Source organism: Sphingomonas sp. MA1305 (assembly GCF_016107325.1).
Classification (GTDB): Bacteria; Pseudomonadota; Alphaproteobacteria; order Sphingomonadales; family Sphingomonadaceae; genus Sphingomonas.
Genome location: NZ_RCVT01000001.1, coordinates 115,344 through 339,754, shown reverse-complemented (window position 1 = coordinate 339,754; position 224,411 = coordinate 115,344). Strand labels below are relative to the sequence as shown.

Annotated in this window: 212 protein-coding genes, 1 tRNA gene and 1 riboswitch (2 of these 214 cut by a window edge); of the genes, 103 read left to right on the top strand and 110 right to left on the bottom strand. The window is 68.5% G+C overall.

Features of this window, described 5'->3' with window-relative positions:
• A protein-coding gene (locus tag D9601_RS01545) for a TIGR04063 family PEP-CTERM/XrtA system glycosyltransferase (protein ID WP_198352178.1) crosses the window boundary here: on the bottom strand, window positions 1-1,032 show its 5' portion. It extends 234 nt beyond the left edge of the window; 1,032 of the gene's 1,266 nt are visible here — the first part of the coding sequence; it begins with the start codon at window positions 1,030-1,032; its stop codon lies off the left edge, out of view.
• 247 nt (window positions 1,033-1,279) lie between these two features.
• On the opposite strand from D9601_RS01545, the gene D9601_RS19975 reads away from it, so the two are divergent.
• From D9601_RS19975 to D9601_RS01535, 3 genes are read left to right on the top strand one after another with little or no spacing between them, the layout of a single operon-like run.
• Window positions 1,280-1,405, top strand: coding sequence for a hypothetical protein (locus tag D9601_RS19975; protein WP_269769637.1), 126 nt, complete (start codon window positions 1,280-1,282; stop codon window positions 1,403-1,405).
• Complete coding sequence (locus tag D9601_RS01540) at window positions 1,405-2,784, top strand: putative O-glycosylation ligase, exosortase A system-associated (RefSeq protein WP_198352177.1); 1,380 nt, start codon at window positions 1,405-1,407, stop codon at window positions 2,782-2,784. The genes D9601_RS19975 and D9601_RS01540 overlap by 1 nt, the downstream gene beginning before the upstream one ends.
• Entirely contained in the window at window positions 2,781-3,899 is a 1,119-nt protein-coding gene (locus tag D9601_RS01535) for an acyltransferase family protein (RefSeq protein ID WP_198352176.1), read from the top strand. The genes D9601_RS01540 and D9601_RS01535 overlap by 4 nt, the downstream gene beginning before the upstream one ends.
• Window positions 3,900-3,903: 4 nt before the next feature.
• Here the strand turns inward: D9601_RS01535 and D9601_RS01530 are convergent, their stop codons facing one another.
• Window positions 3,904-4,458 carry a type 1 glutamine amidotransferase domain-containing protein gene (locus tag D9601_RS01530; protein WP_198352175.1) on the bottom strand — a complete coding sequence of 185 codons (555 nt, stop codon included), beginning with the start codon at window positions 4,456-4,458 and terminating at the stop codon, window positions 3,904-3,906.
• A gap of 140 nt (window positions 4,459-4,598) precedes the next feature.
• Here D9601_RS01530 and D9601_RS01525 point away from each other — a divergent pair, with 140 nt between their 5' ends.
• Both D9601_RS01525 and D9601_RS01520 read left to right on the top strand, forming a co-directional pair.
• Window positions 4,599-5,618, top strand: a complete 1,020-nt coding sequence (locus D9601_RS01525) for a DNA topoisomerase IB (RefSeq protein ID WP_198352174.1) — start codon at window positions 4,599-4,601, stop codon at window positions 5,616-5,618.
• Window positions 5,619-5,754: 136 nt separating this feature from the next.
• On the top strand, window positions 5,755-6,906 hold the full coding sequence (locus D9601_RS01520; RefSeq protein ID WP_198352173.1) for a mechanosensitive ion channel family protein: 1,152 nt from the start codon (window positions 5,755-5,757) through the stop codon (window positions 6,904-6,906).
• Between the two features lie 5 nt (window positions 6,907-6,911).
• Here the strand turns inward: D9601_RS01520 and vapC are convergent, their stop codons facing one another.
• From vapC to putA, 3 genes are read right to left on the bottom strand one after another with little or no spacing between them, the layout of a single operon-like run.
• Window positions 6,912-7,319 carry a type II toxin-antitoxin system tRNA(fMet)-specific endonuclease VapC gene (vapC, locus tag D9601_RS01515; RefSeq protein ID WP_198352172.1) on the bottom strand — a complete coding sequence of 136 codons (408 nt, stop codon included), beginning with the start codon at window positions 7,317-7,319 and terminating at the stop codon, window positions 6,912-6,914.
• A complete protein-coding gene (gene vapB / locus D9601_RS01510) occupies window positions 7,319-7,579 on the bottom strand; it encodes a type II toxin-antitoxin system VapB family antitoxin (RefSeq protein ID WP_332837874.1) in 261 nt (86 codons plus the stop codon). Before vapB ends, vapC begins: the two co-directional genes overlap by 1 nt.
• Before the next feature lie 33 nt (window positions 7,580-7,612).
• A complete protein-coding gene (gene putA, locus D9601_RS01505) occupies window positions 7,613-10,618 on the bottom strand; it encodes a bifunctional proline dehydrogenase/L-glutamate gamma-semialdehyde dehydrogenase PutA (RefSeq protein WP_232473771.1) in 3,006 nt (1,001 codons plus the stop codon).
• Window positions 10,619-10,734: 116 nt separating this feature from the next.
• Here putA and D9601_RS01500 point away from each other — a divergent pair, with 116 nt between their 5' ends.
• The 3 genes from D9601_RS01500 to D9601_RS01490 all read left to right on the top strand — a co-directional run bounded on the left by D9601_RS01500 (window position 10,735) and on the right by D9601_RS01490 (window position 13,290).
• A complete protein-coding gene (locus D9601_RS01500; RefSeq protein ID WP_198353329.1) occupies window positions 10,735-11,211 on the top strand; it encodes a MaoC family dehydratase in 477 nt (158 codons plus the stop codon).
• Window positions 11,212-11,269: 58 nt separating this feature from the next.
• Complete coding sequence (locus tag D9601_RS01495; protein WP_198352170.1) at window positions 11,270-12,448, top strand: acetyl-CoA C-acyltransferase; 1,179 nt, start codon at window positions 11,270-11,272, stop codon at window positions 12,446-12,448.
• Between the two features lie 359 nt (window positions 12,449-12,807).
• Entirely contained in the window at window positions 12,808-13,290 is a 483-nt protein-coding gene (locus tag D9601_RS01490; protein WP_198352169.1) for a pyridoxamine 5'-phosphate oxidase family protein, read from the top strand.
• Window positions 13,291-13,343: 53 nt separating this feature from the next.
• Here D9601_RS01490 and D9601_RS01485 read toward each other — a convergent pair whose 3' ends face one another.
• Window positions 13,344-14,579 carry a polyhydroxyalkanoate depolymerase gene (locus D9601_RS01485; RefSeq protein WP_198352168.1) on the bottom strand — a complete coding sequence of 412 codons (1,236 nt, stop codon included), beginning with the start codon at window positions 14,577-14,579 and terminating at the stop codon, window positions 13,344-13,346.
• 157 nt (window positions 14,580-14,736) lie between these two features.
• On the opposite strand from D9601_RS01485, the gene D9601_RS01480 reads away from it, so the two are divergent.
• Entirely contained in the window at window positions 14,737-16,506 is a 1,770-nt protein-coding gene (locus D9601_RS01480) for an ABC transporter transmembrane domain-containing protein (protein ID WP_198352167.1), read from the top strand.
• Between the two features lie 205 nt (window positions 16,507-16,711).
• A complete protein-coding gene (locus D9601_RS01475; RefSeq protein WP_198352166.1) occupies window positions 16,712-17,860 on the top strand; it encodes a saccharopine dehydrogenase family protein in 1,149 nt (382 codons plus the stop codon).
• 5 nt (window positions 17,861-17,865) lie between these two features.
• On the opposite strand, the gene D9601_RS01470 is transcribed toward D9601_RS01475, so the two are convergent.
• Together D9601_RS01470 and D9601_RS01465 are read right to left on the bottom strand one after the other, a co-directional pair.
• The gene (locus tag D9601_RS01470) at window positions 17,866-18,195 is read right to left on the bottom strand and encodes a hypothetical protein (protein ID WP_198352165.1); all 330 of its coding nucleotides are present in this window, start codon (window positions 18,193-18,195) and stop codon (window positions 17,866-17,868) included.
• A complete protein-coding gene (locus tag D9601_RS01465) occupies window positions 18,192-20,426 on the bottom strand; it encodes a ribonuclease R family protein (RefSeq protein ID WP_332837873.1) in 2,235 nt (744 codons plus the stop codon). Before D9601_RS01465 ends, D9601_RS01470 begins: the two co-directional genes overlap by 4 nt.
• Window positions 20,427-20,724: 298 nt before the next feature.
• Between D9601_RS01465 and trhO the strand changes: the two genes are divergently transcribed.
• Window positions 20,725-21,645, top strand: a complete 921-nt coding sequence (gene trhO / locus D9601_RS01460; protein WP_198352163.1) for an oxygen-dependent tRNA uridine(34) hydroxylase TrhO — start codon at window positions 20,725-20,727, stop codon at window positions 21,643-21,645.
• 103 nt (window positions 21,646-21,748) lie between these two features.
• Here the strand turns inward: trhO and D9601_RS01455 are convergent, their stop codons facing one another.
• A complete protein-coding gene (locus tag D9601_RS01455) occupies window positions 21,749-23,278 on the bottom strand; it encodes an aminoacyl--tRNA ligase-related protein (RefSeq protein ID WP_198352162.1) in 1,530 nt (509 codons plus the stop codon).
• Window positions 23,279-23,309: 31 nt separating this feature from the next.
• The gene (locus D9601_RS01450; protein WP_198352161.1) at window positions 23,310-23,714 is read right to left on the bottom strand and encodes a hypothetical protein; all 405 of its coding nucleotides are present in this window, start codon (window positions 23,712-23,714) and stop codon (window positions 23,310-23,312) included.
• Window positions 23,715-23,831: 117 nt separating this feature from the next.
• Between D9601_RS01450 and D9601_RS01445 the strand changes: the two genes are divergently transcribed.
• Window positions 23,832-24,392, top strand: coding sequence for a hypothetical protein (locus D9601_RS01445; RefSeq protein WP_198352160.1), 561 nt, complete (start codon window positions 23,832-23,834; stop codon window positions 24,390-24,392).
• 39 nt (window positions 24,393-24,431) lie between these two features.
• On the opposite strand, the gene D9601_RS01440 is transcribed toward D9601_RS01445, so the two are convergent.
• From D9601_RS01440 to D9601_RS01410, 7 genes are all read right to left on the bottom strand, one after another.
• Window positions 24,432-24,599 carry a hypothetical protein gene (locus D9601_RS01440; RefSeq protein WP_198352159.1) on the bottom strand — a complete coding sequence of 56 codons (168 nt, stop codon included), beginning with the start codon at window positions 24,597-24,599 and terminating at the stop codon, window positions 24,432-24,434.
• Window positions 24,600-24,809: 210 nt separating this feature from the next.
• Window positions 24,810-25,325, bottom strand: coding sequence for a CcdC protein domain-containing protein (locus D9601_RS01435; RefSeq protein ID WP_198352158.1), 516 nt, complete (start codon window positions 25,323-25,325; stop codon window positions 24,810-24,812).
• 36 nt (window positions 25,326-25,361) lie between these two features.
• Window positions 25,362-26,936, bottom strand: a complete 1,575-nt coding sequence (gcvPB, locus tag D9601_RS01430) for an aminomethyl-transferring glycine dehydrogenase subunit GcvPB (protein ID WP_198352157.1) — start codon at window positions 26,934-26,936, stop codon at window positions 25,362-25,364.
• Window positions 26,933-28,291, bottom strand: a complete 1,359-nt coding sequence (gene gcvPA / locus D9601_RS01425) for an aminomethyl-transferring glycine dehydrogenase subunit GcvPA (protein WP_198352156.1) — start codon at window positions 28,289-28,291, stop codon at window positions 26,933-26,935. The genes gcvPB and gcvPA overlap by 4 nt, the downstream gene beginning before the upstream one ends.
• Before the next feature lie 122 nt (window positions 28,292-28,413).
• Window positions 28,414-28,785: a glycine cleavage system protein GcvH gene (gene gcvH, locus D9601_RS01420; protein ID WP_198352155.1), complete on the bottom strand. Its 372-nt coding sequence runs from the start codon at window positions 28,783-28,785 to the stop codon at window positions 28,414-28,416.
• Between the two features lies 1 nt (window position 28,786).
• Window positions 28,787-29,980: a glycine cleavage system aminomethyltransferase GcvT gene (gene gcvT, locus D9601_RS01415; RefSeq protein ID WP_198352154.1), complete on the bottom strand. Its 1,194-nt coding sequence runs from the start codon at window positions 29,978-29,980 to the stop codon at window positions 28,787-28,789.
• Window positions 29,981-30,140: 160 nt separating this feature from the next.
• A riboswitch (glycine riboswitch) is annotated at window positions 30,141-30,232 on the bottom strand.
• An 81-nt stretch (window positions 30,233-30,313) separates the two neighbouring features.
• Entirely contained in the window at window positions 30,314-30,949 is a 636-nt protein-coding gene (locus D9601_RS01410; protein WP_198352153.1) for a hypothetical protein, read from the bottom strand.
• Between the two features lie 116 nt (window positions 30,950-31,065).
• Between D9601_RS01410 and ispH the strand changes: the two genes are divergently transcribed.
• Entirely contained in the window at window positions 31,066-32,049 is a 984-nt protein-coding gene (gene ispH, locus D9601_RS01405) for a 4-hydroxy-3-methylbut-2-enyl diphosphate reductase (RefSeq protein ID WP_198352152.1), read from the top strand.
• Between the two features lie 15 nt (window positions 32,050-32,064).
• Here the strand turns inward: ispH and D9601_RS01400 are convergent, their stop codons facing one another.
• Entirely contained in the window at window positions 32,065-32,487 is a 423-nt protein-coding gene (locus tag D9601_RS01400; protein ID WP_198352151.1) for a hypothetical protein, read from the bottom strand.
• A 140-nt stretch (window positions 32,488-32,627) separates the two neighbouring features.
• On the opposite strand from D9601_RS01400, the gene thrB reads away from it, so the two are divergent.
• Together thrB and rnhA are read left to right on the top strand one after the other, a co-directional pair.
• A complete protein-coding gene (gene thrB, locus D9601_RS01395; RefSeq protein ID WP_198352150.1) occupies window positions 32,628-33,572 on the top strand; it encodes a homoserine kinase in 945 nt (314 codons plus the stop codon).
• The gene (gene rnhA / locus D9601_RS01390) at window positions 33,569-34,027 is read left to right on the top strand and encodes a ribonuclease HI (protein WP_198352149.1); all 459 of its coding nucleotides are present in this window, start codon (window positions 33,569-33,571) and stop codon (window positions 34,025-34,027) included. The genes thrB and rnhA overlap by 4 nt, the downstream gene beginning before the upstream one ends.
• Before the next feature lie 75 nt (window positions 34,028-34,102).
• On the opposite strand, the gene D9601_RS01385 is transcribed toward rnhA, so the two are convergent.
• Both D9601_RS01385 and D9601_RS01380 read right to left on the bottom strand, forming a co-directional pair.
• Window positions 34,103-35,197, bottom strand: a complete 1,095-nt coding sequence (locus D9601_RS01385; protein WP_198352148.1) for an NAD(P)/FAD-dependent oxidoreductase — start codon at window positions 35,195-35,197, stop codon at window positions 34,103-34,105.
• Window positions 35,187-36,176 (bottom strand): alpha/beta fold hydrolase, encoded by a 990-nt coding sequence (locus D9601_RS01380; protein ID WP_198352147.1) that lies wholly within the window; start codon window positions 36,174-36,176, stop codon window positions 35,187-35,189. Before D9601_RS01380 ends, D9601_RS01385 begins: the two co-directional genes overlap by 11 nt.
• Before the next feature lie 56 nt (window positions 36,177-36,232).
• Between D9601_RS01380 and D9601_RS01375 the strand changes: the two genes are divergently transcribed.
• The 9 genes from D9601_RS01375 to D9601_RS01335 all read left to right on the top strand — a co-directional run bounded on the left by D9601_RS01375 (window position 36,233) and on the right by D9601_RS01335 (window position 45,514).
• Window positions 36,233-36,694 carry an A24 family peptidase gene (locus D9601_RS01375; RefSeq protein ID WP_198352146.1) on the top strand — a complete coding sequence of 154 codons (462 nt, stop codon included), beginning with the start codon at window positions 36,233-36,235 and terminating at the stop codon, window positions 36,692-36,694.
• 60 nt (window positions 36,695-36,754) lie between these two features.
• Window positions 36,755-37,828 carry a Flp pilus assembly protein CpaB gene (gene cpaB / locus D9601_RS01370; RefSeq protein ID WP_198352145.1) on the top strand — a complete coding sequence of 358 codons (1,074 nt, stop codon included), beginning with the start codon at window positions 36,755-36,757 and terminating at the stop codon, window positions 37,826-37,828.
• 1 nt (window position 37,829) lies between these two features.
• Complete coding sequence (locus tag D9601_RS01365; protein ID WP_198352144.1) at window positions 37,830-39,377, top strand: type II and III secretion system protein family protein; 1,548 nt, start codon at window positions 37,830-37,832, stop codon at window positions 39,375-39,377.
• Between the two features lie 22 nt (window positions 39,378-39,399).
• Window positions 39,400-40,032: a CpaD family pilus assembly protein gene (locus D9601_RS01360; RefSeq protein ID WP_198352143.1), complete on the top strand. Its 633-nt coding sequence runs from the start codon at window positions 39,400-39,402 to the stop codon at window positions 40,030-40,032.
• A gap of 1 nt (window position 40,033) precedes the next feature.
• Entirely contained in the window at window positions 40,034-41,305 is a 1,272-nt protein-coding gene (locus D9601_RS01355) for a nucleotide-binding protein (protein ID WP_198352142.1), read from the top strand.
• Between the two features lie 41 nt (window positions 41,306-41,346).
• Window positions 41,347-42,321, top strand: coding sequence for a type II secretion system F family protein (locus D9601_RS01350; RefSeq protein ID WP_198352141.1), 975 nt, complete (start codon window positions 41,347-41,349; stop codon window positions 42,319-42,321).
• Between the two features lie 21 nt (window positions 42,322-42,342).
• Window positions 42,343-43,323 carry a type II secretion system F family protein gene (locus tag D9601_RS01345; protein ID WP_198352140.1) on the top strand — a complete coding sequence of 327 codons (981 nt, stop codon included), beginning with the start codon at window positions 42,343-42,345 and terminating at the stop codon, window positions 43,321-43,323.
• Between the two features lie 107 nt (window positions 43,324-43,430).
• Window positions 43,431-43,820, top strand: coding sequence for a hypothetical protein (locus tag D9601_RS01340; RefSeq protein ID WP_232473770.1), 390 nt, complete (start codon window positions 43,431-43,433; stop codon window positions 43,818-43,820).
• Window positions 43,821-43,861: 41 nt separating this feature from the next.
• Window positions 43,862-45,514: a thiamine pyrophosphate-binding protein gene (locus D9601_RS01335; protein WP_198352139.1), complete on the top strand. Its 1,653-nt coding sequence runs from the start codon at window positions 43,862-43,864 to the stop codon at window positions 45,512-45,514.
• A 31-nt stretch (window positions 45,515-45,545) separates the two neighbouring features.
• Here D9601_RS01335 and D9601_RS01330 read toward each other — a convergent pair whose 3' ends face one another.
• From D9601_RS01330 to thiS, 3 genes are all read right to left on the bottom strand, one after another.
• Window positions 45,546-45,830 (bottom strand): hypothetical protein, encoded by a 285-nt coding sequence (locus tag D9601_RS01330; protein WP_198352138.1) that lies wholly within the window; start codon window positions 45,828-45,830, stop codon window positions 45,546-45,548.
• A gap of 89 nt (window positions 45,831-45,919) precedes the next feature.
• Entirely contained in the window at window positions 45,920-46,102 is a 183-nt protein-coding gene (locus tag D9601_RS01325; RefSeq protein WP_198352137.1) for a CsbD family protein, read from the bottom strand.
• 138 nt (window positions 46,103-46,240) lie between these two features.
• Window positions 46,241-47,248 (bottom strand): sulfur carrier protein ThiS, encoded by a 1,008-nt coding sequence (gene thiS, locus D9601_RS01320; RefSeq protein ID WP_198352136.1) that lies wholly within the window; start codon window positions 47,246-47,248, stop codon window positions 46,241-46,243.
• A gap of 128 nt (window positions 47,249-47,376) precedes the next feature.
• Here thiS and aroQ point away from each other — a divergent pair, with 128 nt between their 5' ends.
• From aroQ to glnA, 6 genes are all read left to right on the top strand, one after another.
• Window positions 47,377-47,811 carry a type II 3-dehydroquinate dehydratase gene (aroQ, locus tag D9601_RS01315; protein WP_198352135.1) on the top strand — a complete coding sequence of 145 codons (435 nt, stop codon included), beginning with the start codon at window positions 47,377-47,379 and terminating at the stop codon, window positions 47,809-47,811.
• A gap of 14 nt (window positions 47,812-47,825) precedes the next feature.
• Window positions 47,826-48,323 (top strand): acetyl-CoA carboxylase biotin carboxyl carrier protein, encoded by a 498-nt coding sequence (gene accB / locus D9601_RS01310; protein WP_198352134.1) that lies wholly within the window; start codon window positions 47,826-47,828, stop codon window positions 48,321-48,323.
• Window positions 48,324-48,327: 4 nt separating this feature from the next.
• A complete protein-coding gene (gene accC / locus D9601_RS01305; RefSeq protein ID WP_198352133.1) occupies window positions 48,328-49,680 on the top strand; it encodes an acetyl-CoA carboxylase biotin carboxylase subunit in 1,353 nt (450 codons plus the stop codon).
• Between the two features lie 157 nt (window positions 49,681-49,837).
• Window positions 49,838-50,179: an arsenate reductase family protein gene (locus D9601_RS01300; protein WP_198352132.1), complete on the top strand. Its 342-nt coding sequence runs from the start codon at window positions 49,838-49,840 to the stop codon at window positions 50,177-50,179.
• A 153-nt stretch (window positions 50,180-50,332) separates the two neighbouring features.
• Window positions 50,333-50,671, top strand: coding sequence for a P-II family nitrogen regulator (locus tag D9601_RS01295; protein ID WP_198352131.1), 339 nt, complete (start codon window positions 50,333-50,335; stop codon window positions 50,669-50,671).
• A gap of 98 nt (window positions 50,672-50,769) precedes the next feature.
• Entirely contained in the window at window positions 50,770-52,182 is a 1,413-nt protein-coding gene (gene glnA / locus D9601_RS01290) for a type I glutamate--ammonia ligase (RefSeq protein WP_198352130.1), read from the top strand.
• 162 nt (window positions 52,183-52,344) lie between these two features.
• Here glnA and D9601_RS01285 read toward each other — a convergent pair whose 3' ends face one another.
• From D9601_RS01285 to rpiA, 6 genes are all read right to left on the bottom strand, one after another.
• Window positions 52,345-53,091, bottom strand: a complete 747-nt coding sequence (locus D9601_RS01285) for an HAD-IIB family hydrolase (RefSeq protein ID WP_198352129.1) — start codon at window positions 53,089-53,091, stop codon at window positions 52,345-52,347.
• On the bottom strand, window positions 53,088-53,906 hold the full coding sequence (locus D9601_RS01280) for a Cof-type HAD-IIB family hydrolase (protein WP_198352128.1): 819 nt from the start codon (window positions 53,904-53,906) through the stop codon (window positions 53,088-53,090). The genes D9601_RS01285 and D9601_RS01280 overlap by 4 nt, the downstream gene beginning before the upstream one ends.
• Window positions 53,903-54,913 (bottom strand): phosphogluconate dehydrogenase (NAD(+)-dependent, decarboxylating), encoded by a 1,011-nt coding sequence (gene gnd, locus D9601_RS01275; RefSeq protein ID WP_332837872.1) that lies wholly within the window; start codon window positions 54,911-54,913, stop codon window positions 53,903-53,905. The genes D9601_RS01280 and gnd overlap by 4 nt, the downstream gene beginning before the upstream one ends.
• Before the next feature lie 51 nt (window positions 54,914-54,964).
• Window positions 54,965-56,089 (bottom strand): transaldolase, encoded by a 1,125-nt coding sequence (gene tal, locus D9601_RS01270; protein ID WP_198352126.1) that lies wholly within the window; start codon window positions 56,087-56,089, stop codon window positions 54,965-54,967.
• Window positions 56,089-58,182, bottom strand: coding sequence for a transketolase (tkt, locus tag D9601_RS01265; protein WP_198352125.1), 2,094 nt, complete (start codon window positions 58,180-58,182; stop codon window positions 56,089-56,091). The genes tal and tkt overlap by 1 nt, the downstream gene beginning before the upstream one ends.
• A 72-nt stretch (window positions 58,183-58,254) precedes the next feature.
• Window positions 58,255-58,947 (bottom strand): ribose-5-phosphate isomerase RpiA, encoded by a 693-nt coding sequence (gene rpiA / locus D9601_RS01260; RefSeq protein WP_198352124.1) that lies wholly within the window; start codon window positions 58,945-58,947, stop codon window positions 58,255-58,257.
• 178 nt (window positions 58,948-59,125) lie between these two features.
• On the opposite strand from rpiA, the gene D9601_RS01255 reads away from it, so the two are divergent.
• Genes D9601_RS01255 through D9601_RS01245 form a run of 3 tightly spaced genes read left to right on the top strand, consistent with a single transcriptional unit; the run spans window position 59,126 to window position 65,266 of the window.
• Window positions 59,126-60,382 (top strand): efflux RND transporter periplasmic adaptor subunit, encoded by a 1,257-nt coding sequence (locus tag D9601_RS01255; protein WP_332837871.1) that lies wholly within the window; start codon window positions 59,126-59,128, stop codon window positions 60,380-60,382.
• A 4-nt stretch (window positions 60,383-60,386) separates the two neighbouring features.
• Window positions 60,387-63,629, top strand: a complete 3,243-nt coding sequence (locus D9601_RS01250) for an efflux RND transporter permease subunit (protein ID WP_198352122.1) — start codon at window positions 60,387-60,389, stop codon at window positions 63,627-63,629.
• A complete protein-coding gene (locus tag D9601_RS01245; RefSeq protein ID WP_198352121.1) occupies window positions 63,629-65,266 on the top strand; it encodes an efflux transporter outer membrane subunit in 1,638 nt (545 codons plus the stop codon). The genes D9601_RS01250 and D9601_RS01245 overlap by 1 nt, the downstream gene beginning before the upstream one ends.
• A 43-nt stretch (window positions 65,267-65,309) precedes the next feature.
• Here the strand turns inward: D9601_RS01245 and D9601_RS01240 are convergent, their stop codons facing one another.
• The 5 genes from D9601_RS01240 to D9601_RS01220 all read right to left on the bottom strand — a co-directional run bounded on the left by D9601_RS01240 (window position 65,310) and on the right by D9601_RS01220 (window position 67,933).
• Window positions 65,310-65,711 carry a phasin family protein gene (locus D9601_RS01240; protein ID WP_198352120.1) on the bottom strand — a complete coding sequence of 134 codons (402 nt, stop codon included), beginning with the start codon at window positions 65,709-65,711 and terminating at the stop codon, window positions 65,310-65,312.
• 86 nt (window positions 65,712-65,797) lie between these two features.
• Complete coding sequence (locus D9601_RS01235; protein ID WP_198352119.1) at window positions 65,798-66,271, bottom strand: hypothetical protein; 474 nt, start codon at window positions 66,269-66,271, stop codon at window positions 65,798-65,800.
• Between the two features lie 16 nt (window positions 66,272-66,287).
• Complete coding sequence (locus D9601_RS01230; protein WP_198352118.1) at window positions 66,288-66,737, bottom strand: hypothetical protein; 450 nt, start codon at window positions 66,735-66,737, stop codon at window positions 66,288-66,290.
• A gap of 48 nt (window positions 66,738-66,785) precedes the next feature.
• Window positions 66,786-67,136: a hypothetical protein gene (locus D9601_RS01225; protein WP_198352117.1), complete on the bottom strand. Its 351-nt coding sequence runs from the start codon at window positions 67,134-67,136 to the stop codon at window positions 66,786-66,788.
• 38 nt (window positions 67,137-67,174) lie between these two features.
• The gene (locus D9601_RS01220; RefSeq protein ID WP_198352116.1) at window positions 67,175-67,933 is read right to left on the bottom strand and encodes a helix-turn-helix domain-containing protein; all 759 of its coding nucleotides are present in this window, start codon (window positions 67,931-67,933) and stop codon (window positions 67,175-67,177) included.
• Between the two features lie 130 nt (window positions 67,934-68,063).
• On the opposite strand from D9601_RS01220, the gene D9601_RS01215 reads away from it, so the two are divergent.
• From D9601_RS01215 to D9601_RS01200, 4 genes are all read left to right on the top strand, one after another.
• Window positions 68,064-68,714: a L,D-transpeptidase family protein gene (locus tag D9601_RS01215; RefSeq protein ID WP_232473769.1), complete on the top strand. Its 651-nt coding sequence runs from the start codon at window positions 68,064-68,066 to the stop codon at window positions 68,712-68,714.
• 130 nt (window positions 68,715-68,844) lie between these two features.
• The gene (locus tag D9601_RS01210) at window positions 68,845-69,510 is read left to right on the top strand and encodes a GAF domain-containing protein (protein ID WP_198352115.1); all 666 of its coding nucleotides are present in this window, start codon (window positions 68,845-68,847) and stop codon (window positions 69,508-69,510) included.
• 218 nt (window positions 69,511-69,728) lie between these two features.
• Entirely contained in the window at window positions 69,729-72,416 is a 2,688-nt protein-coding gene (acnA, locus tag D9601_RS01205) for an aconitate hydratase AcnA (RefSeq protein ID WP_198352114.1), read from the top strand.
• 293 nt (window positions 72,417-72,709) lie between these two features.
• Window positions 72,710-73,504, top strand: a complete 795-nt coding sequence (locus D9601_RS01200) for a TorF family putative porin (protein WP_198352113.1) — start codon at window positions 72,710-72,712, stop codon at window positions 73,502-73,504.
• 123 nt (window positions 73,505-73,627) lie between these two features.
• Here the strand turns inward: D9601_RS01200 and D9601_RS01195 are convergent, their stop codons facing one another.
• The 6 genes from D9601_RS01195 to D9601_RS01170 all read right to left on the bottom strand — a co-directional run bounded on the left by D9601_RS01195 (window position 73,628) and on the right by D9601_RS01170 (window position 79,785).
• Window positions 73,628-74,038: a DUF3035 domain-containing protein gene (locus D9601_RS01195; RefSeq protein ID WP_198352112.1), complete on the bottom strand. Its 411-nt coding sequence runs from the start codon at window positions 74,036-74,038 to the stop codon at window positions 73,628-73,630.
• A complete protein-coding gene (lspA, locus tag D9601_RS01190) occupies window positions 74,031-74,540 on the bottom strand; it encodes a signal peptidase II (RefSeq protein ID WP_198352111.1) in 510 nt (169 codons plus the stop codon). Before lspA ends, D9601_RS01195 begins: the two co-directional genes overlap by 8 nt.
• Window positions 74,533-77,352, bottom strand: coding sequence for an isoleucine--tRNA ligase (gene ileS, locus D9601_RS01185; protein WP_198352110.1), 2,820 nt, complete (start codon window positions 77,350-77,352; stop codon window positions 74,533-74,535). Before ileS ends, lspA begins: the two co-directional genes overlap by 8 nt.
• Before the next feature lie 44 nt (window positions 77,353-77,396).
• Window positions 77,397-78,323, bottom strand: a complete 927-nt coding sequence (locus D9601_RS01180; RefSeq protein WP_198352109.1) for a bifunctional riboflavin kinase/FAD synthetase — start codon at window positions 78,321-78,323, stop codon at window positions 77,397-77,399.
• A gap of 182 nt (window positions 78,324-78,505) precedes the next feature.
• Window positions 78,506-78,985, bottom strand: coding sequence for a dihydrofolate reductase (locus D9601_RS01175; RefSeq protein WP_198352108.1), 480 nt, complete (start codon window positions 78,983-78,985; stop codon window positions 78,506-78,508).
• Window positions 78,986-78,990: 5 nt separating this feature from the next.
• Window positions 78,991-79,785, bottom strand: a complete 795-nt coding sequence (locus tag D9601_RS01170; RefSeq protein ID WP_198352107.1) for a thymidylate synthase — start codon at window positions 79,783-79,785, stop codon at window positions 78,991-78,993.
• A 58-nt stretch (window positions 79,786-79,843) separates the two neighbouring features.
• Here D9601_RS01170 and D9601_RS01165 point away from each other — a divergent pair, with 58 nt between their 5' ends.
• Together D9601_RS01165 and msrB are read left to right on the top strand one after the other, a co-directional pair.
• Window positions 79,844-80,272, top strand: a complete 429-nt coding sequence (locus tag D9601_RS01165; protein ID WP_198352106.1) for a JAB domain-containing protein — start codon at window positions 79,844-79,846, stop codon at window positions 80,270-80,272.
• A 164-nt stretch (window positions 80,273-80,436) separates the two neighbouring features.
• Window positions 80,437-80,925, top strand: coding sequence for a peptide-methionine (R)-S-oxide reductase MsrB (gene msrB / locus D9601_RS01160; RefSeq protein WP_198353326.1), 489 nt, complete (start codon window positions 80,437-80,439; stop codon window positions 80,923-80,925).
• A gap of 150 nt (window positions 80,926-81,075) precedes the next feature.
• On the opposite strand, the gene D9601_RS01155 is transcribed toward msrB, so the two are convergent.
• A complete protein-coding gene (locus tag D9601_RS01155) occupies window positions 81,076-81,597 on the bottom strand; it encodes a CHAP domain-containing protein (protein ID WP_232473768.1) in 522 nt (173 codons plus the stop codon).
• Window positions 81,598-82,082: 485 nt separating this feature from the next.
• Between D9601_RS01155 and D9601_RS01150 the strand changes: the two genes are divergently transcribed.
• Window positions 82,083-83,285, top strand: a complete 1,203-nt coding sequence (locus D9601_RS01150) for an acyl-CoA dehydrogenase family protein (protein WP_198352105.1) — start codon at window positions 82,083-82,085, stop codon at window positions 83,283-83,285.
• Between the two features lie 111 nt (window positions 83,286-83,396).
• Complete coding sequence (locus D9601_RS01145) at window positions 83,397-84,185, top strand: SDR family oxidoreductase (RefSeq protein ID WP_198352104.1); 789 nt, start codon at window positions 83,397-83,399, stop codon at window positions 84,183-84,185.
• 445 nt (window positions 84,186-84,630) lie between these two features.
• Here D9601_RS01145 and D9601_RS01140 read toward each other — a convergent pair whose 3' ends face one another.
• Complete coding sequence (locus tag D9601_RS01140) at window positions 84,631-86,886, bottom strand: NADP-dependent malic enzyme (protein WP_198352103.1); 2,256 nt, start codon at window positions 86,884-86,886, stop codon at window positions 84,631-84,633.
• 166 nt (window positions 86,887-87,052) lie between these two features.
• Here D9601_RS01140 and mutS point away from each other — a divergent pair, with 166 nt between their 5' ends.
• Window positions 87,053-89,632 carry a DNA mismatch repair protein MutS gene (gene mutS, locus D9601_RS01135; protein WP_198353324.1) on the top strand — a complete coding sequence of 860 codons (2,580 nt, stop codon included), beginning with the start codon at window positions 87,053-87,055 and terminating at the stop codon, window positions 89,630-89,632.
• A 34-nt stretch (window positions 89,633-89,666) separates the two neighbouring features.
• Window positions 89,667-92,411, top strand: coding sequence for a [protein-PII] uridylyltransferase (locus D9601_RS01130; RefSeq protein ID WP_198352102.1), 2,745 nt, complete (start codon window positions 89,667-89,669; stop codon window positions 92,409-92,411).
• A 480-nt stretch (window positions 92,412-92,891) separates the two neighbouring features.
• Here D9601_RS01130 and D9601_RS01125 read toward each other — a convergent pair whose 3' ends face one another.
• The 4 genes from D9601_RS01125 to D9601_RS01110 all read right to left on the bottom strand — a co-directional run bounded on the left by D9601_RS01125 (window position 92,892) and on the right by D9601_RS01110 (window position 99,810).
• Window positions 92,892-95,714: a TonB-dependent receptor gene (locus D9601_RS01125; protein ID WP_198352101.1), complete on the bottom strand. Its 2,823-nt coding sequence runs from the start codon at window positions 95,712-95,714 to the stop codon at window positions 92,892-92,894.
• 472 nt (window positions 95,715-96,186) lie between these two features.
• Window positions 96,187-96,720 carry a translation initiation factor IF-3 gene (gene infC, locus D9601_RS01120; RefSeq protein WP_115378678.1) on the bottom strand — a complete coding sequence of 178 codons (534 nt, stop codon included), beginning with the start codon at window positions 96,718-96,720 and terminating at the stop codon, window positions 96,187-96,189.
• A gap of 76 nt (window positions 96,721-96,796) precedes the next feature.
• The gene (thrS, locus tag D9601_RS01115; RefSeq protein WP_198352100.1) at window positions 96,797-98,791 is read right to left on the bottom strand and encodes a threonine--tRNA ligase; all 1,995 of its coding nucleotides are present in this window, start codon (window positions 98,789-98,791) and stop codon (window positions 96,797-96,799) included.
• Window positions 98,792-98,994: 203 nt separating this feature from the next.
• Window positions 98,995-99,810: an LD-carboxypeptidase gene (locus D9601_RS01110; RefSeq protein WP_198352099.1), complete on the bottom strand. Its 816-nt coding sequence runs from the start codon at window positions 99,808-99,810 to the stop codon at window positions 98,995-98,997.
• Between the two features lie 51 nt (window positions 99,811-99,861).
• Between D9601_RS01110 and D9601_RS01105 the strand changes: the two genes are divergently transcribed.
• From D9601_RS01105 to D9601_RS01075, 7 genes are all read left to right on the top strand, one after another.
• Complete coding sequence (locus D9601_RS01105; protein ID WP_198352098.1) at window positions 99,862-101,382, top strand: glutamate ligase domain-containing protein; 1,521 nt, start codon at window positions 99,862-99,864, stop codon at window positions 101,380-101,382.
• 68 nt (window positions 101,383-101,450) lie between these two features.
• A complete protein-coding gene (locus tag D9601_RS01100) occupies window positions 101,451-101,885 on the top strand; it encodes a hypothetical protein (RefSeq protein ID WP_198352097.1) in 435 nt (144 codons plus the stop codon).
• Entirely contained in the window at window positions 101,882-102,298 is a 417-nt protein-coding gene (locus D9601_RS01095) for a hypothetical protein (protein WP_198352096.1), read from the top strand. The genes D9601_RS01100 and D9601_RS01095 overlap by 4 nt, the downstream gene beginning before the upstream one ends.
• The gene (locus tag D9601_RS01090) at window positions 102,295-102,504 is read left to right on the top strand and encodes a helix-turn-helix transcriptional regulator (protein WP_198352095.1); all 210 of its coding nucleotides are present in this window, start codon (window positions 102,295-102,297) and stop codon (window positions 102,502-102,504) included. Before D9601_RS01095 ends, D9601_RS01090 begins: the two co-directional genes overlap by 4 nt.
• Window positions 102,501-103,409, top strand: a complete 909-nt coding sequence (locus D9601_RS01085) for an alpha/beta fold hydrolase (protein ID WP_198352094.1) — start codon at window positions 102,501-102,503, stop codon at window positions 103,407-103,409. Before D9601_RS01090 ends, D9601_RS01085 begins: the two co-directional genes overlap by 4 nt.
• A gap of 72 nt (window positions 103,410-103,481) precedes the next feature.
• Window positions 103,482-104,585, top strand: coding sequence for a YjgN family protein (locus tag D9601_RS01080; RefSeq protein ID WP_198352093.1), 1,104 nt, complete (start codon window positions 103,482-103,484; stop codon window positions 104,583-104,585).
• A complete protein-coding gene (locus tag D9601_RS01075) occupies window positions 104,569-105,675 on the top strand; it encodes a M48 family metallopeptidase (RefSeq protein WP_198352092.1) in 1,107 nt (368 codons plus the stop codon). The genes D9601_RS01080 and D9601_RS01075 overlap by 17 nt, the downstream gene beginning before the upstream one ends.
• A 31-nt stretch (window positions 105,676-105,706) precedes the next feature.
• Here D9601_RS01075 and D9601_RS01070 read toward each other — a convergent pair whose 3' ends face one another.
• Both D9601_RS01070 and hrpB read right to left on the bottom strand, forming a co-directional pair.
• The gene (locus D9601_RS01070) at window positions 105,707-105,988 is read right to left on the bottom strand and encodes an ETC complex I subunit (protein ID WP_198352091.1); all 282 of its coding nucleotides are present in this window, start codon (window positions 105,986-105,988) and stop codon (window positions 105,707-105,709) included.
• A gap of 128 nt (window positions 105,989-106,116) precedes the next feature.
• Window positions 106,117-108,558 carry an ATP-dependent helicase HrpB gene (gene hrpB, locus D9601_RS01065; protein WP_198352090.1) on the bottom strand — a complete coding sequence of 814 codons (2,442 nt, stop codon included), beginning with the start codon at window positions 108,556-108,558 and terminating at the stop codon, window positions 106,117-106,119.
• 121 nt (window positions 108,559-108,679) lie between these two features.
• Here hrpB and D9601_RS01060 point away from each other — a divergent pair, with 121 nt between their 5' ends.
• From D9601_RS01060 to D9601_RS01050, 3 genes are all read left to right on the top strand, one after another.
• A complete protein-coding gene (locus D9601_RS01060; RefSeq protein ID WP_232473767.1) occupies window positions 108,680-109,012 on the top strand; it encodes a hypothetical protein in 333 nt (110 codons plus the stop codon).
• 71 nt (window positions 109,013-109,083) lie between these two features.
• On the top strand, window positions 109,084-110,073 hold the full coding sequence (locus D9601_RS01055; RefSeq protein ID WP_443024687.1) for a cation diffusion facilitator family transporter: 990 nt from the start codon (window positions 109,084-109,086) through the stop codon (window positions 110,071-110,073).
• Window positions 110,074-110,095: 22 nt separating this feature from the next.
• Window positions 110,096-111,142 (top strand): glycoside hydrolase family 43 protein, encoded by a 1,047-nt coding sequence (locus D9601_RS01050; protein ID WP_232473766.1) that lies wholly within the window; start codon window positions 110,096-110,098, stop codon window positions 111,140-111,142.
• Window positions 111,143-111,350: 208 nt separating this feature from the next.
• Here D9601_RS01050 and D9601_RS01045 read toward each other — a convergent pair whose 3' ends face one another.
• The gene (locus D9601_RS01045) at window positions 111,351-112,361 is read right to left on the bottom strand and encodes a polyprenyl synthetase family protein (protein WP_198352089.1); all 1,011 of its coding nucleotides are present in this window, start codon (window positions 112,359-112,361) and stop codon (window positions 111,351-111,353) included.
• 98 nt (window positions 112,362-112,459) lie between these two features.
• Between D9601_RS01045 and D9601_RS01040 the strand changes: the two genes are divergently transcribed.
• From D9601_RS01040 to D9601_RS01025, 4 genes are all read left to right on the top strand, one after another.
• Complete coding sequence (locus tag D9601_RS01040; RefSeq protein ID WP_198352088.1) at window positions 112,460-112,738, top strand: chorismate mutase; 279 nt, start codon at window positions 112,460-112,462, stop codon at window positions 112,736-112,738.
• 60 nt (window positions 112,739-112,798) lie between these two features.
• Window positions 112,799-113,164: a DUF2147 domain-containing protein gene (locus tag D9601_RS01035; protein WP_232473765.1), complete on the top strand. Its 366-nt coding sequence runs from the start codon at window positions 112,799-112,801 to the stop codon at window positions 113,162-113,164.
• Window positions 113,165-113,168: 4 nt separating this feature from the next.
• Window positions 113,169-113,819 (top strand): dTMP kinase, encoded by a 651-nt coding sequence (gene tmk / locus D9601_RS01030; RefSeq protein WP_198352086.1) that lies wholly within the window; start codon window positions 113,169-113,171, stop codon window positions 113,817-113,819.
• Between the two features lie 126 nt (window positions 113,820-113,945).
• Window positions 113,946-114,365: a hypothetical protein gene (locus tag D9601_RS01025; RefSeq protein ID WP_198352085.1), complete on the top strand. Its 420-nt coding sequence runs from the start codon at window positions 113,946-113,948 to the stop codon at window positions 114,363-114,365.
• A gap of 65 nt (window positions 114,366-114,430) precedes the next feature.
• Here D9601_RS01025 and D9601_RS01020 read toward each other — a convergent pair whose 3' ends face one another.
• Window positions 114,431-115,207: an enoyl-CoA hydratase gene (locus tag D9601_RS01020; RefSeq protein ID WP_198352084.1), complete on the bottom strand. Its 777-nt coding sequence runs from the start codon at window positions 115,205-115,207 to the stop codon at window positions 114,431-114,433.
• Between the two features lie 10 nt (window positions 115,208-115,217).
• Window positions 115,218-116,288: an enoyl-CoA hydratase/isomerase family protein gene (locus D9601_RS01015; protein WP_198352083.1), complete on the bottom strand. Its 1,071-nt coding sequence runs from the start codon at window positions 116,286-116,288 to the stop codon at window positions 115,218-115,220.
• 103 nt (window positions 116,289-116,391) lie between these two features.
• Between D9601_RS01015 and D9601_RS01010 the strand changes: the two genes are divergently transcribed.
• Window positions 116,392-119,526 (top strand): type II toxin-antitoxin system ParD family antitoxin, encoded by a 3,135-nt coding sequence (locus tag D9601_RS01010; protein WP_198352082.1) that lies wholly within the window; start codon window positions 116,392-116,394, stop codon window positions 119,524-119,526.
• Between the two features lie 7 nt (window positions 119,527-119,533).
• Here the strand turns inward: D9601_RS01010 and D9601_RS01005 are convergent, their stop codons facing one another.
• Window positions 119,534-121,024: an alginate export family protein gene (locus tag D9601_RS01005; RefSeq protein ID WP_198352081.1), complete on the bottom strand. Its 1,491-nt coding sequence runs from the start codon at window positions 121,022-121,024 to the stop codon at window positions 119,534-119,536.
• Between the two features lie 102 nt (window positions 121,025-121,126).
• On the bottom strand, window positions 121,127-122,464 hold the full coding sequence (locus D9601_RS01000; RefSeq protein ID WP_198352080.1) for a dicarboxylate/amino acid:cation symporter: 1,338 nt from the start codon (window positions 122,462-122,464) through the stop codon (window positions 121,127-121,129).
• Window positions 122,465-122,666: 202 nt separating this feature from the next.
• Here D9601_RS01000 and D9601_RS00995 point away from each other — a divergent pair, with 202 nt between their 5' ends.
• Window positions 122,667-124,415, top strand: coding sequence for a sensor histidine kinase (locus D9601_RS00995; protein ID WP_232473764.1), 1,749 nt, complete (start codon window positions 122,667-122,669; stop codon window positions 124,413-124,415).
• Entirely contained in the window at window positions 124,412-125,740 is a 1,329-nt protein-coding gene (locus D9601_RS00990; protein ID WP_198352079.1) for a sigma-54-dependent transcriptional regulator, read from the top strand. The genes D9601_RS00995 and D9601_RS00990 overlap by 4 nt, the downstream gene beginning before the upstream one ends.
• Window positions 125,741-125,759: 19 nt before the next feature.
• Here the strand turns inward: D9601_RS00990 and D9601_RS00985 are convergent, their stop codons facing one another.
• The gene (locus D9601_RS00985; protein WP_198353319.1) at window positions 125,760-126,260 is read right to left on the bottom strand and encodes a methylated-DNA--[protein]-cysteine S-methyltransferase; all 501 of its coding nucleotides are present in this window, start codon (window positions 126,258-126,260) and stop codon (window positions 125,760-125,762) included.
• A 2-nt stretch (window positions 126,261-126,262) separates the two neighbouring features.
• Entirely contained in the window at window positions 126,263-127,558 is a 1,296-nt protein-coding gene (locus D9601_RS00980) for a homoserine dehydrogenase (RefSeq protein WP_198352078.1), read from the bottom strand.
• 438 nt (window positions 127,559-127,996) lie between these two features.
• Here D9601_RS00980 and D9601_RS00975 point away from each other — a divergent pair, with 438 nt between their 5' ends.
• Window positions 127,997-129,964 carry an OPT family oligopeptide transporter gene (locus tag D9601_RS00975; RefSeq protein ID WP_198352077.1) on the top strand — a complete coding sequence of 656 codons (1,968 nt, stop codon included), beginning with the start codon at window positions 127,997-127,999 and terminating at the stop codon, window positions 129,962-129,964.
• A 142-nt stretch (window positions 129,965-130,106) separates the two neighbouring features.
• Entirely contained in the window at window positions 130,107-130,292 is a 186-nt protein-coding gene (locus tag D9601_RS00970) for a hypothetical protein (protein WP_198352076.1), read from the top strand.
• A gap of 48 nt (window positions 130,293-130,340) precedes the next feature.
• On the opposite strand, the gene D9601_RS00965 is transcribed toward D9601_RS00970, so the two are convergent.
• The 3 genes from D9601_RS00965 to queF form a co-directional block, all read right to left on the bottom strand.
• The gene (locus D9601_RS00965) at window positions 130,341-131,624 is read right to left on the bottom strand and encodes a glycoside hydrolase family 130 protein (protein ID WP_198352075.1); all 1,284 of its coding nucleotides are present in this window, start codon (window positions 131,622-131,624) and stop codon (window positions 130,341-130,343) included.
• Between the two features lie 46 nt (window positions 131,625-131,670).
• Window positions 131,671-133,941 carry a glycosyltransferase family 4 protein gene (locus D9601_RS00960; protein ID WP_198352074.1) on the bottom strand — a complete coding sequence of 757 codons (2,271 nt, stop codon included), beginning with the start codon at window positions 133,939-133,941 and terminating at the stop codon, window positions 131,671-131,673.
• A gap of 126 nt (window positions 133,942-134,067) precedes the next feature.
• Window positions 134,068-134,514 carry a preQ(1) synthase gene (gene queF / locus D9601_RS00955; protein WP_198352073.1) on the bottom strand — a complete coding sequence of 149 codons (447 nt, stop codon included), beginning with the start codon at window positions 134,512-134,514 and terminating at the stop codon, window positions 134,068-134,070.
• Between the two features lie 29 nt (window positions 134,515-134,543).
• On the opposite strand from queF, the gene D9601_RS00950 reads away from it, so the two are divergent.
• Genes D9601_RS00950 through metC form a run of 3 tightly spaced genes read left to right on the top strand, consistent with a single transcriptional unit; the run spans window position 134,544 to window position 138,200 of the window.
• Window positions 134,544-136,088, top strand: coding sequence for a cryptochrome/photolyase family protein (locus D9601_RS00950; protein WP_198352072.1), 1,545 nt, complete (start codon window positions 134,544-134,546; stop codon window positions 136,086-136,088).
• 56 nt (window positions 136,089-136,144) lie between these two features.
• On the top strand, window positions 136,145-136,993 hold the full coding sequence (gene sseA, locus D9601_RS00945) for a 3-mercaptopyruvate sulfurtransferase (RefSeq protein WP_198352071.1): 849 nt from the start codon (window positions 136,145-136,147) through the stop codon (window positions 136,991-136,993).
• Between the two features lie 4 nt (window positions 136,994-136,997).
• Window positions 136,998-138,200, top strand: a complete 1,203-nt coding sequence (gene metC / locus D9601_RS00940) for a cystathionine beta-lyase (RefSeq protein WP_232473763.1) — start codon at window positions 136,998-137,000, stop codon at window positions 138,198-138,200.
• Between the two features lie 161 nt (window positions 138,201-138,361).
• Here the strand turns inward: metC and xth are convergent, their stop codons facing one another.
• From xth to D9601_RS00925, 3 genes are all read right to left on the bottom strand, one after another.
• Window positions 138,362-139,132: an exodeoxyribonuclease III gene (gene xth, locus D9601_RS00935; RefSeq protein WP_198352069.1), complete on the bottom strand. Its 771-nt coding sequence runs from the start codon at window positions 139,130-139,132 to the stop codon at window positions 138,362-138,364.
• Between the two features lie 3 nt (window positions 139,133-139,135).
• Window positions 139,136-139,474 (bottom strand): HesB/IscA family protein, encoded by a 339-nt coding sequence (locus tag D9601_RS00930; RefSeq protein WP_198352068.1) that lies wholly within the window; start codon window positions 139,472-139,474, stop codon window positions 139,136-139,138.
• A gap of 266 nt (window positions 139,475-139,740) precedes the next feature.
• The gene (locus tag D9601_RS00925; RefSeq protein ID WP_198352067.1) at window positions 139,741-140,925 is read right to left on the bottom strand and encodes a M23 family metallopeptidase; all 1,185 of its coding nucleotides are present in this window, start codon (window positions 140,923-140,925) and stop codon (window positions 139,741-139,743) included.
• A gap of 332 nt (window positions 140,926-141,257) precedes the next feature.
• Between D9601_RS00925 and D9601_RS00920 the strand changes: the two genes are divergently transcribed.
• On the top strand, window positions 141,258-142,241 hold the full coding sequence (locus tag D9601_RS00920; protein ID WP_198353318.1) for an isopenicillin N synthase family dioxygenase: 984 nt from the start codon (window positions 141,258-141,260) through the stop codon (window positions 142,239-142,241).
• 277 nt (window positions 142,242-142,518) lie between these two features.
• Here the strand turns inward: D9601_RS00920 and D9601_RS00915 are convergent, their stop codons facing one another.
• The 5 genes from D9601_RS00915 to hflK form a co-directional block, all read right to left on the bottom strand.
• Entirely contained in the window at window positions 142,519-143,736 is a 1,218-nt protein-coding gene (locus tag D9601_RS00915) for a M20 metallopeptidase family protein (protein ID WP_198352066.1), read from the bottom strand.
• Window positions 143,737-143,830: 94 nt separating this feature from the next.
• A complete protein-coding gene (locus tag D9601_RS00910; RefSeq protein ID WP_198352065.1) occupies window positions 143,831-145,462 on the bottom strand; it encodes a helicase HerA-like domain-containing protein in 1,632 nt (543 codons plus the stop codon).
• Window positions 145,463-145,570: 108 nt separating this feature from the next.
• Complete coding sequence (locus tag D9601_RS00905) at window positions 145,571-147,142, bottom strand: Do family serine endopeptidase (protein WP_198352064.1); 1,572 nt, start codon at window positions 147,140-147,142, stop codon at window positions 145,571-145,573.
• A gap of 227 nt (window positions 147,143-147,369) precedes the next feature.
• Window positions 147,370-148,248, bottom strand: coding sequence for a protease modulator HflC (gene hflC / locus D9601_RS00900; RefSeq protein WP_198352063.1), 879 nt, complete (start codon window positions 148,246-148,248; stop codon window positions 147,370-147,372).
• Window positions 148,245-149,366: an FtsH protease activity modulator HflK gene (gene hflK, locus D9601_RS00895; protein ID WP_198352062.1), complete on the bottom strand. Its 1,122-nt coding sequence runs from the start codon at window positions 149,364-149,366 to the stop codon at window positions 148,245-148,247. Before hflK ends, hflC begins: the two co-directional genes overlap by 4 nt.
• Before the next feature lie 74 nt (window positions 149,367-149,440).
• On the opposite strand from hflK, the gene D9601_RS00890 reads away from it, so the two are divergent.
• The 4 genes from D9601_RS00890 to D9601_RS00875 all read left to right on the top strand — a co-directional run bounded on the left by D9601_RS00890 (window position 149,441) and on the right by D9601_RS00875 (window position 151,702).
• Complete coding sequence (locus tag D9601_RS00890; protein WP_198352061.1) at window positions 149,441-150,385, top strand: Mrp/NBP35 family ATP-binding protein; 945 nt, start codon at window positions 149,441-149,443, stop codon at window positions 150,383-150,385.
• Window positions 150,386-150,455: 70 nt separating this feature from the next.
• Entirely contained in the window at window positions 150,456-150,887 is a 432-nt protein-coding gene (locus D9601_RS00885; protein WP_198352060.1) for a CoA-binding protein, read from the top strand.
• Between the two features lie 57 nt (window positions 150,888-150,944).
• On the top strand, window positions 150,945-151,283 hold the full coding sequence (locus D9601_RS00880; RefSeq protein ID WP_198352059.1) for a hypothetical protein: 339 nt from the start codon (window positions 150,945-150,947) through the stop codon (window positions 151,281-151,283).
• Window positions 151,280-151,702: a hypothetical protein gene (locus D9601_RS00875; protein WP_198352058.1), complete on the top strand. Its 423-nt coding sequence runs from the start codon at window positions 151,280-151,282 to the stop codon at window positions 151,700-151,702. The genes D9601_RS00880 and D9601_RS00875 overlap by 4 nt, the downstream gene beginning before the upstream one ends.
• Here the strand turns inward: D9601_RS00875 and D9601_RS00870 are convergent.
• From D9601_RS00870 to D9601_RS00860, 3 genes are all read right to left on the bottom strand, one after another.
• Complete coding sequence (locus D9601_RS00870) at window positions 151,699-152,571, bottom strand: GNAT family N-acetyltransferase (protein ID WP_198352057.1); 873 nt, start codon at window positions 152,569-152,571, stop codon at window positions 151,699-151,701. The genes D9601_RS00875 and D9601_RS00870 overlap by 4 nt on opposite strands.
• Window positions 152,571-153,518, bottom strand: coding sequence for a polysaccharide deacetylase family protein (locus D9601_RS00865; protein WP_198352056.1), 948 nt, complete (start codon window positions 153,516-153,518; stop codon window positions 152,571-152,573). Before D9601_RS00865 ends, D9601_RS00870 begins: the two co-directional genes overlap by 1 nt.
• 225 nt (window positions 153,519-153,743) lie before the next feature.
• The gene (locus D9601_RS00860) at window positions 153,744-154,493 is read right to left on the bottom strand and encodes a Crp/Fnr family transcriptional regulator (RefSeq protein ID WP_198352055.1); all 750 of its coding nucleotides are present in this window, start codon (window positions 154,491-154,493) and stop codon (window positions 153,744-153,746) included.
• Between the two features lie 266 nt (window positions 154,494-154,759).
• On the opposite strand from D9601_RS00860, the gene D9601_RS00855 reads away from it, so the two are divergent.
• The gene (locus D9601_RS00855) at window positions 154,760-155,008 is read left to right on the top strand and encodes a hypothetical protein (protein WP_198352054.1); all 249 of its coding nucleotides are present in this window, start codon (window positions 154,760-154,762) and stop codon (window positions 155,006-155,008) included.
• On the opposite strand, the gene D9601_RS00850 is transcribed toward D9601_RS00855, so the two are convergent.
• Window positions 155,005-155,751, bottom strand: a complete 747-nt coding sequence (locus D9601_RS00850; RefSeq protein WP_198352053.1) for a Crp/Fnr family transcriptional regulator — start codon at window positions 155,749-155,751, stop codon at window positions 155,005-155,007. The genes D9601_RS00855 and D9601_RS00850 overlap by 4 nt on opposite strands.
• A 117-nt stretch (window positions 155,752-155,868) precedes the next feature.
• Between D9601_RS00850 and D9601_RS00845 the strand changes: the two genes are divergently transcribed.
• On the top strand, window positions 155,869-156,048 hold the full coding sequence (locus tag D9601_RS00845) for a hypothetical protein (protein ID WP_198352052.1): 180 nt from the start codon (window positions 155,869-155,871) through the stop codon (window positions 156,046-156,048).
• A 30-nt stretch (window positions 156,049-156,078) separates the two neighbouring features.
• Here D9601_RS00845 and uvrC read toward each other — a convergent pair whose 3' ends face one another.
• From uvrC to D9601_RS00790, 11 genes are all read right to left on the bottom strand, one after another.
• Entirely contained in the window at window positions 156,079-158,001 is a 1,923-nt protein-coding gene (uvrC, locus tag D9601_RS00840; protein WP_443024686.1) for an excinuclease ABC subunit UvrC, read from the bottom strand.
• 64 nt (window positions 158,002-158,065) lie between these two features.
• Window positions 158,066-158,527, bottom strand: a complete 462-nt coding sequence (locus tag D9601_RS00835) for a hypothetical protein (RefSeq protein ID WP_198352050.1) — start codon at window positions 158,525-158,527, stop codon at window positions 158,066-158,068.
• Window positions 158,528-158,733: 206 nt separating this feature from the next.
• Window positions 158,734-159,054, bottom strand: coding sequence for a DMT family transporter (locus D9601_RS00830; protein WP_198352049.1), 321 nt, complete (start codon window positions 159,052-159,054; stop codon window positions 158,734-158,736).
• A gap of 186 nt (window positions 159,055-159,240) precedes the next feature.
• On the bottom strand, window positions 159,241-159,888 hold the full coding sequence (locus D9601_RS00825) for a F0F1 ATP synthase subunit B family protein (RefSeq protein WP_198352048.1): 648 nt from the start codon (window positions 159,886-159,888) through the stop codon (window positions 159,241-159,243).
• Window positions 159,881-160,375, bottom strand: coding sequence for a F0F1 ATP synthase subunit B family protein (locus D9601_RS00820; protein ID WP_198352047.1), 495 nt, complete (start codon window positions 160,373-160,375; stop codon window positions 159,881-159,883). The genes D9601_RS00825 and D9601_RS00820 overlap by 8 nt, the downstream gene beginning before the upstream one ends.
• 54 nt (window positions 160,376-160,429) lie before the next feature.
• On the bottom strand, window positions 160,430-160,660 hold the full coding sequence (locus D9601_RS00815; RefSeq protein ID WP_115378701.1) for a F0F1 ATP synthase subunit C: 231 nt from the start codon (window positions 160,658-160,660) through the stop codon (window positions 160,430-160,432).
• Between the two features lie 41 nt (window positions 160,661-160,701).
• Entirely contained in the window at window positions 160,702-161,493 is a 792-nt protein-coding gene (locus tag D9601_RS00810) for a F0F1 ATP synthase subunit A (protein ID WP_198352046.1), read from the bottom strand.
• 39 nt (window positions 161,494-161,532) lie between these two features.
• Window positions 161,533-161,856, bottom strand: coding sequence for an AtpZ/AtpI family protein (locus D9601_RS00805; protein WP_198352045.1), 324 nt, complete (start codon window positions 161,854-161,856; stop codon window positions 161,533-161,535).
• Between the two features lie 288 nt (window positions 161,857-162,144).
• The gene (locus D9601_RS00800) at window positions 162,145-162,513 is read right to left on the bottom strand and encodes a YdbL family protein (RefSeq protein WP_198352044.1); all 369 of its coding nucleotides are present in this window, start codon (window positions 162,511-162,513) and stop codon (window positions 162,145-162,147) included.
• Entirely contained in the window at window positions 162,513-162,707 is a 195-nt protein-coding gene (locus tag D9601_RS00795) for a YnbE family lipoprotein (protein WP_232473762.1), read from the bottom strand. Before D9601_RS00795 ends, D9601_RS00800 begins: the two co-directional genes overlap by 1 nt.
• Window positions 162,708-162,736: 29 nt before the next feature.
• Complete coding sequence (locus D9601_RS00790; RefSeq protein WP_198352042.1) at window positions 162,737-165,874, bottom strand: intermembrane phospholipid transport protein YdbH family protein; 3,138 nt, start codon at window positions 165,872-165,874, stop codon at window positions 162,737-162,739.
• Between the two features lie 73 nt (window positions 165,875-165,947).
• Here D9601_RS00790 and radC point away from each other — a divergent pair, with 73 nt between their 5' ends.
• Window positions 165,948-166,631, top strand: a complete 684-nt coding sequence (radC, locus tag D9601_RS00785) for a RadC family protein (RefSeq protein ID WP_198352041.1) — start codon at window positions 165,948-165,950, stop codon at window positions 166,629-166,631.
• 69 nt (window positions 166,632-166,700) lie between these two features.
• Here radC and D9601_RS00780 read toward each other — a convergent pair whose 3' ends face one another.
• A complete protein-coding gene (locus tag D9601_RS00780; RefSeq protein ID WP_198352040.1) occupies window positions 166,701-167,252 on the bottom strand; it encodes an EF-hand domain-containing protein in 552 nt (183 codons plus the stop codon).
• A gap of 217 nt (window positions 167,253-167,469) precedes the next feature.
• Here D9601_RS00780 and purB point away from each other — a divergent pair, with 217 nt between their 5' ends.
• Window positions 167,470-168,786 carry an adenylosuccinate lyase gene (purB, locus tag D9601_RS00775; protein ID WP_198352039.1) on the top strand — a complete coding sequence of 439 codons (1,317 nt, stop codon included), beginning with the start codon at window positions 167,470-167,472 and terminating at the stop codon, window positions 168,784-168,786.
• 4 nt (window positions 168,787-168,790) lie between these two features.
• Here purB and D9601_RS00770 read toward each other — a convergent pair whose 3' ends face one another.
• The 3 genes from D9601_RS00770 to D9601_RS00760 form a co-directional block, all read right to left on the bottom strand.
• Window positions 168,791-169,249: a TM2 domain-containing protein gene (locus D9601_RS00770; protein ID WP_232473761.1), complete on the bottom strand. Its 459-nt coding sequence runs from the start codon at window positions 169,247-169,249 to the stop codon at window positions 168,791-168,793.
• Between the two features lie 61 nt (window positions 169,250-169,310).
• The gene (locus D9601_RS00765; RefSeq protein ID WP_232473760.1) at window positions 169,311-170,054 is read right to left on the bottom strand and encodes a hypothetical protein; all 744 of its coding nucleotides are present in this window, start codon (window positions 170,052-170,054) and stop codon (window positions 169,311-169,313) included.
• 246 nt (window positions 170,055-170,300) lie between these two features.
• Window positions 170,301-170,807, bottom strand: a complete 507-nt coding sequence (locus D9601_RS00760; RefSeq protein ID WP_198352037.1) for a thioredoxin family protein — start codon at window positions 170,805-170,807, stop codon at window positions 170,301-170,303.
• A gap of 185 nt (window positions 170,808-170,992) precedes the next feature.
• Between D9601_RS00760 and D9601_RS00755 the strand changes: the two genes are divergently transcribed.
• Window positions 170,993-171,565, top strand: coding sequence for a hypothetical protein (locus tag D9601_RS00755; protein ID WP_232473759.1), 573 nt, complete (start codon window positions 170,993-170,995; stop codon window positions 171,563-171,565).
• 40 nt (window positions 171,566-171,605) lie between these two features.
• Here D9601_RS00755 and D9601_RS00750 read toward each other — a convergent pair whose 3' ends face one another.
• From D9601_RS00750 to dnaK, 3 genes are all read right to left on the bottom strand, one after another.
• Window positions 171,606-172,061 carry a hypothetical protein gene (locus tag D9601_RS00750; RefSeq protein WP_198352036.1) on the bottom strand — a complete coding sequence of 152 codons (456 nt, stop codon included), beginning with the start codon at window positions 172,059-172,061 and terminating at the stop codon, window positions 171,606-171,608.
• A 32-nt stretch (window positions 172,062-172,093) separates the two neighbouring features.
• Window positions 172,094-173,218, bottom strand: a complete 1,125-nt coding sequence (gene dnaJ / locus D9601_RS00745; protein WP_198352035.1) for a molecular chaperone DnaJ — start codon at window positions 173,216-173,218, stop codon at window positions 172,094-172,096.
• A gap of 90 nt (window positions 173,219-173,308) precedes the next feature.
• Window positions 173,309-175,216 carry a molecular chaperone DnaK gene (gene dnaK / locus D9601_RS00740; protein WP_198352034.1) on the bottom strand — a complete coding sequence of 636 codons (1,908 nt, stop codon included), beginning with the start codon at window positions 175,214-175,216 and terminating at the stop codon, window positions 173,309-173,311.
• A gap of 165 nt (window positions 175,217-175,381) precedes the next feature.
• Here dnaK and D9601_RS00735 point away from each other — a divergent pair, with 165 nt between their 5' ends.
• Window positions 175,382-175,834: a copper chaperone PCu(A)C gene (locus tag D9601_RS00735; protein ID WP_198353315.1), complete on the top strand. Its 453-nt coding sequence runs from the start codon at window positions 175,382-175,384 to the stop codon at window positions 175,832-175,834.
• Window positions 175,835-175,838: 4 nt separating this feature from the next.
• Window positions 175,839-176,297, top strand: a complete 459-nt coding sequence (locus D9601_RS00730; protein ID WP_198352033.1) for a vgr related protein — start codon at window positions 175,839-175,841, stop codon at window positions 176,295-176,297.
• 8 nt (window positions 176,298-176,305) lie between these two features.
• Here D9601_RS00730 and D9601_RS00725 read toward each other — a convergent pair whose 3' ends face one another.
• Window positions 176,306-177,532: a threonine synthase gene (locus D9601_RS00725; protein ID WP_198352032.1), complete on the bottom strand. Its 1,227-nt coding sequence runs from the start codon at window positions 177,530-177,532 to the stop codon at window positions 176,306-176,308.
• Between the two features lie 126 nt (window positions 177,533-177,658).
• On the opposite strand from D9601_RS00725, the gene D9601_RS00720 reads away from it, so the two are divergent.
• Window positions 177,659-177,889 (top strand): BrnT family toxin, encoded by a 231-nt coding sequence (locus tag D9601_RS00720; protein ID WP_332837938.1) that lies wholly within the window; start codon window positions 177,659-177,661, stop codon window positions 177,887-177,889.
• Window positions 177,843-178,097: a BrnA antitoxin family protein gene (locus D9601_RS00715; RefSeq protein ID WP_198352031.1), complete on the top strand. Its 255-nt coding sequence runs from the start codon at window positions 177,843-177,845 to the stop codon at window positions 178,095-178,097. Before D9601_RS00720 ends, D9601_RS00715 begins: the two co-directional genes overlap by 47 nt.
• Before the next feature lie 6 nt (window positions 178,098-178,103).
• On the opposite strand, the gene D9601_RS00710 is transcribed toward D9601_RS00715, so the two are convergent.
• The 4 genes from D9601_RS00710 to D9601_RS00695 are packed head-to-tail and all read right to left on the bottom strand — an operon-like array spanning window position 178,104 to window position 180,428.
• The gene (locus D9601_RS00710) at window positions 178,104-178,310 is read right to left on the bottom strand and encodes a hypothetical protein (protein ID WP_198353462.1); all 207 of its coding nucleotides are present in this window, start codon (window positions 178,308-178,310) and stop codon (window positions 178,104-178,106) included.
• Between the two features lie 5 nt (window positions 178,311-178,315).
• Window positions 178,316-178,876 carry a nucleotide exchange factor GrpE gene (gene grpE, locus D9601_RS00705; protein ID WP_198352030.1) on the bottom strand — a complete coding sequence of 187 codons (561 nt, stop codon included), beginning with the start codon at window positions 178,874-178,876 and terminating at the stop codon, window positions 178,316-178,318.
• 16 nt (window positions 178,877-178,892) lie between these two features.
• Window positions 178,893-179,933, bottom strand: a complete 1,041-nt coding sequence (hrcA, locus tag D9601_RS00700) for a heat-inducible transcriptional repressor HrcA (RefSeq protein ID WP_198352029.1) — start codon at window positions 179,931-179,933, stop codon at window positions 178,893-178,895.
• Window positions 179,934-179,939: 6 nt separating this feature from the next.
• Window positions 179,940-180,428: a DUF6438 domain-containing protein gene (locus D9601_RS00695; protein ID WP_198352028.1), complete on the bottom strand. Its 489-nt coding sequence runs from the start codon at window positions 180,426-180,428 to the stop codon at window positions 179,940-179,942.
• Window positions 180,429-180,516: 88 nt separating this feature from the next.
• On the opposite strand from D9601_RS00695, the gene rph reads away from it, so the two are divergent.
• Genes rph through D9601_RS00680 form a run of 3 tightly spaced genes read left to right on the top strand, consistent with a single transcriptional unit; the run spans window position 180,517 to window position 182,509 of the window.
• On the top strand, window positions 180,517-181,233 hold the full coding sequence (gene rph, locus D9601_RS00690) for a ribonuclease PH (RefSeq protein WP_198352027.1): 717 nt from the start codon (window positions 180,517-180,519) through the stop codon (window positions 181,231-181,233).
• On the top strand, window positions 181,230-181,856 hold the full coding sequence (gene rdgB / locus D9601_RS00685; RefSeq protein WP_198352026.1) for an RdgB/HAM1 family non-canonical purine NTP pyrophosphatase: 627 nt from the start codon (window positions 181,230-181,232) through the stop codon (window positions 181,854-181,856). The genes rph and rdgB overlap by 4 nt, the downstream gene beginning before the upstream one ends.
• A gap of 17 nt (window positions 181,857-181,873) precedes the next feature.
• The gene (locus D9601_RS00680) at window positions 181,874-182,509 is read left to right on the top strand and encodes a GNAT family N-acetyltransferase (RefSeq protein ID WP_198352025.1); all 636 of its coding nucleotides are present in this window, start codon (window positions 181,874-181,876) and stop codon (window positions 182,507-182,509) included.
• Between the two features lie 15 nt (window positions 182,510-182,524).
• On the opposite strand, the gene D9601_RS00675 is transcribed toward D9601_RS00680, so the two are convergent.
• Complete coding sequence (locus D9601_RS00675) at window positions 182,525-183,082, bottom strand: CAP domain-containing protein (RefSeq protein WP_332837869.1); 558 nt, start codon at window positions 183,080-183,082, stop codon at window positions 182,525-182,527.
• Between the two features lie 21 nt (window positions 183,083-183,103).
• Here D9601_RS00675 and hemW point away from each other — a divergent pair, with 21 nt between their 5' ends.
• The gene (gene hemW, locus D9601_RS00670) at window positions 183,104-184,261 is read left to right on the top strand and encodes a radical SAM family heme chaperone HemW (protein ID WP_198352023.1); all 1,158 of its coding nucleotides are present in this window, start codon (window positions 183,104-183,106) and stop codon (window positions 184,259-184,261) included.
• A gap of 52 nt (window positions 184,262-184,313) precedes the next feature.
• On the opposite strand, the gene D9601_RS00665 is transcribed toward hemW, so the two are convergent.
• From D9601_RS00665 to D9601_RS00655, 3 genes are all read right to left on the bottom strand, one after another.
• A complete protein-coding gene (locus D9601_RS00665; protein ID WP_198352022.1) occupies window positions 184,314-185,771 on the bottom strand; it encodes a carbohydrate porin in 1,458 nt (485 codons plus the stop codon).
• Between the two features lie 77 nt (window positions 185,772-185,848).
• Entirely contained in the window at window positions 185,849-186,676 is an 828-nt protein-coding gene (gene dapD / locus D9601_RS00660; protein WP_198352021.1) for a 2,3,4,5-tetrahydropyridine-2,6-dicarboxylate N-succinyltransferase, read from the bottom strand.
• Window positions 186,673-187,338 (bottom strand): pyrimidine 5'-nucleotidase, encoded by a 666-nt coding sequence (locus tag D9601_RS00655; protein ID WP_198352020.1) that lies wholly within the window; start codon window positions 187,336-187,338, stop codon window positions 186,673-186,675. The genes dapD and D9601_RS00655 overlap by 4 nt, the downstream gene beginning before the upstream one ends.
• Window positions 187,339-187,465: 127 nt before the next feature.
• Between D9601_RS00655 and D9601_RS00650 the strand changes: the two genes are divergently transcribed.
• The gene (locus D9601_RS00650; protein ID WP_198352019.1) at window positions 187,466-189,787 is read left to right on the top strand and encodes a S8 family peptidase; all 2,322 of its coding nucleotides are present in this window, start codon (window positions 187,466-187,468) and stop codon (window positions 189,785-189,787) included.
• Between the two features lie 45 nt (window positions 189,788-189,832).
• A complete protein-coding gene (locus D9601_RS00645) occupies window positions 189,833-190,831 on the top strand; it encodes an LLM class flavin-dependent oxidoreductase (protein ID WP_198352018.1) in 999 nt (332 codons plus the stop codon).
• On the opposite strand, the gene D9601_RS00640 is transcribed toward D9601_RS00645, so the two are convergent.
• From D9601_RS00640 to D9601_RS00625, 4 genes are read right to left on the bottom strand one after another with little or no spacing between them, the layout of a single operon-like run.
• Window positions 190,791-191,453: an HPP family protein gene (locus tag D9601_RS00640; protein ID WP_332837868.1), complete on the bottom strand. Its 663-nt coding sequence runs from the start codon at window positions 191,451-191,453 to the stop codon at window positions 190,791-190,793. The two genes, D9601_RS00645 and D9601_RS00640, sit on opposite strands and share 41 nt — an antisense overlap.
• 11 nt (window positions 191,454-191,464) lie before the next feature.
• Complete coding sequence (locus tag D9601_RS00635) at window positions 191,465-192,859, bottom strand: sensor histidine kinase (protein WP_198352016.1); 1,395 nt, start codon at window positions 192,857-192,859, stop codon at window positions 191,465-191,467.
• Window positions 192,860-192,882: 23 nt separating this feature from the next.
• Window positions 192,883-193,548 carry a response regulator transcription factor gene (locus tag D9601_RS00630; RefSeq protein WP_198352015.1) on the bottom strand — a complete coding sequence of 222 codons (666 nt, stop codon included), beginning with the start codon at window positions 193,546-193,548 and terminating at the stop codon, window positions 192,883-192,885.
• 30 nt (window positions 193,549-193,578) lie between these two features.
• Entirely contained in the window at window positions 193,579-193,902 is a 324-nt protein-coding gene (locus D9601_RS00625; RefSeq protein WP_232473758.1) for a hypothetical protein, read from the bottom strand.
• A 250-nt stretch (window positions 193,903-194,152) separates the two neighbouring features.
• Between D9601_RS00625 and D9601_RS00620 the strand changes: the two genes are divergently transcribed.
• Window positions 194,153-195,931 (top strand): ABC-F family ATP-binding cassette domain-containing protein, encoded by a 1,779-nt coding sequence (locus tag D9601_RS00620; protein ID WP_198352014.1) that lies wholly within the window; start codon window positions 194,153-194,155, stop codon window positions 195,929-195,931.
• 121 nt (window positions 195,932-196,052) lie between these two features.
• On the opposite strand, the gene D9601_RS00615 is transcribed toward D9601_RS00620, so the two are convergent.
• Window positions 196,053-197,168 (bottom strand): NADH:flavin oxidoreductase/NADH oxidase, encoded by a 1,116-nt coding sequence (locus D9601_RS00615; RefSeq protein ID WP_198352013.1) that lies wholly within the window; start codon window positions 197,166-197,168, stop codon window positions 196,053-196,055.
• Between the two features lie 159 nt (window positions 197,169-197,327).
• Here D9601_RS00615 and D9601_RS00610 point away from each other — a divergent pair, with 159 nt between their 5' ends.
• The 8 genes from D9601_RS00610 (at window position 197,328) to D9601_RS00575 (ending at window position 203,379) form a co-directional block, all read left to right on the top strand.
• Window positions 197,328-197,591 carry a DUF6356 family protein gene (locus tag D9601_RS00610; RefSeq protein WP_198352012.1) on the top strand — a complete coding sequence of 88 codons (264 nt, stop codon included), beginning with the start codon at window positions 197,328-197,330 and terminating at the stop codon, window positions 197,589-197,591.
• A 13-nt stretch (window positions 197,592-197,604) separates the two neighbouring features.
• Window positions 197,605-198,957 (top strand): FAD/NAD(P)-binding protein, encoded by a 1,353-nt coding sequence (locus D9601_RS00605; RefSeq protein WP_198352011.1) that lies wholly within the window; start codon window positions 197,605-197,607, stop codon window positions 198,955-198,957.
• 73 nt (window positions 198,958-199,030) lie between these two features.
• The gene (locus D9601_RS00600; RefSeq protein WP_198352010.1) at window positions 199,031-201,115 is read left to right on the top strand and encodes a hybrid sensor histidine kinase/response regulator; all 2,085 of its coding nucleotides are present in this window, start codon (window positions 199,031-199,033) and stop codon (window positions 201,113-201,115) included.
• Window positions 201,116-201,296: 181 nt separating this feature from the next.
• On the top strand, window positions 201,297-201,542 hold the full coding sequence (gene infA / locus D9601_RS00595) for a translation initiation factor IF-1 (RefSeq protein WP_055844981.1): 246 nt from the start codon (window positions 201,297-201,299) through the stop codon (window positions 201,540-201,542).
• Window positions 201,543-201,579: 37 nt separating this feature from the next.
• Window positions 201,580-202,164 carry a Maf family protein gene (locus D9601_RS00590; RefSeq protein ID WP_332837867.1) on the top strand — a complete coding sequence of 195 codons (585 nt, stop codon included), beginning with the start codon at window positions 201,580-201,582 and terminating at the stop codon, window positions 202,162-202,164.
• On the top strand, window positions 202,157-203,101 hold the full coding sequence (locus D9601_RS00585; RefSeq protein WP_198352008.1) for a ribonuclease: 945 nt from the start codon (window positions 202,157-202,159) through the stop codon (window positions 203,099-203,101). The genes D9601_RS00590 and D9601_RS00585 overlap by 8 nt, the downstream gene beginning before the upstream one ends.
• Window positions 203,098-203,274: a DNA gyrase inhibitor YacG gene (locus D9601_RS00580; RefSeq protein WP_198352007.1), complete on the top strand. Its 177-nt coding sequence runs from the start codon at window positions 203,098-203,100 to the stop codon at window positions 203,272-203,274. The genes D9601_RS00585 and D9601_RS00580 overlap by 4 nt, the downstream gene beginning before the upstream one ends.
• A gap of 29 nt (window positions 203,275-203,303) precedes the next feature.
• Window positions 203,304-203,379, top strand: a tRNA-Phe gene (locus D9601_RS00575).
• A gap of 74 nt (window positions 203,380-203,453) precedes the next feature.
• On the opposite strand, the gene D9601_RS00570 is transcribed toward D9601_RS00575, so the two are convergent.
• Both D9601_RS00570 and D9601_RS00565 read right to left on the bottom strand, forming a co-directional pair.
• Entirely contained in the window at window positions 203,454-203,681 is a 228-nt protein-coding gene (locus D9601_RS00570) for a hypothetical protein (protein WP_198352006.1), read from the bottom strand.
• Between the two features lie 90 nt (window positions 203,682-203,771).
• The gene (locus D9601_RS00565) at window positions 203,772-203,957 is read right to left on the bottom strand and encodes a hypothetical protein (RefSeq protein WP_198352005.1); all 186 of its coding nucleotides are present in this window, start codon (window positions 203,955-203,957) and stop codon (window positions 203,772-203,774) included.
• Window positions 203,958-204,166: 209 nt separating this feature from the next.
• Between D9601_RS00565 and D9601_RS20105 the strand changes: the two genes are divergently transcribed.
• The 6 genes from D9601_RS20105 to treY all read left to right on the top strand — a co-directional run bounded on the left by D9601_RS20105 (window position 204,167) and on the right by treY (window position 214,242).
• Window positions 204,167-205,519 carry a DUF418 domain-containing protein gene (locus tag D9601_RS20105; protein WP_198352004.1) on the top strand — a complete coding sequence of 451 codons (1,353 nt, stop codon included), beginning with the start codon at window positions 204,167-204,169 and terminating at the stop codon, window positions 205,517-205,519.
• A 51-nt stretch (window positions 205,520-205,570) separates the two neighbouring features.
• Complete coding sequence (locus D9601_RS00555) at window positions 205,571-206,128, top strand: DNA-3-methyladenine glycosylase (protein ID WP_332837866.1); 558 nt, start codon at window positions 205,571-205,573, stop codon at window positions 206,126-206,128.
• 74 nt (window positions 206,129-206,202) lie between these two features.
• The gene (glgX, locus tag D9601_RS00550; RefSeq protein ID WP_332837865.1) at window positions 206,203-208,305 is read left to right on the top strand and encodes a glycogen debranching protein GlgX; all 2,103 of its coding nucleotides are present in this window, start codon (window positions 206,203-206,205) and stop codon (window positions 208,303-208,305) included.
• A complete protein-coding gene (gene treZ, locus D9601_RS00545; protein WP_198352003.1) occupies window positions 208,302-209,993 on the top strand; it encodes a malto-oligosyltrehalose trehalohydrolase in 1,692 nt (563 codons plus the stop codon). The genes glgX and treZ overlap by 4 nt, the downstream gene beginning before the upstream one ends.
• Window positions 209,990-211,915 carry a 4-alpha-glucanotransferase gene (malQ, locus tag D9601_RS00540; protein ID WP_198352002.1) on the top strand — a complete coding sequence of 642 codons (1,926 nt, stop codon included), beginning with the start codon at window positions 209,990-209,992 and terminating at the stop codon, window positions 211,913-211,915. Before treZ ends, malQ begins: the two co-directional genes overlap by 4 nt.
• On the top strand, window positions 211,912-214,242 hold the full coding sequence (treY, locus tag D9601_RS00535) for a malto-oligosyltrehalose synthase (RefSeq protein WP_198352001.1): 2,331 nt from the start codon (window positions 211,912-211,914) through the stop codon (window positions 214,240-214,242). The genes malQ and treY overlap by 4 nt, the downstream gene beginning before the upstream one ends.
• A gap of 85 nt (window positions 214,243-214,327) precedes the next feature.
• Here treY and pncB read toward each other — a convergent pair whose 3' ends face one another.
• Window positions 214,328-215,632, bottom strand: coding sequence for a nicotinate phosphoribosyltransferase (pncB, locus tag D9601_RS00530; RefSeq protein ID WP_198352000.1), 1,305 nt, complete (start codon window positions 215,630-215,632; stop codon window positions 214,328-214,330).
• 10 nt (window positions 215,633-215,642) lie between these two features.
• Here pncB and D9601_RS00525 point away from each other — a divergent pair, with 10 nt between their 5' ends.
• Complete coding sequence (locus D9601_RS00525; RefSeq protein WP_232473756.1) at window positions 215,643-217,169, top strand: deoxyribodipyrimidine photo-lyase; 1,527 nt, start codon at window positions 215,643-215,645, stop codon at window positions 217,167-217,169.
• 30 nt (window positions 217,170-217,199) lie between these two features.
• Here the strand turns inward: D9601_RS00525 and D9601_RS00520 are convergent, their stop codons facing one another.
• From D9601_RS00520 to D9601_RS00510, 3 genes are read right to left on the bottom strand one after another with little or no spacing between them, the layout of a single operon-like run.
• Window positions 217,200-218,447, bottom strand: a complete 1,248-nt coding sequence (locus D9601_RS00520) for an adenosylmethionine--8-amino-7-oxononanoate transaminase (RefSeq protein ID WP_198351999.1) — start codon at window positions 218,445-218,447, stop codon at window positions 217,200-217,202.
• The gene (gene bioD / locus D9601_RS00515) at window positions 218,444-219,067 is read right to left on the bottom strand and encodes a dethiobiotin synthase (RefSeq protein ID WP_198351998.1); all 624 of its coding nucleotides are present in this window, start codon (window positions 219,065-219,067) and stop codon (window positions 218,444-218,446) included. The genes D9601_RS00520 and bioD overlap by 4 nt, the downstream gene beginning before the upstream one ends.
• Window positions 219,064-220,188 (bottom strand): 8-amino-7-oxononanoate synthase, encoded by a 1,125-nt coding sequence (locus D9601_RS00510; protein WP_198351997.1) that lies wholly within the window; start codon window positions 220,186-220,188, stop codon window positions 219,064-219,066. The genes bioD and D9601_RS00510 overlap by 4 nt, the downstream gene beginning before the upstream one ends.
• A 118-nt stretch (window positions 220,189-220,306) precedes the next feature.
• On the opposite strand from D9601_RS00510, the gene D9601_RS00505 reads away from it, so the two are divergent.
• Window positions 220,307-221,206 carry a DUF4886 domain-containing protein gene (locus D9601_RS00505; protein ID WP_198351996.1) on the top strand — a complete coding sequence of 300 codons (900 nt, stop codon included), beginning with the start codon at window positions 220,307-220,309 and terminating at the stop codon, window positions 221,204-221,206.
• 9 nt (window positions 221,207-221,215) lie between these two features.
• Here D9601_RS00505 and D9601_RS00500 read toward each other — a convergent pair whose 3' ends face one another.
• The gene (locus D9601_RS00500; protein ID WP_198351995.1) at window positions 221,216-223,246 is read right to left on the bottom strand and encodes a hybrid sensor histidine kinase/response regulator; all 2,031 of its coding nucleotides are present in this window, start codon (window positions 223,244-223,246) and stop codon (window positions 221,216-221,218) included.
• A 91-nt stretch (window positions 223,247-223,337) separates the two neighbouring features.
• Window positions 223,338-223,967 carry a hypothetical protein gene (locus D9601_RS00495; protein ID WP_198351994.1) on the bottom strand — a complete coding sequence of 210 codons (630 nt, stop codon included), beginning with the start codon at window positions 223,965-223,967 and terminating at the stop codon, window positions 223,338-223,340.
• A 132-nt stretch (window positions 223,968-224,099) separates the two neighbouring features.
• Between D9601_RS00495 and D9601_RS00490 the strand changes: the two genes are divergently transcribed.
• A protein-coding gene (locus tag D9601_RS00490; protein WP_198351993.1) for a response regulator transcription factor crosses the window boundary here: on the top strand, window positions 224,100-224,411 show its start. Its footprint extends 363 nt past the window's final position; only the first 312 of its 675 coding nucleotides appear in the window; it begins with the start codon at window positions 224,100-224,102; the stop codon falls past the right edge of the window.

Below are 224,411 nucleotides of genomic sequence, written 5' to 3'. Positions count from 1 at the left end.
GCCGGCCCCCGCGCCGCCCCCGTCACCGCCAAAACGGATCAGTTCGCGATGTCCGCCGACGTCGGAGGCCGCGACCAGCCGCCCCTGCGCCATCGCCTCCAGCGGCTTGAGCGGCGTGACGAGGTCGGTCAGTCGCATCCGTTTGCGGGGATAGGCGAGCACGTCCACCAGCGCATAATAGCGCTCCACCTCGGTGTGCGGCACCCGGCCGACGAAGCGGATCGCCTGTGCCGCCGGCGACGCCGCCGCCTGTGCGCGCAACGCCGCCTCCATCGGCCCGCCGCCGACCAGCAGCAGCCGCGCCCGCGGCCGCGCCGCGACCAGCGCCGGCATCGCCGCGATCAGATCGTCGAGCCCCTCGTAATCGTAGAAGCTGCCGATGAAGCCGATCGTCTCCGCCCCGACCAGATCGAGCGCCGCGGCCAGCGTCGGATCGCGCGGCACCGGTTCGCCGAACAGCGACAGGTCGACGCCATTGGGCGATACGGTCACCTTGTCGGCCGCCACGCCGCGCGCGATCAGGTCGCCGCGCAGGCCCTCGCAGATCACCGTCACCGCGTCGGCCCGCGCCACCGCCCAATTTTCCAGCGCCCGCGTCGCGCGATACCGGGCCGATCCCTCGCGCCCTGTGCCGTTGCCGACCGCCGCATCCTCCCAGAAGGCGCGGATCTCATAGACCAGCGGCAAGCCCCACCGCCGCGCGACCAGCCAGGCGGCGACCGCGTCGAGCGCGGGCGAATGCGCATGCAGCACGTCCGGACGGAACGACTCCACCGCCGCGTCAATCCGCCGCGCGAAGGCGCGGATGCCGCGCGCCTCGCCGACCGGCCCGGTGCCGCCGACCGGCGGCGTCCGGTGAAAGGTTATGCCGTCGACCGATTCGACCGCATCGGCGCAGGCACCCTGCCGCGGCCCGGTGACCGCCGCCACCTGCCAACCGCGTGCCTCCTGCGCCTTCAGGATCGCGCGCGTGCGAAAGGTATAGCCGCTCTGCAGCGGCAGGCCGTGATCGAGGACATGGAGGATGCGCATGATGCACGCCTTGCCACGATCCCCGTTAACGCCGCGTCAGCGATGGTGGCGGATGGTCGGCTCGCGAACGTGCGAAGCATTCCGGACCGGCGGATAGCGCCGATCGCTCCAGCACGCGTCGGAGCGCCCCATCCTATGTCCTGGCGGTAGCTGCACCCTTCCCGCGATGCCATCCGTGTCAGGTTTAAGCCTCCGTCAACCGCTGGTCGCTAGGCAGCGCGATGGCGGGAAGGAGCGCCGGGCTGCCATGATCGACAATTTCGCGCTCGGCCTGACGCATGCGCTACTGCTGCTCGCCGCATGGCGGCTGCTGCGCCGGCCCGACCTCGATTCCGAAGCGCCGCCGCCGCGCCACTGGGGCAAGCGCGACTGATGCGCGACCTCGCCTTCATCGGCTTTCTCGTCGCTTTGTTCGGCATGGGGCTGCGCCGGCCGTTCCTGCTCGTGCTGGCCTATGTCTACATCGACATCGTCTCGCCGCAGCGGCTGACCTATCTGCTGCTCAACAGCATCCCGATCTCGCTGATCGCGGTGGCGATGGCGGTCGGCGGCTGGCTGATCGCCGACGACAAGAGCGACAGCCGTTTCGCCCCCCGGCAGGGCCTGATCGTGCTGCTGCTGCTCTATTGCTGGGCGACGACGCTCGGCGCCGATTTCCCCCTCGACGCCAAGGACAAATGGGACTGGGTGTGGAAATGCCTGGCCTTCGCCGCCTTCCTGCCGCTGACCCTGCGCACGCGGTTGCGCATCGAGGCGCTGCTGCTGTTCATGATCGTTTCGGCGGGCGCGATCATCATCGTCGGGGGCATCAAGACGCTGGCCGGCGGCGGCGGCTATGGCCAGCTCGACCTGATGGTCAACAACAATTCGGGCCTGTATGAGGGCTCGACCATCTCCACCGTCGCGATCGCGATCGTGCCGCTGATCGCCTGGTTCATGCGCTGGGGCACGATCTTCCCCCCGGACTGGCGGATGAAGGGCTATGGGCTGGCGCTGATCTTCGCCTGTCTGCTGATCCCGATCGGCACGTCGACGCGCACCGGCCTGGTCTGCATCGTGCTCGTCGCGCTGCTGTCGCTGCGCAACACCCGCCGCAAGTTCCTCTATCTGTCGCTGATCGGTGGCCTGGCGGTGCTGTCGGTGCCGTTCCTGCCGGCCTCGTTCACCGACCGGATGAGCACGATCAAGAACCATGACGCCGACGAATCCGCCTCGACCCGCGTCGCCGTGTGGAAGTGGACGATCGACTATGCCAAGTCGCACCCGTTCGGCGGCGGGTTCGAGGCCTATCGCGGCAACCGCATCCGCTACGAGATCAAGAAGACGGACGGCAGCGGCCCCGCCCCCGTTGTCGCCGACATGGCGGTGACCGACAAGGCGCGCGGCTATCACAGCGCCTATTTCGAAACGCTCGGCGAACAGGGCTATCCCGGCCTCGCGCTGTGGCTGTCGATCAGCCTGATCGGGCTGATCCGCATGGAGGTGCTGCGCCGGCGCTACCGCGATCCGGAGGGTGAGTTCGGCTGGGCCGGGCCGCTCGCCGCCGCGCTGCAGACCGCGCATTGCGTCTATCTGCTCGGCGCCGCCTTCGTCGCCATCGCCTTTCAGCCGTTCGTCTACATGCTGCTCGGCGCGCAGATCGGGCTCGACACCTATCTGTCGCGCCGTCGCGCCGAACAGGGCCATACCGGCTTCGTCCGCCGCGTCTCCGCCGCATCGCCGCCCGATCCGGCCCCGCCGCTGCCGGCATGAGCGAATTGCGCGCGCTCACCGGCGCCCGCGGCCTCGCCGCCTGGGCGGTGGTGCTCTACCATGTCCGCGCCAGCATCGCCGGCCTGCCGCCGTCGATGGAGGCGGCGTTCGCGCACGGCTATCTGGCGGTCGATTTCTTCTTCCTGCTGTCCGGCTTCGTCATCTGGCTGACCTGGGGGCCGCGGCTGCACGACGGCGGTGTCGCCGCCGTGCCCGGCTTCTGGCGCAAGCGGGTGGCGCGGATTTGGCCGCTGCACGTCGCCATGCTGGCGTTCGGCGTGCTGCTTGCCGCGCTGTTCGCCGCGACGGGGCGGCATGATCCCGCCTTTCCATGGGCGGAGCTGCCGTCGCACCTGCTGCTCGTCCAGAATTGGGGTTTCACGAACCGGCTGACGTGGAACGACCCGGCCTGGTCGATCAGTTGCGAGGCGGCGGCCTATCTGCTGTTCCCGATATGCGCCTGCGCGCTCGACTGGCGGCGCTGGCCGACGCCGGCGCTGCTGGCATCGGCGGTGGCGCTGCTTGGGCTGCTTGCCTGGGGCATGGCGGACCAGCCGGCCCTCGGCGCCGACATCCCGCGCTTCGGGCTGCTTCGTTGCCTGACCGAATTCGGCTGCGGCACGATCCTCGCCGCGCTCTACCTGCGCCGCCTGCCGCTCGGATTGTCCCTCGCGGTGGCTGTCCTTGCTGCCGCCGCTCGGTGGCTCGGCGCGCCGGAGGCCCTCACCGTTCCCACCGGTTTTGCCGCGCTGCTGATGCTGCTCGCGCAGACCGCCGGCCGGCCGCGCCATCCGCTGGAGCTCGCCATCGTCCATTATCTCGGCGAGATCAGCTTCGCGACCTATCTGTCGCACTTCCTGCTGTGGAAGGCGTTCAAGCTCGTCTTCGTGCACGGCGATCAGGTGCCGCCCGTGACGATCGCCGCCTATCTGCTGCTGGTGCTGATCGCGTCGGTCGCGCTCTACCATCTATGGGAACGCCCCACGCAGCGCTGGCTGAACGCCGCAGGGCCCCTCCCCTGCAGGGAAGGGTTTGGGGTGGGGCCTTTCCGCACGCGGAGCGTACGAGGCGACGCCCCACCCCCTGTTCCTCCCCTCAAAGGGGGGGCTGAGTAGCGCCTCAGGCGTCGGTCAGTTCTTCCTCCAGCGCCTTCAGGATCGCGTCGTTGAAGGCGGGGATGTCGTCCGGCTTGCGGCTGGTGATCAGATTGCCGTCGACGACGACCTGATCGTCCTCCACCTCGGCACCGGCATTCTCCAGATCGGTGCGCACCGACGGCCAGCTCGTCACGCGACGACCGTCGACCACGTCCGCCTCGACCAGCAGCCACGGTGCGTGGCAGATCGCCGCGACGATCTTGTCGTCCTCCATGAATTCGGTGACGATCTCGACCGCGCGCTCCTGCAGCCGCATCTTGTCGGGGTTGCCGACGCCGCCCGGCAGCACCAGCGCGTCGTAATCGTCGGTGTCGACCTGGTCTAGCGTGAGGTCGGGCGTGATCGTCTCGCCCTTCTCGCTGTCGTGGACCATGCCCTGGATCGCGTCGGTCTTGATCGACGCCAGCGTCACCTGCACGCCAGCGTCGAGCAGCGCCTGGCGAGGCTTGAACAATTCGTCCTGCTCGAAACCGTCGGTGGCGAGCATGAGGACGCGGGCTTGGCTGAGATCGGCCATGTCGGGTTACTCCTGATTGGGACGTCGCGAAGGGGAATCGCCAGGGCCCAACACGCGCCCGCCCCGGCCGTTCCGGAACGAAGCGACGGACGGCGCATTTTCGAAGACAGCCAACCCATTGTTTCAAAACGGAGACACGCGTGGCGACCCGCATCGTCTATTGCGACGATTCCAAGCCCGGCATCACCCGCAGGAAAGTGCGGAACGGCTGGGCCTATTATGACGCCGAGGGGGACCGCATCACCGATCGCGACGAGATCGACCGTCTGAACGCGATCGGCCTGCCCCCCGCCTATCGTGACGCCTGGTTCTGCCCCAAGCCCAACGGCCATATCCAGGCGGTCGGCTGGGACGAGAAGGGCCGCAAGCAATATCGCTATCACACGCAATTTCGCGAGGCGCAGGAGGCGGCGAAATACGAACGCTGCGCCGAATTCGGCCGTGCCCTCCCCGCCCTGCGAGTCCGGGTCGAGAAGGATCTGGCGCAGCGCGGCCTGACCCGCGAACGCGCCATCGCCGCGGTCGTCCGCCTGCTCGACGAGACCAACATCCGCGTCGGCAACGAGGCCTATGCGGAGGCGAACAAGAGCTTCGGCGCCACCACCCTGCGCAAACGCCATGGTACCGTCCGCGGCAGCACGCTGCGCCTGCGCTACAAGGGCAAATCGGGCAAGGAGCGCGACTGCGCGGTTACCGACAAACGGCTCGCCGCCACGGTCAAGAAGATGCAGGACCTCGACGAACAGCATCTCTTCGCCTGGCTCGACGCCGAGGGTGAGGCGCATCCCGTCACCTCCTCCGACGTCAACGCCTATATCAAGGCGGTGACCGGCGGCGACTTCTCCGCCAAGCATTTCCGCACCTGGGGCGCCAGCGTCTGCGCCTTCGACGCGCTCGCCCGTGCCGAGGCGGACCTCAGCCTCAAGGCCCTGCTCGAGCCGGTCGTCGCGCGGCTCGGCAACACGCCGGCGATCGCCCGCAAGAGCTACGTCCACCCGTCGCTGATCGCCCTGGTCAAGAAGGGCCAGGGCGCCTTCCGCCGTGCGTTGCGCCTGCCCCGCGCCGCGCGCTATCTCAGCCGCGAGGAGCGTGGACTGATCGCCTTTCTCGAAGCCGGCGCCCCTGCCGACCTCGCGCCGGCACTGGCCAAGGCAGCGTAGCGCCCAAATAGCCCCTCCCCTTCAGGGGAGGGGGTGGGGCGGAGCGTTCCCACAGGCGCCGCCTTCGCGGAGAAGCCCCACTCCCGACCCCTCTCCTGAAGGGGAGGGGCTCGAGACATCAGTTTAAGAGGATCCCATGGCCAATTCCTCCGCCCCGAAGGGCCCCCTGATCGACACCGAGTCGATTCAACAGCAGACCGGCAACCTCGTGCGCGAAAGCCAGTGGTGGCTGCAGCAGCATTGGCTGCAGATCCTGATCGCCTTCGCCGCCGGCACGGTCATCGTTCTTGCGCTGCACGGCCTGCGCCGCCTGGGTGATCGCCTGTGCCAGCATGATCAGCGGCTGCGCGGCTGGGGCCATGTGCTCGGCCGCACCATCGCGCGCACCAACAACTTCTTCATCGTGATGCTCGCCGCCAAGCTGGTCGCCGGCTATGCCGGCGCGCCGGAGGGGGTCGCCACCACGATCAACTTCCTGTGGACGGTCGCCTCCGTCTTCCAAGCGGCGATCTGGGCGCGCGAACTGATCCTCGGCGCGATCGAGCATCGCACCAGCGCCGAAAACTATTCGGGCGAGGCGCTACTGTCGGCGCTCGGCCTGATCCGTCTGCTGATCACCGTCGCGCTGTTCGCGGTCGCGCTCGTCGTCGTGCTCGACAATCTCGGCGTCAACGTCACCGGCCTGGTTGCCGGACTCGGCGTCGGCGGCATCGCCATCGGCCTCGCCGCGCAGGGCATCTTCGCCGATCTGTTCGCCGCCTTGGCGATCATCTTCGACCGCCCGTTCCGCCGCGGCGACACGATCAGCTACGGTTCGAGCAGCGGCACGATCGAGTCCATCGGCCTCAAATCCACCCGCATCCGCGCCTTCACCGGCGAGTTGCGGATCATCTCCAACCGCCAGTTGCTCGACAAGGAAATCCTCAACACCGCGGTGCGTGACCATATCCGGCTATCGTTCACCATCGGCGTCACCTACGAAACCGCGCCGGAAAAGCTGGAACAGGTGCCCGCGATCCTGCGCGAGATCGTCGAGGGCGAAGGCGGCAAGGTCGCGCGGTCCGGCTTCGAGACGTTCGGCGCCTCCAGCCTCGACTATGCGCTGCAATTCGACATTCCCGGCAACGACTGGGCGACCGCGCATCCGATGCGCGACCGCATCATGGTCGCGATCATCCGCCGCTTCGCCGCCGAAGGCATCGGCATCGCCTATCCGACCCAGACCACCTACACCGCCGCTCCGGATGGCAAGCTCGTTATGCCCTATGCTGATGGGCAGCGGAGTTGAGAGTCTCAACTCGCCGGCAGCCAGTCCTCGCATCGCAGCCCGTCGACGCGGGTGAATTCGCGTAGGTTGCCGGTCACGACGATCAGCCCCCGGCTGCGCGCATGGCCGGCGATCAGCACGTCATAGCCGCCGATCGGCCGCCCTTCCGCTTCCAGCGCTGCGCGGATGTCGCCGGCGTGGGCGGCCGCCGCTTCGTCGAACGGCAGCACCGCGAGCCGGTTGGCGAAGCGCTCCACCTCCGCCCGGTTCTCGACCGGTCGCGCCGACTTGGCGGCGCCATGGTACAATTCGGTCAATACGACGGTAGAGATGCACAGCCCATCCGCCTCGGCATTGAACCGCTCGCGGATGCTCTGTGGTCGATCGCGCAACACCCGGATGCACAGGTTGGTGTCGAGCAGATAGCGCAGCATCAGAAGGCGTCACGCTCCTGCGCCGCGGGTTGATCGCGCTCGCCCAGATCGAACCCTGCGGCCGCGAAGAAATCGTCCCAGCTGCGGTCAGCCGGTACGATGATCCGCCGTGCGCCATCGCGCAGCACGCTGACCTCACGCACCCCGTCCGGGAAGGCGACATCCTTGGGCAGCCGCACCGCCTGCGACCGGTTCGACTGGAACACCGTCGTGTTGGTCATCACCGTCTCCTCCATCCCGACGAAGCTGGGATATACCACCGGGATATACAAGGAGTAGCGTGGCGTACAGCCTCAAATCCCCCCTTCGTCCAGGCTGAGCAACGTCGCATTGCCACCCGCGCTGGTCGTATCCACCGACACCGCCCGCTCCGCGCAGAAACGATAGAGATAATGCGGCCCACCCGCCTTCGGCCCGGTGCCGGACAGGCCCTCGCCGCCGAACGGCTGGCTGCCGACCACCGCGCCGATCATCGAGCGGTTGATATAGAGGTTGCCGACCGCCGCCTCGCCCTCGGCGACTTCCGCCGCCCGTGCGATGCGGCTGTGCAGCCCCATGGTCAGGCCATAACCCTTGGCGTTGACCCGCGCGATCGTCTCCGAAAGCTTGCCCGCCTCCCAGGTCGCAACGTGCAGGATCGGGCCGAACCATTCGCGATCCAGATCCTCGATCCGGTCGAGCCGGATCAGCGTCGGCGGCACGAACAGGCCGTCTGCCGGCGCATCCAGAGTCTTGATCACCCGCTCGCCCGCCGCGGCGCGATAGGCCATCAACTTGTCATAGGCGGCGCGGTCGATCACCGGGCCGACATCGGTGCGCGGATCACCGGGGTCGCCGAGCCGCAGCGTGTCCATCGCTCCCTTGAGCATCGCAATCACGCCATCGGCGACGTCCTCCTGCACCAGTAGCAGGCGCAGGGCCGAACAGCGCTGCCCCGCCGAGCGGAAGGACGAGGTGACGACATCCGCCACCACCTGTTCGGGCAGCGCGGTTGAATCGACGATCATCGCGTTGATCCCGCCGGTCTCCGCGATCAGCGGCACGATCGGCCGCTCGTCGTCGGCCACCAGAGTACGCGCGATCCGCTTGGCGGTGGCGGTCGATCCGGTGAAGGCGACGCCAGCGATGCGCACGTCGCCGGTCAGCGCCGCGCCGACCTCCGGCCCGCCGGTGACCAGGATCAGCGCATCGGTCGGCACGCCGGCCCGGTGCGCGAGGGCGACCGCGGCGCGCGCGATCTCGGGCGTCTGCGGCGCCGGCTTGGCGACGACGGTGTTGCCCGCGACCAGCGCCGCCACCGTCTGGCCCAGGAAGATCGCCAGCGGGAAATTCCACGGCGCCACCGTCGCCCAGACGCCGCGCCCCTCGATATGCAGCGTGTTGCGTTCGCCGGTCGGCCCCGGCAGTTCCACGGGCCGCAGCCGCGCGCGCGCCTCGCCCGCATAATAGCGACAGAAATCCGCCGCCTCGCGCACCTCGCCAATCGCGTCCGGGATCGTCTTGAACGCCTCCTGTACGCAGATCGCCATCAGCTGATCGCGATTCTCCTCGAGCAGGTCGGCAAGCCGCTCCAGGATTTCGGCGCGATGGTCGACCGGGGTGGTCGACCAGGCCGGGAAGGCGGCGGCAGCGCGGGTGACGGCGGCTTGCACATCAGCAACCCCCTCCCCTTCAGGGGAGGGGTTGGGGTGGGGCGTATCCTCGGGCGATGGCGTTCGTTGAGCAGCCCCACCCCCAATTGCTCCCCCGAACGGGAGGGGCGCGTTGACCGCCTTCACCGTCCGCTCCAGCACCGCCCGATCCGCCAGGTCGAGGCCTTCCGAATTGCGATGCCCCGGCGCGAACAGATCCTTGGGCAGCGGGATCGACGGATGCCGGCTGCCGCCCAGCGCCGCGATCTTCGCCACCGGGTCCGCCAGGATCTCGTCCTCGCTCAGCCGCGCATCCGCAAGCTGGTGCACGAAGCTCGAATTGGCGCCATTCTCCAGCAGGCGCCGGACGAGATAGGCGAGCAGGTCGCGATGGCCGCCGACCGGCGCATAGATGCGGCAATGATAGCCCTGTTCGCGGACCAGCCGCTCGTACAGGCCGTCACCCATACCGTGCAGGCGCTGGAACTCGAAATCGCGGCTGTTGCCCGCCCATTCCAGGATGGTGGCGACGGTCAGCGCATTGTGGCTGGCAAAGGCAGGGCGGATGTTCTCCGCCGCCAGCATGTCCTTGGCGACCGCCAGATAGGAGACGTCGGTCGCCGCCTTGCGCGTGAACAATGGATAGTCGGACAGGCCCTCGACCTGCGTCCGCTTGATCTCGCTGTCCCAATAGGCGCCTTTCACAAGGCGCACGTTCATGATCCGGTCGAGCCCGTTGGCCCAGGCGACGACGGGCCGCGCCCGCTTGCCATAAGCCTGTACCGCCATGCCGAAGCCGTCCCAACCTTTCAGCGACGGCAGGCCGGCGACGTTGCCGATGATATCGAGGCTCATCTCCAGCCGCTCGGATTCCTCGGCATCGACGGTCAGCGCGATGTTCTTGGCCGCCGCCTGCACCGCCAGCGCCTCCAGCATCGCGGTCAGTGCCGGCACGCATTCGTCCCAGCGCGCGACCTCGTAGCGCGGATGCAGCGCCGACAGCTTGACCGACACCGAATGGCCCGCCGCCGGGTCGCTGCCGACCGCGTCGATCGCGCCGACATAGGCCCGGAAATAGCGATCCGCGTCGTCGAAGGTCCGCGCCGCCTCGCCCAGCATGTCGAAGCTGGCGGTGAAGCCCTTGTTCTCGCCGCGCTTCATCCGACGCATCGCCTCGTCGATGGTGCGGCCCATGACGAAGATCTCGCCCATCATCTTCATCGCCGCGCCCACCGCCTGGCGCACGAACGGTTCGCCGGCGCGGCTGATCAGGCGCTTGAGCGGCCCCGCCTCCCCCTCGCCGACCAGCGCCCGGCCGACGACCAGCCCCCAAGTCGCCGAATTGACCAGCTTGGACGACGATTTGCCGGTGTGCGCGCGCCAGTCCGCCTCGCCCAATTTGTCTGCGATCAGCAGGTCCGCCGTCTCCGGATCGGGCACGCGCAGGAACGCCTCCGCCAGGCTGAGCAGCGCCACGCCCTCCGACGAATTGAGCCGATATTCTTGCAGGAACTGGTTCACCCAGCCGCGATTCTGCGCCGCGCGCAGGTCGGCGAGCAGGCCGGAGGCGTGCGCCATGATCCGCTCCCTCGAATCGGGCGACGCGGCGGCGCGGTCGAGCAGCGGCTTTAGAACATCGGGTTCGCTGGCACGATGCAGCCGAGCCATGGTTTCGCGGGCTGTTGACGTTACGGTGATGGACATGTTCGCGCTTTCGGTCTGGCAAGGCTTGCGGGGAACGGTCCGCCGCGCCTACAGGATGCTCGCGCGTCTAGCGCCAAATGATGGTCGAGGGGAATGGCGTGGCGGAAGTGACGCTGGCGGAGATGCAGGCGCGGGTCGGCAGCGAGACCGTGTCCGACTGGGTCGAGGTGACGCAGGCGATGATCGACCTGTTCGCTGATGCGACCGGCGACCACCAATTCATCCACGTCGATCCGGTCGCGGCGGCCGCGACGCCGTTCGGCGGCACGATCGCGCACGGTTTCCTCACCCTGTCGCTGATGCCGCTGCTCGCCAGCAAGGTGCCCGACGCGCCGCGGCTCGCCGGCGTGCGGATGGGCGTCAACTACGGCGGCAACAAGGTTCGCTTCCTCACCCCGGTGCGCGCGGGCAGCCGCGTGCGCGGCCGCTTCCACCTGCTGAGCTTCGAGGAGAAGCGCCCGGGCCAGTTCCAGCAGACCACCCAGTTCACCGTCGAGATCGAAGGGCAGGACAAGCCCGCCCTGATCGCCGAGTGGATCAGCCAAGCCTTTGTCTAATCACGATTGTTGGTTTTAAACCCACGCATCTGTGCGTGAAGTTAGGGAAGAACGACCCATGCGCTCCGCCGTCATCGTCTCCACCGCCCGCACCCCGATCGGCCGCGCCTATCGCGGCGCCTTCAACGCCACCACGCCGCAGGCGCTGGCCGGCCACGCCATCGCCCATGCGGTCAAGCGCGCCGGCCTCGACGGCGGCGAGGTCGAGGACGTGGTGTTCGGCGCCGCGCTGCAGCAGGGGCACCAGTCGACCAACATCGCCCGCCAGGCGCTGCTCCGCGCCGGCCTGCCGACCTCGGTGCCGGGCATGTCGCTCGACCGCCAGTGCGCCAGCGGCCTGATGGCGATCGCCACCGCCGCCAAGCAGATCGTCCAGGACGGCATGGACATCGCCGTCGGCGGCGGCGTCGAGAGCATCAGCATGGTGCAGACCCCGCAGATGCGCGTCGCCCCGGACAAGGCGCTGATCGCGATGCACGCCGACATCTACATGCCGATGCTGCAGACCGCCGAGGTGGTGTCCAAGCGCTACGGCATCGGCCGCGACGCGCAAGACGCCTATGGCCTGCAGTCGCAGCAGCGTACCGCCGCGGCGCAGGCCGCCGGCAAGTTCGACGACGAGATCGTCCCGCTCGACGCGGAGATGGACCTGATCGACAAGGAGACCAAGGAGGTCACCAAGAAGCAGGTCACCCTGTCGAAGGACGAGGGCAACCGTGCCGACACAACGCTGGAGGGGCTGCACTCGCTCAAGCCCGTCGTCGGCCCGGACGGCCACATCACTGCCGGCAACGCCAGCCAACTGTCCGATGGCGCCTCCGCCAGCGTGCTGATGGAGGAAAGCGTCGCCGCCGCGCGCGGCCTGACCCCGCTCGGCCGCTATGTCGGTATGGCCGTCGCGGGCACCAAGCCCGACGAGATGGGCATCGGCCCGGTCTTCGCGGTGCCCAAGCTGCTCGAGAAGAACGGCCTCAAGATGGACGACATCGGCCTGTGGGAGCTGAACGAGGCGTTTGCGGTCCAGGTCCTCTACTGCCGCGACACGCTCGGCATTCCGGACGAGCTGCTCAACGTCAACGGCGGCGCGATCTCGATCGGCCACCCTTATGGCATGTCGGGCGCCCGCATGACCGGCCACGCCCTGATCGAGGGCAAGCGCCGCGGCGCCAAATATGTCGTGGTGACGATGTGCGTCGGCGGCGGCATGGGCGCGGCGGGGCTGTTCGAGGTGCTGTGAGGTTGAAGCGTTAAGGCCGAAACGGTATATACGGGGGCGGCGATGTCATGAGCGCCTTTCTGCCGAGCCCCGGTCGTTGCAGCGACCGGGGCTCAAACGTTTGGGGCTCGGGTTGCAGCCCGAGCCCCGCCCGTGCACCTTATCTGTTTCGCGCCACTTCGATGATCTTCAGGACCAGGGTCCCGAAGGCAAAGAGCACGCCCAGGATCAGGCACAGATCGGCAACGGTCATGCGTCGTCCTTTCTGCTAAAGCGGCAGGATTGCCGCCGCCAGCGATCGTGGCCGCCGCGGCCCTATCGCGCAACCAACCCCCGGCGCGCTCGTTCTCCGGCAAACCCCTCGCATCAGGAGACGTGCCGTGGCCGACCAAGACAATCCCCAGGAGATCGCCGACAAGTTCCTGTCCAAGCTGCACGACAGCCCATTCGTGATGATCGGCCTGACCAACGGCGAACACAGCGAGCCGATGACCGCGCAGCTCGACGACAGCCAGCCCAACACGCTGTTCTTCTTCGCCGGCAAGGACAATCGCATCGCCAGGGGCGGCGATGCGATGGCGCAGTTCGTCGGCAAGGGCCACGACTTCTTCGCCTGCCTCGCCGGCACCGTGTCGCAGGCGAACGATCACGCGCAGATCGACCGGCTGTGGAATAATCAGGTCGAGGCCTGGTTCCCGGGCGGCAAGGAAGACCCCAACCTGACGCTGCTGCGCTTCGACATCGACAGCGCCGAACTATGGGAAACCGACATCTCGCTGTCGGGCCGGGTCAAGATGCTGTTCGGCGGCACGATCCGTGGCGACGAGTCGAGCAGCCACGCGGTGGTCGACGCGGTCGCCTGAGCCTGATCCGGCACGATGAGGGGCGCGGCGCGACGGCGCTCGCGCCCCTTCGCTTATCCGGCGTTGGCGGCCATCCATTCCTCGACGACGGGCGCGACGCGGTTGCGCCACTTAGACCCGTTGAAGATGCCGTAATGGCCGGCGCCCTCGACCATCAGATAGCGCTTCTTGTCCTCCGCCAGCGCAGTCGCCAGCGTCAGCGCCGCCTTGGTCTGGCCGAGCCCGGAGATATCGTCCCGCTCGCCCTCGATCGCCAACAGGCCGACGTCGGTGATCGCGCCGGGATCGACCCGGCGGCCGCGATGCGTCATCTCGCCGCGCGGCAGGGCATGGGTCTGGAAGACGAGGTCGACCGTCTGCAGATAGAATTCGGCGGTCATGTCGCAGACCGACCGATATTCTTCGTAGAAGGCCTTGGTTGACGCCGCACCCTCGCCGTCGCCCTGGACGAGATGTTTGAACATCTCCCAATGGCTCATCATGTGGTTGCCGAGGTTCATCGACATGAAGCCGGCGAGCTGGAGGAAGCCGGGATAGACCTTTCGGCCTGCGCCCGGATAGGTCATCGGCACGGTCGCGATCGCATTCTGCTCGAACCAGGCGTGCGGCCGCTCCGTGGCCAGCGTGTTGACCGCGGTCGGCGCCTCGCGCGTGTCGATCGGGCCACCCATCATCGTCAGCGTCCGCGGCCGGCACGGATTGCCGTCGGCGCACATCAGGGCGGTCGCGGCATAGCAGGGCACCGACGGCTGGCAGACGGCCAGCATGTTGGCCCCCCGGCCGCCGGCGTCCGGACCGATCGCCTCGAGGAAGGCGATCAGATAATCGATGTAATCGTCGAGATCGAAGCGCCCCTCCCACAGGGGAACCAGCTTCGCGTCGCGCCAGTCGGTGATGTAGACGTCGGCGACCGGCAGCATCCGCTCGACCGTGCCGCGCAGCAACGTGGCGAAATGGCCCGACATCGGCGCGACGATCAGCAGCCGCGGCCCGCCCTCCACGCCCTCGCGGCGGAAGCGCTTGAGCTGGCCGAACGGCTTTTGCAGCACGATCTCTTCGTGGATCGGCACCTCGACACCCTCGATCACCGTGTGGGTCAGGCCGAACGCCGGCTTCCCCCGCGGGGCGGCGGCATGGGCGAAGACCTCCAGCGCGCTCGCCACCACCGATCCGCCGCCAAGATAAGCCCAGGGATTGGCAGGGTTCTGAAGCAGTCCGGCACTGAAGGTAGCCATGGCACTGGCACCGGCGAGCATCGAACGCTGGAATTCATAGGCATCGTACAGCATGGCGCGCTTCTATCCCATGTCGGTTGCCGTGTCCGTAAACACTTTGACCTAAACGGCGGATTGCGACGAAACGTTGCGCTTACGGTGAGCAGCCGCGTCGATCAGCGGGGCAGCGACGTTGAGCGGACCGATACGCACTGCTAGGCGCCTGACGATCATGGCCGCATCCCCGCCCCCTCCGGGCCGCCGTCTCGGCGACCTCCGCCTCGTATGGGACCGCGTGCTGCGCTACCCGCGCGAGCTCGCCTTCGCCCTTGCCGCGCTTGCCACCACCTCTGCCGCGACGGTCGCAATCCCCGCCGGCTTCAAGCGGGTGATCGATCGCGGCTTCGGCCCGGACGCGCACGGCTCCGTCGCGGCATCCTTCCATTATCTGCTGATGATCGTCGGCGTGCTCGCGCTTGCCACGGCGGTCCGCTTCTACTTCGTCTCCTGGCTCGGCGAGCGCGTCGTCGCCGACCTGCGGCTGCAGGTGCAACGCCATCTGCTTGGCCTCAGCCCGCGCTTCTTCGAAGAGAACCGTCCGTCGGAGATCGCCTCGCGCCTGACCTCCGATACGACGCTGATTGAAACCGTGGTCGGCAGCACCGTGTCGATCGCGCTGCGCAACACCTTCACCGCGATCGGCGGCACGGTCTATCTGTTCTGGCTGTCGCCGAAGCTCGCCGGCATGCTGCTGCTCGGCATCCCGTTGATCATCCTGCCGGTCACCATCTTCGGCCGCCGCATCCGTGCCCATTCGCGCACGTCGCAGGATCGCGTCGCGGATGTCGGCGCGATGATCACCGAGACACTGGGCGCGATGAAGATCGTCCAGGCCTTCGGCCAGGAGGATCGCGAGGCGAATCGCTTCGGCGGCGCGGTCGACGCCACCTTCGCCGCCGCCAAGCGCCGCATCGGCCTGCGTGCGATTATGACCGCGATCATGATCGCACTGATCTTCGGCTCGATCACCCTGGTCGTCTGGGAAGGCGTCGCCGACGTCACCGCCGGGCGTCTGTCCGGCGGCGGCCTGTTCGCCTTCGTGCTGACCGGCGGCATCGTCGCCGGGGCATTCGGCGCGCTGACCGAAGTCTATGGCGACCTGCTGCGCGGCGCAGGAGCGGCGAGTCGTATCGCCGAACTGCTCCACGAACGGCCGGAGATCGCCCGCCCCGCCGCGCCGATCCCGCTGCCCGTGCCGGTACGCGGCGCGCTGACCTTCGACGACGTGCACTTCCGCTATCCTACCCGGCCCGAGGTCGCGGCGCTCGACGGCCTCAGCCTCGCCATCCGACCCGGCGAAACGGTGGCGGTGGTCGGCCCGTCGGGTGCGGGCAAGTCGACCCTGTTCCAGCTCGCCGAGCGTTTCTACGATCCGGCGGCGGGCCGCATCCTGCTCGACGGCGTCGACCTGACCGAGGCCGATCCCGCCGCGATCCGCGCCCAGATCGCGATGGTGCCGCAGGAGACCGTGATCTTCGGCGCAACGGCGCGCGACAATCTGCGCTACGGCGACTGGCAGGCGGACGACGATCTGCTTTGGGCCGCCGCGGAGGCGGCCAATGCCGCCGACTTCCTGCGCGCGCTGCCGGAGGGGCTCGACACCTTCCTCGGTGAAGGCGGCGCCCGACTGTCGGGTGGCCAGCGTCAGCGGATCACCATCGCCCGCGCGCTGCTGCGCGACGCGCCGATCCTGCTCTTGGACGAGGCGACCAGCGCCCTTGACGCGGAGAGTGAGCGGCTCGTCCAGCAGGCGCTGGAGCGGCTGATGGAAAACCGCACCACCCTCGTCATCGCCCACCGGCTCGCCACCGTCCGCGCGGCGCAGCGCATCGTCGTGATGGATCAGGGCCGCATCGTCGAGGAAGGCCCGCACGGCGCCCTGATCGGCCGCGGCGGCCTCTACGCGCGGCTGGCGAGCCTGCAGTTCCACGAAGCGGCATAGCATGTTCAATTCGTCATTCCGGCGAAAGCCGGAACCCGTGGGTGCTGGACGCCGATCTTGCGCGCTATCGCCTGCCGCGCCGTATCCATGGGCCCCGGCTTTCGCCGGGATGACAAGCGAGGTTTGAGACGGCGCACGACCGGCAAGCCTGCTTGATCCCCTGCCCATAGACGCCCATCATCGGGTCAAAAGGCAGGATCTTTCCATGCGCGACTTCGACATCATCGTGTACGGCGCCACCGGCTTCACCGGCCGGCTCGTTGCCGAATATCTGGTCGCCGAAGGGGTAGCACGATGGGCGATGGCGGGCCGCAACCTGACCAAGCTGCAGGAAGTGCGCGACGCGATCGGCGCGCCCGCCGACCTGCCGCTGCTCGTCGCCGACTCCGACGATCCCGCCGCGCTCCGCTCGCTCGCCGAACGGACGCAGGTGGTGCTGACCACCGTCGGCCCCTACCAGCTTTACGGCAGCGACCTCGTCGCCGCCTGCGCCGCCACCGGCACCGGCTATGTCGACCTGTGCGGCGAGCCCGCATGGATGCGCCACATGATCGACGCCCATCACGCTGAGGCGCAGCGCACCGGCGCGCGCATCGTCTTCTCCTGCGGCTTCGATTCGATCCCCTTCGATCTCGGTGTACTGACGCTGCAGGACTGCGCCCGCGCCAAATACGGCCGACCCGCGCCGCGCGTGAAGGGCCGCGTGCGGACGATGAAGGGCAGCTTCTCCGGCGGCACCGCGGCGAGCTTCCGCGCGACGCTCGCCGCCGCGGCGCGCGATCCGTCGATCGTCGGCCTGCTCACCAATCCCTTCTCGCTGACCCCCGGCTTCAGCGGCCCGCACCAGCCGGTCGGCCTGCTCCCGGAGTTCGACCCGACGCTCAACACCTGGGTCGCGCCGTTCATCATGGCGGCGATCAACACCAAGAATGTCCACCGCACCAACTTCCTGCGCGGCCATCCCTATGGCACCGACTTCGTCTATGACGAGATGATGGTCGCCGGACTCGGCGAGATGGGCAAGGCCGCGGCGGAGGCGATCGCCAAGCTCAATCCGCTCGGCAACGACAAGGGCCCCAAGCCCGGCGAAGGGCCCAGCAAGGAGGAGCGCGACAGCGGCCATTACGACCTGCTGTTCGTCGGCCTGATGCCCGACGGCGCCCGCTTCGACGCGGTGGTCACCGGCGATCGCGATCCGGGCTATGGCTCGACCAGCAAGATGATCGCAGAAACCGCGCGCTGCCTGGTCGAGACCGAGGGCGACGGCGGCATCTGGACGCCGGGCGCGCTGCTCGGCACGACGCTGCGCGACCGGTTGCAGGACAAGGCGGGGCTGCGCTTCACCGCCGGCTGACGCGCTCAGCCGTGATAGAAGAACAGCATTACGCCAGCGATCAGCAGCGCCACCAGCAGCATCACCGGCAACCGCCGCCGGCGCCGCGCCTCGCGTGCCGCCTCATAGGCTTGCATGTCGAACCAGAACCGCCCGCCGCCCAGCGTGCGGATCGACCCGTCCGCGACCATTGCCGCGAGCGCCCGCGCCTCGCGCGGATCGGCCGGCACGAACGGGATCGCCTCCGCCATGCTCAGCGCCCCTGCCTCGACGAAGCGCGGCGCGATCGACCCGTGGACGAGGTAGCGCGTCCGCACCGCCGGCGCCGGCGGCGGCACGATACGCAGCGAGCTCACCGTCGCCGGCCTTGATGACGGATGTTGCCCGGCCGGCCGCGCTTGCCGAGCACCCGGTCCTTGCGCACCGGCCCGCCGCCGCCACGACCGGGCCCACGCCGCACCGGCAACGCGCCCTTGCCACCCGGCAGTTCGAAGCGCAGCGCGCCGGACACCGGGTTCGCCTCCGCCAGCTTCAGCTCCAGCCGTTGGCCGAGCGCATAGACGTCGCCGCTATCCTCGCCGACCAATTGCCGCGCCGCCTCGTCGAAGCGGAAATATTCGCCGCCGAGGTCGCGCACCGGGACGAGGCCGTCGCCGCCGATCCCCTCGACCGTCGCGAAGAAGCCGAAATTGGCGACCCCGGTGATCCGCGTCTCCATCACCTGCCCGACCCGCTCGGCGAGGAAGGCGGCGACATAGCGGTCGAGCGTCTCGCGCTCCGCCTCCATCGCCCGGCGCTCCAGCCCGCTGATCGTTTCGCCGATCCGCTCCATGCCCGCCGCATCCTCCGGCGTCAGCGCCCCCGGCCCCAGGCCATAGGCACCGACCAGCGATCGATGCACCAGCAGGTCCGCGTAGCGCCGGATCGGCGAGGTGAAATGCGCGTAGGAACCGAGCGCCAGCCCGAAATGCCCCTGATTGGCCGGCGCATAATAGGCCTGGGTCTGCGTGCGCAGCACCTGCTCCATCACCTGCGGGCGGAAATCCGCCTCGCCGACCCGGTCGAGGATATGGTTGAACGTCGCCGGGCGGATCACCTGGCCCAGCGCGAACGGTACGCCGAACGTCTCCAGATAGTCCTTGAGCGCGACCAGTTTCTCCCGTGCCGGCGGCTCATGGACGCGGTACATCACCGGCGCCTTCTTTGCCTCCAGCGCCTTGGCGGCGGCGACATTGGCGGCGATCATGTAATCCTCGATCAGCCGGTGCGCATCGAGCCGCTCGCGCGGCGCGACCGAGAGCAGCCGCCCCTTCTCGTCGAGCACGACACGCCGCTCCGGCAGGTCGAGCTCGAGCGGCTCGCGCTTGTCCCGCGCCGCCGCCAGCGCGCGCCAGCAGTCCCAGAGCGGGCGCAGCGCATCGATCATCGCGCCTTCGCCCGCATCGATCGTCGCCTGCGCATCCTCATAGGCGATGTTCGCCGCGATCCGCACCACCGCACGGCTGAACCGCCAGCTCTTCAGCGCGCCGGCGCGGCCGACCTGCAGGTGGCAGACCAGGGCCGCGCGATCGACGCCCTGCTTCAGCGAACAGACGTCGGCGGACAGCACCTCCGGCAGCATCGGCACGACGCGGTCGGGGAAATAGACCGAATTGCCCCGTCGCCGCGCATCGCGGTCGAGCGCCGAACCGGGCCGGACGTAGAAACTGACGTCGGCGATCGCGACCACCGCCTGCCAGCCGCCCTCGTTCGCCGGATCGTCGTCGGGCGTCGCCCAGACCGCATCGTCATGGTCGCGCGCATCCGCCGGATCGATCGCGACGATGGGCAGATGGCGCAGGTCCTCGCGGTCGTCGCCGAGCGGCAGCGTCGCGACCCGCGCCGCCTCGTCCAGCGTCTCCGCCATGAAGGTATCGGGAATGTCGTGCTTGTGGATCGCAATCAGCGAAAAGCTCTTCGGCGCGAACGGATCGCCCAGCCGCTGCACCACCTTGGCGGTGATCCGCGGCGGCCGTCCCGCCTTTTCCGCCAGCACCAGATCGCCCGCCTCGGCCCCGCCCGCGTCTGACACCGCGACCTCGCGCCGTTCCTTCTTGTCGACCGCCGTCAGCCAGAAGCGGCCGGCTTCCTCGCGCAGCACGCCCAGCATCTGCTCCGACGCGCGCGCCAGCGTCTTCATCGGATGCGCGATCCAGCCGTTACCGGCCTCCTCGGTGCGCGCGAGAATACGTTCGCCGACGCCGAGCGAGCCACGCTTGCGCTCGCGCACCCGCAGCCGCGGCGGCGGGCCGTCCGCTTCCCAGCGTTCCGGCACCGCCCAGACGTTGCCGCCATCGTCGACGTCGGCGATGCGCAGCACCGTCACCTTCGGCACCCCGCCCATCTTGTGGAAGGCGCGACCAGGGGCGGAATCGATCAGCCCCTCGTCGCCCATGTCCTTGAGCAGCGCCTTCAGCGCGATCTTATCCTGCGCGCTGAGACCGAAGGCGCGCGCGATCTCGCGCTTGCCTGCGGGAACGTCCGACTGTTCGATGAAGTCGAGGATCTGCTGCCGCGTCGGCAGGCCGGGTCTGGGTTTCTTCGCCACGGAACGGAGATAGGGTGGCGGGCACGGTTCGTCATGGGTTTGTTCGCGCGAAGACGCGAAGCCGCGAATAAGGTTTGCTCGCGGAGGTGACGACACCCCCGTCATGCCGGACTTGTTCCGGCATCTACCGTTCCGCAAGCGTGGACCGGATCGGTGTGTGGCGCGGTGGATGCCGGAACAAGTCCGGCATGACGGTAAAAGCGCATGATCCGACCAGGTGCATGCCCCTCCGCGCCTCCGCGCGAACCAGAAACTTCGCGTCTTCGCGTCTCCGTGCGAATCCCGTAAAGCCCCGCCGATGTCCGTCACCGTCGCCGCCCTCTACCACTTCACCCGTTTCGAAGACCCCGCCACCCTCCGCGCGCCGCTGCTCGCTGTGTGCGAGGCGCACGGCGTGCGCGGCACCCTGCTCCTCGCCCGCGAGGGCATCAACGGCACCATCGCCGGCCCGCAGAGCGGCGTCGACACCGTCCTCGCCCACATCCGCGCCCTGCCCGGCTGCGCCGATCTCGACGTCAAATTCTCCGCCGCCGCGACCCTGCCCTTCCACCGCACCAAGGTCCGGCTGAAGAACGAGATCGTCACCATGGGCCAGCCGGACATCGACCCGACCGACACCGGCACCTATGTCGCTCCGGCGGAATGGAACGCGCTGATCGCCGATCCGGCGACGCTGCTGATCGACACGCGCAACGATTACGAGGTCGCGGTGGGGACGTTCGCCGGGGCGGTCGATCCGCATACCGCGTCCTTCCGCGATTTCCCCGAATGGTTCCGCACCCATCGCGACGAGTTGCTCGCCGGCAAGGCGCGCGTCGCGATGTTCTGCACCGGCGGCATCCGCTGCGAAAAGGCGACCGCTTTCCTGAAAGCCGAAGGGGTGGAGGACGTCTTCCACCTGAAGGGCGGCATCCTCAAATATCTGGAGGAGACTTCGGCGCAGGACAGCCGCTGGCAGGGCGAATGTTTCGTCTTCGACGAGCGTGTCGCGGTTGGCCACGGCCTAGCGCCGGGCAGCCACAGCCTGTGCCGCGGCTGCCGCATGCCGGTCAGCCCGGCGGATCGCGCCTCGCCGCTCTACGAGGAGGGCGTCAGTTGTCCCCATTGCCACGCTAGCCGGGACACCGAGGCGAAGGCACGCGCGGCGGAACGCCACCGCCAGGTCACGCTCGCCGCCGAACGGGGCGAGGCGCACGTCGGGGCCAGGTACCAGGACTGACGATCCTCACCCTTCCGCGACTTCGCCGCTCCATCCCTCTCCCAATGGGAGAGGGAAGAGGTCGCACAGCGACCGATAGGGTGAGGGTGGGGCGGAACGGCCGTCAGTAAGCCCGCGCCAGCAGCACCCGCTCGACCGCCGGTGCGCCGGTGAACACGCACGCCCCCTCGATCGCGCCCTGCCCGTGCGGCGCGTTGCGGATCGTCAGCTTCAGTGCCTTCAGCCGCTCGACCACCGCGTCCAGCGCGGCACCCGTCGGTTTCGACCAGCGCACGTCGACCCAGCCCGGATTCTTCACGGTCTCGGCGAAATGCGCCTCGACCGCCGCCCAGTCGTCGACCGGCGTGATCGCCGCCTTCAACCGCGCCGTCGCCTCCTCGTGCAGCCCGCGCTGGATCGCGACGAGCAGATCGGCGACCGCGCCGACAAAGCCGCCGCGCGCCTGCACCTGGCTGTCGAGCTTGCCGTCCTCGCGATACAGCCGGTCGCGGCGGATCACCGAGACGTTGCCGCCGGCCATGTCGCGGCCGCCGATCTCGATCACCACCGGCGCGCCCTTCTTGACCCAGCCCCAGCGCTTGGTCGCCGCCTTGGTCGCCTTGACGTCGACCAGCACGCGCAACGGCTCGCCGAACGCGCTCAGCTTGGCCAGTTCCGCCTGGATGTCGCGCGCATAATCGAGCAGCGCCGCATCCTCCGGCTGGTCGCGCAGCATCGGCACGATCACCACCTGCCACGGCGCCAGCCGCGGCGGCACGCGCAGCCCGTCGTCGTCGCCGTGGGTCATGATCAGTCCGCCGATCATCCGCGTCGACATGCCCCAGCTGATCGTCTGCGCCGGTTCCAGCCCGCCTTCCGCATTCTGGAACCGGATGTTCTGCGCCTCGGCGAAATGCGTGCCGAGGAAATGGCTGGTGCCGGCCTGCAGCGCCTTGCCATCCTGCATCATCGCCTCGATTGACCAGGTCTCGACGGCGCCGGGGAAGCGCTCATTCTCCGGCTTCTCGCCCGCGATCACCGGCATCGCCGCGCAGTCCTCGGCGAAGCTACGGTAGAGTTCCAGCGCCTTCATCGTCTCGGCACGCGCCTGGTCGGCGCTGGCATAGGCCGCATGCCCTTCCTGCCACAGGAATTCGGCGGTGCGCAGGAACATGCGCGTGCGCATCTCCCAGCGCACGACATTGGCCCATTGGTTGATCTGCACCGGCAGGTCGCGCCACGATTGCACCCAGCGCGCGAAGGCGGCGCCGATCACCGTCTCCGACGTCGGCCGGACGATCAGCGGCTCCTCCAGCTTCGCCTCCGGATCGGGCATCAGCCCGCCCTTGCCGTCCGGCACCAGCCGATGGTGCGTGACGACCGCCATCTCCTTGGCGAAGCCCTCGACATGCTCCGCCTCCTTTTCGAAATAGGACAGCGGGATGAACAGCGGGAAATAGGTGTTGTCATAGCCGAGGCCGCGGATGCGGTCGTCGAGCAGTCGCTGCATCCGCTCCCAGATGCCATAGCCCCAGGGCCGCATCACCATGCAGCCGCGCACCCCCGATTCCTCGGCCATATCGGCCTCGGCGATGACGGACTGATACCAGGCGGCGAAGTCGGCGGCGCGGGTGACGGACAGGGCGTGCTTCATGCCGCCCGCCTAGCCAAAGCCGCCCGACCCGTCACCCCCCTGCGGTGCGATCGCTGCTGCCATCCGACAGCGGGTGCGCGACGCGATAGTCGGCCGGCACGGGACGCGGCCGGGAGTTTAAATGGCCGATGCCGAACAGGGCGATTACGATCGCGACCGCGACGGTCCAGCCGAAGCGGTCGATCAGCGGGATCGGTGAGCCGCCGAGTTCGGCCTCGACCTCCGCCGGGTCGAGCTCCTGGCCGCGGCCGCAGATTTCACAGTCCTGACGGTAGGTCTTGCTGACCGGCCAGCGGCACAGCCACAGGATGTGCCACAGACGATAGGCCAGCCAGCGGACGAAGGTGCGATCCTTCTCGCATGTCGAGCAGTAGAACACGCCGACCGATCCGAGCGCGATCACCACCGTCTTCGCGCCCCAGGTGATGAAGAACATCCTGTGCCCCGTTCGCTGTGCCCCTCTCCCATCATAGAATGGAATGGGCGCTCACGGTCGGGGTCGCGAGCGCGACCCAAGTGTGCTATGCCGATAACACAGAACAGGAGGGTCAGCATGGACGACGTCACGAGTCACTTGAACCAGCGCATCGCGCGGCTGGAACGGCGCAACCGCTTCGTCGTGGCGGTCGCCGCGATCAGCACGATCGCCGCGATCGGCACCGCCGTCGCCGGGCGGGCGACAGCCGCTCAGGCCGATGCCGGGATCCACGACGTATTGCGTGTCCGCGCGCTCGATGTCGTCGACACGCATGGCATCACCAGGGTCAAGATCGCCGCGCCGCTGCCGCATGCGATCGTCGCCGGACGTCAGCTCCGCAGCCGCGGCGGCCGTCCGGAGGACACGATGTCGGGCATGCTGCTGTTCGATGCCGAGGGGCAGGAGCGCAGCGGCTATGCCACCGTCGATCACGGCTATTCCAACGTGCTGCTGACGCTCGACGACAAGACGCGACAGCATGCGATGTTCATCGCCGAGCCGACCGGCGCGACCACCCTGCGCCTGTTCAACGGCGATACCCGCGACCGGCTCGACCTCGGCATGGACGAGGACGGTCCCTCGCTGACGATGGTCCGACACGGCGAGCAGATCTACCGACTGCCGGCGCGGCCCTGATCCGGCCGGCCCGCGGAGCGGTCAGGCGCCGTTGATCTTCTAACCCGTGTTGTCGCTCTCGCCCTCGTCGGCGGCATGATCGGTCGCGGTCTTCTTCGCGCCGGTCCGCGTGCCGCCGCCACGCCCGGTTCCCAAGCTGCCGCGCGCATGGTCGCCACCTTTCGCGGTCACCGCACCCGGATTCCCGCCCGCACCTTTCTGAGCCATCGCCGTCACTCCGCTGGAAGGACGGCATCAACCGGCCCGAGCGCTGGGCGTTCCCAGCAATTACAGTGACTTAGATCAATCTTAGGGCAGCGATGCTCGCTCGCCGGGCCCCCGGCCGCCGGCCGGTGCCCCCGCGTCTATGCGCGAACTTCGTCAACTTTGCCCACCGCCCCGGCCCGACGGCAGGCGCCGTCACCGACCGATGTGCGGTCAGGGGCGCACAGCCTCGGCGAGCAGGCGCTTGCCGCGCAGGTACATCTCGATCCGGGTCGCGGTGAACAGGCCGAGCGCCAGCGCCATCAGCATGTCGGTCACCGCCATCGGGTCGAAGCCCATCGCCGCGCCCTCGACGCCGGCGACCTGCCGCGCGCCGGTGCGCACCGCAACCAGCGCCAGCAGGAACAGCATCGCCGCCGGCGATCCCGTCTGGTTGAGGCTATGCGTTTCCGGGTCGACGGTCAGCCGCATCATCTTGCCGCGCTGCCAGCCCAATGCCGCGCCGAGGCCGAGCGCGATCAGACAGAACAGCCAGGCGAGGCCATGCGGCGGCTTGGCGGAGAAGGTCGCAACCAGCGCCACGGCATAGAGCGCCGGCACGATCCACAGCCGCTCCAGCTTCAGCGGCTGCACCCGCTGCATGCGCCGCCAGCGCAGCGCCATCACCACCGCGATGATCACGGCGGTGACGGCGTAGCTGATCCATCCTTGCGTATCGTGTGTCTGCATGAGTCCCCACCCCTGTTACCGGGGTGGAGGCTAGCGTCACTCCGCGGCTTGCGCCAGCGGCCGTTCCTTCCATACCAGCACCGGCTTGCGCGCCGCCAGCGTCTCGTCCAACCGGGCCCGCGGTGCGAAATGCGGCGCGGTCTTCAGGCTCTGGTCGCCCGCCTTGGCCCGTTCCGCCACCGATCGCAGCGCACCGACGAACTGGTCGATCCCCGCCTTCGACTCGGTCTCCGTCGGCTCGACCAGCATCGCGCCGTGGACGACCAGCGGGAAATACATGGTCATCGGGTGGAAGCCTTCGTCGATCAGCGCCTTGGCGATGTCGATCGTCGAGAAGCCCTCGGCCAGGCCGGCATCGCTGAAGATCGCCTCGTGCATACACGGGCCGCTGCCTGCAAACGGCGCGTCGAGCGTGTCCTCGAGGCTGCGCAGGATGTAATTGGCGTTGAGCACCGCATCCTCGGCGACCTGGCGCAGGCCGTCGGCACCGTGGCTGAGGATATAGGTCAGCGCGCGGGTGAACATGCCCATCTGGCCGTGGAAGGCGGTCATCCGCCCGAACGTATCGGGATGATCGTCGCCTGCCGTCTCCTCCTCGACCAGCTGGATATGGCCGTCGGCATGGCGCGCGGTGAAGGGCAGCGGCCCGAACGGTGCCAGTGCCTTGGACAGCACCACCGGCCCCGACCCCGGCCCGCCGCCGCCGTGCGGGGTGGAGAAGGTCTTGTGCAGGTTGATGTGCATCGCGTCGACGCCGAGGTCGCCCGGCCGCACCCGTCCGACGATCGCGTTGAAGTTGGCGCCGTCGCAATAGACGTAGCCGCCCGCGGCATGCACCGCATCGCTGATCTTCTTGAGGTCGCGCTCGAACAGGCCGCAGGTGTTCGGGTTGGTGATCATCACCGCCGCCACGTCGGGACCCAGCCGCGCCTCCAGCGCCGCCAGGTCGACCCGGCCGTCGGCCGTCGCCGGAATGTCCTCGACCGTGAAGCCGGCGAAGGCGGCGGTGGCCGGGTTAGTGCCATGCGCGCTCTCCGGCACCAGCACCACCTTGCGATGCCCCTCGCCCCGCTTCTCCAGCGCCGCCTTGATGCACAGTATGCCGCACAATTCGCCATGCGCGCCCGCCTTGGGGCTCATCGCGACGCCTTCCATGCCGGTCAGTTCGATCAGCCAGAAGGCGAGCTCGTTGATCACGCCCAGCGCACCCTGCACCGTGTCGACCGGCTGCAGCGGGTGGACGTCGGCAAATCCGGGCAGCCGCGCCATCTTCTCATTAAGCCGCGGGTTGTGCTTCATCGTGCACGAGCCGAGCGGAAACAGGCCGAGGTCGATCGCGTAATTCTGGCGGCTGAGGCGGGTGTAGTGACGAATCGTCTCCGGCTCCGACAGGCCGGGCAGGCCGATCGGCGCCTTGCGCGTCAGATCGCCGAGCCGCGATCCGGCCACGTCGCCGGCCGGGAAGTCGACGCCGGTCGTCTTGTCGTCGCCGATCTCGAAGATCAGCGCCTCTTCCAGCATCAGCGCGCGATTGCCGGTGAAGGTCGCCGGCGCCCCGCCATCCTTCGCCTCGGGTGCGGTCGGCTTCCAGCCGCTCTGGTTGATCGTCATGCCAGCACCTCCTCAAGCGCCGTGGCCAGCGCCTCGATATCCTCGTCGGTCACCGTCTCCGTCACCGCGACCACCAGTCCGTTGGCCAGGCTGGCCTCCCCCGGATAGAGCCGGCCGAGCGAGACGCCGGCCAGCACGCCGCGGTCGGCGAGCGTCCGCACGATCGGCCGCGCCTCCTTGCCGAGGTCGAGCGTGAACTCGTTGAAGAAGGTGTCGTTGACCACCCGCACGCCGGGCACCTGCGCCAGCCGCTCCGCGGCGCGGCACGCCTGGGCATGGTTGATCCCCGCCAGCCGGCGCAGCCCCGCCTCGCCGAGCAGCGTCATGTGGATGGAGAAGGCCAGCGCGCACAGGCCCGAGTTGGTGCAGATGTTGCTGGTCGCCTTCTCGCGGCGAATATGCTGCTCGCGCGTCGACAGCGTCAGCACGAAGCCCCGCTTGCCGTCGGCATCGACCGTCTCGCCACACAGACGGCCGGGCATCTGGCGGACATATTTGTCCTTGCAGCCGAACAGGCCGACATAGGGGCCGCCGAACTGCAGGCCGACGCCCAGTGACTGGCCCTCGCCGACGACGATGTCCGCGTCCATCTCGCCCGGCGCCTTGACCGCCCCCATCGCCACCGGCTCGGTGACGACCGCGATCAGCAGCGCCTTCTTTGCATGACAGGCGTCGGCGAGCGGCTGCAGGTCGACGATGCGTCCGAGGATGTCGGGATATTGCACCACGACGCAGCTGGTGTCGTCGTCGATCGCCGCGACCAGAGCATCGACGTCAGCATCCGCGCTCAGGGTCGGCAAGGCGGTTTCCAGCGCATCGCCAGTGTATTTCGCCATGGTCTTGGCGACGCTGACGTAATGCGGATGCAGCCCGCCCGACAGGATCGCCTTGGCCCGCTTGGTGATGCGCCGCGCCATGCCGATCGCCTCCCAGCAGGCGGTCGAGCCGTCGTACATGCTGGCGTTGGCAACGTCGGTGCCGAGCAGACGCGCGACCTGCGTCTGAAACTCGAACAACATCTGCAGCGTGCCCTGCGCGATCTCCGGCTGGTAGGGCGTGTAGGCGGTGAGGAACTCGCCACGCTGGATCAGATGGTCGACCGAGGCTGGCACATGGTGCCGATAGGCGCCGCAGCCGAGGAAGAAGGGCACTTCGCCAGCGACCATGTTCTTGCGGGCAAGTGCGCTCATGTGCCGCTCGACCGACAATTCGCTGGCATGCAGCGGCAGGCCGGCGATCGGCCCGTCCAGTCGCGCCGCCTCGGGCACGTCGACGAACAGTTCGTCGATGTGATGGACACCGATCGTCGCGAGCATCGCCTCGCGGTCAGGGGACGTCAGGGGCAGGTAGCGCATTCGTTACTCCTCAACCCCTCCCCTTCAGGGGAGGAGCAAGGGGTGGGGTTTCGCCCCGAACGCCATCGCCCGTGGAGGCGCCCCACCCCAATCCCTCCCCTGATGGGGAGGGGCTTGATCAATCACAGCTTCGCGACGAACGCCTCGTAGGCGGTCTCGTCCATCAGATCCTCGAGCTCCGACGAATCGGTCAGCGTGATCTTGAAGAACCAGCCGTCGCCTTCCGGATCGGAATTGACCAGCGACGGATCGTCGCCGAGCGCGGCATTGCCCTCGATGACATGACCCGACACCGGCGAATAGACGTCCGACGCGGCCTTGACCGACTCGACCACCGCGGCCTCGTCGCCCTTGCTCAGTTGCTTGCCCTCTTCAGGCACGTCGACGAACACGATGTCGCCGAGCTGGCCCTGGGCGTAATCCGAAATGCCGACCGTCCCGGTCTCGCCGTCGACGTCGATCCACTCATGGTCTTCGGTGAAGTAACGGCTCATCTCACTTGGCTCCTGCACGGATATAGCGGTGGGGAACAAAGGGCATCGCCGCGACGGTGGCGTCGTGGAGCTTGCCCCGCTGGATCAATTTGAGCTGGGTGCCCGGCGTGGCGAGCACGGCGGGCACATAGGCCATGCCGATCGGCGCACCAACACTCGGTGCAAAGCCGCCCGAGGTGACACGGCCGATGATGGCGCCGTCGGCGTCGACGACGCTCGCGCCCTCGCGCACCGGCTGGCGCCCGGCGACCGACAGGCCGACGCGTTTCACCGCCGGGCCGTTCGCCCGCTCGTCGAGGATGCGTGCGGCGCCAGCGAAGTCCGCCGCCTCGCGACGCCGCTTGGACAGCGCGAACCCGAGATCGGCCATCACCGGCGTCGTCTCCGGATCGAGATCGTGGCCATAGAGCGGCAAGCCGGCTTCAAGACGCAGCGAGTCGCGCGCGCCCAGGCCGATCGGCTTGACCTCGGGCTGCGCGCAGAGTGCAGTGGCGAAGCCTTCCGCGATGTCGGCCGGCAGCGAGATCTCGAAGCCGTCCTCACCCGTATAGCCCGAACGGCTGATCCACAGCGGCGTGCCGTTCCAGCTGAACGCGCCGGCGGTCATGAACACCAGCGTATCCACGCTTGGCACAACGCGCACCAGGGCGTCGACTGCCTTCGGCCCCTGCAACGCGAGCAGCGCCTGCTCGTCCATCAGGTTGATGACGACGTCCTCGGGCAGCACGTCGAGCAGATAGGCAACGTCGTCATATTTGGTCGCGCCGTTGACGACCATGTAATGGCTCGCATCGCCGAACGGATGCCCTTCGGGCAGCGTCGTGACCATCAGGTCGTCGAGGATGCCGCCCTCGTTGTTGAGCAGCAGCGAATAGCGCATCTTTCCCGCCGCGAGTCCGGCCACGTCGCCCGGCAGCACCGCCTCGAGCGCCTGAGCCACGCCGTCGCCGGTCAGGCCGACCTGCCCCATATGGCTGACGTCGAACAGACCCGCATTCTCACGCGTCCACAGATGCTCGGCCATGATGCCCTCATATTGGACGGGCATCTCATAGCCGGCGAACGGCACCATGCGGCCGCCGCGGGCGCGATGCCAGCCGTCGAGGGGAAGATGCTGGATCGCGGGCTCGTCCGCTTCGCCGTCAAGCCGTTCCAGTTCGGCGTCCTGCGCCTGTTCGATCACCGCGTCGCTCATCACCCGGGCCTTTCAAAAGGGCAACAGGCCGCGGCGACGTGCCGCCTCCTGTCGGAAACCCCCTCTGTCACGGAACCTGAGAGCTTTGACCCGCGCCGGCGCGCCGTGCGGGCTTACCCCTTCGGTGGCCCCTGAAAGGGGCGCTTTCCAGAGTGTCGATGGCCGTCGCGCGGTCCCGTGTGCCTGAGAGATTCCGGGGTGGTTGCTCCTTCGGCGGCCCCCTTCACGAAGGCTCTCTCCCGCGCGCGCCTATGCGGGTTGCCCCGCATCGACTTAGCCCCGCTCTGACTGCGCGCCCGTGCCAAGTCAATCGGCAAACGACCGATCGACGGTTCAGCGTTGTGCGTTGTATTTCAGCTGGTCGTTGGTCAACTGGAACCCGACCAAGGCCTCGAACGAGGCGCTCAGCACCGCCTGGCGGATATCGGGCCGGCTCAACGGATCGGTCGCCGCATCCTCTTCACCGGCCTTGCGCTTCTTGGTCAGCTCGCGGCGCACGTCGTCGGACAGCGTCGCGGCGGCACGCGCCACCTGGGTCGAGGCCTGCCCGGTCGCCTGCGCGCGCGCCTGCCCGGCGTCGAAGTGGACGCGGACCTGGCCGATCCGCTTCGCCGTCACCTGCGTCCCGCCACGCACCACCGCAATGTAGAAGGGCAGCGTGACATCGCGCGCCGAGTCGGTGCGGGTGCGGCGGGCGAGCACCTCGAACGTCACCGTCGTCGCGATCTGCTCGCCAGCATCGTTGCACGTGCCGCGGACGTTGGTCATGTCAGCAACAACATCGATCGCGCTGGCATCCTGGCTGGTCGCCGGATCGAACAGCGTGACGTCGCCGGTCCCCGCGGCGACGCCGACGGTCGGACAGGCCGAGCGCACGGCCGAGATGCCGCCTTCCACCACCTCGCCCTTGCCGGCGCAGCCGCCGAGGACGAGCGCGAGGGCGCAAGGGGCGAGAAGCGAGCTTTTCACGGTGAACGCGTACCTTTTCGAACGGGCGACACATCAGACCGGGTCGCCCCGGCCAAGCGGCGCGCACCATAGGAAGCGCCTTTCGTGCACGCAAGCAATCGCGTAGAGCGTGCGCCATGGCCTCCATCGTTCCGACCGCTCCGGCGCCCGCCGGCGACAAACCCGCGCTCGAACTGCTGATCGCGGCGCCGCGCGGCTTCTGCGCCGGTGTCGACCGCGCCATCCGCATCGTCGAACTGGCGATCGAGAAGCATGGCGCGCCGGTCTATGTCCGTCACGAGATCGTCCACAACAAGTTCGTCGTCGACACGCTGAAGGCGAAGGGCGCCGTGTTCGTCGAGGAACTGGATCAGGTACCCGACGGCAAGCCGGTGGTCTTCTCCGCGCACGGCGTGCCCAAGTCGGTACCCGCCGCGGCGCAGGATCGTGGCCTCGACTATCTCGACGCTACCTGCCCGCTGGTCTCCAAGGTGCATCGCCAGGCGGAACGGCATGTCGATGCAGGCCGGCACATCGTGTTCATCGGCCACGCCGGCCATCCGGAGGTGATCGGCACGCTGGGTCAGGTGCCGGCTGGCGCCATGTCGCTGATCGAGACGGTCGAGGACGTCGCCGCCTTCACCCCAGTCGATCCGTCAAACCTCGCATTCCTCACGCAAACGACGCTATCGGTGGACGACACGGCGGCGGTTGTTGCTGCACTGCAGCATAAGTTCCCGTCTATCCAGGGTCCGCGTGGCGAGGACATCTGCTACGCCACGTCGAACCGTCAGGCGGCGGTGAAGGTGATCGCGGCATCGTGCGACGCCTTGCTGGTCATCGGCGCGCCCAATTCGTCCAATTCGCTGCGGCTGGTCGAGGTGGCCGAGCGCGAGGGGACGCCGGCGCGGCTGATCCAGCGCGCCGACGATCTTGACTGGTCGTTCCTCGACGGGGTCGGCACGCTCGGCATCACCGCCGGCGCCTCCGCGCCCGAACTGCTGGTCCGCGAACTGGTCGACCGTCTCGCCACCCGCTTCGACGTCACGGAACGGGAAGAGGAGACGACGCGGGAGACGATCGCCTTCAAGCTGCCGCGCGGGCTCGAAGCAGCGGCTTGAGGTGGCGGTTTTGGGTCAGTCGATGGCGACGATCTGGTCGACGTTTTCGATCTCGACCGTGTGCTGGTAGCGCGCCAGCGAACGCGGCCGTCCGACCACGAGATTGGCGATCGGCCGCGCGCGGATGCGACCACGCACCGTCACCGTCTTGCCTTTGAGATAGGTTTCGGGCGGCTGGCCGTATTTCTTCTCCAGCATCTTCGCGACGATCGGTCGCATCGAGAAGGTGACGTCGTCGGCCCCGCGATAGTCGGGGGTGGAGTTCAGGAACACCGCCTTCAAATTGCGATCGGTGGCGGCGACCGTCATGCGGAAGGTGCCGCTGTTCGCCCGTTCGGGATGCGCCTCCGCCAAAGCGATCGCGGCGGGCGGATCGAGCACCACGGGCGCGGCGGCGGTCTGAGCGGCAAGCGGGGCGAGCAGGAACGCGATCGGCATGGCGGCTTCCTTCGTGTCGTTGTCGACCAAGGGCTTGTAGGCGGGGGATAATCCAAGGCGCCAGTGAATAGCGCGTCATCCTGCCCTTTCCTTCCGGCGCGGCGGCGGGCAGGAGGTGCAGGATCGGGGCAGGGAGTGGCATGGCAGTCTATACGCAGGTCTCGGCCGAGGCGCTCGGCCGCTTTCTGGAACGCTATGACGTCGGCGCCCTGGTGTCGGCCAAGGGCATCGCCGAGGGCGTCGAGAACAGCAACTATCTGGTCGACACCAATGATGGCCGGTTCATCCTGACGCTGTACGAGAAGCGCGTCGACGCCGGCGACCTGCCCTTCTTCATGGCGCTGCTCGACCATCTCGCGGCGCGCGGGCTGCCGGTGCCGCCGGCGATCCGCGACCGCGACGGCATCGCAATCCAGACGCTGGAGGGCCGGCCGGCCTGCCTGATCCAGTTCCTGCCCGGCGTGTCGGTGACCCGCCCCACCCCCGCCCAGGCCCGTACCGCCGGCGCCGCGCTCGCCGACCTGCACGCCGCGGTCGCCGATTTCGACGGCGGGCGGCCCAACAGTCTGGGCGTCGCCGCCTGGCGGCCGCTGCTCGACCGCTGCGGCCGTGACCTCGACACCATCGCGCCCGGTCTGTTCGCCCGCGTCGATGCCGCGCTGGCGGAGGTCGAGGCGGCATGGCCGCACGACCTGCCCGCCTGCGTCATCCATGCCGACCTGTTCCCCGACAATGTGCTGATGCTCGCCGCACAGGTCACCGGGCTCATCGATTTCTACTTCGCCTGCCGCGACTTGCGAGCCTATGACGTCGCCGTGATGCACACCTCCTGGGCTTTCGATCCCGTCGGCACGCCACTTCCCGGTGTCGGCGCCTCACTGATGACCGGCTACGGCCCGCGCCTGCTGACGGAAGAGCGCGCCGCACTGCCCGTGCTGGCACGCGGCGCCTGCATCCGCTTCCTGCTGACCCGCGCCTGGGACTGGCTCAACACGCCCGCCGATGCGCTGGTGACGCGTAAGGACCCGCTCGCCTACCTGCGCCGGCTCGACTGGTACGACGCCCATCCGGAGGCGTTCGCATGACGACGCCGGCCAGCCTGGTCGAGATCGCCACCGACGGCGCGTGCAAGGGCAATCCGGGGCCCGGCGGCTGGGGCGCGGTGCTGCGCTTCGGCAGCCATGAAAAGGAACTGTCCGGCGGCGAGCCGATGACCACCAACAACCGCATGGAGCTGACCGCCGCGATCAAGGCGCTGGAACTGCTGACCCGCCCCTGCCACGTCAAGCTGTCGACCGACAGCAAATATGTGATGGACGGCCTGACACGCTGGATCCACGGCTGGCGCAAGAACGGCTGGAAGACCGCGGACAAGAAGCCGGTGAAGAATGCCGAACTATGGCAGGCCCTGTTCGCCGCGACCCAGCGGCACGAGATCGAATGGATCTGGGTGAAGGGCCATGCCGGCCATCCCGACAATGAACGCGCCGACAAATTGGCGAGTGACGCGGCGATCGCGGCGGGGAAGCCAGCCGCCTGATCTTTGCGGCCTGACACGTCGGGCCGGCGGATGACGGCTTAAGGGCGCCGCCCGATCCCGGACGAGTCCGATCGATCAGCCGGACACATCCGTGAAGCGGGTCGGCGCGTAGCGGTCGACGTCGATCGTCCCGACGAAGGCGGGTGGCGCCCGGTCGAGCAGCAGCGCCGCCGCCAGCGCTGCCGCTGCCGGCGCGGTCTGGATGCCGAAGCCACCCTGACCGGCGAACCAGAAGAAGCCCGGCATGCGGGGATCGAACCCATAGACCGGCAACCGGTCGGGCGCGAAACTGCGCAGCCCGGCCCAGCGCCGTTCCAGTCCGGCGACGCGCCAGTCGACCGCGCCTTCGAACCGGTCGATCGCGACCGCGACGTCGATCTCCTCCGCCGCGGCGTCGCACGGGTCGCTCGGCGTTTCGTCGCTGGGGGTCAGCCACAGCCGGCCACCCGCCTCCGGCTTGAAATAGAAGCTGCCGGCGATGTCCTCGACCAAGGGGAGGCGCGGCGGCGGCGCAGGGTCGGTGCGCATTTGCACCATCGTGCGCCGGTGCGGCGTGATGCCGAGCGGCGGCACGCCGGCGAGTCGGGCGATTCCATCGGCCCAGGCACCTGCCGCGTCGACCAGCAGTCGCGCGGCGAAAGGACCGGCCGCCGTGTCGAGTCGCCAGACGCCGTCCTGCCGCGCGGCTCCACGAAGGACGGCCGAGGTGACCAGGGTGCCGCCGCTCCGTCGCGCGGCGGCGAGGTAATCGCCATGCAATGCCGCGACGTCGATATAGGCGCAGGTCGGCTCGGCGATGCCGATCGTCCAGTCGGGTCGCAGCCCCGGCACGACGCCGGCCGGATCGACCGTGTCGAGCGCGACGCCCGATCCGGCAAAGGCGGTGAGAAAGGCCTCGGCCGCCGCCGCGTCCTGCGCCCGGCCGATGTGCAGCGAGCCGAGCGGATCGAGGTAACCGCCGTCGCGCAGCGTCGCGCCCGACGCGCTGGTCAGCGGCTGAATCGCCGGGCCGCCATAGGTTTCCGACCAGAAGGCCGCGGAGCGGCCGGTGGCATGATAGCCCGGTCGGTCCTCCGCCTCGAGTAGCAGCACGCGCGCGGCATCGCCGATCGCCGCGGCAAGGCTGGCCCCGGCGATGCCCGCACCGACGATCGCGACGTCATGGATCATGCGGCACGGTCAACGAATGGGGGTCGGCGAGGAAGGCATCGATCAGGCCATAGGCGCGCCGGCGCACCGCGTCATCCTCACGCAATATCTCGTGCGCCGATTCGGCGCCGAACCGCTCCAGCCGGCAATCGGGCAGCTTCGCCGCGACGCGGATCGCCGCCGCCGCGTCGACCAGCCCGTCCGCCTCCGCCACCAGCATCAGCGTCGGCGTCGTCACCTGCGCCAACCGTGGGTCGCGCTGCAGCCGCGCGCAGGCGTCCAGCGCCTCGCGCACCCAGGCCCAGCTCGGCGGGCCGAGCAGCAGATCGGGTGCTTGGCCGTACCAGAAGGCCTCGTCGGCGTAGCGATCGGCCGAATGGGTCAGCAGCCGCTGGCGATGGCCGCTCGAGCGCGCATCCTCGCGTACCTTCCAGGCGGGGCGGGCCGGATCGCCGGCCATGGTCATCAGTCGCGCCAGCCAGCCGCCGATCCGCGCGCCGACCGGCGAGCGGACGCCGAGCATCGGCGCGACCAGCACCAGCGAATCGGGATCGATCCGCCGCTCGATCAGCGCCCGCAAGGCGAGATGCCCACCCATCGAATGGCCGAGCAGCGCCGCCGGCCCGTCCGCCTCCGCGCGCCATCCCCGCCAGAAGTCACCGAGATCGGCGATCCACGGCAAGAAGCTGGCGGCATGGCCGACGCGCGGATCGGCGGCGAGCCGCCCGGACCCGCCCTGCCCGCGCCAGTCGAACGCGGTTACCGACCAGCCGCGGTCGTGAAGGTGGTGGATCACCTCGAGGAACTTCTCGATGATGTCCGCGCGCCCGCCCTGCACCAGCACGCGGCCGCGCGGATCGGCATGGGGCCAGTCGAAGCGGCGATGCGCCCAGCCGTCGGGTGCGGTCCAGCACGACAGGGTCGATCCCGCCGGCCATGATCGCCGCAGCGCGCGGGCCGAATCGACGTCCGCATCGGCGATCGTCCGGGTCCGGTTCATCGGCGGCGCGTCGTGGTTACGTTTTCGCAAGCCATATCATCTACCTGTCACGGGTCATGGGGTGGCATCAACTTCTTGCCGTGGCGCTGGCCGGCGCGCTCGCTCTGCTGCTGATCGCGGCGGGTGTCGAGGATGCACGCCGGCGCGAGATCGCCAATTGGAAGAATGCCGCCATCGCGCTCGCCGCGCCGCTCTGGTGGTATGCCAACGGCCTCGGCTTGGGCGACGTCGCCTGGCAGCTGGGTATCGGCCTCGCCGTCTTCTTGATCTTCGCGGGCGTCTTCGCGGCCGGCTGGATGGGCGGCGGCGACGTCAAGATGATCGCCGCGCTGGCGCTCTGGCTGCCGGCGGGCGCGCTGCTCAACATGCTGATGCTGATGGCGCTGGCCGGGGGCGTGATCACCGCGCTGATGCTCGTCGACAGCAAATTGCGCCGCCGGTCCGGTGCAGTGGAGGTGCCCTATGGCGTCGCCATCGCCGCCGCGGCGCTGCTCACAATATCGCCAACCGGATTTTAACCGTTCCAATGCAATGTGATGCCGGTTCAACTGCCGGTGCGCTGAAAGGCCCCAAGTACAATGGATAGTCGCAAGCTCGTTTTGCTGGTGGGCGCCTTGCTGGTCGCCGGCATCACGGCATTCTTCGCCAAGACGCTGATCAGCGGCGCCGCCACGCCCCAGGCATCCGCCATGGGTCAGCCGGCGCCCGTGATCGATGGCCCCGAAGTGCTGGTCGCGACCCGCGCCCTGCCCGTCGGCACGATCCTCGACGCCACCGCGCTGAAGTTCCAGCCGTGGCCGAAGGACCTGGTCGACGGTGCTTATTATATCAAGGGCACGACCGATCTCAAAACGCTGCAGGGCACGGTGGTGCGCAATGCCATCACCGCGGGCCAGCCGGTGACCACCGGCGCGCTGGTCAAGCCGGGCGATCGCGGCTTTCTCGCCGCGGCGCTCGGGCCGGGCATGCGCGCCGTGACGGTCAGCGTGTCGGGCCAGGCGGCGGTGGCGGGCTTCGTCTTCCCGGGCGACCGCGTCGACCTGGTCCTCACCCAGTCGGTCGCCGGCGGCGGCGATGGCGCCCCGCTGAAGGTGTCGGAAACGATCATGCGCAATATCCGCGTGCTCGCCACCGACCAGCGCACCGACAATGTCGTCGGCGAGGACGGCAAGACCAAGGTCAGCAACTATTCCAACGTCACCTTCGAGGCGACGCCCAAGATGGCGGAGCAGATCGCGGTGGCCAAGACACTGGGCGACCTGTCGCTGTCGCTGCGCAGCCTGGCGGACAGTCCCGCCGAGCTCGAGGAAGCGATCGCCAACGGCGGCGTCAAGGTGCCGGCGAACGGCGATGCCAAGGCCGAAAAGGCGATGATGCTCGCCGTCGCCAGCCAGCCGCAGGTCGGCAATTCGACCTTCGCCACCGGCGGTGACGTGTCGCGCTTCCAGCGGTCGACCGTGCCGGCCAAGGCGTCCGGCTCCGCCGTAGCCGGCGGCGTCAATACCGCGGGCGTGCCGATGCCCGGCGGCGCCCCGGGGGCGCCCAATGCGACCGTGGCGGGCGGTGCCGCCGCCGGCGTCCCGACGGGACCGGTGGTGCGCGTCGCGCGCGGCAATTCTGTGACCGTGGTGCCGGTCGGGGGGAACAAGTAACATGCGCACGCTCTTCATTCCGCTGACGATCGCGCTGGTCGGCGCGGCGGCGGCCCCGACCGGCGCGCGGCCGACGACGCGGCCGACGACGCCCGCCCCGGTGACCGGTTCGGGTCTGGTGCAGGTCAACACCGGCCGCGGCCGGCTGGTGACGCTGCCCCGGCCGATGACCGACGTCTTCGTCGCCGACGACGGCATCGCCGACGTGCAGGTCCGCTCGCCCACCCAATTGTACATCTTCGGCAAGAAGCCCGGCGAGACGACGATCTCGGCGACCACCAAGGGCGGCGCCGTCGTCTATGCCAGCACGGTCCGCGTCGGGAACAATTACGACTCGATCGGCGCGATGCTGCGGCTGGCGATGCCGGAGGCGCAGATCGTCGCGACGCCGATGAACGGCCTCGTCCTGCTGACCGGCACGATCGCCAGTCCCGGCGACGCGGCGGAGGCGGAACGGCTGGTCCAGGCCTATGTCGGCGACAGCACCAAGGTCCTGTCGCGGCTGAAGACCGCGACGCCGTTGCAGGTCAATCTGCAGGTCCGCTTCGCCGAGGTCAGCCGCACCTTCATCAAGAACGTCGGCGTCCGCCTGACGACCAGCGACCGTCCGGGCGGCGGCTTCCTGTTCGGCAGCGACTCGTCGACCGCGTCGGCCGGCACGATCAGCTACGATGCGACGACGGGCGCGAAGACCTCGACCTTCACCACGGGCGCGAATCGCACGACGCTTGGCATCGCCGGCCGCCTGCTCGGCACCGACATCCTGTCGGCGATCGACCTGGGCGAGACGCTCGGCCAGGTGACGACGCTCGCCAATCCCAATCTCACCGCGCTGTCGGGTGAGACGGGGACGTTCCTCGCCGGTGGCGAGGTGCCGATCCCGATCGCGCAGGCGCTCGGCACCGTGTCGGTCGAATACAAGCAATATGGCGTCAGCCTTGCCTACACGCCGACCGTGCTTGCCGACGGGCGCATCTCGCTGCGCGTCCGGCCTGAGGTGTCGCAGCTCGACTATTCAAACGCGGTGACGCTGAACGGCACGCGCGTGCCAGGCCTGTCGACCCGCCGTGCGGAGACCACGCTCGAACTCGGCTCGGGTCAGAGCATGATGATCGGCGGCCTGCTGCAGAACAGTCACAACAATTCGATCGACAAGACGCCGTTCCTCGGTGACCTGCCGATCATCGGCTCGCTGTTCCGCTCGAACAACTTCCAGCGCAGCGAGACCGAGCTGGTGATCATCATCACCCCCTATCTGGTCAAGCCGATCAACAACGCCGCCGACGTGGCGCTGCCCAGCGACGGCTATCGCGCGCCGACCGACGCTCAGCGCATCCTGATGGGTGAGGTCGGCACCGGCGTCAGCGGTGGCCGCCGACCCGTGCCGACCATGGCGACCGGCCGCTATGTCCCGGCCCCCACGATCGGCGCGGCGGCCAGCGTGCCGGCGACGCCGCAACGCGACCCGGCGGCGGCGACGGCCGATCCCCGCACCACCCGCAAGTCAAAGGCGGCGGCCACCGTGCCCGCCCCCGGCTTCTCCAACTAAGCGCGCGAAGGACACTCGCATCATGATCCGCTCGCTCCTCCTCGCGTCCCTCGCGGTCCCGGCGCTGCTCGTCGGCGGCTGCATGGGCACCGAAAACCGCGGCGTCGAGTCGGTCCACCAGCCGGTGGTCGATCGCGCCAGCTACGCCCTCGATCTGGCGGTGCGCGGCAGCGCCCTGGCGCCCGGGGAGGACCGCCGGCTCGCCGGCTGGATGGACGGCATGCGCCTCGGCTTCGGCGACGTGGTCGCCGTCGACGATCCGGGCTATGCCGCCCCCGTCGCGCATGACCAGGTCGCCGGCGTCGTCGCGCGCTACGGCCTGCTGCTGTCGACCGACACGCCCGTCACCAATGCCCCTGTCGCGGCCGGCGCGGTGCGCGTGGTGGTGACGCGGATGCGCGCTTCGGTGCCGGGCTGTCCGGACTGGAGCCGCAACAGCAGCAACGAATTCGATGCCAATGCCTCGTCCAATTATGGTTGCGCGGTGAACAGCAACCTCGCCGCGATGATCGCGCGGCCGAGCGATCTGGTTCACGGCGCCGACAGCGGCCCGGTCACCGATCCGATGCTGACCAGCAAGGCGGTCGACGCCTATCGCAAGAAGGCACCGACCGGTGCCGGCGGCCTGCAGGGCGCCAGCGCGGGAGGGAAGTAAGATGAACGCACCCTGGAAACCCGGCAGCACCGGCCTGCGCGACCCGTTCGCCGCCTATGTCTGCGACGAGACCACCGCCGAGACGCTGCGTCCGGTCGCCGCCGAACTGGGCTGGGCGGTCGAGAAGGTCCACAAGGGCGGTCTGCGCAATGCGGTGCAGTCGCTGTCCGTGTCGGCGAGCCCGCAGATCCTGTTCGTCGACCTCGCCGAATCGGGCGACCCGCTCAACGACATCAACGCCCTCGCCGAGGTCTGCGAGCCGGGCACGGTGGTGATCGCCGCCGGCCAGGTCAACGACGTGCGCCTGTACCGCGACCTCGTCGCCAGCGGCATCCAGGATTATCTGCTGAAGCCGGTGCATCCGGACATGCTGCGCGAGGCGCTGGGCCATGCGCAGGCGATGCTCAACGCGCCCAAGCCGATCGACGCCGAACCCGACCGGCCGCACCTCGCGACCGCGGTGATCGGCACGCGCGGCGGTGTCGGCGCTTCAACGCTGGCGACCTCGCTCGCCTGGCTGCTCAGCGAGAAGGAGAAGCGGTCGACCGCGTTGCTCGATCTCGACGTGCACTTCGGTACCGGCGCGCTGGCGCTCGACCTCGAACCCGGCCGCGGCCTGACCGACGCGATCGAGAATCCGAGCCGCATCGACGGCCTGTTCATCGAGCGGGCGATGGTCAAGGCGTCGGAAAAGCTCGCCGTGCTCTCGGCGGAAGCGCCGATCAACGCCCCGCTGATGACCGACGGCGCCGCCTTCTACCAACTGCAGGAGGAGATGCGCGCCGCGTTCGAGTGCACGGTCGTCGATCTGCCGCGCGCGATGCTGGTCCAGCACCCGCATCTGATCAGCGACATCCAGACCGCGGTGATCGTCACCGAACTGACCCTTGCCGCGGCGCGCGACACGATCCGCATCCTGTCGTGGTTGAAGACGAACGCGCCGCAGACGCGGGTCACCGTCGTCTGCAACCGCATGCATCCAACCGCGCAGATCGAGATCAGCCGCAAGGATTTCGAAGGATCGATCGAGCGCAAGATCGATCACGTCGTCCCCTTCGACCAGAAACTTGCGGCACAGGCGGCGAAGCTCGGCAAGCCGCTGGCCGAGGCCGGCAAGAATTCGAAGACGGTGGCGCCGCTGGTCGATCTGGCGGGCAGCCTGCTGAATGCGAACGACGAAATCGCCGACAGCATTGGCCCGGCCAAGGGCGGCAAGAACGCCAAGGGCAAGTCGCTGATCGCCTCGCTGCTCAACAAGCGCCCGGCCAAGTGATCGTCCGCCGGCATCGGCTTTAGGGAGCGCGGAACGGGACCATGACCATGATGCCCCTGCTGTTGATCGCGCTTGGCGCGGCGGCGGTGCTCGGCCTGTTGGCCTTTGCGTTCGCGGGCCCGTCGCCGCAGCGGGCGCAATCCCGCCGCATCGCCGCATTGCGCGAGCGCCATGGTGAGGGCGCAGCGATCGCCGATGCCCAGATGCGCCGCATCACCGCCGGTCGCGAACAGACCAAGACCGACATCGCCTTCGGCAAGCTGCTGCCGAATCCGGCGCAACTCGCCAAGCGGCTGGCGATGACGGGCAAGGACTGGACCGTCGGCCAATATGGCATGGCCAGCGTCGGCCTGCTGGTGGTGACCGCCGGCCTGTTATGGCTGCGCGGCGCGCCGCTCATCCTGGGCCTGTTCATCGGCACGATCGTCGGCGGCGGCATTCCGCACTTCGTCGTCGGCAAGTTCATCCAGCGCCGCATCGCCAAGTTCACCGCGAAATTCCCCGACGCGATCGAGCTGCTGGTGCGCGGTCTGCGCTCCGGCCTGCCGGTGACCGAGACCATGACCGTCGTCGGTCAGGAGGTCGATGGTCCGGTCGGCGAGGAATTCCGCATGGTGTCCGACAAGATGAAGATCGGCCGATCGATGGACGGCGCGCTGCAAGACACCGCCGACCGGCTCGGCACGCCGGAATTCCAGTTCTTCGTCATTACGCTGGCCATTCAGCGCGAGACCGGCGGCAATCTGGCGGAAACGCTCGCCAATCTGGCGACGGTGCTCCGCCAGCGCAGTCAGATGAAGCTCAAGATCAAGGCGATGTCGTCGGAATCCAAGGCCTCGGCCTATATCGTCGGCTCGCTGCCGTTCATCGTCTTCGGCATGATCTGGATGATCAATTCCAGCTACATGCAGAACTTCTTCGTCGACCAGCGGCTGATGATCGCCGGCATCGGCGGGCTGATCTGGATGAGCATCGGCGCCTTCATCATGGCCAAGATGGTCAATTTCGAAATCTGACGGGCTGGAAAGAAACGGATCATGCAAGCACCCGGCCCTACCCTTCTCGGCGTCGACGTCATGTGGGTCGCGACGATCCTGTCGGGCGTCGCCGCCTTCGCGGTGATGGTCGCGATCTATGCGGCGACGACGGTCAGCGACCCGATGGCGAAGCGCGTTAAGGCGCTGAACGACCGGCGCGAACAGCTGAAGGCGGGCATCACCGCCTCGACCCGGCGCCGCGCCAAGCTGGTGCAGCGCAACGACACTGCCGACAAGATGCGCAGCTTCCTGTCGTCGTTGAAGGTGCTGCAGGACAGCCAGGTCAAGACCGCGCAGGTCAAGCTGATGCAGGCTGGCATCCGGTCGAAGGATTGGGCGGTCGCGGTGATCTTCGGCCGGCTGGCGCTGCCGATCGTGTTCGGCGGCCTCGCCGTCTTTCTCGTCTACGGCACCGACACCTTCGCCGATTACTCGCCGTTCAAACGCTATGCGATCGTCGCGGTCACCTTCCTGCTGTCGTACAAAGCGCCCGACATCTATTTGAAGAACAAGATCAACAAGCGATCGGACGCGATCCGCAAGGGGCTGCCCGACGCGCTCGATCTGCTGGTGATCTGCGCAGAAGCGGGCCTGACCGTCGACGCCGCGTTCAACCGTGTCGCCAAGGAACTAGGCCGCGGCTTTCCCGAGCTGGGCGACGAATTCACCCTGACCGCGATCGAACTCGGCTTCCTGACCGAGCGGCGGCAGGCGTTCGAGAACCTCGCCATGCGCGTCAACCTGGACGCGGTGAAAGGCGTCACGACGACGATGATCCAGACGGAGAAATACGGCACGCCGCTGGCCTCAGCCCTTCGCGTCCTGTCGGCGGAATTCCGCAACGAGCGGATGATGCGCGCCGAGGAAAAGGCGGCGCGCCTGCCCGCGATCATGACGGTGCCGCTGATCCTCTTCATCCTGCCGACGCTGTTCATCGTCATCCTGGGTCCGGCGGCCTGTTCGATCAGCGACGCCTTCTAAACACCGTCACGGCGAACCCATCACACGGCATCCTCCCCGCTCGCGGGGAGGGTCGCGCTTGAACCAACCTCGCCGGTCGTCGTTGTCGTCCCGTAACAGGGAGGACCATGATGCTCTTCACCACCCCGACCCAGTTCGCCGCGCTCGCGCTGGCGCTGTTCGCCGGCTGGCTGTTCGGCCTCGCCAGCCATCCCGGTGGCCGCAAGTGGAAGACGCGCTACGCCACCGAGCGTGAGGCACATGCCGGCTATCGTCGCGACACCGATACGCGCGTCGCCGAGGCCAATCGCCGTATCGCCGAGCTGGAGGCGGAAAACAGCCGCCTGGCCAAGGCGCAGCCGGTCGCCGCGCCGGTGGTGACGACCACGGATGGCGTCGTCGCCGAACGGCCGACCCTGACCGATCGGCTGACCGGCCGGCAACCGGTGGCGGCGCGGGCCGCCCGCCCGGCCTTCGCCACGCGCGACGCCAACCGCGGCTGGTTCGACTGGCGCTGACCTCGCTCGACTTGGGCCGGCAAAGCGGTCAAGGTCGCGTCATGACCCAGCCTCTTCGCACCGGCGGCCGCATCCTCGTCGACCAATTGCTGGCGAACGGATGCGAGCGCGTCTTCACCGTCCCCGGCGAGAGCTTCCTCGCCGTGCTCGACGCGCTGCACGACACGACGGAGATCGACACGGTCACCTGCCGGCAAGAGGGTGGCGCGGCGTTCATGGCCTGCGCCGACGGCGCGCTCAGCCATCGGCCGGGCATCGCCTTCGTCACACGCGGGCCGGGCGCGACCAACGCGTCGATCGGCGTTCATGTCGCAATGCAGGATTCGCAGCCGATGATCCTGTTCATCGGCGACGTCGATCGCGGCACCCGCGATCGCGAAGCGTTTCAGGAGGTCGATTTCGCGGCGATGTTCGCGCCGCTCGCCAAATGGGCGGCACGGATCGACGACGCGCGCCGCATCCCGGAATATGTCGCGCGCGCCTATGCCACCGCGATGAACGGCCGGCCGGGGCCGGTCGTGCTCGCACTGCCCGAGGACATGCTGCTCGATGAGGTCGAGGCGGTCGACCGCCCGCGGGTCGAGCGCATCCGTCAGGGCTGTGACGAGGACACGATCGAGCGGCTCGGCGACCTGCTCGCCACCGCCGAACGGCCGGTGGCGATCGTCGGCGGCGCCGGTTGGGACAGCGTCGCCGCGCAGGATTTTGCGGCGTGGGCGCATCGGACCGGCGTGCCCGTGGCGGCGGCATTCCGGCGGCAGGACGCCATTCCGAACGCCTGCCCGAGCTATGCGGGCAACCTCGGCTATGGCCCCAATCCGCAGCTGGTCGACCGTATCAAGGCGGCGGATCTGCTGCTCGTCGTCGGGCCACGGCTCGGCGAGGCGACGACCGACGGCTATGCGTTGATCACGCCGGACCATCCCGGCCAACGGCTGATCCACGTCCATCCCGATCCCGAGGAACTGGGCCGCACCTATCGGACCGATCTGGCGATCTGTGCCGGCATGACCGAATTCGCCGAGGCGCTGGTCGCGCTGGACGGGCCGCCGCATCCCGGCGGCGCAGAGGCGCACGCCGACTGGCGCGCCTGGTCGACGCCGGCGGCGCGCGACGGCGTCGCGATGGACCTCGGCCGCTGTGTCGCGACGATGCGCGAGCAATTGCCCGCCGATACGATCATCTGCAACGGCGCGGGCAATTACAGCGGCTGGTGGCACCGTTATTGGCCCTATGCGGCGCCGGGCACGCAGCTGGCGCCGACCGCCGGCGCGATGGGCTATGGCCTGCCCGCCGCGATCGCCGCGGCGCTGCGTCATCCCGAGCGCAGCGTCGTCGCGCTGGCAGGCGACGGCTGCTTCCTGATGAACGGCCAGGAACTGGCGACCGCGGTCCAGCACGACGTGCGGCTGCTCGTGCTGGTCGTGGACAATGGTGCCTATGGCACGATCCGCATGCATCAGGAGCGGGAATTCCCCGGCCGGATCGCCGCGACGCAGCTTGCCAACCCGGATTTCGCCGCCCTCGCCCGCGCCTATGGCTGCTGGGCAGAAACGGTGACGCGGACGGAGGATTTCGCCCAAGCGCTGAGCCGCGCGCAGGCGGAGCCGGGTGTGCGCCTGCTCCACCTCAAGACCGATGTCGAGGTGATCACCGCCGGCACCACGTTGAGCGCGATCGCGCGACGCAACTAAACGCCGCAACGATCGCCGCCCGGCCGCGGTCTCAGCGCAGCTTCTCGGTCCCGTTCATCAGCGCCGTCTTCTGCGCGTCGCTCATCGCCGCGGCATTGACGTCGGCGTCGTCGATCGCATCGGCCTGCTGCTCGCCGCTCTTGCGAATCTGCTTGGCCTGATCCTTCATATTGTCGGCCGCCTGCTCCATCGCGTCGGCGCGATTGTCATAGGCCTTTTCGACGTTCTTCGCGAGCTTGTCGTCGCCGTTGCCGCCGCAGGCGGCCAGCGACAGCGCCATGGCGCCCAGCAAGGCCGCAGCCATCGTCTTCTTCATGTCTCTTTCCCTGTTTGATAGCTGGTTCGAAAAAGGGCCGCCCCGCACGTGGCGGGACGACCCTCATGTCCGGTTGCCCGGCAGGACGATCAGATGTCGTCGCCGAGCGCGCCCTTGACCTTGCCCTTGAACTGCTCGCCCTTGCCTTCGGCCTGCTGGGCCTTGCCCTCGGCGGCCATGTCGGCGTCGTTGTTGTGGTTGCCGATGGCTTCCTTGACGTTGCCGATCGCTTCGTTGATGTTGCCCTTGATCTTGTCGGTCAGCTCGCCCATCACGGCCTCCTGCGCTTGATGCGGACCGGGGATCGGACCGCTTGATCTACCGCAAGAACAACGGGTTCGACCTCGTACCGGTTCCGTGACAAACTCGACAGACAGCGTCCATTTGCGACGAAACGTCGGCGGGCCGGCTCAGATCAGGCCGGCGAGCGGACTGGACGGGTCGGCGTAGCGACGCTGGCCCATGCGGCCGGCTCGGTAGCTCAGCCGTCCCGCCTCGATCGCGGCCCGCATCGCGGCGGCCATCATCACCGGATCCTTCGCCTCAGCGATGGCGGTGTTCATCAGCACGCCGTCGCAGCCCAGCTCCATCGCGACCGCCGCATCGGAGGCGGTGCCGACGCCGGCATCGACCAGCACCGGCACCTTGGCGCCCTCGACGATCAGGCGGATGGTGACGCGGTTCTGGATGCCGAGGCCGGAGCCGATCGGCGCGCCGAGCGGCATGATCGCCACCGCACCCGCCTCTTCCAGCTGCTTCGCCGCGATCGGATCGTCGACGCAATAGACCATCGGCTTGAAGCCCTCGCGGACCAGCACCTCGGTCGCCTTCAGCGTCTCGCGCATGTCGGGGTAGAGCGTCTTCGCCTCGCCCAGCACCTCCAGCTTGACGAGATCCCAGCCGCCGGCCTCCCGCGCCAGGCGCAGCGTGCGGATCGCCTCGTCGGCGGTGAAGCAGCCGGCGGTGTTGGGCAGGTAGGTGACCTTCTTGGGGTCGATATAATCGGTCAGCATCGGCGCCTTGGGATCGCTGACGTTGACACGCCGTACCGCGACGGTGACGATCTCCGCGCCGCTCGCCGCCAGCGCGGCGGCATTCTGCGCAAAGTCCTTGTACTTGCCGGTGCCGACGATCAGCCGCGAGCGGAAGGTGCGGCCCGCCACCGTCCAGCTGTCGTCGTCGATCGGCCGGGCGTGATCGCCACCACCCACGAAATGCACGATCTCGATATCGTCGCCATCCTCGACGCACACTTCGGCCAGCGTCGAGCGCGGCACCACCTCGAGATTGCGCTCGACCGCGACCTTCTCTGGCACCAGCCCTAGCTCGGAGGCGAGCTTGGCCAGCGACAGGCCGGCCGGGACGCGCTTGTGCTCGCCATTGACGGTAATCGAGACGGTGCCATCGGTGTGGGGCATAATAGGAACTCCTTGCCGCCCCATCTAGGCGCCTTGGCCCCGGTGTCCACCTCTGCGCGGGATGATGTTCGCGCAACGCGGGGCACGCCGTTTTGCACCCGCCGGCAAAGGGCGGTAAGCCCGCCGCCATGTCCGACACCATCTTCGTCCTCAACGGCCCCAACCTCAACCTGCTCGGCCTGCGCGAGCCGGACATCTACGGCCACGACACGCTCGACGACATCGCCGGGCAGCTGGAGGATCGCGGCCGCGAACTCGGGGTGGAGATCGACATGCGCCAGTCCAATCACGAGGGGCATCTGGTCGACTGGCTGCACGAGGCGCAGGCGCGGCAGGCGAAGGCGGTGCTGCTCAACGCCGGCGGCTTCACCCATACGTCGGTGGCGATCCACGATGCGATCAAGAGCGTGACGACACCCGTGATCGAGGTGCATCTGTCCAATCCGCACGCGCGCGAGAGCTTTCGGCACGAGAGCTTCGTCGGGCGGGCCGCCAAGGGAACCATCGCGGGCTTTGGTGCCTTGAGCTACATCCTCGCGCTTGAAGCAGCCGCGCGCTTCTGACAGGAGGCTCCGCCATGACTGATAACAACCAGAACGGCGCCCAGGGAGGCGCGATGCAGGTCGATGTCAACCTGGTGCGCCAGCTCGCCGAGCTGCTCGACGCCACCCACCTGACTGAGATCGAGGTCGAAGAGGGCGACCGCAAGATCCGCGTCGCGCGCAAGGCCGCCGCCGCCGCGCCCGCCGTCCACTATGCGCCGGCGCCCGCCGCCGCGCCTGCGCCTGCCGCCAGCGCACCGGCGACCGCCGAGGCTGGCGCCTCTGCCCCGACCGTCTCGGCCAATGCGGTCAAGTCGCCGATGGTCGGCACCGTCTACCTTGCCGCGGAACCGAGCGCCAAGCCCTTCGTCAGCGTCGGCCAGAGCGTGTCGCCGGGCGACACGCTGCTGATCGTCGAGGCGATGAAGGTGATGAACCCGATCACCGCCACCTCGGCCGGCACCGTCAAGCAGATCCTGGTCGAAAACGGCCAGCCGGTCGAATTCGACCAGCCGCTCGTCGTCGTCGAGTAAGGCGATGCGCCCCATCAAGAAGCTGCTGATCGCCAACCGCGGCGAGATCGCGCTGCGCATCCATCGCGCCTGTCACGAGATGGGCATCCAGACGGTCGCGGTCCATTCCACCGCCGACGCCGACGCGATGCACGTCCGCCTGGCGGACGAGGCAGTGTGCATCGGGCCGCCGGCGGCGACCGACAGCTACCTCAACATCCCCAACATCATCTCCGCCGCCGAAATCTCCGGCGCGGACGCGATCCATCCCGGCTACGGTTTCTTGAGCGAGAACGCCAAGTTCGCCGAGATCGTCGAACTGCATAACCTGATCTTCGTCGGCCCGAAGCCGGAGCATATCCGCACCATGGGCGACAAGGTGGAGGCCAAGCGCACCGCCGGCGCGCTCGGCCTGCCGCTCGTCCCAGGCTCCGACGGCGCGATCAGCGACGTCGCCGAGGCGAAGGCGCTGGCCAGCCGCATCGGCTATCCGGTGATCATCAAGGCGGCGTCGGGCGGCGGCGGCCGCGGCATGAAGGTGTGCACCAGCGAGGATCAGCTCGAGACGCTGATGCAGCAGGCGGGCAGCGAGGCGAAGGCGGCGTTCGGCGACGCCACCGTCTATCTCGAAAAGTACCTGGGCAATCCGCGCCATATCGAATTTCAGGTGTTCGGCGACGGCAACGGCAACGCCATCCACCTCGGCGAACGCGACTGTTCGCTGCAGCGCCGCCACCAGAAGGTGCTGGAGGAGGCGCCCTCCCCCGTCATCACGGCGGAGGAACGCGCGCGGATGGGCGGCATCGTCGCCAAGGCGATGGCCGACATGGGCTATCGCGGCGCCGGCACGATCGAGTTCCTGTGGGAAGACGGCGAATTCTACTTCATCGAGATGAACACGCGGCTGCAGGTCGAGCATCCGGTGACCGAGATGATCACCGGCCTCGATCTCGTCCGCGAGCAGATCCGCGTCGCCGAGGGGCATCCGCTGACGCTGCGCCAGGAGGACGTGCAGTTCCGCGGCCATGCGATCGAATGCCGCATCAATGCCGAGGACCCGCGCACCTTCGCGCCTTCCCCAGGTTTGGTGAAGCAATATCACGCGCCGGGCGGCATGCACGTCCGCGTCGATTCGGGGCTGTACGCGGGCTACAAGGTCCCGCCCTATTACGACTCGATGATCGCCAAGCTGATCGTCTATGGCACCACCCGCCAGGGCGCGTTGCGCCGTCTGCGCCGCGCGCTGGAGGAGTTCGTCATCGAAGGGATGAAGACCACCATCCCGCTGCACCAGGCCTTGCTCGACGACCCCGAATTCCAGGACGGCCAGTACACGATTAAGTGGCTGGAGGAATGGCTGGCGCGGCAGGACGCCTGAGACGCTGACGCCTCCCCGTTCGCGGGGAGGTGGCACCGCGACAGCGGTGACGGAGGGGGCTGGCCGCAAACACACCGCGTGCGGCCACCCCCCTCCACCACCGCCTTCGGCGGCGGTCCCCCTCCCCGCAGGCGGGGAGGATTGCTAAGGTGGCTGCATGAAAGCCACCATCTACCACAACCCGCGTTGCGGCACGTCGCGCAGCACACTCGCCATCCTCGAAGAGGCGGGCGCCGATGTCACCGTCGTCGAATATCTGAAGCATCCGCCGACGGTCGCCGAACTGTCGCGGCTATACGGCCTTGCCGGGATTAGCCCGCGGGACGGGCTGCGCGCGACCGAACCGGACGCCAAGGCGCTGATCGATGCCGGGGCCGACCATGCTACCATTTTGGATGCGATGGCGATCAATCCGATCATCATCCAGCGGCCGCGGGTCGAGACCGACAAGGGCGTGGTGCTCGCCCGTCCGGCCGAACGGGTGCGCACCATCCTCTAGTCTGCTGAAAAAACGCGCAGATCGACAAGGTCTGCCCGTTTCTCGCGCAGTAAAATTGCGAGATTCCCCGTTGCTTGCAAGGGTCCGTTGCTGGCACAATCGGGCCACGGCGCGCGGGGTTGCGGGCGGGGTTCCAGCGAGGGGCGTAGACAGGTGAAGAAGGTCGAAGCCATCATCAAGCCGTTCAAGCTGGATGAGGTGAAGGAAGCGCTGCACGAGATCGGCGTCAGCGGCATCACCGTCACCGAGGCGAAGGGCTTCGGTCGCCAGAAGGGCCACACCGAACTGTATCGCGGCGCCGAATATGTCGTCGACTTCCTGCCCAAGGTGAAGCTGGAGGTCGTCGTCGACGATTCGCTCGCCGAACGCGTCGTCGAGGCGATCGCCGCCGCCGCGCAGACCGGCCGCATCGGCGACGGCAAGATCTTCGTCATCCCCGTCGAAACCGCGCTGCGCATCCGCACCGGCGAACGCGATGAAGCGGCGATCTGACTGATTTCCGTCACCCCAGCGAAAGCTGGGGTCTGCTTCAAACCACGAGACCCCAGCTTTCGCTGGGGTGACGCAAGGCGAAAGAAAGACTGACGACCATGGCGACGACCGCTTCGGACATTCTGAGCAAGATCAAGGACGAGGAGATCGAGTGGATCGATCTCCGCTTCACCGACCCCAAGGGCAAGTGGCAGCACCTCACCATGGTCGCCTCGATCCTGGGCGAGGACGAGCTGACCGACGGCCTGATGTTCGACGGCTCGTCGATCGCCGGCTGGAAGGCGATCAACGAGTCGGACATGATCCTGAAGCCCGATCTGGACGCGGTCTATACCGACCCGTTCTCGGCCACCCCGATGCTGATCGTCTTCTGCGACGTCGTCGAACCGTCGACCGGTGAACTCTACGCCCGCGATCCGCGCTCGACCGCCAAGCGCGCCGAGGCGTACCTCAAGACCACGGGCATCGGCGACACCGTCTATGTCGGCCCGGAAGCCGAATTCTTCATGTTCGACAATGTGCAGTTCGACACGAACTATGCCGGCTCCTACTTCAAGATCGACGACATCGAGCTGCCGACCAACACCGGCCGCGACTATGAGGGCGGCAACCTGGGCCACCGTCCACGCGCCAAGGGCGGCTATTTCCCCGTCGCGCCGGTCGACTCCGCGGTCGACATCCGCGGCGAGATGGTCTCGACCATGCTCGAGATGGGCCTGCCCTGCGACAAGCATCACCATGAGGTCGCCGCCGCGCAGCACGAGCTGGGCCTGACCTTCGGCACGCTGACCACCACCGCCGACCGCATGCAGATCTACAAGTATGTCGTGCATCAGGTCGCCCACGCCTACGGCAAGTCGGCGACCTTCATGCCCAAGCCGATCAAGGAAGATAACGGCTCGGGCATGCACACCCACTTCTCGATCTGGCAGGGCAAGGAGCCGCTGTTCGCCGGCAATGGCTATGCCGGCCTGTCGGACACCTGCCTGTATTTCATCGGCGGCATCATCAAGCATGCCAAGGCGATCAACGCCTTCACCAACCCGACCACCAACAGCTACAAGCGGCTGGTGCCGGGTTACGAAGCGCCGGTGCTGCTCGCCTATTCGTCGCGCAACCGCTCGGCCTCGTGCCGCATCCCGTACGGCACGGGCGCCAAGTCGAAGCGCGTCGAAGTCCGCTTCCCCGACGCGATGGCCAATCCCTATCTCGCTTATGCGGCGCTGATGATGGCCGGCCTCGACGGCATCCAGAACAAGATCCATCCCGGCGAGGCGATGGACAAGAACCTGTACGACCTGCCGCCGGCGGAACTGTCGCAGGTGCCGACCGTCTGCGCGTCCTTGCGCGAGGCGCTCGAGTCGCTTGGCGCCGACCACGACTTCCTGCTCAAGGGCGACGTCTTCTCCAAGGAGCAGATCGAGGCCTATATCGAGCTGAAGTGGGAAGAGGTCGCGCGCTGGGAAATGACTCCGTCGCCGGTCGAATACGACATGTACTACAGCATGTAAGACGGTCGCGTCGGTGCGGCCTCGGCCGTGCCGACGCTGTCGCCGGTCACGCGAGGAGTAGCGCAGCGACGGCATACGTAATGCCCCTTCAAGAATAAGGGCGCCCGGATCATTCCGGGCGCCCTTATGCGTTTGGCCATGACCCGAACATCGGGTCGGCGGCTATTTCTGGCAGGCGACGATCGCGGCGATCACCGACAGAGTCTCCTCCGGGTCGCGCACCTTGACCGTGTCGAGGCCCAGTTCCTTCGCCGGATAATCGTTGCCGCCCGGGAAGATCGCGTCGCCGATGAACATCATCTTGTCGAGCTGGATGCCGCTCGCATCGTGCAGCTTCTTCAGGCCATAGGCCTTGTCAACGCCCTCGCGGGTGATGTCGATCGACGTGGCACCACCCATGTTGATCGACAGGCCCGGCAACCGCTTCTTCAGGTCGGCCTGGATCACCTTGCGCTTCTCGAACTTGGGGTCCCAATGTTCCTTGGCGTCGATCGGCGCCTGCTGGCCGAGCGCCGAGAAGGTGATCTGGCTGCCGCGATCCTCGATCCGCTCGCCCCAGGTCTTCTCGGGCACGAAGCCCGTCGCCTCGAGCGATTCGTCGAATGCCTTCAGGATCTTGGCCTTGGTCTCGTCGTCGAACAGCTCGGCATAGACCGGTGACCAGGCACCGTCGCGATGCGTATAGAGCTTGGTACCCGTGGTCGGCATCAGCCACAGCTTCGACAGATCGGCACGCGCCGGCAGGCGGCTCGCGACCTGCTTGTCGAACTGCGGCCAATCACCGCCCGAGATCACCGCGACATGCGCGACGCCGAGCAGGTCGGCCAAAGCCTCCCCCATCGGTTCCTGCAAGGGCTGCTTGCTCTCGGCCAGCGTTCCGTCGAGGTCGAAGGCAACCAGCTCTTTCATGCATTTACTCCAATTCTGGGGAAGATGAGGGTATCGATCGCGTGGGCGACGCCGTCGGCGTCATTGCCGCGAGAGACGGCATCGGCCTTTGCCTTCACGCCGTCGGGCGCATTGCCCATGGCCACGGCGAAACCGGCACGTTCCAGCATCGGCACGTCGTTGAACTGGTCGCCGATCGCCGCCACCGCATCGAGCGGCTGGTCGAAGGCGCGGGCCAGCGCGGTCATGCCGTCGCCCTTGTTGCCGGCAAGCGCGGTGACGTCGAGATAATAGACCTGGCTCTGCACGATCGTCGCCCGGCTGCCGAATGCCGGCGGGCAACGGTCGGCCAGCGCCTTGAGCAGCGCGTGGTCGTCGCTGACGAAGGTGATCTTGTCGGCGCGGTCGAGATAAGGCGTGAAATCGTAGGTGACGACGGGGTCTTGGTTCGACGCCAGCCGCTCGTGGGCGACATGCTCGCCTTCGTCGGTCGATGCATACCAGCGATCGTCGGCGAACACCCAGATGTCGACCGCCTCGCCCTTCGCCAGATCAAGCACGCCGCGCACCACCTCCGGGTCAACGACGTGATGCTCGTCGATCGTGCCGTCGCGGCGGAAGATGATGCCGCCGTTGAATGCCGCCATCGGCGCGTCGATGCCGAGCGTGTCGGCGATCGGCATGATCCCCGATCGCGGCCGCGCACTGATCACGGTGAAGCCGACGCCCGCCTGCTCCAGTCGCAGCACGGCGTCGGTGGTCGCCGGGGTCAGTTGCTTGCTCTTGTCGACCAGGGTCCCGTCGATGTCGGATACGACAAGCCGGATCGGCGTCATTGCGGGATCTCGACGTGTCCGCCGAAGCCGAAGCGCATCGCCGACAGCACCTTGTCGCCGAAGGTATGTTCGACGCGGCTGCGATAGCGCGCGAACAGCGAGGCGGTCAGCACGTTGGCCGGCACCTTCTCCTCCATCGCCGCATCGATCGTCCACTGGCCCTCGCCCGAGTCGGCGACGCTGCCGGTGAACTGCTCGAGCTTGCCGTCCTTGGCGAGGGCGATCGCGGTCAGGTCGAGCAGCCAGGACGAGATCACGCTGCCGCGCCGCCATACTTCAGCCACGTCAGTCAGGTTGATGTCGAAGCGCTCGTCCTCGGGCAATTTGTCGCTGCTCTTGCCCTTCAGAATGTCGAAGCCCTCGGCATAGGCCTGCATCAGGCCGTATTCGATGCCATTGTGGATCATCTTGACGAAGTGGCCCGCACCCGCCGGCCCGGCATGGATATAGCCCTTTTCCGCGCGCGGATCGTCGCCCTCGCGGCCCGGCGTGCGCGGGATCGAGCCATAGCCCGGCGCCAATGCCTCGAAGATCGGGTCGAGCATCGTCACGGTGTCGTCGTCGCCGCCGATCATCATGCAATAGCCGCGCTCCAGCCCCCAAACGCCGCCCGACGTGCCAACGTCGACATAATGGACGCCCTTGTCGCGCAGCCCCTTCGCGCGGCGAATGTCGTCCTTGTAGAAGGTGTTACCGCCGTCGATGATGACGTCGCCCTCACGCGCATCCTCCGCGATCGCCGCGATCGTGTCCTCGGTCGGGCCGCCGGCGGGCAGCATCACCCACCAGATTGCCGGACTGTCCAGCTTGTCGCGCATGTCCTGCAGCGAGGTCGCGGCGATCGCGCCGTCCGCGGCGAGCGTGTCGACCGCCTCCTTGGCGCGATCGAAGGCGACGACCTCATGCCCCGCCTTCATCAGCCGCCGCGCGATGTTGCCGCCCATGCGGCCGAGTCCGACCAAACCGATCTTCATGGAATATACGTCCTGCTGGGAAGGATGATGCACGGACAAACTCCGCCGCGGCTCAAGTGTTGCGCCGCGGCGGAGCCGGATTCGTCAGGCCGTGGCCGGCTGCTTCGCCGCGATCGAGCCGAGCAGGTCGTCGAACGCCTTGGCGAAGGAGGCGACACCCTCCTCGACCAGCCGATCGGTGACGCCGTTCAGGTCGAGGCCGAGCCGCTCGACTTCCGACAGCACGTGGCGGGCATCGTTGACGTCGGCGGTCAGCGTCTCCGCCACCGTGCCGTGGTCGCGGAACGCGTCCATCGTCGCGGGTGGCATCGTGTTGACGGTGTCGCGTCCGATCAGCGTGTCGATGTAAAGCGTGTCGGGATAGGCCTTGTCCTTGACCCCGGTCGACGCCCACAGCAGCCGCTGCGGCTGCGCACCCTTGGCGGCGAGCGCCTGCCAGCGGTCCGACTTTTCGAAGTCGAGGAACCATTGATAGGCGAGCTTGGCGTTGGCGATCGCGACCTTGCCGCGCAGCACCTTGAGCGCCGCCGACTCCGGATCGTTCTCGGCGACGCGGCGGTCGATCTCCTTGTCGATCGTCGAATCGATACGGCTGACGAAGAAGCTGGCGACGCTGGCGATCCGGTCGATCGGCTGGTTCTGGCGGACGCGCTCCTCGAGACCGGTCGCATAAGCCTCGGCGACACGGATGTACGCGTCCTTCGAGAAAAGCAGCGTGACGTTGACGTTGATCCCCTTGGCGATCGTCGCGCTGATCGCGGGTGCGCCAGCCGGCGTCCCGGGGATCTTGATCATCAGGTTCGGCCGGTCGACCGCGTGCCACAGCTTCTCCGCCTCGGCGATCGTCGCATCAGTGTCGTCGGCGATATAGGGCGAGACCTCGAGGCTGACATAGCCGTCCTTGGCGTCGAGCCGGTCGTAGACCGGCTTCAGCGTCTCGGCCGCAGCCTTGATGTCCTGGATCGCCAGCGCCTCGTAGCGGTCGATCGTCGCCGCGCCGGGATGGCTCTTGTCGAAATCGGCGAGAGTTGCGTCATAGGCGTCGCCGTGACCCATCGCTTTCTCGAAGATCGACGGGTTGGAGGTGACGCCGGTCAGGCCGTCCTCGTCGACCAGCTTCTGCAGGCCGCCGGCCTCCAGGAACTTGCGATCGACGAAGTCCAGCCACACCGCGGTACCGGCCTGGCTCAGGTCCTTGAGCGTGCTCATCACTTCGTCTCCAGCATCTCTTTGGCCACCTTGACGACGTTGTCGACGGTGAAGCCGTATTTGTCCTGCAGCTTGGATATGGGGGCGGAGGCGCCGAACGTCGACATGGTGATCTGGCGACCTTCGTAGCCGACATAGCGGTCCCAGCCGATCGGCCCGGCCTGCTCGACGGCGAGCCGCGCCTTGACCGCCTTGGGCAGCACGCTTTCTTTATATTCGTCCGACTGGAGTTCGTAGCGGTACCAGCTCGGCAGGCTGACGACGCGGCTGTTGACGCCCTCCGCCTTCAGCTTTTCGTGCGCCTGCACCACCAGCGCGAGCTCGCTGCCGGTCGCGAGGAGGATCACGTCTGGCGTCCCGTCGCTGTCGGCGAGCACGTAGCCGCCCTTCAGCACGCCGTCCGCCGGCGCATATTTCTCGCGGTCGAGCGTCGGCAGCGCCTGGCGCGAGAAGATCAGCGCAGTCGGCCGGCTGGCATCCTCCAGCGCGGCGCGCCAGGCATAGGCGACCTCGTTGGCGTCGCCCGGGCGGATCGTGTCCAAGCCGGGGATCGCGCGCAGCGAGGCGAGATGCTCGATCGGCTGGTGCGTCGGGCCGTCCTCGCCGACGCCGATCGAATCGTGCGTGAAGACCCAGATGCTCGCCAGCTCCATGATCGCCGACAGGCGGATCGGCGGCCGCATATAGTCGGCGAAGACCAGAAAGGTGGAGCCGTAGGCGCGCAGGTGCGACAGCGACATGCCGTTGACCACGGCACCCATGCCATGTTCGCGGACGCCGAAGTGGAAGTTCTGACCGCCGTAGTTCGACGCCTCGAAACTGTCCTTGCCCTTGATGTCGGTCTTGGTCGACGGCGCCAGGTCGGCCGAACCGCCGATCAGCCACGGCAGTTTGCCGACCAGCGCGTTGAGCACCTTGCCGCCCGAATCGCGGCTGGCGAGGCCCTTCTCGTCGGCCGGGAACACCGGCACGTCCGCATCCCAGTCGGCGGGCAGCTGGTCCTTCAGCATCAGGTCAAGCTCGGCGGCCAGATCGCCATGCTCGCTGCGATAGCGATCGAAGGTTGCGACCCATGCGTCGCGCAGCTTGCCGCCGCGATCCTTCAGCGTGCCGTTCAGATGCTCGCGCACGCCGTCGGGAACGTAGAAGTCCCTGTCTTCCGGCCAGCCATAGGCGCGCTTGGTCGCCTTGACGTTGTCGACGCCGAGCGGCTCGCCATGCGCCTTCTCGCTGCCGGCCTTGGGGCTGCCCCAGCCGATGACGGAATGGACGACGATGAAGGTCGGCTTGTCGTTCGTCGCCTTGAACGTCTCGATCGCCTTGGCGAAGGTGGCGGTGTCATTGGCGTCGTCGACATGGATGACGTTCCAGCCATAGGCCTGGAAGCGCTTGCCGACGTCCTCGTCGAACGCGAGATCGGTCGACCCCTCGATCGAGATGTGGTTGCTGTCGTAGATCCAGCACAGGTTCGACAGCTTCAGATGGCCGGCGATGCTCGCCGCCTCGGACGCGACGCCCTCCATCATGTCGCCGTCGCCGCACAGCGCATAGACGTCATGGTCGAACAGCGTGAAGCCCGGCTTGTTGTAGCGCGCCGCCAGCCAGCGCTCGGCGATCGCCATGCCGACCGAATTGCCCGCACCCGCGCCCAGCGGACCGGTCGTCGTCTCAACGCCGGTGGTGTGGCGATATTCGGGGTGACCGGGCGTCTTCGACGACAGCTGGCGGAAGCCCTCGATGTCGGCGAGGCTGACCGCCTCCTTGCCCGTCTTGTTGCCGTCCGCGTCGATCTCCTCGATCCCGGCCAGGTGAATCAGGCTGTACAGCAGCATCGACGCGTGGCCGACCGACAGCACGAAGCGGTCGCGGTTCGGCCAGTCGGGATGTGCCGGATCGTAGCGCAGGAATTGCGACCACAGCGTATAGCCGACGGGCGCGAGCGCCATCGGCGTGCCGGGGTGGCCGGAATTCGCCTTCTGCACGGCATCCATCGCCAGGGTGCGGATCGTATCGATCGTCAGCCGCTCGATCGAGCCGTCCTCGCGAAAGGCGGTGTCTTGCGCAGGCGCGCCGGTGGTGATGGTGTCGGACATGGAAAAGGGGCCTCGCTCTTGTCGCGGGTCGAACGCGGCGCGCCCGATCCGGTTGCCTGTCTCGGCGCGGCCTTAGCTCGCCCCGTCGCCCCGTTCCAGCCGCGAAACGACTCCGGCCTCGGCGATATAGGCGACGTCGACCTGATCGAGGAACAGGCCGTGCCCCAGCACGCCGGGGATCGCTTCCAGCCGGCGCGCAACCGCTACCACATCGGCAAGGTCGAACCGGCAATCCGCGACCAGATTGCCGTTGTCCGTCAGATAGGGCCGGTCGCCCGCCATCCGCAGCACCGCGGCCTCGCCGAGTGCCCGCAGCACGAAGGCGCGCGCGAACGGCAGGATTTCGACCGGCACCGGTGCCTTCGTTCCGATCGCCGCCACCCGCTTGCTGCCGTCCGCGATCACCACCATCCGATCGGACGCTTCGGCGACCACCTTCTCCCGCAGCATCGCCCCGCCCGCACCTTTGACCGCGTAGAGCCGCGTGTCGATCTCGTCGGCACCGTCGATGGTCAGGTCGATGCGCGGCACATCGGCGAAGTCGAGGACGACGATACCCAGCGACTCGGCGAGCGTCGCACTGGCATGCGAGGTCGCCACCGCCCGGATCGCGAGCCCTCCGGCGACCCGCTCGCCGAGCCGGCGGATCGCATGGGCGGCGGTCGATCCGGTCCCCAGCCCGATCAGCATGCCGTCCCGCACCTCCTCGATCGCGGCCGCCGCGGCCGCATCCTTGTCGCCGTCGCTATCTGTCTGTGCCGTCATGATTTACGTCCGCCTTGCTGCCCCACTGCGACAATTTGCGACACTTATAACGCCCCCATCGGCTTGCATTTCCGCCGTTTTGCCCGGCATTGGACATGTGCATGCAACCAAAGACCCCGATGACGGATTATCGCGCGGTCGCGGTCGCGCGGACCGAAGACACTGCCGGGTGAACCACTTGACCACATCATCGAATCGCAGGCTCCGAGCGTCGGCCGGAGTCGCCACCAGCGCCGCCGTCCTCGCCCTGGCGTTCACCCTTTCCGCTTGTGGCGGCGGTCACTCCGAACAGAAGGGCAAGGGCGGCCCCGGCGGCGCAGCCGGTCCCGCCACCGTCGGCTATGTCGTGGTACAGCCGTCGAGCGCCGCGATGGTCACCGAACTCGCCGGGCGGACCAACGCCTATGAAAGCTCGGACGTGCGGCCGCAGGTCAACGGCATCATCCGTCGCCGTTTCTTCACCGAGGGCACGATCGTCCGCAAGGGTCAGCCGCTCTACGAGATCGATCCGCGCCTGTATCGCGCCTCGGTCAACCAGGCGCGCGCCAATCTGCTGAGCGCCCAGGCCAATGCGGAGGCGACGCGCATCCAGGCGGACCGCTATCGCCCGCTGGCGCAGATCGAGGCGGTGTCGAAGCAGGAATATACCAACGCCGTCGCCTCCGCACGCCAGGCCGCCGCCTCGGTCGCGCAGAACCAGGCCGCGCTGGAAACGGCGCGCGTCAACCTCAGTTTCACGACGGTGCCCGCGCCGATCACCGGACGGATCGGCCGCTCGCTCTACACCGTCGGCGCGCTGGTTTCCGCCAGCCAGACCGATCCGCTCGCGCAGATCCAGCGGCTCGATCCGATGTTCGTCGACATCCAGCAATCCGCGGCCGACCTGCTCAGCCTGCGCCGCAGCCTGGCGCAGGGGGGCGTCACGCCCGCCTCGGCGCAGGTGCGGCTGATCCTCGAGGACGGCAGCGACTATGGCCAGACCGGCACCGTCGAATTCGCCGAAACCGTGGTCGACACGCAGACCGGCACCGTAACGCTGCGCGCGCGCTTCCCCAATCCGCAGGGTCTGTTGCTGCCCGGCATGTTCGTCCGCGCCCGCTTCGCGCAGGCGATCAACACCAATGCCTTCCTGGTGCCGCAGCAGGCGATCTCACGCGATCCGAAGGGTAACGCGACGCTGTTCGTCGTCGGCCCGAACAACAAGGCGGTGCAGCGCACCGTCACCGCCGACCGCACCCAGGGCACCAATTGGGTCGTCACCAAGGGGCTCAACGCCGGCGACAAGATCATCACCCAGGGTCTCGCCAACGTGAAGCCGAACCAGGCGATCAAGCCGGTACCGGCGAACAGCCCGCAACAGGTCAAGCCGCCGTCCCCCGAGGAGATGAAGAAGGCGCAGGAAAAGGGCGGCGCCGCCGGCAAGGGCGGGCGCTGAGCCGATGATCAGCCGCATCTTCATCGATCGCCCCATCTTCGCATGGGTGCTGGCGATCATCACCATGATGGCGGGCATCGGCGCGATCCTGTCGCTGCCGATCGCGCAATATCCCGACGTCGCGCCGCCGCAGGTGTCGATCCGCGCCACCTTCCCCGGCGCATCGGCACAGACGCTGCAGAATTCGGTGACGCAGGTCATCGAACAGCAGCTGACCGGCATCGACGGCCTGCTCTATTTCCAGTCCTCCTCGTCCAGCCGCGGCGCGGTGACGATCACCGCCACCTTCGACAAGGGCACCGATCCGGACATCGCCCAGGTCCAAGTGCAGAACCAGGTCCAGCAATCGGTCGCGCGCCTGCCGCAGCAGGTGCAGCAACAGGGCCTCGTCGTCCGCAAGTCGAATCCGGACTTCCTGCTGATCGCCGGCGTCTATGACGAGACGGACCGGATGACCAACCAGGACGTCTCCGACTATCTCGTCTCCAACCTGCAGGACCCGCTGGGCCGTATCCAGGGCGTCGGCGACACCAACGTCTTCGGCTCGCAATATGCGATGCGCATCTGGCTCAACCCGGAACGGCTCGCCTCCTATCAGCTGATGCCGTCCGACGTCATCACCGCGATCCAGAACCAGAACACCGAAGTCGCGGCCGGCGAAGTCGGCGGCCTGCCGATGCCGACGACGCAGATGCTGAACGCGACGGTCACCGCGCAGTCGCGCCTTCAGACGCCGGAGCAATTCCGCGAGATCATCGTCAAGACGCTGAACAACGGCGCCACCGTGCGCCTGTCCGACGTCGCGCGGATCGAGCTCGGCGCCGAAAGCTATGCCGCGGTCAGCCGCGTCAACCGCCACCCCGGCGCCGGCATCGCGGTGCTGCTCGCCCCGGGCGCCGACGCGCTGAAGACCGCCGAACTGGTCAAGGCGGAGGTCAACCGGATCGCCAAGGGCTTCCCGGCCGGCCTGAAGGTCGCCTACGCCAACGACACCACCGCCTTCATCAAGCTGTCGATCGAGGAAGTGGTCAAGACGCTGGTCGAAGCGATTATCCTCGTCGTCATCGTCATGTTCGTCTTCCTGCAAAGCTGGCGCGCGACCCTGATCCCGACGATCGCGGTGCCGGTGGTGCTGCTCGGCACCTTCGCGGTGTTCAAGTTCGCCGGCTTCTCGATCAACACGCTGACGCTGTTCGGGCTGGTGCTCGCGATCGGTCTGCTGGTCGACGACGCCATCGTCGTGGTCGAGAACGTCGAACGGCTGCTCGACGAAAATCCCGACATGACGCCGCGCGAGGCGACGATCGAGTCGATGAACGAGATCAGCGTCGCGCTGATCGCGATCGCGCTCGTCCTGTCGGCGGTGTTCCTGCCGATGGCGTTCTTCGGCGGGTCGACCGGCGTCATCTACCGACAATTCTCGGTCACCGTGGTCGCCGCGATGGTGCTGTCGGTGCTGGTCGCGCTGATCCTGTCGCCCGCCCTGACCGCGACCCTGCTCAAGCAGAAGAAGAAGGAGGGCGAGGATGGCGGCTGGCTGGAACGCAAGCTGCCGCGCGTCGCGCACGCGCTCGATCGCGCCAAGCACGGCTTCAACGACCGGTTCGATCGGGGGATCGAGCGCTACACCGTCGCCGTCCGCCACGTCGTCGACCGCAAATGGCTGTTCCTGCTGATCTACGTCGGCATCGTCGCGTTGCTCGCCGTGCTGTTCCTGCGCCTGCCGACCGGCTTCCTGCCGACCGAGGACCAGGGTGCCGCGCTGGTCCAGTTCCAGCTGCCCGCGGGCGCGACCCAGGGTCGCACGCTCGAGGTGCAGCGCCAGGTCGAGAAATATTTCGCCGACAATGAGGGCGCCAATACGTCGGTGATGTTCACCGTCGCCGGCGGTGGCGGCGGCGGCACCAGCGGCCAGAACACCGGCCAGGGCTTCCTCAACCTCACCGACTGGGCCGATCGCAAGGGCAAGGAGAATACCGCCGACGCCATCACCGCCCGCGCCTCTGCCGCCTTCCGCGGCCTGCGCGACGCACGCGTCTATGCGCTGGTGCCGCCGGCGGTGCGCGGCCTCGGCCAGTCGAACGGCTTCACCATGGAGCTGCAGAACACCAGCGGCATGAGCCAGGACAAGTTCGAGGCGGTGCGCGACCAGTTGCTCGCCGCCGCCAATGCCGACCCGACGATGACGTCGGTGCGCCTGACCGAGCTGCCGGACATCGCGACGCTGCAGGTCAATATGGACAACCAGAAGCTCGCGGCGCTGGGTCTGACGCAGAGCCAGGCCAATTCGACGCTGTCGACCGCCTGGGGCGGCCAGTACGTCAACGACTTCATCGACCGCGGCCGCGTCAAGCGCGTCTACGTCCAGGGCGACGCGCCCTATCGGGCCGAGCCGGACGATCTGAAACAGTGGTTCGTGCGCGGATCGAACAACCAGATGGCGCCCTTCTCGTCCTTCTCGACGATCAGCTGGAGCCAGGCGCCGACCACGCTGTCCCGGTTCAACGGCATTCCGTCGTTCGAATTCCAGGGCTCCGCCGCCGCCGGCAAGAGCTCGGGCGACGCGATGGCAAGGATGGCCGAACTCGCCGCCAAGATCCCCGGCGTGTCGGTCGCCTGGGCGGGATTGTCCTACCAGGAACGGCTGTCCTCGGGCCAGGCGCCGCTGCTCTATGCGCTGTCGATCGCGGTCGTCTTCCTCTGCCTCGCGGCATTGTACGAAAGCTGGTCGATCCCGTTCGCGGTGCTGCTGATCATCCCGCTCGGCCTGATCGGCGCGATCGCCTTCGTCACGCTGCGCGGCCTGACCAACGACGTCTATCTGCAGATCGGCCTGCTGACGACGATGGGCCTCGCCGCGAAGAACGCGATCCTGATGATCGAATTTGCCGAACAGGCGGAAAAGCAGGGCAAGCGCGTCATCGACGCCGCGCTGGAAGCCGCGCGCATCCGTCTCCGCCCGATCCTGATGACCAGCTTCGCCTTCATCTTCGGCGTGCTGCCGCTGGCGATCTCGACCGGTGCGGGCGCCAACAGCCGCATCGCGATCGGCACCGCGGTGATCGGCGGCATGCTGACCGCGACGGTGCTGGCGATCTTCTATATCCCGCTGTTCTTCGTGCTCGTCCGCCGCGGCGTGCGCGACGGCCTCGCCAAGCTGCGCGGCAAGCCGACCGGCCACCACGATGCCCGTGACGACCAGCCGCCTGCCCCGCCGATGCCCCCCGCCGAGCCGGAGCCCGCCTGATGCGCCGCCTGATCCTGTCCTCGCTGATCGGCGCGACGATGCTGTCGGGCTGTTCGATGGAGCCGAAATACGTGCGGCCCGACCTGCCGGTGCCGCCGTCCTGGCCGGTCGGCGACGCCTATCTGCGCCAGTCGGAGGCGGCGCTGCCGGCGCTCGGCTATCGCGACGTGTTCCGCGATCCGCGGCTGCAGGCGATCATCGACCAGGCGCTCGCCAACAACCGCGACCTGCGCACCGCCGCCGCCAATATCGTCGCGGCGCGGGAACAATATCGCATCCAGCGCGCCAATCTGCTGCCGACGATCAACGCCACCGGCCGCTACACCTATTCGGGCGGCGGCAACGGCACGACGACGGTCGCGAGCAGCGGCGACAGCGGCACCAACACCGGCACCAGCACCGGCACCGGCACCGGCGGTGTCGGAACCGGCACGGGCACGGGCACGGGAACGGGCACCGGCGGCACCGGAACGGGCACCTCGACCGGCGGCACGGGCAGCACCGGCACCGTCACCACCACCAGCCGGTCGGGCAGCGCCTATTCGGTCAGCCTCGGCACCACCGCCTTCGAGCTCGACCTGTTCGGCCGCATCCGCTCGCTGTCGCGCGCCGCGCTCGACCGCTATTTTGCGACCGAGGCGGCGGCCCGCGCGACCCGGCTGACCCTGGTCGGCGAGGTCGCCTCCGCCTGGCTGACCTATGCCGCCGACCGCAGCCTGCTCAAGATTGCGCAGGATACCGCCACCAGCGCGCAGAAATCGGTGCAGTTGACCCGCGCCCGGCTGGAGGGCGGCGTCAGCGCCCGTACCGATCTCACCCAGGCGCAGCAGATCCTGGAAACCGCCAACGCCGATCTTGCCGAACAAACGACGCTGGTCGCGCAGGACGTCAACGCGCTGCAGCTGCTCGTCGGCGCGCCGGTCGATCCGGCGCTGCTGCCCGACAGCATCGACACCGCCGGCGCGACCATCGTCAACGTGCCCGCCGGCCTCGACAGCGGCGTGCTGCTGCGCCGCCCCGACGTCGTCCAGGCGGAATATACGCTCCGTTCCTACAACGCGCAGATCGGCGCCGCGCGCGCGGCCTTGTTCCCGCGCATCTCGCTGACCGGGCTGGTCGGCTTCGCCAGCGACGCGCTGCGCACGCTATTCGCCGGCGGCGCGTTCAACTATTCGGTCGCGCCCTCGGTCAGCTATCCGATCTTCCAGGCGGGTGCCGGACGCGCCAACGTCCGCTATACCGAGGCGCAGCGCGACGCCGCTTTGGCGACCTACGAGAAGACGATCCAGACCGCCTTCCAGGAGACGGCCGACGCGCTGGCGCGGCAGGGCACGATCGACGCGCAACTGCGCGCCAACAGCAACTTCCGCGCCGCCGCCGCCGACACGCTGCGGCTGACCAATGCGCGCTATCAGGGCGGCATCGACACCTTCCTGTCGAGCCTCGATGCGCAACGCTCCTTCTATTCGGCACAGCGCACGCTGGTGGCGACGCAGCTGACCGCCGCGACCAACCGGGTCACTCTGTACCAGGCGATCGGCGGCGATTCGTCACTGGAGGCGGCCGCGGACGGTCCCAGGCCGGTGACGCCGAGCGGCGCTCCCCGGCCACAGCAACCGGCGACGGCGGCGCCGTGACCGAAGGGGTACGGGACGCGGAGTCACGTACCGTCCCGTCCGGTCAGTCCTTGCCGCCGCCGCGCAGCGGTGCGACGGCATCGCGGCCGATCGCTATGATCATCTCGCTGATCTCACGCGCCTGATCCATCGCACGCTGGCCCTGACCGCGCAGATATTCGCCCTGAATGCGCATCACGTCGCTCAGGTCGCGGGCCTGGGCCGCCTCGCGCATCGCGGCAAACGCCTCGTGCGTGTTGCGCTCAGCCTGTTCGATCATCTTCAGGCCGATCGCCTGCCCGCCTTCGGCGACCTGCTGGCCCGATGCCCGCATCGCCTCGCCGGCGCGACGCGCCGGATCGACGACGTGGTCGGCAAAGCCGTCGCGCGCACGCTGGGCCGCCTGCTGCCAATCGCCGGTCGCGCCGGTGGCCTCCCCGTTCCCGTTTGCCGCATCGTCCGCCATACCGTCCTCCAGAAGTGTCGTGGATAAGGCGGAACGCCGCCTGTCCCGGTGCAACGCGCAGCGGGGCGCGGCGTTGCGGGCATGGATCACACGTCGCTGATGCAGCGCAGGACCAGGGCGAAGCCGGCGCCGGTCAGCGCCAGCCGGGCCCCATCCGGCCCGCCATGGTTGCCAGGGTTGATCAAACCATGCTCGACCAGCACCGCCAACCAGCGCTGCGCAACGGCCGGCCGAATGCCCGCCGCCGCCGCCGCCGCATCGAGCCTGAGCTCGCGCCCTTCCTCATAGGCGATGAAGGTCGCGAGCAGCAGGTCCCAGCTCGGCTCGCCGAACAATTCGGCGCGCGTCCCCGCGGCCGCATCGCGCGCGCGTCGCTGGGCGAACAGCACGCGCGCGCGCTCGACGTCGCTCGGCTCCTCGGGGCCGGACGGGACTTCGGCGACGATCTCGCCGCGCCCGCGCCGTGCGACGGCGCGCACCCGCGCCAGGGCGGAGGCCAGCCGCTCATATTCGTCGCGGTCGCGCTCCGGCCAGCGCAGTAAGCGGATGTCGGCAGTCATGGATGATTCGATCCGATCAAGGCAGCGGCGACCAGTCCGGGTCGCTGCCGAAGCGCGCCACGCGACGTCGGTGACGGACCGCCCCCACGGCGAGCAGCAACAGCATCGGATAGGCGATCTTGCCGCTGGCGCCGGCGTACATCCACGGCACCAGCGTCGGCTGGATCGCCTTCACCCCGTGGATCGCGATGGCGAGGAAGTGCAGCGCGGTGACGTAGAGCGGCCAGTAACGATCCGCCCGCAGTGCGATGCCGACCAGCCCGCCGAGCATGGCGACATCGACCAGCAGCAGCATCGGCTCGAGCCGGCCGAAGGGACGCAGGGCGTCGGAGAAAGGGGCGACGAAGGTCGCCGCCGCGCCCAAGATGAAGACCAGCGCCGTCCAGCGTTCCGGCGCGCCGCCCGCATAAAAGGCTATCGCGCAGGTCAGCAGCAGCGTCAGGTTGAAGACGATGACGTGAGTCATGGCTCGGCCGATCGATGGAGCAAGCAAGGACCGGCCAAGCCATGAGCCCTAGGCAGCGATGCGCAGCGGAGCGACATCGACACCCGTCGGGGCGAATGCGGGCTTCGGCTTTTCATCGCCGAAGCTCGTTTCGAACCCGATCTGCTTGCCAACCTTTTCGATGACACGATGGCCGGCGACGGTGTGACCGCGCGCCGCGCCGATCGCCAGGATCGCCTGGCCGAGCACTTCGAACGCTTGCTGCCCCGCGATTGCGGGCAGATTGGCGGCGGCGCGGGCGCGGGGCAGTGCGGCGAGCAATTCGCCCCCGGTGGCGAACGCCTCGTCCAGCTGGATTTCCAGCCGCCACAGCAACTGCGCCACCAATTCGGCCGCGGCCTGCGAGTTCGCCTGAGACATAGCCACCTTTCCACCCGATGCCGGGTCCTGTTCGAGGGTCAGGAAAGGGTGCGCGAGACGGCCTCGATAAGACCGGTCAGCGCCTGGAGGCCCGTCATCAGCATGCCGAAACCGACGGCAATGCCGAGTGCGATGACCGGCATCCAGATCAACCGGTCGCCGACCGACAGGTCGTTGCCGCGTTGCCCTTTCCGCCGGAAGGGCAACCGAATTCCCGGGGAGCGCGCTGTCAGCGACGGCTCCCCGGTCACCCCCGGTTGCCTGGCGAACGTGTCGTCCGGCGAAGTCGGGAATGGCAGGTCGGTCGGGAGCGCCGCCAGCCGCGCAGAATCACCCCCCATTTTGTCGGGGGCGGTCACGGCGGGCACGAATTCCGCCTTCGCAGCCTCCGTCACCGTCGAGTCGCCGGCCGCGGCACGTGATGCTTCGTGTTCCGCCAACAGCAGCGCCGCGTCACGGCGGTTGCGCGCACCGAGGATGCGCACCGCTTCGGTGAGATAGCCGTCAACCGTCGACTTCTCGACGCCCAGGGCCGCCGCGATCTCCTTGGACCCCAGCAAGGCGCGAACGCCGCGCAGGCATTCGCGATGGCGTTTGGTCAGGCGGTCGAATCGCGCGTCATCGCCCGCTGGCGCGTCCACGATCGGCGATGCCGCCGCGCCCGTTGGCGCCTGGCCGCCGCCGCCGTCTTCCCGAATGTCAGCCCCGCTCGTCACGCCATGTCCCAATCCCGCTGACCTGCCGGCCCCGATAACATGCTTAACCGGCTCGGCAAAAACCGGCGCTTCGTCCCTCATGCCCCGCGCCGTCGTACATCGGTTGACGCGCCGCGTCATCGTCCCGCGCTGGCACGACCGAAAAGCACGGGTGGCGGGCCGCGCGGAAAGCCGGCACCATCGCGCTCGCCCGCCGCCTGAGAACCGGATCATGCCCCGCCTGCCCCGCGCCCTGCTTGCCAAGACCATCCTCGCGATCGCCGTGCTCGGAATTGCGGCCGGCACGACGCTGTCGCGGGCGCCGGCCTCGATGGCTGCCGCCGCCGCACCGATACCCGCGCCGGCACCGGCGCGCGTCGTGGCGGTCGCACCGGCACCGTCGCCGCGGCCCAGCACGCTGCCGACGCCGGCCGCGGCGATGACGATCAAGCGCGTGCTCGACATCGGTCCGATCAAGTTCGGCGATTATGCCTGGGACGACGAGGGCGTGCCCGACGGGCCGCTGATCATCACCGTCGATCTCGCCGCACAGACGCTGTCGGTGTTCCGGGACGGGTACGAGATCGGCGCGGCCGCGATTCTCTACGGCACGGATGACAAGCCGACCCCCCTCGGCACCTTCCCGATCACCCAGAAGGATGCCGACCACGTCTCGACGCTCTATCATGCCCCGATGCCCTATATGCTGCGGCTGACCAATGACGGCGTCTCGATCCATGGGACGGAGGTCGCTTGGGGCTATGCGACGCACGGCTGCGTCGGCGTGCCGACGGCGTTTGCCAAGAAGCTGTTCGCCGTCGCCAAGCTCGGCGATCGCGTCATCGTCACCCGCGGGCGGGTGCTGACCGCGTCGAACCGCTGAACCGCAAGGTGTTTTTCACCCATTTATATGATCTCGATGCAATCAAAGTGATTTGATTGAGACAGGTCGTATGGGATCGGTTACCCCCGGCAAGGTAAGCAGGACTGCGCTATTTCTGCCTGGAGGTAATATGCTCGAGCGAGACGCGGACGCCGCCAGGCTGGACACACTGGCCCAATATGGCTTGCTCGACACCCCGCCCGAACGCCAGTTCGATGCGATCGTCGAGTCGGCCCGCCAGCACACCAACACGCCGATTTCCACCATCTCGCTGATCGACGCACGGCGGCAGTGGTTCAAGGCGCGGCTCGGCCTCGATTCGCAGGAAGGGCCGCTGTCCGAATCCTTCTGTGCGCACGCCATCGAAAGCGACGCGATGCTGGTCGTGCCCGATGCGACGCAGGACGCACGCTTCCGCGACTTTCCCAATGTCACCGGCGGCACCGCTATCCGCTTCTATGCCGGCGCGCCGCTAAAGATGCGCAACGGCGAGCGGATCGGCACCCTGTGCGTCGTCGACGTCGTGCCACGCGAAGGGCTGGACGACGAGGAACGCGCGGCGCTGGAGGATCTTGCCCGCCGCACCGTCGCCGCCTTCGAGCTGCGCCGCGATCTTATCGAATCGGGTCACGAACCGGCTACGACCGCCGCGGATCGCCGCGCCTGGCTGACCCAGGCGTCGGCCTATCTCGCCAAGGCCTGGGCGGCGCTCGACCAGGTCGGCGCGACCGCGCCGATCGCGCATCTGGAACAGGTCATCGTCGACGTCGACGCGCTTCGGCTGGCGAGCGAATAGCGATCCAAATCAGCGGGATGCGGCCGGTGCCCGGCGCCTGCGCGGCGGGTCCGCGCGGGCAACCCCATTCGCACCGACGTGAAGACTTTCCCCGCCGGTAACCCCTTGCTAAGGCCCGCGCGACGACAGGCTTAGCCAAGCGCTCCTCGCGCGCCCGCGCGGTGTCCCCGACGCCGCCTCCCCAGGCGCGAAATCGAGCCAGACAGAAGGGACACGACATGACCGCCATCGGCCAGGACAGCCTCAAGACCCGCACGACGCTCGACGTCGGCGGCAAGGCCTACGATTATTTCAGCCTCGCCAAGGCGGCGGAAAAGTTCGGCGACATCAGCCGCCTGCCCTTCTCGATGAAGGTGCTGCTGGAAAACATGCTGCGTTTCGAGGACGGCAAGACCGTCACCGAGGAGGACGTCAAGGCGATCGTCGACTGGCAGCAGGAACGCCGCAGCGACCGCGAGATCCAGTATCGCCCGGCGCGCGTGCTGATGCAGGATTTCACCGGCGTGCCCTGCGTCGTCGACCTCGCCGCGATGCGCGACGCGATCACCAAGCTCGGCGGCGACGCGGCCAAGATCAACCCGCAGGTCCCCGTCCACCTCGTCATCGACCATAGCGTCATGGTCGACGAATTCGGCACGCCCAAGGCGTTCGAGGACAATGTCGACCTCGAATATCAGCGCAACGGCGAGCGCTACGAGTTCCTGAAATGGGGGTCGAAGGCGCTCAACAACTTCCAGGTCGTGCCGCCGGGCACCGGCATATGCCACCAGGTGAACCTGGAATATGTCAGCCAGGCGATCTGGTCGTCGACTGAAAGCGGCGACTTCGCCAATGGCACCTCGGCGATCGCCTATCCCGACACGCTGGTCGGCACCGACAGCCACACGACGATGGTCAACGGCCTCGGTGTGCTCGGCTGGGGCGTCGGCGGCATCGAGGCGGAAGCGGCGATGCTCGGCCAGCCCGTGTCGATGCTGATCCCCGAAGTCGTCGGGTTCAAGCTGACCGGCGCGCTGAAGGAAGGCATTACCGCCACCGACCTGGTGCTCACCGTCACCCAGATGCTGCGCGCCAAGGGCGTCGTCGGCCGCTTCGTCGAATTCTACGGCCCGGGTCTGTCGTCGATGACGCTCGCCGACCGTGCGACCATCGCCAACATGGCGCCCGAATATGGCGCTACCTGCGGCTTCTTCCCGATCGACGACAAGACGATCGAATACATGCGCCTGACCGCGCGTCCGGAAGAGACGATCGCGCTGACCGAAGCCTATGCCAAGGCGAACGGCTTCTGGCGCCATGAAGATGCCGCCGATCCCGTGTTCACCGACACGCTGGAGCTCGACATGGGCACCGTCACCGCGTCGCTCGCCGGCCCGAAGCGTCCGCAGGACCGCGTCAGCCTGACCAAGGTCGACGAGGTGTTCAACGGCGACCTCGCCAAGCTGTACCACAAGGATCGGCCCGAGCGCGTCGCGGTCGCCGACCGCGGCCATGACATCGGCGACGGCGACGTCGTCATCGCCGCGATCACCAGCTGCACCAACACGTCGAACCCGTCGGTGCTGGTTGCCGCCGGCCTGGTCGCACGCAAGGCCAACGCGCTCGGCCTGAAGCCCAAGCCCTGGGTCAAGACCAGCCTGGCGCCGGGTTCGCAGGTCGTCACCGACTATCTCAACAAGGCCGGCCTGACCCAGGACCTCGACGCGATCGGCTTCAATCTGGTCGGCTATGGCTGCACCACCTGCATCGGCAATTCCGGCCCGCTGCCGGGTCCGATCTCGGCCGCGATCAACGAGAACGACCTCGTCGCCGCCTCCGTCCTGTCGGGCAACCGCAACTTCGAGGGCCGCGTCTCGCCCGACGTACGCGCCAACTTCCTCGCCTCGCCGCCGCTCGTCGTCGCCTATGCGCTGAAGGGCACGGTGACGCAGGACATGGTCGAGACTCCGCTCGGCCAGGGCAAGGACGGCCAGGACGTGTTCCTGAAGGACGTCTGGCCGTCGAACCAGGAAGTCGCCGAGGTGATGGCGGCGAACATCGACGACGAGATGTTCCGCAGCCGCTACGGCAACGTCTATGCCGGCGACGAGAAGTGGCGCCAGATCGACGTCACCGGCTCGGCGACCTATAGCTGGCCGACCGGATCGACCTATGTCGCCAACCCGCCGTATTTCGAGGGCATGGAGATGACCCCGAAGCCGGTCACCGACATCGTCGAGGCCAAGCCGCTGGCGATCCTGGGCGATTCGATCACCACCGATCACATCAGCCCGGCCGGCTCGATCAAGGCCGACAGCCCCGCCGGCCAGTGGCTGACCGAGCGTCAGGTCGCGCGCAAGGACTTCAACAGCTATGGCGCGCGTCGCGGCAACGACCATGTCATGGTCCGCGGCACCTTCGCCAACATCCGCATCAAGAACGAGATGGTGCCGGGCGTCGAAGGCGGCATGACGCAATATGACGGCGAGGTGATGCCGATCTACGACGCGGCGATGCGCCACAAGGCGGACGGAACGCCGCTCGTCGTCGTCGCCGGCAAGGAATATGGCACCGGCTCGTCGCGCGACTGGGCGGCGAAGGGCACGAACCTGCTCGGCGTCCGCGCGGTGATCACCGAAAGCTTCGAGCGTATCCACCGGTCGAACCTAGTCGGCATGGGCGTGCTGCCGCTGCAGTTCGCCGATGGCGTCACCCGCCAGACGCTGAAGCTGGACGGCACGGAGACGTTCACGATCACCGGCGTCGCCAATCTGCGGCCGCGCCAGACCGTCGAGGTGACGCTGAAGCGCGCCGACGGCAGCACCGAGACGTTCGAGACGCGCTGCCGGATCGATACCATCAACGAGCTGGAATATTTCCTCAACGGCGGCATCCTGCAGTACGTGCTGCGCAAGCTCGCCGCCTGATCCCACCGGTGACGACGAATACGGGGGAGGTGCCGCGACGCGCCTCCCCTTTTTCGTGACGGCAGAACGGCCGGGCGGTTCCTGCCTCAAAACGGCGAAGCGGTGCCCGCGCGCAACACTCCGTTACAATCGCGCATCACCCCGTTCACAACTCTTGTGCACCGCGGCACCGGCTGCCATCCTGGCCACAGGTTGGTCACAAGCCACGCGCGCGGTCGCCTGACCGGGAACAGACGCGGGCAGCCATCCTGGCAGGCCGGGACATCGACCTTCTTCGACTCGAAAGGGACACGATGCGCTTCACCCATTTCTTGCTCGCCGGCCTCGCGCTGACGGCAGCCGCGCCGGCCTTGGCGCAGGACGAAACCGCGCCGCCGCCGGCGCTGAAGCTGTCCGGCGGCACGACGCTGATCAGCGACTATCGCTTCCGCGGCGTCACCCAGTCCGACAGCGATCCCGCATTGCAGACGACGCTCAGCCTGACGCACAAATCGGGCTTCTACGTCGGCACCTTCCTGTCGACGATCGATGGTTCGGGCCGCACGCCCGCGCTGACCGGCTATGGCCGGGCGGAGATCGATCTGTACGGCGGCTTCACCAAGAGCCTGAAGAGCGGCCTCGGCGTCGACATCGGCCTGCTCTATTACGACTATGACGGCCACAACAACGGCCAGCGGACCAACTTCTTCGAGCCCTATGCCGCGGTGACCTACACGCTCGGGCCGCTATCGACCAAGGCGGGCGCCGCCTATGCCTGGGGCGGTCAGAGCGGCCTCAAGGGCTTCGACGTCAAGGGCGGCAACGACGACAATATCTATGTCTACGGCGAGGCCGCGGCGGCGATCCCGACGACCCCGATCACGCTCAAGGGGCATCTGGGCTATTCCAAGGGATCGCTCGGCTCGCTGAACGCGCCCGGCAGCAATGACGACACCTATCTCGACTGGTCGGCGACGGCCGAAGCGGTCGGTGGCCCGTTCAAGGTCGGCGTCAGCTACGTCGACACCGACATCAGCGAAAGCAACCGCTTCGCGACGCGGCTGGGCCGCGGCTCGACCGTGCTCGCCTATATCGGCACGACCTTTTGACAATTGTCTAGCCCCTCCCCTTGAGGGGAGGGGTTGGGGTGGGGGCTGTCCGCGAGCGCATTCCTTGCGGCGACGCCCCACCCCCTACCCCTCCCCTGAAGGGGAGGGGCTTGGTATCAAACCTTACTGTGCCGAGGCGCGCGCGTCCTGACCGTCGCCCTGCGGCGCGGCGACGATGTCGCGGGTGGTCGACCCCTTGTCGACGACGTTGGTGCCCGGATCGCCGACCGACGAACGGATGCCGGTATCGGCCGCGTCGTCGCCCGCCTGCTGCAGCACGCCGTTTTCCGCCTGGCTGCGCTGCTGGTTGCCGCCGAACAGCGCCTGCAGCGTCTGCGCCGTGGACGCATTGTCCTGCGGCCGTGCCGCGCCCGGCTGCGGCGGCACCAGCGAATAATCGGGCGGAATCACCAGCGGCGCCTGACGCGCGACGGCGAATTCGTCGGGGCGTGCGCGGTCGTAGCCGCGCTTGCCGCAGCCGGACAGCAGGGCGACGCAGGCAAGGCCAGTGGCAACGGCAACGAACTTACGCATGGGGATTCTCCGAAACTGCGTCGCGCTTGTCGCGCATCAGGAGCGCGCGGACAAGCAGCACCAGCACGCCGAGGGTGATCGCCGCATCCGCGACGTTGAAGACGAGGAACGGCCGCCATTCGCCGAAATGAAGGTCGGCGAAATCGACGACATAGCCGAACCGCACGCGATCGACGATATTGCCGATCGCCCCGCCCAGGATCGCGCCCAGCGCGATCCGGTCGGCGCGCTGCGTCTCGCGCGTCATCCACACCGCCACCGCGGCGGCGATCGCACCGGTCATCGCGACCAGCGCCCAGCGCATCGCATCGGTGTCGGCATGCAGATAGCCGAGCGACACGCCGTGATTGGCAACGAAGCGCAGGTTGAAGAACGGCGTGACGTAGCGCGCGTCGGTCAGGTCGGTGAGACCCAGACCGCGCGTGACGCCGATCTTGCTCAACTGGTCGACCAGGAAGACGACGGCCGCGGTGACCAGGCCGACGACGGGCAGCTTACGCATCGCCGACCACCCCCGCGCAGCGATCGCACAGCGCGCCGTCCGTCGTCACCTCGGGCAGATGCCGCCAGCATCGGCCGCATTTGTGATAGTCGGTACGACGCACGGTGACCCCCTCGCCCGCATCGACGCGCGCGACGATGAACGTCTCCGCCAGCGCCGCCGCCGGCAGCGGCAGATCGGGCACGGTCACCTCCGCTTCCAGGCTGGAGCGCACGGTCTTCTCGCGACGCAGCGGCTCGATCGCCTCCGTCACCGTCTGGCGCAGCGCGCGCACGTCCGCCCAGTCGGTCGACAGCGGGTCGTCGCCGGCGACGGCGGGCAGTTCCGGCCATTCGAGGAAGTGCACCGACTGATCGTCGCTCGGGAAGCGCGCCTGCCACACCTCCTCGGCGGTGAAGCACAGGATCGGCGCGGCATAGCGGACGAGCGCGTGGAACAGCAGGTCGAGCACGGTGCGATAGGCGCGCCGCTTCGGATCCGCCGCCGCGTCGCAATACAGCGAGTCCTTGCGAATATCGAAGAAGAAGGCCGACAGATCCTCGTTGGCGAAGTCGGTCAGCCGGCGCAGGTAGCGATTGAGCTCGAACCCCTCCGCCGCCTCGCGCAGGTCGACGTCGAGCCGGCCGAGCAGGGTCAGCACATAGCGTTCCAGTTCCGGCATCGCGGCGACCGGCACCTTCTCGGCGTCGCTGAACCCGTCGAGCGCGCCGAGCAGGTAGCGGAAGGTGTTGCGCAGCTTGCGATAGGCGTCGGACGCCGTCGCCAGCACCTCCTTGCCGATCCGCACGTCGTCGAAATAGTCGGTCGAGGCGACCCACATGCGCAGGATGTCGGCGCCGCTCTCGCCGATCACCTTCAGCGGATCGACGACGTTGCCGAGGCTCTTCGACATCTTGCGCCCCTTGTCGTCGAGCGCGAAGCCGTGCGTCAGCACCGCGTCATAGGGCGCCCGCCCGCGCGTGCCGCAGCTTTCGAGCAACGACGACTGGAACCAGCCGCGATGCTGGTCGGAGCCTTCGAGGTACAGATTGGCGCGGACGTCCTCGCCATAGCGCGCCTCGACGGTGAAGACGTGCGTCGAGCCCGAATCGAACCAGACGTCGAGGATGTCCTCGACCACCTCGTAATCGGCGAGATCGTAATTCGGGCCGAGCAGCGCCTGATGGTCGGCGGTGAACCAGGCATCGGCGCCGCCGGCCTCGAACGCCGCGACGATGCGGGCGTTGACCGCGGCATCGACCAGATATTCGCCCGACTGGCGGTGGACGTAGAGCGCGATCGGCACGCCCCAGGCGCGCTGGCGGCTGATCACCCAGTCCGGCCGCCCCTCCACCATCGAGCGGATGCGGTTGCGGCTCCGCTCCGGCACCCAGCGGGTGTGTTCGATCGCGTCGAGCGCGGTTTCGCGCAGCGTCGCGCCGTTGCTCGGGGCGCCGGCACCCTGCGGCAGGATCGCGCGGTCCATCGGGATGAACCATTGCGGCGTCGCGCGGAAGATCACCTTCGCCTTCGACCGCCAGCTGTGCGGATAGCTGTGCGCGAAATCGTCGGACGCGGAGAGCAGCGCCCCCACCTCACGCAAATCGCTGCAGATCGGCCCGTCGGCGCCGACGAACTTCTTGTTGATGACGCTGCCCTGGCCGCCCAGCCACGCCCAGTCGGCCCGGTAGAAGCCGGCGCCGTCGACCGCGAACACCGGCTCGATGCCGTTGGCCTTGCACAGCAGGAAGTCGTCCTCGCCATGGTCGGGCGCCATGTGGACCAGGCCGGTGCCGGCGTCGCGCGTCACGAACTCGCCGGCCAGGAACGGCCGCGGCTTGGCGAAGAAGCCGCCCAGCGCATGCTTCGGGTGCCGCGCGGTCGCGCCCTCCAGCGCCGCACCCTTCACCAGCGCGACGAACTCGTCCATCGCCAGTCCGGTACGCTTCAGGAACGCCGGCAGCAGATTTTCCTCGACCAGGAACCGCCGCTCGCCGCCACGGAACAGGACGTAGTCGAGCGCCGGATTGTAGGCGAGCGCCTGGTTGACCGGGATCGTCCACGGCGTCGTCGTCCAGATCACCGCGGTCGCGCCGACCAGTATCTCCGCCTCCGGCGCGGACGCGATCTCGAACCCGACGTCGATCTGGGTCGAGACGATGTCCTCATATTCGACCTCCGCCTCGGCCAGCGCGGTCTTTTCGACCGGCGACCACATCACCGGCTTGGCGCCGCGATACAGCTGGCCGGATTCGGCGAACTTGAGCAGCTCGCCGACGATCGCCGCCTCGGCACCATAATTCATGGTCAGATACGGATCGGCCCAGTCGCCCATCACGCCCAGCCGCTGGAACTGGCCGCGCTGCACGTCGACCCAGCCCGTCGCATAGGCGCGGCATTCGGCGCGGAAGTCGGCGACCGGCACGTCGTCCTTGTTCTGCTTCTTGGCGCGATACGCCTCCTCGACCTTCCATTCGATCGGTAGGCCGTGGCAATCCCAGCCGGGCACATAGGGCGCGTCCTTGCCCATCAGCGACTGGCTGCGCACGATGATGTCCTTCAGGACCTTATTCATCGCATGGCCCATGTGGATGTCGCCGTTGGCGTAGGGCGGGCCGTCGTGCAGGATGAACAGCTCGCGCCCCTTACGGATCGCGCGCAACCGGTCGTACAGGCCGATCCGCTGCCACCGCTCCAGGATCGCCGGTTCCTTGGCGGCAAGACCCGCCTTCATCGGAAAGTCGGTCTTTGGCAGGAAGACGGTGTCGCGCCAGTCCCTGGTGGCGTTAGGGGCGGCGTCGCGGGCGGTATCGGGCGCAGAGGCGTCGGTCATAGAATTGCGCGCTCTAGCGGAAGTCCGCCGCCTGTGTCACTCGTCTATACGTGCAGGATCGCACGCGCCTGTGCGCAATCCGCCTCCATCTGGCGGATCAAGGCGTCGAGATCGTCGAACTTCGCTTCCGGACGGATATAGTCGACCAGCGCGACCTCGATCGGCTGGCCGTACAGAACGCCGGAAAAATCGAAGAAATAAGGCTCGAGCAGTTCCTTCGGCGGCGTGAAGCTCGGCCGGATGCCCAGATTGGCCGCGCCCGCCAGCACCCGCCCGTCGGCCAGCCGCCCGGTCACCGCATAGATGCCGTAGGCCGGGCGCAGGTATTTGCCCATGTCGAGATTGGCGGTCGGATAGCCGATCGTCCGGCCGATCTTGTCGCCGTGCTGCACCACGCCCGCGATTGCGAACGGCCGGGTCAGCAGGCGCGCCGCCTCCCGCGCGTCGCCCCGGCGCAGCGCGGCGCGGATGCGGCTCGACGAGACCGGCTCGCCGTCCAGCGTCACCGGCCCGACGGTGTCGGCGACGAAACCGTGCCGGCCGCCCAGCGCCGCCAGCGTCGCCACGTCGCCGCTCTTGCCCTTGCCGAAGGTGAAATCCGCGCCGGTCACCACCCCGGCGATGGCGAGGCAGGCGACCAGCCGTTCGGCGACAAAGGCTTCGGCCGACAGGCTCGCGAGATCGCCGTCGAAGCGGAACACCACCATCGCATCCGCTCCCGCCTCGGCGAACAAGCGCTGCCGCTGGTCGAGCGTGGTCAGCCGGAACGGCGGCGTGTCGGGCCGGAAGTGGCGCACCGGATGGGGATCGAAGGTCGCGACCAGGGCCGGCCGCCCCTCGGCATGCGCCCGCGCCACCGCCGCCCCGACCACCGCCTGGTGACCGAGATGGAATCCATCGAAATTGCCGAGCGCGACGATGCCGCCGGCAAGATGCGGCGGAATGGCCGAGCCGCCGTCCAGCCGCTCCATGATCCCGCGCCTTTAGGGAAGGTTGCAGGGCGACTCAATCGCCTTGACCGCCGGGCGCCGGCGGCGCGATCCGCGCGGGCAGCGGCTCGGCATAGCGTGGTGACGTTTCCCGAACGACCGCAAGCCTGCGGCTCCCCTCCATCCTGGCAGAGATCGGCTGGCCGACGTCGCCTCAGGGGCGACTAGTCTCGAACCAAGGTCACGAAGCTATAGGCCGGTCGCCCGTCCGCCGCCGGATGATCCTCCCGCGCCACCTCACGCACGCCGACGAAGGCCGGCACCACGGCGTCGCCGTCGAACGTGCCGTGCACCTCGGTCAGCTCGATCCGGTCGGGCGTGAACAGCGCGAACACCTCCGCCCCGCCGATCACCGCCACCTCGTCGCCGCCGGCCAGCGCCAGTGCCGCCTCCGGCCCATGCGCCGCCTCCGCCCCCGGCGCCGACCAGGACGTATCGCGGGTCAGCACGATATGCCGCCGCCCCGGCAGCGGCGCGGGAAAGCTGTCGAACGTCTTGCGCCCCATCACCATCGGCTTGCCGAGCGTCAGCGCCTTGAAGCGCTTCAGGTCCGCCGGCAGGTGCCAGGGCAGCTGCCCGTCGCGGCCGATCACGCCATTGTCGGCCCGCGCGAGCAGGAAGACGATGCGCGGCCCCGCCGTCATGGCCGTCATATCGCGACCGGCGCCTTGATATGCGGCTGCGCGACATAGTCGTGCAGGACGAAATCCTCATAGGCATAGCCGTCGATCGCATCCGGCCGGCGCAGGATCTCCAGGCGCGGCAATGGCCCCGGATCGCGGGTCAGCTGGGTGCGCGCCTGCTCGAGATGGTTGAGGTAGAGGTGGCAGTCGCCGCCCGTCCAGATGAAGTCGCCGACCTCCAGCCCGGCCTGTTGCGCGAGCATATGGGTGAGCAGCGCATAGCTGGCGATGTTGAACGGCACCCCCAGGAACACGTCCGCCGACCGTTGATACAGCTGCAGGCTCAGCCGCCCGTCGGCGACATGCGTCTGGAACAGGCAGTGGCAGGGGCTCAGCGCCATGGCGTGCAGCTCGCCGGGGTTCCAGGCGGTGACGATCTGTCGTCGGCTCGCCGGATTGCGGCGGATCGTGTCGATCAAGTCCGTGATCTGGTCGATCTGCCGCCCGTCCGCGGTTTGCCAGTCGCGCCATTGCTTGCCGTAGACGGGGCCGAGATCGCCGTTCGCATCCGCCCATTCGTCCCAGATGCTCACTTTGTTCTCGTGCAGCCAGCGCACGTTGGTGTCGCCACGCAGGAACCAGAGCAGTTCGACGATGATCGAGCGCAGATGCAGCTTCTTGGTGGTCAGCACCGGAAAACCGGCGCGCAGGTCGAAGCGCATCTGCGCACCGAAGACCGACAGCGTGCCGGTGCCGGTACGGTCGTCCTGCCGGCTGCCGCTGGTGAGGATCCGGTCCATCAGGTCGAGATATTGGCGCATGCCGGCGGCGTATCGCCTCCGACGCGAATCGCCAAGCGCTCCGCCGTTTTGGAGACAGATGACGGTGCATCGCGCGCGCTGCTCCGGCAGGATCGGCCGTGTCCGATCGCCAAACCCCACGCACATCCGCGACGCGGCCGGCGCCGCGGCGCTCTTTCCCGATTTCCGCACCGCCTCGATCGAACATGCGGGGGTCGTCCTGCTCGATCCGGAATGGAGATATCTCGGCACGACCCTGTTCACCGGCGGCCAAGACAGCGTCACGCCGTCGCTGCGCGCGATTGTCGGGGCGGCACTGGCGCAGAACGCTGCCGGACTGATCCTCGTCCACAATCATCCCAGCGGCCATGCCGAACCGAGCCAGGCGGACGTCGTTTTCACCGCCGCTTTGTCCAGGGTCTGCGATCCGCTCGATCTCGACCTGATCGACCATCTGATCCTGACGGCAGAGGAGACGACCAGCTTCCGCGCGTGCGGCCTGCTCTGACGCCGCCCCTGCCGCCAAGGGCCGGGCTGCGGCAGGTCGCCGCCGAGCCGGCGGGGATGCACGGCCGCATGGCCGATCACGTCGCTGCGCGGCAATGCCAACCTGAATCAATATGATGGATGGGGATGGATGAGGCCGCGCCGCCTCCCCATATCCATTTCATGATGCAAGATCCGACCCGCCGTTCGCTATTGTCGCTCGCCGCCACCGGCGTTGCCGGCGCGATCCTGTGGGGCTGCCGTGCCGCCCCGGCCGACGCCGCCACCTATCCGGTCCAGATGAGCGACGCCGCCTGGCGCAAGAAGCTCGGCGATCAGGCCTGGGCGGTACTGCGCCACGAAAGCACCGAGCGGCCTTTCTCCAGTCCGCTCAACAACGAGCATCGCGCCGGCACCTTCGGCTGCAAGGGCTGTGACCAGCCACTATTCTCGTCCAAGACCAAGTTCGACAGCGGCACCGGCTGGCCGAGCTTCTGGGCGCCGCTGCCCCGCGCGGTCGGCACCAAGAGCGATCGCGCCTTGCTGGAGGAACGCGTTGAGGTCCATTGTAGCCGCTGCGGCGGCCATCTCGGCCATGTCTTCGATGACGGCCCGAAGCCGACCGGCAAGCGCTATTGCATGAACGGCGTCGCCATGACCTTCCGCCCGGCGTGAGGGGTTAACCTCCGGCGAAAAACGGCGTCATTCCCGCGAAGGCGGGGATCCAGACCCGCTGACACTCGAGGGGCAATCAACAGGTGTTGCGCGTCTGGATCCCCGCCTACGCGGGGATGACGTATAATTCCGGGATAGCGCCCGACCGCCTCAGCGATCCGCCACCGGCGCCACCGGCACCGCGGCCGAGGTGGCGATCACCGCCATATTGGCGCGGGCGACTTCGTCCAGGTCGCTGGCGGTCGCCGGCGCGGCGTCACCGCCCAGCGGGGCATGGCCCGAATAGATGAAGCCGTTGGTCGGATAGGCCGAGGTGCCGAGATCGCCGTTCGGCGCATACCAGACCTTCACCTCGCTCCAGTCGCCGGCGGCGGAGACGTCGACGGCGCGAACGTTGCGCTCGATCTGGCCGGGGCGCGACCAGTTGGCGTGGGTCAGCAGCACTTCGCGATCGCTGATCACCTGCGACACCATGGCGACATGGCCGACGCGCATGCGGTGGGTCGACTGGAAGGACAGCACCGCGCCGATCTCCGGCTTGTGGCCGCGCTGGTACTTGCCGGCGGCCTGGCCCCACCAGGTGTCGGCATTGCCGTGGATGTCGATACCGGAAACCTCGCGGGCATAAGGCGCGCACTGCCAGAACTGCGCCGCAGCCGGAGTGGCCATCATCAGGCCGCAGGAAACCATCAGCGCAAAACGCGCCGTCAACGACTTCAACACTTCAGTGACCCCCCGGCCAAAACCCGTTCGTCGAGGATGGCGCTACGCAAGAATGTTCCGGGCGGATAGGGGCTTACCCCCGGCTTTCCGGCGAACGGTGGTGAAGCGCCGATGAACGGCTCACCGTGCGACGAAGCGAGGGAGTCAGGCTGTCCTATCTCGCCTTACGGCATCGAAAAAACACGCTCGCAGGCCCAAACGTCATACCGGACTCGTTCCAGCATCCACGGTTCGACGCACGCCGCCGCGAGTTCGTGTGCGGAACGGTGGATGCCGGAACAAGCCCGGCATGACGAAGAGCGGTTGCATCATTGGTATAGCTGGTACCAGCAGAAATGCGCCCTGCAGACGGATGTCACACTCAATTTGAATTTCGGGTTTGCTCCGCTCCAGCCTCTGGCCTAGCCTCGCGCCAATTGCATAAGGACATGCGCATGGCCCTCGACCCGGAGACTTTCGACGCGCTGATCGACGCCATCCGCCGCTTCGTCGCCGAACGGCTGCGGCCGCTCGAGGCGGAGGTAGAGGCGGCCGATGCCATACCGGACGAGCTCGTCGACGAGATGAAGGCGATGGGCCTGTTCGGCCTGTCGATCGCCGAGGACTATGGCGGGCTCGGCCTGACCATGGTCGAGGAGGTGCAGGTCGGCATGGAGATGGGCCGGACCACGCCCGCCTTCCGCTCCGCCTTCGGCACCAACGTCGGCATCGGCAGCCAGGGCCTGGTGATGGCCGGCACGCCCGAACAAAAGGCCGAATGGCTGCCGCGCATCGCCAGCGGCGCGATCGTCACCAGCTTCGCGCTGACCGAACCCGACGTCGGCAGCGATTCGGGCAGCGTCAAGACGCGCGCCGTCCGCGCCAAGGACGCCAATGGGGCCGACATCTACCGCCTGTCCGGCACCAAGCGCTACATCACCAATGCCGACCGCGCCCAGCTGTTCACCGTCATGGCGCGGACCGGCGACGCGCCCGGCGCGCGTGGCGTCAGCGCCTTCCTCGTGCCGCGCGACCTGCCCGGCGTGACGATCGGTGAGCCGGAAAAGAAGATGGGGCAGAAGGGCGCCAAGGTCGCCGACGTCCATTTCGACGACGTGCCCGTTCCGGCCGCCAATCGACTCGGCGCGGAGGGCGAAGGCTTCAAGATCGCGATGCGCGTGCTCGATCGCGGCCGGCTGCACATCGCCGCGGTCTGCGTCGGCGTCGCCGAGCGGCTGATCGCCGACAGCGTCGCTTATGCCAAGGAACGCAAGCAGTTCGGCAAGCCGATCGCCGAGCATCAGCTGATCCAGGGCATGATCGCCGACATGAAGACGGAGGCGCTCGTCGCCCGCGCGATGGTGTTGGAAACCGCCCGGGCCAAGGACGCTCTGGACCAGGCCGCCGCACCGGGAACGGACGCGCCGGCGGCCGGGCAGGACGTCGTGCTCGAATCGGCGGCGGCGAAATATTTTGCCAGCGAGATGGTCGGCCGCGTCGCCGACAAGGCGGTGCAGATCTTCGGCGGGGCCGGCTATATCGCCGATTATGGCATCGAACGCCTGTACCGCGACGTCCGCCTGTTCCGCATCTACGAAGGCACCAGCCAGATTCAGCAGATCATCATCGCCCGCGAGACGCTGAAACGCGGCGGGTGACCTATTCTCCCCTCCCGCTTGCGGGAGGGGTCGGGGGAGGGCAGAATCACGATCATCACCGCGCGCGGACGGCCCTCCCCCAGCCCCTCCCGCAAGCGGGAGGGGAGCATCATGAACACCACCGACCTGTTCCGCCTCGACGGCCGCATCGCCCTGGTCACCGGCGGCAGCCGCGGCATTGGCCGGATGATCGCCGCCGGATTCGTCGCGCAGGGCGCGCGCGTCTACATCTCCAGCCGCAAGGCGGGCGCCTGCGAGGAGACCGCCGCCGCGCTCGGCCCGAACTGCATCCCCCTGCCCGCCGACGTCTCGACCGTCGACGGCGTCCGCGCCCTCGCCGCTGCCCTTGCCGAACGCGAGGAACGGCTCGACATCCTCGTCAACAACGCAGGCGCCGCCTGGGGCGTGCCGTTCGAGGAGTTTCCGGAAAGCGGCTGGGACAAGGTGATGGACCTCAACGTCAAATCACCCTTCTTCCTGACCCAGGCGCTGCACGGCCTGCTCAAGGCGGCGGGAGCCCCCGCCCGTCCGGCCAAGGTGATCAACATCACCTCGATCGACGGCCAGCGGCTCAATCCCTGGGAAACCTACAGCTACCAGGCGTCCAAGGCGGCGCTGATCTACCTCACCAAGCGCATGGCGGCGCGGCTGGTGCGCGACCACGTCAACGTCACCTCGATAGCACCCGGCGCCTTCGCCAGCGAGATGAACCGCGCCGCCCGCGACCACGGCGAGGCGGTGGCGCAGGCGATTCCGGCCGGACGGATCGGCACCGACGAGGACATGGCCGGTGCCGCCATCTATCTCGCCAGCCGCGCCGGCGACTATGTCATTGGCGAGACGATCACCGTCGACGGCGGCCTCGTCCATGCGGCCCTCGGAACGAGCATCGACGGCTAGGGCCGATCGACGCCATGGTTCGTCATCCCCGCGGAGGCGGGGATCCAGAACCCCTGACGTCACGGCTCTACAAGCAGCCTCCGCGCGTCTGGATTCCCGCCTTTGCGGGAGTGACGGCAGGGCGTTTCCAAAGCCTGCGATGCCGTATGTCGGTCGATCCTTCTGCGTCCTCCGCCCGTGGAATGTCGGGCGGGCATTCAGCGCTGTCCTACAAGATCGTGCGCCGCTAACCTCGTCGGCATCCGTGCTCCTGCGCACGCAGGAGCACGGAGGCTTTTTCTCATCGTCGACACCCAACGCGCGCTCTGCGCAACATTCGCAAAGCAGAAGCGCGGCAGACTTTTCGTTCAAGTGTCAAAAGTGTCAAGACTCGGGCAGCCGTCGGCGCTCGCGGGGGTCCGCGCCCCGCGATCCGTGAGACTTTTGAGACCTTCCGAAGCCACCGTCAGCGCGCGATGCCGCCCGCCGCCAGCACCGCCAGCGTCACCAGCTCGCTCGCGGTCGAGGTCATCGGCGCGATCTGCACCGGCTTTTCCATGCCGATCAGCATCGGTCCGATCACGCTGTCGCCGCCCAGCTCGCGCAGCAATTTGGCGGAAATGTGCGCCGATTGCAGGCCCGGCATGATCAGGATGTTGGCCGGCCCCGACAGGCGCGCGAACGGGTAATTGGCCAGCTGGCGCGGATTGAGCGCGACGTCGGGCGGCATCTCGCCCTCATATTCGAAGCCGACCTGACGTCCGTCGAGCACCGCCACCGCCTCGCGGATATTGTCGACCCAGGCACCCTTGGGGTTGCCGAAGGTCGAATAGCTCAGCATCGCGACGCGCGGCTCGTGGCCCATGCGACGCGCGACCTGCGCGGTCTGCTCGGCGAAGTCGGCGAGCTGTTCGCCCGTCGGCCGCTCGTTGACCGTGGTGTCGGCGATGAACACGGTGTGGCTCTGGCCGACCATGATGTGGATGCCGAAGGGGGTGCGGCCCGCCTCCGGATCGATCACCCGCTTCACCTGGCGCATCGATTCGGCCCAGGTGCGGGTGATGCCGGTGATCATCGCATCCGCCTCGCCCAGCTGCAGCAGCGCGGAGCCGAAGACGTTGCGGTCTTGGTTGATCATCCGCTCGACGTCGCGGCGCAGATAGCCGCGCCGCTGCAGCCGGCCGTAGACGAAGTCGACCATCTTCGGCACCAGCGGCGAGACGCGGCTGTTGTGCAGCTCGTAATCGTCCGGGTTGACGCCGAGGTCGCGCAAGCGGTCGCGCACGTCGTCGCGGCCGACCAGCACCGGCGTTCCGTAGCCGCCCTCCTTGAAGGCGATGGCCGCGCGCAGCACGACTTCCTCCTCGCCCTCCGCGAACAGCACGCGCTTCGGCCGCGCCCGCGCGCCCTCATAGGCCAGGGTCAGCACCGACGTGGTCGGGTTGAGCCGCGCCCGCAGGCTCTGGCGATAGGCCTGCATGTCGAGGATCGGCTTGGTCGCGACGCCCGAATCCATTGCCGCCTTGGCGACCGCGGCGGGCACCTCCTCCATCAGCCGCGGGTCGAACGGCGCCGGGATGATATAGTCGGGGCCGAAGCTGTGGCTGACGCCATAGGCGACCGCCACCTCTTCCGGCACGCGCTCGCGGGCGAGGTCGGCGATCGCCTTGGCCGCGGCGATCTTCATGTCGTCGTTGATCCCCGTCGCGCGCACGTCCAGCGCGCCGCGGAAGATGAAGGGGAAGCCCAGCACGTTGTTGACCTGGTTCGGATAATCCGACCGGCCGGTGGCGATGATCGCGTCGGGGCGCGCCGTCTTCGCCTCTTCCGGCAGGATCTCCGGCACCGGATTGGCCATGGCGAAGATGATCGGCGCGTCGGCCATCTCGAGCACCATGTCGCCCTTCAGCGCGCCGGCGGCGGACAGGCCGATGAACACGTCGGCGCCGACCAGAGCCTCCTTCAGCGTGCGGCGGTCGGTGGCGGCGGCATGCGCCGACTGCCACTGGTTCACGTCGTCGCGGCCTTGGTAGATGACGCCGGTCTTGTCGCACATGATGACATGGTCGTGGCGTACGCCCATCGCCTTCATCAGCTCGGTGCAGGCGATCGCCGCCGCGCCGGCGCCATTGACGACGACGCGGATGTCCTGAAGCTTGCGCCCGGTCAGCAGGCAGGCGTTGATCAGCCCGGCGGCGCAGATGATCGCGGTGCCGTGCTGGTCGTCATGGAAGACCGGGATGTTCATCTTCTCGCGCAGCGCCTGCTCGATGATGAAGCATTCGGGGGCCTTGATGTCTTCGAGGTTGATGCCGCCGAAGCTCGGCTCCATCAGCTCGACCGCGTCGATGAAGCGGTTCACGTCCTCGGTCTTCAGCTCGATGTCGATCGAATCGACGTCGGCGAAGCGCTTGAAGAGCACCGCCTTGCCCTCCATTACCGGCTTGGAGGCGAGCGCGCCCAGATTGCCGAGGCCGAGAATGGCGGTGCCGTTGGAGATGACGGCGACCAGATTGCCTTTGGCAGTGTAATCATAGGCGGTGGCGGGATCGTCGGCGATTGCCTGCACCGGCACCGCGACGCCGGGCGAATAGGCCAGCGCCAGGTCGCGCTGCGTCGCCATCGGCTTGGACGCGACGATCTCGATTTTGCCGGGGCGCCCCTCCGAATGGAACAGCAACGCCTCGCGCTCGGAGAACTGTAGGGACGCTTCTTCGGACATGGGACCTCGCTGGCGGCTGGGGACGCTACGGCTCTTGACCGTTTAGGACCGGCCTTTCAACCCGTGCTAGGCATCTCCGGGGCTGCGACCTATAGCCCGCAGGCCCGCGCCGAGCGCCCGATCGAACGATGAACAGCACCCCCGCACGATGACCGCACCCACCCCGATGATGGCGCAATATCTCAGCCTGAAGGCCGAGGCCGAGGACTGCCTGCTGTTCTACCGCATGGGCGATTTCTTCGAATTGTTCTTTGACGACGCGCGCGTCGCCGCCGGCGTGCTCGACATCGCGCTGACCTCGCGCGGCGAACATGGCGGCGAGAAGGTGCCGATGTGCGGCGTGCCCGTCCACGCCGCCACCGCCTACCTCCAGCGCCTCATCAAGGCCGGCCACCGCGTCGCCATCGCCGAACAGACCGAGAGCCCGGAAGCGGCGCGAAAAGCGCGCGGGTCGAAGGCGTTGGTCAATCGTGCCATCGTCCGCTTCGTCACCGCCGGCACGCTGACCGAGGAGGCGCTGCTCGACGCGCGCGCCGACAATTGGTGTGTCGCGATCGGCGAGGCGGGTGGCGCGGTCGCGCTGGCGGCGGCCGACGTATCGACCGGCCGGTTCGAGGTGATCGACTGCCCGGCCGAATCCCTGGGTGCCGAACTCGCCCGGCTCGGCGCGGCGGAAGTGGTTGCCGCCGAGACCAGCGACCACGCCGCCGCGGCGACCAGCCTGCGCCCCAGGCAGACGTTCGACAGCGGCGCGGCGGAGGCGCGGCTGAAGGCGCTCTTCGGTGTCGCGACGCTCGACGGCTTCGGCCAGTTCGGTCGCGCGGCGCTGGCCGCGGCGGGCGGCCTCGTCGCCTATCTCGAACATACCGCCAAGGGCGCCCTGCCCTTCCTGCGCCCGCCGGTGCTCGCCAGCGCGGCGGCAACGATGGCGATCGACGCCGCGACCCGCGAGAGCCTGGAGCTGACCTGCACCACGGGCGGCCAGCGCAAGGGATCGCTGCTCGACGCGATCGACCGCACCGTCACCGGCGCCGGCGCCCGCGCGCTGGCCGGCGATCTCGGTGCGCCGCTGATGGATCGCGCGACGATCGAGGCGCGGCTCGATCTCGTCCAGTTCTTCCACGACCAGCCCGCCTTGCGCGAGCAGGTCCGCACGACGTTGCGCGCCTTGCCCGACATCGGCCGCGCACTCGGGCGGCTGGCGGCAGGCCGGGGATCCCCGCGCGATCTCGGCCAATTGCGCGACGGGCTGGACGGTGCGTGGCAGCTCGGCGAGCGGCTGGGGCAGATCGAGGCGCCGCTGACGTTGCTCGCCCGGCTCGCGCCGCAGCTGCGCGGCCATGGCCAGCTGATCGACCTGCTCAAGCGCGCCCTGGTCCCTTCGCCGCCGATCGACGCCGGCGACGGCGGCTATATCGCCGCCGGCTACGACGTCGCGCTGGACGACCTGCGCGACGCCGGCGCCGGTGGACGACGGGCGATCGCCGCGCTGGAGGCGGAGATGAAGGCCGCGACCGGTATCGCCACGCTCAAGGTCCGCCACAACAATGTGCTGGGCTATCACGTCGAGGTGCCCGCCCGGTCGGCGGACGCGCTGATGAAGCCGGACAGCGGCTATACCCATCGCCAGACGCTGGCCGGCGTCGTCCGCTTCAACACGCCGGCGCTGCACGAGGTCGCGGCCAAGGTGTCGCAGGCCGGCGCCCATGCCCTGGCGGCGGAAGCGGCGCACCTCGAGGAACTGACCGCCGCCGCACTGGCGACCCGCGAGGCGATCGCCGCCACCGCCGACGCGCTAGCCCGGATCGACGTCGCCGCCGGCCTGGCGGAGCGTGCGGTTGAGGGTGGGTGGAGCCGCCCGACCTTGGTCGACCACGCCTGTTTCGAGGTAACCGGCGGCCGCCACCCGGTCGTCGAGGCGGCGCTGGCCCGCGCGGGTGATCGGTTCGTCGCCAACGATTGCGTGCTGGGCGAACGGTCGCGCCTGTGGCTCGTCACCGGGCCGAACATGGGCGGCAAGTCGACCTTCCTGCGCCAGAATGCACTGATCGCGGTGCTTGCCCAGGCGGGCGGGTTCGTGCCGGCAACCAAGGCGACGCTCGGTCTGGTCGACCGCCTGTTCAGCCGGGTCGGCGCGTCGGACAATCTCGCGCGCGGCCGCTCGACCTTCATGGTCGAGATGGTCGAAACCGCGGCGATCCTGGCGCAGGCGACGCCGCGCAGCTTCGTCATCCTCGACGAGGTCGGGCGCGGCACCTCGACCTATGACGGGCTCGCCATCGCCTGGGCGGTAGTCGAGGCGATCCACGAGGACAATCGCTGCCGCTGCCTGTTCGCGACCCATTATCACGAGCTGACCCGGCTGGCGGAACGCTGCGACGCGCTGTCGCTGCATCATGTCCGCGCCCGCGAGTGGAAGGGCGAGCTGGTGCTGCTCCACGAACTCGCCGACGGGCCGGCGGATCGCAGCTACGGCCTGGCGGTGGCGCGGCTCGCCGGCATGCCGCCGGCGACGGTGGCGCGTGCCAAGGCGGTGCTCGCCAAGCTGGAAGCGGGCCGTGCCAAGACCGGCGGCCTTGCCGCGGGTCTCGACGATTTGCCGCTTTTCGCCGCCGCCGCCCAGGTCGAGGAGGAGACGTGCGACGCGATCCGCGCCGAGGTGGAGGCGCTCGACATCGACGCGCTGACCCCGCGCGAGGCGCTCGACACGCTCTACCGGCTGAAGGCCTTGGCGCGCGAGGGATAGCGGCGTTAACCCCGAAGCGGCTATGACCCCGCGCATGTCCGGCCGCTTCGACCATCTGCCCAACCGCCGCGCGATCATCGACCGGCGCCTGCTTGCCGAAACCATCGCCGCGCTCGACGCGGACGGGACGCCGCTGCGCAACCAAGTCGCCGTCCTGCTCAAGCGCGCGCTTGTCGAGGGGCGTGCCGAGGTCGAGCGGCGACTGCTCGCCCATCCGTCGCGCGGGCTGGAGGCGTCGCATGCTCAGGCCTATCTGGTCGACCAATTGCTGCGCCTGCTGTTCGATCTCGCCACGCAGCGTCTCCACCCGCTGCACAATCCGACCAGCGGCGAGCGGCTGACGCTGATCGCGGTGGGCGGCTACGGCCGTGGCGAGATGGCACCCTATTCGGACGTCGACATCGGCTTCCTGACGCCGGGCAAACAGACGCCCTGGGCGGAGCAGGTCATCGAATCGATGCTCTATGCGCTGTGGGACCTGGGCCTCAAGGTCGGCCATTCCAGCCGCAGCATCGATGAGATGGTGCGTCAGGCGAAGGCGGACGGGACGATCCGCACCGCGCTGCTCGAAGGCCGCTACGTCACCGGCGACACGTTGCTGTACGAAGAGGCGTCGCGCCGTTTCCGCGCCGAGGTGCAGCATGGCACCGAACGCGCCTTCATCGCCGACAAACTGGCCGAGCGCGACGCCCGTCACCGCAAGATGGGCGACACCCGCTATGTCGTCGAGCCCAACGTCAAGGAGGGCAAGGGCGGCCTGCGCGATCTGCACGCGCTCTTCTGGATCGGCAAATACGTCTACAACGTCCAGCAGGGCAAAGACCTGGTCGGGGTCGGGCTGCTGACCCACGACGAATACCGCCTGTTCCACCGCGCCGATAACTTTCTGCAGGCGGTGCGCTGCCATTTGCACAGCATCACCAAACGGGCGGAGGACCGGCTGACCTTCGACGTGCAGCGCGAGATCGCGGCGCGGATGCGCTTTTCCGACCGGCCGGGGAAGCCGGCGGTCGAACGGTTCATGCAATATTACTTCCTGCAGGCGCGCACCGTCGGCACGCTGACCGGGCTGTTCCTGACCCACCTCGACGAGCGGTTCGCGGCGCGCGGGCGGCGGTTCGGGCTGCCGACGATCCGGCGCCGGCCGCGCAAGCTGCACGGCTTCGTGCTCGACCGCGGACGGCTGGCGATCCCGGACGACGACTTCTTCCGCAAGGACCCGGTGCGGCTGATCGAGATGTTCCAGCTCGCCGACCTGCACGGCGTCGAGATCCATCCGCTCGCCTGGCGCGCCGCGACGCGCGACGCCAAGCTGATCGACGAGCATCGCCGCGATCCGCGGGCGAACGCCCTGTTCCTCGACGTACTGACCAGCCCGCGCGATCCCGAACTGGTGCTGCGCTGGATGAACGAAGCCGGGGTGTTCGGCCGCTTCGTGCCCGATTTCGGCCGCGTCGCCGCGCAGATGCAGTTCGACATGTACCACCATTACACGGTCGACGAGCACACGATCCGCGCGATCGGCCTGCTCAGCCGCATCGACCGTGGTCTGCTGAAGGACGACCATCCGATCGCCTCGGCGATCATCAAGCAGATCGTGTCGCGGCGCGTCCTCTACGTCGCCGTCCTGCTGCATGACATCGCCAAGGGGCGCGGCGGCGATCATTCGATCCTGGGTGCGGAGGTCGCCGAGCGGCTGTGTCCGCGCTTCGGCCTGACCCCGGCGGAGACGGAGACGGTCGCCTGGCTGGTGCGCTTTCACCTGCTGATGTCCGCGACCGCGTTCAAGCGCGACCTCGCCGACTTCAAGACGATCCTCGATTTCTGCGCGGTGGTGCAGAGCGCGGAGCGGTTGCGTCTGCTGCTGTGCCTGACCGTCGTCGACATCCGCGCGGTCGGGCCTGGCACGTGGAACGGCTGGAAGCGGCAGCTGCTCGGCGATCTGTACGAACAGGCCGAGGAGGTCCTGCGCCTCGGCCACAAACAGCGCGGCCGCGGCGAGCGGATCGTCGCCAAGCAGGCGGCGCTGCGCGACACATTGGGCTGGGACGCGGCGCGCTTCGAGCGATTCGTGCGGCGCTTCCCGGAAGCCTATTGGATCGCCGAGCCGGAGGACGTGCTGCTCCACAACGCCCGCTTCATCGGCAGCGTCGGCGACACGCAACTGGCGATCGACGCGCAGGTCTATGCCGAGCGGGGCGCGACCCTGGTGACGATCTATGCCGCGGACCATCCCGGCCTGTTCTACCGGATCGCGGGGGCGATCCACGTCGCGGGCGGCAACATCATCGATGCGCGCATCCACACGACGCGCGACGGAATGGCGATCGACAACTTCCTGATCCAGGATCCGCTGGGCCGGCCGTTCGACGATCCCGGGCAGCTGGCACGGATCAGGACGGCAATCGAGGACGCGCTCGCCAACCGCGGCAAGCTGGTCGACCGGCTGGTCGCCAAGCCGGCGGCGCGGACCCGCGCGGACGCCTTCGACATCAACCCCAACGTGCTGATCGACAATCACGCCTCGAACCGCTTCACCGTCGTCGAGGTCAATGCGCGCGACCGGCCGGCACTGCTCAACCAGCTCGCCCATGCGCTGGTCCAGTCGAAGGTCACGCTGCATTCGGCGCATGTCGCGACCTACGGCGAGCGCGCGGTCGACACCTTCTACGTCACCGACCTGACCGGCGACCGGATCGTCGCGCCGGCGCGGCTGCGGGCGCTGGAAAAGCGGTTGCTGGCCGCAGCGGCGGGGGAAACGGCGGAAGTGGCGGCGTAGCGGCTGACGCGAAAAGTCTCAAAGGTCGCACTACGTCTGGTAGGCACGCGATCAAACCACGGAGCAATACGACGGCAGCGTAAGCGAGGCGCGCTCGTCCTAGAGCCGATCGCCATTCGGCATGGCAGGCCATGGTTCGTCATCCCCGCGTGGGCGGGGATCCAGAACCCCTGACGTCACGGCGCTACAAGCAGCCCCCGCGCGTCTGGATTCCCGCCTGCGCGGGAATGACGGCTGGGCGTTCCAAAGCCCGCGATGCTGAATGTCGATCGGTCCTAAGGCCGTGCATCGAACGGCGAGTCTTGACAGAATTGACGCCTGAACGCGCCATCTTCACTTCCTGTGCGGCACGGATGCGGAAGGCGAATCAACCGTGAGAAAGAGCGCGCGATCACCGTGCACCCCGACGGGCTTGTAGGACAGCAGAAATGAAAACGGCGGCGCATCGCTGCGCCGCCGTCCTCCTCCGCGACGAACGGGTTAGAAGCGGATGCGGGCCGTCACGCCATAGGTGCGCGGTTCGGCGAGGAACGAGGTGAAGATCTGGTTCGACGGCGAGGTGCCGAGCTTGATCGTCGAGGCGAGGCTGCCCGCACCCTGGAACGGCGCGTTGAACGCGACCTGCTCGTAGCGGGTGTTGGTCAGGTTCTGGCCCCAGAACTCCAGCGCCCAGCGCTGGCCCGGTCCGCGAATGCCGACGCGGGCGTTGAGCAGGAAGAAGCCGTCCTGCCGCTTCTCGTAGAACAGGTCCGAACCAGTGTTGTAGTCGGAGGTCAGGCGACCGTCGACGTAGAACAGGCCGGTCAGACCCGAGCCGCCGAGTTCCGGCGTAAAGGTCATCGACGAGGTGACGACATGGCGCGGCGCGTTGGACAGCTGGCTGCCCGGCAGCAGGAACAGCTGGGCATCGAGCGCCTCGCCCGACTCACTGCCGACCAGATTGTGGCGGAAGTGGGTGTCGGCCATGGTGTAGCCGAGCGCGAAGGACAGGTCCTTGGCCGGATACAGGCCCGCTTCCAGCTCGAAGCCCTGGCTGAGCACGCCATAGCCGGTCTTGCCGGTGCAGGCGCCGGTGGTCGAACTGCCGTCCTGATCCGCACCGTTGAGGCTGGTGCCGCACGAGGTGATGTTCTGGACGATGTAGTTGGTGCCGTTGAAGGTGTTGAGCTGGAAGTTCTTGAACTCCTGGCGGAAGGCGGCGGCGTTGAAGGTGAACTGGCGGCTGGTGTACTTCAGGCCGACTTCATAGGCGTTGACCGTCTCCGGATCGAAGCGCAGCCGGCTGGCGCTGGCATTGGTCGGCGGCGAGAAGACGTTGGAGTTGAAGTCCGACCGGTCGAGATTGTAGCCGCCCGCCTTGTAGCCGCGTGAATAGGAGGCATAGACCAAAAGGTCGTTGATCGGCTTGTACGAGATCACGCCGGTGCCGGTGAATTCGCCTTCGCTCAGGCGATCCGACGGGGTCAGCGCGTTGATCGACGAGGTCGAATTGCCGGTGCAGGTCAGCGTCACGATGCCGCCGATCAGCGGCTTCAGCGCATCCGGCACCGCGGTGCTCGCCAGCAGCGGGCTGAGCGCCGCCTGCTGCGCCGGGCAGATCGTGTTGTTGTTGTTGAACGTCGCGTTGAAGTTCTTGCGTTCATGCGTGTAGCGCAGGCCGGCGGTGATCGACAGCTTGTCCGTCAGCTTGAAGATGTTGTGCGTGAAGAAGGCGTAATTCTCGCTGTCCTGATAATAGCGCGAGTTGACGTCGCCGACGTTGTTGACGGTCGACAATCGATCGATGCCGGCGAGGATCGTCGGCGTTAGGGCACCGAAGGCCGGGGTCGTGCCGGGCACCTGACCCGACAGCACGGCGCGGCCGGTGGCCGACAGACAGCCCGTCGCCGCCGGATTGCGCAGCGCAGCGGCGGGATTGATCGTCGCGACGATGCGGCAGGCGGCGAAGGCGCCGTACTGCGTGCCGAACTTGAGGTTGTCGGCGACGAGCAAATTTTCTTTGGCGTAATAGCCGCCGATCAACCAGTCGAGCTTGCCGCCGAACGCCTCGCCGTTGAGACGCAGTTCCTGCGTGAAGGTGTGGAATTGGCGGAAGGCGTTGCCGTCGTTCGGGCGATAGCCGATGTCGAGATTGCCATAGTCGATGTCGCCGGCGCCGCCGGACTTATATTCGCGATAGGCGGTGATCGAGGTCAGACCGGCGCCGCCGAGATTCCAGTCGAGCTGCGCCGACCCGCCGTAATCCTTGGTGACGTTGCTATAGGCGCGGCCGAGCGTGTTGGCGATCTGGCGGTTGTAGGGGTCCCCCGCACTCGGGAAGACGGCGCCGAGCGATTGCATCACCTGGACGATGCGGTTGCCGGCCGGGTTGATCGTGTAATCGCCGGGCACGCCGGGCGTCGGGTCGAGCTTCTCGCGCAGGTCGACATAGACCGCGCCGCAGCATTTCTCGTCGCGCCAAGTATAGTCGCCGATCAGGCGCAGCGAGATGTCGGAGGTCGGCTCGAACAGCAACTGCCCGCGCACGAAGAAGCGGTTGCGGTTGTTGTAGTCGGTATTGTTGACGACGTCGCGATAGAAGCCGTCGCGCTTGTTGTAGACGCCGTCGACGCGGAAGGCGAGCATGTCCTTGATGATCGGCCCGGTGATCGCGCCGGCAAGGCGGACGGCATTGTAATTGCCGTAGGTGCCCTCGGCATAACCGCCGAACGTATAGGACGGCGCCTTGGTGATGATGTTGATCGTGCCGGCCGAGGCGTTGCGGCCGGACAGCGTCCCCTGCGGGCCGCGCAGCACCTCGATACGGTCGACCTCGCCCAGATCGTTGAGGCCCGAGCCGGTGCGGCTGCGGTAGACGCCGTCGATGAACACCGCAACCGAGCTTTCGAGACCGGGATTGTCGCCGACGGTGCCGATGCCGCGGATGCGGGCCGAGGCATTGGCTTCCGAACCGGTCGACGAGACGAGCAGCGACGGGGTCAGCTGGGTTAGCTGGCGGATATCGGTGGCGCCGGAATTCTGCAGCGATTCGGTGCTGACCGCGGACACGGCGATCGGCACGTTGGACAGCCGCTCGGCACGGCGCGTGGCGGTGATGACGATATCGCCGGCGTTGGTCGCCTCCTGGCCGGCGGGTGGCGTCTGGCCGGCGTCGACCGAGCCGTTGGCAGTGGCGGACGTGCTGGTCTGTGCCTGGCCCTGGGTGGTCGGGGCGTCGGTCGGCTGCTGCTGCATGTCCTGCGCGACCGCGGGGGTGGCGAGTGCGATGGTGGCGGCCGAAAGCAGATACGCGGTCAGGCGCATGGGCATCCTCTCCTGTTGCCCCGGTATTTTTCATATCCGGGTTTGGAGAGAGGCTAGGGTCGCTGCAGCCGGCGCGTCCACCCGTTTTATCGCACACGGGCGTGCCAAACCCGATTTTCGAAACAGGTGTCGCCAAAGCGCAACACTCCGAGGCCGGATTGCGAACCCGTTGTTCAAAAGTTGCGCGAAAAAGGACAGAACGGGTGTCAGGCGGCCAACTGCGCCGGTGCAGGGACGGTATGTCCGGTCGGCGTCATCGGGCCGACGCGTGACCGATCGACCCGATGCCTTCGGCCCGATCGCCGTTCGACACCCGCGTGCCCCCTGCCCTGCGTCACCGCGCCAGGACGCACCTGGGTCGCGATTCGACCTCACGGTCGGTGGCGATGCCCGACAAAAAGAAACCCCAGCTTTCGCCGGGGTTACGGTGATGGACCGATGCGCCCCTCTCCCGCTGGAAGAGGGGTCGGGATCACTTGGGCGCGAGCACCATCAGCATCTGGCGGCCTTCCATGCGCGGATAGGCTTCGACCTTGGCGACTTCGGCGACCTGTTCGGCGACGCGCTGGAGCACGTTCATGCCGAGCTGGCCATGGCTGAGCTCACGACCACGGAAGCGCATCGTCACCTTGACCTTGTCGCCCTCCTCGATGAACTCGACGACCTTCTTCATCTTGGTGTCGTAATCGTGGTCGTCGATGTTCGGACGCATTTTGATCTCCTTGATCTCCTGCGTCTTCTGCGACTTGCGGGCGAGGTTCGCCTTCTTCTGCGCCTCGTACTTGTATTTGCCCACGTCGAGGAACTTGGCGACGGGCGGATCGGCGTTGGGCGACACCTCGACCAGGTCGAGCCCGACTTCCTGCGCGGCGGCCATCGCCTCGCGCGTGTACATCACGCCGAGATTCTCGCCCTCATGGTCGATCACGCGAACCTTCGGGCTTTGAATCCACTCGTTGAACCGAGGGCCGTTCATCGGTGGCGCCTGCATCGGCCGGCGCATCATGGGAGGACGTATGGGTATTTCTCCTGTGGCAATTGCCCCTTGAATATAGGGTAACCGTGGCCCGTCTGGAAGGTCGTCAACGCAGATCGGGCGGAGTGGCTTCCTCAGCGAGCATCGCGATCGCCTCGTCGACCGTCATGATCTGTTGCGCCTGGCTGCCGAGGCGACGGATCGCGACCTTGCCCTCCTCCGCCTCGCGCTTGCCGACGACGAGCAGATTGGGGACCTTGGCGACCGAATGTTCGCGGACCTTGTAGTTGATCTTCTCGTTGCGCAGGTCGGTCTCGACGCGGATGCCGGCGGCGCGCAGCTTCGCCGCCACCGCGCCGGCATAGCCATCGGCGTCCGACACGATCGTCGCGACCACCGCCTGCACCGGGGAGAGCCACAACGGGAATCGGCCGGCGTGATGCTCGATCAGGATGCCGATGAACCGTTCGAAGGTGCCGAGGATCGCGCGGTGCAGCATCACCGGGCGGTGGCGGTTGCCGTCCTCGCCGACATAGCTGGCATCGAGTCGCTCGGGCAGCACGCGATCGGACTGGATCGTGCCGACCTGCCAGGTGCGGCCGATCGCATCGGTCAGGTGGAATTCGAGCTTCGGCGCGTAGAAGGCGCCCTCGCCGGGCAGTTCCTCGAACTTCGCCTTGATCGAGTCGGGCAGGTCGGAGGCGAGCACCGCGTCGCGCAATTCCTGTTCGGACTTGTCCCACATCGCGTCATCGCCGAAGCGCTTCTCGGGACGGAGCGCCAGCTTGACCGCATAATCCTCGAAGCCGAGGTCGCGGTAGACGCTGTCGAGCAGCTCGCAGAATTTGCGCACCTCCTCGACCAACTGATCCTCGCGCACGAAGATGTGCGCATCGTCCTGCGTGAACTGGCGGACGCGCATGATGCCGTGCAGCGCGCCGTGCGGCTCGTTGCGGTGGCAGCAACCGAACTCCGCCATCCGGATCGGCAGGTCGCGGTAGCTCTTGATCCCCTGTTTGAAGATCAGCACGTGCGCCGGGCAGTTCATCGGCTTGAGCGCCATCAGGTCGCCCTCGCCCGACAGCACCGGCCCCTCCTCTTCGGTATTGGGGATTTCGTCGGGGACGACGAACATGTTCTCGCGATACTTGCCCCAGTGGCCGGACTGTTCCCACTGGCGGGCGTCCATCAGCTGCGGCGTCTTGACCTCGGCATAATCGGCGGCGTCGAGGCGGCGGCGCATATAGGCCTCGAGCTGGCGCCACAGGATATAGCCCTTCGGGTGCCAGAAGACCGACCCTTGCGCCTCCGACTGGAGGTGGAACAGGTCCATCTCCGCGCCGATCTTGCGATGGTCTCGCTTCGCCGCTTCCTCCAGGCGGAAGAGGTGCGCGTCGAGCTGCTTCTTGTTGAGCCAGCCGGTGCCGTAGATGCGGCTGAGCATCGCGTTATTCTGGTCGCCGCGCCAATAGGCGCCCGACACGCGCGTCAGCTTGAACGCCTGCGGGTCGATCCGCCCCGTCGTCGGCATGTGCGGCCCGCGGCACATGTCGAGCCAGGCGCCCTGGCGATAGATGGTGAGCTCCTCGCCCTCGGGTAGTTCGGCGGCCCATTCGGCCTTGAACGTTTCGCCCTGCTTCCGCCACGTGTCGATCAGCTGCTCGCGGCTCCACACCTCGCGCGTGAACGGCTCGTTCTGCGCGATGATGCGGCGCATCTCCGCCTCGATCGCGGGGAGGTCGTCTTCGGTGAAAGGCCGGTCCTTGGGCGCGAAATCGTAATAGAAGCCGTCGTCGGTCGCCGGGCCGAAGGTGATCTGCGTGCCGGGGAAAAGGTGCTGCACCGCCTCCGCCATGACGTGCGCGAGGTCGTGACGGACGAGCTCAAGCGCGTCCGCCTCGTCCTTGAAGGTGACGAGCGCGAGGTTGGTGTCGCCCTCGAACGGCCGGTTGAGGTCGCGTACCTGCCCGTCGATGCGCGCGGCGATCGCCGCCTTGGCGAGGCCCGGCCCGATCGCGGCGGCCACGTCCGCGGGGGTAGTCCCCGGCGCTACCTCGCGGACGGAACCGTCGGGCAGCGTGATGCGGAACATGGCGGACATGATGAACTTTCGGTCTTTGGGTGGAAGAGCCGCGAATAAAGCGGTGCGGGGTATATAGGCAAGTCGCGCGCCAAAGTCCTCCCCGCACGCGGGGAGGTGGCAGCGCGCCAGCGCTGACGGAGGGGGCTTCCGCGCAGCGCCACGCGTGTGGCCAGCCCCCTCCACCAGCTGCGCTGGTCCCCCTCCCCGCACGCGGGGAGGATTTACGCCACCCCGAACGGCACGAGGCGGTTGCTTTGCGTATGACCGATATCGGCGCGGCCGAGATAGGGTACGCCGAGGTCGCCGCACCAGCGCTGCACCATCGTCTCGATCGGCTCGTTCCATTCGGGCTCGTTGGGGGTGACCGCGGTCACCGCGCCGAGACGGACGCCGGCCAGCCCCTTCAGCTGGGTCGCATGGCCCATGTGGAACAGCAGACGGTCGATATTGTACATCGGCTCCGACACTTCCTCGATCAGCAGGACATGGTCGGTCAGGTCGGGCAGCCACGGCGTCCCGATCAGCGCGCCCAGAATCGACAGGTTGAACGCCGCCGCCGGACGGCCGTCGAGCCCCGGTTCCAGGCCGCTGCGGTCGCCGCGCGCCAGCCAGCCGAGCGAGCGCGCGATCGTCGCGTCGCCGCCCTGCCGCCGGATGTCGCTCGCCATCGGCCCGTGCACCGGCCGGCCGATCCGCCGCGCGTAGAGGGCGCCGAGCAGGAAGCCCATGTCCGAATAGCCGCAATAGCTCTTGTGCCGCGCCGCCGGCCCGAGCCGCGGCATCACCAGCGGCAGGATGCGGTTGGAGCCATAGCCGCCGCGCAGGAACCAGATCGCGTCGAAGCCGGGGTCGTTGGCGAATTCGAGAAAGGCATCGGCGCGGCGCGTGTCGGAGCCGGCGAAATGGCCGTCCTGCTCCCAGCATTGCGGATGGACGACGAGGTCGACCTCCGGATAGGCGAGCGCGGCGAAGGCGAGCGCAGGGGCTTCCGCTTCCCGGTTACCGACGCTCGCCGGGGCGACCACTCCGATCCGCATGTCTTCCCGCGCCTTCTTGCCCCTGCCGAGCCGTGCGGATAGCGCGGGGGGATGGCGAACGGCAACATCGACGGACCGCTCAGCGGCCAACGCTTCTTCCTGGTGGGCATCGGCGGATCGGGGATGATGCCGCTGGCGACGATCCTGGCCGGGCGCGGCGCGACCGTCGAAGGCTCCGACCGCGGGCTCGACCAGGGGCGCGTACCGGCCAAATTCGCCGCGCTGGAGGCGCTGGGCGTGCGGCTGTTCCCGCAGGATGGCAGCGGCGTGGTGGCGGCGGAGCAGATCGTCGTCGCCTCCGCCGCGGTGGAGGACAGCGTCGCCGACATCGTCGCGGCGACGCGGCTGGGCTGCGCACGGATGACACGGGCGCAACTGCTGAGCGAGCTGTTCAACGCGAGCGACCTGCGCATCGGCGTCGCGGGGACCAGTGGCAAGTCCACGGTCACCGGCATGATCGGCTGGATCCTCCACGCCACCGGCCGTGATCCGACGGTGATGAACGGCGCGGTGATGACCAATTTCGCCAGGCCCGACGCGCCCTTCGCCAGCGCGCTGGTGGGCGCCTATGACAAGGAGGGGGGCGACGCCTTCGTCAGCGAGGTCGACGAGAGCGACGGGTCGATCGCCTTCTACCGGCCGAGCATCGCGGTGCTCAACAACGTCAGCCTCGACCACAAGGGGCTGGACGAGCTGCGCCAGCTGTTCGGCGATTTCGCGCGGCGGGCGGAGCGGGTGGTGGCGAACGTCGGCGATGCGGAGACCGCGGCGCTGGTCGCGGGAATGGATCATGTGCTGACCGTCGCGGTCGAGGGGACGGCGGATCTCGTGGCGGAGGCCCTGGCGCCCGAGCCGTTTGCGATCGGCTTCGACCTCGTCGTGCGGACACCGTCACCCTTCGGGCGCTTCGCGCCCTCTTCCCTCTCCCGCCGGGAGAGGGAGGGAGCGCCGGAGGAGCGGAAGGGTGAGGGTGACGAGCGGCGCCGCATCCGGCTGGCGGTACCGGGGCGGCACAACGTCGCCAACGCGCTCGCCGCGATCGGGGCCGCGATGGCGGCGGGTGTACCCGGGGACGAAGCGGCGCGGGTGATCGAGGGGTTCACCGGACTGAAGCGCCGGTTCGAAAAGGTCGGCGAAGCCGCCGGCGTCACCGTGATCGACGACTTCGGTCACAACCCCGACAAGATCGCCGCGACGCTCGACACGCTGCACGCCTTTCCCGGCCGGTTGCTGATCCTGTTCCAGCCGCACGGCTACGGGCCGCTCAAGGTGATGCGGCGCGAGCTGGTCGAAAGCCTGGCGGCGCGGCTGGCGCCGGACGACCTGCTGGTGCTGCCCGACCCGGTCTATTTCGGCGGCACCGTCGCCCGCGAGGTGACCAGCGCCGACATAGTTGACGATCTTCGCGCTTATGATCGCGACGCCCGCCACGTCGCGGATCGCGCGGAAGCGGCCGCGATGCTGGTGGCAGAGGCGAGGGCCGGCGACCGGATCGTGGTGATGGGCGCGCGCGACGACACGCTGAGCCTGCTCGCCCGCGACATGTTGGAAAGTCTACGCGCCAAAACGTAAAGCTCGCTTGACGTAAAGCCTGCTTTCCATGTAAAGCCTCCTTCACATCGAGTCGAAGGAGGGTCGTGATGTTTTCCATCAAGCGCGGCGAGAAGATGAACCCCGCGCAGCGCCGCTACCTGCGCCGGTTCTTCCCGGCGATGGGCACCTATGTCGTCGTGCTGTTCACCTGCACCTGGCTGTACCGCGACCTGAAGCCAACGGGCGCGCTGCTGGTCCTGCTGTCCGTCCTGCCGGCGCTGCCGATCGTCGCGGCGATCCTCGTCATGGGCGCCTATCTGATCGAGGAGCGCGACGAGTTCATCCGCAGCCGGCTGGTCGCCTCGATGGTCGGCGGCCTCGGCATCATGCTCGCCATCACCACGGTCTGGGGGTTTCTGGAAAACGGCGGCGCGGTGGCGCATTTCCCGACCTATCTGACCTTCCCCTTGTGGTGCGCGTGTTTCGGCCTGTGGCAGTGCGTCACCGGCCTGCGCGACCGCGCGACGGGGGACGCGGCATGAGCGTCGAGCCCAAGCGATCCGCCGGTCTCGCCTACGTGCGACGCGTGCTGCCGACGATGGCCGTGTATCTGGGCCTCCTCGTCCTGCTGCCGTTCGCGATCCATTATCCGCACCTCAGCGGGCCGCCGCTTTGGCTGCTGGCGATCGTCCCCGCCGTGCCGCTGTCGGCCGTCTTCTGGTTCTACGGCCGCTATCTGGTCGAGGAGCCTGACGAATACGTTCGGATGCTGGAGGTGCGCAAAGCATTGATGGCCACGGGGGTCGTCATGGGCGCGGCGAGTGCCTGGGGCTTCCTCGAAATGTTCGCCCAGGCGCCACACGTGCCGCTGTATGCGGCGCCGATCGCCTGGTTTCCCTGCCAAGGCATCGCCGCCCTGATCGTGGCCGCCGCCGAACGCAGGAGCAACCCATGAACAACCGCCTGCGCGTGCTGCGCGCCGAGCGGGGGTGGTCGCAGCAGGATCTGGCCGAGCGGCTGGAGGTCAGCCGCCAGAGCGTCAACGCGATCGAGACCGGCCGCTACGACCCCTCGCTCCCCCTCGCCTTCAAGATCGCCGAACTGTTCGGCCTCGCCATCGAGAACGTCTTCGTCAGCCCGTCCAAGGAGAGTGAATCATGATGTCGCACTTGCCGCTTCGCATCGCCGCGTCGCTGTTGACACTGGGCGTCGTGCTCCATCCCGCCGCCGGCCATGGCCAGACCGCGGCGACCGCCGGCGGGGCGACCCACCTGCCGCATATCTCCGTCCGCTCGGCCGGCACGGGCAGCCCCGTCTTGCTGATCCCCGGCCTGTCCTCCCCCGCGGCGGTGTGGGACGCCAGCGTCGCCCAGCTCGCGCCGCACCACCGCGTCATCACCGTGCAGGTCAACGGCTTCGCGGGCGACGCGCCGGGCGCGAACCTGTCACCCGGCATCCTGGCGGGCGTCGTCGCCGACCTGCACGGCTATCTGGCGGCGCAGAAGCTCGCCGGCGTGCCGGTCGTCGGCCATTCGATGGGCGGGCTGCTGGCGATGCAATTCGCCCTCGCCCATCCGGGCGACGTCGGCCGGATCATGATCGTCGATTCGCTGCCCTTCTACGGCCGGCTGTTCGGCCCGACGATGACCCCGGCGATGATCGAGCCGCGCGCGAAGATGATGCGCGAGGCGATGGCGGCGCGATACGGCAAGCCCGCCGACCCGGCGGCGACCGCGGCGCTGGCCAATCAGATGGCGCTGAAGCCCGAGTCGCGCGCCAAGGTGACCGCCTGGGTCGGTCAGGCCGACGCCCGTGTCGGCGCGCAGGCGATGTACGAGGATCTGACCACCGACCTCACCGCCGACCTGCCCAAGCTCCGTGCGCCGGTGACGCTGGTCGTGCCGTACAATGCAATGCTGCCGCAGGCGCAGGTCGATGCCCTCTATCGGGGCGCCTATGCCGGTACGCCGACGCTGTCGGTGGTCGAGATCGGCGATGCCGCCCATTTCGTCATGCTCGACCAGCCGGAGGCCTTCGCCAAGGCGCTGGACGACTTCCTGCGCTGAGACAGCGGTTTCGCCGATCCTGATTGACCCCAGCCCCCCGCCGCGGCCAGACTGCGCGGCGGGGGGATTATCATGACTGAATATCGCGACGGCGGGACGCGCGCGTTCCGCTTCACCGGCAGCTGGCAACAGTATGCGCCGATCGCCTTCACCAATCTGCTGCTGACGATCGTCACGCTCGGCATCTACAGCTTCTGGGGCAAGGCGCGGACGCGGCGCTACCTGTGGAGCCGCACGATCTTCATCGACGACCGGCTGGAATGGACCGGCACGGGCCTCGAGCTGTTCATCGGCTATCTGCTCGCGATCGTCTTCTTCGCCCTGCCGTTCGGCCTGATCAACCTGATCCTGCAGGGCGTGATGATGCGCGGTCATCCCGGTGCCGGCGGGCTGATCGTCATGCTGCTCTACCTGACCGCGCTGTTCCTGGTCGGCGTCGCGCGGTTCCGCGCGCTGCGCTACCGGCTCAGCCGGACCTTGTGGCATGGCATCCGCGGCGGCAGCGACGAACAAGGCGTCGGCTATGGGCTCGGCTATTTCTGGCGATCCTTGGTGGCGATGCTGACGATCTGGCTGATGACGCCCTGGTCGATGGCGAAACTGTGGAACACGCGCTGGAATGCGATGAGCTTCGGCTCGCTGCGCTTCCACAGCGCGGCGCGATGGCAGCCGGTGTTCGGGCGGTTCCTGCTCTTCTATCTGGCACCGGTGGTGCTGTTCGCCGCAATGGGTGTGCTGATCGGTATCGTCGCCGGAGTCGGCGGCACGCAGGCGTTCCGGCCTGGGCAAGTGCCGTCCGGTGGGTTGATCGTCACCTTCGTCCTTGCCGGCCTGGCCTTTTACCTCATCTTCTTCGGCCTGCTCGGGCTGATCGCCATGGCGTTTTTCTCCGCCTTCTTCCGCGAGGCGGTGGGGGCGACGACATTGGGCGACCTCAGCTTCGGGTTCGAGGCGACGACCCGCGACTGGGTGATGCTGTTCCTCGGCAATTATGCGCTGATCTTTTTCACCTTCGGGATCGGCTACATCTTCGTGCCCTATCGCAACTGGGCCTTCTTCGTGCGGCACATGGCGGCCTATGGCAGCGTCGCCACCGACGCATTGACCCAGTCGCAGACACGCGAGCCCGGCCAGGGCGAGGGCCTGCTGGACGCGTTCGATGTCGGCGCCTTCTGACGCGGACGCGCCGGCGGACGGCGCCGACGAGGCGGACGGCGCCTGGGCCTGGCATTATGACGGCGTGACCGCACTGCGCCGGCGGGTGCGGCTGGTGGTGGCGGGCGATCATCTCCAGCTCGACGAGGACGGCGTGCGCGGCGAGGCGCTGCCGCTTGCCCGGCTGGTGCCCGGCCATGCCGATACCGGCCGGGTCAGCTATGGCCTGCGCGACCGGCCCGGCTGGCGGATCGACCTGACGCCACCGGTGCCTGCAGCGCTGGAACGACGCCTGCCGCGCCCGACCCGCTACGGCGGCTGGGTCGAACGGCTGGGACTGTGGCGTGCGGCCGGCGTGTTCGCGGTGATCGCCGTGCTCACCGTACTGGTCGTGCTGCGCACCCCGGCCTTGCTGGCGCGACTGGTGCCGGCGAACGTCGAGCGGCAGCTGGGCGAGGCGATGATCGGCGATTTCGGCCGGCGCGGCTGCCGCGACACGGCGGGGCGCGCGGCGCTGGCGACGCTGGCGGCGCGCATCGACCCGGACGACCCGACGCTGGAAGTCGACGTCGTCAAGCTGCCGATGGTGAATGCGGTGACGCTGCCCGGCGGCCGGATCGTCGTGTTCGACGGACTGCTCCAGGCGGCCGCCTCCCCGGACGAGGTGGCGGGGGTGATCGGGCATGAGATCGGCCATGTCCGCCACCGCGACGTGATGGAAAGCCTGCTGCGCCAATTCGGCCTGTCGATGCTGCTCGGCGGGCTGGAGGGGCATGTCGGCAATTATACCAACGCGCTGCTCGCCACCGCCTATTCGCGCGACGCGGAGGCCAAGGCGGACGATTATGCGATCACGGCACTGCGTGACGCCAAGGTGTCGCCGCTGCCGACCGCCGCCTTCTTCGACCGGCTGGGGCGCGGCGGCACCGGCAAGGCGGAACGGATGATGGCCTATGTCGCGACGCATCCGGTATCGGCGGACCGGGCGCGCCGCTTCCGCGCCAGCATCGTCAGGGGCACGGCCTATACGCCGGCGCTGGATGCGGCGGAGTGGCAGGCGCTGAAAGGCATCTGCCGCGGCGACACCGACACGATCGACTGGCGTTTCTGATCGGAGCGGCCGGCACCCGCCGGCGCCTCGATCAGCGGAAGTTGTCGGCGTAGGCCTGCAGCTTCAGCGTGCGCGGCGGCGCCGGGATCAGTTCGTAGTCGAAGCCCTGCGCCTCGCAATAGGCGATCGCCGCCTCCTGCGTCGGGAAGAACAGGCGGACCTGTTCGCGCGTGTCGCCGCTGCCCGCCCAGCCGGTCAACGGATCGGGCTTCTTGGCTTCGGCCGGCTCGAATTCGAGCTGCCATTGGCTGGTCCGGTACTTGCCGGACTGCATCGCGTTCTTAGGGCGCTGGAAGATGCGGGCGGTGGGCATGATGGCTCCTTAACGCGCGAGCGGGCTTCGGGGAAGCGGGGGAAGCGGGGTTTGTTGGGAGCGTGCTTCCCCCCTATTGTCATCATCCCGACGAAGGCCGGGATGACGAAGGTAGGGAGGGTAGCCCCTCACCCCCGCCGCGCGTCGGCCTTCTTGGTGCGCAGCGTCGCAGAGGCCGCGGTGGGATCGTCGGGCCAGGGGTGCTTCGGGTAGCGGCCGCGCATCTCCTTCGCCACCGCGGCCCAGCTGCCGCGCCAGAAGCCGGGCAGGTCGCGCGTCGTCTGGATCGGGCGGCCGGCGGGGCTGGTCAGGCTGAGCACCAACGGCACGCGCGCCTCGCCGACGGTGGGATGATCGGCAAGGCCGAACAGCGCCTGGACGCGCAGCTCGACCTTCGGGCCGGCTTCCGCGGCGTAATCGATCGCATGCGTGCTGCCGGCGGGGCTGGTAAAATCCGCCGGGGCGAGCCGGTCGAGCCGCTGCAGCTCGGTCCAGCCGATCAGATTGCGCAATGCCTCGGTCAGCGCGCCAGGGGGAATCGCGTCGAGCCGGCGGCGGCCGACAAGCAAGGGCGGCAGCCATTCGTCGAGCCGTTCCGCCATCATCGTTTCCAGCGGCACGCCCGCATAAGCGGCACGGCGGCGCAGCGCGGCGGCCCCCTCGCTCCACGGCAGCAGCTCCAGTCCGCGCGTTCGCACCGCCTCGAGCAGGGCGGCGGCGATCGCCTCGGGATCGGCATGGGGGTCAGGGCCGCTCGACAGGCGCAGCGCGCCGAGCCGCCGTTCGCGGCTGGTAACGACGCCGCCGGTCGCGGGATCAAAGGTCACGTCGCGATGGGTCGCGATCCGGTCGGCGAACAGCCGCTCGATCGTCGCCAGCGTGATCGGCGCCGCGGCGAGGATGCGCGCCGCCGAGGCCGCGCCCTGCGTCTCCGCCACCGCCAGCCATTCGGCCCGGGCGAGATTGCTGGCGGGATCGAGGCGGAAGCCGCGACCGCCTGCCGACGCCCAATGTTCGCCGCTCGCATCGCGGCGGCGCGCGACGCGATCGGGAAAGGCGAGTGCGATCGCCACCTCGACTCCCTCGTCCGCCGCCGCCGCGCCGCCGGCGAGCTTGGCCCAGCGGTCGGCGAGCTGGCGCGCGGCCTTGGCCTTGGGACCGCGATCGGCACGCCAACGCTTCAGGCGGGAGTCGAGGTCGGGGTCGGTGCCGCCCAGCCCGCGTTCGGACAGCAGCACCGCGACCTCGGCAGCGACACGCCCCTGCCCCAGCTCGCCGGCGCGCAGCAGCATATGGGCGAGGCGCGGCGGCATCGGCATGGCGGCGATGCGGCGGCCGTGCGCGGTCGGACGGCCGCTGTCGTCGATCGCCGCGATTCCGAGCAGACGCGCGCGCGCTTCCTGCACCGCGGCCTCGGGCGGCGGGTCGAGCCAGGCAAGATCGCGTGGGTCGCCCACCCCCCAGATGGCGCAGGCGAGGACCAGGCCGGACAAATCCGCCTCCAGGATCTCCGGCGGGTCGAAGCGCGGCAGGCCGGCGGTCGCCGCCTCCTCCCACAAGCGGTAGGCGACGCCCGGCCCCTGGCGTGCGGCGCGGCCGGCGCGCTGGGTCACCGCCGCCTGGCTGGCACGTTCGGTGACGAGGCGGGTCATGCCCGCGGCGCGATCGTAACGGGGGCGGCGGGCGAGGCCGGAATCGACGACGACGCTGATGCCGTCGAGGGTCAGGCTGGTTTCGGCAATGCTGGTGGCGAGGACGAGCTTGCGACGGCCGTCCGGCTCGGGACGAATGGCGGCACGCTGCGCGGCGGGGTCGAGGCTGCCGTGCAACTGGTGGACGGCGATCGACTCCGGCAGGTCGGCGAGCCGTTCCTCGACGCGGTCGATCTCGCCGACGCCGGGCAGGAAGGCTAGCACGCCGCCGCTTTCCTCGGCCAGCGCGCGGCGGATCGCGGCGGCCATGCCGTCCTCGATCCGCGCGGTCGCGTCGCGACCGAGATGGCGGAGGGTGAGCGGATAGCTGCGGCCCTCGCTCTCGATGATCGGCGCCGCCGGCCCGTCGGCGCCCATCAGCGTCGCGAAGCGGCTGCCGTCGAGCGTCGCCGACATGGCGACGAGGCGCAGATCGGGGCGCAGTGCGCCCTGCGCGTCGAGCGCCAGGGCGAGGCCGAAATCGCCGTCGAGGCTGCGTTCGTGGACCTCGTCGAACAGCACGGCGGAGATACCGGCGAGTTCCGGATCGGCCTGGATGCGCGCGACGAAAATCCCCTCCGTCACCACCGTCACCCGCGTCGCGGCGGAGCGGCGCGAGTCCATGCGGGTGGCATAACCGAACGTGCCGCCGACCGCCTCGCCGGCGAGCGCCGCCATCCGCTCGGCCGCGGCGCGCGCGGCGAGGCGGCGGGGCGAAAGCAGCAGCACCTCGCCCGTGCACCAATCCTCGCCAAGCAGCGCCGGCGCGACCGCGGTGGTCTTGCCCGCCCCGGGTGGCGCGACCAACACGGCGTTGCTCGCGCGGCGCAGGGCGGCAAGCAGGTCGGGCAGCACGGCATGGATCGGCAGGTCGGACACGATGGCGGCGCCTTGCCACGAAAGGTCGCGCGCCGACAATGCGCGCCGACCGGCGCGAAAGGGCTTTCGGTCGACGCCTTTCGGTGGTTAGCTCCCGCGCTAACGGTTTCGGAGACGCATCATGGGTCTGTTGGACGGCATCCTGGGGCAGGTCGCGGGCAATCCGGCGATCACCAATCTCGCGGAGAAGATCGGCCTGTCGCCCGAGCAGGTGACGCAGGCGATCGGCGCGCTCGGCGCGGCGCACGGCGAGCCCGGCGACACCGTCGCCAGCGCCGCCGATTCGACCGGCCTGCCGCAGGATGCGCTGCACCAGATCCTGGAGCATCTCGGCGGCGAAGGTGCGCTGGCGGACATCGGTCGCGTGGTCGGCGGCGGCGTCAGCGAGGGCGACGGCGGCGGGATCGCCGGCGGTCTGGGCAGCATGTTCGGCGGGCTGTTCGGCAAGTCCTGACGTCCTATCATCACCCGGGCCGGCGGTGGTAAGCGGGTCGGGGCGGCCGGCTGCGGCCATGGGGACGATGCGTGCACATCCACTTTCATCACGACGACCATGACGACCACGGCCAGCACGGTCATGGTCACGGGCACGGGCACGGGCACGGGCACGGGCACGGGCATAGCCACAGCCACGGGCATGGCCACAGCCATGCGCCGGCCAGCTTCGACCGTGCCTTCGCGATCGGTATCGGGCTCAACATCGCCTATGTCGCGGCGGAGGCGGGCGCCGGGCTGTGGACGGGATCGGTCGCGCTGCTCGCCGATGCCGGGCACAATCTGTCCGACGTGCTCGGCCTCGCGGTCGCCTGGGGCGGCGCGACCCTGGCCAAGCGCGGGCCAACCAAGCGCTTCACCTATGGCCTGAAGGGATCGACGATCCTGGCGGCGCTGCTCAACGCGCTGCTGCTGCTCGTCGCGCTGGGCGCGATCGTGCTGGAGGCGGTGCAGCGGATCGGCGATCCGCCGCCGCTCGCCGGCCTGACCGTATCGGGCGTCGCCGCGATCGGCATATTGGTCAACGCCTTCACCGCCTGGCTGTTCGCCAGCGGGCGCAAGGACGACGTCAACCTGCGCGCCGCCTATCTGCACATGGCCAGCGACGCCGCGGTGTCGGCCGCGGTCGTCGTCGCCGGCGCGGTGATCTGGGCGACGGGGATCGGCTGGATCGACCCGGTGATCAGCCTGGCGATCGCGGCGATCATCTTCTGGCAGACCTGGGGCCTGCTGCGCGAGACGGTGGAGATGTCGCTGTCCGCGGTGCCGCGTGGCATCGATTACGATGCGGTGTCGCAGGCGCTGCTCGCGCTGCCCGGAGTCGAGAAGCTGCACGACCTGCACATCTGGGCGATGTCGACGACCGAGCCGGTGCTGACCGCGCATCTGTTCATGCCGGGCGGTACGCCGAGCGACGCCTTCCTGGCGGAGGCACAAGACATGCTGCACCATCGTTTCGGCATCGGCCATACCACGCTGCAGGTCGAGACTGGGGCCGACGGTTGCGAGGTCGGCTGCTGAGGCGGAACATATCGGGAGACGGATGATGGCCGGATGGCGGGGACTGGCGGCGATGCTGCTTCTGGCGAGCGCGCCGGTGACCGGACAGGCGAACGGCGGTGCCGCACCCGCGCCGACGGCGGCGCCGCTCGCCCTGCCCGACATGCCGCTCCACGATCCGTGGATCGTCGCCGATCCGACAACGCGCACCTATTGGCTGTTCACCCGCAACGAGGCGGCGGTCAGCGGCGACAGGCGGCTGGGCATCATGGCCTATACCAGCCGCGACCTGCGCCACTGGACGCGGCCGGTGGTGGTGTTCGCGCTGCCGGAGGGGGGCTGGGCGAACGACGGCGCCTGGGCGCCGGAGGTGCATCGCTGGCGCGGGCGCTGGTACCTCTTCTCCACCTACCACAATGAATCCGCGCAGCTGCCCGCCGACGGCGCGCGCCGGCCGGTCCGGCGCGGCACGACGCTGGCGGTCGCCGACCGGCTGGGCGGGCCGTTCCGCCCGCTGCGCGACAATGCGCCGGTCGCCGATCCCGGACTGATGACGCTGGACGGCACGCTCTACGTCGATCCGGCGGGCAAGCCGTGGTTCGTCTATGCGCACGAATGGGTGCAGATCGGCGACGGCACGATCGAGGCGCTGCCGCTCGACGCGTCGCTGGCCGCCGCGGGGCCGCCACGCACGCTGTTCCGTGCCTCGTCGGCGCCATGGGCCAAGGCCAATCGCGAGGTGCCGGGCGACCCGACCTGGGTCACCGACGGGCCGGAGCTGTTCCGCACGCGCACCGGCACGCTGCTGATGCTGTGGTCGAGCTATGACGCCACGGGCTATGTCCAGGGGCTGGCGCGGTCGCGATCGGGGACGCTCGATGGCCCCTGGGAGCAATTGCCGCCGCTGCTGCGCGGCGACAGCGGGCATGGCATGCTGTTCCGCCGGTTCGACGGAACGCTGATGCTGATCGTGCACCGGCCGTTCCACAAGGCGCGCGGCAAGCTGTACGAAGTTCGGGACGACGGCGACCGGATCACCCTGGTGCGCGAGGCGACCGAACTGGATGGCGAGACCAGGCCGGTGATGTGAGCGGGCTTGGCGCGTAGCCGCGTCAGCGGCGGCGGAGATCGCGGATACATTCCTCCCCGCCCGCGGGGAGGTGGCAGCGCGCCAGCGCTGACGGAGGGGGCTCGCCACGCCGCGCGCGCTTGGGGAAGGCCCCCTCCACCAGCCTTCGGCTGGTCCCCCTCCCCGCGTGCGGGGAGGAATGGGATGTGGCCGCGGCTTCGCGCGTCCGTCAGTACGCCCGCGCCACCGCGAAGGCGACCGCCTCGACCATCGCGTCCTTCGCCTTGCTCGCCGGGAAGCCGGCGATCGCGTCGATCGCGCGCTGGCCATAATGGCGGGCGCGGGCGAGCGTGTCGTCCACCGCGCGGGTCTTGCGGACTAGGTCGATCGCATGGGCGAAGTCCGCATCGGAGGCGCGACGGCCCTCGACCGCATCCTTCCAGAACTTGCGATCCGTCTCGTCGCCGCGGGCCAGTGCCAGGATCACCGGCAGCGTCATCTTGCCTTCGCGGAAGTCGTCGCCGGCATCCTTGCCCATCGTGCCCGCGTCGGAGACATAGTCGATCGCGTCGTCGACCAGCTGGAAGGCGATGCCGAGGTTGCGACCATAGGCGTCCAGCGCCGCCTCGTCCGCCTCCGGCCGCTCCGCCACCACCGCGGCGATGCGGCAGGCGGCGGCGAACAGCGCGGCGGTCTTGGCGTCGATGATGTCGAGATAGCGTTCCTCGGGCAGGTCGATACGCCGTGCCGCAGTAAGCTGGTTGACCTCGCCTTCCGCGATCACCGCGGAGGCGTTCGACAAAATCCGCAACACCTTCAGCGACTCGGCCTCGACCATCAATTCGAAGCTGCGGCTGAACAGGAAGTCGCCGACCAGCACGCTGGCGGGATTGCCCCAGATGATGTTGGCGGTGCGCTTGCCGCGGCGCAGGTCGGAGCCGTCGACGACATCGTCGTGCAGCAGCGTCGCGGTGTGGATGAACTCCACCGCTGCGGCGAGGACGTGGTGGCGCACCCCCTCGTAACCGAGCAGCCGCGCGCTCGCGAGGGTAAGCATCGGCCGCATGCGCTTGCCACCGCCCGCGATCAGATGGCCGGCGAGTTCGGGGATCAGCGGAATGTCCGACCGCATCCGGTCGACGATCACCGCATTGACGTGATCCATGTCGCCCGCGACCAGCCGGAGCATCGGCTCCAGCGAGGGGGCATGGGCATCGAGGCGCTGGACGGTGGCGGTCATCTCTGCTGCGCTGTGGCGACTGGCGCGCGCGAAGGCAAGCCTTGCCCGAAGCCCGACTTGCTATCATGGAGCAACCGGCGGACGACGGAAGGGCTGAGATGAGCGACGCGACTTTGCAGGGCTATCGCAAGAGCATCGACAATATCGACGCGGCGCTGGTCCATCTGCTCGCCGAACGATTCAAGGTCACGCAGGCGGTCGGCCGCCACAAGGCGACCACCGGCCTGCCCGCCGCCGACCCCGGTCGCGAGGAACGCCAGATCGCGCGGCTGCGCTCGCTGGCCGAGGATGCCGAGCTGGATCCGGAATTCACCGAGAAGTTCCTGCGCTTCATCATCGACGAGGTGATCCGCCACCACGAACAGCTGCGCGGGTGACGCCCCCTTTCGCATCGCCTGGCAAGGAACCAGATATGCGCTGCTATGATATTGGTTTCCTTGGCTTTAGCGGTCGCGGCGGCGGGCGCGCCCGGTTCCATCACGGGGGTTTGGCACAATCCCAAGAATACGGTCGCGGTACAGACCGGGCCGTGCGGGGTGCGCCTGTGCGGCTGGATCGTCCGCGCCAGCGACAAGGCGCAGGCGGATGCGGCAAGGGCGGGCGCACCGCCGCTGATCGGCACCGCGCTGCTGCGCGGCTATCGCGTCAGCGGATCGGCGCGCTGGTCCGGACAGATCTGGGTACCCGACATGCGTCGCGCCTTCGGGTCGACGATCACGATGGTCGATGCCGACACATTGAGCGTCAAAGGGTGTCTGATCGGCGGTCTGATCTGCAAATCGCAACTGTGGCGGCGGGGCTGAGCGCGTGACCGGCGGCCGGTTCATCGCGGTCGAAGGGGTCGACGGTTCGGGCAAGAGCGGCGTCGTGCGCGCGCTGATCGCGGCGCTGGCGTCGCGCGGGCATGCGGCGCTGGGCACGCGCGAGCCCGGCGGCACGCCGCAGGGCGAGGCGCTGCGCGGCCTGCTGCTCGCCGGGGCGGACGAGGCGTGGGAACCGCGCGCGGAGCTGCTGCTGATGACCGCGGCGCGCGTCCAGCATGTCGCGCGCGTGGTGCAGCCGGCGGTAGCGGCGGGGACGATCGTCGTCTCGGATCGCTATGCCGGTTCGACCCTGGCCTATCAGGGCGCGGGCCGCGGCATGGACGAGAGGCTGATTCGCGGGCTGCATGCGACGATGGTCGACGACCTCTGGCCCGATCTGACACTGGTCCTCGATCTCGATCCGGCAATCGGGTTGGCGCGATCGAAGCGGCGGCTGGCGGCGGACCAGATCGACGAGGGCCGGTTCGAGGCGCTCGACCTGGCCTTCCACCAGAGGATCAGGGCCTCGTTCCTGGCGCAGGCGGCGGCGGCTCCGTTACGGCATGCGGTGATCGACGCCGGCGGCACGCCCGCGGCGGTGCAGGAGGCCGCGATCGCGGCGGTCACGCCGTTCCTGCCGGTCGACCCGACTTAGCGGCCAAAGCACCGCCGGATCGAATGACCGGCAGCGTACGCAATTTGTCCGACATCACATGGATTGGTGCAACCGCCCCACCGCCGTTCTAGGGGGGGAGCCATGTCATCCAACGATGCGGTCGCCATGACCATCGAACAGCAGCATGACGCCATCATGCAATGCTGCGGCAGCCTGCAGGCCGCCCTTGCAGCGGGTCCCGGCGATCTTGCCGTCGCTCAGGTCAGGTTGAGGCTGGCGGGCTTGCTGCAAACCAACCTCGCATCCGAGGAACGCGAGCTGAACGCCCCGATCCGCCGGCTTCCGACCGCGGACCGGCCGCGCGACTTCGTGCGGCTCGGGGGTGAGGCCGCCGATCTGCGCGCGCGCTATTCGGAACATGTTGGGCGCTGGACGCCGGCTGCCATTGATGCCGACTGGAGCGGCTATGTCCGTTCCGCGACGACGCTGATCCAGCAGGTTCGCGACCATCTTGCTGCCAAGCAGCGGGTCCTGCCCGAGTGGAAGCGAGCGGCCCTGCGCCAGACGCGGGATGCGTCGCACTAGACGGTATCGGCATCGATTGCTGGCGACAGGACGATCGAGCTAGGCCGTTCGGGTCGGCAGTCGCGCTACCGCCCCGTCCACTTCCCCGGCCGCTTCTCGACGAAGGCGGCCATGCCTTCCTTCTGGTCGGCGGTGCCGAACAGGCCGTTGAACAGACGGCGTTCGAACTGGACGCCCTGCGCCAGCGTCGTTTCGAACGCGGCGTCGACCATCTCCTTGTTGGCCTTGACCGCGAGCGGCGCCATGCCGGCGATCGTCTGCGCCGTCTTCACCGCTTCCTCGACCAGATCGTCGGCGGGAACGATGCGGCTGACCAAACCGGCGCGCTCCGCCTCGGCGGCATCCATCATCCGGCCGGTGAGGCACATCTCCATCGCCTTGGCCTTCCCGACCGCATGGGTCAGCCGCTGCGAGCCGCCCATGCCGGGGGTAACGCCCAGCTTGATCTCGGGCTGGCCGAACTTGGCCGTGTCGGCGGCGAGGATGAAGTCGCACATCATCGCCAGTTCGCAACCGCCGCCCAGCGCATAGCCGGCGACCGCCGCGATGATCGGCTTGCGCGTGCGGGTCAGCGTCTCATAGCCGGCGAAATGGTTGGTGGCGTACATGTCCGCGAAGGACATCGCCTGCATTTCCTTGATGTCGGCCCCCGCCGCGAACGCCTTGGCGCTGCCGGTGATCACCGCGCAACCCTGGCTGTCGTCGGCGTCGAAGGCGGCGAGCGCGGCGATGAGATCGGCGAGCACCTGCGCGTTGAGCGCGTTGAGCGCCTGCGGGCGGTTGAGCGTGATCAGCGTGGCATTGTCGCGCTGTTCGACGAGGATGGTGTCATATTCGGCCATGTGCGTGTCCTCAGTCGTGGGGGGTCCAGGCCTCTGCTGCGGGCAAGGGCGCGAAGATCTGGTCGATGACGTGGTCGGTGACGCCTTCCGGCGTCGCCGGGTCCCAGCGCGGCGCATTGTCCTTGTCGACAATCACCGCGCGCACGCCCTCCAGGAAGTCGTGACGCTGGACCATGCGGCCGGCGACGGCATATTCCTGCCGCATCTCGTCGGCGAAGCTCTGCATCGCGGCGCCGTCGTACAACAGCCGCAGGCCGACCTTCATCGCCAGCGGCGACTTGGTGCGGATCACCGCCAGCTGCGCGCGCGCGAATTCGCCGTCGTCCGCCTCCAGCGCGGCGATGATCGTCTCCAGGTCGTCGGCGGCGAACAGGCGGTCGATGTCGGCACGATGGGCGGCGATCGTGCCCTCCCCCGGCGTCTCCGCCAGCCCGTCCAGCGCCGCCACCATGGCGTGCGGATCGGCCAGGATCGCCGCCTTGGCCTCGTCGAGCCGTGCCGCCGGCAGATAATGCGTCGCGAGCCCGAGCGCGGCGCAGTCCGCCCCATCCAGCCGGTGACCGGTGACCGCCAAAAAGGCGCCCACCCGCCCCGGCAGTCGCGACAGATACCAGCCACCGCCGACATCGGGAAACAGGCCGATGCCCGATTCCGGCATCGCGAGTCGCGTGTTCTCGGTCGCGACGCGGTATCGGCACGGCAGGGCGATGCCGACGCCGCCGCCCATGGTGATGCCGTCCATGAACACGACGCTGGGCTTGGCGAAGGTGAAGAGGGCGTGGTTGAGACGATATTCGAGATGGAAGAAGGCGCGCGCCGCCTCGCCGTCGCCGGCGCCGCTGTCGGCGAGCAGACGGATGTCGCCGCCCGCGCAAAAGCCCCGCGACAGCTTCGGATCGCCATCGGGTGCGGGGAGATGGTCGAGCATCACCGCGGCGACCGCGGCATCGCCGCGCCAATCGTCGAGCGCGGCGAGCATCGCGGCGCACATGTCGCGGTTGAGCGCGTGCAGCGCCTTGGGGCGGGACAGGCGCAGGCGGCCGACCGCACCTTCGATGGCAATGGTGACGTCGCTGGTCATTGGCCGGTCTTCTAGCCTGTGCGGCCGCCGGGTCCATACCGATGCGCCAAATTGACGGGTGACATCTGTTGACACAGGCACTTGGCCTGTCCACGTCCAATCCATGGCCAACCGTCAATCGCGCAATATCTCCCTGACGTCCGAATTGGATGCGTTCATCGATGGCGCTTTGGCGACGGGCGATTACGGCAATGCGAGCGAAGTGGTGCGGACCGCGCTGAAGCTGCTGCGCGACAACGAGAGCAGCGTCACCCGCGCGGTGGCGAGCGACCGCTGGCCGATCGGCGACGGCGAATGCGCGCACCTGATCCGCGAGCGCGACTGGAGCCGGACGCATCTCGGCCCGATCGAAAGTTGGCCGGAGGCCTTGCGGCTGACCGTCTCCAACATCGTCAATTCGCCGGTGCCCAAGGTGCTGATGTGGGGCCGCGACGGCCTGATGCTGTACAACGATGGCTATATCGCCGTGGCGGGCGCCCATCACCCGCACGCGCTGGGTGCCACGGCGCGGACGATCTGGCCCGAAATCTGGGATTGGAACAGCGCGATCCTCGAGCGCGGCTTTGCCGGCGAGGTCATCTCCTATCGCGACCAGCCGATGCAGCTGAACCGCTCAGGCCGGCTCGAACAGCTGTATTTCGACCTGTTCTACACGCCCATCTATCTGCCCGACGGCAGCGTCGGTGGGGTGATGTGCACCGTGCTGGACAACACCGCCCGCATCGCCATGGAGGCGGCGCTGTCCGCCAGTGAGCACGAATTGCGTACGATCACCGATGCGCTGCCGGTGCTGATCTCCTACGTCGATCGCGATCAGATCTATCGGTTCGCCAACAGCTATTACGAACACTGGTTGGGCGTGCCGGGCGCGGTGACGATCGGGAAGCACATTCGCGACGTGATCGGTGCGGACCTGTATGCCGAGCGCGAGCCGCTCATCGCGCGGGCGCTCGCCGGCGAGCCGATCGTCAGCGAAGGCCCGATGCCGCATCGCGACGGGACGCCGCGACGGGCGGAAATCCGCTATCTGCCGCGGCTGGAGGCGGACGGCAGCGTCGCGGGCTTCCACATCCTGGTCGCCGACATCGAGGAGCGGGCGCAGCGCGAGGCGGAGGTGCGCGCCAGCAACGATCGTTTCCGCGCGGCGATGGAGGCGGTGCACGGCGTGCTGTGGACCAACACCGCCGACGGCCGCATGGAGGGTGAGCAGCCGGGCTGGCAGGCGCTGACCGGCCAGACGGCGGAACAATACCGGGGATACGGCTGGGCGCAGGCGGTGCATCCCGACGATGCGCAGCCGACCGTCGTCGCCTGGGAAGCGGCGGTCGCGGCGCAGACGATGTTCGTCTTCGAACACCGCGTCCGCCGGCATGACGGCGCATGGCGCAACTGCCTGATCCGCGCGCTGCCGATCAAGGACGGCCAACGGATCGTCGAATGGGTCGGCGTCCACACCGACATCACCGAACAGCGCGCCGCCGAACAATCGCTGCGCGACCAGGCCGATGCGCTCGCCCGTCAGGTCCGCCATCGCGAGCGCGCGGAGGAACAGCTCCGGCAGCTCAACGAGAATCTCGAGGCGCGGGTGATCGCCGAAATCGGCGAGCGCCGCGCCGCCGAGGCCGCGCTGGCCCAGGCGCAGAAGATGGAGACGATCGGCAAGCTGACCGGCGGCGTCGCGCACGATTTCAACAATCTGCTGCAGGTCGTCTCAGGCAATCTGCAGCTGCTCGCCAAGGACATCGTCGGCAACGAGCGCGCCGAGCGCCGCGTCGCCAATGCGATGGCGGGCGTGTCGCGCGGGTCGAAGCTCGCCGCGCAACTGCTCGCCTTTGGCCGGCGGCAAGCGCTGGAACCCAAGGTCGTCAACGTCACCCGCTTCGTGCAGGGCATGGACGACCTGCTGCGCCGCGCGATCGGCGAGGCGATCGAGATCGAGACGGTGTTCGGCGGCGGCCTGTGGAACTGCTTCATCGATCCGGTGCAGATCGAGAATGCCTTGCTCAATCTGGCGATCAACGCGCGCGACGCGATGAACGGCCAGGGCAAGCTGACGATCGAACTCGCCAATGCGCATCTCGACGATGCCTATGCGCGCACGCATGACGAGGTCGAACCGGGGCAGTACGTCATGCTGGCGGTCAGCGACACCGGCAGCGGCATGGCGCCGGAGATTATCGAGAAGGTGTTCGAGCCGTTCTTCTCGACCAAGAGCGAGGGCAAGGGGTCGGGTCTCGGCCTGTCGATGGTCTATGGCTTCGTCAAACAGTCGGGCGGCCATGTGAAGATCTATTCGGAGGTCGGCGAAGGCACGACGATCAAACTGTATCTGCCGCGCTCGGTCGAGGCGGAGGACGTCGAGGTCGTGACCGCGACCGGCCCGATCGTCGGCGGTACCGAGACGGTGCTGGTCGTCGAGGACGATGACGAGGTGCGCGCGACGGTGGTCGAGATGCTGGGCGACCTCGGCTATCGCGTGCTCAAGGCGGTCGACGCGCAGAGCGCGCTGAGCGTCATCGAGAGCGGCATCCCGATCGACCTGCTGTTCACCGACGTGGTGATGCCCGGCCGGCTGAAGAGCCCGGAACTGGCGCGCAAGGCGAAGGAACGGCTGCCCGAGCTCGCGGTGCTGTTCACCAGCGGCTATACCGAGAATTCGATCGTCCACGGCGGCCGGCTCGATGCCGGCGTCGAGCTGTTGTCCAAGCCCTATACGCGCGAGGCGCTGGCGCGGAAGTTCCGCCATGTGCTCGCCAACCAACGCCAGCGGCGCGAGGGGCTGGAGGCGCGGGCGCTGACCAGCGCCCCTGCCCCGCTGCGTCCGGCGCCAGGCGCGAACGGCCAGGTCACCGTGCTGCTGGTCGAGGACGACGAGGTGATCCGCGCGACCACCGCCGAGCTGCTGCAACAGGGCGGCTATGTCGTCGTCGACGCGGCGAGCGCCGAAGAGGCGATGACCGCGCTGCAGACGGTGCCGATCGACGTGCTGGTCACCGACGTCAACCTGCCGGGCCTTTCCGGGCCGTCCTTCGCCCGGACGGCGCGCGAACTGCGCCCGCGAGTCGGCGTGGTGTTCGCCACCGGGGATGTCGCCGCGGTACCGGCGGACACGGGGGCGGTGCTGCTCGCCAAGCCCTACGGTCTGGAGACGCTGCACGCCGCGATCAGCGGTGCGATCGGGCGACCAGTGAGCGCGGCGCCGGTGGATGCGGCCAAGCTGGAGCGCGAGGCCGAATAGCCGTCGGTCAGAACCGCAGGCTGATCCAGCCCGCCAGGAAATCGCTGCTCTTGAAGCCGGCATCGGTGAGCGCCGGGCCGGCGGCGAGATGCTCGTAGCGGCCGGTGACCGAAACGCGCGGGCTGATCGTCCACACCGCCTGGAGCCGGGCGACGTCGCCGATCTTGCGCGCACGGCCGTTCTGCGTGCCCGCGAACGGCTGGCCGTTAGCGCGGTACACCGCGTCATAGACGCTGTCGCGCCAGGTCAACTGATATTCGGCCGTGACGCGCAGCGGCTTGACCGGCGCCACGGTGACATTGGGCGCCAGCGCGACGAGGTTCGACGGCGTCAGGAACAGGCCATAGCTATAATAGATGTTGTTGCCGAACGGCGCATAGGCGTCGCGCAATTTGCCGTCGCCATAACCACCGCCGCCGCTGGCATAATCGGCATGGACGCCGATCCGCGGCGCGCGCGCGGTCTTGCCGAGCCGATAGGTCTGAGCGGCGAAGACCTGCCAGGCATCGATGCGCTGGTTGATATAGGTGCCGTATTGGTGGTTGACCGTCCAATCGATCGTCAGCGGCCCGGCATCACCCCACACACGCGTGCCGAGATAATAACGCGTCGCTGGGCCGATCCGCCCGCCCCAGGCGCCCACCGTGTTCCGCCGCCGCCAGAAGAAGGGGTCGACGTAGAGCTTCGACCCGCCGAACCAGCGCTGTGGCAGGACGAACCCCAAAGTCACGCCGGAGAAGCGCCGCGCCGGGTCGGACACATCGTCCTCCGTCCCGAGATCGCCATAGGCCGTGGGCTTTAGATCGAACAGGTCGGCGCGCACCGTCTTGCCCCGGGCCCAGAGCCTCAGACCGTTGAGCGTGTAGCGGATCGTATTGTTGTCGCGCTGCGAGACGAGCAGATTGGGCCCGTCGGTGAATTCCTGCCGGCCATAGCGCGCGCCGAGCGCGACGCCGGCGACATCCACGTCCCCCTCGACGAACGCCTGCTGCACCACGAGGTCGTTACGCAGCGTCGCGGCGGGCGCGCCCAGCTCCACGCCCGAAATGCCGCCGTGCGCGACCTCGACGAAGCCGCGCAGATGCGGGCCGACATGCAGATCGGCGCCCGCTACGATACGGTTGATGTCCTGCCGCTGCGCGCGGCCGTCGCGCAAATTGGGGTTGGTGGTATGGTTGACGCGCAGGCGGAACTCGCCGGACAGCGTCAGGTAGATATCGCCGTCCTGGTCCAGCGGCAGGAACTTGAGTCGGTCGAGCGGATCGTCACGCTTCTTGGGGTCGCGGTAGCTGCTCCAGTTCTCGGCCCAGCGCGACAAATTGAAGCCGTTGGTCGCGGCACCGTCGCCCGCCGCGGCCGCCGGATAAGACTGCGCGATCGGCGCGGCGGGGTTGCGCGTCTGGCCTGTTTCGCTGGGCGCCGCGGATTGAGCTTGGGCCCCCGTCGCGAGCGCGAGCGTGGCGGTGGCGCCCAGCAGGGCGCGGGTGGTCGATAACATGGGAGAGATCCTTGGCAATTCCCGTCCTCACCCTTTCCTCTCACATCGAGAGAGGGAGGGAGGCGCGACGCGCCGGAAGGGTGAGGGCAGTACCGGGAAGCGTTACTCGGCAGGAATGGCGTGCACGGGCAGTTGATCGACGCGCAGCGCTTCGCCACGCAGCGCCGCATCGAGCGCATCGCGGTCGAGCGCGCCTTCCCAACGCGAGACGACGATCGTCGCCACTGCATTGCCGATGAAATTGGTCAGGCTGCGGCACTCGCTCATGAAGCGGTCGACCCCGAGGATCAGCGCCATGCCGGCGACCGGCACGCTGGGCACGATCGACAGCGTCGCGGCGAGCGTGATGAAGCCCGCGCCGGTGACACCCGCCGCGCCCTTCGACGACAGCATCGCGACGCCGAGCAGCAGCAGTTGCTGCCCCAGCGTCAGATCGACGTTGCACGCTTGGGCGATGAACAGCGCCGCCAGCGTCATGTAGATATTGGTGCCGTCGAGGTTGAAGCTGTAGCCGGTCGGCACGACCAGACCGACGATCGATTTGGGGCAGCCGGCCCGCTCCATCTTCTCGATCAGCGAGGGCAGCGCGCTTTCCGACGACGAGGTGCCGAGAACAAGCAGCAATTCGGCCTTGAGGTAGGCGATCAGACGCAGGATCGAGAAGCCGGCAAGCTTCGCGACCACGCCGAGCACGACCAGCACGAACAGCAGCGAGGTCAGGTAGAAGGTCCCGACCAGTGCGGCGAGATTGGCGAGCGTGCCGACGCCATATTTGCCGATGGTGAAGGCCATGGCGCCGAACGCGCCGATCGGCGCCGCCTTCATGACGATCGAGACAAGCTTGAAGAAGGCGACCGACGCCTGTTCGAGCAGGCCGAGCACCGCCTGCCCCCGCTCGCCGATCAGGGCGAGGCTGACGCCGAACAGGATCGCGACGAACAAGGTCTGCAGGATGTTGCCCGCGGTGAGCGCGGACAGGAAGGTGTCGGGGATGATGCCGGTCAGGAAGCCGGTGATCGTCGTCTCATGCGCCTTTTCGGCGAATTCGGCGACCTTCGACGTATCGAGCGAGGCGGGATCGATGTTGAGCCCCGCCCCCGGCCGCACGACGTTGGCGACGATCAGCCCGACGATCAGCGCCAGCGTCGAGAAGAACAGGAAATAGAGAAACGCCTTGCCCGCGACCCGGCCGACCGAGGCGAGGTCGCGCATGCCGGCGATACCGGTGACGATGGTCAGGAAGATGACGGGTGCGATCACCATCTTGACCAGCTTGATGAACGCATCGCCGACCGGCTTGAGCGCCTCGCCGGTGGCCGGCGCAAAATGGCCGAGCAGCACGCCCGCGACGATGGCGGCGAGCACCTGAACGTAGAGGTGGGTGTACCACGGCTTGGCGGCGGGGGGCAGCGGTGGGCTGGCGAGATGATCGATGGTCATCGGCGGGTCTCTTCCTCTCTCCGACGCAGACCGGCTGACGCGGTCCTGCGAGCAAGGTGGCAGCGTGCCACCGTGCAGCAGAGGCGGAAAGCATTTTTACTTTTTCATTTTTTAACGACAAAACAGTGGCTTAAAAATTTATGCGAGCGTCGCAGGTGCCAATCTTCGCCAGTTGAATGCCCCGATGTGCCGAAACTTGCCCATGGCACAGAAGGTGCCTAATCTCGCCGGCATGGCCCATCTGCCCCGCCGGATCGCCGCTGCGCTGGCGGCGGCGCTGCTCGCCGCACTCGCCGCATGGCTGGCGGGCGATGTCGCGGGGCGGCGTGCGCGCGCCGGCGTCGCGATCAGTGTCGCCGCGGACGCCCGGCTGCGTCAGGCGTTGCTCGCCAGCGAGCTGGAGCGGTTCGCCCTGCTGCCCGTGGCCCTGGCCGATGATGTCGACGTGCTCGACGCGCTCGCTGGCCGGACGGGTGCGGCGGCCCGGCTTGACGGCAAGCTTTCGGCTTTGGCCCGCGAGACGGGCGCATCCGCCATCTATCTGATCGGCGCGAACGGCCGCGCGATCGCCGCGAACAATGCCGGGACCGCGAGCAGCTTCGTCGGCCAGGATTATCGCTTCCGCCGCTATTATCGCGACGCGCGGCAGAGCGGGCGCGGGCGGCAATTCGCGCTGGGCACGGTCAGCGGACGTCCCGGCCTGTATCTGGCGCGGCGGACGCGGGACCGCGGCGTCGTGGTGGTGAAGCTGGAATTCGACCGGATCGAACAGGCGTGGCGCGCCGCCGGCGGCGAGACCTTCGTCACCGATCGCGACGGCATCATCCGCGTCACAAGCCGCCCCGCCTGGCGGTTCGCCGCGACGCGGGCGCTGTCAGCGGAGCGTGCCGCGGCGGCGCAAATCGACAGCGGCGTCCGCGCCCTCGGCCCCTCGCCGATCCGCCGCGCCGCCGACGGCACGATCCGGCTCGACGGCACCGCCGGCCCGGTATCGCTTGCCGTGACCCCGCCCGATCAGAATGGCTGGCGCGTCCAGTTCGCGCTTCCGCTGGCCGCCACCGTCCGGCCGATCGTGCGTGTTGCCCAGATTGGCGGCGCGCTCACCATGCTGGCGCTGCTCACGCTCGGCTGGGCGTGGAGAACACGGGCGCGACGTCGCGCCGAGCGCACAGGTGCTTTGGAGACGGCGGTGAGCGAGCGCACTGCGGCGCTGCGCCGGGAGATCGAGGAGCGCGCCGCGGCGGAGGCGCAGGCGGCGGAATTGCGCGAGGGGCTGCGCCAGGCGAACCGCCTCGCCGCGCTCGGTCAGATCACCGCCAGCGTCGCGCACGAAACCGCCCAGCCGGTCGCGGCGATCCGGACCTATGCTGCCAATGGCGAACGGCTGCTGGACCAGGGCGAGATCGAAGAGGTCCGTGGCAATCTCCGGGCCATCGCGCGCCTGACCGAACGCATCGGAACCGTGACCGCGGAACTGCGCGGCTTTGCCCGCAAGGGCAGCGGCACGATCCAGCCGGTGCCGCTGGCCGTGATCGTCGACGGTGCCCGTTTGATCCTCAAGGAGCGGTTGCAGCCGATCACCCTCACCGTGCCGGCGATCCCCGCCGATTTGAGCGTGATCGCCGGACGCGTGCGGCTGGAACAGGTGCTGGTCAATCTGCTGCAGAATGCGATCGAGGCGCTGGAGGGTCACGCCGATCCGCGTATCGACCTGCTACTGGACAGCGACACGGACACGGTCCAGCTCATCGTGCGCGACAACGGGCCCGGCATCGCAAGGGAGATCGCCGACCGCATCTTCACCCCGTTCGCGACGAGCCGGCCGACGGGACTGGGCCTCGGTCTGGTGATCGCTCAGGATATCATGACCGACCTGGGCGGAACGCTGCGCCTGCTGGCGCCCGATGGTGCCGGGGCAGCCTTTGCGATCACGCTGCGGCGGGCGCAGTGACGGAGGCGCCGCTTCGCGTCGCGCTGGTCGAGGACGACGAGGATCTGCGCGCCTCGATCGCGCAGACGCTGCGCCTCGCCGGTTTCGCCGTCGACGCTTTCGCCGCTGCGCCACCGGCGCTGGCTCAGCTGGACGCGGATTATCCCGGCATATTGGTCACTGATGTGCGCATGCCGTTGATATCGGGGATCGAGCTGTTCGCGACCCTGCGCGACCGCGACGCGACGCTGCCGGTGATCCTGATCACCGGCCATGGCGATGTCGCGATGGCGGTGGATGCGCTGAAGGCGGGCGCGTGGGACTTCCTGACCAAGCCGTTCGACCCCGACAGGCTGATCGCAAGTGTCACGCGCGCGCTGCAGACGCGGACGCTGGCGCTGGAGAACCGCCGGCTGCGCGCCGCCGCCGAAGCGGATGCGGACGGCGGACTGATCGGCGAATCGCCGGCGATACGGCGGCTGCGGGCGATGATTCCGGCTCTCGCCGCTGCCGACATCGATCTCCTGATCGAGGGCGAGACGGGCACCGGCAAGGATATGCTGGCGCGGCTGATCCACAATGGCGGCAAGCGCCGGCGGCGGCGCTGCATGACCGTCGCCTGTGCCGCACTACCCGATGCCCTGATCGACGGCGATCTGTTCGCCAGCGTCGGTGAAGGCAGTGTCGTCGCGGCGGATGGCGGCACGCTGCTGCTCGACGACATCGATCGCGCGCCACGGCGGTTGCAGGATCGGCTGGCGCAGCTGATCGCGACGCGCAGTGTACCGGGGCGTGGTCGCGACCCTATCGCCATCGACCTGCGGGTTATCGCCACCGCGCGCGAGGAGGCGCAGCGCGGGCCAGAGGCGATCGACCCGGCCTTGCTCTATCGGCTCGCCGCGGTGCGGCTGCGCCTGCCGCCATTGCGGGAGCGGCGGGAGGACGTGCCGCTGCTGTTCGCCCATTTGGCGGCGCAAGCAGCGGCGCGGCTGCGCGCGCCGCTGCCGGTGTTGACCGACGCGACACGCGGGCATCTGATCCACCACGATTGGCCGGGCAACGTTCGGGAACTCGCCCATTTCGCGGACCGGCTGGTGCTTGGTCTCGACCCGCTCGGCGACGGGATAACAGCCCCGGCGGCGACGCTGCCGCTGCCAGCGCGTGTCGACGCCTTCGAACGGGCGGCGACTATCGAGGCGCTGGCGGCGACCGACGGCGAGGTCGGTGCCGCGATCACGCGCCTCGGCATCCCGCGCAAGACCTTCTATTATCGGGTGCAGCGACTGGGCATCGACCTGGCGGTGCTGAAGCGGCGGCGGGCGGGCGATTCAAATCCGCTCCGATGACGAGCAGTGGCGCCGCCGGTCAGAAGGCGAAGCCGGCCTGACCGCGCTCATGCGCCAGCAGCTGCTGCTTGACCGACAAGCCACCGGCGAAACCCGTCAATGCTCCGCCGCTTCCGATGACGCGGTGGCAAGGGACAAGGATCGACAGCGGATTGCGGCCGTTCGCTGCGCCCACCGCACGCACCGCCTCCGGCTTGCCGATATCCTGCGCGATCGCGGCATAGCTGCGCGTCTCGCCGAACGGGATGGCGGTCAGCGCGTTCCAGACCCTGCGCTGGAAATCGGTACCGCGTGCTGCCAGCAGCAGGTCGAAATGACGCCGCGCCCCGGCGAAATAGTCGGCCAATTGTGCTGCGGCCGCGCGCAGCAGCGGGTGATCGGGTTCGTCGACCGCCGGTGGCAGCGGCACGCGCCGCGCCTCCCCAGGATCGGGCCAGAGCACCGCCACCAGCCCCTCGTCCGCTGCGACCAGCGTCAACACCCCGACCGGCGATGCGAATAGCCGCCGGGCCAGCGGCATGGTCACGGCAGGATGTGCATCCACAGCGGCGCACCGGCGAGGCTCTGCGATCCGCGTAGTTTCTCCAACGCCTGCGCGACGCAGCGTTCCGGTCCGTCGTGCGTGACGATCGCGACGAGCACATGGCCGTCGGCGGTGCGGCCGCGTTGGATCAGACTTTCGATCGACACGCCAGCGTCGCGCATCGCCGCGGCTATCTCTGCCAGCACGCCGACCCGATCCTCGACCGTGAAGCGCAAATAGGCCCGGCCGCGGCGTTCACCGCTGTCCGCTTTGCCTGCCGCGACCAGGGCGGCGGCGGGCATGGCATAGGGCGGCCCATATTCGCCGCGGGCGATGTCGATCAGATCGGCGACCACCGCGCTTGCCGTCGGTCCATCGCCGGCGCCGGCGCCTTGAAAGAACAGCCGGCCGACGAAATTGCCGTCCGCCACCACCGCGTTGAGCGAGCCGGTGACGTGCGCCAGCGGATGGTCGAGCGGCACCAAATGCGGGTGCACGCGCTGGAACAGGCCGGCGGGTCCGGCCTCGGCGACGCCGACCAGCCGCACCTTGTAGCCCAGTGCCGCCGCCTCGGCGATATCGGCGGCGATGACATGGCGGATGCCGCTCGCCGCGACATCGCCGAAGGCGGGGCGCGTGCCGAAGGCGATGCTGGCGAGGATCGACAATTTGTGCGCGGCGTCGATGCCGTCGATGTCGAAGCTGGGGTCAGCCTCCGCATAGCCGAGCGCCTGTGCCTCGGCGAGCACCTCGGCGAAGTCGCGGCCTTCCGCCTCCATCTTCGACAGGATGAAATTGCAGGTGCCGTTGAGGATGCCGTAGACGCGGTCGATCGCATTGGCCGCCGCGCCCTCGCGCAGCCCCTTGATGACCGGAATGCCGCCGGCCACCGCCGCTTCGAACTTGAGCGGCGTGCCCGCCGCTTCCGCCGCCTGCGCGAGTTCCAGACCGTGATGGGCGAGCATCGCCTTGTTGGCGGTGACGAAGCCCTTGCCCGCCGCCACGGTGCGCCGCGCGAGCGTCAGGGCGGGCCCGTCGGAGCCGCCGATCAGCTCGACCACCACATCGGCACCGTCATGGCCCGACAGTGCCGTCGTGTCGTCGACCCAGGCGAAGCGCGACAGGTCGACGCCGCGATCCTTGCCACGGTCGCGAGCCGAGACGGCGACGACCTCGATCGGGCGACCGGCACGGCGGGCGATCAGATCGCGATTGGCGTCGAGCAGGCGGATCACGCCGCCGCCGACGGTGCCGAGGCCGGCAAGCGCGACACGTAACGGTTGGCTGGTGGTCATGGCGCGCGCCTAGCGGATCGTGATGCCGGATGTCGAGCCAGCGCAACCTTGTTTCGCGGCTGCACGCACAAGCCAATCGCGTCCGGCGAGGGTTGTTATGGCTAGCCGGCGGGATGGTCGGAAGCGGTGACGGTCTGGCTCCCAACAACGGCTACACGTCTGGATCCCCGCCTGAGCGGGGATGACAAGGGCGTTAGCAATTAGATCAAACGCAGATCGCCAACCGTTGCAGACGACGCCCTCCGCCTCTGCTGTCATCCCCGCGCGGGCAGGGATCCAGACGCCCGACGACGGTGAGGCACACGACGATGTCGCTCACTCCAAGCCCCTCGCTTCTCCGCATCGACGACAGTCGCATCGCGATCATCGCGAATGCCGCCCCCGGCAAAAGCGGCACCGCCCTTGTCGGGCCGCGACGCTTTGTGCCACGCTCGCGCCATGACCGACCTTCGCGCTGCGCCACCGCCCCCCGTTGCCGAACTGACCGTCCGCGGCATCCTGCTCGGTGGTCTGATCACCCTGCTGTTCACCGCAGCCAACGTTTATCTTGGCCTCAAGGTCGGCCTGACCTTCGCCACCTCGATCCCGGCAGCGGTGATCTCGATGGCGATCCTGCGCTACCTTCCCGGCGCGACGATCCTGGAGAACAATATCGTCCAGACCGTCGCCTCCGCGGCGGGAACGCTGGCGGCGATCATCTTCGTGCTCCCCGGTCTGGTGATGATCGGCTGGTGGAACGGCTTCCCCTATCTGCTCACCGCCGGCATCACGGCGACCGGCGGCATTCTCGGCGTGATGTTCTCCGTACCGCTGCGCCGCGCGCTGGTCGTCGATACCGACCTGCCCTATCCGGAAGGGCGCGCCGCGGCGGAGGTGCTGATGGTCGGGGCGGGCAGCCGCGCCGGCGAGGCGGAAAGCGCCCGTGGCCTCAAGCTGATCGTCGTCAACGCCGTGGTGTCCGCCGGCTTCGCGGTGCTGACCCAGACCAAGCTGGTGGTCGCCGAGGCGGCACATTTCTTCCGCGTCGGCGCGGGCGCGACCGGCATTTCGGGTGGTCTTTCCTTCGCTCTGATCGGTGCGGGCCACCTCGTCGGCATCTCGGTCGGCATGGCGATGCTTGTCGGCGTGGTGATCGGCTGGTGGGTGGCGCTGCCCTATCTGACCGCGCTCGCACCGGCGGCGGCCGGTGTCGGACTGGAAGCCTGGGCCGGTGGCGTGTTCCGCACGGACGTGCGCTTTCTAGGTGCCGGCGTGATCGGCGTCGCGGCGATCTGGACCCTGCTCAAGATCATCGGCCCGGTCGCCGCAGGCATCCGCTCGTCGATCGCCGCGAGCCAGGCGAAACGTAGCGGCGCGGTGCTCGAACTCGGCGAGCGCGATCTGCCGATCGGCATCGTCGCCATTGTCAGCGTCGCGGTGCTGATACCGATCGCGGCGCTATTGTGGTCGGTGATCGCCGGCGGGCCGCTCGCTCCGTCCGCCGTCGCCTTGATCGCGGGAGCACTGGTCTTCGTGCTGGTGCTCGGCCTCGTGATCGCCGCCGTCTGCGGCTATATGGCGGGGCTGATCGGCGCATCGAACAGCCCGGTGTCGGGGATCGGCATCCTCTCCGTGCTGGCCGCCTCGCTGATGCTGGTCGGCCTGTTCGGCCGCGGCACGCCGCCGGAGACGACGCAGGCGCTGGTCGCCTATGCGCTGATCGTCACCGGCATCGTGTTCGGCGTCGCGACCATCTCCAACGACAATCTGCAGGACCTCAAGACCGGGCAGCTGGTCGGCGCGACGCCGTGGAAGCAGCAGGTCGCGCTGATCTTCGGCGTCATCTTCGGCAGCCTGGTGGTGCCGCCGGTGCTCGAACTGCTGGCGACGACGCTCGGCTTCCAGGGCGCACCGGGTGCCGGCCCCAATGCGCTGGCTGCGCCACAGGCGGCGCTGATCTCCGCATTGGCCAAGGGCGTGCTGGGCGGCGATCTCAATTGGGCGATGATCGGCGTCGGCGCCCTTGTCGGCGTGGGTGTCATCATCCTCGACGAGGCGCTCGGCCGGATGGGCAAATTGCGGCTGCCGCCGCTCGGCATCGGCCTCGGCGTCTATCTGCCGATGGCAGTGACGCTGCCCGTGGTGATCGGTGCGATCATCGGCTTCTTCTACGATCGCTGGGCGGAAGGCCGGCCGGACGTCGAGGGGGCGAAGCGGATGGGCGTGCTGACCGCGACCGGCATGATCGTCGGCGAAAGCCTGTGGGGCGTCGCCTTCGCGGTGATCGTCTACCTGACCAATTCCGATGCGCCGCTCGCCATCGTCGGCGCGGGCTTCGCGACTCCCGCGCTGATCGGCGGGACGATCGCATTTCTGGCGCTGATCGCGGCGCTGTACCGCTATACCCGGCGCATGGCCGCCCAATAGGTTTTTTGCGACCAGCCGTTGATCGGGCCGGGAACGCCCGGCCCGGACGGCGGTTATCCCCTGCGAACCCGGTGATCGCAGCCTCCCCCCCCCCCCGGCAGGCGATCATCGGGTTTGCTGTATGCGTGGATGAGGATCGGACGTGAGTGCGTCGAAAGAGCAACGCGAGCGGGTCGCGCAGGTCGGCGAAACGCTGCGCGCCGGGGTCGATGTGCCGACCGACACCTATATTACCGGCGACATCCCGCTGCTGCTGACGCGCCTGTCGCAGGTCGAGGGCGTGCGCAAGGGCGACCGGCCGAAGCGATCGAAGGGCGACACCGAATAGCCCCAGACGAAGCCCGCTCTTTGACCGTGGCCAACGGCGGGCGGCGCCTCACGCCATGGCGGCGAGCATCTCCTTGATCTTGACGAAGGCAAAGCCGACCGAGCTGTCGGCGATGCCATAGGGCAGGAAGATCGTGTCGCCGTGGCGGATCGCGCCGCAGGAATAGACGACGTTGGGCACATAGCCCTCACGGTCCTGATCCTTCGCGGCGAGGATTGGCTCTACCGTCCGGCCGATCACCTTCGACGGATCGTCCTTGTCGAGCAGCACCGCACCGATCGAATATTTGCGCATCGCACCGACGCCGTGGGTCAGCAGCAGCCATCCCTCGTCCAGTTCGATGGGCGGTCCGCAATTGCCGATCTGCACCAGCTCCCACGGATAGACGGGGGTGAGGATCTTCTCGCCCTCGTCCCAATGTTCCAGCGTATCGGATTTGAGCAGGAACAGATTCTCGCCGTCCTGGCGGCCGATCATCATATACTGACCGCCGACCTTGCGCGGGAACAGGGCCATGCCCTTGTTACGCGCCGCCGGGCCGCTCATCGGCACCAGGTCGAACGCGCGGAAGTCGCGCGTGCGCATCAGTTCCGATTGGATCACCGAGCCATTGTAGGCGGTGTAGGTGCCGATCCACTCATAGTCGCCGTCGTCATGCCGGAAGTGGACGATGCGCAGATCCTCCAACCCCTTCGACTGGGCGCTGGTGATCGGGAAGATCACCGTGCCCGACAGCGTCGAATCGCGGTGGCGATAGACGGTGACCGGGCCTTCCGGCATTTCGTCCTCGACCGCACCCGCCAAATCCGCCGCCGTCGCGAAGGGTGGTTCGGGCGCCAGCTTCAGCTGGTTCTCGTCGGTGATGATCCCCTCGCGGAAGGCGACCGAGCTGATATGCCCCTCACCGACCGAGCGCAGCGACATCAGGATGCGCATCGATCCCGCCGGCATGCCCGACTGGTCGAAATGCGGCACCGCGCTGGGGTTCATCAGCGCCGCGGCGGCATAGCTATATTCGTGGCAGAAATAGGCGCCGATCAGCTGGCGCTTCTCGTCACCGATCTCGCTGCCGTCGAGGCCGAGCAGTTCGGCAATCTCGTCGTAGCGGGTCATGAAGACACGCCGGGTCTGCCAGTGCCGCGCCTCAAAGTCCTTGAGGACTTCTTCCAGCTCGTCGCGCGCCTGCTGCGGCGACATCTTCAACACCTCACCGACCAGTCGCTCGGTCCGGTTGGGCGCACCACCCTTCCCGCCCCAGGCGATATGGAAGGGTCGCACGACAACGCGCGACGGGTCGGCATGCAGCCGCAGGTCGTGGTTGAACAAATCCATGCGGGTAGCAGCCTCGTCGGTCGTTTACGCTGCCGTCACGCGAAGCTCACGCGACGACGCGCCCGGTCCCTGCCACGCCTTGGGCCTTCTTTGAAAGGGTAGAAATCGCGCAATTGGCCAGTTGCAGGGCCAAAATCGACTCAGCGCCCTGATTGCGATTGAGCCCGGTCGGCATCAGCCCGTCGAAACAGCCACCGTCCGCAGTGGTCGCCAGCGGCAGGTCGAGGTCGTTCTGGCCGAGATACCAGGCGTAGGCGCGCTCCGCCTCGGCAATCCAGCGCGTATCACCGGTTGCCTCATAGGCCGTCACACACGCATCGACCGTCGCCTGCGCCTCCAGCGGCTGCTGGTCGAACTGGAGCGGTTCGGCATAGGGACGATGGAAGCTTTCGGTGCCGACGGCGCGGAAGCGCCCTTCCGGCGACGTCTGTTTGGCGACGATCCATTCCAGCGTCTCGATCCCGCGTGCGACAAGCTCCGGGCGGCCCAACGCCTGCCCGGCGCAGATCAGCCCTTGAGGAAGGCGTGCGTTGTCATAGGCGAGGACGATTTCGAACCATTCCCATTCCGGACGACGCGTTTCCTCCAGCAAGGCGAGCTGGTCGTCGGGGAAGCGCTCCAGAATGGTGCGCGCCAGCTCGTGACCCGGTGACGCCTCCAGCATCGCCGCCGCACCGAGCATCGCGAACGATTGCGCGCGCAGCGACCCGAGGTCGAGCGCCAGGCTGGCGGTGGCGTCGAACATCGCCTTGGCCCAGTCGCGATGCTTGGGATCGTGGGCGTCGCGTGCAGTGACACCCAATGCCCAAACGGTACGACCGTTCGAATCCTCGGAGCCGACGTCCTCGCACCAAGTCCGGTCGAAGTTCATGAAGTTGCGGAAGCGCCGCGCCTCCGGATTCCACGCATATTGGATGAACGATGCATAGATCGTCGTCCATTTGTCGCGCATCACCGGATCCATGTCCTCAATCGCGCTCATCAGCATCAACGCCCGGGCATTGTCGTCGATGCAATAGCCATGGCGGCGATCAGGCACCGAATAGATCGAGTGCTGCAGCATGCCGGTGGCATCGCTCATCCGCTCCACCGCGGCGAAATTGGGGACGAGCGGCCTGACCTTCGGCTGCTGCTGCGCTAGCCGCCTAGGGTGGGCGGCCACCGCCGCTTCCGTCTGAGCAAGACTCGCTTCGGCGAGACGCGGCCAGATCATCGTCCGGCCACGTGCATAGGCGCGCTGCGCCAGCCGGGTGCGGTCGCGGCCGTTGGCGAGCAGCCGTTCGATTTCGCGACCAAAGGCGGCGACGTCACGGAAGTCGACCAGCACGCCATGACCATCGGCCAGGATCTCGGTGGCGTGCACATAGGGGGTGGAGATCACCGCCTTGCCGACGCCGACCGCATAGGACAGCGTGCCGCTCGTGATCTGAGCGGGGTTCAAATAGGGCGTCGCATAGATGTCAGCCGCCTGCAGATAGTCGATCAGTTCGTCATGCTCGACGAAGCCATCGATGAACGCGACATTGTCGCTGACGCCCAGCTCAGCGGCGAGGGCCTTCAGCCGGTCGCGATAGGCCTCGCCCTCATGCGCAACCAGATTGGGATGCGTCGCGCCGAGCACGACGTACAGCAGATCGGGATGCTTGGAGACGACCGCCGGCAGCGCCTCGATGATCGTCTCGATCCCCTTGTTCGGGGCGAGCAGGCCGAAGGTCAGCACAACCTCGCGCCCTTCCCAGCCGAAGCGCGGCTTCAACATCGCCGGATCCACATATTCGCGATCCGGCACGCCGTGCGGGATCATCGCGATCTGGCGCGGATTGGCGCCATAGACACGGCGGAGGATCTCATTGCCGCGCTCGGCCATCACGATGACCTTGGCACAGCGGCGTAACAGGCCTTCCATCACGCGGCGTTCGTCGGCGTTGGGCTTCTCGAGGACGGTGTGCAGGGTCGCGATCACCGGCAGGGTCGTGCGATCGAGCAGCGCGAGCAGATGCTCGCCCGCCGGACCACCGTAGATGCCGTATTCGTGCTGGACCCAGATCGCCTGAGCGCCGCTGGCCTCGATCTTCCGGGCCGCATCCAGATAAGCGGCCAGCTCATGCTGCGGGATCGTCCCGGTCACCGCCGGCGGATAGGCATAACGACCGGGGTGATCGTCCATCGCATAGACATCGACCTTCACATCCGGAAAGCGGTCCCGCATCGCCTGCCAGACATCGGTGGTAAACGTCGCCAACCCACACTGACGCGGCAGGAAGTTTCCGATCATCGCCAGATGTTTGATACTGCCGATCGCCGCCGTCGTCGCCATGCCCTACCCTTCGCTGAAGCAAGGCCGCTACGCGTTAGCCACAACCTTGCGATTGGATGAACACGTGAGAGGCCAAAAAGGTTGCATTCGCGCTGCACTGCGGAAAATGGACTTTACCTAGTTAAATCAACCCCTTCCACGATAGGGCGCAACACCTTGGTCGGGTAGCCAAAGACCTGCTGGCGGCGCACCGCTCTGCCAGAAGACGTCGATCGGGATGCCGCCGCGCGGATACCAATATCCGCCGATACGCAGCCACGTCGGTTTCATCTCGTCGAAAAGGCGCTGGCCGATGCCGACGGTGCAATCCTCGTGAAAGGCGGCATGGTTGCGGAACGCGCCGAGGAACAGCTTGAGCGACTTGGATTCGACGATCGTGTGGCCGGGCGCATAGTCGATCACCAGATGCGCGAAGTCCGGCTGGCCGGTGACCGGGCACAGCGAGGTGAATTCGGGCGCCACGAACCGCACCGCATAGAGCGTCCCGACGCGCGGATTCGGAACATAATCCAGGATAGCCTCTTCCGGAGAGGCGGGCAGGTGGCTCGTCTGGCCAAGATGCTTTGGGGTCATGGCCGCGCATGTAGGAGCTTCGTGGCGCGATGAAAACGCTGGTGCCGGTGCTCGGCGACCAATTGACGCCCACCCTGTCGTCGCTGCGCGACGCCGATCCAGCCGACACGGTCGTGCTGATGGTCGAGGTGGCGGAGGAGACGGGCTATGTCCGCCATCACCAGCAGAAGCTCGTCTATATCCTGTCGGCGATGCGCCATCATGGCGAGGCGCTGCGCGAGGCCGGTTGGACCGTCGACTATGTCCGGCTCGACGATCCTGACAATGCCGGCAGCTTCACTGGCGAACTGGCCCGCGCGATCGCCCGTCACCAGCCCGACCGCATCGTCGTTACAGAGGCCGGCGAATGGCGGGTCGCGGCGATGCTCGACAGCTGGCAGACGATGTTCGGCCTGCCCGTCGACATCCGCGCGGACGACCGCTTCCTGTGCAGTCATGCCGAATTCGACCACTGGGCCGACGGGCGCAGCCAGCTCACGATGGAATATTTCTATCGCGAAATGCGCCGCAGGACCGGGCTGCTGATGGACGGCGGCAAGCCGGTCGGCGAACGCTGGAATTTCGACAAGGACAATCGCAAGCCGGCGTCCGGTGGGCTGTTCGTGCCGAAGGCGCTGGCATTCGCGCCCGACGCCGTGACGCGCGAGGTGATCGATCTGGTCGCGCGCCGCTTCGGCAATCATCCCGGCCATTTGGATGGCTTCGCCTGGGGCGTCACGGCGGCCGATGCGCAGGCGCAGGCGGACCATTTCTTCGTCCAGGCGCTCGCCGGCTTCGGCGATTACGAGGACGCGATGCTAACCGGCGAACGCCATTTGTGGCATTCGATTCTGTCGCCCTACATCAATTCCGGCCTGCTCGATCCGCTCGATCTGTGCCGCCGCGCAGAGGCGGAATATCGCGCGGGCCGGGCGCCGCTCAACGCGGTCGAGGGCTATATCCGCCAGATCATCGGCTGGCGCGAATTCATGCGCGGCATCTATTGGCGCGAGGGGCCGGACTATGTCGAGCGCAACTTCCTCGACCATCGGCGCGCCCTCCCCGGCTGGTACTGGACCGGCGACACGGACATGCACTGCCTGAAGGAAGCAATCGGCCAGACGCTGGCCACCGCGCATGCCCACCATATCCAGCGACTGATGGTGACCGGCAACTTCGCCTTGCTGATCGGCGCCGATCCAGCGGCGGTGCACCGCTGGTATCTGGAGGTCTATCTCGACGCCTATGAATGGGTCGAGCTGCCCAATACGCTGGGTATGAGCCAGTTCGGCGACGGCGGCCTGGTCGGCACCAAACCCTATGTCTCTTCAGGTGCCTATATCGACCGCATGTCGGATTACTGCGGTCATTGCCGCTATGACGTCAAACAACGCGTCGGTGAGAATGCCTGCCCGTTCAACGCGCTCTACTGGGATTTCATCGCCCGGCACGAGGACAGGCTCGGCGACAATCCGCGCATGCGGATGCCGTATCGCACCTGGCACCGCATGTCAGACACGGCACGCGCGGCGACGCGCGAACAGGCCGCACGCATTCTGACCACTCTCGACGCGAGCGGCGACGCGGGTTACTAGCATCGTGCGGGCCTCCTCCCCAGGCGTTTTGCCCGACGCTGATGATGGAGAGAGCAATGGACGCGCTGGTGACCACGCAATGGCTGGCCGACGAAATGGGGGCGAGCGACCTTCGCATCGTCGACGCGACCTATTTCGCCAATTTTCCCGGAGAAGCGCCGCGTGACGCGGCGGCGGAATATGAGGCCGCGCACATCCCCGGCGCCGTGTTCATGAACCTCGGCGAGCTGCGCGACACCGACAGCGACCTGCCGATGATGCTGCCGAGCGCGGAAAAGTTCGCCAGCCGCATGCAGAGCCTGGGGCTGGGCGATGGCAGCCGCATCGTCCTCTACGACAATTCGCCGCACCATACGGCAGCGCGGGCGTGGTGGATGTTGCGCACCTTCGGCGCGCACGACGTCGCGATCCTCGACGGCGGCATCGCCAAATGGCAAGCGGAGGGGCGCGAGGTCGCCACCGGCAAGGAGACACAGCGCCATCGCCACTTCACCGTCTGGGCGGACAGCAAGCCGGTGCGCACGCTCGACCAGATGAAGGCAAACGTCGACAGCGGCGCCGAGCAGGTGGTCGATGCCCGCTCCGCCGCGCGCTTCACCGGCGAGGAGCCGGATCCGCGCCCCGCGACCCATGCCGGGCACATTCCCGGTTCGAAGAATCTGCCGCAGGGGCAGCTGTTCAACGCCGACGGCACGTGGAAGCAGGGCGAGGCGCTGCGCCGCGCCTTCGAGGACGCCGGCGTCGATCTCGACCGACCCATGGTCGCGACCTGCGGGTCCGGGATCACCGCCGCGGTGCTCGCCTTCGGCGCGCATCTGCTCGGCCGCGACATGCCGATCTATGATGGCAGCTGGTCGGAATGGGGCGCCGACCGGTCCACCCCAAAAGCGATGGGAGCCGCTTGAGACCTTGACGGACGACGACAACAACAACCGCCCGGCCGGCGATGCCACGCGCGTCGTCCAGGCCGGGCGCCGGACCGAATGGACCCAGGGTATCGTCAACCCGCCGGTGTGGCGCGCCTCGACGATCCTCTACGATTCGATGGCGGATCTGCGCGCCATGGCGGGGCGCGACACGCATCACCGGCTCTATTACGGCCGGCGCGGCACGCCGACGCAATGGAGCCTCGCCGATGCGCTGACCAGCCTGGAGCCGGGGGCAGAGGCGACCTTCCTCTACCCCTCCGGCGTCGCGGCAGTGGCGGCGGCCCTGCTCGCGGTGCTGTCGCCGGGTGACGAACTGCTGCTGGTCGACAGCGCCTATGAACCGACGCGCAGCCTCGCCAACGGCTTCCTCAAGCGCTTCGGAATCACGACGCGCTTCTACGACCCGTTGATCGGCGCCGGCATCGCGGACCTGATCGGCGAGCGGACCCGCGCGATCTTCCTCGAGAGCCCGGGCAGCCTGACCTTCGAGGTGCAGGACGTGCCGGCGATCGTCGCCGCCGCCAAGGCACGGGGGGTCGCGACGCTGCTCGACAATACCTGGGCGACTCCCTTGTTCTTCCCGGCGATCGAGAAGGGCATCGACTATACGATCCTGGCCGCGACCAAATATGTCGTCGGCCATTCCGACGTGATGATGGGTTCGGTGACCGCGGCGCAGGGCCGATTCGCCGCCCTGCGCGACGTCAGCCACCAGCTCGGCCAGGTGACCAGTCCCGACGATGCCTGGCTGGGCAGCCGCGGCCTGCGCACCATGGCGGTGCGGCTGGCGCAGCATCAGCAGTCCGCGTTGCAGATCGCCCACTGGCTGGCCGACCGGCCGGAGGTGGCGGAGGTGCTGCACCCGGCCCTGCCCTCCTGTCCCGGCCACGACGTGTGGCGGCGCGACTTCAAGGGATCGAGCGGCCTGTTCGCCTTCGTGCTGCGCGAGGGCGGCGAGGCGGCGCGGGCGGCGTTGATCGACACGCTCGACCTGTTCGGCATCGGCTATAGCTGGGGCGGCTTCGAGAGTTTGGCGACACCGGTCGACGTGGGCCGCATCCGCAGCGTGGCGCGGCGGGACTTTCCGGGGCCGGTGGTGCGGTTGCAGATCGGCCTGGAAGACCCGGCGGACCTGATCGCCGATCTGGAGCGGGGGCTGGCGGCGTATTGCGCGGCACTCTGACGCTCACCCGACCCATTGTCGTCATCCCCGCCTCCGCGGGGATGACGGTTGTGAGTACCTCTGCCGTCTTCTGCCCGTGTGTTCCTGCGAACGCAGGAGCCCAGAGCCACATACGGTGTCGTGCGCGAACCTGCGCCCCTGCGTCCGCAGGAGCACGGAGGCTATTTCAACCGCACCCAGGTCGGGGCGTGGTCGCTCGCCTTCTCGCGACCGCGATATGCCTTGTCGACACCGGCATCGAGCAGCCGGTCGGCGGTCATCGGGCTGAGCAGCAAATGGTCGATGCGGAACCCCGCGTCGCGCTGCCAGGCGCCGGCCTGATAGTCCCAGAAGGTCCACACCCCGCCCTTGGGCTGGCGGGTACGCAGCGCGTCGGTCCAGCCCTGCGCGAGCAGGCGGCGATAAGCCTGCCGGCTTTCCGGCTGCATCAGCGCGTCGTCGGCCATCGCGCGGACGAAGAAGGTGTCGTCGTCGTTGGGGATGACGTTATAGTCGCCCATCAGCACGGCCGGCACTTCCTCGTCGAGTAGCGCCTGCGCGCGGGCGGCGAGCCGGTCCATCCAGCGCAGCTTGTAATCGAACTTCGGCCCCGGCTGCGGATTGCCGTTGGGCAGATAGATGGAGGCGACGACCAAACCGTCGACCTCACATTCGAGATAGCGGCTGTGCTCGTCCTCCGGCTCGCCGGCAAGGCCGCGCTGGCGCTCGACCGGCTGCTGGCCGCGCGCGAGGACGGCGACGCCGTTGAACCCCTTCTGCCCGTGCCAGATCGCGCCATAGCCGGCATCGGCCACCTCCTGCGCGGGGAAGGTCTCGTCGGTGGTCTTGAGTTCCTGCAGGCAGACGACGTCCGGCTGCTGCTCGTCGAGATATTCGAGCAGGCGCGGCAACCGCGCCTTGATGCCGTTGACGTTATAGGTGACGAGCTTCACCCGTCAGACCGCGAAGCTGGAGCCGCAGCCGCATCCCGAGGCCGCGTTTGGATTTTCGACGCGGAAGGCGGCGCCGCCGAGCGATTCGACATAGTCGACCTGCGCCCCGCGGACGAGATCAAGGCTGATGCTGTCGACCACCAGCGTCGCATCACCGGTCGTGGCAACCGTGTCGTCGCCGGCGGGCGCGTCGGCGAGGCCGAACCTATACTGGAACCCTGAACAGCCGCCGCCCTCCACCGACAGGCGCAGGATGGCGGGCTTTCCCTGGCGCGCGGCGATCGCGGCGACGCGGGCGGCAGCGGCGGGAGTGAGGGCGATATCGGCAGCGAGCGTGGCCATGGCCGGGAGATAGGCGCTTCGACCCGGGGCGGCAACGGGCGGCTGTAGGTCCCGCGAGTCTTGACACTCTTGTCGCCTGAACGTTGCGCCGTCGATAGCGGCTACGACATTTCGTTTCGCGACGTTGAGAAAGAGCGTCGCCACGCTAGCTCCGGCTCTGGATGTAGGACAGCGTTTTCAACGTTCGGCCCGCCGGAATGAGAAAGGGCGGAGGTTCGCCCCCGCCCAATCCTGGTTCGCAGTTCCGATCGCGTTCGTGGCCGAATTCAGTCCTGCGCGGCGGGACCGTCGGTGGTGACCGGCACGACATGCACCGCACGGTCCTGCGCGGCGAGCAGATAGTCGGCGGTGGTCAGGAACGGCACCGGGTTGACCGCATGACCGTCGATGCGGACCTCATAATGGAGGTGCGGGCCGGTCGAGCGGCCGGTCGAACCCATCAGCGCGATCAACTGGCCGCGGGTCACCCGGCTGCCGTCGGTGACGAGGATTTTCGACAGATGGCCGTAGCGCGTGGCGATGCCCTTGCCGTGGTTAATCTCGACCATGTTGCCATAGCCGCCCTGCCGCGCCGCATGGGCGACGATGCCGTCGGCAGTGGCATAGATCGGCGTGCCGACCGGGCCGGGAATGTCGACCCCGGCATGCATCGCGGCGGTGCCGCGGAACGGATCGGAACGGATACCGAAATTGCTGGTGAACTGCAGGTGCTGGACCGGCTGCACCGAGGGGATCGCAATCGCGCCCTGCTGCAGCGTGTCGAGCTTCTTCCAGCTCTGGAACAGGGTGCGGAACTGCGCGTCGGCCTTCAGATCGGCCTGTGCCTCGGCGCTGTTGGCGTCGATCAGCGGGCCGCCCATCGCGACCGGCTTGGTAGAAATGCGGTTGGCGACGCCCAGCTTGCGCAGCGTCGCATTGGTCTGGGCGAGCTTGCGGTCGACCAGCTTCTGCGCCAGCCCGGCAAGCTGCGCCTGGCGCGCCTCGACCTTCAGCAGCGGATCGACGACGGCGGCGGCGGTGCGGTTCGGCGCCTGCTCGACGGCCAGCGTCGCCATCGCCAGCTTCTGTTCGTCACCCTTGCCGGTCAGCACGGCGGTGAGCAGCGCCTGGCGCTGTTCGACCCGCTGCGCATGTTCCTGGGCAAGATGCTGGATGGTCGTGACCTGCGCCTTCATCGCGCCGATCTGGCGCTGCATCTGCTCCATCTTCTGGCCGGCCGGAGTCGGCGTCACGACCCCGGTCACCGTCGCGGTGCGATAGGCGGCGTGGGCGGCGCCATAGCCCGACAGGCTGACCGTCATCGCACCGAATGCGGCGATCACCGCCTGCGTCCGGCCGGAAACGCTGAAGCGGCGCAGCGCGCGGCCATCGTGGAACATCACATCGCGCGTGATGAAGAAGGAGCGGGCGCGCGCACCCAAAGCGACGGCGGAACGGGCAAACTTGTTCATCGGACCCCAGGCAGAAGCGCCGCGTCCGCCCTGACCGGACCCGGCATCGGTGATCGTCGTGCCACGCAGCCCCACCCGCGTCAGACGCACAGTCTGTGGTCACAATCACCGCGACGCCACAAGCCCGTCGCCCGGCATGGCGCGGCAAAACGGCAGAGCGGCGCGGCGAAACGTTATACAATGGCACGTCGCCTGTCCCAGTTCGGCGGTTTTGTGAGGTGCCGGAACGCCAGGCAGCCGCGCGGTCCGGCCCGTCGAATCACCGTCGCAGGGGCATGACGCGGGCGTTCGGCGTGTCTATATCCGTGCGATAACAAACGGATTTGACGACCATGCTCGATACGCCCGCCGCCCCATCGACCGCCGACGTGCCCGTTCTCAGCCTCGCCGAACTGGAGCGTGATCCGCAGGCCTTTGCCGCCGCGTTCGGCGGCTCGTTCGAGCGGTTCGGCTTCGCCATCGTCGCCGACCATGGCGTGCCGCAGGATCTGATCGATCGCGCCTGGGCGGAGACCGAAGCGCTGTTCGCGCTGCCCGAGGACGAGAAGCGCCGGTATTTCGTCGAGGGCGGCGGCGGTGCGCGCGGCTATACGCCGTTCAAGACGGAAATCGCCAAGGACGCCAAGCACGTCGACCTCAAGGAATTCTGGCACGTCGGCCGGGAATTGCCGGAGGGGCATCGCTTCGCCGGACAGATGGCGCCCAACGTCTGGCCGACCCGCCCGGAAGGATTCAAGGACACGTTCGTCGAATTGTTCGCCGCCTTCGATCGCGCCGGCGACCGGTTGCTGTCGGCGATCGCGCTCCACCTCGGGCTGGACAAGAACTGGTTCGATCGGGCGGTGACCGACGGCAATTCGGTGCTGCGCCTGCTCCACTATCCGCCGATCCCGGTCAATGCCGAGGGTGTGCGCGCCGGAGCGCACGAGGACATCAACCTGATCACGCTGCTGCTCGGCGCGGAAGAAGCCGGGCTGGAACTGCTCGACCGGCATTCCGGTCGATGGCTGGCGATCAAGCCGCCATCGGGCGCGATGGTGGTCAACGTCGGCGACATGCTGCAACGACTGACCAACCATGTATTGCCGTCGACGACGCACCGGGTGGTCAATCCGGCGCCGGAGCGGCGCGGCCACTCGCGCTATTCGATGCCCTTCTTCCTGCACCCGGCGCCGGACTTCCTGATCGAAACGCTGCCGCAGACGATCACCGCGGAGAATCCGAATCGCTACCCGACGCCGATCACCGCGCACGACTATCTGCACGAGCGACTGGTGGAGATCGGCCTGATCAAGCCGCGGCCTGGCCAGGCCTAGGTCCGATCGACATCCAGCATCGCAGGCTTTGGAAACGCCCTGCCGTCATTCCCGCGAAGGCGGGAATCCAGATGCGCGGAGGCTGCTTGTCGAGCCGTGACGTCGAGGGTTCTGGATCCCCGCTTCCGCGGGGATAACGAACCATGGCCTGCCATGCCGAATGGCGATCGGCTCCAGCGCAGGCTAGGCCCCACATGGGCGAGGCTGGCCGGGCCCGGCATGCCGGGCTTCGACGTCACAGGATTAATACCCGTGACGCCCTGCCGCGCCGAAAAGCTCAGTCGAACCCGCCTTCCAGGAAGCGCGTCGCCATCGCGCAGTGCATGGCGACGCCCTTCGCCATCACCGCTTCCTCGATCTGCATCCGCGTATTGTGCAGCGGCGGATTGGTCGCCGGGTCGCTGCCCGTAGGTGCGAAGCCGACGAAAGCGAAGGCGCCGGGCACCGCTTGCAGCACGTAGGAAAAATCCTCGGCGCCCATCATCGGCTGCGGCATCTCCGCAAAGCCCTGTGCATCAAGATCGCGCGCGCAACGCTCGATCAGCGCAGCACCGCGCGGATCGTTGACGGTCACCGGATAGCCGGTGTCGACCCAGGCCTCCGCTTCGGCGCCATGGGCCGCCGCGATATGGGTGGCGATCCGTTGCAGCGCATCCTGCATCGTGCTGCGCGTTGTCTCTGACAGGGTACGCAGCGTGCCGAGCAGCCGCACCTCGCCCGGGATGACGTTGTGTGCGCTGCCGCCCTCGATCTTGGTGATCGACAGCACGGCCGGATCGGTGACCGCGATCTGGCGGGCGATAAAGGTCTGCAAGGCGAGCACGATCTCGCAGGCGACGGGGACCGGATCGAGGCAGTCGTGCGGCATGGCGGCATGGCCGCCGCGACCACGGACGACTATATGGACGGTGTCGGCCGACGCCATAATGGGACCGCCGCGGGTCACCACCAGCCCGGCCGGGGCGTTCGGCGAGACGTGGAGCGCGAAGGCGGCGTCGGGGGAGGCGGTGGCGAGCAGGCCATCGTCGATCATGAAGCGGGCGCCGTGATGCCCCTCCTCGCCGGGCTGGAACATGAACACCACGGTGCCGGGCAGCTGGTCGCGCCGTGCCGCCAGCGCGCGGGCGGCGCCGACCAGCATCGCAGTATGCGCATCGTGGCCGCAGGCGTGCATGCGGCCGGCGAGCGTGCTGGCGAAGGGCAGGCCCGTCTCCTCCTGCATCGGCAGCGCGTCCATGTCGCCGCGCAGCAGGACGGTGCGGCCGTTGTCACCGCGCTGGCCGCGCAGGATGGCGATGAAGCCGGTGGTCGAGCGGCTGTCGTGGATCTCCAGCGGCAGGCCGGCGAGCGCGGCCTTCGCCTTCGCGGTGGTCAGCGGGCAATGCAACCCGACCTCCGGCTCGGCGTGGATCGCCCGGCGCAGCGCGACGACGGCGTCGAGCTCGGCCTCGCCCGCGGCGGTCCAGTCGGCGGTATCGAGGGTGTCGAGGCTCATGGGACGGCTCCTGATGATGGGACGCCGCCGTTTTGCGCCGTGCCGCGCCGAATGTCACGGCCCAGCCGGCGCGCGCGCCAGCCAGCCCGGACCATTATCCCCGCGTCAGATTGCCGAGCACGCTGCGCAGCACGGTGCCGACCAGCCCGCCGCCACTGCTGCGGCCGCGGCCGGTGCCGAACACCTGCTTGCCGATCTCCTTGGCGACCTGGCGACCGATCGAGCTGGAGGCGGCGCGGGTGGCCGAGGTCATCGCCTTCGCCCAGGGGGAATTGGCCGCCTCGCGGCGCGCCTGCGCCTCGGCCTTGTCCTGCGCCGCCGCGGCGCGGGCAGCGTCCTTGGCGGCCTGGGCATCCGCCTTGGCCTGCAGCGCGGCGGCCTTGTCGGCATCGTCCTTCGCCCGCGCGGCGGCGACGGCCGCCGCGGCCTCCTGTGTCTTGGCGGCGAGGATCTCCTCCGCCGATTCGCGGTCGACGACCGTGTCGTATTTGGCGCCGATCGCGTCGGTCTGGATCAGCACGCGGCGCTCGTCGGGGGTGACGGGACCGACGCGGCTGGCCGGCGGCTTGATCAGCGTGCGCGTCACCGGCGACGGCGCGCCGTCGGGCTGGAGCAGCGACACCAGCGCCTCGCCGACCTTCAGCTCGGTGATCGCGGTGGCGACGTCGACGCCGGGATTGGCGCGGAACGTCTCCGCCGCGGCACGCACCGCCGCCTGATCGCGCGGCGTGAAGGCGCGCAACGCATGCTGGACGCGGTTGCCGAGCTGGCCCGCGACCTTGTCGGGCACGTCGATCGGGTTCTGGGTGATGAAATAGATGCCGACGCCCTTCGACCGGATCAGCCGCACGACCTGCTCGATCTTGTCGAGCAGCGCGTCGGGCGCATTGTCGAACAACAGATGCGCCTCGTCGAAGAAGAAGACCATCGTCGGCTTGTCGGGGTCGCCGACCTCGGGAAGATGCTCGAACAGCTCGCTCATCAGCCAGAGCAGGAAGGTCGCATAGAGCTTCGGCGCAGCCATCAATTTGTCGGCGGCGAGGACATTGACGATGCCGCGGCCGCGATCGTCGCTGGTCAGGAAATCGGCGAGGTCGAGCGCCGGTTCGCCGAAGAACTTGTCGCCGCCCTGGCTGCGCAGCTGGAGCAGCGCGCGCTGGATGGCGCCGATCGACTGCTTGGAGACGTTGCCGTAGGTGGTGGTCAGCTCGTCGGCGCGTTCGGCGCAATGGCTGAGCATCGCCTGCAGGTCGTCGAGGTCGATAAGCAGCAGCCCCTCGGTATCGGCGACGTGGAAGGCGATGGTCAGCACGCCTTCCTGCACGTCGTTCAGGTCCATCAGCCGGGCGAGCAGCAGCGGGCCCATCTCGCTGACGGTGGTGCGGATCGGGTGACCCTGTTCGCCGTACAGGTCCCAGAATTGCACCGGATTGTCGGCGTAGGACCAGTCGGCGTCGCCGATCTCCTGCGCGCGGGCGGCGAAGCTGGCGTGCGTCTTGGCGGCGGGCGAGCCGGCCATGGCGAGGCCGGACAGGTCGCCCTTCACGTCGGCGACGAAGCTCGGCACGCCGACCTTGGAGAAGCCCTCGATGATGCCCTGCAACGTCACCGTCTTGCCGGTGCCGGTGGCGCCGGCGATCAGGCCGTGGCGGTTGGCGCGTTTCAGGTCGAGGCACTGCGGGTTCGCCCCACCCTCGCCCGCGCCGATGAAGATGCCGTCCGCCATGCTGCCGCTCCCGCTATGTGGTGAGAGGGTGATAGCGAGGCTGCCGGTAAAGAGAAGAGGTCCCTGCCCTCACCCTGCGCCGGCGGCGCGGGTGAGGGCGGAACGACGTTACTTGCCGATCTTCAGCGGGATGAAGGCCGGGTTGCCGCGGCCGCGCTGGACCAGCGCCAGCACCGACGGACGGCCCGCCGCCTTCGCCTGCGCAACGAGGCGCGCGACGTCAGCGGCGGTCCGCACCGGCGTACCGTTGATCGCCTGGACGACGTCGCCCCGACGCAGCTTGCCCGACGCATCGCTCGACGAATCGACCGTTGCGATCACCACGCCCTGCACCGTCGGATCGACGCCGATCGCACGGGCGATGCCCGGCGTCAGCGGCTGGACGTTGAGACCGAGCGGTGCCGACGACCCCTGGGTCGTGCCTGCGCCGGTGCCGTCATCGTCCGAGCCGTCGTCCTGCTGCTGATCGCCGGGGCCGAAGCCGCCGGAGTCGTCGCCACCATTGATCAGGGCCTTCAGCTGGTCGTTCGAAGGCCGGGTGACGACCTGGATGTTGATCGTCTGACGCTGTCCGCCGCGGAGGATGTCGAAGCGTGCCGTCGTGCCGGGCTGCAGGTTCGAGACGAGGCGCGTCAAGGTCGCATCGGGATTGACCTGCTGGCCGTTGATCGCGGTGACGACGTCACCGGCGCGCAGGCCGCCCTTAGCAGCCGGACCGTTCGGCTCGACGCGGGCGATCAACTCACCCTGATTCTTCGGAATGCCGAGCGCCGCGGCCGCATCATCGTCAACGCCGCCGCCAATCGACACGCCGATATAGCCGCGGATGATCTTGCCGCCGGTCTTGAACGTCTCGATGATCGGCTTGGCGGTCTCGGCCGGGATGGCGAAGCCGATGCCGATGTTGCCGCCGGACTGGCTGAAGATCTGCGAGTTGATGCCGATCACATTGCCGTTCATGTCGAACATCGGGCCGCCGGAGTTGCCCTGGTTGATCGCCGCATCGGTCTGGATGAAGCGGTCGTAGGCGCCCGGCTGACCGGTGACGCGGTTGATCGCGGAGATGATGCCGGCGGTGACCGTGCCGCCAAGACCGAAGGGCTCGCCGATCGCGAGCACCCAGTCGCCGACACGCGCGCGGCTCGAATCGCCCCACTTGACGAACGGCAGGCCGGTCGCGTCGATCTTGAGCAGGGCGAGGTCCGAATCCTGGTCCTTGCCGATGACGCGCGCGGTATATTCCTTGCGGTTGTTGAGCGTGACGGTGATCGAATCCACCGTCGCCCCCTGCGCGCCCGGCGAGATGACGTGATTGTTGGTCACGACATAGCCGTCGGCGGAGATCAGGAAGCCCGATCCGAGCGAGGCGCCCTCGCGCTTCACCGGCGCGCCATTGCCGCCGCCCTGACCGAAGCCGAACAGATCGCCGAACGGCGTGCCCTGGAACGGATTGGCCTGCTGGCGCTGGACGATGGTCTGCTTGGTCGAGATGTTGACCACGGCGGGCTGCAGCTTGGCCACCATGTCGGCGAAGCTCATCGGCGCGCCGGCCCGCGGCGCCGTCGCCTGGATCGCACCCGGCTCGTTCTGCGCGACTTGCGCGGTGGAGGGCTGGAGTGCCAGCGTGGCGGCCGCGCCGCCGAGGAGAAGCGCACTGGTGATGGCGTAGGCGTTGCGCACTAGACTTGGGTCCTCTTCTTGGATTGGTCCCGTCGGGATGGTGCCTTAGTGGACCAAATCGGCTGAACGTCGCTTGAATATTAACGCGCGCGACAGGTGGAGGGTCCCCGCGTCGCGATCAAGGGCCGCGCCGGCCCGGTCCCCCACCCGGCCGCCCACACCGTCCCCTAGATGGGCGGGCGGGTGGGGCAGCGGGCGGGCACCGCATCCAGGCAAGTGGATAACCTTCAGCGCCCGCGCCCTTCGAATTCGCGCAGATAGCTGTTGTTCGGCGACAGGATGATCGACGTCGATCCTTCCGGGGTCTGGCCGTTGCCGGCGGCGCCGAAGGTCCGGCGGTACGACTGCATCGCGCGGTAGAAGTCGTAGAAGTCGGCGTCCTTGGTGAAGCTTTGCGCATAGATGCGCGCCGCCTGGGCGTCCGCCTCGGCGCGGATGATCTGCGCGTCCTTGTTGCCCTGCGCCCGGATCGTCGTCGCCTGCTGCTCGCGCGCGGTGCGCATCCGCGCCAGCGCGCGGTCGAGCGGGCTACCGTCGGGCAGGTCGGCGTGCTTGATCCGCACGTCGACGATCTGCACGCCATATTGGCTGGCGAGCCGCTGCAACCGCGACTGGATATTGTCCATCACCTGGTCGCGTTCCGGAGATAGCAGCGTCGCGAACGGCTGGTTGCCGAGTTCGTTGCGGATCGAGCTGCCGAGCAGCGGGCGCAGCGCGTCGGTGATCCGCGTCTCGGTCGACGAGGTGCTGCCCGTCGCGTTCACCGCCTTTAGCGGATCGACGATGCGGAAGCGCGCGAAGGCATCGACCTCGAGCCGCAGCTGGTCGGACGACAGCACCTGCTGATTGTCATAGTCGACGTCGAGGATACGCTTGTTCAGCCAGACCAGCCGGTCGACGAACGGGATGCGCGCGATCAGCCCGGCGCCGGTGCGGCCGAAGGTCTCGCCCTGGCGCCAGGCGTTGACGGTGCGCACCGGCTGTTCGAAGCGCAACACGACGACCTGCTGCGTTTCCGGCACGATGGTGATCGTCGCGGCGAGCAGGATTACCGCGACGAGCGCGGCGAGGCCGAGCGTGACCGGGTTCTTCCACAGATTGCTCACTGGCTACCTCCCTGGGCAGGCGCGGCCTGGACGGTGGTCGCGGGGGCTTCGCCATTGGCCTCGGGCAGTTTGCGGCCCTGCGACAGCGGCAGGTACGGCACGACGCCCGGCGTCTCGACGATCGTCTTGTCGGATTTGGCGAGCACGGCTTCCATCGTTTCGTAATACATGCGGCGGCGCGTCACTTCGGGCGCCAGGCGATATTGTTCGTAGACCTTGTCGAACTGCGCGGCCTCGCCTTCCGCCTGGGCGACGATCTGCTTGGCATAGGATTGCGCCTGATTGCGCGCGCCCTGCGCATCCTGCTGGGCGGCGGTGACGTCCTTGAACGCATCGTTGACGCGGGCGGGCGGATCGGCCTGCTTGATGCCGACGCCGGCGATGCGGATGCCCGCCTTATAATCGTCGAGGATCTTCTGCATCCGCTCCTGCACCTGCGCCTCGATGATCGGGCGCCCCGGCCCCAGCGCCTCGTCGAGCGAGACATTGGCGACCACCTCGCGCATCGCGCTTTCGGCGGTGGCCCGGACGGTTTCGCGCGGCTTGTCGATCTGGAAGACGTAATCTTCCGGATTGGCGATCGTCCAGCGCACCGAATAGGCCAGATCGATGATGTTCTGATCGCGCGTCAGCATCAGATTTTCGCCGCCGCCCTCGGGAAAATCCTCGACGCGGATGTTCTGCACGTCGACCTTGACGACGTTGGCGATCGGGGCGGGCAGCGTCAGTGCGATGCCCGGCGCCAGCGTCTCCGAATAGCGGCCGAAGCGGGTGACCACCCCCCGCTCCTGCGGCGCGATCGGATGGATCGACGTCCACAGGACCCAGACCAGCAGGATGATGCCGGCGCCGATCAGCCACAGCGCCCGCGCATTGGCGCCGCCGGGCAGTCCGCCGAAGCCGCCACCGCCCGGTCCGCCGTCGCCGCCGCCCCGCGCCTTCTTCAGGAATTCGTCGAGCGCCGTCGGCCGCTGCCCCGCCTTGCGGCCGCCGGGCGGCACCGCCCAGGGATTGCGCGGGCCGCTGCCGGACGAATCATCGCCCTGTCCCCAGGGGCTTTTCGGCGGTTCGACAGCAAGTGCGGGAGGGTTCGCGCGGCGGCCCGGCAGGATCTTCATGACGACCTTTATAAGTGGGCGGGCGCGGAAAAACAGTGCCAAGCCAGCCGATGCGGCCTATCTGCTGCCCAGATATGGACCAGAACGGCTTGAAGCAGGCGATCGACGGCGTGGCGGGCGGGCGCGCGACGCTCCGGATCGAGGGCGTGCGCGCCGGTATCGTGCTGGACGCGACCGGGCTGGACGCGGCCGCACGGGACGCGCTGGAGGCGGCGGTACGCGCCGCCGCGGCGGGCTGGACCGGCGAACTGCGCGTCGTCGTCACCGCGGAACGCGTGCAGCGGCGACTGGTCGCGGTGGCGAGCGGCAAGGGCGGCGTCGGCAAGTCGACGCTCGCCGCCAATCTGGCGATCGCCCTTTCCCGCCACGGCCGCCGCGTCGGACTGGTCGATGCCGATATCTACGGTCCGTCGCAGCCGCGGCTGATGGCGGCAGAGGGCGTCAGGCCGACCGCCAAGGACAAGGTGCTCGACCCCGTCCCGACCCCTTATGGCGTGCCGATGCTGTCGATGGGGCAATTGGTCGAACCCGGCCGGGCGCTCGCCTGGCGCGGACCGATGGCGGCGGGCGCGCTCGGCCAATTGGTCGAGGCGGACTGGGGCGCGACCGACACGTTGGTGCTCGACCTGCCACCGGGCACCGGGGACGTGCAACTGACCATGGTGCAGAAGTACAAGCCGGCCGGCGCGGTGATCGTCTCGACGCCGCAGGACCTGGCGCTGATCGATGCGACGCGCGCGATCGACCTGTTCGACAAGGCGGGCGTGCCGGTGATCGGGCTGGTCGAGAATATGGCGGGTTACGCCTGCCCGCATTGCGGCGAGGTGTCCGACCCCTTCGGCCAAGGCGGCGCGGAGGCGACGGCAGCGAAGCTCGGCCTGCCGTTCCTCGGCCGGGTGCCGCTGGCGATCGACATCCGCGTCGCCTCCGACGCCGGCAAGCCGCCGGCGGCGGATGCGGACGATCGCGTGTTCGCGCCGATCGCGGAACGCGTGGCGGCGTGGCTGGCGGCGCACTGACCCGCCGCCCACGCCGGGGAACCGGCTTACGCGGCGTCGGTATAGTCTCCGATTAACCGGAGACCCGCCCATGCCGTTGACCGACGATGCCGCGATCAGGACCCTGCTCGAGAACGCCCGCACGATCGCGATGGTCGGCGCCTCGGATCGCCCCGACCGCCCCTCTTACGGCGTAATGGCAATGCTGCAGCGGCACGGCTATCGCGTCATCCCGGTCAATCCGCAGATCACCGGCGAGCACGTCCACGGCGAGTTCGTGTTCCGCGAGCTGGCACAGCTCGGCGATCCGATCGACATCGTCGACATCTTCCGGCGACCGGAGGCGGCCGGGATAGCGGTGGACGAGGCGATCGCGATCGGCGCCAAGGCGGTATGGCTGCAACTCGGCGTGATCAACCACGAAGCGGCGGCGCGTGCCGAAGCGGCGGGTCTGCAGGTGGTGATGGACCGCTGTCCGGCGATCGAAATCCCGCGACTCGGGGTAGCGCCGATCACGGCTTGATTTGGCCACATTGCTTCGCAAGGATCGCAGCCGACCGATGATCGGTGGGAGTGGCCGATGCTGATTGCGCTGTTGCTGATCCAGGCCGCGTCGACCGCCGCGCCGGCCCCGCCGATCAGGCCGATCCTCGACCAGAAATGCACCTACGATCGCGATCGTACCGACATCACCGTTTGCGGCCGCCGCAATGCCGACCGGTTCCGCGTGCCGATCCTGGTCCACGAGCCCGGCGACCCGCGCCATGAGACGGTGCCGGCCGAACGCGAGCGGCTGCTCGCGCGGTCGAACCCGGTCAAGGACCTCAGCCCGTTTCTGGTCGGCGGCGGCATGACCGGTGTCACGGTCAGCTCGACCGGCGCCGTGACCGGCGCGACCTACCGGCCGCTGGCGCCATGATCCTGCTCGCCCTGGCCTTGCAGGCCGCCGCGCCCGCCGTGCCGCAGACCAAGGCCGACGGGTCGCAGAGCTGGTCGATCCTGACCAAACCGCCGTGCGGGGCCAAGGATGAAAAGGGCGACATCGTCGTCTGCGCGAACGGCGAGAAGCTGCCCGAGCTACCCGATACCGAGCCGTCGGCCAGCGGGCGCGGTGCCAATCCCGATCTGTCGCCGAAGCAGGCGCTGGCCCTGCAAGCCACCCCCTGCGGCGCGCGAATGGCCGGCTGCACCGTCGGCTTCGGGCCGCCGATCGTGCCGATGGTGGCGGCGCTGGCCAAGGCGGCCAAGTCGGCCTTCGCCAAGAAGCCCGACAAGACCGGCCGCGTCGCGATCCCACTCGACGATCCGACGGGGCCGCTGCCGCCGTTGCAGCCCTAGCGGCGGATTCGGCGCACGGCGCGGGCGACGGCGGGATGGCCGCTGGCCCGCTTGGCCAGCGCCACCGCACCATCGAACCCGGCCAGCGCGGCCAGCGTCGCGCGATTGGCGAGGGTCGGGCGGAGCAGCAGCAGGTCGACGCAGGCGACACCACCGCTGGCGAACTGGCGCTTGTGCTGCCCCTCGCCCTCGGTGAAGTCGAACCAGCGGAAGCGGTCGGCGAACAGTTCGCGCATCGCGGCGGCATGCAGGACGCTGCCCGGCGACAGATCGCCGTGCGCCGGATCGTGACCGACGTGCATGTACAGCAGCGTCTCGCCCTCCGCCGTGCAGCAGAGATAGGCGACCGGCCGGCCGTCGAGCAGCAGCAGCCAGGCGCGCAGATCGTCGCGCGCCGCGGCGGCGCGTAGCTGAGTCGGGTCGATCGGCAGGCCGGTGTCGAGCAGCCGCTCCTGATAGGTCGTCGCCGACACCTGCCGCGCAAGCGGGTGAAAGACGTCGAACTCGGCCGGCGTGCGATAGGCGCGGATCTCGACACCCAGCGCCGCCGCCTTCTTCGCCTTGCGCTTCAGCGTCGAGCGCGCCTGCCCCGACAGTCCGGCCAGCCAGGTGTCGTGACCGATCGTCAGATCGGTGTAGTAGCGCGTATAGCGCTGACGCACCGCGGCGATCAGGCCGGCACCGCTCACGCCGGCGAGCGCGTTCGCCGCCAGCGAGGTGACGAGATAGCCGTCGTCCTGTGGCGGCGGCAGCTGCGGGGCGATGCCCGCCATCGCCTGGATCAGCGTCAGCGGCACGCGCGTCAGCCGCCGCGGCACGGTGGCGATCGTCCGCGCGCCGACCTGGAACTTGAGGGCGGCCACCGTCATCAGGCGCGCTCGGCGACCCAGTTGGACCAGAGCTGCTCCGCCTGTCGCCAGCGCCGGCGCACTCCATGCGGGGCGAGCGGACGGTCGTTCCGATCGAGTGGCAGGGCGGGCAGATCGGCAAAATGCGCGGTGGGCAGGCGGTCTCGTCGGTCGTCCAGCGCCTGGCACAGCGCCGCGAAGCGACGGACGTGAACGCCGTTGGCGCGGGTGCCGAGCCGGTTGGCCAGCTCGAAGCCGTGGCTGACGATCGTCACCGCCGCATGATCCTCCGCCGCGGCATGATCGAGCGCGGCGGCGGCCTCCCCCGCCGACAGGGCGCAGAGCTGAAAATGGCGGTAGCGGCCCGGAGCTTCGGCGATCACCGTCACCGGCACCTCGACCACGCCGAGGTCGAGCGGGGCGATTTGGTCGGCGGGTAGACCGATGCGACTGTCCGCCGGCTCTGCGCCATTGTGGCTGCTGTCGTAGCGGAAGCCGAGCTCGGCGAGCACTGCCGGCGTGTCCGCATTCGCCGCGTAGCTGCCGGCGCGAAAGGCGACGGGCGGCGGCGCCCCCGCGGCGACGAGCAGATCGGTCGCCCCTGAGATCAGGTCGCGTTGCTCGCCGCGATCATATTCGTGCAGCTGGCCGCGCGACGCCCCTGCGCGCCGTTCGACCAGCGAAGCGCCGGTCCAATGCGGGTGGAGGTGGAGCTGCACCTCCTGCCCGGCGGCAAGGATGGTCTCGACCATGCGGCGGATGGGCGCGAGGCCGGTGATCACCGCCGGCATCGGGTCGACGAAGAAGCAAGCCTTCAGCCCGTGTCGCGCGAGCATGTCGAGCTGATAGCTGAGGCCGACGCCGGCCGGCTCGACCGAGCGGGCATAGACCGTGTCGAGATCGAGACCGGCGACATGATGGCGCCACGCGAATTCGGTGTCGATCGTCAGGAAGACAGAGGTCGGCATCGGCTCGCTCTAGCAACCAGCCGTGAACAAATGACGAAGCGGAGGACTTGGGCCGACCGGCAGCGAAAGCTGACAAAGTTCACGCGTATGCAGTGTCCGCCCGCCGGCAGGAACCCGGACGGGCAGGAGTCGCCGCAATGCGACGAGCCTAGCGTCTTGCAGGCTTGTAGGACAGCGCTTTTACTGCCTGCCGCCCCTGGCAGTGCAGCGATGGTCCCCGCCGGGTCAGCGTGCCGCCTCGCCCGCTGCGTCGCCCCAATGGAGATAGCTGGCGTCGAACGCCGCCGCGCGGCGCAGCGCGCCGACGTCGCGGATCGTCAGATGCCCCTGCATGATCTCGACCAGTTCGGCCTCGCGAAGCTGGCGCAGCACGCGGTTGATATGGACGCTGGTCAGGCCGAGCGCGTCGCCGAGATGCTCCTGCGTGATCGGCAAAGGGAAGCGGCGCGGGCCGACGGGTGCGTCAGAATGGAGACGGGCGTCGAATTCGCAGAGCAGGTGCGCCAAGGTGCGAAACGCATCCGACGAATTGAGCAGCCACGTGCGCAGCATCGCCTCGTCGACCAGCTTGGCGTACCACAAGGCGCGTCCCAGCACCGGACGTGCAGCGACCAGGCTTTCGACCTCAGCCAAGTCCACCCGCGCCAGCGTACATTCGGTCAGCGCCAGAATGGCATGGTCCATCGGCGCGTGACAAACGGCGTGGATGCCGCAGAAGTCGCCGGGCAGCAGGAAACCGGTGATGCGGCGGGTGCCGTCCGGCCGCAGGCTGTAGCGGGCCGCCCACCCATCGAGCACCGCATAGAGATACGGCGGCCGCTCGCCCTTCTGAATCACGTCCCGATGCCGGGCGAACCGGATCGCCTGAAAGTGCAGCTGGTCGATCGCCGCGCGATCATCGTCCGCCAACGGGATCAACCGGTCCAATCGGTGCAGGAATGGTCGTAGTGACGCCGTGCCATCTTGATCGGCCATACAGCCCTCCTCCACGCAGATCGCCGAACCGGTTTAACCTGCATTGCAACGGCTGGCTTTGATCGCCGTTAATGTTGCGGGACGGTAATAATCGTCACCGTTCTGCGTCGATCGGACACCCGCCCGGCCCCAGCGCCGGCAACGAAAACCTTGGACTGAGCGGATGGAATCTTGATGCCGATCAATGCACAAGTCAGTCGTACGGTCTGACTTTCCGCAATCATCTTCGCCGTGACATGGATCGGTTTCTGACGGATAGTGTGGCGATGCGTATCTTTTCGGTGATCCTCGACGACGGTCAGACGCGCGATCATGCGGAAGGTCATTATCGTTCGATCGACAATGCGCTCCGGGATACGATCCAGGCCGCAGCGCAGGTCGCGGTCGAGACGCTCGGCACCGTGGGCGGCACGCAATCGATCGTCTGCACGGTCGAGGACGTCGACGCGGGGGAGCGGCGCAGCGCCCCGCTGCATGTGGCGGTGGAGACGGTGCCGGTCGCGCCCCGCGACTAGCCGTTCGGGATCGGCTGGCCGACGGGTGGCAGCCATGACGGCTGGAATTGCGGGCGGCGGGGCGGCAGCGGCGACAATCGGCGGAGTGCCGCCATATCGAGCAGTGCCAGCCGGCGGCCGCGACGGGCGATCATTCCTGCGTCTTCAAGGGCCCGCAGCGTTCGGTTGACGTGAACGTTGGTCATGCCGAGCAAGTCCCCGAGCGTCTCCTGGGTCAGCGGCAAGTCGAACCCGTCATCGTCGACCAGGCCGAGCGGGCAGAGCCGCGCATGCAGGTCGAGGAACAGGCGCGCGAGCTGCTCCCTGGCAGAGGCGGTGCCCTGTACCGCCAGCGCGTCCATCAACGACAATCGCTCCATCTGCACCGCAATGGTGAACAGTGCTGCCAGACGTGGCGCCGAAGTGAATAACTGGCCGAAGCGTTCGTAGGGGACAAAGGCGGTCGCCGCGTCGGTGACCGCGGTCAGGGTGTCGGCCGCCGCCGTCAGCGCCATGCTGGGCGTCGCCAGCATGTCGCCGGGAAGATGCAGCTTCTGGATGAGGCGCTTGCCGCTGGGCAGCGTGATCGACGAGGCGATCCAGCCGTGGGTGTGGAGGTAGAAGCCGTGGAGAGGGTCGCCTTCCATCTGGAAGGTCTCACCCTTCGGGCGGAACACCTCCGGATCGCCGAGCGCCGCAAGATGCGCCTCTTCTTGCGGAGTCAGATCGGCGAAGGCCCGGTATCGATGGATCGGATAGGCCATGCAGGCTCAATAATCGAGCCAGGCTCCATGGGTCAAATTACCGCAGCGGGCGAGCACCCGGGCCGCCACCCCGTTGAAAAGCCGTGACCTCGACCACCGGCCGGGCTAGCATGTCCCATGGCCGAACGCTTCGAACGTCACCGTCAGCCCTGGACGCCGGATGAGGTGCAGAAGCTGCACACGCTGGCGAAAAAGGGCATGGCCCTGAAGGCGATCGCCAAGGCGATGACGCGCAGCGAGGAGTCGATCAAGGACCGCGCCAAGGCGGACGGACTGTCGATCGCCAAGCTGCGCTGATCGCGCGAAGTGGGGCGACCGCGCCCCGCGCTAACGCGCGTGGTAGAAGTCGTAGACCTGCTGCGCCACCGAGGTCGACACGCCGGGCGCCTTGCGCAGGTCCTCCAGGCTCGCATTGCGCACCGCCCGCGCCGTGCCGAAATGCATCAGCAGCGCCTTCTTGCGCGCCGGACCGATGCCCGGCACCTCGTCGAGCGGGCTGGCGCCGATCGCCTTGGCACGCTTGTCGCGATGCGCGCCGATGACGAAGCGGTGGACCTCGTCGCGTAGCCGCTGGAGGTAGAAGAGCACCGGCGCGTTGACCGGCAGCTGGAATTCCCGCCCGTCGAGCAGGTGAAAGACCTCGCGCCCCTCGCGGCCGTGATGCGGCCCCTTGGCGATACCGACCAGACAGACGTCCTCGATGCCGAGATCCTCCAGCACCGCCTTGGCGGCGTTGAGCTGGCCGCGGCCGCCGTCGATCAGCACGAGGTCCGGCCAGGTGCCGTCGTCGCGGTCTGGCGCTTCCTCCAGCTGACGCGCGAAGCGGCGGCGGAACACCTCGCGCATCATGCCGAAATCGTCGTTGGTCGCCGCCTCATTCCCCTTGATGTTGAACTTGCGATACTGTCCCTTGCGGAAGCCCTCGGGGCCGGCGACGACCATCGCGCCCAGCGCGTTGCTGCCCTGGATATGGCTGTTGTCGTAGATTTCGATCCGGTCGGGTGGCCCATCCAGCCCGAACAGCTCAGCCACCTCGCGCAACAGCCGCGCCTGCGTCGTGCTTTCCGCGAGCCGGCGTTCCAGCGCCTCGATCGCATTGCGCTTGGCCTGGTCCATCAGCCGGCGGCGGTCGCCGCGCTGGGGAACGGAGATCGCGACCTTGTAGCCGGCACGCTCGCCGAGCGCCTCCATCAGCAGCGTGCCCTCGGCGAGTTCGCGGTCGACCAGGATGGTGCGCGGCGGCGGCACCTCCTCGTAGAACTGGGTCATGAAGCTGACCATCACCTCGTCCTCCGGCACCTCCGCGGTGTGGGCGGGGAAGAAGCTGCGATGGCCCCAATTCTGGCCGCCGCGGATGAAGAAGGCCTGGATGCCGATCACCCCGTCCTTGCACGCCAGCGCGAAGACGTCGGCATCGCCGACCCCCTCGGCGTTGATCGCCTGCGTGCCCTGGACGAAGGTCAGCGCCTTGAGCCGGTCGCGGAGCAGCGCGGCCAGCTCGAAATCCATATTTTCCGCCGCGGCCTGCATCTGCGTGCCGAGTTTGGCCTGCACCTTGGTCGACTTGCCGGCCAGGAAGTCGCGGCAATCGTCGACGAGTTCCTTGTAGCCTTCCGTGTCGATACGGCCGACGCAGGGCGCCGAGCAGCGCTTGATCTGATAGAGCAGGCAGGGCCGGTCGCGCGTCTTGAAGAAACTGTCGGTGCACGAGCGCAGCAGGAACAGCTTCTGCAGCGCGTTGAGCGTGTTGTTGACGCTGCCCGCGCTGGCGAACGGGCCGTAGTAATTGCCCGGCGCGCGACGCGCGCCGCGATGCTTCTGGACGCGTGGAAAATCGTGGTCGGTGCGCAGCAGGATGAAGGGGAAGCTTTTGTCGTCGCGCAGCAGCACGTTGTAGGCGGGACGAAAGCTTTTGATCAGCTGCGCCTCGAGCAGCAGCGCCTCCGCCTCGTTGTTGGTCGTGACGATGGTCATCGACCGCGTCTGCGACACCATGCGCTGCAGGCGCTTCGGCAGCCCGTTGATCTGCGTGTAATTGGCGACGCGCTGCTTCAGCGAGCGCGCCTTGCCGACATACAGCACGTCACCCTTGGCATCCTGCATCCGGTAGACGCCGGAACGGGCGGGCAAGGTCTTGAGGACATTGCGGATCGCCGCCACGCCCGCGTCGAGATCGGGCGTGTCGGTACCGCGGACGGTGAAGGTGGCGCGTTCTTCGTTGAAGCGATCGGGGGGGCCGTAGCCGGACATGGCGCCCATGTAGGAGTCTGGGAGTCTTGGCGAAAGGTCTGTGCCGTCACTCCCGTTGCGTGGCCTAGCGGCCGACCACCGGACCGGTCGGCTTCTTCGCTCCCGGCGGCGGCGCGCCACCGCCGAGCGCGGCGAGGTCATAGGCCAGCTTGCCCATCAGATCGGCGGTCATTTGTCCGCCGCTCAATGGCGCCAGACGGCGTAACGACAGCGCGCTGAACTTGGGCAGATTGTCGTCGGTGCTGAGCCCCGGCATGTCCTTGTCGAGCACCGCCCTGGCCCCCGGATCGGCGAGCAGATCGGCGATCGGCGTGTCGAGCGAGAAGTGAGTCGTCGTCGGGCGTGTGACCGGCGCAGGGTCGGCCGGCGGCACGCCGGCGGGCTTGGGATCGGCAGTTTTCGGGTCGGCGGGCGCGATCACCGTGTCGTCGGCGGGCAGGTCGAGCGAGAACTTGCCCGCCCGATCGGCGGCGGTGGAGGATTGCGGCGCCTGGGCGGCGACAAGCAAGAGCGACAGCAGGATCATCGGCAACACCTCACCTCGCGTCACGACGCGCGGGGAACATGTACCATCACCAAGCCCACCCCGTCACCCCGGACCTGTTCCGGGGGTCCACCGGGCCGCAAGCGCCCGGCAAGAGCAGCGGAGGCCACACCCAGCCGCAGCGTGGACCCCGGAACAGGTCCGGGGTGACGGTGGGTGTGCGGCACCGTGCCGCGCTCCTCATGCCTTCACGCCTGGCCGAACAGCTTGGTGCCGACGACGCCGATCACGGTCAGTGCCATGAAGCAGGCCTGGATCAGGCTGACCTTGTCGCCGAAGAAGATGACGCCGCCGATGATCACGCCGACCGCGCCCAGCCCCGTCCAGACCGCATAGGCCGTTCCGGCGGGCAGTCCGCGCATCGCCAGCGCGAGCAGGCCCATGTTGACGAAGGACAGGATGATCGGAACGCTGGATGCCTGCCAGGTGGCAAGCGTCGCGGCCCATTTCAGGCTGAGCGCCCAGCAGATCTCGGTGACGACGGCGACGGCGAGAATGGCCCAGGACATGGAGGATGTCTCCTTGCTGCGGGCTCGTTGACCGTTGGGCGCCGTCGGAAACCCGGGAAGAGACGGCGCAGGGTTAAGAAGTCACCGCCGTGCGGCGGCATGATCCTGCCGATGCAGAAAACCCGGAGCCGCTAGCGGCTCCGGTAGGGTGTCAGGCTCCTGCACGAGGCAGGGGCGCAGGTCGGATCAGTGGGGGCGACCGAGTCCGGCGATGGCGCGGTCGACCATCGCCTTGTCGGCGTTGCCGTCGACATGTTCCGCGATCAGCGTGGCGGCGGCCTTGGCGGCGCTGTCGGCGGCGAGCGCGCGGACCTCGGCGATCGCCTGGCGTTCGGCGGCGGCGATCTTGTCCTCGGCGCGCTTGGTGCGGCGGGCCATCAGCTCCTCCGCATCCTGCTTCGCCTTGGCGATGATCTGGTTCGCTTCCTGCTGCGCGTGGCTGCGCATGGTCGCGGCATCCGCCTCGGCGGCCTTGGCCTTGGCCTCATATTCGTTGCGCAGCCGCTCCGCCTCGGCGCGCAGCGCCTTGGCCTCGTCGAGCTGCCGGCGGATCGCGGCGATCTTGCCGTCGAGCGAGGCGCCGATCTTGCCCGGCACCTTGGCGACGATCATGCCGATCAGCACGACCAGCGCGGCGATGCCGACCCAGCCGGTGGTGTTGAAGCCGAGCGCGGTCGGCTCCTCGACATGATGCGCGTCGGGCTCGGCGACGCCGTTGGTCAGCGCGCTGGCATCGCGGATGTCGCGGGGCTGGAGCCCCTGCGCCGACGCCGCGTCGTTGAGGTTGGCCTGGATCGACGCATCCGCACGATCCATCGTGGCGGCATTAGCCATGGGCGTTGCTCCGGCGGACCGCATCGGCGGCGGCTTCGATGCTGACCTGGACGCCGGCGACCTTGGCGACCAGATCCTGCGCGACTTCCGCCGCGACCGACTGCAGGTTCAGCATCGCCTGCGCCTTGGCATTGCCGACGGCGAGGTCATGATGCGCCAGCCGTTCGGCCAGCTCGGCGTCGACGGCATGGACCTGGCTTTCCGCCGCCTTGGCGGCGCGCGCCTTGGCCGCAGTGGTCTCCGCCTGCGCCGCGCTGCGCGCCGCATCCATTTCGGCACGCCATGCCGCCTCGGTCTGGTCGGCGGCCAGACGCGCCTGTTCCGCCGCGGCGAGATCGCCGGCGATCTGCGCCTCGCGCGCGTCCACGGTCGCGATGACCCTGGGCACCATCATCTTGCCGATCCCGAAATACAGGATGCCGAAGGTGACGAGCAGCCAGAAGATCTGCGAGGCGTAGGTGGCGGAGAGCTGGGCTATCTGGGGCATGGCGTCCTCTCGTGGCCGGCGGCGCGTGGCGTCACGCACCGCCCGCCGACGACATTACTTGGCGACGAACACCAGGATGATCATCGTCACGAAGGCGAGCAGGCCGAGCAGCTCGGCGCCCGCGAAACCGATGAACAGACGGCCCTGCTGGCTGTCCGCCGCACCCGGGTTGCGCAGCGCGCCCTCGAGGAACTTGGCGAACACGTTGCCCACGCCGAGCGAGGCGAGGCCCATACCGATGGCGGCCAGACCGGCACCCAGCATGCGAGCGGCTTCTGCGTCCATTTCAATCACTCCAGTTCAAAACGTTGGTAGGGTACGAAAACTCAGTGCAGGTTGACGGCGTCGTTCAGATAGACGCTCGTCAGCAGCGCGAAGACATAGGCCTGGATGGCGGCGACCAGCAGCTCGAGCAGCGTGATGCCGATCATCAGCAGGAAGCTGGGCAGCGAGATCAGCGCGACATAGCCGGGGCCGAAGTTGATGCCGTTGATGACGAAGGCGGCGAGCACTTTCAGCAGGATGTGCCCCGCGGTCATCGCGACGAACAGTCGCAGGCCGAGGCTGAAGGGGCGCACCAGGAAGCTCATCAGCTCGACGACGAAGATCAGCGGGATCATCAGCGGCGGCGTGCCGTGCGGCACGAACAGGCTGAAGAAGTGGAAGCCGTGCTTGCCGAAGCCGACGATCAGCACGATCGAAAAGCTGATGATCGCCAGCACGCCGGTGACCGTCAGGTGGCTGGTGATCGTGAACGGATGCCAGCCCGGCACCACGCCGACCGGGGTCAGGCCCCAGATGTTGGCGAACAGGATGAACATGAACAGCGAGAAGACATAGGGGACGAAGCGCTTGCCCTCCGGCCCGATGTTCGAGGTCAGCATGTTCTGGACGAAGCCGGTGAAGCCTTCGACCGCGGCCTGCCAGCGGCCGGGCACCAGCTGGCGCTTCATGCCGCCGAGCATGAACAGCCACAGGCTGGCCAGGGTGATCACCATCCACAGCGCGGAGTTGGTGAAGGACAGATCGTGCCCCGCGACGATCCAGTGCCGACCGAACAGAGGTTCGATCAGGAACTGGTGCATCGGATCGATCTTGCTGCCCGTCTCTGCCGCCACGTGCTGTTGCTCGCCTTCCCAATATGACAAACGCCCGGTTTACTCCGGGCGCGTGCCAGTGATCCGTATGATCTGCCTGAACGCGACCGCTATTCCGAGGAACAGCATCACGATCAGCGCCCAAGGGGTCGTGCCGAACCAGCGGTCGATACACCAGCCGATCAGCGCCGAACCGACGAGACTGCCGATCAGGGCCGCCAGCACCCGGTTGCCGAGCGAATAGCCCGCATCCGCATTGGGTGCCGCCTGACCCGTCCGCACCGCTTCCTGATGCCGGGCTTCCCGTAGCCGCTCGTCGAGCGCGGAAAGCCGCGGATCTTCCGCCGTGCTGCCGAAGTCCTGTCCCGGACCCTCATCCGCCATGCGCCATCCTCAACCCAATCTTCATCGGCCGGGGGAGGATTGCGCACGATCGGCGAGCGATCCCGCCAAGGCACGGATGCGTCTAGATAAGGCACCTTGGGGTGTCAACCGCTCGCGATTGTTACGCGGGGATGAACGGGAATGCGGCCCGTTGTCGCGGCCGTTTCCTTTATTCCGGCGGCGGCGGTGACCCAGAGACGCTGACGGCGTGGTCTACGTGAGACCTGCACGTCTGGATCCCCGCTTTCGCGGGGATGACGGGTCGGGCGGTCGTCCCGCCCCGCCCCATCACTTGCAGCGCGGGTCGATCTCCGGCGTGCCGGTGTTCTCCTTCCACTGGCCCGACGGCGTCTTGTACATCTCGCCGACCGGCACGCGCGCGACGAGGTTGCAGCCGGTGGTGAAGGCGAATTGCTCCACCGTCGACCCGTTCGCCTGCGCACTCTGCGTATAGGCCGCCTTGCGCTTGATGTTGATGTCGCGGACCAGCGCCTGGATCGCCGGGCCGCCGCTCACCACGCCGAGATAGCCGTCTGGCTGTTCGCCGACCTGCTTCGCCTCGCGCGCGGCGGCATAGGCGGGGTCGCGCTGCGCCGCGGCCTGCACCGAAAGGCCGGCGAGAGCCGCCAGGCCGGCAACCTTCAGGATCGTGTTCATCAGAAAATACCCCCAGGGTTCTGCTGGATCAGCGACTTCGCCTCGCCGTCGAGGCGGTACACCACCTGCTGCGTGACCGCGATGTTGAGGTTGATCTCGATCGGCTTGTCCGGCGCGGTGACGTTGACGCACGCGCCCGTCCCCATCGCCAGCCCGATCGCGGCCCAACCCTTCATCGCGATGGAAGTCGTCATCCTTCGCCGTTTCGTCAATGCTGTTACGCTCATGGCACGGTCTCGCTTGCGGGGGGCTGAATGCCCTGTTTGCGTTGTTCCTCGAGCAGCGCGGGCAGGTTGCGCTGGATCAGCCGGCTGGGGTCGTAGAAGGACTGCGCCGAATCGAGCAGCCCGCGGAAGGGCGCCTTGATCTGCACGTTGAACACGAACGGCAGGCGCTGCAGCCGGCGGATCAGGAAGTTCGACTTGGCGCCCTTGCCCTGCGTCACGCCGGCGAAGCGGACCTGCGTCACCATCTCGCCTGCCAGCGGCCCGTTCATCGTGATCGTCAGGCTGCGGTAGCGCAACGAACGCAGCGCCTGGAAGGCGAGATTGCCCCAGAAGCCCAGATCCTTCTGCGTAAGCTCGCCGACATAGGCGAGGCCGCCGCCGCCCTCCCGCACCGTCAGATGGCCACCCTCGATCCGCCCGCCGGTGGTGTCGAATACCATCGGCAGCTCGCCGTCGAAGATGCCGGTGGCGTCGAGGTTCTTGAAGTCGAACTGCTGCAGGAACTGGTCCGCCGCGGCACCGCGGATGCGAAAGGTCATGCGGCGCGGCTGATCGGTGGAGAAATCGAGCGTCGTCGGCAGCAGGGTCAACTGCCCACCGGCGAACGGCCAGGTGCCGGATTCGACGCGCACGCGGCTGCCGGCGAGCGTCTGGTAGCGGATCGTACCGTCGTTGACGGCGATGCCGGGATTGACCGTCTTGATCGTCGCCACCTGCCCCGGCGCGCTTTCCAACGCGAGCAGATCGGTGAAGTGGATCGTGGTGGTGATGCCGGTGACCGGGCCGAGGGCCGCGGCGAGGTTCAGGCCGGTCGTCGCAAATTGCCCGGTCGAGGTGACACCGGCGGCGCTCCAGGCGATATGCCCCTCCCCCGTCACGACGCCGTCGACATCCGCGACGACGCCCTTGGTCAGGGTGGTGAGCAGATCGGGCTGGAAGGTCTTGGCAAAGGTGATGCCGGGCACGGTCAGGTCGGCGCGGCCTTCGCCGGTGCTCAATCGATGCGCGATGACGACGTCGGCGACGCGGGTGCCGGTGGTCGGCTCGGCGAGCGTGCCGGTGGCGCGGATCGCGCCGTCCGCCACGGTCAGCGCGACGTCGCGGCCGTTCATCGGATTGAACCGCGGCACGTCGGCAGCGTCGCGTACGGTCAGCGCGCCGGTCAGCGCCAGCACGCCGCCACGGAACCGCCAGTCGCCCGCGGCCTCGCCGAGCAGCAGCGGCACCGCGCCGATCTGCCCCGCGCCGCCGGCGAAGGTGCCGGCGACCCCACCGTCCGTGACCCGTCCGGCAAGATCGGCGATGTCGATCCGCGTCACCCGTTCGGCGCTGCCCAGCCGCACTGCCAGGCCGGCGACGGTGAACCCGCGGTCGCCGAGGCCGAGCGTCGCGCCCGTCGCGGCAAGGTCGAGCGGCGTGCCACCAAGCCGGCCGGTCAGATGGGTGGTGCCGAGCCGCGCCCCGCCGTCGATCCGGCCGCCGACACTGCGGACCAGCCCCTCGCCTGGCGCGCAGACGCGGGTCGCGACCGGATCGAGGGTCAGGCCGGACAGCACCAGCCGGCGCAGCGCCAGCGGGGTGCAGCCGGGGTTGATGACGATCGCGCCCCAGCCATCGCGGCGCAGGTCGACCGGCACGGTCAGCCCATCGACCCGGCCGCTCCCGGCGAGCGGACCGGACAACTGCGCCCGGGTGGTCAGCCGCAGCGCGCCGCCGTCCTGCAGCGCGAGCCGGATCGGCGTCAGCGCGAGCCGCGCATCCTCGACCGCATAGGGTGCGACCGCGATCTGCGCCTGCAACGTCGCGTCGGGCCGGCGACGTGCGACATCGGCGGTGACCGTGGGCAGACCGCCGCCCGCCAGCGCGAGCTGGGCCGCGCCGCTGAGCGGGGCGCGGCGCGCATAGCCGATGCCGTCGCCGCTGGTCAGACGGAGTCGGGCACCGCTTGCCGCGGTCAGCTCGGCGTCGGTCAGTGTGATCCGGGTATCGTCCGGGCTGCGTTCGGCGCGGATCGTCGCGCGCGCCGCGAAGCTGCGTGCCGCCTGCCGAAGCGCAAAGTCCATCCGCCGCGCGAGCGGGGCGAGCGGCGTCGAAGCAGTGGCGGCCGTCATGTCCGGCAGGCGACGATCGGCGCGTGCACCCTCGACCGCGAGGCGACCGGCGAAGCTCTGCGTCGCGCCGATCCGATAGTCACCGTCCACGGTCAGCCGTGCCGCGGCACCCGGCGCGGTGCGGACCTGCACCGCCGCCAGGGCGACATGGCCGGCGGTAGCGGCGGCGTTGCCTGCTAAGTCGAGCCGCCCCTGCGCCGCCGTCGCCGCCACACCGGGGCCGCGCACCGCGCCGCTCGCCAGCCGTGCGCTGCCTTGCCAATGGTCGAGGCGGGCGGACAGCGCCGCATCCACGTCGAGCCCGGCATCGGCCAGCGCCACATTGCCGCAGCTACCCTGCGCCGCGCGCACCGGACCCGCAAAGCGCGGCGCACCGTCGGTGGTGGTGACGTGCAGCGCCGCGGCGAGTCCGCGCACGTCGCAGCCCGCGACCGCCAGACCCGGCGCGACCGCGGCAAAGCGACCGTCGAAACCGTCGTCGATCCGCCCCTCGCCGCTCAGGCGCAAGCCCACCGGACCGGCCGGCGTCTCCAGCCGCATCCGCGCATCGGCGATGTCGACGCGCATCGCCGGCAGAGCGAACGGCTTGCCCGATGGCGGCCCCATCAATTTGTCCAGCTCGCCGAGCGTGATCCGGCCGTCCTGCCATCGCCCGCGGACGCGGACATGGCCGGCGCGCAGCTTGACGAGGCGCGGTCCGTTCAATCCGAAGCCCGTGTCGGTTTCGATCCAGTCGGCGACCAGATCGGGATCGGCCGGATCGCCGATGATGACATCGGTCAGCCGCTGCGCCCCGAAGCCGAGGTCGCCGATCGTATAGCGCGCGGCGACGCCCCGCCTGGCGAGTTCGCGGTCGATGACATGGCCGGCGATCGGCTTGCGCCCGATCCACAGCGCGATCAGCGCCGCCAGGGCGACCAGGGCGACCGCCAGCGCGATCCGACCGCCGCGCCCGAACCGCGGGATGGGCCGCCGCCGGGCGACGCGCGCTGCCTGTTCCGCGTCGTCGCCGGGCTCATCCATGCCGCTTCCATAGGCCGGTCCGCCGTGGCGATGCAATTGCGTCCACCCCGGCCGGGCTCTAGTTTGACGGGCCATGACCGACCGGTCGTACGATAATGCCGGGCATCGATCCCGCCTGCGCGCACGCCTGCTCGGCCACGGCGGCGAGGCGTTGCAGGATTATGAGCTGATCGAATATCTGCTTGGCCTCGCGATCCCGCGCCGCGACACCAAACCCCTCGCCAAGGCGCTGCTGCGTGAGTTCGGCGGCATTGGCGGGGCGCTGACCGCCGATGCCGAAGCGCTGCGGCGCGTAGCCGGCATGGGCGAGAGCAGCATCGCGGCGCTCAAGATCGCCCAGGCCGCCGCGCTGCGGCTGCTGCAGGCCGACGTCGCGGCACGACCGGTGCTCGCCAACTGGCAGGCGCTGCTCGACTATCTGCGGGCGGACATGGCGCATCACGGCATCGAGCGCTTTCGGGTGCTGCACCTCAACACCCGCAACATGCTGATCCGCGACGAGGTGATGAGCGAAGGCTCGATCGACGAAACCGCCGTGCACGTCCGCGAGGTGATCCGCCGCGCGATCGAGCTCGGCTCGGCGGCGGTGATCCTGGTGCACAACCATCCCTCCGGCGACCCCTCCCCCAGCCGCGCCGATATCGCGATCACCCGGTCGATCGCGGAGGCCGGCAAGCCGCTCGGCATCGCCGTGCACGACCATCTCATCATCGGCACCGCCGGCCACGCGAGCCTGCGGGCGGCCGGGCTGATCTGACCGCAAGCCGGAACAGCAAAGGGGCCGCCGGATCGCTCCGGCGGCCCCTCGTCATTTGTCGCTACCGGATCAGGACTGGCCCTGGCTCAGGAAGCCGATCAGCTCGGCCTTGCTGATCTCCTTGTTCCGATCCTTGTCGGCCTGGGTGAAGGCCGCGCCCAGCCACTTTTTCGTCGCGGGGGCATCGGCGGTGGTCGCCGGATCGCTCGCCTGCTTCAGCTTGACCATCCAATTGTCGAATTCGACCTTGGTCAGCTGCCCGTCCTTGTTCCCGTCATAGCTCGGGAATTCGGTGTCGACGATCGTCGCGACCTGGGTCGCTCCGCTGGCCGGCGTGGCGGCTGCCGATGCGGTGGCGGTCGCCGCGCTGTCCGTCCCCGGCGAGGTCGCCGACTGCGGTGCCGACTGCACCTGCGCCGCCTGTTCGGCCGGGGTGGCGGTATCCGCCGGCTGCGTCGCCGGCTGGGCGAGCTGTGATGTCGTCTGGTCCGGCACAGTCGTCGCCGGTGCGGTGGCCATCGGCTGGCGCCCCGGCTGCGCCTGCGACTGAGTTGTCGCAGTCTGCGCCATCGCTGGCGCAGCAATCGTCATCGCGCCGGCGAGCAAAGCATATTTCAACATGTGCTTGTCTCCCATTGTCGTATCGAAACGTATTGGCGGATCATCTTGCGACGACCGCGCCGTCCATTTCATGTGGGTTAACGTTGCATGGTTTTCAACGGTTCCACATCGGACCGTTTGTGGCCGGCGCACGGCTTTGCTAACGCCCCGCGGAAATCCGCGAGTCGCGCGCCAAGCCGCGCGGCGAACCGTGCCCTCCTCAGGACGAAGGAACCTTATGGTCCCCCGCTATTCCCGCCCCGACATGACTGCGATCTGGACGCCGGAGGCGCGCTATCGCATCTGGTTCGAGATCGAGGCGCATGCCACCGACGCGCTCGCCGATCTGGGCGTGGTGCCGCGCGAAGCGGCCGACGCATTGTGGGCGTGGTGGCGCACCGATCCGGTCATCGACGTCGCGGCGATCGACGCGATCGAGGCGGTGACCAAGCACGATGTCATCGCCTTCCTGACCTGGGTCGCGGAGCATGTCGGCGAGCAGGCGCGCTTCATGCACCAGGGCATGACCTCGTCCGACGTGCTCGACACGACGCTGAGCGTGCAGCTGGCGCGGGCCGCCGACATCCTGATCGCCGACCTCGACCGGCTGCTCGAGGTGCTCGAGCGGCGCGCGCGCGAGCACAAGCTGACGCCGACGATCGGACGCAGCCATGGCATCCACGCCGAACCGGTCACCTTCGGCCTCAAGCTGGCGCAGGCCTATGCCGAGTTCGACCGCTGCCGCACCCGGCTGATCGCGGCGCGGGCGGACATCGCGACCTGCGCGATCTCCGGCGCAGTCGGCACCTTCGCCAACATCGATCCGCGCGTCGAGGAACATGTCGCCGCCAAGCTCGGCCTGGCGATCGAGCCCGTGTCTACCCAGGTCATCCCGCGCGACCGGCACGCGATGTTCTTCGCGACGCTGGGCGTGATCGCCTCGTCGGTCGAGCGGCTCGCGGTCGAGGTGCGGCACCTGCAGCGTACCGAGGTGTTGGAGGCGGAGGAATATTTCTCGCCGGGGCAGAAGGGCTCGTCGGCGATGCCGCACAAGCGCAACCCGGTGCTGACCGAAAACCTCACCGGCCTTGCGCGCATGGTGCGCGGCTATGTGACGCCGGCGCTGGAGAATGTCGCGCTGTGGCACGAGCGCGACATCAGCCATTCGTCGGTCGAACGCTATATCGGGCCGGACGCGACGATCACGCTCGACTTCGCGCTGGCGCGGCTGACCGGCGTCATCGACAAATTGCTCGTCTATCCGGCGCGCATGCAGAAGAACCTCGACCGGATGGGCGGCCTCGTCCATTCGCAGCGGGTGCTGCTGGCGCTGACCCAGGCGGGGGTGAGCCGCGAAGACGCCTATCGCCTGGTGCAGCGCAACGCGATGAAGGTGTGGGAGAGCGACGGCGCGCTGTCGCTGCTCGACCTGCTCAAGGCCGATCCCGATGTGACGGCGGCGCTATCGCCGGCGGAGATCGAGGACAAGTTCGACCTCGGCTACCATTTGCGCCACGTCGATACGATCTTCGCCCGCGTCTTCGGCAACAGCTGACCGGTCAGTCCGACCGCGCGTAGCGCGCTGCGAACTCGCGGTTGGACATCAGCAGATAGCGGATGGCATCGACGAACGCCCAGATGCCGGTGACGAACAGCCCGATGACGGTGAGCGACACGACCAGCATCGCGATGCCGGAACCGGTTCGCCCCAGATAGAAACGATGGATGCCGAGCGTGCCCAGGAAGAGGGCGAGCAGCGCGGCGACGATCTTGCTGCGGTCGGCCTCCGGCGGCCGCGGACGTGGCGGCAGCGTCGTCACGCCGCGTTGCTCGCCGGGCAGCGGAAAGACGCTGAGCGCACGATCCTGGTCAACGTCGAAATCGACCGTCATGCCGATCGCCGGCTCGCCGCGCGTCGCCCAATCCTGCTGGCTGAAGCGGTAGCGCCGGCCGTCGTCGCCCGCCACCAGCCCCTCGCCGGTCCTGACGTCCACCCCCAACACCCGTCCCTGCATCATCGTCCCCCCGGTTGCAGGGGCATGATGCCCGCTGCAGCGCGGCATGCAAGGGGCGCGGTGATCAACCTGCCGGAATCAGACTGTCGACGCCGCGCGCCGCCACCACCCAGCGATAGAAGGCTTCGGCAACATAGGCACGCAGATAGACCGGGTCGATCGTGACCCGCTGCGTATTGCCGAGGCAGGCGCGCCCTTCGATCAGCAAGGTCTGCGTCAGGCCACGTTGCAGTTCCCGATCGGTCGACGCGTGAACGAAACGGGTGGCGAGCTTCGGCTGCCGCTGAACGAGACACATGGCGATCCGGAAGGCGCCGAGATCGTTGGGCAGGCGAAAGCGATTGTGCGTCGCCTCGCTGTCGAACAACCGTTGCGTGATCGCTGGATCATAGGTCTGGGCCAACGTCAGCGTCGCATCCGGCGCATATTTGCTCAGCGTCTGTTCGAACATCGTGCCGCGGTCGATCAGGTCGACTGGCACCTCGACCTGGTTGATCGACACTTTCTGCAGGGTCCCGGCCCGCGGACGGTAGCAGCCAGCATGGGTCATCAGGATCATCGATGCGGCGAAACGGGTCGATGCATAATTCGGCGCCCCGTCGATCGCCTTGCGGAGCCAAGCCGTGTCGGTCGTCTTGAAGGCGCAACGCATGAAGAAGGCGGCACCATCCTGTTCGATCGTCGAACTGAACGCCGTCGTCTGGTTCCAATGGACTTGGACGGGCAGCTTCTCGCGGGGGATCTGCAATGCTCGAACGATGATATCGTCCGAACTGTCGGCGTTGGGAAGCGACGGCGGTGTGGCCATAGCCTCGGAACGAGGCTTCTCCTGCGCCACCGCGGCAACCGGCACGGCACAAGCCGCCATCAGGCAACAGACACCATATCGCAGAAATCGCCGCGTCATATCCGCCTCCGTTTTGCCGATCATTACATCATAGAGGGAATATACCCACCAGCGATATATTTCGACCCATTGCCAAACGAATTAGCTCAACATGTGCAACTTTGTGCGATTGCTCTATGCGGATGGTATCCTCGCCCTCGACGAATTCTATGCTACCCAGCCCGCCAGCCAGTCGGCGAGTGCCTGCGGGGTCAGGCTGCGCGCGTCGGCCAACGCGGTTTCGCGACCGGCGTTGACCAGGCGGTTGGTCTTGGGATCGACGATCAGCACCGCGGGAACGCCCGCCAGCCGTCCCTTGATGCCGTAGCTGGCGGGGATGTCGAGATTCTGATCGAAGCGGCCGACATCGACCGTCACCACCTCGAAATGCTTGGTGACGAAGCCGCGCATCTGCGGCAGTTCCATGACGCCTGCGAGCAGACGGCAGTCCAGGCACCAATTGCCGCCGAGATCGATCAGCAGCCGCTTGTGCGCCTTGGCCGCGCGCGCCCGCGCTGCGGCGACCGCCGCCTTCGCATCACCGGCATGATAGGGCAGCGGCAAGGGCTGCGGCAGCGCGTCGAAGCTCGCCACGCCGACCCGCGGCGCCGCGACCGGTGCAGCGGCGAGGAACAGGGGCGTGGCGAGCGTGGCGATGGCGAGGGCAAGGCGCATGAAGGAAACTCCGCGATTTCGTCGGCCATCCAAACGGCTCGAGCGGGGAAAGGCAAGCGAGCAAAATCTTGTCCCCCGGCAAGCGATCGCGCCGCCACGACCGGACCTCGGGTGAACCCCGCTTGCCACATGCCGACTACACTTGTAATCATAACGCAACGACAACGACTCGAAGGTGACTGTCGATGGGTCTTCCGCCACTTGCCGCCTTGTTGCTCAGCCTGTCCCCCGCGCCCGCCATGCCCCCGGCGCAAGCCGTGGCGGCTCCGGACGACCAGACGCTGGCGGCGCTGTTCGACGCCGACCAGGCGATCCGCAAGGCGATCGGCGCGACCAAGCCGATCGACGTCGCGCTGGCGCGGCGCATGATCGCTGAGGACGCGGACCGCCGCATCAAGGCGCGGGCGCTGCTGGCGGACGGCCATGTCCGCACTGCCGAGGATTTCTACCGCGCCGCCTTCATCCTGCAACACGGCACCAAGGCGCCGGACTATCTGCTCGCCCATTCGCTGGCCCTTGCGGCTGCGGCGCGCGGCAAGGTAGAGGCGCAGTGGATCGCGGCGGCCACGCTGGACCGGTATCTGATGGCGATCGGCCAACCGCAGATCTACGGCACGCAATATGTCCGCGACACGCGCAACGGCGCGACCGGCCTGACGATGGAGCCGTACGACCCGAGCCTGGTGCCCGACACGCTGCGCACGGCTTTGGGCATCCCGACCCGGGCCGAGCAGCAAGCCCGGCTGACCGCCGACTGATCGTCGGTTCCGGGATCGATGAGCCGCGCTGGGCTGCCGGCTAGCATACCCGCGCCGCGTCATGCGGCCCCTCGTCGTCGTTGGCGGGTGACGATCGGCGCGGCCGGATCGTCCGCCGGCGGCGGTAGTGCCCGGCGCGACGCAGCGGAAGCGAGATCCGAACACCATCGCCGCGGCTACGCCACGCGGCGATCGCGGCAGCGACGGCAACGATCGTGTCGAGCACCATCGACCATTCCACCGCCGACACCCACAGCGCGACATCGGGCACTGCGGTGACGAACAGGCGGGCGGCGGATCCGTCGTCGCAGCAGAGCATGACGATGCCCGCGATCAGCACGGTCAGGCCGATCACGGCATCGGCGCGGCTGAGCGCGGAAAGCCGCGCCGCAGGGACCAGCACGAGCCAACGGTGCAGACACAGGCCGATCGCCGTCCGCGGCGCCACCGCTAGCACCAGCCAGCAGAAGAGAAACGTCGTGATGATCGCCGTCATCGCCCCCCCGATCGCCGGAACCCCGTAACCGGCTATTCCCCCGCGAACACGCCCTTCAGCTTGGCGAAGAAGCCGTGGCTCGCCGGGCATTCGTCGCCCGTCTCCGTCTCGCGGAACAGTTCGAGCAATTCGCGCTGCCGCGTCGACAGTTTGGTCGGCGTTTCCACCTCGATCTGGACGACGAGGTCGCCCTGACCGCGCCCCTGCAGCACCGGCATGCCGGCGCCGCGCTGGCGCAGTTGCTTGCCGGACTGGATGCCCGCGGGGATCTTGATCTCGTGCTTGGCGCCGTCGAGCCCCGGGATCGACAGCATGCCGCCGAGTGCCGCAGTGGTGAAGCTGATCGGCGCGCGCGCGAACAGGGTCGTGCCCTCGCGCTCGAAGATCGCATGCCGTTTGACGTGCAGGAAGATGTAGAGATCGCCGGCCGGCGCGCCACGCGGCCCCGCCTCGCCCTCGCCGGTCAGGCGGATGCGCGTCCCCTCGTCGACGCCGGGCGGTACGTTGACGGCCAGCGTCTTGGTCCGTTCGATCCGACCGTCGCCGCGACAGTCGGCGCACGGATCGGCGATCACCTGGCCCGAGCCCTGGCAGACCGGGCAGGCGCGTTCGACGACGAAGAAACCCTGCTGCGCGCGCACCTTGCCATGGCCAGCGCAATGGCGGCAGGTCGTCGCCTGCGTGCCCGGCTTGGCGCCCGTACCCTGGCACGTGTCGCATTGCGCGGACACGTCGACGGTGATCTCGGTCGATTTGCCGTGGAACGCCTCCTCGAGGCTGATCTCCATGTCGTAGCGCAGGTCGGCGCCACGCCGCGGCTGCGCCCGGCCACCGCCGCGCCCGCCGCCCATGAATTCGCCAAATACGCTTTCGAAGATGTCGGAGAAGGCGCCGAAATCCTGCGCGCCCCCGCCACCGCCGCCGCCGTTCTGGAACGCGGCATGGCCGTAGCGATCGTAGGCGGCGCGCTTCTGCGGGTCCTTCAGGACCTCATAGGCCTCGCTGACCGCCTTGAACTTGGCTTCCGAATCCTTGCACCCGGCATTCTTGTCCGGATGGTATTTCATCGCGAGCTTGCGATAGGCGGACTTCAGCGTCGCACCGTCCGCATCACGCTCGCACTCGAGCAATTCGTAATAGTCGACTGTGGTGCTCATGCCCGCCCTCTAAGCCCGTACCGCCCCGTCGGCGGAAAGTCGCAAAAGTCGCACTCCGGCGACCCCCGCGCGACGGGGAGATGACGGCTCTTACGCCTTGTGGTCGTCGACTTCCGAGAATTCGGCGTCGACCACGTCATCGGCCTTCGCCTCTTCACTCGTCGCGCCGCCCTGCGGCGAGGCATCGGCCTGCTGCTGCTTCTCGTAGATCGCCTGGCCGAGCTTCATCGCGACCTGCGCAAGCGCCTGCGCCTTCTCGGTCATGCGGTCGGCATCGTTCGACTCGACCGCCGACTTGGCCTCGTCGATCGCCGCCTGGATTTCCGACTTCAGCGATTCGTCGACCTTGTCGCCATTGTCGGCGAGCTGACGCTCCGTCGTGTGGATCAGGCTTTCGGCGTTGTTCTTTGCCTCGGCCGCCGCACGCCGCTTCTTGTCCTCCTCGGCGAACTGCTCGGCGTCGCGGACCATCTGTTCGATGTCGTTGTCGCTGAGACCACCCGAAGCCTGGATGCGGATCTGCTGCTCCTTGCCGGTGCCCTTGTCCTTCGCCGAGACGTTGACGATGCCGTTGGCGTCGATGTCGAACGTCACCTCGATCTGCGGCACGCCGCGCGGCGCCGGCGGGATGCCGACCAGGTCGAACTGGCCGAGCAGCTTGTTGTCCGCCGCCATTTCGCGCTCGCCCTGGAAGACGCGGATCGTCACCGCGCCCTGATTGTCGTCCGCCGTCGAATAGGTCTGCGACTTCTTGGTCGGGATCGTCGTGTTGCGATCGATCATCCGGGTGAACACGCCACCCAGCGTCTCGATGCCGAGCGACAGCGGCGTCACGTCGAGCAGCAGCACGTCCTTGACGTCGCCCTGCAGCACGCCCGCCTGGATCGCGGCGCCCATCGCGACGACCTCGTCCGGGTTGACACCGGTGTGCGGCTCCTTGCCGAAGAACTGCTTCACCGCCTCGCGCACCTTCGGCATGCGGGTCATGCCGCCGACCAGCACGACTTCGCTGATGTCGCTGGTCTTCACGCCGGCATCGGCGAGCGCCTTCTTCATCGGCTCGATCGTGCGCTGGATCAGGCCGTCGACGAGACGCTCCAGATCGGCGCGGCTGATCGTCTTGACCAAGTGCTTCGGGCCGTTCTGGTCGGCGGTGATGAACGGCAGGTTGACCTCGGTCGACGCCGCCGACGACAGCTCGATCTTCGCCTTCTCGGCCGCTTCCTTCAGGCGCTGCAGCGCGAGCTTGTCCTTGGTGAGGTCGATGCCCTCATCCTTCTTGAAGCCCTCGGCCAGATAATCGACCAGCTTGTTGTCGAAATCCTCGCCCCCCAAGAAGGTGTCGCCGTTGGTCGCCTTCACCTCGAACACGCCGTCGCCGATCTCGAGGATCGAGACGTCGAAGGTGCCGCCGCCAAGGTCGTAGACCGCGATCGTCTTGCCGTCCTGCTTCTCGAGGCCATAGGCCAGCGCCGCCGCGGTCGGCTCGTTGATGATGCGCAGCACTTCGAGGCCGGCGATCTGGCCGGCGTCCTTGGTCGCCTGGCGCTGCGCGTCGTTGAAGTACGCCGGGACGGTGATCACCGCCTGCGTCACCGTCTCGCCAAGATACGATTCGGCGGTTTCCTTCATCTTCTGCAGCGTGAAGGCGCTGATCTGCGACGGCGAATAATCCTTGCCGCCTGCCTGCACCCACGCATCGCCGTTGCCGCCGCGCACGATGTGGTACGGCACCAGCTCGGTGTCCTTCTTGGTGATCGGATCGTCGAAGCGACGGCCGATCAGACGCTTCACCGCGAAGATCGTGTTGTCGCCGTTGGTCACCGCCTGACGCTTCGCCGGCTGGCCGACCAGCCGCTCGCCGTCCTTGGCGAAGGCGACGATCGACGGCGTCGTGCGCGCGCCCTCGGCGTTCTCGATCACCTTGGGCTTGCCGCCCTCCATCACCGCAACGCAGCTGTTGGTGGTGCCGAGATCGATACCGATTACTTTAGCCATACGTGCTTAACCCTAGCCCCTGACAAACAAACCATGAGGGATGCACCCCGTTACGGCAGCGCAATCTCCTCGTCACGGCGGCGATATAGGTGGGGTTCGCCTTGCCGCAAGAACTGCGGTTCCATAGAGCAAGCGAGGAAGTTCCCGGACGGAGACACCAGGGTGATGCGGCGACAGATGGCGGGCGTGCTCGCGGTAACGATGGCGGCGTCGCTGGCCGGGTGCGTCAAGCCCGATCCGCTAAGCATGACCAACGCCTGGGTGCGGTTGCCGGCCGTACCGGGACGGCCGGCGGCGGGCTATTTCACGCTGCACGGCGGCAAGACGCCGCAGACGGTCATCGCCGCCAATTCCGACGTATCGCTGCGCGCGGAGATGCACGAAAGCGCCGCCGGTGCGGGCGGCACGGCGACGATGCGGCCGCTGACCAGCGTCGCGCTGCCGGCGAACAGCGATGTCGCCTTCGCGCCGGGCGGTCGCCACGTCATGCTGTTCGACGTCAACCGCGCGGTCAAGCCGGGCGACCGCGTCACGCTGACCGCGACGCTGGCCAATGGCGCCCGGATCAGCGCGCGCGCGACGGTGATCGCGCCGGGAGCGCCGGCACCGCAGTTCTGATCCGATGATCGACCGGACGCTCACCCCCGGCGAGGTCGCGCTCGCCCGCACCGTCTTCCACGACGCGATCGATTATGCCGCGGTGCGTATCGCACGGCGCAAATGGGCCTTCTTCCAGCCGCGCGACACGGTGATGGCGCCGCGCGGCTGCATCCATTTTCATCCCGGCGGCAGTGCCTATCGCGACGATTTCGCGGCGGCCCGGCTCGCCGACCAGGGCCTGTTCATCCACGAGATGGTGCACATCTGGCAGCATCAGCGCGGCATCGTCCTGCCGCTCGCCCGCCATCCCTTCTGCCGCTACACGTACGCGTTCAAGCCGGGCCAGCCGCTGCACCGCTATGGCATCGAACAGCAGGGCGAGATCGTCCGCCATGCCTTCCTGCTGCGCCACGGCGCCGCCGTCGCGGGGGCGCCGCCGCTCGCCCAATATGAGACTTTGCTGCCGTTCGGCCGAGACTGACCGGCCGGTCAGAGCGCGTCGAAGTCGATCGAACCATGCCGGTCCAGCCAGTTCGGCGCTTCCGGCATCGGATATTTGAGTCCCGTCGCGCAGTTGAACAGCACGACACGCTCGTCCTCGTCGACCTCGCCGGTGCGCAACGCCTCGCGATAGGCGGCAAGCGTCGCGCCGCCCTCCGGGCACAGCAGCAGGCCGTCCGCGCGCGCGCACTCCTCCACCGCCTTCAGGATGGCGGGATCGCCGACACCGACCGCCTTGCCGCCGCTATCGCGTACCGCCCGCAGGATCAGGAAATCGCCGACCGCGCGTGGCACCCGGATGCCGGCGGCGACGGTGTGCGCATCCTCCCAACGCTCGGCATGGTCCTCGCCCGCCTCGAAGGCGCGGACGATCGGCGCGCAGCCCGATGCCTGCACCGCATACATGCGCGGCCGCTTCGCCCCGATCCAGCCGAGCCGCTCCAGCTCGTCGAACGCCTTCCACATGCCGATCAGCCCGGTGCCGCCGCCGGTGGGGTAGAAGATCGCGTCCGGCAGCTGCCAGCCGAGCTGCGCGGCCAGTTCCAGTCCCATCGTCTTCTTGCCCTCGATCCGGTAAGGCTCCTTCAGCGTCGACAGGTCGAACCAGCGGCCCTCCGCCGCGCCCTTGCCGACGATCGCGCCGCAATCGTCGATCAGGCCGTTGACCCGATAGACGCGCGCGCCCTGCATCGCGATCTCGCGGACGTTCACCTCCGGCGTGTCCTCCGGACAGAAGACGATCGTCTCGATCCCGACGCGGCTCGCATAAGCGGCGAGCGCCGCCCCCGCATTGCCGTTGGTCGGCATCGCGATCCGGGTGATGCCCAGTTCCTTCGCCATCGCCACCGCCATGACGAGGCCCCGCGCCTTGAAGCTGCCGGTCGGCAACCGTCCTTCATCCTTGATCAGTACGTTGCCGCCACCGGCGCTCTTCGGGATCGGTATCAGCGGCGTCTCGATCTCGCCCAGGCTGACGACATTGTCCGTCCGCCGCACCGGCAGCAATTCCCGCCAGCGCCACAGATCGGTCGGCCGCGCCTCCAGCATCGGCCGCGGCAGATTGGCGCGAACGGCATCGAGATCGTAGCGGACCAGCAGCGGCCGCCCGACGCGCGACAGGCCATGCACCGTGTCGGCGTCGTAGCGCTCGCCCGTCATCGAGCATTCGAGATGCGTGACGAAGGTCGGGCGATCAGTGGTGAGATTGGCGTTCATGACGACATTCCTAGCCGCGCCAGGGAGATGCCGTCCACTTGAATGCATCGCAGATCGTAGTTACAATCAGCCGTGGACATCGAGTTCGACCCGGCCAAGGACGCGGTCAATCGCGCCAAGCATGGCGTGTCGCTGGCGTTTGGAGAACGAGTCCTCGAAGATGCGGCTCATGTTCTCATCGCATCCGCTCGGCCTGAGGACGGGGAGTCGCGGTGGAAAGCGATAGGCACGGTGGAAGGTCGCCTATGGACGGCGGTGTTCGTCGAGCGTGAAGCCGCGACCCGTTTCATCTCGGTAAGGAAAAGCAACGATGCAGAAGCTCGCGGATACTATCGCCATCCCCGCCGATCCCAATGATCCCGAGGATTTCGACGTTACCGAGGCGGCACTAGAACAGGCGTTGATCGAACGGCGCGAGCGATTGCGCACGCGAGGCGCCCAGGCGGCGCCGACCAAGCAGCAGGTGACGCTGCGTCTCGATCGCGACGTCCTCGCCAAGTTCCGTGCGACCGGGCCGGGCTGGCAGGCGCGGATCAACGCCGCCTTGCGGGCAGCGCAAGTCTAGTCAGAGTCAGTCGCCGAATTCCAGCGCCGCCGCCGCACCGCCCGACAGGTCGAGCGGGCGGTCGGGGGTGACCGGGCAGGGATCGCCGCCCGCCTCGCCGCGTGGCGGACGCCGCCGCATACGGTCGGCGAGGCGACGGGCGAAGGCCTTGTCGCGCGCGATCCGGAGCCGTTCCTCTGCCGAACGGCGCGGGCCCAGATCCGGTATCGGCATGGCGGTTACTCCGGCTTCTTCGCCACCGCGACCAGCGCGGGGCGGAGCAGGCGATCCTTGATCATATAGCCGGCCTGCATCTCCTGCACGATCGTGCCGGGTTCGGCGTCGCTCGGCATCTCCATCATCGCCTGGTGCTTGTTGGGGTCGAGATTCATGCCCATCGCCTCGACCTTGGTGATGCCATGGCGGGTGAAGACGCTCTCCAGTTCGCGACCCGTCGCCTCGAGGCCGGTCACCAGCCCCTTCATCTTGTCGTCGCCACGCAGGTCGGCGGGGATCGCGGCCAGGGCACGCGCCAGATTGTCCGCCACCGACAGGATGTCGCGGGCGAAATTGGTCGCGGCATAGTTGCGCGCGTCGGCCGCGTCCTTCTCGGCGCGACGGCGCACGTTCTGGATGTCCGCCTGTGCGTAGAGCGTGTCCTGCTTGGCCGCGGCGAGCTGATCCTCCAGCTCGGCGATGCGCTTGGCCGCGCTGTCGTGTTCGGCCACTTCCGGCGCGTTATCCGCAGTTTCCTGGCGCAGATCGTCGGCGCCGGCAGGCGTGGTCGTCTCTTCGGTCATTCTAATCCCTGTTTCTTCAGCCCATCAGACGGGCGAGCGTTGCCGCCGTGAAATCCACCATGGGCACGACGCGCGCATAGTTCAACCGCGTGGGGCCGATCACCCCGACCACGCCGACCACCCGGCCGCCGGGTCCGCGGAACGGCCGCGCAATCACCGACGAGCCCGACAGCGCGAACAATTTGTTCTCCGCCCCAATGAAGATGCGGGTCGCGTCGCCGGCGCGCGCGCTGTCGAGCAGGTTGGCGATCTCCTGCTTGCCGTCGAGATCGTCGAGCAGGTCGCGGACGCGTTCGAGGTCCGCGGCCGCAGCAGCATCGATCAGACGCCCCTGCCCGCGCACGATCAGCACCGGCCGGCGCGCGCCGTCCTCGCTCCAGACGGCGAGGCCCTGGTCGACCAGCGCCCGCGCCGCGCCATCGACCAGCGCGCGCTCCTCCGCCATCTCGCGTTCGATCCGCGCGCGGGCCTCGGCCAAGGTCAGCCCGCCCAGCGTCGCGGTCATGTAATTGCCTGCCTCGACCAGCGCCGACGGCGTCATGCCCTCCGGCAGGCCGATCACCCGATTCTCGACCGATCCGTCCTCGCTGACGATCACCGCCATGCCCTGGGTCGGCGACAGTGCGACGAAGCCGATCGAGCGCAGCGCCAGTTCCCGCTTCGGCACCATGACCAGGCCTGCGCAGGCGGACAGGCCAGACAGCGCCGCGGTGGTCGCCGCCAATGCCTCCTCGACCGGGCCGCCGCGGCCGGCGCGATGCTCGATCGCGGCGCGTTCCTCCGCGCTCGGCTCCAGCGCCTGCATCATGCCGTCGACGAACAGCCGCAGGCCACGATCGGTCGGCACGCGGCCGGCACTGGTGTGCGGCGAGGCGAGCAGGCCCAGTTCCTCCAATTCCTGCATCACGCTGCGGATCGAGGCGGGCGACAGCTTGAGTCCGGAGGCGGCGGCGATCGTCTTCGATCCCACCGGCATGCCGTTCTCGACATAGCCATCGACGACGGCACGGAAGATCTCGCGCGCACGATCGGTCAATTCGGTGACGGGCGGTGCCATGCGCGCCTATCTAGGACGGCGGCCGTCACCGATAAAGGCGGCAATCGGCAGCGCGGCCGGCGCCGCCTTCAACCGATCGAACAGCGCGCTGTTGCCGTCCATGTCGCAGCCGAAATAGGCCGACAGGTGCGAGGGCGGCCGGGTGCCGCCGGTCCAGCGCACGTCGACGGTGATCTGGTCGGTCGCGATCGAACGGCAGGCCGGCTTGCCGTTGAGCACGCGCACGCCGGCCGGCCGGTCGGCCACCAGCTTCGCGCGGAAGGCGGCAAATTCCGCCGGAGTCACCCGGAAGGCCTTGCGCCCCTTTTCCGCGGTGAACCGGCCTCCCTCGAACACGCCCTGCCCGGTCGAGCTGACGGTGACGCGATAGGCGGGGCAGAAACCGAAACAGGGTCCGGTCTCGTAGCGGATCGTTTCCGGCTGCGGCTTCGCCTCCGCCACCGCGACCAACGTCCCGGCCGCCAGCGCCGCCGCCAGTGCCACCATCACGCGCATCTCCGTCTCCTCGCGACTGGCGCGCCGCGGCGCGCCGGGTTAGGGCAACGGCTAACGTCTTGCCCCTTCCTACCTTGAGGAGAGTTGAATGCGCCCCAGCGGCCGCGCCCCCGACCAGATGCGTGCAATCACGATCACCCCGAACTTCACCCGCCATGCGGAGGGATCGGTGCTGATCGGCTTCGGCGACACGCGCGTGCTGGTCACCGCCAGCATCGAGGAGCGCGTGCCCCCCTTCCTGCGCGGCAAGGGCGAAGGCTGGGTGACCGCCGAATATGGCATGCTGCCCCGCGCGACCCACACCCGCGGCAGCCGCGAGGCGGCAAAGGGCAAGCAGTCGGGCCGCACCCAGGAGATCCAGCGGCTAATCGGCCGATCCCTGCGATCGGTGATGGACATGAAGCTGCTCGGCGAGCGCCAGATCACGCTCGATTGCGACGTGATCCAGGCCGACGGCGGCACGCGCACCGCGTCGATCTCCGGCGCCTGGGTCGCGATGCGCCTGGCCGTCGACACTTTGCTCGCCAACGGCAAGCTGACCGTCGATCCGATCAAGCAGAAGGTCGCGGCGGTCAGCTGCGGCATCTATCAGGGCACGCCCGTCCTCGACCTCGATTATGACGAGGATTCGAACGCCGACGCCGACGCCAATTTCGTCCTGCTCGAAAACGGCCATATCGCCGAGGCGCAGGCGACCGCCGAACATGCGACGTACGACGAGGAGGCGCTACTCCGCCTGCTGCGCCTCGCGCGCATGGGCTGCACCGAGATTTTCGCTGCGCAGGATCGCGCGGTGCGCGCATGAGCGGCGAGGGCAGCGAACCGCAGGCGATCCGCAAGCTGCAACCGGGCAAGCTGGTCATCGCCAGCCATAACGAGGGCAAGGTCGCCGAATTCCGCGAGCTGCTCGCGCCCTATGGGGTCGAGCTGCTGTCGGCGGCGGAGCTCGACCTGCCCGAACCGGAGGAAACGGGAACGACCTTCGTCGCCAATGCCGAGCTGAAGGCGCTGAGCGCCGCCGACCTGTCCGGCCTGCCCGCCCTGTCCGACGACAGCGGCCTGTGCGTCGAGGCGCTGGGCGGCGACCCCGGCCTGTTCTCGGCGCGCTGGGCGGGGCCGGAGAAGGACTTCGCCATGGCGATGCGGCTGGTCGAGGATCGCCTGACCGAGGAGCCGGATACGGCGCGCGAGGCGCATTTCATCTGCGCGCTGGCGCTCGCCTGGCCGGACGGTCACGTCGAATGGTTCGAGGGCCGCGTCGACGGCTGCATCGTCTGGCCGCCGCGCGGCGACAAGGGCCATGGCTACGACCCGATCTTCCAACCGCTGGGCCACGACCAGACCTTCGCCGAGATCGATCCGGCGGTGAAGAACGACATCAGCCACCGGGCGGATGCGTTCCGGCAGCTGACGGCGGCGGTGTTCTGATCGCGTCGGCGGGATCGGTGGGGACGATCGATCCCGCGCTGGTCCATGGCTGGCTGGCCGGACGCTCGCTGGCGCGCGGCCTGCCCTTGCCGGTCGCGGACCACGGCGGCTGGCGCGTCGATACCGATGGCGAGGAGGAGCGGCGGCGATACGTCTTCGCGATCGCCGATGACCGGCTGCGCGATCTGGTCGCCAGCATCGCTGCGCCACGCATCTTCGCGAAGCTGTGCGCCGATGCCGAGACGTTCCGCAGCCTTCTGCCGGCTCGCTGGTCGGTGCTGCCGGCCAATTGCATGATGGTCGCCGGCACCGTCGCGCCGGCGCCCCAGCCCCTCCCCGCCGGTTACGTGCAGGCGGTCCAAGTCGACGGAGCCGTCGCGCGAGTGGTCATCACCGCGCCGGACGGCAGTCTCGCGTCCCACGGCTATGCCGCGGAGACCGCAGGCGTCTTCGTCTACGACCGCATCGTCACCGAAGAGCCGCACCGCCGCCGCGGGCTGGGCCGAGCCTTGATGGCGGCGCTGCGCGACACCCGCCGCGATCCGGGCTCACAGGAGGTGCTGACCGCGACGCCGATGGGTCGGGCGCTCTACGAAAGCATCGGCTGGCGCGTCTATGCGCCCTATACGACCGCGGTAATCCCGGACCCGTGACGGGGACGGCGGCGCTCAATATGCCCGCTCGCCGACCACGTTGCCGGCAGGGGCGTAACGGCAGACCAGGTAATCGTCGGTCCGGTTGCTCGCCAGCGCGCAGCCGACCTCGGTCGAGCCCCGCCAGACGATCTGCGCATAATGCGCGACGTCGCCGAAGCGGCCGGTACGGCTCGCCGCTGGAACCGCGATGTTGACGAAGTCGCGCCGCTCGTCGAGCCAATGGCCGATCATCTCCTGATAGGCATAGGCGTCGCGCGTGCCCGTCCACAAATTCTCACCCTGTCGGCCCGGCCCCTGCGGCTGCTCGGCATGTTCGAAGCGACCGGTGCGGGCGAGGTCCTGCGCATAGCTGCGCGCGGAGGCGGTCAGCGACTCGCTCCAGGTCAGCGGCGGCACGCCCACCGCGGCGCGGGCGACATTGTGGCCGTCGAGCATCGCGCTGCGCAACAGCGCCGCCCCGCGCGCCGCCGGCGCATCGCTGGTGCGCCGCTCGACCACCCGTTCCGGCCCCGCCTGGGTGCAGGAGGCGAGCAGCAGCAGGGCGGCGGCAAGCTGGCGTTTCGCGATCATCGCCGCCATATCGGCGCCACCATGACCCCCGACAAGACGCCGCTCGCGCTCTACGTCCACTGGCCGTTCTGCGTCTCGAAATGCCCCTATTGCGATTTCAACAGCCATGTCCGCGAGTCGGTCGACCAGCAGGCATGGCGCGATGCGCTGCTCGCCGACCTGGCGCACGAGGCCGGACTGCTGCCCGGGCGACGGCTCGGCTCGGTCTTCTTCGGCGGTGGCACGCCCTCGCTGATGCCGCCGGCGACGGTGGCGGCGATCCTCGACGCGGCGCAGCGACACTGGGCGCCGACGGACGATATCGAGATCACGCTGGAGGCGAATCCATCGTCCGTCGAGGCGGCGCGCTTCGCGGATCTCGCCGCCGCGGGGGTCAATCGGGTGTCGCTGGGGCTGCAGGCGCTGGACGACGATGTCCTGCGGTTCCTCGGCCGGGCGCATGACGTGGCGGAAGGGCTCGGCGCGCTCGACACCGCGCAGCGGCATTTCCGGCGCGTCAGCGTCGACCTGATCTACGCCCGGCCCGGCCAGTCGCTGGCTGCGTGGGAGGCGGAGCTCGCGCGGGCGCTGTCGTTCGGCACCGAGCATCTGTCGCTCTACCAGCTGACGGTCGAGCCGGGCACGCGCTTCGCCACCGAGGAGGCGAAGGGGCGGCTGACGCTGCCGGACGGCGACGCCGCCGCCGACGTGTTCGAGACGACACGCGCGATGACCGCTGCCGCCGGGCTGCCCGCCTACGAGACATCCAATCACGCGCGGCCGGGTGCGGAAAGCCGCCACAACCTGACCTATTGGCGTTACCGCGATTATGCCGGCGTCGGACCGGGCGCGCATGGCCGCCGCGGCGGTCTCGCGACGCAGCGGCGCCGCAAGCCGGAGAATTGGCTGGCGGCGGTGGCGCGCAACGGCCACGGCATCGAGGCGGAAACCGCACTGACTGCGCATGAGCGCGCCACCGAGGCGCTGCTGATGGGGCTGCGGCTGGCGGAGGGCGTCGACCTGACGCACGTTGCCGCCCTTGCCGGGGGGCGCGCGCCGATCGACTGGGCGGCGGTCACACGGCTCGCCGGACAGGGCATGATCGTCCACGCGGGCGACCGGCTGATCGTCACCGAGGCGGGTGCGTTGCTGCTCGACGCGATCCTGCCGCTCGTCGTCGCGGATGCGGTGGCGGCGTAAGCCTCGTCCAATCCCCGGAGGAGGCCGGGGACAATGACGGGGAGTGTCTACGTTACAGCGTGATCGCCGCCTTCATGCCGACCACGCCGACGTCGTTCGCCTCGCGGATGCCGCCGGGCTGGTGGATGTACTGCACGTTCGGCCGCAGTTCGAGCCAGTCGGCAGGGTGGATCGAATAATAGACCTCCGCCGCATATTCCTCATGCCGCACCGGCGTTCCCGGCACCGACAGGTCCGCGAGCGCCGCGCGGCCGTTGACGTTGGTGCGCGCCACCGCCAGCCCCAACACGTCGCCCGGCACCGCCGGGACCAGCCCCTTGTAGAAGACGCCGACCGACACCTGATTGTCGGTCACCGACGTCTTGCGGTCCGCCTGCGTCACGTTGGCGAACATCGACAGGCCGGTCAGCGACTTGCCGTCCTTCGATGTGCCGGTCAGCTGCTGCTGCATGGTGAAATAGACGCCGTAGCGGCTGGAATGCTGGAGCGGCGCAAGGCCGGTCACCGCCGCCACGTTGCGGTTGACGTCGAGCAGCACGTCGTTGCCGTCCGCCGTGCCGAGCCAGCCGCCGATCTTGTACGATCCGACGTGGCCGTCGTCGCCGCCCCGCGTCCAGCCCGCCTCGACCGGGATCAACGCGCCGGTCGCGCCCTTGAAGTGGCCGATGAAGAAGTCGTTGTCGAGGTTGCGCGGGTTGATCTCGTAGACGCCGCCCTGGACATACAGATCGTGCGGCAGGTCGACGCGCACGCGCGCCCCCCATTGGCTGACCGGCCAATTGTACCAATAATCGCCGACGAGATTGCCCGGCTGCGCGCCGCAAAAGCTCAGGTTCATGAAATGGCAGGAGAAGACCGCGAAATCCTCGCCCGGATTGGTGCGGCCGAGCTTGATCTCGACGGCGCGGCCGATCTTCTGCTCGTACCAGAATTGGGTCAGGCGCACGGTCTGGCCGCGGCCATAGACCTCCTGCACCTGTTGCAGGGAATTGATCCCCGCCGCGGTGGTCAGGTCGTAGCCACGCCGCCAGGTCACCGTCGCCTGGAACGCACCGCCCTTCAGCCCGACCAGCTTCTCGAGATCGAGCAGCGCGCCAACATCGAACTGCCCCGTTTCGCGGAACAGGTTCCTGGTGCCGCCGGCGAAGTTGTAGCCGCTCTCCGACGCATAGCGAGCGGTCAGGCCGATGCCGCGCCGGCCGAGGCGGGTGCGGATCTCCTGCCAGTCGCCGATCAGGCCGGGAGGCGGCGCGCTTTGCGTGTCGCCGATCAAGGCGGACGGCGACGTGTCGCGCTGGCGCGGATGCGACGCCGGCGTCTGCGGCCGGTGCTGCGTGTCGCCGATGCTGCTGTCCGGCGTCTGCTGGCGGGTCTCGGGCGCCGGTGTCTGCTGGCTGTTCGCCGCGTCCGCCGGCGGCGAGGCGCCGACGTCGATCTGCTGCGCCGCGGCCGCCCCGGCCGTCACCGAGGCGAGGCATACCGCCGCCACCCCCAGAACCACTCGCTTCATCACCACCCCTTTCACGGCCGGTTCGCCGATCGGAAGGGGTAACGATGCTGTCGCGATAAGGTTCGAACCTGCCTGACTCAGTCGCGCAGCAATTCGTTGATGCTGGTCTTGCTGCGCGTCTGCGCGTCGACGCGCTTGACGATCACCGCGCAATAGAGGCCGGGCTTGCCGCCCTCCGCCGGCGTCGACCCGGGGACGACGACCGCATAGGGCGGCACCTCGCCCCGGAACACTTCGCCGGTGTCGCGATCGATGATCTTGGTCGATTTGCCGAGATAGACGCCCATCGACAGCACCGCGCCCTCTCCGACGCGCACGCCCTCCGCCACCTCGGACCGCGCGCCGATGAACGCGCCGTCGCCGATGATGACGGGGTCGGCCTGCAGCGGCTCCAGCACGCCGCCGATGCCGGCGCCGCCGGACAGATGGACGTTCCTGCCGATCTGCGCGCAGCTGCCGACCGTCGCCCAGGTGTCGACCATCGTACCCTCGCCGACATAGGCGCCGATGTTGACGAAGCTCGGCATCAGGATCGCGCCCGGCGCGACATAGGCGCCGCGGCGCACGACGCTGCCTGGCACGGCGCGGAAGCCGGCGGCGCGGAACTCCGCCTCGCTCCAGCCGGAGAATTTCGACGACACCTTGTCGAACCAATGGCCCGCGCCCGGTCCGTTGTCGATCAGCGTGTTGTCGTTGAGGCGGAAGCTGAGCAGCACCGCCTTCTTCAGCCACTGATTGACGCGCCAGCCGCCCTCACCGTCCGGCTCGGCGACACGGGCGGTGCCGGCGTCGAGCGACGCCAACGCGCGATCGACCGCCAGCCGCACGTCGCCGACCGTGTCGAAATTGAGGGCGGCGCGATCCTCCCATGCGGCGTCGATGACGGTTGCGAGCTCCTGGCTCATGCTGCCTCCAAGATATGATTGAGCCACGACGCGAGGTCGCGGACGATGAAGTCGATATGGTCACGGGCCGCCTCCGGCCCCTGTTCGGAACCGTTATCGACCCAGACCGTGGTCATGCCGATCGCCTTGGCCGGCGTCAGGTTGCGCGCCATGTCCTCGACGAACAACGCGCGGTGCGGGTCGATGCCGAAGGCCGCGCACAGGCCGGCATAGGCCGAGGGATGCGGCTTGGGCACCAGATCCATCGCGTGGATGTCGTGGATCGCCTCGAAGCTGTCGCCGAGACCCAGTCGGTCGAGCACCTTCAGCGCATAGGGTTTGTCGCCGTTGGTGAAGACCAGCTTGCGACCGGGCAGCCGGGCGAGCGCGGCGGCGAGCGGCGCGTCCTTCTCCAGCACGTCCATCTCGACGTCGTGGACGTCGGCGAGGAATTCATGCGGGTCGACGCCGTGCTCCGCCATCAGCCCGGTCAGGGTGGTGCCGTGGCGGTGGAAATAGTCCTTCTGGATGCGCCACGCCTCCTGCGGATCCACGCCGAGCCGCCGCGCGACATAGGCGGTCATCCGCGCATCGATCCGCGCGAACAGGTCGGCGCGCGCCGGATAGAGCGTGTTGTCCAGATCGAAGATCCAGGTGTCGATCGAGGCAAGCTGCGCAAGCATGGCCGGGCGTCTAGGCGGCACGGCCATCAGGGGCAAGCCGCAGGCTCCTGCCGGGGATCATGAACCCGCTGTAAAGGCTGATCGCTCCGTGATATGCGGGCGAGAGGGGAGCTGGGGTGTACGCGTGATGAAGGTTCGGTCTGAGCTGCTCCGGTCGGCTGCCTGGTGCGGAACGGCATTGCTGTCGGCCTGCGGCGGTGGCGGCGGCGGCGGCGTCAACAGCACGCCCACCCCGCCGAGTGTCTCGATCCCGACCCCCGCGCCATCGCCGATTCCGGCGCCCACGCCAACGCCGGCGCCGGCCCCCGCGCCGACACCGACGGCAACCAATTACGACACCAGTGAATATCGCGCCACGGTCGGCGCGGTGTCGATGAACGCACTTGCGGCCTATAACCGCGGCGCGACTGGTCTTGGCGTTAATCTGGCGATCATCGACAGCGGCATCGACACTACAAGCGCGGAATTCGGCAACCGCATCTCCACCGCGTCGCAGGACGTGGCGGGCAATACGAGCATCACCGACCAAGGCGGACACGGCACGGCGGTGGCCTTTACCGCGGCGGGGCGGCGCAACGACACGGGCACGCTGGGGGTCGCCTTCGACGCGACGATCACCGTGCTGCGCGCCGATACGCCCGGCAGCTGTACCGCGACGACGACCGGCACCGAATCGCCATGCAAATTCTCCACCGACGCGATCGCGCGCGGCGTGGATGCCGCGCGCGTCGCCGGTGCGCGTGTGATCAACATGTCGCTCGGCGGATCGGCGATGCCGCAGAATCTGGTCGACGCGATCAGCCGCGCCACCGCGCAGGGCATCATCATCGTGATCGCCGCGGGCAATGACGGCAGCGACAATCCCGATCCCTTCACCGCCGTCGCCTCCGATGCGGCGGCGCGCAATCTGGTGATCATCGCCGGGTCGGTCGGCACCAGCGACGCGATTTCGAGCTTCAGCGACAAGGCCGGCAGCGGCGCGGCGCACTTCCTGGCCGCGGTCGGCGAGCGCGTGCGCGCGCCCGATCAGAACGGCACCGCCTATCTCTGGTCCGGCACCTCCTTTGCCGCGCCGCAGATCTCCGGCGCCATCGCGCTGCTCGCCCAAGCCTTCCCCAATTTGTCGGGGGCGCAGATCGTCGACCTGCTGTTCCGCACGGCGCGCGACGTCGGCGCGACCGGGGTCGACAGCATCTACGGCAATGGCGTGCTCGACCTGACCAAGGCGTTCCAGCCGGTCGGCACCACGGCCCTTGCGGGATCGAAACAGGCTATCTCGGTGATGAGCAACGCCACCCTGTCCGCGCCGATGGGCGATGCGCAGGTCGGCACGCTCGGCGCGGTGATCCTCGACAGCTATGCGCGCGCCTTTGCGATCGACCTGGCGCGTACCGTGCAGCGCACCGGTCCGCAGCGGACGCTGACCGGCGCGCTGGCGACGCGCCAGCGCAACGTCGCGCTGGACGTCGGCGGCACCACCGTATCGATGACGCTGGCACCGCAGGGCGACGGAGCGATCGCGCTGCAGCGGACGAACCTCAGCGTCCAGCAGGCGGACACCGCCCGCGCGATCGCGGCGACGGTGACGCAGCAATTGGGCGCCAACACCCGCTTCGGCTTCGCCATCGCGCAAGGCGGCGGCACCCTGTCCGCGCAGCTGGCGGGGCGCGGCCAACCCGCCTTTCTGGTCGCGGGTCAGGGCGGCGCCGGCTTCGACAGCATGGCGCGATCGGCGACCGCGCTGCGCCAGCAGTTCGGGGCCGTCGGCGTCACCGCCGGGGTCGAGACCGGCGACGTGCTGGGCCGACGCGACCCGCTGATCGCCGGGCTCACCGGCTACCGGCGGTCGGGCTATGCCCGCACCACCTTGGCCGTCGACACCCGCTGGCGCGGCGTCAGCGGCGCGCTGACCGCGACCCGGCTGACCGAGCGCGACACGCTGCTCGGCGCGCGCTTCGACGGGGCGCTCGGCGCGCCACGGGCGGCGAGCTGGTTCGTCGACGCCGATGCACGCGCCGATCTGGGCGGCGGGTGGACGGTCGGCGCCAACTGGCGGCGCGGCTGGACCGATGCGCAATTGCGCGGCGGGCTGGGCGGTGGCGGTACGCTGCGCACCACCGCCTTCGCGGCGGACGTCGGCAAGGACGGCGTGTTCGGAACCGACAGTCTGGGCCTGCGCATCGCCCAACCGCTACGCGTCACCCAGGGCGGCCTCGACTACAGACTGCCGACGGGATGGGACTATGCGACGCTGACAGTCTCCGACTGGACGACCCAACGCATGAACCTGACCCCGACCGGGCGCGAGCTCGACATCGAGGCGCGCTATCGCGTCCTGCTCGGCCTCGGCGATGTGCAGGCCAATTTGTTCTGGCGGCGCGATCCGGGGAATTTCAGCAGCCTGCCGGATGATCGCGGCGCGGCCGTCCGCTACGCGATCGGTTTCTGATCGAGACGGATTGCACCCGTCTCGAAAAGCCCCATCTAACCGGGCATGACCCGTTTCGCTCTGCTCGATCTGGTGCCTGTCGTCGAAGGCGGCACCGTGGCGCAATCGCTCGCCAACGCCGCCGATCTGGCGCGCCATGCCGAAACGCTTGGCTTCAACCGCTACTGGGTGGCGGAGCATCACGGCATGCGCGGCATCGCCAGCGCCGCGACGGCCGTAGTGATCGCGCATGTCGCCGCGGCGACCCGGACGATCCGCGTCGGCGCAGGCGGCATCATGCTGCCCAACCACGCCCCGCTGGTGATCGCCGAACAGTTCGGCACGCTCGACGCGCTGTTCCCCGGCCGCATCGACTTGGGCCTCGGCCGCGCGCCGGGCAGCGACCAAAGGGTGGCGCGAGCGTTGCGCCGGACGCTCGACAGCGATCCCAACGCCTTCCCCCAGGACGTGCTTGAACTGCAAAGCTATTTCGCCGACGACGGCCAGACCGGCATCGTCGCGACGCCGGGCGCGGGCGCCGACGTGCGCCTGTGGATTCTCGGTTCGAGCACCTTCGGCGCGCAGCTCGCCGCGGCGCTCGGCCTGCCCTATGCCTTCGCATCGCATTTCGCGCCGGATGCGCTTGATCAGGCGCTGGCGATCTACCGGCGCGACTTCCGCCCGTCCAAGCAGCTCGACCGCCCCTATGCGATGGCCGGCTTCAACGTCTTCGCCGCCGACACCGATGCGGAGGCGGAATTGCTCGCCAGTTCGCAGCAGCAGTCGTTCGTTGCGCTACGCACCGGCAATCCGCGCCAGCTGCCGCCGCCCGTCGCGGGATATCGCGCCAGCCTAGGGCCGCAGGGCACGGCGATCCTCGACCATGTGCTGCAATGTTCCGCGGTTGGTTCGCCGGAGACGATCGCCCGCCAGACCGCCGCGTTCGTCGAGCGGACGGGTGTCGACGAGATCATGGTCACCAGCGCGATCTATGACCACGACGCACGCAAGCGTAGTCTGGCGATCACCGCTGAGGTGATGAGCGGACTGGCCGTGCCCGCCTGAGCGCGGCATGCGCGGCGGCTCGCGCCAGCAGCGCATCGAGGTCCGCCCGGTCGATGTCGAAGGCCTCGTGCATCTCGGCCAAAGCCGCATCGACGTCTTCGGCGGCAAAGCCGGGCGCGGCGGCGGCGGGGCGATGCGGGTAGCTGTGGCCGCTGAACCGGTGGAAAACGACACCGGCGGCGACGAGCAGCAGCGAATCGAGCGCCACCGGCACCAAGGGAAACAGCCAGCCGACATGGCCGCTGGTCTGGGCCAGCAGGATTGCACTGAGCGCCGCGGCGCCGCCGGGCGGATGCAGACAGCGCAGCCACGACATGACCAGGATCGCGCCGCCGACCGCGACGCCGGTCGCCAGTGCGAACGGCCAGTGCAGCGCCGCCACCGCGACGCCGAAGGCCGCGGACAGCATGTTGCCGCCGATCACCGGCCACGGCTGGGCGAGCGGGCTGGCGGGCACGGCGAAGACGAGCACCGCGCTCGCCCCGATCGGTGCGACGATCAGCGGCCAGACCGGCGCGGCGGTCAGGATCGCGGCAATGACGCCGGCAAGGATGATCCCCGCCACGGCTCCGCCGGCGGCGAGCAGCCTGTCGCGGGCGGTCGCCCCCGCCAATAATGGCACGAACCCGCGCATCAATTGGCCGCGGGCAGGCGTAGCCGCACGAGCAGGCCGCCCAGGTCCTCGCTTTCCTCGAGGCTGACCGTGCCGCCGTAGATTTCGGCGACGTCACGGACGATCGCCATGCCCAATCCGGTGCCGGGCTTGCCGGTGTCGAGCCGGACGCCGCGGTCGAAGATGCGGACGCGGTCTTCCTCGGGAATGCCGGTGCCATCGTCCTCGATCAGGAACTCGACGAAGCCCGCATTGGCGCCGACGGTGACAAAGACGCTGCCGCCGCCGTATTTGGCGGCATTCTCGATGAGATTGCCGAGCATCTCGTCGAGATCCTGGCGCTCGACATGGACCTGCAAATCCTTGGGCCCGGTGACGTCGATCCGCACGTGGCGGTAGAGGCGACCGACCGCGCGCTCGACCGACTCGAGGCTGGGCCAGACCTCCGCGCGGCTGTGCGCCGAGCCGCGCCGGCCGACCGCACGGGCGCGGGCGAGATGATGGTCGACCTGGCGCCGCATCGTCCGCGCCTCGCGGATCACCGTATCGGCAAGATCGTCCGCCTGCGCCGTCGCGGCGTTCATGATCACGGTGAGCGGCGTCTTGAGCGCATGGGCGAGATTGCCGGCATGGCGCCGCGCCTCTTCCGCCTGGCGCTCGTTATGTTCGATCAACGCGTTCAGCTCCTCGACCATCGGCGCGACCTCGATCGGCATCGCGCTCGACACGCGGTTGGACTGGCCGGCGCGCATCCGCGCGATCTCCTCGCGCACCCGGCGTAGCGGCCACAAACCGTAGAAGGTCTGGAGCGCAGCCAGCGCGATCAGGCCGAGGCCGAGCAGCAGGAAGCTGCGCACCAGCGTTCGGCGTAGCACCGCAATTTGAGCATCGAGACCGTCGCGGCTTTGTGCGACCTGGAACCGCCAATGGACCGGTGATCCGGGCAATTGCGCATCACGTTCGACGATACGCAGTTTCTCGTCGGCGAACTGGCCGCTATCGTAAAAATGCAAACCTCGGTCTTCATGGTTGCTGCCGAAGGCGAGGCGCCGGTCCCACAGGGATCGCGACGGAAAGGCATCTGCTATCGGCAAGCCTGGCGCCGAAATCTGCCAGTAGAGACCGGAATCGGGTTCCAAGAAGCGCTGATCGGCAGTCGCGACCTTGTCGAAGTGGACCTCTCCGTCGGGATCAATGGCCGCCGTCCGGATCAGGGACTTCAGAACATAGGCCATCTGCTCGTCGAAATTGCGCGTTACCGCCGCCGACAGCACGCGATCGAGCGCAAAGCCACCGCCGAACAGCAGCACGCCGATCCACGCCGCCGCGATCAGGATCATGCGGCGCGACAGCGAACCCGTCGTCCGGGCCCGGCGGCGCGGCGGCGCTTCGGCGAGCGGCGGTGCGTCGGTCATGGTGTGACGGTCATGAGGGGCGATCAGGCGTCCGGATCTTCGAGGCTGTAGCCAAGGCCGCGGATCGTCGTGATCACGTCCTGGCCCAGCTTCTTGCGGATGCGCGTCACGAACACCTCGATCGTGTTCGAGTCGCGATCGAAATCCTGGTCGTAGATATGCTCGATCAGCTCGGTGCGGCTGACCACCTTGCCCTTGTGATGGAGCAGGTAGCTCAAGAGCTTGTATTCCTGCGCGGTCAGCTTCACCGCCTCGCCGGCGCGGGTGACCTTGCCCGAACGGGTGTCGAGGCGGACGTCGCCGGCGGTCAGCTCGCTCGACGCATTGCCGGAGGCGCGGCGGATCAGCGCGCGCAGGCGGGCGATCAGCTCTTCGGTCTGGAACGGCTTGGCGACATAATCGTCGGCACCCGCGTCGAGCCCGGCGACCTTGTCCGACCAGCTGTCGCGCGCGGTGAGGACGAGCACGGGCGTGGTCTTGCCCTCCTTGCGCCAGCGGTCGAGCACGGTCAGCCCGTCGATCTCCGGCAGGCCGAGATCGAGCACGATCGCGTCATAGCTTTCGGTCGAACCCAGGAAATGCCCTTCCTCGCCATCCGTGGCGAGGTCGATGGCATAGCCCGCGCCCTCCAGCGTATTCTTCAGCTGCTGGCCGAGATTGGGTTCGTCCTCGACGATCAGAACGCGCATGGGATCTCCCTGTTTATGGGTCGCCGGTGGTTAGCGGCCGGTGCGACCGATGATCTGGCCGGTGCGGCCGTCGACATCGACCCAGACCACGGTTCCATTGCGCAGGAACTTGAGCGTGTAAACGCCGCTCGCGAAGTCGATGTCGAAGCCGAGATATTCGTAGCCCTTCATCTGCGGCAGCACGCGCGCCTCGATCACCTTGTTGGGCAAGAGGTCACCGCGACGACGCGCATCATAGGCGCGTTCCTGGTCGCTACGCCGTTGCGTATCGGGCGCCTGCGCAAGTGCCGGAGCGGCGGCCAGGAGAGCGAGAGAAACGATCATTCGCATCGGCGTCGCATAGGTCAGCACCATTGAACAGCCTGTGAATGGACCGGAAACATTGGAGTCAGGAGGCACGGCGACACGAGTCTTGACAGAATTGACGCCTGAACGGGCAAACGTCCGGACCGATCCTGCCGCGCACGAAAAGAGTGGCAATGGCGGCGGACCCGGTCATGCCGGCCAAGATAGGAAGGCGCAGCTTTGTAGGACAGCGGTTATCAAGCCGCGGCGGTCGGATAAGCTTGCTCCCCTGCCCGCCACCGCCTACCTCGCGGCGCCTATGGCTGCCCCCATCCTTTCCTACGAAGACCTTGGCCTGATCCAGGGGTCCGGCTGGCTGTTCCGCCATCTCGACATCCATATCGGCGCGCGCGACCGACTGGCGCTGATCGGGCGCAACGGCGCCGGCAAGACGACGTTGCTGAAGCTGCTCGCCGGCACGATCGACAGCGACGAGGGCCGGCGAACCGTCGTGCCCGGCACGCGCGTCGTCATCCTCGAACAGGAGCCGAGCCTCGCCGGCTGCGCCACGCTCGCCGATTACGTGCTGGGCGGCGACAATCCGCCCGAGCGGCACGAAGCGGACGCCATCGCCGACCAGCTTGGCATCGACCTGTCGCGCGACGCCGCGTCGGCGAGCGGCGGCGAGCGGCGGCGCGCGGCGATCGTGCGGGCGCTGGCACAGGATCCGGACGTGCTGCTGCTCGACGAGCCGACCAACCATCTCGACATCGCCGCGATCGACTGGCTGGAGGACTGGCTGAACCGCTGGCGCGGCGCCTTCGTCGTGATCAGCCACGACCGCACCTTCCTGACCCGGCTGACCAAGCAGACGCTCTGGCTCGACCGCGGCCAGATGCGGCGCAGCGAAGTCGGCTTCGGCGGCTTCGAGGCCTGGACCGAGGCGGTCTATGCCGAGGAACAGCGCGCCGCCGAGAAGCTCGACGCCAAATTGAAGATCGAGGAGCATTGGCTGCAGCGTGGCGTCACCGGGCGCCGGCGGCGCAACCAGGGACGACTTGCCAAGCTGAAGGAGATGCGCGCGACCCGCGCCGCGATGACCGGACCGCAAGGGTCGGCGAACCTCGTCACCGGATCGGACGATGCCAAGACCAAGGTGGTGATCGACGCGCTGCACGTCACCAAGGGTTACGGCCCGCGCACCGTGATCCGCGACCTCTCCTTGCGCGTCACGCGCGGCGACCGGATCGGCATCGTCGGCCACAATGGCGCCGGTAAGACGACGCTGCTGCGGTTGTTGACCGGCGAGCTGGCGCCCGACAGCGGCGAGGTGAAGCTGGCCAAGACGCTCGACGGCGTGGTGATCGATCAGCAGCGCAGCCTGATGGCGCCGGAGAAGACGGTGCGCGACGTGCTCGCCGACGGCGGCGACTGGATCGACGTGCTCGGCGTGCGCAAGCACGTCCACGGCTATCTGAAAGAATTCCTGTTCGATCCCAGTCTGGCGGAGGCGAAGGTCGGCACGCTGTCCGGCGGCGAGCGGTCGCGCCTGCTGCTGGCGCGCGAATTCGCCCGGCGATCGAACCTGCTGGTGCTCGACGAGCCGACCAACGATCTCGATCTCGAGACGCTCGACCTGCTGCAGGAGGTGATCGCCGATTACGACGGCACCGTGCTGATCGTCAGCCACGATCGCGACTTCCTCGACCGGACGGTGACGGTGACCCTCGGCCTCGACGGGTCGGGGACGGTCGATGTCGTCGTCGGCGGCTATGAGGATTGGGAGCGCAAGCGCAAACCCAAGGCGGAGAAGAAGACCGAGAGCAAGAAGCCGGTCGAGGCCCCAGCCCCGGCACAGCCCCGTACCAAGCTGAGCTACAAGGACCAGCGCGACTTCGATCTGCTGCCGAAGCGGATCGAGGAGATCGACCGGTCCGTGGCGGCAAAGGAAGCGACGATGGGCGATCCGGGCCTGTATGCGCGCGATCCGGCCGCGTTCGACCGGCTGGGCAAAGAGATCGCGGCGCTCCGCGACGAGAAGGACGCGGCGGAGATGCGCTGGCTGGAATTGGCGGAGATGGTCGAGGCACTGGGATGATCTGAGTAAGCCCCTCCCCTTCAGGGGAGGGGTTGGGGTGGGGCCTGTCCTCAAGCGCAGCGTCCGTCGCGGTGCCCCACCCCCTACCCCTCCCCTGAAGGGGAGGGGCTTTGGATCACACTCAACTTCCCGCGCTGCCCTCCACGTCGAACAGATGCCGATATTGCCGCGGCTGCGAGCGGAGATACTGGTCGGGCGCCTTGACCCGCGCGCCGAGGTGGGCGGCGGCATGCCAGGGCCAGCGCGGATCGTAGAGGATCGTCCGTGCCAGCGCGATCAGATCGGCGTCGCCGGTGCCGACGATCGCCTCCGCCTGTTCGTAATCGGTGATCAGGCCGACCGCGACGACCGGGATCGCCACCGCCTGCTTGACCGCCCGGGCGAGCGGCACCTGATAGCTGGGCCCGACCGGGATCTGCTGGCGCGGATCGAGGCCGCCGCTCGACACGTGGATCGCCGCGCAGCCCCGTGCCTCCAGCGCGCGTGCGAAGGCGACGGTCTGCTCCGCGTCCCAGCCGCCCTCCACCCAGTCGGTGCCGGAGACGCGCACCGTCACCGGCTTGTCCGCCGGAAAGGCGGCGCGCACCGCATCGTACACCTCGAGCGGGAAGCGCATCCGGTTGTCGAGGCTGCCGCCATAATCGTCGTCGCGGGTGTTGCTGAGCGGGGAAAGGAATTGATGGAGCAGATAGCCGTGCGCGGCGTGAATCTGCACCGCGTCGATGCCAAGCCGCGCCGCGCGGCGTGCCGAATCGGCGAAGGCGTCGCGAATCGTGGCCAGCCGCGCCGCGTCGAGGGCGACCGGCGGATGTTCGTCCGCGGCGAAGGGCACGGCCGACGGCGCCTCGGTCTGCCAGCCGTCGGGAGCGTCCGGGGCGATTTGCTTGCCGCCCTTCCACGGCAGGTCGGTCGACGCCTTGCGGCCGGCATGGGCGAGCTGGATGGCGATCGGCATGTCGGAATGACGGCGGACGCTTTCCAGCACGCGCGCCATCGCGGCCTCGGTCTCGTCGTCCCACAGGCCGACGTCGCCATAGGTGATCCGCCCCTCCGGCACGACCGCGGTCGCCTCGATCGTCAGCAGCGCCGCGCCCGACAGCGCGAGATGGCCGAGGTGGATCGTATGCCAGTCGGTCATCCGCCCTTCGTCGGCGGAATATTGGCACATCGGCGCGATGACGATGCGGTTGGCGAGCGACAGGCCGCCGACGGCGAGCGGTTCGAAGAGTTTGGACATGGCGCGCACTACGTTCGAGCGGGCGATCGGTGCCCTGCCCGATCAGCCACGGTCGATCCGGCATGACGGGTCGGGCGCGGGTCGAGGTGAACGGCGCCCCTCACCCCTTGCGCCCCGACGGCTCGCACCGGTAGCGTGGCGCCACGGAGGTGACCGACGATGCGACCCCTGCCTGCCCCGTTCGACGCGCTGTTCGCCGCGCATCCGCGCCGCGTCGGCGAGAGCTATCTGGCCCATGCCCGCACCGCCATGGGTTTTGGCGCGACGATGATCGTCGGCGGGGCGGCGTGCATGATCCACGGGCTGGTCCCGGCGCTGTTCACCACCACGGGCAGCGACACCGTCCGGCGGCTGCATGCGCGGATGGGCGGGCGGGCGCGCGAGGCGCAACAGGCGGGAGCCGGGCTCTGCTACGACATCTGAACACGGATCGCGGATGATCCGCCACGTCGCGATCGTCGGCGCGGGCTTTTCGGGGACGTTGCAGGCGATCAACCTGCTGCGCCACGACGGACCGCGCGCGACGCTGATCGAGCGCGCGCCGGTCGCGGGGCTGGGCGTCGCTTATGGTGCGGCACAGCCGAGCCATCTGCTCAACGTCCGCGCCGGCAACATGAGCGCCTTTCCCGACGATCCCGACCATTTCGTCCGCTGGCTGGGGGGGCGCGGCATGGTCGACGCCGCGGGGACGTTCGTGCCGCGCGTCACCTATGGCGCCTATCTGCGCGACCTGCTGGAGGAGGCCCGCGCGCGCGCCGGCGACCGGCTGACCGTGGTCCAGAACGACGTCGCCGACATCGTCGCGGCGGACGAGGGCGCAAGCGTGATGCTGGCGGACGGCGAGCGAATCGCGGCGGACGCCGCGGTGCTCGCGGTCGGCAACCTGCCGCCGCACGATCCGCCCGGCCTCGATCCGGCGACACTGTCGACGCGCTATCGTAACGATCCCTGGGCGCCGGGGCTCAGCGACGGGCTGAGCGATGCCGACACCGTGCTCGTCATCGGCACCGGCCTCACGATGGTCGACGTCGCGCTGACGCTCGACGCGCAGGGCTTTGGCGGCCGGATCGTCGCCGTGTCGCGGCGCGGGCTGCTGCCGCGCGAACATGCGCCGCCCGCCCCCAATCCGGACCGCCTGCGCGAGCGCCCCGCGACCGTCGCCTCCGCGCTGGTGGCGATGGTCCGCGATCGCGGCGAGCGGATCGGCTGGCGCCAGGCGGTCGACGAACTGCGCCCGTTCACCCAGGGCATGTGGGCCAATGCCAGCGGTGCCGAGCGGGCACGTTTCCTGCGCCACCTGCGTCCCTGGTGGGACGTCCACCGCCACCGGATCGCACCGCCGGTCGCCGCCCGGCTGGCGGCGATGATCGCGGACGGCCGGCTGCACCTCGTCGCCGGCAAGACCGCCGGCTTTGTCGAGCGGCCCGACGGCGTCGCGGTGACGTGGCGGCCGCGCGGGTCGGACGCGACCGAGATCATCGTCGCGCAACGGATCGTCAACTGCACCGGACCGCAGGGCGACCTGGCCCGCACCACTGAGCCGCTGCTGCGTCGCCTCGCCGATCGCGGCACGATCCGCGCCGATGCCGCCCGACTGGGGATCGACGTCGACGCGGAGGCGCGGACGATCGCCGCCGATGGCGCGGCCAACGACTGGCTCTATGCGCTGGGGCCGATGACGCGCGGGGCTTTCTGGGAAATCGTCGCGGTGCCCGACATCCGAACGCAGACCTGGGCGGTGGCGCGCAAGCTGTCGAACGCGCACTGGGTCGGCGGCGAAGGACTCTAGCCGCAGGCGGCGCAATGGGGTGATGCGGCGCAAAGCGCTTCTGCCGCGTTGCCGGCGTCGATATGGAAGCCCGATGATCGCCGCCGCCCCGCCCGAATCGGACCTGCCCGCCGCACTCGGCTTCCTGCGCGGGGGCGGGCTGGCGACCGAACTGATCCTGGCGCGCGACTGGACGACGCATCCGCTGGGGTCGCCCGCGGGCTGGCCGAGCGGCCTCAAACAGGCGCTGGGACTGGTGCTCAATTCGCCCGAGTCGATGATCCTCGCCTGGGGTCGCGACGATTTGTTCTTCTTCTTCAACGAAACCTATTGCCCGCTGCTCGGGCCGCGGCTCGACTGGGCGATGGGCGCGCCGTTCGCCGAGGTGTGGGCGGATGCCTGGGACCAGGCCAAGCCGATCATCGACGACGCCTTCGCCGGGTGCAGCAATCGCTTCGTCGACCTGCCCTGGAAGCTCGATACCGACCGCGGGCTGGCGGACACCTGGTGGACCTTCTCCTATTCGCGGGTGCTCGACGAGCATGGTGAGATCGCCGGCCTGTTCATCTTCACCAACGAAACCACCGCCCGCGTCCTCGCCGACCGCGCGCTGGCGCGGAGCCAGGCGGAACTGAGCGCGCTCAACGCGACGCTGGAACGCCAGGTCGAGGAGCGCACCGCCGAACGCGACCGGATGTGGAACACCTCGCCGGACCTGATGGTGGTGCTGTCGCCGGACGGCATCTACCGCCGGATCAATCCGGCCTGGCGGACGGTGCTCGGCTATGAGCCCGGCGATGTCCTCGGCCATTTCGTCACCGACTTCACGCATCCCGACGATATCGCGCCCACCGAAGTGGCGCTCGCCACCGCCCAGGTCGGCCAGTTACCCAATTTCGAAAATCGGTTCCGCCACGCCGACGGCGGCTATCGCTGGCTGCAATGGGTCGCGGCGCCCGGACCGGACGAGATTTTCGCCGTCGGTCGCCACGTCACCGACGCAAAGGCGGCGGAAGCGCGGTTGCAGGAGACGGAGGCGCAGCTCCGTCAGGCGCAGAAGATGGAGGCGGTCGGCCAGCTGACCGGCGGCATCGCGCACGACTTCAACAACATGCTGACCGGCGTCATCGGCAGCCTCGACCTGCTCAGGCGGCGGCTGGGCGCGCACGGCGACCCGCGCATCGACCGCTATATCGATGCCGCCACCACGTCCGCACAACGGGCGGCCGGGCTGACCCAGCGGCTGCTCGCCTTTTCGCGACGGCAGGCGCTGGACGTGCGGGCGACGGACGTCAACGCGCTGGCGATCGGCATGGAGGAGCTGCTGCACCGGACGCTGGGCGAGAATATCGCCCTCGACCTGCACCTCGCCGGCGATGCCTGGCCGGCGCTGACCGATGGTAACCAGCTGGAAAGCGCGCTGCTCAATCTGGCGATCAACGCACGCGACGCGATGCCCGACGGCGGCCGGCTGACGCTGGCGACCGGCAATGCGCCACGCAGCAGTGCGCCGGCCGCCGCTTTCGACGGCGTCGAGCCGGGCGATTACGTGATGGTATCGATGACCGACACCGGCACCGGCATGCCGGCCGATGTCGCCGCCCGGGCCTTCGACCCCTTTTTCACCACCAAGCCGATCGGGGTCGGCACCGGCCTCGGCCTATCGATGATCTACGGCTTCGTCCGCCAGACCGGCGGCCGGGTGCGGATCGTCACCAAGGAGGGCGAGGGCACGGCGATCCACATGCTCCTGCCGCGCGCGGAGACGGACCCCGAGCCGACCGTCGCGCCGATCTCGTCGCCGATGGCGGCACGACCGGGCGAGAGCGTGCTGCTGGTCGAGGACGATCCGGCGGTGCGGATGCTGGTCGCGGACCTGCTCGGCGATCTCGGCTTTCGCGTTCGCCAGGCGAGGGACGGCACGGCGGCCCTGGCCGAACTGGAGGCGATGCCGCGGCTCGACCTGCTGATCACCGATGTCGGACTGCCCGGCATGAACGGCCGCGACCTCGCCGATCTGGTGCGCGCGCGTCATCCGGCGCTGAAGGTGCTGTTCATCAGCGGCTATGCCGGAAAGGCGACGATGCTGGGTGATTTCCTGGCCGAGGGTATGGAGCTGGTGTCGAAGCCGTTCGACATCGACGCCCTGTCTGCCCGTATCCGCGCGATATTGGGCTGAGCGGCCCCGCCTACCCCGAAACCGTGCGGAAAGAGCCTGCCGGCGCTTGTCGGACGCCGCATCCGCGCCCATATGAAGCAGGCGCCGCAATCGATCATTGCCGCGCATCCCCTGCGCTCGCCTTTCCTTTTTCGGTCTTCTCGGCTAAGGGCGCGCGCACTTAGCGCGAAAGAGACACCGTTTGGCGAAAGAAGAACTCCTGGAAATGCGCGGTCGCGTGGTGGAATTGCTCCCCAATGCGATGTTCCGCGTCCAGCTGGAAAACGATCACGAGATCCTGGGTCACACCGCCGGCAAGATGCGCAAGAACCGCATCCGCGTGCTGGTCGGCGACGAGGTGCTGGTCGAGCTGACCCCCTATGATCTGACCAAGGGGCGGATCACCTATCGCTTCATGCCGGGTCGCGGCGGCCCCGGCCCGTCCTGATCCACGCGATGCCGGTGTCCGCTTGCGAGCGCCGCTCGTGAGCGCGCCCGCACCGTCCCTCGTCCTCGCCTCGTCCTCGCCGCGCCGGCGGGACCTGTTGACGCGGATCGGCGCCGCGCCGGCGCGGGTCGCCGCGCCCGAAATCGATGAATCGCCGCAGCCGCGCGAACTGCCGCGCGCCTATGCCCTGCGCCTGGCGGTGGAGAAGGCGCAGGCGGTGTCCCGCGCGCCGGACGAGATCGTGATCGCCGGCGACACGACGATCGCCGTCGGGCGCCGCATCCTGCCGCCGGCGGACGACGAGACGATCCAGCGCACGCTGCTGGGCCTGCTGTCCGGTCGCCGCCACCATGCGCTGTCCGCGATCTGCGTCATCGATCGTGCCGGCACCGTCCGCACCCGCCTGGCCGACACGATCGTCGCGTTCAAGCCGCTCTCTCCGGCCGAGATCGACGCCTATGTCGCCAGTGGCGAGGGCCTCGGCAAGGCGGGCGGCTATGCGATCCAGGGACGGGCGGAGGCGTTCGTCCGCTTCCTGCAGGGCAGTCACTCTGGGGTGATCGGCCTGCCGCTGTTCGAGGCGCGCGCGCTGTTGCAGGCGGCGGGGCTGCCGCTTGGCTGAATGGCTGTATGAGGCCGGGATCGGCGAGGAACGCGCCGCCCTGGTCGATGACGGCGGCCGGATCGTCGCGGCGGCGATCGCGCTGCCCGATCGCTTGCGGCTGGGCGCTGTCGTGACCGCTCGGTTGGTCGAGGCGCTGCCGGGCGGGGCCGGTCGGCTCGACATCGACGGTCGCGAGGCGCTGATCGCCCGCCTTCCCGCCGGCGTGACGCAGGGCGCACGATTGACCGTGGCGATCACGCGCGAGGCGATTCCCGAAGCGGGGCGCCCAAAGCCGCCGCGCGCCGCCGCCACTGACGCGCCGCTCGGCGAGGGACCGAATCTGCGCGCCCGCCTGGCGGAGAGCGGTCTGCCCGTCCGGCCACTGCCTGCGCATGCCCCGGACGCGCTGGAGGCGGCGGGCTGGTCCGAATTGCTGGAAGAGGCGACGAGTGGCGAGATCGCCTTTACCGGCGGTGCGCTCCGGATGACACCGACGCCTGCGATGACGCTGTTCGACGTCGACGGGCCGCCGCCGGTCGAACCGCTGGCGATTGCCGCCGCGCGCGCGGTAGCGGAAGCGATTCGGCGACACGACATCGGCGGGTCGATCGGCATCGATTTCCCGACCGTGGCCAACAAGGCGGCGCGCCAGACGATCGCCGAGACGATCGACGCGCATCTGCTGCCGTCATTCGAACGGACCGCCGTCAACGGCTTCGGCTTCCTGCAGATCGTCCGGCCGCGCCCGCGGGCGTCCGTGCCGGAATTGCTGCGCGCCGACCCCGTCGGCGCCGCGGCCCGCGCGACGCTGCGCCAATTGGAGCGGGAGCCGCCGGGGTCGCCTCGCGCCCACCGACTGCCCGCCGCCGTCTATGACCGAATCACCGCCACGCCGGACTGGCTGACCGAATTGGCTCGCCGCACCGGCCGGCTTCCACGATTGGAACGCGCATGACCGATACCCGATGCCCGATTTGTGACGCGCCCACCGATCCGGCGCATGCCCCCTTCTGCTCGCGCGGCTGCAAGGACCGCGACCTGTTGCAATGGCTGGGCGAAGGCTATCGCGTGCCGGTTCGTGACCAAGAGGTGCACGACGGGCTGGACAGCCGCGAATCCCGCGACTAAAGGCCGCGCTTCCGAACGCGGTTCGGTATGCCCAGGTAGCTCAGTTGGTAGAGCATGCGACTGAAAATCGCAGTGTCGGCGGTTCGATCCCGTCCCTGGGCACCATCATCTGAGTATATGGACCACCGGGGCCGGCTGGTGTCGATCGTCTGATGCTTCCCGCCCTATCCGAGCTGGCATCAGCTCGGATGCGCGCCGCTTTCGGCAGCCTCCGGACTGTCGTCGGTGGGGACCGGGGTGTCGGTAACGAGCCGCTGATCGCCGGGCCCGACTTCGGGATCGGCGCTTTCGGACAGACGCATCTGCTCATAGGCCATTTCGAGATCGGCCGGACCCGATCCCGTTGGCTGGATCGGCAGGTCGCCGAAGCTTTCGATCTCGTGCGGACCTGGGTTTGGGTCGGACATGGCGCGCTCCTTCATCTGTTCGCTGCCTCTCCAACGCGCGAGCCGCCGTTCTGCTCACCGTGACGTCGCCGGCACGGCGCGCCCGCCGTCTCAGGGCAGATTGGCGATCGCCGTGTCGACGTTGCAGGCGGCAAGACTGACCGCCGGGTCCTCGCTCGCGTCGAGCAGCGCCAACGCCTCGATGAGCAACATGCGCGCCGTGGCCATCATCTGTGCAGGCGACACGCCCTCCGCCACCGTATCGACCTGCACCGACCGTACCGCCGCACTTGCCATCGCACCCACCCCTGCTGATCACCTTGATGATCGACTGATAATGTACGTTGGTTAACGGATCGTAGAGACAGACCGAAATGGACTGGTAAATGTTCGATACGAACGCTTCTTGTATCGGGACATGCCGACCGGAAGTTAATCATTGGCGCGCGCGGCAACCCGTCGCAGTGTTAGCCCGCCGGGGATCATCGTTGTCGAGGAAAGTCCGCGTGCCGCCGCGTTCCGATCATCATGCCATTGCCGCCAGCCGATTGCCTCTTGCGCCCGCCAGCGTGTCGGCCGACCGCATCCACACGCTCGACGTGCTGCGCGGCGTGGCGATCTGCGGCATCCTGCTGATGAATATCTTCGGCATGGGGGGCGTGACGTCCGTGCCGGTGACCCATTTCCCGATCGGCTGGACCGCGGAATGGGTCACCTGGGGCGTGCAGAGTCTGTTCGTCCAGGGTGCGATGCGTGGCCTGTTCACCCTGCTCTTTGGCGCCAGCATGCTGCTGATGCTGCGTCGGGCGGAAGGGCCGGGCGGCAGTGCCGCGCCGCTGGACGTCTGGACGCGCCGCTGCCTGGCACTGATGGGGTTCGGCATCGCCTTGTGGCTGGTGTTCCTGTGGCCGGGCGAGATCCTGTGGAATTATGGCATCACCGGCCTGTTCCTGCTCGCCTTCCGCACTGCCCCTCCGCGTACGCTGATCGCCGCAGCGCTGCTGCTGATCGCCGGACTAGGTGCCAACGACGCCTATTGGACACGCCAGCAGGCGGCGCAGTGGCAACAGGGACACGAAGCGGCGGCCCTCGTCGCGCAAGGACGGGCGATCGACGCGGACCAGCGTGCGGCGCTCACGGCGGCCGAAGCGGAACAGGCGCGCATCCACCCCTCGCCGACCAGCATCCGCGACAAGATCAGCGAGCGGACGCGTGCCCGGTCGCTGTGGCGCTGGAGCGAAAATTACTGGTTCGGCGCCAATCTCGGTTTCACCGGCTGGCTCGACATCGCCGAAAGCCTGGCCTTCATGTTGATCGGCATGGCGCTGTTTCGCACCGGCATCCTGACCGGCACGGCACCGGTGCGGACCTATTGGACGATGGCGATCGCCGGCTATGGCGGTGGCCTGGTCCTGCGCGGACTGCATCTGTGGCTGCTGGTGCGTAGCGGCCTTGACATGGGTACGCCGGGTACCCCGCCGATCGTCTGGGCATTGATCGAAGGCGCGTTCCAGCCGGCGCGGCTGCTCGTCACGCTCGGCCATGCCGGCACGATCGTCCTCGTCTTCCGCAGCGGCGCGCTGGGCGAGGCGAAGACCTTGCGGTCGCTGGGGCGGATGACGCTGAGCGTCTATTGCCTGCAGGCGCTGCTCGGCGCGCTGCTCTTTTATGCGCTCGGAATGGTCGGGCTGTTCACCCTGCCGCAGCTGTGGCTGATCGCGATCGGTATCTGGATCGTCTCCGCGATCCTGTGCCGCTGCTGGCTGGCGCATCATCCCATGGGCCCGGCCGAAACGTTGCTGCGTCGGATCGCCTATGGCAGCGCGCGCGCCGCCGCCGCCCGGACGGCGCCCGTCTGATCCGGCGATCAGGGCTGGTCATCGCGGCCTTAGTGTCGCAGCGGTCGTCCGGTGAGTGATCCCCTGCCCCCCGCCTTTTTCGATCGAGACGTCGTGACGGTGGCGCGTGCGCTGGTCGGCGCGACGCTGCTGATCGACGGCGTCGGCGGCGCCATCGTCGAGACGGAGGCCTATGCCGCCGATGATCCCGCCGCGCACAGCTTCCGCGGCCCGACACCGCGCAACGCCGCGATGTTCGGGCCGCCCGGCCATGCCTATGTCTATCGCAGCTATGGGCTGCACTGGTGCCTGAACCTCGTCTGCCGGCCGGGCAGCGCGGTGCTGATCCGGGCGGTCGAACCGGAGTTCGGGCTGGATCGGATGGCGGCGCGACGCGGACTGGCCGATCCGCGGCTGTTGTGCGCCGGGCCGGGCCGGCTGTGCCAGGCACTCGGCGTCGACAAGGCGCTGGACGGCGCGCCGCTCGATCGGCCGCCGTTCCGGCTGCTCGCCGCGGACGGTCCGGTCGACATCCACGCCGGACCGCGGATCGGGATCAGCGTCGGGGTCGAGACACCGTGGCGCTTCTGCCGGACGGGATCGCGTTTTCTCAGCAAGCCGCCGCGCTGACACACAGCGATCCTATGGGACCCTCCATGCTGCACCTGCGTTGGGGCGCGGCATAGCAAAGGGGTTCCGTCTACGTGTCATCCTTGCCCGACCGGCTCGAGCCGGGCTCGCCCTATCCGCTGGGCGCAACTTTCGATGGCCTCGGCGTCAATTTCGCCGTCTATTCCGCCAATGCCGATCGCATCGAACTGTGCCTGTTCGACCCGTCGGGCAAGCGCGAAATCGGGCGGATCGCCCTGCCCGAATGTACCGACGAGGTGTTCCACGGCTATCTGCCCGAGGCGGGGCCGGGGCTGCTCTACGGCTATCGCGCGCATGGTCGCTACGCGCCGGAGGAAGGGCATCGCTTCAACCCCAACAAGCTGCTGCTCGACCCCTATGCGCGGCGGCTGGCCGGCCAGATCAAATGGACGGATGCGCTGCACGGCTACAAGGTCGGCCATGCCAGGGAAGATCTGAGCTTCGACAAGCGCGACAGCGCGCCGGCCATGCCCAAGGCGGTGGTGGTCGACGACCATTGGGACTGGTCGCGCGACACCAAGCCGAACACGCCCTGGTCGGAAACGGTGATCTACGAAGCGCACGTCAAGGGCCTGACCAAGCTGATGGAGCTGGTCCCCGCGCGCGAACGCGGCACCTATGCGGCACTCGGCCATCCCGCGGTGATCGCGCATCTCAAGCGGATCGGCGTCACCGCGCTCGAACTGCTGCCGATCCATGCCTTCACGCAGGACCGGTTCCTGCAGGAAAAGGGGCTGAAGAACTATTGGGGCTATAACACGCTCGGCTTCTTCGCGCCCGAACAGGCCTATATGGCGTCGGACCACCAGGACGAGCTGCGCCGCGCCGTGCACCGGCTGCACAAGGCGGGGATCGAGGTGATCCTCGACGTCGTCTACAACCATACCTGCGAGGGCAGCGAAAAGGGCCCGACGCTGTCGTGGCGCGGACTCGACAACGCCAGTTACTACCGGTTGGTCAAGGATCAGCCGCGCTATACGATCAACGACACGGGGACGGGCAACACGCTGAACCTCAGCAAGGCGCGCGTCATCCAGATGGTGACCGACTCGCTGCGCTATTGGGCGACCAGTTTCGGCATCGACGGCTTCCGCTTCGACCTCGGCCTGACGCTGGGGCGCGAGGACCATGGCTTCGACCCGGGCGCCGCCTTCTTCGACGTGGTGCGGCAGGATCCGGTGCTCGGCCGACTGAAGCTGATGGGCGAGCCGTGGGACGTCGGCCCCGGCGGCTATCAGCTCGGCAACTTCCCGCCGGGCTTCGCCGAATGGAACGACAAATATCGCGACACGGTGCGCCGCTTCTGGCGCGGCGATCCGGGCCAGCGCGGCGAGCTGGCGGCGCGTCTGTCGGGATCTGGCGACCTGTTCGACCGGCGCGCGCGCCGGCCGTGGGCGAGCATCAACCTGCTCTCCGCGCATGATGGTTTCACCCTCGCCGACACGGTGATGTACGAGGACCGCCACAACGAGGCGAACAAGGAAGACAATCGCGACGGTCATTCCGAAAACTATTCGCGTAATTGGGGTGCCGAGGGGCCGACCGATGATCCCGCGATCAATGACGCGCGGGGTCGTGTCATGCGGTCGATGCTGACCACGCTGCTTGCCTCGCTGGGTACGCCGATGCTGGTCGCCGGCGACGAATTCGGCCGCACTCAGCAAGGCAACAATAACGCCTATTGCCAGGACAATGCGATCAGCTGGCTCGACTGGAACGCGGCGGCGTCGGAAGATGGCCAGCGTCAGATCGACTTCGTCGGCAGGCTGACCGAGCTGCGCCGGCGCTATCCCGTGCTGCGCGCCGCGACGTTCCTCTACGGTCAGGATTCGCCGGGACAGGGCGTCAACGACATCGAATGGTGGGACGAACGGGGGCAGCAGCTGAGCCCGGAGGATTGGGACAATCCGGACGGCCGAGCGCTGATGATGCGCCGCGCGACCCGCAACGACGCCGGCGAGCTGGAGGCGGTATCGCTGCTGCTCAACGGCTCGGCTGAACCGATCACCTTCCACCTGCCCCCGCCGCAGGCGACGCGGACGGTGCTGATCGATAGTGCCAAGCCCGATCAGGGCGAGTTGACGGTCGACGACACCTATGAGGTTGCGCCGCAGGGCGCGGTGCTGCTGACCTGGACCGGAGCGTTCGAGGCATGAATTGGGGCCCGCAGCCGCTCGGCGACGATCGCACCCGCTTTTCGCTCTGGGCGCCCGATCGCGATGCGGTGACGCTGGAGATCGACGGCGGAGCCTTGCTGGCGATGACGCGGTCCGACCAGGGCTGGTTCAGCGCGGATGCGGATGCGGCGGCGGGAAGCCGCTATCGTTTCCGGCTGGATGCGGAGACCGTCGTCCCCGACCCCGCCTCGCGAGCGCAGCACGATGGGGTGCACGGCTGGAGCGTGGTCGTCGATCCGGCGTTCGACTGGCGTAACGCCGGCTGGCGGGGACGACCATGGCAAGAGACGGTGTTGCTGGAGGTCCATGCCGGCACGCTTGGCGGCTTCCGCGGCGTGGCGGAGCATCTGGCCGACTGGGCGGCATTGGGCGTCACCGCAATCGAGCTGATGCCGGTCAACGCCTTCGGCGGCACGCGCAACTGGGGCTATGACGGCGTCCTGCCCTATGCGGTGGCGGAGAGCTACGGCACGCCCGCGGACCTCAAGGCGCTGGTCGACGCGGCGCACGGCCATGGCCTGTCCGTCTTCCTCGACGTGGTCTACAACCACTTCGGTCCCGACGGAAACTACCTCGGCGCCTATGCCGGCGGCTTCTTCCATCCGGAGGTGGAGACGCCATGGGGCGGCGCCATCGCGGTCGACGCACCGGCGGTGCATCGGTTCTTCGTCGACAATGCGCTGATGTGGCTCAGCGACTATCGCTTCGACGGCCTGCGGTTCGACGCCGTCCATGCGCTACAAAACGACGATTTCCTCGATGCCATGGCGAAGGAGATACGCGCGGCGTTGCCCGATCGCCACGTCCATCTGGTGCTCGAGAACGAGCGCAACGACGCCGACCGGCTGACGCCGGCGACGTTCGACGCGCAGTGGAACGACGATTTCCACAACGTGCTGCACGTCCTGCTGACCGGGGAGAGCAGCGCCTATTACGGCGACTTCGCCGACCGGCCGGCCGAACGACTGGCCCGATGCCTCAGCGAAGGGTTCATCTACCAGGGCGAGGGATCGCCCAACCACGACGGCAAGCCGCGCGGCAAGCCCAGCGCGCTCCTGGCGCCGACGCGCTTTGTGTCGTTCCTGCAGAATCACGACCAGATCGGCAATCGCGCGATGGGCGAGCGGCTGACGGTGCTGACCGATGCGGCACGACTGCGCGCGGCGACGGCGCTGTTGCTGCTCTGCCCGCAAATTCCCCTGCTGTTCATGGGGGACGCCGATGGCAGCGAGACGCCGTTCCTGTTCTTCACCGACTTCCACGACGAACTGGCCGATGCGGTGCGAGAGGGGCGGCGCAAGGAATTCGCCAAGTTCGACGCGTTCGCCGACAAAGCCGCGCGCGAAGCGATCCCCGATCCCAATGCGCTGGCGACCTTCGACGCCTCGCGCCCCCGCTCCGGCCCGGACGCCGCGGCATGGCGGGCGCTCTACGCCGACCTGCTCGCCAAACGGCGGTCGCGAATCATACCGCATCTTGCCGAAGCGAGCGGGGTCGGGGCGCAGGCGACCGGCCCGGCGGCGGTGATCGCGCGCTGGCAGCTCGGCGACGGCAGCGTGCTGACGATCGCGATCGATCTTGCCGACACGCCGGCACCCCTGCCGGACGTGAGCGGCGAATTGCTGCATGCCGAAGGCGACCGGTTCCGCGCCTGGATCGGGCGATGACGGGCGGCGCGTCCGATCTTCACGCCAGGGCAGCGGCAGTGGGCCTGTGTCGCGAATGGGAGGATGCCGACGGCCGGCAGCATATCGTCGCGGACGACGTGCTCGACGCGATCCTGGCGGCGCTCGACACGCGCAGCGGCGACCGGGCGTTCGTCAGCGGCGATGTCGGTGCTGCGGTTCGCCTGCCCGACGGCGCGCCACAGGGCGCCGCCGAACTGATGCTGGAAGGCGGTGCCCGGCGGACCGTGACGATCGCCGACGGCATGCTGCCGGCAATCGCCGAGCCCGGTTACCACCGGTTGCACATCGGCGACACCGCGATCGATCTCGCCATTGCCCCGCCGACCTGCCGGTCGCTACCCGACGGCCGGTTCTGGGGTGCAGCGGTGCAGATCCCGGCGCTTCGCGGGCGATCCGATACGGCTTATGGCGATCTCGGCACGCTTGCCGACGCCGCACGCGCCTTCGCCGCCGCCGGTGCGCAGGCGCTGGCGATCAGCCCGACCCACGCCTTGTTTCCGGCCGATGCCGGCCGCTTCAGCCCCTACGCGCCCTCGTCGCGGCTGTTCCACCATGCCCTGCTCGCCGATCCGGCGCTGATCGGCGCGACGCCGCCGCCCGCCCCGGTGCAGCCATTGATCGATTGGTCCGATGCCCTGCCGGCGCGGCTCGCCTGGCTGCGGCAGGTCTTCGATGGAGCCCCGGCGGCGCTGCTCGAACCGTTCCGCCACGATCGCGCCGGACGGGACGACCTCGAGGCGCAGGCGCGGTTCGATGCGCTGCATGCGCATTTCTTCGCCGCCAACCGGGCATCGGGCTGGCAGGATTGGCCCGCGCAATATCACGATCCTGCCGGCGAGGCCGTTGCCCGCTTTGTCGCCGAGCATGCGTCGGACGTCGACTTCTATGCCTTTATGCAATGGCTGGCCGAGCAAAGCCTCGCCGCCGCGCAGCAGGCGGCCCGCGACGCGGGTATGCGGATCGGCCTGATTGCGGACCTTGCCGTCGGCATGGATGCCAGCGGCGCGCACGGCTGGAGCCGGCGCGACGACCTGCTCACCGGCCTGTCGATCGGCGCACCGCCCGATCCGCTCGGGCCGCAGGGGCAGGATTGGGGGATCACCGCTCTGTCGCCCTTCGCCTTGCGGCGGACCGGATTCGACGCCTTCATCCGCACCGTGCGCGCAACCGTCTGTCACGCCGGCGGCATCCGCATCGACCACGCCCTCGGCCTCAAGCGGCTTTGGGTGATCCCGGCGGGGCGGCCATCGCACGAGGGCGCCTATCTCGCGATGCCGTTCGACGATCTGTTGCGCATCCTGGCGATCGAATCGCATCGCGCCGGAGCGGTGGTGATCGGCGAGGATCTCGGCACCGTGCCCCCCGGGTTCCGGGACACAATGGCCGAACGCCGGCTCTACGGCATGCGCGTGCTGCCGTTCGAGCGCGACAAACAGGGTCGCTTCACCAACCCGGCCGATTGGGATGCGTGCGCGGTAGCGATGACCGGCACGCATGACACGGCGACGTTGGCCGGCTGGTGGACCGGGCGCGACATCACCTGGGCGCACAAGCTGAAGCGCAGCGACGGCGACGAGGCGGCCGAGCGCGTCCGACGCATCGGCGAGCGCAAGCAGCTCTGGACCACGGCGACCGAGGCGGGCGTGGCGAAGGGGCCGATGCCCAACGACCCCGCCCCCGCGGTCGACGCGGCGCTGGCGCTGACCGCGACGGCGCGCTGCCCCCTGCTGATCGTGCCGATCGAGGATCTGGTCGGGATTGAGGAACAGCCCAATCTGCCCGGCACCACCGACGAACATCCCAACTGGCGCCGGCGGCTGCCCGACACGACCGCGGCGCTGCTCGCCCGGCCGGAGGTCGCGCGGCGCACTGCCCTGCTCAACGAAGCGAGACCCGCATGACGCCCCGCGCCACCTACCGCTTCCAGTTCCACAAGGACTTCCGCTTCGAGGCGGCGGAGGCGCTGCTGCCCTATCTCGACGCGCTCGGGATCAGCCATATCTACGCCTCGCCGATCACCGTCGCCGCCGCCGGATCGATGCACGGCTATGACGTGATCGATCCGACGCGGATCAATCCCGAACTCGGCGGCGAGGAAGCCTTCCGTTCGCTGGCCAAGGCGGCGCAGGCGCGCGGCATGGGGATCATCATCGACATCGTCCCCAACCACATGGGCGTCGCCGGCGGCGGCAATGCCTGGTGGAACGACGTACTGGCCAAGGGGCAGGCAAGCGAGTTCGCGCCGGTGTTCGACATCGACTGGCAGGCGTCGGACGGCCGGCTGGTGCTGCCCGTGCTCGGCGCGCCGCTGTCGCAGGTGCTCGCTGACGGTGACCTGACGGTGGAGCGCGACGGTGACCGCTGGGTACTGGTCGCTTATGGCGAGCATCGCTTTCCGATCCGTGACGAGGATCAGGCGGAGGCGGACAGCCTGCCGCTCGCCGAGCTGGTCGATCGCCAGCATTATCGGCTCGCCAGCTGGCGGGTGGCGAATGACGAATTGAACTGGCGGCGCTTCTTCACCGTCAACGATCTTGCCGGCGTGCGGATCGAGGATCCGGCGGTGTTCGAGGCGACGCACGCCCTGTATGTCCGGCTGTACGAGGACGGGCTGATCGAGGGCGTGCGCGTCGACCATGTCGACGGACTGACCGATCCGATCGGCTATTGCCGCACGTTGCGCGAGCGGCTGGGGCCGGATGCGTGGATCGTCATCGAGAAGATCCTGGGGGTTGGCGAGCCGCAGCCGACCGGCTGGGGCGTCGACGGCACCAGCGGCTACGACTTCATGGAGCTGGTCGGCACGCTGATCCACGATCCGGCAGGTGCACTGGCGCTGGCGGAGCAATGGGACGCGATCAGCCGCCGCGGCGAGTTCTTCGAGGTCGAGGAATATGAGGCGCGGCAGGAGCTGCTGTCCTGGCAATTCGCCGGACAGCTGGACGGCTGCGTCGCGGCATTTGCCGCGCTCGCCGCGTCGACGCCGGATGGCGACGGCATCACTGCCGCCATGCTGCGCCGCGCGATCGAGCGGCTGCTGTGGCGCTTCCCCGTCTACCGCACCTATGGCACCGGCGACGATGCGCCGGAGCGGGACGCACGCACGCGCGATATCGTGCGCGAGCGGATTGCGGGCCTGATCCCGCCGGGCGAGGCGCCGATCACGGATCTAATCCTGTCGTGGCTGGCGGGTGACGGTCCGGATGATCCCGGGCTGGCGGCGGAGGCGGTGCGGCGCTTCCAGCAACTGTCCGCGCCCATCGCCGCCAAGGCGGTGGAGGATACCGCCTTCTACCGCTATGGCCGGCTGATCAGCCGCAACGACGTCGGCGCGGATGCCGAGACACTGGGGGTTTCGGTCGAGGACTTCCATCGGCAGATCATCGAGCGCGCCCGTGACGTGCCGCATGCGATGCTGACCACCGCCACGCACGACCACAAGCGGGGCGAGGACGTGCGCGCGCGGCTCGCGGTGCTGAGCGCGCGGCCCGACGCCTGGCAGTCACGCGCGCAGCGCTGGATGCGGCTGCACGGGGACCGGGAGATCAACGCGGCGGATCGCTACATGCTGTTGCAGACGCTGGTCGGCGTGTTGCCGGAGGATGGCGTCCATGCAGACGTCGCGGAGCGGGTCAAGGCGTGGCAGCAGAAGGCGCTGCGCGAGGCCAAATTGCGCTCGTCGTGGGAAGCGCCCGACGAAGCCTATGAAGAAGAAGCGGCGGGGCTGGTCGACGACCTTCTCGGCGACGCGGCCTTCGTCAGCGAGCTGACGGACTATGTCGCCGAACTGGCGCCGGCGGCAACGGCGAACACGCTGGTACAGGTGCTGCTGCGCTACACGCTGCCAGGCGTTCCGGACCTGTATCAGGGGACGGAGCTCGCCGACCTCAGCCTGGTCGATCCGGACAACCGCCGGCCGGTCGACTATGACCTTCGCCAACGGCTGTTGGCGCAAGGGATGCCGGCGAAGATGCGGCTGATCGCCGACCTGCTCGCCTTGCGGCGCGCCGATCCGGTGCTGTTCGCCTATGGCGACTATCGCCCGGTCGAGGTGTCGGGCAGCGACCGTGTGGTGGCATTCACGCGCAGCGCGAACGGCAGGACGCTGAAGGTCGCGGCGCTGATCCGCGGGGTCGACGTGCCGGAGGCGACGGTGCGGTTTTCGGATGGCGAGCGCGCGGCGCGCGACGTCTTCGCCGAGCATCCGCTGTGGTTCAAGATGACCTGAAATCCTCCCCGCGCGCCGGGAAGGACGAGAGCCGATGACGGCGGGCAGAAGCGCCCCTCCTTTTCAGGGGGGGGCTAAGCAGACCCTAGACCGCGACCGCCGTCGTCGTCCGGCCGTCGCCGCCGAAGATGCGCAGATAGCGCGCGATCTCCTCCGACGCGCCGGTCGCCTTGGCCGGGTTGTCGGAGAGCTTGACCGCGGGCCGGCCGTTGGCGCTGACTACCTTGGCGACCAGCGAGATCGGCTCGAGCCCCGGCTGGCCGTCGGGATCGCAGCCGCGGAAGTCGTTGGTCAGATTCGTGCCCCAGCCGAAGCTCATTCGCACCCGGCCGTGGAAATGGTGGTAGACCCGCTCGATGCTGTCGACATCCATGCCGTCGGAGAAGATCAGCAGTTTCGACGCCGGGTCCTGGCCGTGCTCCTGCCACCAGCGGATGATCCGCTCGCCCGCCGCGATCGGCGGCGCGCTGTCGGGGCGGAAGCCGGTCCAGTCGGCGACCCAGGCCGGGGCATCGCGCAGGAACGCCTCCGTCCCGAAGGCGTCCGGCAGAACGACGAGCAGATTGCCGGCATAATGCGCCTGCCATTCCTCCAGCACGCGATAGGGCGCGGCGGCGATGCCGGCGTCGGTCTGTGCGAGGGCGGCGAGCACCATCGGCAGCTCGTGCGCATTGGTGCCGATCGCCTCCAGATCGTTGTCCATCGCCAGCAGTACGTTGGAGGTGCCGACCATCCGCGGCCCCAGCCCCTCCTTCAACGCCTCGACGCACCAGCGCTGCCACAGGAAGCCGTGCCGCCGCCGCGTGCCGAAGTCGGAAAGGACGAGGTCGGGCAGTTCGCGCAACCGCTCCACCTTATCCCACAGCTTGGCCTTGGCGCGGGCGTAGAGCACGTCGAGCGCGAACCGGCCCTTGTCGCGCATCGCGGCGCGGGCGCGCAGTTCGTTGACGATGGCGAGCGCCGGGATTTCCCACATCGTCGTATGCGTCCAGGGTCCCTCGAAGGTCAGTTCGAACTGACCGTCGACGACATGCAGTTCGTAGGGCGGCAGGCGGAAGTCGGCGAGCCAGGCGATGAAGTCGGGCGCGAACATCTGCGCCCGACCGTAGAAGCTGTTGCCCGCCAGCCAGATCAGCTCCTTCTTGGCGAAGCGGAGGGTGCGCGCATGATCGAGCTGTGCCCGCAGTTCGCCCTCGTCGATCACCTCCGCCAGCCGCACCGATGTGGTGCGGTTGATCAGGCGGAAGGTCGCCTGCACATCGCCATGCAGATGCCGGATCATCTGCAGCATCAGCAATTTGTAGAAATCGGTGTCGAGCAGGCTGCGCACGATCGGATCGAGCCGCCAATTATGATCCCAGGTGCGCGTGGCGATATCGGTGACGGCCATGGCGCGCGGCTTGCCTGACACCGAACCCGTCGGCAAGCGTTGGGCCGGCATGAGCGATACCCTTCCCAAGCCGCTGGCCGACTGGAACGAGGCCCCGCGCGTGCGCGCCATGAATGCGGCGGCAACGCCGGCCAAGGCGGATTACGTGCTGTGCTGGCTGCAACAGGCGCTGCGCGGGCACGACAATCCGGTGATCGACGCGGCGGTGCGACTGGGCAACGCCGCCGGCCTGCCGGTGCTGGTCTATCACGGCCTGCGGGAGGATTATCCCTACGCCTCCGACCGGTTGCACCGCTTCATCCTCGGCGCGTCGCGCGAACTGGCGCGGCAATGCCGCGACCGCGGCCTGCGCTGCATCCAATATGTCGATCGCGCCGGCAAGCGCGAGAAGGGTCTGGTCTACCGCCTCGCCGAACGCGCCGCGGCGGTGGTGGTGGAGGACCAGCCGGCCTTCGTGGCGCAATGGCAGGCGGAACGGGTGGCGGAGAAGAGCGGCCGGCCCGTCTATGCGGTCAACGCCGCCTGCACCGTCCCGCCCGCGGTGCTGAAGGATGACATCCGCGCGACCAGCGCCTTCCGCCGCCGACACGAGGAGGTGCGCGAGCAATGGTATGAGGGGCATGACGAGGAGCCGGAGCGGCCGGCCTATGACGGCCCCCTGCCCTACGAGCCCGACGATCTGACGACGATGGACGATGCCGCGCTCGACGCGCTGATCGCCAGGCTTGCCATCGATCACGACCTGCCGCCGGCGCCGCGCTTCCCGGCGACGCGCGCGGCGATCACTGATCGGCTGACGCGGCTGGCCGAGGAGGTGCTGCCCCGCTACGCCGAGGCGCGGGGTGACGCCTCGCGCGACGATGGCGCGAGCGAGCTGTCGCCCTATCTCCATTTCGGCATGATCGGCCCGCGCGAGATCATCGCCACCGTCCAGGCGGCGGATGTGTCGGCGGAAAAGCGCCGCAAATATCTGGACGAATTGCTCACCTGGCGCGAGTGGTTCCACTACAAGGCGCGGCGGATGCGCGTGCCGGAAAGCTATGCCCGGCTGCCCGAATATGCCCGGCGCGAGCTGGCCGAACATGCCAAGGACGAACGGCCGAACCGCGAGACGCTGCATGCGTTGGTCCATGGCGAGACCGACAACGAAAGCTGGAACGCCTGTCAGAAGCAGTTCCTGCTCGACGGCTGGATGCACAACAACGTGCGGATGTTCTGGGCGAAATGGCTGATCCAGATGACGCCGAGTCCGGAGGAAGGCTGGGCGACCGCCTGTTACCTCAACGACCGGTTCAGTCTGGATGGCCGCGATCCGTCGACCTACGGCAACATCGCCTGGGCGTTCGGGGATTCGGCGCCGGGCTACGGCCGACGGCCGATCTACGGGCTGGTTGCCTATCGGACCGACGCATCGATCCGCAAGCAGAAGAACGGTCCGGCGTGGCTGGCGGAGCAGGCGGCACGGCCCGCGATCAAGGTGCATGTGCCGCGCAAGCCGCCCAAGGATCCGTATATCAGCGAGAAGGTGCCGATCTGATCGTTGCAGTCCGTTGATCGGGGCGATGCTTCAAAGGGCCGCCGCCTCGGCGATCGCCGCATAGATCGCATCCAGGTCGTTATCGCCGATGCAATAGGGCGGCATGACATAGACCGTCGTGCCGAGCGGCCGGAGCAGCAGGCCCCGCTCGCGGAAGAAGGCGAGCAGTCTCGGCGATCGTTTGGACAGATAGCCGCCGTCGCCACCCGGCAGGTCGACCGCGGCGATCGTGCCGAGCTGGCGCGGATTGGCGACGCCGGGCGTCTGCGCCAGTGCGGCCAGCCGCGTGCGCTGGCGATCGGCGAGCGACGCGATCCGTTCCCGCACCGGCTCTTCGCGCCAGATGGCCAAGTTCGCCGCCGCCGCCGCGCAGGCGATCGGATTGGCGGTGTAGCTGGACGAGTGGAAGAACATCCGCGATCGGTCGGCGGCGTGATGCGCCTGATAGATGGGCTCGATCGCCATGGTCACGGCCAGCGGCACCGCGCCGCCGGTCAGCCCCTTCGACAGGCACAGAATGTCGGGCACGACGCCGGCCTGCTCGCAGGCCAGAAGCGTGCCGGTGCGGCCCCAGCCGGTCATCACCTCGTCGGCGATGAACAGCACCCCCGCATCCGCGCAAAGCCGCCGCATTTCGGCCAGCACCCAGGCGGGGTAGGTCAGCATGCCTCCTGCGCCGACGATCAGCGGCTCGACGACCAGCGCGGCCGGGCTTTCCCGCAGGGCGGCGGCGAGCGCGTCCAGCGTCGCCTGCTCCCGCCCCGCCGCCGGAAAGGGAATGGTCGCAACGTCGAACAGCAACGGTTGGTAGGCGCGGTTGAACGCGCCGCGCGCGCCGATCGACATCGCGCCGATCGTGTCACCGTGATAGCCATGTTCGAGGACCAAGATGCGATGCCGCGGCTCGCCCCGATGCAGCCAATAGCCGAGCGCCATCTTCAGCGCGACCTCGACACTGGTCGAACCAGAATCGCTGAAGAAGACACGCGTCAGTTCGGGCGGCATGATCGCGATGAGGTCGCGCGCCACCGCTTCGGCCGGCTCGTGCGTCCAACCGGCGAAGATGATCTGGTCGAGCCGACCCGCCTGTTCGGCGATCGCGGCGCCGATCCGGGGATGTGCATGGCCGTGCGTCGTCACCCACCAGGACGAGATCGCATCGACGATCCTGCGCCCGTCGCGGGTGAACAGCGTCGCCCCCTCGGCATGGGTGACGAGCGGGATCGGCTCGCCGAGCCCGTGCTGCGTGAAGGGATGCCAGATGGGCGAATCGGTCATGCGAAATCCCGAACGTCGAAGGCGGCCGCGAAGGCCGTGGCGAGGGCGGCGGGCGTCAACGGGTCGAGGCGCGGCAGGCGGCCGAGCCGGCGCACCGCGCCGATTCGTGCGATCGTCGCCTCGCTATCCTCCTGCGCGTCACCGATGAAGGCGATACCGAGGATCGGCACGCCCCGCGTCCGCAGCGCCTCGATCGACAACAGGCTATGGTTGATGGTGCCGAGCTGCGTTCGGGCGACCAGCACAACTGGTGCCTGCCAGCGCGCGAACAAATCGGCGTAGAGCATGTCGTCGTTCAGCGGCACGAGCACGCCGCCGGCACCTTCGACGACCAGCGGACCGTCGACGCTTGGCAGCGCCAGCCGTGCCGGATCGATCGTCACGCCGTCGATCTGCGCGGCGCGATGCGGCGAACAGGGCGTGCGCAGTCGATAGGCCTCGGGCAGCAGTGCGTCGGACGGCAAGCCGGCGAGCCGGGCGACGCGTTCGCGGTCGCTGCCGTCGTCGTCCCCCGCCTGCACGGGCTTCCAATAGCGCGCGTCCAATGCCGCGGCGAGCGCGGCGGCGAAGACGGTCTTGCCGACGTCGGTATCGGTACCGGTGACGACGATCGTGGTCATGCTTCCTCCAGGGCGGCGGCGAGGGCATCGCCCAGGGCGTCGATCGCCGCCGCATCGACGTTGAGCGTGATCGACAGGCGCAGCCGCGCGGTGCCCGGCGCGACCGTCGGCGGCCGGATCGCGCGTATGTCGAACCCGGTCGCCTGCAATGCCGCGGCCCGCGCGACCGCGGCACCGTCGCTGCCGAGGATGACCGGGACGATCTGCGTGCCCGTCGCGGGGATGCCGAGCGGGGTCAGCCGGTCGGCCGCGTGGGTCACGAGCGCGCGGAGCGCGACCTGTCGCTCCGGCTCGTCAGCGAGGATGCGCAGGCTCTCGCGCACCGCCGCCGCCATCAGCGGCGAAGGCGCGGTCGAGAAGACGAAGCTGCGGCCGCGATTGACCAGGAAATCGCGCAGGGTCGCGGACAGGCAGACCAGGCCCCCTTCCGCCCCCAGGGCCTTACCGCACGTATGCAAGGTGACGACGTTGGATCGTGCGTGCAGCCGGTGCGCGAGGCCCCGCCCCTCCGGCCCGAACACGCCGGTGGCATGGGCTTCGTCGATGACCAGCATCGCGTCGTGGCGGTCGGCGATGGCGGCCAGATCGTCGAGCGGCGCGACATCGCCGTCCATCGAATAGAGGCTCTCGACCGCGATCCACGGCGTGCCGGTCCCGCCGTCGCGGCGCCAGCGGCGGATGGCGGCGTCGAAGGCGTCGGCGTCGTTGTGGGCGGCGGCGACGCGCGGGCTGCGGCCGAGGCGCATGCCATCGTGCGCGCTGGCGTGGACATGGGCATCGTGGACGATCAGGTCCTGCGGCTGCGGCAATGTCGCGAACAGCGCCTGATTGGCGGCAAAGCCGGTGGCGAAGAACAGCGCCGTCTCGCTGCCGAAATGCACCGCCGCCTCCGCCTCCAGCGCCTCATGTTCCGGGTCGTTGCCGCGCAGCAGCCGCGAGCCGCCCGAGCCGACGGCGACGCCGCGCGCTAGGGCTTCCGCCACCGCCTCGCGCAGTCGAGACGAGGCGGCGAGGCCGAGATAGTCATTGGAGGCGAAGTCGATCCCGGCCCGCGGACGCAGTTGGCGCAGGCGATCGACGGCGGCGAGGCGGGCAAGGTCGTCCTGGTGGAAACGCGACATGATGTCCGGGCTGATAGCGGCTGATCGCGCGGGCGTCATCGGGCTGCACCGATCCGTCGCCGACGGCGGGACCGGCCGATATTGCCCCCCGCCCTCCCGATCTGGCATGGCCCCCGTCATGATCCGTGCCCTGATCGCCGCCACCGTCCTCGTCGCCCCCGTGCCGGCGCTCGCCCGCAACGGGCAGCGGATCGTGCCGCCGCCGGTGACCGCGACGCCGCGCACGATCCTGTTCATCGGCAACAGCTTCACGCAGGGCGCGCATTCGGCGGTGCGCAACTGGCATGCCGACCGCGTCACCGATCTGACCGGTCAGGGCTATGGCGGCGTGCCTGCCCTGTTCAAGGCGTTCACCGAGCAGGCCGGGCTGCGCTATGCGGTCAGCCTGGAGACGCAGGGCGGCCAGAGCCTCGCCTGGCATTATGACGAGCGGCGGCACCTGTTCGATCGGCCATGGGATACGGTGGTGCTGCAGGAGTTCAGCACGCTCGACCGCGAGCGGCCGGGCGATCCGACCCGCTATATCGCCGCGGTCGGGCGGCTGGCGGAGCTGTTCCGCGGCCGCAACCCCAACGTCCGCATCGCGCTGACCGCGACATGGAGCCGCGCCGACCAGACCTATCGGCCGGGCGGCCATTGGTACGGGCGCGGCATCGCGGCGATGGCCGACGATCTGCGCGTCGCCGCCGATCGCGCCCGCCGCGTCAACCGGGCGAGCGAGGTCGTCGCCGTGGGTCAGGCCTGGACGCGCGCGATGGCGACGGCGGTCGCCGATCCCGATCCCTATGACGGCATCACCTACGGCCAGGTCAATCTGTGGTCGTACGACCAATATCACGCTAGCATCGCCGGCTATTATCTGGAGGCGCTGATGGTGTTCGGGCGGGTGACCGGGGTGGATCCGCGCAGCCTGGGTTCGGGCGAGCGCGCCGCGGACGAACTGGGACTGTCACCCGATCTCGCCGCGTCGCTGCAGCGCGTCGCCGCCGAGCAGCTGGCGGCCGACCGCGGCCGCTGACGCCGCCGATCAGGCCCCGCTACGAAGGACCGCGCGCAGCGCACCCGATAATTGCTCGGCGGAATAGGGCTTGTGGAGCAGCGGAAAGCCGTGATCGGCGTCCTCCGCCAGCACGTGGCTGTAACCCGACGCGAGGATCACGGGCAGCGCCGGCCATCGCTCGCGCAACGTGCGTGCGAGTTCCAGCCCGCCCATCCCCGGCATCACCACGTCGGAAAAGACGACGTCATAGCCGGCGCCATTCGCCCCCAGCGCGGCGAGCGCCGATTCCCCGCTCGTCACGCAATCCGCGTCATAGCCGAGGTCGGCGAGGATTTGCGACGAGAAGGCGCCGACGTCGACATTGTCCTCGACCACCAGCACCCGGCTGCCCTGCCCGCGCAGCGCGGCGGTGGCGGTGACCGTTTCGACTTGCGGCATCGGCGCCCCGACCTGCGGCAGGTAGAGGGTGAATCGGCTGCCCTCGCCGACCACGCTGTCGACGTCGATGTCGCCGCCCGATTGCTTGGCGAAGCCGAACACCTGGCTGAGGCCGAGGCCGGTGCCCTTGCCGACGCCCTTGGTCGTGAAGAACGGTTCGAAGATGCTGGCGAGATGATGGGCGGGAATCCCTTCGCCACGGTCGACGATCGACACGGCGACGAACGGGCCGCCGCCGCCGCCGTGGCCGCGGATCGGCGGCAGCGGGCGGTCCGCCGCCACGCGCAGCGTGATGGTGCCGCTGCCGTCCATCGCGTCGCGGGCGTTCACCACCATGTTGACCAGGGCGGTTTCGAACTGGCTGACGTCGGCGTGGATGAAGCAGGGGGTGCCCGGCAGATCGAGCGCGATGTCGACACGCGCGCCGGTCAGCGTGTCGAGCATGTCGCCGACCTCGTCGAGCTTGGCACAAGCATCGAAGGTCTCGGGTCGCAGCGCCTGCCGCCGCGCAAAGGCGAGCAACTGCCGCGTCAGCTTGGCGGCGCGGTCGACCGTGTCCGACACCGCGTCGAGATAGCGGCGGCGGCGCTCGTCGGGCAGGTCGGGCCGCCGCAGCAGATCGACCGACGAGCGGATGATGGTGAGAAGATTGTTGAAGTCGTGCGCGACGCCGCCGGTCAGCTGGCCGACCGCCTCCATCTTCTGCGACTGGCGCATCACCTCCTCGATCTGCTCGCGTTCGGCGATGGCGGCGGCGACGCGACCTTCGAGCAGTTCGTTCAGCGCCTCGCGCTCCTGCTCGATCCGCTTGCGCGCGGTGATGTCGAGCGACGATCCGACCAGCCCGATCACCTCGCCCGCCGCATTGCGCAGCGGCGCCTTGGTCGACAGCCAGATCGCCGACTCGCCGTCGGGGAGGCTGACCTCCTCCTCGACCTGTTCGAGCACGCCCGTCATCATGATGCGGCGATCCGTCGCCATGATCCGCCGCGCCTGTTCGGGATCGGCGAGGAATTCGGCATCCGTCCGGCCGAGATAGCGTTCCGGCGGCACGCCGATCAGCGCAGTGGTGCCGGCATTGCCGAGCAGCATCCGCCCCTGCCGGTCCTTGGCGTAGACGACGCCCGGCACCGCCTCGACGATCGCGGCGGCGAGCGCATGGGCGCGATCCCGCTCCGCCTGCATCGCCCGCTGGTGGCCGACGTCGAGCAGCACGCCGGCGAAGCGTTCCGCCGTGCCATCGGCCGCCATTTCGACGCGGCCGTTGGCCTCGATCCAATGGTAGGCGCCATCGGCACGGCGCACCCGATATTGATGGGCATAGGCGCCGCCGCGCGCGATCACCGCGTCGATCGCGGCGACCAGCCCCGGCTTGTCATCGGGATGGACGGTGTCGACGATCTGATCGAAGGTCAGCGCCTCGCGATCGAGCGCCGGATCGATACCGAAGGCCTCGGCGAATTGCGCGTCGATGGTGAAGCGGTCATTCGGCAGGTCCCAGAACCAGGTGCCGATGATCGCGCCGGCGGCGAGCGCGAGCTGGAGCCGCTCGGTGTCGGCGGCACCGCGTTCGATGTCACCCCCGACCCGTTCCGCCTGTCCGGCCGTTTCTTCCCCCATTCCAGCAGCATAAGCCGCCGTCCCGACAACATAAAGCGAAAGGCGCCGCCCGGTAGCGTACCGGACGGCGCCTTATTATGCGGTTACGCGATCAGGCGCGCGGGGCCGTGGCGGCGGGCGCCGCGGTCGGTGCGGCGGCAGGAGCCGGAGCCCCCGTCGGGACCGGTGCCGCGCCAGGCACGGGGGCCGGAGCGCCGCCGGCCGGCGGCGGAGGCGGCGGCGCGCCGTCGCCGGGGCCGCGATCGCCGTGCGGCGGCCGCGGGCCTTCCGGACCGCCCGGACCCCCAGGCCCGCCCGGGCCGGGGTGCGGGCCGTGCGGCGGTTCGGCGGCATAGGCGCGGCCGTCGGCGCCGATCAGATAGATCGCATGGATCGACCCCTGGTCGTAGCGGCCCTGCGCGGTGATCGTCTGACCGATCGCGAAGCTGGGGGCGCCAGTGCGATCCGGGCCGGTTTCCACCAGCACGCGACCGCTGCCGTCGTCGAGCACGACGCGCCGGCCATATTGTTCGACGATGCGGCCGCGCACGGTGGCGATCGGCGCGCCGATCAGCGGCGCCTGCAGATTGGCGAGCGACGCGATCCGCACCGGCGGCGCGGCGGCCATCACCCGCTCGGGCTGGACGGCATGGGTGATCGACGAGCCGACGCCGCCGCCGGCGAGCAGCAGCGCCACGCCGGCCAGGGCGAAGCGGGTCTTGGGGGAAGCGAACGTCTTCATCGTGACTGTCCTTCGTTCTTGGTGACGAAGGCCGGTATAGGTGATTCGGGTCGCGGCCAGGCTGAACCGGATCGTTCAGATTGGGTTTGGGTTGGCGCAATAGGCGCAGCCTGTCGAAGAGGGACCTATTCGGTGCGTATTCTGCTGGTCGAAGACGACGAGGCGCTGGCAAGCGAGATCGCACGCGCGCTGCGGGCGGAAAATTGCGCCGTCGACGTCGCGCGCGACGGCGAGGAAGGGCTGCATCTCGGCGACACCGAACGGTATGATGCGGCGGTTCTCGATCTCGGCCTGCCCAAGGTCGATGGTCTGTCGGTGCTGGCCGCCTGGCGCAAGGCGGGGCGCGATCTGCCGGTATTGATCCTGACGGCGCGCGACGCCTGGTCGGAAAAGGTCGCGGGCTTCAAGGCCGGTGCCGACGATTATCTGACCAAGCCGTTCCGT

Excerpts from the sequence above, each read along its gene's own strand:
- D9601_RS19975 (WP_269769637.1), top strand. The coding sequence starts at position 1,280 with ATGATCGACAATTTCGCGCTCGGCCTGACGCATGCGCTACTGCTGCTC.
- D9601_RS01540 (WP_198352177.1), top strand. The coding sequence starts at position 1,405 with ATGCGCGACCTCGCCTTCATCGGCTTTCTCGTCGCTTTGTTCGGCATG.
- D9601_RS01535 (WP_198352176.1), top strand. The coding sequence starts at position 2,781 with ATGAGCGAATTGCGCGCGCTCACCGGCGCCCGCGGCCTCGCCGCCTGG.
- D9601_RS01530 (WP_198352175.1), bottom strand. The coding sequence starts at position 4,458 with ATGGCCGATCTCAGCCAAGCCCGCGTCCTCATGCTCGCCACCGACGGT.
- D9601_RS01520 (WP_198352173.1), top strand. The coding sequence starts at position 5,755 with ATGGCCAATTCCTCCGCCCCGAAGGGCCCCCTGATCGACACCGAGTCG.
- vapC (WP_198352172.1), bottom strand. The coding sequence starts at position 7,319 with ATGCTGCGCTATCTGCTCGACACCAACCTGTGCATCCGGGTGTTGCGC.
- putA (WP_232473771.1), bottom strand. The coding sequence starts at position 10,618 with ATGGCTCGGCTGCATCGTGCCAGCGAACCCGATGTTCTAAAGCCGCTG.
- D9601_RS01500 (WP_198353329.1), top strand. The coding sequence starts at position 10,735 with ATGGTCGAGGGGAATGGCGTGGCGGAAGTGACGCTGGCGGAGATGCAG.
- D9601_RS01495 (WP_198352170.1), top strand. The coding sequence starts at position 11,270 with ATGCGCTCCGCCGTCATCGTCTCCACCGCCCGCACCCCGATCGGCCGC.
- D9601_RS01485 (WP_198352168.1), bottom strand. The coding sequence starts at position 14,579 with ATGCTGTACGATGCCTATGAATTCCAGCGTTCGATGCTCGCCGGTGCC.
- D9601_RS01480 (WP_198352167.1), top strand. The coding sequence starts at position 14,737 with ATGGCCGCATCCCCGCCCCCTCCGGGCCGCCGTCTCGGCGACCTCCGC.
- D9601_RS01475 (WP_198352166.1), top strand. The coding sequence starts at position 16,712 with ATGCGCGACTTCGACATCATCGTGTACGGCGCCACCGGCTTCACCGGC.
- trhO (WP_198352163.1), top strand. The coding sequence starts at position 20,725 with ATGTCCGTCACCGTCGCCGCCCTCTACCACTTCACCCGTTTCGAAGAC.
- D9601_RS01455 (WP_198352162.1), bottom strand. The coding sequence starts at position 23,278 with ATGAAGCACGCCCTGTCCGTCACCCGCGCCGCCGACTTCGCCGCCTGG.
- D9601_RS01450 (WP_198352161.1), bottom strand. The coding sequence starts at position 23,714 with ATGTTCTTCATCACCTGGGGCGCGAAGACGGTGGTGATCGCGCTCGGA.
- D9601_RS01445 (WP_198352160.1), top strand. The coding sequence starts at position 23,832 with ATGGACGACGTCACGAGTCACTTGAACCAGCGCATCGCGCGGCTGGAA.
- D9601_RS01440 (WP_198352159.1), bottom strand. The coding sequence starts at position 24,599 with ATGGCTCAGAAAGGTGCGGGCGGGAATCCGGGTGCGGTGACCGCGAAA.
- D9601_RS01435 (WP_198352158.1), bottom strand. The coding sequence starts at position 25,325 with ATGCAGACACACGATACGCAAGGATGGATCAGCTACGCCGTCACCGCC.
- gcvPB (WP_198352157.1), bottom strand. The coding sequence starts at position 26,936 with ATGACGATCAACCAGAGCGGCTGGAAGCCGACCGCACCCGAGGCGAAG.
- gcvPA (WP_198352156.1), bottom strand. The coding sequence starts at position 28,291 with ATGCGCTACCTGCCCCTGACGTCCCCTGACCGCGAGGCGATGCTCGCG.
- gcvH (WP_198352155.1), bottom strand. The coding sequence starts at position 28,785 with ATGAGCCGTTACTTCACCGAAGACCATGAGTGGATCGACGTCGACGGC.
- gcvT (WP_198352154.1), bottom strand. The coding sequence starts at position 29,980 with ATGAGCGACGCGGTGATCGAACAGGCGCAGGACGCCGAACTGGAACGG.
- ispH (WP_198352152.1), top strand. The coding sequence starts at position 31,066 with ATGGCCTCCATCGTTCCGACCGCTCCGGCGCCCGCCGGCGACAAACCC.
- D9601_RS01400 (WP_198352151.1), bottom strand. The coding sequence starts at position 32,487 with ATGCCGATCGCGTTCCTGCTCGCCCCGCTTGCCGCTCAGACCGCCGCC.
- thrB (WP_198352150.1), top strand. The coding sequence starts at position 32,628 with ATGGCAGTCTATACGCAGGTCTCGGCCGAGGCGCTCGGCCGCTTTCTG.
- rnhA (WP_198352149.1), top strand. The coding sequence starts at position 33,569 with ATGACGACGCCGGCCAGCCTGGTCGAGATCGCCACCGACGGCGCGTGC.
- D9601_RS01385 (WP_198352148.1), bottom strand. The coding sequence starts at position 35,197 with ATGATCCATGACGTCGCGATCGTCGGTGCGGGCATCGCCGGGGCCAGC.
- D9601_RS01380 (WP_198352147.1), bottom strand. The coding sequence starts at position 36,176 with ATGAACCGGACCCGGACGATCGCCGATGCGGACGTCGATTCGGCCCGC.
- D9601_RS01375 (WP_198352146.1), top strand. The coding sequence starts at position 36,233 with ATGGGGTGGCATCAACTTCTTGCCGTGGCGCTGGCCGGCGCGCTCGCT.
- cpaB (WP_198352145.1), top strand. The coding sequence starts at position 36,755 with ATGGATAGTCGCAAGCTCGTTTTGCTGGTGGGCGCCTTGCTGGTCGCC.
- D9601_RS01365 (WP_198352144.1), top strand. The coding sequence starts at position 37,830 with ATGCGCACGCTCTTCATTCCGCTGACGATCGCGCTGGTCGGCGCGGCG.
- D9601_RS01360 (WP_198352143.1), top strand. The coding sequence starts at position 39,400 with ATGATCCGCTCGCTCCTCCTCGCGTCCCTCGCGGTCCCGGCGCTGCTC.
- D9601_RS01355 (WP_198352142.1), top strand. The coding sequence starts at position 40,034 with ATGAACGCACCCTGGAAACCCGGCAGCACCGGCCTGCGCGACCCGTTC.
- D9601_RS01350 (WP_198352141.1), top strand. The coding sequence starts at position 41,347 with ATGACCATGATGCCCCTGCTGTTGATCGCGCTTGGCGCGGCGGCGGTG.
- D9601_RS01345 (WP_198352140.1), top strand. The coding sequence starts at position 42,343 with ATGCAAGCACCCGGCCCTACCCTTCTCGGCGTCGACGTCATGTGGGTC.
- D9601_RS01340 (WP_232473770.1), top strand. The coding sequence starts at position 43,431 with ATGATGCTCTTCACCACCCCGACCCAGTTCGCCGCGCTCGCGCTGGCG.
- D9601_RS01335 (WP_198352139.1), top strand. The coding sequence starts at position 43,862 with ATGACCCAGCCTCTTCGCACCGGCGGCCGCATCCTCGTCGACCAATTG.
- D9601_RS01330 (WP_198352138.1), bottom strand. The coding sequence starts at position 45,830 with ATGAAGAAGACGATGGCTGCGGCCTTGCTGGGCGCCATGGCGCTGTCG.
- D9601_RS01325 (WP_198352137.1), bottom strand. The coding sequence starts at position 46,102 with ATGGGCGAGCTGACCGACAAGATCAAGGGCAACATCAACGAAGCGATC.
- thiS (WP_198352136.1), bottom strand. The coding sequence starts at position 47,248 with ATGCCCCACACCGATGGCACCGTCTCGATTACCGTCAATGGCGAGCAC.
- aroQ (WP_198352135.1), top strand. The coding sequence starts at position 47,377 with ATGTCCGACACCATCTTCGTCCTCAACGGCCCCAACCTCAACCTGCTC.
- accB (WP_198352134.1), top strand. The coding sequence starts at position 47,826 with ATGACTGATAACAACCAGAACGGCGCCCAGGGAGGCGCGATGCAGGTC.
- accC (WP_198352133.1), top strand. The coding sequence starts at position 48,328 with ATGCGCCCCATCAAGAAGCTGCTGATCGCCAACCGCGGCGAGATCGCG.
- D9601_RS01300 (WP_198352132.1), top strand. The coding sequence starts at position 49,838 with ATGAAAGCCACCATCTACCACAACCCGCGTTGCGGCACGTCGCGCAGC.
- glnA (WP_198352130.1), top strand. The coding sequence starts at position 50,770 with ATGGCGACGACCGCTTCGGACATTCTGAGCAAGATCAAGGACGAGGAG.
- D9601_RS01285 (WP_198352129.1), bottom strand. The coding sequence starts at position 53,091 with ATGAAAGAGCTGGTTGCCTTCGACCTCGACGGAACGCTGGCCGAGAGC.
- D9601_RS01280 (WP_198352128.1), bottom strand. The coding sequence starts at position 53,906 with ATGACGCCGATCCGGCTTGTCGTATCCGACATCGACGGGACCCTGGTC.
- tal (WP_198352126.1), bottom strand. The coding sequence starts at position 56,089 with ATGAGCACGCTCAAGGACCTGAGCCAGGCCGGTACCGCGGTGTGGCTG.
- tkt (WP_198352125.1), bottom strand. The coding sequence starts at position 58,182 with ATGTCCGACACCATCACCACCGGCGCGCCTGCGCAAGACACCGCCTTT.
- rpiA (WP_198352124.1), bottom strand. The coding sequence starts at position 58,947 with ATGACGGCACAGACAGATAGCGACGGCGACAAGGATGCGGCCGCGGCG.
- D9601_RS01250 (WP_198352122.1), top strand. The coding sequence starts at position 60,387 with ATGATCAGCCGCATCTTCATCGATCGCCCCATCTTCGCATGGGTGCTG.
- D9601_RS01245 (WP_198352121.1), top strand. The coding sequence starts at position 63,629 with ATGCGCCGCCTGATCCTGTCCTCGCTGATCGGCGCGACGATGCTGTCG.
- D9601_RS01240 (WP_198352120.1), bottom strand. The coding sequence starts at position 65,711 with ATGGCGGACGATGCGGCAAACGGGAACGGGGAGGCCACCGGCGCGACC.
- D9601_RS01235 (WP_198352119.1), bottom strand. The coding sequence starts at position 66,271 with ATGACTGCCGACATCCGCTTACTGCGCTGGCCGGAGCGCGACCGCGAC.
- D9601_RS01230 (WP_198352118.1), bottom strand. The coding sequence starts at position 66,737 with ATGACTCACGTCATCGTCTTCAACCTGACGCTGCTGCTGACCTGCGCG.
- D9601_RS01225 (WP_198352117.1), bottom strand. The coding sequence starts at position 67,136 with ATGTCTCAGGCGAACTCGCAGGCCGCGGCCGAATTGGTGGCGCAGTTG.
- D9601_RS01220 (WP_198352116.1), bottom strand. The coding sequence starts at position 67,933 with ATGAGGGACGAAGCGCCGGTTTTTGCCGAGCCGGTTAAGCATGTTATC.
- D9601_RS01215 (WP_232473769.1), top strand. The coding sequence starts at position 68,064 with ATGCCCCGCCTGCCCCGCGCCCTGCTTGCCAAGACCATCCTCGCGATC.
- D9601_RS01210 (WP_198352115.1), top strand. The coding sequence starts at position 68,845 with ATGCTCGAGCGAGACGCGGACGCCGCCAGGCTGGACACACTGGCCCAA.
- acnA (WP_198352114.1), top strand. The coding sequence starts at position 69,729 with ATGACCGCCATCGGCCAGGACAGCCTCAAGACCCGCACGACGCTCGAC.
- D9601_RS01200 (WP_198352113.1), top strand. The coding sequence starts at position 72,710 with ATGCGCTTCACCCATTTCTTGCTCGCCGGCCTCGCGCTGACGGCAGCC.
- D9601_RS01195 (WP_198352112.1), bottom strand. The coding sequence starts at position 74,038 with ATGCGTAAGTTCGTTGCCGTTGCCACTGGCCTTGCCTGCGTCGCCCTG.
- lspA (WP_198352111.1), bottom strand. The coding sequence starts at position 74,540 with ATGCGTAAGCTGCCCGTCGTCGGCCTGGTCACCGCGGCCGTCGTCTTC.
- ileS (WP_198352110.1), bottom strand. The coding sequence starts at position 77,352 with ATGACCGACGCCTCTGCGCCCGATACCGCCCGCGACGCCGCCCCTAAC.
- D9601_RS01180 (WP_198352109.1), bottom strand. The coding sequence starts at position 78,323 with ATGGAGCGGCTGGACGGCGGCTCGGCCATTCCGCCGCATCTTGCCGGC.
- D9601_RS01175 (WP_198352108.1), bottom strand. The coding sequence starts at position 78,985 with ATGACGGCGGGGCCGCGCATCGTCTTCCTGCTCGCGCGGGCCGACAAT.
- D9601_RS01170 (WP_198352107.1), bottom strand. The coding sequence starts at position 79,785 with ATGCGCCAATATCTCGACCTGATGGACCGGATCCTCACCAGCGGCAGC.
- D9601_RS01165 (WP_198352106.1), top strand. The coding sequence starts at position 79,844 with ATGACGGTGCATCGCGCGCGCTGCTCCGGCAGGATCGGCCGTGTCCGA.
- msrB (WP_198353326.1), top strand. The coding sequence starts at position 80,437 with ATGCAAGATCCGACCCGCCGTTCGCTATTGTCGCTCGCCGCCACCGGC.
- D9601_RS01155 (WP_232473768.1), bottom strand. The coding sequence starts at position 81,597 with ATGATGGCCACTCCGGCTGCGGCGCAGTTCTGGCAGTGCGCGCCTTAT.
- D9601_RS01150 (WP_198352105.1), top strand. The coding sequence starts at position 82,083 with ATGGCCCTCGACCCGGAGACTTTCGACGCGCTGATCGACGCCATCCGC.
- D9601_RS01145 (WP_198352104.1), top strand. The coding sequence starts at position 83,397 with ATGAACACCACCGACCTGTTCCGCCTCGACGGCCGCATCGCCCTGGTC.
- D9601_RS01140 (WP_198352103.1), bottom strand. The coding sequence starts at position 86,886 with ATGTCCGAAGAAGCGTCCCTACAGTTCTCCGAGCGCGAGGCGTTGCTG.
- mutS (WP_198353324.1), top strand. The coding sequence starts at position 87,053 with ATGATGGCGCAATATCTCAGCCTGAAGGCCGAGGCCGAGGACTGCCTG.
- D9601_RS01130 (WP_198352102.1), top strand. The coding sequence starts at position 89,667 with ATGTCCGGCCGCTTCGACCATCTGCCCAACCGCCGCGCGATCATCGAC.
- D9601_RS01125 (WP_198352101.1), bottom strand. The coding sequence starts at position 95,714 with ATGCGCCTGACCGCGTATCTGCTTTCGGCCGCCACCATCGCACTCGCC.
- infC (WP_115378678.1), bottom strand. The coding sequence starts at position 96,720 with ATGATGCGCCGGCCGATGCAGGCGCCACCGATGAACGGCCCTCGGTTC.
- thrS (WP_198352100.1), bottom strand. The coding sequence starts at position 98,791 with ATGTCCGCCATGTTCCGCATCACGCTGCCCGACGGTTCCGTCCGCGAG.
- D9601_RS01110 (WP_198352099.1), bottom strand. The coding sequence starts at position 99,810 with ATGCGGATCGGAGTGGTCGCCCCGGCGAGCGTCGGTAACCGGGAAGCG.
- D9601_RS01105 (WP_198352098.1), top strand. The coding sequence starts at position 99,862 with ATGGCGAACGGCAACATCGACGGACCGCTCAGCGGCCAACGCTTCTTC.
- D9601_RS01100 (WP_198352097.1), top strand. The coding sequence starts at position 101,451 with ATGTTTTCCATCAAGCGCGGCGAGAAGATGAACCCCGCGCAGCGCCGC.
- D9601_RS01095 (WP_198352096.1), top strand. The coding sequence starts at position 101,882 with ATGAGCGTCGAGCCCAAGCGATCCGCCGGTCTCGCCTACGTGCGACGC.
- D9601_RS01090 (WP_198352095.1), top strand. The coding sequence starts at position 102,295 with ATGAACAACCGCCTGCGCGTGCTGCGCGCCGAGCGGGGGTGGTCGCAG.
- D9601_RS01085 (WP_198352094.1), top strand. The coding sequence starts at position 102,501 with ATGATGTCGCACTTGCCGCTTCGCATCGCCGCGTCGCTGTTGACACTG.
- D9601_RS01080 (WP_198352093.1), top strand. The coding sequence starts at position 103,482 with ATGACTGAATATCGCGACGGCGGGACGCGCGCGTTCCGCTTCACCGGC.
- D9601_RS01075 (WP_198352092.1), top strand. The coding sequence starts at position 104,569 with ATGTCGGCGCCTTCTGACGCGGACGCGCCGGCGGACGGCGCCGACGAG.
- D9601_RS01070 (WP_198352091.1), bottom strand. The coding sequence starts at position 105,988 with ATGCCCACCGCCCGCATCTTCCAGCGCCCTAAGAACGCGATGCAGTCC.
- D9601_RS01060 (WP_232473767.1), top strand. The coding sequence starts at position 108,680 with ATGGGTCTGTTGGACGGCATCCTGGGGCAGGTCGCGGGCAATCCGGCG.
- D9601_RS01050 (WP_232473766.1), top strand. The coding sequence starts at position 110,096 with ATGATGGCCGGATGGCGGGGACTGGCGGCGATGCTGCTTCTGGCGAGC.
- D9601_RS01045 (WP_198352089.1), bottom strand. The coding sequence starts at position 112,361 with ATGACCGCCACCGTCCAGCGCCTCGATGCCCATGCCCCCTCGCTGGAG.
- D9601_RS01040 (WP_198352088.1), top strand. The coding sequence starts at position 112,460 with ATGAGCGACGCGACTTTGCAGGGCTATCGCAAGAGCATCGACAATATC.
- D9601_RS01025 (WP_198352085.1), top strand. The coding sequence starts at position 113,946 with ATGACCATCGAACAGCAGCATGACGCCATCATGCAATGCTGCGGCAGC.
- D9601_RS01020 (WP_198352084.1), bottom strand. The coding sequence starts at position 115,207 with ATGGCCGAATATGACACCATCCTCGTCGAACAGCGCGACAATGCCACG.
- D9601_RS01015 (WP_198352083.1), bottom strand. The coding sequence starts at position 116,288 with ATGACCAGCGACGTCACCATTGCCATCGAAGGTGCGGTCGGCCGCCTG.
- D9601_RS01010 (WP_198352082.1), top strand. The coding sequence starts at position 116,392 with ATGGCCAACCGTCAATCGCGCAATATCTCCCTGACGTCCGAATTGGAT.
- D9601_RS01005 (WP_198352081.1), bottom strand. The coding sequence starts at position 121,024 with ATGTTATCGACCACCCGCGCCCTGCTGGGCGCCACCGCCACGCTCGCG.
- D9601_RS01000 (WP_198352080.1), bottom strand. The coding sequence starts at position 122,464 with ATGACCATCGATCATCTCGCCAGCCCACCGCTGCCCCCCGCCGCCAAG.
- D9601_RS00995 (WP_232473764.1), top strand. The coding sequence starts at position 122,667 with ATGGCACAGAAGGTGCCTAATCTCGCCGGCATGGCCCATCTGCCCCGC.
- D9601_RS00985 (WP_198353319.1), bottom strand. The coding sequence starts at position 126,260 with ATGCCGCTGGCCCGGCGGCTATTCGCATCGCCGGTCGGGGTGTTGACG.
- D9601_RS00980 (WP_198352078.1), bottom strand. The coding sequence starts at position 127,558 with ATGACCACCAGCCAACCGTTACGTGTCGCGCTTGCCGGCCTCGGCACC.
- D9601_RS00975 (WP_198352077.1), top strand. The coding sequence starts at position 127,997 with ATGACCGACCTTCGCGCTGCGCCACCGCCCCCCGTTGCCGAACTGACC.
- D9601_RS00965 (WP_198352075.1), bottom strand. The coding sequence starts at position 131,624 with ATGGATTTGTTCAACCACGACCTGCGGCTGCATGCCGACCCGTCGCGC.
- D9601_RS00960 (WP_198352074.1), bottom strand. The coding sequence starts at position 133,941 with ATGGCGACGACGGCGGCGATCGGCAGTATCAAACATCTGGCGATGATC.
- queF (WP_198352073.1), bottom strand. The coding sequence starts at position 134,514 with ATGACCCCAAAGCATCTTGGCCAGACGAGCCACCTGCCCGCCTCTCCG.
- D9601_RS00950 (WP_198352072.1), top strand. The coding sequence starts at position 134,544 with ATGAAAACGCTGGTGCCGGTGCTCGGCGACCAATTGACGCCCACCCTG.
- sseA (WP_198352071.1), top strand. The coding sequence starts at position 136,145 with ATGGACGCGCTGGTGACCACGCAATGGCTGGCCGACGAAATGGGGGCG.
- D9601_RS00930 (WP_198352068.1), bottom strand. The coding sequence starts at position 139,474 with ATGGCCACGCTCGCTGCCGATATCGCCCTCACTCCCGCCGCTGCCGCC.
- D9601_RS00925 (WP_198352067.1), bottom strand. The coding sequence starts at position 140,925 with ATGAACAAGTTTGCCCGTTCCGCCGTCGCTTTGGGTGCGCGCGCCCGC.
- D9601_RS00920 (WP_198353318.1), top strand. The coding sequence starts at position 141,258 with ATGCTCGATACGCCCGCCGCCCCATCGACCGCCGACGTGCCCGTTCTC.
- D9601_RS00915 (WP_198352066.1), bottom strand. The coding sequence starts at position 143,736 with ATGAGCCTCGACACCCTCGATACCGCCGACTGGACCGCCGCGGGCGAG.
- D9601_RS00910 (WP_198352065.1), bottom strand. The coding sequence starts at position 145,462 with ATGGCGGACGGCATCTTCATCGGCGCGGGCGAGGGTGGGGCGAACCCG.
- hflK (WP_198352062.1), bottom strand. The coding sequence starts at position 149,366 with ATGAAGATCCTGCCGGGCCGCCGCGCGAACCCTCCCGCACTTGCTGTC.
- D9601_RS00890 (WP_198352061.1), top strand. The coding sequence starts at position 149,441 with ATGGACCAGAACGGCTTGAAGCAGGCGATCGACGGCGTGGCGGGCGGG.
- D9601_RS00885 (WP_198352060.1), top strand. The coding sequence starts at position 150,456 with ATGCCGTTGACCGACGATGCCGCGATCAGGACCCTGCTCGAGAACGCC.
- D9601_RS00880 (WP_198352059.1), top strand. The coding sequence starts at position 150,945 with ATGCTGATTGCGCTGTTGCTGATCCAGGCCGCGTCGACCGCCGCGCCG.
- D9601_RS00875 (WP_198352058.1), top strand. The coding sequence starts at position 151,280 with ATGATCCTGCTCGCCCTGGCCTTGCAGGCCGCCGCGCCCGCCGTGCCG.
- D9601_RS00870 (WP_198352057.1), bottom strand. The coding sequence starts at position 152,571 with ATGACGGTGGCCGCCCTCAAGTTCCAGGTCGGCGCGCGGACGATCGCC.
- D9601_RS00865 (WP_198352056.1), bottom strand. The coding sequence starts at position 153,518 with ATGCCGACCTCTGTCTTCCTGACGATCGACACCGAATTCGCGTGGCGC.
- D9601_RS00860 (WP_198352055.1), bottom strand. The coding sequence starts at position 154,493 with ATGGCCGATCAAGATGGCACGGCGTCACTACGACCATTCCTGCACCGA.
- D9601_RS00855 (WP_198352054.1), top strand. The coding sequence starts at position 154,760 with ATGCGTATCTTTTCGGTGATCCTCGACGACGGTCAGACGCGCGATCAT.
- D9601_RS00850 (WP_198352053.1), bottom strand. The coding sequence starts at position 155,751 with ATGGCCTATCCGATCCATCGATACCGGGCCTTCGCCGATCTGACTCCG.
- D9601_RS00845 (WP_198352052.1), top strand. The coding sequence starts at position 155,869 with ATGGCCGAACGCTTCGAACGTCACCGTCAGCCCTGGACGCCGGATGAG.
- uvrC (WP_443024686.1), bottom strand. The coding sequence starts at position 158,001 with ATGTCCGGCTACGGCCCCCCCGATCGCTTCAACGAAGAACGCGCCACC.
- D9601_RS00835 (WP_198352050.1), bottom strand. The coding sequence starts at position 158,527 with ATGATCCTGCTGTCGCTCTTGCTTGTCGCCGCCCAGGCGCCGCAATCC.
- D9601_RS00830 (WP_198352049.1), bottom strand. The coding sequence starts at position 159,054 with ATGTCCTGGGCCATTCTCGCCGTCGCCGTCGTCACCGAGATCTGCTGG.
- D9601_RS00825 (WP_198352048.1), bottom strand. The coding sequence starts at position 159,888 with ATGGCTAATGCCGCCACGATGGATCGTGCGGATGCGTCGATCCAGGCC.
- D9601_RS00820 (WP_198352047.1), bottom strand. The coding sequence starts at position 160,375 with ATGCCCCAGATAGCCCAGCTCTCCGCCACCTACGCCTCGCAGATCTTC.
- D9601_RS00815 (WP_115378701.1), bottom strand. The coding sequence starts at position 160,660 with ATGGACGCAGAAGCCGCTCGCATGCTGGGTGCCGGTCTGGCCGCCATC.
- D9601_RS00805 (WP_198352045.1), bottom strand. The coding sequence starts at position 161,856 with ATGGCGGATGAGGGTCCGGGACAGGACTTCGGCAGCACGGCGGAAGAT.
- D9601_RS00800 (WP_198352044.1), bottom strand. The coding sequence starts at position 162,513 with ATGAACACGATCCTGAAGGTTGCCGGCCTGGCGGCTCTCGCCGGCCTT.
- D9601_RS00795 (WP_232473762.1), bottom strand. The coding sequence starts at position 162,707 with ATGACGACTTCCATCGCGATGAAGGGTTGGGCCGCGATCGGGCTGGCG.
- D9601_RS00790 (WP_198352042.1), bottom strand. The coding sequence starts at position 165,874 with ATGGATGAGCCCGGCGACGACGCGGAACAGGCAGCGCGCGTCGCCCGG.
- radC (WP_198352041.1), top strand. The coding sequence starts at position 165,948 with ATGACCGACCGGTCGTACGATAATGCCGGGCATCGATCCCGCCTGCGC.
- D9601_RS00780 (WP_198352040.1), bottom strand. The coding sequence starts at position 167,252 with ATGTTGAAATATGCTTTGCTCGCCGGCGCGATGACGATTGCTGCGCCA.
- purB (WP_198352039.1), top strand. The coding sequence starts at position 167,470 with ATGGTCCCCCGCTATTCCCGCCCCGACATGACTGCGATCTGGACGCCG.
- D9601_RS00770 (WP_232473761.1), bottom strand. The coding sequence starts at position 169,249 with ATGATGCAGGGACGGGTGTTGGGGGTGGACGTCAGGACCGGCGAGGGG.
- D9601_RS00765 (WP_232473760.1), bottom strand. The coding sequence starts at position 170,054 with ATGGCCACACCGCCGTCGCTTCCCAACGCCGACAGTTCGGACGATATC.
- D9601_RS00760 (WP_198352037.1), bottom strand. The coding sequence starts at position 170,807 with ATGCGCCTTGCCCTCGCCATCGCCACGCTCGCCACGCCCCTGTTCCTC.
- D9601_RS00755 (WP_232473759.1), top strand. The coding sequence starts at position 170,993 with ATGGGTCTTCCGCCACTTGCCGCCTTGTTGCTCAGCCTGTCCCCCGCG.
- D9601_RS00750 (WP_198352036.1), bottom strand. The coding sequence starts at position 172,061 with ATGACGGCGATCATCACGACGTTTCTCTTCTGCTGGCTGGTGCTAGCG.
- dnaJ (WP_198352035.1), bottom strand. The coding sequence starts at position 173,218 with ATGAGCACCACAGTCGACTATTACGAATTGCTCGAGTGCGAGCGTGAT.
- dnaK (WP_198352034.1), bottom strand. The coding sequence starts at position 175,216 with ATGGCTAAAGTAATCGGTATCGATCTCGGCACCACCAACAGCTGCGTT.
- D9601_RS00735 (WP_198353315.1), top strand. The coding sequence starts at position 175,382 with ATGCGGCGACAGATGGCGGGCGTGCTCGCGGTAACGATGGCGGCGTCG.
- D9601_RS00730 (WP_198352033.1), top strand. The coding sequence starts at position 175,839 with ATGATCGACCGGACGCTCACCCCCGGCGAGGTCGCGCTCGCCCGCACC.
- D9601_RS00725 (WP_198352032.1), bottom strand. The coding sequence starts at position 177,532 with ATGAACGCCAATCTCACCACTGATCGCCCGACCTTCGTCACGCATCTC.
- D9601_RS00715 (WP_198352031.1), top strand. The coding sequence starts at position 177,843 with ATGCAGAAGCTCGCGGATACTATCGCCATCCCCGCCGATCCCAATGAT.
- D9601_RS00710 (WP_198353462.1), bottom strand. The coding sequence starts at position 178,310 with ATGCCGATACCGGATCTGGGCCCGCGCCGTTCGGCAGAGGAACGGCTC.
- grpE (WP_198352030.1), bottom strand. The coding sequence starts at position 178,876 with ATGACCGAAGAGACGACCACGCCTGCCGGCGCCGACGATCTGCGCCAG.
- hrcA (WP_198352029.1), bottom strand. The coding sequence starts at position 179,933 with ATGGCACCGCCCGTCACCGAATTGACCGATCGTGCGCGCGAGATCTTC.
- D9601_RS00695 (WP_198352028.1), bottom strand. The coding sequence starts at position 180,428 with ATGCGCGTGATGGTGGCACTGGCGGCGGCGCTGGCGGCCGGGACGTTG.
- rph (WP_198352027.1), top strand. The coding sequence starts at position 180,517 with ATGCGCCCCAGCGGCCGCGCCCCCGACCAGATGCGTGCAATCACGATC.
- rdgB (WP_198352026.1), top strand. The coding sequence starts at position 181,230 with ATGAGCGGCGAGGGCAGCGAACCGCAGGCGATCCGCAAGCTGCAACCG.
- D9601_RS00675 (WP_332837869.1), bottom strand. The coding sequence starts at position 183,082 with ATGATCGCGAAACGCCAGCTTGCCGCCGCCCTGCTGCTGCTCGCCTCC.
- hemW (WP_198352023.1), top strand. The coding sequence starts at position 183,104 with ATGACCCCCGACAAGACGCCGCTCGCGCTCTACGTCCACTGGCCGTTC.
- D9601_RS00665 (WP_198352022.1), bottom strand. The coding sequence starts at position 185,771 with ATGAAGCGAGTGGTTCTGGGGGTGGCGGCGGTATGCCTCGCCTCGGTG.
- dapD (WP_198352021.1), bottom strand. The coding sequence starts at position 186,676 with ATGAGCCAGGAGCTCGCAACCGTCATCGACGCCGCATGGGAGGATCGC.
- D9601_RS00655 (WP_198352020.1), bottom strand. The coding sequence starts at position 187,338 with ATGCTTGCGCAGCTTGCCTCGATCGACACCTGGATCTTCGATCTGGAC.
- D9601_RS00650 (WP_198352019.1), top strand. The coding sequence starts at position 187,466 with ATGAAGGTTCGGTCTGAGCTGCTCCGGTCGGCTGCCTGGTGCGGAACG.
- D9601_RS00645 (WP_198352018.1), top strand. The coding sequence starts at position 189,833 with ATGACCCGTTTCGCTCTGCTCGATCTGGTGCCTGTCGTCGAAGGCGGC.
- D9601_RS00635 (WP_198352016.1), bottom strand. The coding sequence starts at position 192,859 with ATGACCGACGCACCGCCGCTCGCCGAAGCGCCGCCGCGCCGCCGGGCC.
- D9601_RS00630 (WP_198352015.1), bottom strand. The coding sequence starts at position 193,548 with ATGCGCGTTCTGATCGTCGAGGACGAACCCAATCTCGGCCAGCAGCTG.
- D9601_RS00625 (WP_232473758.1), bottom strand. The coding sequence starts at position 193,902 with ATGGTGCTGACCTATGCGACGCCGATGCGAATGATCGTTTCTCTCGCT.
- D9601_RS00620 (WP_198352014.1), top strand. The coding sequence starts at position 194,153 with ATGGCTGCCCCCATCCTTTCCTACGAAGACCTTGGCCTGATCCAGGGG.
- D9601_RS00615 (WP_198352013.1), bottom strand. The coding sequence starts at position 197,168 with ATGTCCAAACTCTTCGAACCGCTCGCCGTCGGCGGCCTGTCGCTCGCC.
- D9601_RS00610 (WP_198352012.1), top strand. The coding sequence starts at position 197,328 with ATGCGACCCCTGCCTGCCCCGTTCGACGCGCTGTTCGCCGCGCATCCG.
- D9601_RS00605 (WP_198352011.1), top strand. The coding sequence starts at position 197,605 with ATGATCCGCCACGTCGCGATCGTCGGCGCGGGCTTTTCGGGGACGTTG.
- D9601_RS00600 (WP_198352010.1), top strand. The coding sequence starts at position 199,031 with ATGATCGCCGCCGCCCCGCCCGAATCGGACCTGCCCGCCGCACTCGGC.
- D9601_RS00580 (WP_198352007.1), top strand. The coding sequence starts at position 203,098 with ATGACCGATACCCGATGCCCGATTTGTGACGCGCCCACCGATCCGGCG.
- D9601_RS00570 (WP_198352006.1), bottom strand. The coding sequence starts at position 203,681 with ATGTCCGACCCAAACCCAGGTCCGCACGAGATCGAAAGCTTCGGCGAC.
- D9601_RS00565 (WP_198352005.1), bottom strand. The coding sequence starts at position 203,957 with ATGGCAAGTGCGGCGGTACGGTCGGTGCAGGTCGATACGGTGGCGGAG.
- treZ (WP_198352003.1), top strand. The coding sequence starts at position 208,302 with ATGAATTGGGGCCCGCAGCCGCTCGGCGACGATCGCACCCGCTTTTCG.
- malQ (WP_198352002.1), top strand. The coding sequence starts at position 209,990 with ATGACGGGCGGCGCGTCCGATCTTCACGCCAGGGCAGCGGCAGTGGGC.
- treY (WP_198352001.1), top strand. The coding sequence starts at position 211,912 with ATGACGCCCCGCGCCACCTACCGCTTCCAGTTCCACAAGGACTTCCGC.
- pncB (WP_198352000.1), bottom strand. The coding sequence starts at position 215,632 with ATGGCCGTCACCGATATCGCCACGCGCACCTGGGATCATAATTGGCGG.
- D9601_RS00520 (WP_198351999.1), bottom strand. The coding sequence starts at position 218,447 with ATGACCGATTCGCCCATCTGGCATCCCTTCACGCAGCACGGGCTCGGC.
- bioD (WP_198351998.1), bottom strand. The coding sequence starts at position 219,067 with ATGACCACGATCGTCGTCACCGGTACCGATACCGACGTCGGCAAGACC.
- D9601_RS00510 (WP_198351997.1), bottom strand. The coding sequence starts at position 220,188 with ATGTCGCGTTTCCACCAGGACGACCTTGCCCGCCTCGCCGCCGTCGAT.
- D9601_RS00505 (WP_198351996.1), top strand. The coding sequence starts at position 220,307 with ATGATCCGTGCCCTGATCGCCGCCACCGTCCTCGTCGCCCCCGTGCCG.
- D9601_RS00500 (WP_198351995.1), bottom strand. The coding sequence starts at position 223,246 with ATGGGGGAAGAAACGGCCGGACAGGCGGAACGGGTCGGGGGTGACATC.
- D9601_RS00495 (WP_198351994.1), bottom strand. The coding sequence starts at position 223,967 with ATGAAGACGTTCGCTTCCCCCAAGACCCGCTTCGCCCTGGCCGGCGTG.